Source organism: Geomonas oryzisoli (genome assembly GCF_018986915.1).
GTDB lineage: Bacteria > Desulfobacterota > Desulfuromonadia > Geobacterales > Geobacteraceae > Geomonas > Geomonas oryzisoli.
The window spans coordinates 3,707,501-3,938,186 of sequence record NZ_CP076723.1; the positions used below are offsets into that span (position 1 = coordinate 3,707,501).

Here is a 230,686-nt window from a genome sequence, read left to right on the forward strand (position 1 = left end):
CATGCAGGGAGACGTCATTACCGGCTTCAACGGCGAAAACGTGAAGGACGTGCGCCAGTTGCAGCGCCTGGTCGGGGAGACCCCCATAGGCAAGAAGGTCGACATCACCCTGTACCGCGACGGCAAAGAGGTCAAGGTCGCGGTCACCACTGCCCCGGCGGAGAGCACCCCGGCGCAGTCGCAGATGCAAAGGCCGGAGCGTGAGGCCGGGTTGCTCGGGCTCTCCGTCGAGGAGCTGGGTCCGGAAATGCGGCGGCGCGGCATCACCGGCGTCGTGGTGAGCGACCTCGAACCCGGCGGCATCGCGGAGGAGAGCGGCATCCAGCGTGGCGACGTCATCGTCTCGGTGAACCAGAAGAAGGTTCGCAACCTCGCGGAGTACCAAAAGGCGATGAAGGATGCCAGCAACCGGGGTGCCGTGGCACTCCTGGTACGGCGCGGAAATGCCAACATCTATTTCGCCTTAAAATTAAGATAGAATCTTGAGGCAAAACTGCGTATAGTGTGCCCTGATATTTGACCGCCAGGGAGATTTCGATGAGTCTCATAGAAAACCAGGATCAGGCTAGACGGCTGGCCAGGGCCATCGTATCGGACGTTGCCATGTACAACCGCGAGAAGGTCGAGCAGGGGATCAAGGAAGATAACATCTTCGAACTCCTAAACGAGCAACTGGCAGAAGGCAGGGAGCATTTCCAGTCCCGGGTCAGCAAAGAACTGGCGGAATCCAACATCTTCGACATCGCCGTGGTCGACGTACTGATCAAGCGGGCGGGGAAGATAGAATCCAATATCTGGTAGGCAGTACAACTTCAACACTGACAGGTCCCGGGCGCGCTTCCATTCAGAAACGCGCCCGCGCTTTTTTACGGGAGTCACTCTCCCAGGAGAAACCAAGCAAAGATGGAACCGATTGAACTCACCTTCCCCTGCGACGCTGATCCCGAACGACTGGACAGCTTCATCGCCCGCAGCGTCCCCGAAATCACCCGATCCGCCGCGCTGAGGCTCATCGAGACCGGACAGGCCACGGTGAACGGCCAGCCACAAAAGCCCTCCCTCAAGCTCAAGGGTGGCGAAGCGGTCACGGTAACCATCCCGCCGCCGGCGCCGGCTCAACCGCAACCGGAGGAGATCCCGCTCGAGGTCCTGTACGAAGACAGCGACATCGTGGTGGTCAACAAGGGAGCCGGCATGGTGGTGCATCCCGGCGCCGGCAATGCCGACGGGACCCTCGTCAACGCGCTTCTTGCCCACTGCAAGGACCTCTCCGGCATCGGGGGTGAATTGCGGCCGGGCATCGTGCACCGCATCGACAAGGACACCTCGGGAACCCTCGTTATCGCCAAGAGCGACCGGGCCCACAACGGCCTCGCCGATCAGTTCAAGGTGCACAGCATCAAGCGGATCTACCTGGCGTTGGTGTACGGCAGCCCCAAGGAAGACCGCGGACGCATCGAGTCCGTGATCGGACGCCACCCCGTGGAGCGCAAGAAGATGTCGGGCAAGGCGCGGCACGGCAAGAACGCCATCACCCACTGGCGCGTCGAGGGGCGCTACCCCGGCGTGACGTTGGTGCGCCTGAGACTGGAGACGGGGCGCACGCACCAGATCAGGGTGCACCTCTCCGAGGCGGGACACCCGCTTTTGGCGGACGAAGTCTACGGCGGCGGCAGCCGGTTGGCCCAGTTGAAGGACCCGGTCCTCAAGCAGATGATCAAGGCGATGGGGCGCCAGGCGCTGCACGCCAAGACGCTCGGGTTCCTCCACCCCGTCACCGGAGAGTACCTGGAGTTCGACACGGAGCTGCCGCCGGACATGGCCGGCATCGTCGCCTATCTGGAAGAGAAAAACAGGGGCTAGGGACTAGGGACTAGGGGCTGGCGAAACCACCCGCCTTGCGTCCCCGCCCGTCGCCCCCCTTTAAAATGCATATAAAGAGGTGTCATACATGGAAATGCAGAAAGCAGGAAAGATCCAGTACCTGAAGCCGCGGGTCGCCGCAGGCGCTGTCGCCGGCTTCACCACACGCCACGAAGGGGTGTCGCGTCCCCCGTACAACTCGCTGAACCTAGGGAGCAACACGCTGGACTCGTCGCACAACGTGGAAGGAAACCGCAGCCTGCTCGCCCGCAGCCTGGGTGCGACGCTGGACCGTTTCCTCACCGTAAGCCAGGTGCACGGCACCGATCTCCTCGTGATCGACGCGCCCAACCCGGAGCTGTCCCACTTCCTGAAGCTTGAGTGCGACGGCATCGTCACCAACCAGCCCGGCATCATGATCGCAGTCTGCGTCGCTGACTGCGTCCCCATCCTGCTGCACGACCCTGTGCAGAAAGTGGTGGCTGCGCTGCACGCGGGGTGGCAGGGTACGGCAGGCAACATCGCCGCCAAGGGGGTCGAGGCACTGGTGAACCTGTTCGGCAGCAACAAAAAGGACATCATTGCCGCGATCGGTCCCCACATCGGGGCCTGCTGCTACGAGGTCGATGCCCCGGTGCGGGACGCCTGCAAGCAGGCCGGCATCGCCTGGGATCTCTGTGCCACCGCGCAGGGGGAAGGGAAGTGGATGCTCGACCTGGGCAAGGCCAACCGCCAGCTGCTCTCCGACGCCGGCGTTTCCGCCGAGCACATCCAGGGGAGCGAACACTGCGTCAGCTGCAACCAGGAGCTCTTCTTCTCCTACCGCCGCGACGAAGGGGACACCGGCAGACAGGTGGGCTTCATCATGCTGGAAGGTGAGCAATAAGCTGTGGCGCTTCGGCCGAGCTTCTGATATAAGACGGCGGAGAGTTAGAAACCTTTACAGGAGGCTTCAACAGATGAGGATCTTGTTCAGACTTGCCCTGCTCGTGGTGGTGACCGGCGCCCTTTTCGGCTGCGCCCACAACTACTACAACATCCCCCAGGAAACCCTGGAGAAAAAGGTGCGCACCATCGGGGTGGCGCCGTTCTTCACCGACGCCGACAGTGACATCAGGCATCCCGAGAAGGCTGCCATCATCTCCATCGTGCGCAGCTACAACGCAAAAAACGAGAAGGAACTGACCGCGAGGATCAGGAGCACCGGCATATTCTACGCGGTGCGCCCGGTATCGGCGGACCCGGACCGCCTCTTCAGCTCCCTGGTCTGGAACCGCGAGAAACGCGACGACGCCCGCATCGTCTACAACAAGTACTTCTTCAAGAAGGACGACTTGAAACAGCTCATGACCGACAACGGACTGGACGCCGTCCTTTTCGTGACGGTGAGCGGCCTGACCAAGCCGGGCAAGGTCTTCGCGAGCAACTTCCTGTCCTATCTGGAAACGGACTACAACTACCTCTCCATGACCGCGGTGATGCTGGACCGGGAGGGGAACACGGTATGGGAGTACCCCAACTTCCGTCGTGATTCGCCGTCCTACCCGATGTTCTTCTCGCTGCAGTATCCGGACTTCGACGAGGCGGCGGCGAACCTCACCGAGAAGGTCGACGTGAAGTTCAAGACGGTGGCAGGCGTCAACGCGGCCTTCGCCAAGAGCGAGGCCTCAACCGTCCCCAACGGCCCCGACGTTTCCACACTCTACGTGAAGCAGTTCGACGAGATGCTCGCGCTGATGCAGACCTACAAACCGCTCTTCGGCGCCAAGGAGAAGGAAAAGGAGACCCCGCCGGCTCCGGCCAGCGCCCCGGTCTACTACACACCGCCGGCGGCCCCGGCAGCGCCGGCAGCACCTGCACCGGCGGCACCTGCGCCTGCCCCGGCAGCACCTCAGGCTGTTGCACCGGCTCCCCAGCCCGCAGCGGCAGCGGCACCGGCGGGTCCGGCTCCGATCACCTCGGTGGACATCGTCCCGGAACAGCCTGCCGCGAAATAGTGGCGGCACCTTCCCCCACCCCCTAGCCCCCTCCCGCAAGGGGCGGGGGGACCAACGGCACAAACAAAAGGCGGCGCCGAGATCACTTCTCGGCGCCGCCTTCTTTTATTGCGCAGCCATTCGGCTCTAGTTACAACTCCTCGAACTCCTCCGGATCTTCCGGAGTTTCCTCGTCGTCTTCGGCCTCATCCTCGTCGTCATAGTCCTCGTCGACGACGCGCTTCAGAAATTCCTTATTGCTTTCGATGAGTCTCCGGATCTCACCGGCCAGTTCGTCGAGATCTTCGTGTTCCACAGGTTACGCCTCCCCTCCCTTGCGCAGCAACGCCTTGCGATACAGCTCCAGATACTTGTGCACCGAGTTCTGCCAGGAATAGTCGCTGCTCATGCCGCGACGCATCAGCTTCTTCCACAACGCCTTGTCCTGGTACGCCGTCACCGCCCGGTTGATCGCCTCCCAGAGCGCCTCCGCGCTGTACTCGTCGAAAACGAAGCCGTTGGGCGTCCTGTCGTTGTCCCGCGGGTCGAAGACGCTGTCGGCAAGCCCCCCGGTCCGGCGCACCACCGGAACCGTGCCGTAGCGCATGGCGATCAGCTGCCCCAGCCCGCACGGTTCGAAGAAGGAAGGCATCAGGAACATGTCGCTGCCGGCGTAGATCTTGGGCGCCAGGGAATGGTCAAAGCCGCTGGCGAAGGCGATGTTGCGGGCGCCGGCGGCCTTGATGTCGTTGAAGGCCTTCACGTAGCGCTCCTCGCCGTTGCCCAGCAGCACCAGTTGCATCGGGGCCTTGGCGATCATCGGCAACAGTTCCGCGATCAGGTCGAACCCCTTCTGGGCGACCATGCGCGAGACCATGCCGAAGACCGGGATCTCCGGCGCGCTGGCAAGCCCCATGAGCCGCTGCAGCCCGATCTTGTCGACCATCTTGCCGGAGAGGGAGGCGTGGCTGTAGTTCTTCATGATCTCCCGGTCCATGGCCGGGTTCCATTCCTCGTAGTCGAGCCCGTTCAAAATGCCGACCAGGTCATCCTTTCTGGTCTGCAGCACGCCGTGCAGGCCGCACCCCATCTCCGGGGTCCGGATCTCGCGGCAGTAGGCCTCGGAGACGGTGGTCACGAGGTCGGCGGTGAGGATGCCCCCCTTCAGGAGGTTCACCTTGCCGTAGAATTCCAGCCCGTCGATGTTGAAGCACTCCTTGGAGAGCCCCATGGTCGCGAGCTCCTCCTTGGGGAAGAGCCCCTGGTAGGCCAGGTTGTGGATGGTGAAGATGACCCCGGTCCTGGCGAAGAAAGGATCGTTCTTCCTCTCGTGCTTCAGATAATGCGGGATCAGCGCGGTCTGCCAGTCGTGGCAGTGGATGATGTCCGGCCTGAAGTCCATCTTCTTCAACAGTTCCAGGACGCAGCGGCAGAAGAAGGAGAAGCGCTGGGCGTTGTCGGGATAATCGCCGCTGGGGGTGCCGTAGAGCTCCTCGCGGGCGAAGTACTCCTTGTTCTCGATGAGGTAGACCGGGATCTCCCCGAGTGCTGCCTGGCGCAGGAACCCCTTCTTCTCCACGCCGTCCACCATCACCGAGGCGCTCTTGCGTCCCTTGCGAACCGCCATCCCCCCCCGCTCGACCACCGAGTAGAAGGGCATCATGATCCTCACGTCGTGACCGAGCGTCTTCAGAGTCTTCGGGAGTGCGCTGGCAACATCCGCCAGACCTCCGGTCTTGGCGAAGGGAGTGACCTCCGACGCAACAAACAAAATCTTCATGTAAAACCTCTAACACCCTGGAATTATAGGCATAGTCTAGATTAAGACGGCCCCCGGGTAAAGTTTTTTTGCAAAAGAAAAATTTAAGATGGATCCGGTTCGCAAGGGGAAAGGTCCTTGAGCGCCCCCGTCTCCCCCCCCAGGCAGGTGCCCGCATAGGCGAGCGCCAGCGGCGCCTCCATCGGCCAGCGGCCGAGCAGGTTGGGCCCGCGCGAGTGGGTCAGGTAGCAGCAGAGCCGGTCCCCCGCGTCCAGCCGCAGGGCCGGGAGCGGGATGCGCAGTTGCGCGCTGCGGCCGACCCAGTAGCGCCCCATCCCCCCGGAGGGCTGCCACGCCCCCTCCTTGAAAAGCTGCAGTTCCCCCTCGCCGTCGCCGGCCTGCATCTCGATCCGGTATTCGCCGCCCCCCATGAGGTGCAGCGACAGACGGTCGCCCGGCTGCAGCAGCTTTTCCAGCGACTGCGCGGCGTCGATCCTGAAATAGAAATAGTCGAGATCATAGCCGTAAAAGAACGACTGCAGCCCCGTTTCCGCGGCGTGCATCGCAGCCCCCTGCCGGGTCAGGTCGTACAACCCCGCCGAGAGCCACTCGAAGTAATCGTCGCCCGCCGGGCTTAACGAGGGGGTGATCAGCCGCGCCGGCCCCCGGACGAAGCCTGCCGGGCGCTGCTTCTTGATCGGCTCGTGCAGCTCCCCCGGGATCTCCAGCGCCAGCAGCTGGTAGACGTTGATCAGGTGGCTGCGGAACAACAGGTCGAAACTGCCGGAGTGGGGGGAGAAGTGGTCGTCGCCGTACCACCAGAACCAGTCGCTCCCCTGCGCGGCGTAGAGGGCCTTGCAGGCGCGCCGGGCCGCCTCGTCGCTGCTGGTCCCCCCGGAGAGGAGCTGGGCCACCTCGGGGCTCGTGTGCACCGCTGCCTCCCTCGCCTTGGCCAGATACTCCCATCCCAGGTTCTCCTCCGGATGGCCGATCCAGATGCCGTAGTCGGCATTGATCCAGGAGCCTGGATGCACGTGGCGCAGCACCCGCCGCTCCGGGACCCGCTCCAGCACCTCCGAAAACGTTGCCGGCTCCACCCCCGGGATCTGCGCCAGCGCGGCGTAGAGCCTGGAGAGGAAGGGAAGCCCGTTGTCGTGGTAGTGCTCCCAGGCGTTCTCCCCGTCCAGTATCACCGGAACCACCCGGGGGGAACGACACTGCTGCCGGATCTCCTTGACCCGCCCCACGAAATCGGCGACGGCCCGCTCCGCGTCCCACTGCGAGTAGGTGAAGCCGATCTGGTCCGAGAGCACCTGGTCCCGGAAGAACAGGGCGATCTCCTCCCCTCCCTGCTGGAACAGATAGGGCTCGTACAGGGCTTCGCGTCCCCCCCCAAGCCCCCCGGGGAGGGTCTGGGCCAGCACCCGCTCGTCGGAGGCGGTCCAGCAAAGCCCCTCCCGGGCGAGGATCCCGAGTGCCTCGTCGCTTACCGACCCCTCCGGGGGCCACATCCCGCGCGGCCTGAAGCCGAACAGCCTCTCGAAGCTCTCGATGCCCCGGGCCACCTGTCCCCGTGCGTCTTCCGGATAACGGATGTCGATCTTCGGGAGGTTCGCCGCGGGAAGCGCCACCCGCGCGATCCGCGAGTCGCACAGAAGCGGCAGGATCGGGTGGAAATACGGGGTCACCGAAAGCTCGACCTTCCCCTCCTGATGCAGTCTTCTGTACAGCGGGATGATCTCCGAGATCAGCTCGCGCTGGGTTTCGAAGAGCAGGGCCTTGTCCCCGGCGTCGAACCCCCTCCCCTTGCGGATCAGCTCCTTGAATATCGGGAAGCGCCGGCGCGCCGCCTCCCCGGTCCAGGCGAGGTAGAACCAGACCTGCAGATCGAGCAGGTCCCGCTCCCCGAAGAGGGGCGCCCGGCAGGCGGCCGCACCGGGAACCCCGTCCCCGGCCATCCGGTACAGCTCCAGGTAGCGCGGGTAGGGCTCGATCATGCGCCGCTTGTTGGCGGAGAAGAAGTTTTCCAGGAGAAAGGCCCGCTCCGACGGATCCAGCTCGCCCGGTGCCTTGCGCGCAAGGGTGAGGTAGGGATCGACCGCCTCCCCCGAGGCGTAGTCCAGGATCTGCTCCAACAGCGAGGGGACCAGGTTGAAGACCACCTTGGCGCCGGGGCTCTCCGCGACGATGGCGGGCATGTCGTAGTAGTCCTTCACCGCATGGAGGTAGACCCAGGGGAGCAGGTACTCCCCCCGGACCGGATCCTTGTAGAAGGGCTGGTGCATGTGCCAAAGCAGCGTGAGATACAGTGGTTCGCTCATCCTATCCCCTTGACGCGGCGCAAGGCCGCGACGCCCGCTACTGGGCCAGCTCCTTTTTCCAGCGCTCCACCTTCTGCATGTACTCCTCCAGGAGCTTCTGCGCCGTCTTGGGGTCCTTGGCCTCGGCCACCACGTGGATCACCGGCTGGTACTGGTCGGGGAGCACCAGCACCCAGTCGTTGCCGAAGGAAACCTTTATGCCGTCGATGAAGGAGGCCTCCTTGTCCAGGCTGTCCTCGCTCATCTTGCGCATGATCCCACCCTTCTTCTCCCAGACGCAGGGGACCTTCCCCTGCAGGAAGGAGCTCTTGGGGACCTCCTTCAAGACGCGCGACAGCGGCACCCCGGTGGCGCAGGAGAGCTCGATGGTCTTGGCGATGGTGAACATGCCGTCGAAGGCCGCCTGGAACTTCGGGAAGGCGAAGCGCCCGGCCATGGATCCGGCCATGACCACCTCCGGCGAAATGGCAGCCTCGATCATGGAGCGGTCCATGCTCTTGGTGCGGCGCACCGAGCAGCCGTTCTCCTGGGCGATCTCCTCGATCACCGAGGGCGCCGACACCGGCACCGCGAAGGCGCCCCGGGCGCCGGTCTTCACCATGAGCAGCGTCATGAGCGCAAGGAACTCCTCGGGCTGGCAGATCCTGCCGGTCTCGTCCACCAGCACCACCTCCTCGACCGTGGGGTCGAGCCAGAAGCCGGCGCGCGCCTCCAGCGTCATCACGATCTTCGCGAGCTGCTGCAGGGAGTTCGGTTTCTCGTCCACGGTCTTCGAGCCGCGCTGCTCGTCAAGGTAGGTGTTGAGCCCGATCACCTCGCACCCCAGGTCGTTCAGGATCTGGGGGAGGATCTGCCCGGCCGGCGAGTGGTTGAAGTCGACCACCACCTTGGGCCGGGAGCCTCTGATGAGCTGCTGGTCGACGCCGCGGAAGAACCCTTCCCGGTAGAAGTCCATCACCTGCGGAAGCTCGGTGATCCCACCCGGTTCCATGTGGTGGGCGCGCCGGAAGTTCTCCTTGTAGAAGATGCGCTCGATGTTCTTGCCCATGGAGGAGGAGAAGTCGAGGCCGTCGGCGTCGAGAAAGACGATCTCGGTGGTGGCCGGGTCCTCGAGCGACTGGCGGAAGTGCACCCCACCCACCTCCCCGAAGGTGCGCAGCTTGTAGCGCAGGATCGGAAGCGACACCATCCTGATGTCGCGCACGTTGACCCCGGCGGAGAGGATCCCGCCCAGGAAGCTTCGTTTGAGCATGCGCGAGGAGAGGGTCGTGTCGCGGCCGACCAGGACGTGGCTCCCCTTGGGGAGGGAGGTGCCGTAGGCGCAGCCAAGCTTCGCCACGAACTCGGGGGTGAGCTCGATGTTGGTGAGCCCCTTGATCATCTCCCCCTCGAACAGGGACTTCTTCCAGCGCTCGCCCCAGATCAGGTTGCCGGTGACGGTGGAGCCCGCCTCGATCAGCTTGCGGGGCCAGATCTTCACGTCCCGCTTGATGTAGCTCTCCTCGCCGATGGCGGTATCGTCCGCGATCACCCCCCCCTCTTCCATCACGGTCGCGGTGCCCACGCTCACGTTGTTGCAGATGACGCAGTCGACGACCTTGGCCCCCTTTTTGATGTAGGCGTTGTCCCAGACCACCACCCGGGTCAGCTTGACCCCGGGCTCGATGATGCAGTTGCGGCCGATGACGGTGTCCTTGATCTCCGCCCCGCCCTGGATCTGGGAGTTGTCACCGACGACCACCGTTCCCTCCACCACGGTCCCCTCGCCCAGCCTGACGTCCAGCCCGACCCGGAGGTCGACGCCGGCCATCTCCCGCCGGGGCTCGTCCACCTTGACGCTCACCTTCCCCTTGAGGATGTCGTGGTGCGCCTCCCGGTAGGAATCGGTGTTGCCGATGTCCCGCCAGTACCCCTTGACCGGGAACCCGAACAGCGGCGCCTTCTTCTTCAAAAGGAGCGGGAACAGGTCCTGGGAGAAATCGAAGTTCTCCCCCTCGGGGATGTACTTGAAGATCTCCGGTTCCAGGACGTAGATGCCGGTGTTGATGGTGTCGGAGATCACCTCGCCCCACCCGGGCTTCTCCAGGAACTGGGTGATGCGCTTCTCCTTGTCCGTGATCACCACGCCGAACTGCAGCGGGTCCTTCACCGAGGTGAGGGTGATGGTGGAGAGCGCCTTGTTCGCCTCGTGGAAGTCGATCACCTTCTGGAGGTTGAAATCGGTCAACAGGTCGCCGCTGATGATCAGGAAGCGCTCGTCCAGGTACTTCTCGGCGCACTTCACCGCGCCGGCGGTCCCCATGTCCTCAAGCGGCGTCACGTAGGTGATCCGCACCCCGAGGTCGGCGCCGTCCCGGAAGAAGTTCTTGATCACGCTGGGCTGGTGGTACAGGAGCATGACCAGGTCGGTCACGCCGTATTTCTTCAAGAGTTCCACGATGTGCAGCATGATCGGGCGGTTCATGAGCGGAACCATCGGCTTGGGGATGTTGCAGGTAAGCGGTTGCATGCGGGTGCCGAAACCACCCGCCATAATCACTGCCTTCATAGGTGCAAGCCTCCAAAAGAAAGAATCAGGTTGAGGTTAAGGTTGAGAAAGGCGCTGCCTCTTGGCCAGGACCCGGGCAATCTCGTCTTTCAGCTCCTGCAGGTCGCTCGACTTCACCACGTAACCGTCGGCGAGCCAGGCGGAGAAGTCGTCCTTGTAGCAGGAGAAGGCGGTGCACAGGATCACCGGGATGGTGTGCCGCTCCTTGACGATGCGCTGCAAAAGTTCGATGCCGCTCTCGTTCTTCAGCTTTATGTCGATCACGGCGAGGTCGAAACTCTCCGACTCCAGCTTCTCGACCGCCTCCAGGGCGCTCCCCGCCGTCACCACCTGATACCCCTCGTCGCTCAGCTCCTGCGAGTACAGCAGCCTGATGTTCGCCTCGTCGTCAACCACCAACAGTTTCGCCATCTCAGATGTTCTCCTTTCTGGTCAAAAGCCTGATGCTGTACGTATTGCCGCCCCCGGGGCGGCTGATGATCGACAGGGAATTCCCCTGCCTTTCCAGGATGGACTTGCACAGGGAGAGCCCCACCCCCTCCCCGAGCTCCTGGGTCTGAAAAAAGGGAGCCGTGAGGGCCTCCTGCGCGGTCTGGGTGAGCGGCTTGCCGTCGTCGCTGATGCGCAAGAGCACCCCGTCCCCGTCCAGCACGCTCTCGATGCGCAGCTCCCCCCCCCGCTCCATCGCGGCAAGGGCCGTGGTGGTGATGGTCTTCAGGCAGTAGCTGATCTGCTTGTAGTCGATGCGCACCATGGGAAGCTCCGGGGCCAGTTCCATCCGGCACCGCACCCCCGCCTGTTCCAGCGCCCCCTCGAGCTCCGTCATCGCCTTCCCCACCAGCTCGTTCAGGTCCCAGAAGTCGGTGACCGGGAACAGGGACTCCGAGTAATCGAGCACCTCGCTCAGCACATCCTCCAGCTGCCGCGTCTCGCGCACGATCGACTCCAGGTAGCCGCGCTTATCGTCCTGGTCCGGGGTCGCCTTCAACAGGGTCCGGGCAAAGCCGCCGATCACCATGAGCGGGTTCCTGATGGAGTGGGCGATGCTGGAAGTGATCTTGCCCACCAGCGCCATCTTCTCCATCTTCACGATCAGCTCCTGCTGCTCGCGCAGCTTCACGTTGGCCGCCTTCTGTTTGGCCACCTCCTCCTGCAGGCGCTCGTACAGGGAGGCGCGCTCCAGCGCGAAGGCGACCGGGAAGGCGAAGGTCTCCAGCGACTGCATGTCCTGCAGGGTGATCGGCTTGTGGGTGATGCAGTTGTCCGCGATGATGACGCCGATGCGGCGGTTCCTGGAGATGAGCGGCATGACCAGGAAGGTATCGACGCCGAGGATGCGGGCCAGCCCCCGGTCCAGGTCGGGGTTGTTGAGCGCGTTTTCCACCAGGATCGGCTTCTTCCCGGTCAGGGCCCGGTTGAAGATGTGCCCCTGGTCGGTCATGGGGACCGTGAGCTGGTTCAGGATGTCGTGGAACTTCACCTTCTCGGAGCTGAGCTTGGTCTTCTGGAAGTCCCGCGCCAGCTGCCGCAGGGTGAAGTTGCTGCGGCCGATGTCCTCCCAGGTGCGCCAGGCCTCCTCGTAGTCCCGGGGACCGACCCCCAGGTAGCCGCGTATGTGGCGCCGGTCCTTGTCCGTCATCAGCAGGAAGGCCCGGTTCATCCCGAACCCCTTGCCGGCGGTGATCGCGGTCATGGCTATGGAAAGTACCTCGTCAAGGTCGAGCGAGGTCTGCAGCACCAGGCCCACCTCGCGCAGGAACTTGATCTCGCGGGTCTTGCTGTTCAAAAAGCTCAGCATGGCCCCCATCTGGGTCTTTTGTTCCTGGAACTCGGTCAGTATGTACGGGAGTACGTCCGAAAGCGGGTAACCCGACCCCTTCATGCGGGCCAGGTCGTTCTTGAAGCGGGGGCACTCAACGCACTTCTCCACGATCCTGCGGCGCTGGGAAACCAACAGGTCCTCTTCCCCCTCGCCTATGTACGGGCAGTTTTCCGGCTCGATCTGTTCCTTACTCCAACAGCATTCCCAATCCAAGCTCCCTCCGGGTGCGGCTCATGATATGGCAGGACGAAACGGCAAAAGTATAGCAGCCACTTCGGCCATAGCAAGTACAATCCGGCAATTTACTTAAAAACATTAATTAATAATTTAGTTTCAATTGGTTGCGCGACCGAGCGGTCTCGGTAAAGGCGCAGGCAGCACAAGGCTCGGCGCGGTACTGCGGGGAAAGGGAATCGAACTAGCGGAGGCGGGGCGGGGAAAATATGGCTACAGTACCATTAACAGAAAGGGCCCCGCGGTCTAACCGGGGGCCCTTCTCGTCTGCTGCTATCGGTACCGCGGGGGAGGTTACTTCCCCGCTATCATCTTCAGCTTCTCCATCTGCATGATGGTCACCTTGTTGCCGTCCAGCTCGATGACCCCTTCGTCCTTCATCTTCTTGAAGGTGCGGGAGAGGGTCTCGCTCACGGTGCCCAGGCGCGAGGCAAGCTCGCCCTTGCGCATATCGAGCTCGAGGTAGGTCTTGCCCTGGTAGCTGGTGCTCTTGCGGGCGGCCAGGTCCAGGAGGTAGGAGGCGAGCCGGGACGGGGCGTCGGCGAAGGAGAGCTCCTCGATCTGCCGGGCGAAGCGCCGCAAAAGGAGCGAGAGCGAGGCGATCAGGTTCATGGAGAAGCGGGGGTTGCGCTCCAAAAGCCCCATGAAGGCGCCGCGCGGGAAGAACAGCACCTCGCCCCGCTCCACTCCGCGCGCCTCGGCCGGGTACTTGCCGTCGCCGAAGAAGGCGGCCTCGGCGAAGGTCTCCACCGGGTGCACCATGTGCAGCACCTTCTCGCGCCCGTCCGGGGAGATCTTGCACAGCTTCAGCGCGCCCGAGGCGAGCAGGTAGAACCCTTCCGCCTTCTCCCCTTCGGTGAACAGCGTCTCCCCCTTGGCGAACGGGCGCCGCACCGCGATATCGGCGAGCTCGACCAGGTACTCCTCTTCCAGACCCGAAAAAAGCAGGGCCTTCCTGATGATGTCCTTGTTTTCCATGCCCACCTTTTTACCCAAAATGAAAACCGCGGTCAAGGGGTAGTTGAACTGCGTCCCTCCTTTACTTCCCCGGCCATCTCATGTAAGATCGCGAGTTCATGAAAAAGACCCTGTACCGTTACATTTTCAACGAGATACCGCCCCCGTTCCTGGTAGGCATGGTGACCTTCACCTTCGTGCTTTTAATGGGGCGTTTCCTGAGGCTGGCCGAGATGGTGGTCGAGAAGGGGGTTCCCTTCGGCGACGTCGTGCGCATGGTGACCTACCTGCTCCCCTCCTTCTGGCTGTTCACCATCCCCATGGCGCTGCTCCTCTCCATACTGCTCGCCTTCGGGCGCCTCTCCGGCGACAGCGAGGTGACCGCCATGAAGAGCTGCGGCATCAGCCTGTACGGACTGCTCCCCCCTCCGCTGGTCTTCTCGGTGCTGGCGACCCTGGGCTGCCTCTGGGTCACCATCTACGCCGTCCCCTGGGGCAACAGCTCCTTCAAGAAGCTGATGCTGGACATAGCCCAAAGCAGCGCCGGCGTCTCCATCAAGGAGAAGGTCTTCAACAACGCCTTTCCGGACATGGTGATCTACGCGGACGGGCTGGACGGCAAGGGGCAGAACATGAACGGGGTCATCGTCCACGACGAGCGCGACCCGAAAACACCGACCACCATCTTCGCCGACACCGGCGCGCTCTTCTCGGACCCGCGCAGCCACTCCATGGAATTCCAGCTCAAAAACGGCTCGATCCACCGCAGCGAGGAGGGGGGCGGCTACCGGATGGTCCAGTTCCAGGAGTACATCCTGCGCGTCGCCCTGGCCGACACCACCCCCAAGGGGCCCAAGAAGACGAGCGAGATGACCATCGAAGAGTTGCGCCACCCGCCCGCAGGGACCCCGAAGAAGGAGGTGCGGCTGCGCCGCCAGGAGCTGTACAGCCGCCTGGCCCTCCCCTTCTCCTGCATCGTGTTCACCTTCGTCGGTGTGCCGCTGGGAATCCAGAACCGCCGTTCGGGAAAGGCCTCCGGGTTCTCGCTCAGCATCGCCGTCATCCTGTGCTATTACATCGCCCTCTCCGGCTTCGACACGCTGGGTGAGAAGCTCATCCTGCCGCCGCTCCTCTCCGGGTGGGGGCCCAACCTGCTGTTCCTGCTGGCGGGAGGATACCTGTTCATGAAAACCGCCGCCGAGGAACCGCTGCCGCTGGCCGCGCTGTACCAGCGCCTGAAGGATGCGGTCTCTGCCCGCCTGCACAGGGGGGAGAAGCGATGAGGATCCTGACCCGCTACGTGGCCAAGGCGTACCTGAGGATGCTGGGGCTTTGCCTGGGCTCCTTCGTCACCATCTACCTCGTGGTCGACTTCATGGAGAAGATCGGCCGCTTCACCCGCACCGGCGCGTCCTGGAAGTACCTGGCGCTGTTCTTCATCACCAAGATCCCGGAGATGATCAACGACTCGGCGCCGCTGGCGGTGCTCATGGCGACACTGCTCACCCTGGGTGCATTCTCGCTGAGCTCCGAACTGACCGCCATGCGCAGTTGCGGCGTGAGCCTCGTGCGCATCAGCGCCCCCATCCTCGCGATCTCGGTGCTGATGAGCCTGGTGGTCCTGATGCTGGGCGAGTTCGTGATCCCGAAGAGTTACTCGCAGCGCCTCTACATCCAGGAGGTGCTGATCCAGAAAAAAAGCCCGTCCATGTACTTCCGGCAGCACAACATCTGGTACCGCGAAGGTGAGACGGTGCTGCGGGCGAGCCTGTTCGAGCCGAGCCAGAACCAGCTCAAGGGGGTCACCCTGTGGGAGATACAGCCCAAGACCGGGCTGCCGCTGAGGCGGGCGGACGCCTCCATGGGGCAACTGGGAGAGCGCGGCTGGAGTTTCACCGAGGTGACGGTGCGCGACTTCCGGGACGGCGAGGTCGTCCAGACCCGGAAGTACCCGGCGCTGGCCCTCCCCCTGAAACTGAAGCCGGCCGATCTCAAGGTGCTGGGCAAGTACTCGGACAGCATGACCCTCAGGCAGCTCAACAGCTACTGCAAGAAGATCCAGGCCGGGGGGTACGATGCCACCCGCTACATCACCCAGTTCCACAGCAGGATCTCGCTCCCCTTCGGCTGCGCCGTCATGGCGTTTCTCGGCATCCCCTTCGCGCTGCGCGGCGGGAGGTCCAGCGGCATCGCCTTCGGCGTCGGGCTTTCCATCGCGGTGGGCTTTCTGTACGTGATCACCAACTCCGTGATCATTTCGGTGGGGCAGGTGGGCCTGCTCCCCCCCATGGTGGCGGCCTGGGCCACCAACTTCATCTTCCTGGCCGCGGGAGGATGGCTCGCTCTTACCATTGACAACTGACGGGCCGGGGCCGAAAATGGCTCCCGGCCTTCAGATTCCTGCTATCACATGTAGCTTTTTCGGAGGGAGACCCATGATGCGCAACTTCGTCATATCCTTGCTTGTTTTGCTGCTGTGCGCCGCAGTAGCGCCGGCCCAGCAACTCCCCGCCCCGGCGGCTGATGCCGGCCGGCTGGCGCCGCTGAGCGTCCTCAGCATCCTCCCCGCCCAGGGCGAGCCGGGCACCACGGTCACCCTGAACGGCACCGGGTTCACCCCCGCCACCACGGTCATGCTGGGGAGCCGCGAGCTTCCCGCCCAGGTCGTCGGCGGGCGCATCATGACCTTCGAGCTCCCCGAGCTCCCGCCGGGCGCCTACGCCCTGTTCCTGAAGCGGGACGACGGCGCCACCACCCGCCCCTTCAACTTCGTGCTGCAGGCGCAAAAGCCCACCGTTTCCTCCCTCATCCCCGATACGGTCACCAGTTGCGCCACCGGGCGCGAGCGCGAGGTGCTGGTCAACGGGGCCAACTTCAGGACCGGCACCCGGGTGCTGCTGGACGGTGCCGTGATCACCACCCGCTTCATCTCGCCGGTCATGCTCGCCTTCACCGTGCCGACGCTCCCCGCCGGCGTGCACCAGGTGCAGGTGAAAAATCCCACCGATGCCACCTCGACCGTCCTCGCGCTCTTCATCGACGCCAAGCCGGAAATAGCGAACGTGTCCGTGGGGAGGGAATTCGTGAACTACTACGAACTGATCGTGAGCGGGAGGAACTTCCACCAGAATTCGGTGCTGGTCGTGGACGGCAAGAGGCTCGCCACCGGGAAACAGCTGGTGGGCGAGAGGGAGCAGCTCGTGTACGGCGGGTGCAACCAGATTACCTACCTGAGATTCCCCTACGACCCGACGCCGAAGGAGATCACCCTGCAGGTGGTGAACCAAAACGGCGAGGAGAGCGCCCTTTTCACCATCAGCGCCCCCTGACCTGTCAGTCGACCGGCTCCTCCAGCACCACGAGGTAGCCGTCCGGATCGAAGCACCAGACCTCGTAGGTGCCGTAGGGCTTGCGTTCCAGGGGATAGAGGATCTCGAGGTCCTCTTCCAGAAGCTCCTGGTAGATGTCCTCGATCCCCTCGACCACGAGGTGCAGCGTCATGCCGACCCCGCGCGGAAAACCCTGCAGGCGCGCCTGCAGGATCGGGTGCAGCTGCGCCACCGCCGCATCGTCCACGAAGATGATCTGGAACCCGTCGGCCTCCAGAAGCAGATGCTCCGGCGCTCCCAGCGCGATGAGCGGACGCTGCACCGGCAGGCCGAGGATCCCGGCGTAGAAGGCCTCGGTGGTCCCGAGGTCGGACACGCAGAGCTGGATGGTAAGCGGGATCTCGTCCACGGCGCTCCCCTCCGGGCGCTACTCGCCGAACCAGGCGCTGGTGTACCTGCTGATCAGCACCATCGAGTTGGTGAAGATCAGGATGCCCACCACGACCATGAAGGCCCCGGTGATGATCTCGAACATCCGTATGTGCCGCTTGAAGCGGCGGAAGAAGATCAGGAACTGGTGCAGCGCGAGGGAGGCGATGAAGAACGGGATGGCGAGCCCCATGGAGTAGGACAGCAAAAGCCAGACCCCGCGCCCTTCCGTGGCGGCGACGGCGAGGATGGTGGCCAGGATCGGTCCGATGCACGGCGTCCAACCGGCGGCGAAGACCACCCCCACCACGAAGCTCCCCAGGTACCCGGCGGGCTTTCTGTGCAGGGTGAGCTTCTTCTCGCCCAGCAGCATGGTGATGTCGAACAGCCCCGACACGTGGATGCCGAAGACGACGATCAGGATGCCGCCGATGCGGCGGATGGCGGTCTTGTGCTCGTGCAGGAAATCCCCGACCAGGGTGGCCGAGGCCCCCAGCAGGACGAAGACGCAGGTGAAGCCTGCGATGAAGAGCAGGGAGTGGATGATGGTCTGCTGCCGCACCTTGTGGCTTGGGTGCTCCGCGTTCAGGTCCGCGAAGGAAAGCCCGGTGATGTAGGTGATATACGACGGGATGAGCGGCAGCACGCAAGGGGAGAGAAACGACAGCAGCCCCGCCACGAAAGCGCCGATCATGCTGATGTTGTTCGTTTCCATATGGTTCCTCCTGGCGTTTGACGGTTGCGCCCCCCGCGACATCGGGGGCAAGCGGCCGGCTTATTTGCCGGCCATGATTTCCTGCAGGGCCTGGATCACCTCGGGATGGCTCCAGTCCAGCCCCCCCACCACCTTCTTCCGGATCACACCCTTGCCATCGACCACGAAGGTCTCGGGGACGCCGGTGGTGCCGTAGCGTCTGGCTACCTGGCCGTCGGTGTCGAGCAGGGCGGGGAGCGTGACGCCGCCGCGCTTGAAGAACTCCTCCACCGCGCCCTTACCCCCCTCGTCGATGGAAATGGCGAGCATCTGGAAGTTCTTACCCTGCATCGCCTGGTTGAGCTTCACCATGGACGGGATCTCCTCCCGGCAGGGGGGGCACCAGGTCGCCCAGAAGTTCACCAGCACCAGTTTACCCTTAAGGCTCGACAACTGCACCGGTTTGCCGGAGAGGTCCTTCAGTGTGAAATCCGGGGCGGGGTTCCCCTCCACGGCAGGCGCTTGGGCCTCTTTCTTTGCGCACCCAAAGGCCGCCAGCACGGCTACCACGAGCAGGGCAGCGATCAAACGTCTCATTATTTCCTCCCCGGTTGCGAGATGTTGTACTTTTCCATCCGGTAAATCAGCGTGTGGCGCGGGATGCGCAGAAAGCGCGCCGCGGCGGTCTGGTTCCAGTCGCAGCGGTTGAGCGCCTCGAGGACCACCTCCATCTCGAGCTGTTCCAGGGAATACCCGCCGGCGGGGAGCCTCAGCACGCCCCCCTCGGGAGCGGGCGCCGCGGCCGAAATCTTGGCGGGGAGCTCGTCCACGCCGATCTGGTCCCCCTCGCGCATGATAAGCAGTCGCTCCACCGTGTTCTCCAGCTCGCGCACGTTACCCGGCCAGGCGTATTCCTGGAGCCTTTGCAGCGCCTCCTTGGAGAAGGTCACCCCCTCGGCGCCGAACTTGCCGCAAAAATAGCGGATCAGCAGCGCTACGTCCTCGACCCGCTCGCGCAGCGGCGGGAGCTGGATCGGGATCACCGAGAGCCGGTAGTAGAGGTCCTCGCGGAATTTTCCCTCCGCGATCCAGCGCTCCAGGTCGGCGTTGGTCGCCGCCACCACCCGGAGGTCTATCTTCTGCAGCGAGGTCCCACCCACCGGCTCGACCACACGCTCCTGCAGCACCCGCAACAGCTTGGGCTGCAGTTCAAGCGGAAGGTCCCCGACCTCGTCGAGGAAGATGGTGCCGCCGTCGGCCAGCTGGAACTTCCCCTCCTTGTCGCGGATCGCGCCGGTAAAGGCCCCCTTGACGTGGCCGAAAAGCTCGCTCTCCAGGAGATCCCTGGGGATGGCGGCGCAATTGACCGCCACGAAGGGAGCGGCCCGGCGCGAGCTCCCGGAGTGGATCGCCCGCGCCACCAGCTCCTTGCCGGTGCCGGACTCCCCGGTTATCAGCACGGTGGCCTCGGTGTCGGCGACCTTGCGCACCACGGAAAAGACCCCCTCCATGGCCCGGGAGGTGCCCACGATGCTCTTGAATTCGGTGCGGCCGGAAAGCTCCTCCTTGAGCAGGCGGTTCTCCTCGGAGAGCCCCTGCAGTTGGAGCCCCTTGAGCACGGTCACCTTCAGCTCTTCACGGTTGAAGGGCTTGGTGAGGTAATGGAAGGCACCGAGCTTCATCGCCTCCACGGCGGTATCGATGGCGCCGAAGGCGGTCAGGACGATGACCACGGTGGAAGGAGCGCGCTCCTTGACAGTGGAGAGCACCTCGAAGCCGGTAATGCCCGGCATCTTCAGGTCGGTGATAACCAGTTGCGGGGACTTCTCATCGAAGAGTTGCAGCCCGGCGGAGCCGTCGGCGGCGGTGTAGACGTCGTACCCTTCCTGCTGCAGGTTGTACTCGAGCACGCGCCTAAGCGAGCTGTCGTCATCTATGATCAGTATCTTTGGGGGCATGGTTTCCCGGATGAGGACGAAAGGGGTCGTATAAGGAGACAGGTCAATTTTTAACCGATTTACCCAGCGAGGGCAACCCTTTTTATAATGAACCTAATCTCGGCGCCTCTGCCCCTGACGGGCGGCAGCCTGCGAAGTCGCCAGCGCCGCGGCTCGCCCAAAGGGGACCTCGCGCAGCAGGACACGGAACTCACATGAGGGATCTGACGGTGACGGGAGTAACGAAGGGTGCGTGAAGAAAGCCTGGGAGGATTCGAAAAGAGGGTAATTAAGGGAAAAAGAGGACGACTGGTGCCGCTTAAGCCAAGCGGTACCACTGTTGCCCCGGGTGGACAGCCCGGGCATGAACTGCGCCACGGTCGGGCTAGGGGCGACGCCCCCGGGGCCTGCGTGGGCCGCCGAAGTAGCTTTGGGTCAGCTCGCGGGTGCCGATCGCCAGAGGGAGCAGGTCTTCGTGCCGTTTCAGCGTCTCAGGCAGCGACGGCCCGTCCGTGATGATGAAATCGTCCTCGCCCAGACAGGTCTTGGCGAAGAAGCGCCCGGCGGCGCTGCAGAAGATCTTTATACTAAACACCTCTCCGTTCACTTCCAGTTCAGACGAGTGCAACAGCATCTCTTCGTCCACATCTCCCCCCGGAATTTCATAACACTGAATAGAAGACATGGATTGAACAGCAAGAACTGCACCAAGGGGAGGGAAGCCCGGGCGGGCGGAGCCGGCGAATGCGGAAAGGCGCAATCCGGCTTGAGGAAAACAAATGAGCACCGGGTAACCGATGCTCATTAAGAATAGGTGAACGAGAAAAAAGCCTGTCGTTTTCCGAAAAAATGGCGGGAAAGCCGCTAAATGACGGGGCTCGGGACGGTTATTTGACTCGGGTCACCACGTAGTCGGCAAGCTCGGCAAGTGCCTCACGGGCGGCCGACGCGGGGAACTTCTCGAGGTGCTTCTTGCACAGGGCGACGTGCTCGCCGGCCGAAGCCACCGTGTGCTCGATGCCGCCGTAGCGTTGCACCAGGGCCAGCACCTGGCCGAAATCCTCGTCCGAGAGGAGGTCCTTCTCCACCACGCCGGCGATGAAGTCGCGTTCCTGGTCGCTGCACTGCTTGAGGGTGTGGATGAGCGGCAGCGTGATCTTCCCTTCCTCGAGGTCGTGTCCGATGCTCTTGCCGAACTGCTCTTCGCTGGCGGTGTAGTCCAGGGTGTCGTCCATGAGCTGGAAGGCGATGCCGAGGTCCATGCCGTAGTCCGCGACCGCCTGCCTGAGCTCGGGGTCCACGCCGCCGAGGATGGCGCCGACCTCGCAGGCCGCAGAGAGGAGAATGGCGGTCTTGCTGCGTACCACCTCGATGTAGCGCTCCACGGTGATCTCGAGGTCGCTGGTGCAGACCAGCTGCAGCACTTCGCCTTCCGCGATCATGGTCGTGGCGTCGGCGAGTACCTTGAGGATGCCCAGGTCGCCGTCGGCCACCATGAGCGAAAAGGACTTGGAAAAGAGGAAGTCGCCGACCAGGACCGAGGCTTCGTTGCCCCAGAGGGTGTTGGCGGAGGCCAGACCGCGGCGCAGGTTCGCGTTGTCCACCACGTCGTCATGCAACAGGGTGGCGGTGTGGATGAACTCCACCACGCTGGCCAGCGGTACGCTGCGGCTCCCCTCGTAACCACAGAGCCTGGCCGCCAGAAGCACCAGCGCCGGACGGATCCTCTTCCCGCCGCTGGAAAGCACGTACTCGCCCACCTTGCGAATCAGCGGGACATCCGACTGCAGATCCTTCTTGAACTGCAGTTCCACGTTTTTGAGATCTTCCCCAATCAGGGCAAGCGCTGCATCCATAATAAGGCCTCGGTTCTGCGACTCGCACTAGGGCTGTCTTAGGCTTAGAAATTATTAACGGCACGAAATCGCGCCGTTTTTCTGCACCAGCAGGGCTGGGAATTTTAATGGGAAACGACGGAGCACTCTAACAAATCCGTATTCAATATTCAAGGCATTTCGTCTACGAAGATGAGGCGCGGACAGGGGAAACGGAGGGGTGCGGGGGGCAGATACAGCAAGAAAGGGCGGGACCGTCACGGCCCCGCCCCCCTGCTTCAGGCGGCGCGCTGCTCCTGGTTCACCAGGCCGCACAGCTTCAGTTCCTTTTCGAGCTTCGCCTTGGTGAGTCCCAACGCGCGGCACATCCTCTCCCGGTTGCAGTCGTAACGCTCCATGGCCATGAGCAGCAGCGCCTTTCTGAGCGAGACCGAGAGCTTGTCCATGACGTGCTCCCTGGATGTCGCCGAGATCAGGGTGAAAAAGGGTTGCAGGCTTCTCTGGAAGAGCTGGGCGCTTTCATCGACATGCATCTTGCGTTCGGTATTCATCTTTCTCACCCTCATCAAGTTGGCTGCGATCTTGTCCATATCCTCATTCAACAGATGCCAGACATCCGGATCGTAGGCCACGGTCAACACCACGGCGATCCGTTCCGCGTCAGGAATCTGCTGCCGCTTGACCAGCACCACCTCCATCGCGCCGAACCCGTCTCCTGCCGTACAGGCCCCTCTATGATTGCTCACCATGTCCCACCTCCCAGTCGCGGTATCGAACAGCGAACCCGACCGCGCCCGCTGTTCATTTTTGATGGCACCTTGTCCGTTTCAACTGCCGTACCAATTCCGGCGGCCGACGGACCAGGGCCCAAGCGCCTGGTTTTCCACGATTATTCCCGCATGCCGGCGCGACGTGCAGCGGGTCCCTGCCGAAAATGTTGTTCACAACTTGCACATCGCCGCCGGGATTGTGCAATTTAGGCCTAGCACGCTCCGACTTGAATAAAAACTAATCTATGCTATCATGCCCCGACGCACATGAGAAAGACGCGGGCAACGCCCTAATCAAAACAGGAGGGGACATGCAAAAGCTGCAGCTTTGGGAGCGCTACAAGAACCGGCTCTACCACCATGCCGAACTGGACCTTACCGTCGACACCAGCCGCATGAACTTTCCCGACTCATACCTCGATGAGATGGAACCGCGTCTGCAGAAGGCATACGAAGCAATGGCCGAGCTGGAGGCTGGAGCCGTGGCGAATCCCGACGAGCAGCGCATGGTGGGGCACTACTGGCTCAGGGCCCCGGAGCTGGCGCCGACACCGGAGCTTGCCGAAGAGATCCGCGCCACCCTAGCCTCCGTGAAGGCCTTCGCCTCCTCCGTGCACCAGGGCAACATCGCCGCTCCCGACGGGCACCGCTTCGAAAACCTGCTGATCGTCGGCATCGGCGGCTCCGCACTCGGGCCGCAGTTCGTGGCGGACAGCCTCGGCGGCCCGCAGGACCGCATGAAGGTCTTTTTCTTCGACAACACCGATCCCGACGGCATGGACAAGGTGCTGGCCGAGATCGGCACCGGGCTCAAGCGGACGTTGACCGTGGTGATCTCCAAAAGCGGCGGCACCAAGGAAACCCGCAACGGCATGCTCGAGGCGCGCCAGGCCTTCGAGAAGGCGGGGCTTCACTTTGCCGCTCACGCGGTCGCCGTTACCGGCAGCGACAGCGAGCTCGACCGTACCGCATCGCAGGAGGGGTGGCTGGGCACGCTCCCCATGTGGGACTGGGTCGGCGGCCGCACCTCGGTGACCTCCGCGGTGGGGCTCCTCCCGGCGGCCTTGCAGGGGATCGACATCGACCAGCTCCTGGCGGGCGCGGGAATCTGCGACCAGGCGACCCGCAGCCGCGTGACCAGGGACAACCCCGCCGCGCTCCTTGCCCTTTCCTGGTTCCACGCCACCGGCGGCAAGGGGACCCGCGACATGGTGCTCCTCCCCTACAAGGACCGGCTGCTCCTGTTTTCCCGCTACCTGCAGCAGCTCATCATGGAATCGCTGGGCAAGGAACTGGACCGCGACGGCAACACGGTGCTCCAGGGGATCACGGTCTACGGCAACAAAGGCTCCACCGATCAGCACGCCTACGTGCAGCAGCTGCGCGAAGGGGTTGCCAACTTCTTCGTCACCTTCATCGAAGTACTTAAGGACCGGGAAGGGGCATCCATGTTGGTCGAACCGGGAGCCACCTCGGGAGACTACCTGTCCGGCTTTTTCCAGGGGACCAGGTCGGCGCTCTATGAAAAGGATCGCGAATCGGTTACCATCACCATCCGCGAGGTCAGCCCCCGTAGCGTCGGTGCGCTGATCGCGCTGTACGAGCGGGCGGTCGGACTGTACGCCTCGCTCATCAACGTGAACGCCTACCATCAACCCGGTGTCGAGGCGGGCAAGAAAGCCGCCGGTACCGTGCTCAAGCTGCAGGGAGAAATCCTGGAGATGCTGCGGCGGCAGCCGGACCGGGAGTTCACCTGCGCGGACATGGCCATGACCCTGGCGCGCCCCGAAGATGTGGAGACGGTATTCATGATCCTGCGCCACCTGGCCGCGAACCCCGGCCACAGGGTGAGCGCCACCCCCGGGGACAAGGTGTGGGAGAACAGGTTCCGCGCCGCCAGATGAAATCACACCCCTTAACGCAAAGGCGCAAAGACACCAAGACGCAAAGGAACGACGAAACCGATGCATTAACGTCCCCCCCTTTGCGAAGGGTGTATAGACCGGAGTCAAGGGTGACAGTCGTTCGGAGACATGGGTGACACTTTTTTCTCACCAATCCGGATCTCCCGGAGCTTGTGGTGGCAGTAGTAAATCAAAAATGTTCCGTCCTGATCCGTGGGGCGAAAAGCAACCGGTTCCCCTCGTAACGCCCTGGAGACCCTGAACACTTGGCCTTTGAAGAAGACGATCCCTTTGTCCTGCACTTTTCGGACGTGATCACCGGGCGCATACTCGATTCGCGGTGGCACCTCTGGGTACATCCGTGCACTTGGCTGATAGCGGGTAACTGGCGGCTTTTGCCCTAATGACTCATGTGGCCGCTTTGAGTTGTACAAGACTCTAAACTCGTCAAAAGCTTGTTGGCATTGAGCTAAATCGTCGAAATTTTTACCAGCTATTGCTTCTACAAGCAGGGTGCGGTGAAACCGCTCGTCTTTACCCTGGGTCTGAGGGTGGTATGGCCGTGAATGACTCACACCTACTCCGAGCCGGATTAACCAGGCTGTCAGCACAGTGAGTTGGTATTCTCCGTCGTCTCCCCAGGGACTGCCATTATCCATGGTCATTCGGTCTGGCAATCCGTAGTTTCGAAAGGCGGCAACAAGAGCATTCTTTACGCTAGCAGTTGTCTCGTCGCCACAAGCTTGGAGCACCAGGTTGTAGCGAGAGTGGTCATCTAGGACCGTCAACGGGTGACAGCGGCCCTGACGGGTTAGAAAATGGCCTTTGAAGTCCATCTGCCACAGAGCATTCGGGTGGGGATGCTCAAAACGAATAAAAGCCCTGTGCTTTGCGGACTCTGCCGGGGCTAACTGACCGTTACGGCGTAAGATCTCAGTAATCGTGGAAGCTGCAGGGAACACTTGTTTCCCGTCTGCTTCCAGACAAGCCTTGATCTTACGGCCACCCCAAGCCGGGTGCTCTTTTCTAAGCGCAAGGATTGCACTCTCGACGGAGACATCAGTCTGTACAGGACTGTTATGGGGGCGTCGAGAGCAGTCGTAAAGGCCAGCATCTCCATGCTCCTTATACCGACGAATCCACTTATAGCCTTTGTCGCGGCTGATGTTGAACTGCCGACAAAGCTGCGAAATATTGCTGCCGTCTTGAATCGCTAACATCACGAACTCTGTCCTGAGGGTCATGGTCGTCACCTCTTGCCAAGGCATGCCCACCTCCAAAGAGGGAAGTAATTTCTTGGCAATAAGTGTCACCCATGTCTCCGAACATGTGTAACCTATGTCTCCGGTCTATACAAAGGGGGGACAGGGGGGATTGCCTCTCCCCAAATAAAAGCAAATCCCCCTGAATCCCCCTTCGCAAAGGGGGACTTTTATTGGGACACACCTTCAACACCGGATACAGAGGAGCAGATGAAGACAGTAGACCTGAGAAGCGACACGGTAACACGCCCCTCCGAGGCGATGCGCCGGGTGATGACAGAAGCCAATGTGGGGGACGACGTTTACGGCGAGGACCCGACGGTAAACAGGCTGGAGGCTATGGCGGCCGAGCTGCTGGGCAAGGAAAAGGCAATTTTCGTCCCCAGCGGCACCATGAGCAACCTGACCGCACTCCTTTCCCACTGCGGGCGCGGCGACGAGTACATCGCCGGGCAGGACGCGCACATCTACCGCTGGGAGGGAGGCGGCGGCGCCATCTTCGGCGGTATTCAACCCCAGCCCCTGGACTTCGAGGAGGACGGGACGCTGAACCTGGACCGGGTGCGCCGCGCCGTGAAACCGGCGGACCACCACCATGCAGTGACCCGACTCCTCTGCCTGGAGAACACCCAAGGGGGCCGGGTGCTCCCCCTCCCCTACCTCGCAGAAGCGGCGGCCGTGGCCAAAGAATTGGGTCTCGCCATGCACCTCGACGGCGCACGCGTCTTCAACGCCGCCGTCTACCTCGGGGTTCCGGTGCGGGAGATCGCCCGGCACTTCGACTCGGTGTCGGTCTGCCTCTCCAAGGGGCTGGGCGCGCCGGTCGGCTCGGTGCTGTGCGGCAGCGCCGATCTGATCAACCGCGCGCACCGCTGGCGCAAGGTGGCCGGCGGCGGCATGCGGCAGGCAGGCATCCTGGCGGCGGCTGGCATCTACGCCCTGCAGCGCAACGTGGAGCGGCTCGCCGAGGACCACGAGAACGCGGAACTCCTCTCCAGCGGCCTGGGCCACATCGACGAACTCCTGGTGAGCCAGGCGCGCACCAACATCCTCTTCGTCACCCCGCCCGCCGGAAGCGCACCGCAACTGCGTGAGGCGTTAGCCGCCGAAGGGATCCTGATCGGGGGAGGCGACGTGATCCGCCTGGTGACCCATCTCGACATCGACGGCGCCGACGTGGAGCGCACCGTGGCCGCCTTCAAGCGCTTCTTCGCGGGCAAGGGAAAGTGACATGGCCGAGATAACCTGGAACGATTTCGAGCAGGTGGAGCTGAGGGTAGGGACCGTGCTGGAGGTGGAGGAATTTCCCGAGGCGAGAAAGCCCGCCTACAAGCTGGTGGTGGATTTCGGCGAAGCCGGCGTGAGAAGGTCAAGCGCCCAGATCACGAAGCACTACACGCGCGAGGAGCTGGTGGGGCGGCAGGTGATCGGGGTATGCAACTTCCCCAGGAAGCAGATCGGGCGTTTCTTCTCCGAGGTGCTCATCACCGGCTTTGCCGACGAGAACGGCGACATCGTCCTGGCCGCCCCGGAACGGGCGGTTCCCAACGGCAGCCGACTCTGTTAAAAGGGGACTGGCTCCGCCAGGTGCCAGTCCCCTTAGACTTGGGAGCGTTCCCAGCGACCACTTCCGCCCACGACGAATAGCTGTAAAGTCCCCCTTTGCGAAGGGGGATTTAGGGGGATCTAGGGGGATTTGACGTCGCTGAAGAGACAAATCCCCCCCGCCCCCCTTCGCAAAGGGGGGAGGCTTACCGCTTCACCTACCCCTTGATCCTCAACGCCTCCGCGTACACCGCGCTCTTGTGCAGGCCCGTCTCCAGGGTCACCCGCTTCACCGCGTCCTTCAGCGACATCTCGCCGGAGGCCAGGTATTTCTGCAGCAGCTCCTCCATCCCCGGGCCGTCATCCGCCTCCGGCTCCTGGGTGGGGCCCACCAGTATGGCGACCTCGCCGCGGATCTCCCTTGCTTCCACCTCCGCAACCAGTTGGGAAAGCCTGCCGCGCAGGAACTCCTCGTACATCTTGGTCAGCTCCCGTGCCACCACGACCTCGCGATCCCCGAAAGTCTCCAGCATGTCCTGGAGGGTTGCCAGCAACCGCTTGGGCGACTCGTAGAAGATCAGCACCGCCCGCTCCGCGGCGAGGGCCTGCAGCCGCTCCCGCCTTTTCCCCTGCTTGTTGGGAAGGAAGCCCGCGAAGCTGAAGTAGTCGGTGGGAAGCCCCGAGGCGGAGAGCGCGGTGACGGCGGCGCAGGCCCCGGGAATGGGGACCACGGAGATGCCGTCCGCAACGGCGTCGCGCACCAGCTGGTAGCCCGGATCGGAGATGCAGGGGGTGCCCGCGTCGGTGATGAGGGCGACGCTCTGCCCTTCCCGCAGACGGTCCAGGATCTGGTCCCCCTTCAGTTCCTTGTTGTGGTCGAAGTAGGAGGTAAGCGGCTTGGAGATACCGAAGTGAGTGAGGAGCTTGCGCGAATGGCGCGTGTCCTCGGCGGCGACAAGGTCCACCTCCTTGAGGATGCGCAACGCGCGCAGCGTGATGTCCTCGAGGTTCCCGATCGGAGTGGCGACTATGTAGAGAGTTCCGGGCATAACGACAAAACACGTTCAACGTTCAACGTTCAATGTTAAAACCGGGAATAGGTCTAAACGTCGAACGTTGAACGTTGAACGGGTTCTTTATTTCCCCCAATCCCGCGCGTAGCGGAAGTCGCGGTCGATGGTGCGGTTGGAAACCTTGGCGATGATGGGAAGACGACGCTTGAAGTGGGAGCCCTGCACCTTCCGGGCGACGTTGTCGATGAAGGCGGGATCGAACCCGGCGGCGATCAACTCCTCACGGTTCATGCGCTGGTCCACCATCCGGTACAAAAGCTCATCGGCCTCACGGTAGGTGAAACCAAGCTCCTGCTCGTCGGTCTGCCCGGCCCAGAGATCCGCCGAGGGCTTCTTCTCGATCACCTCGCTCGGCACCCCCATCGCCTCGGACAGGGCCCAGACCTGGCTCTTGTAGATGTCCCCGATCGGGTTCAGGGCACTCGCCATGTCGCCGTGCAACGTGCCGTAGCCCAAAAGCAGCTCGGTCTTGTTGCTGGTGCCGAGCACCAGCCCGCCCACGGCCGCGGAGTGGTCGTACAGGATGGTCATGCGCTCACGGGCCATCTTGTTGCCGCGCCGCATGTTGTCGGCGTCCGGTGTGATCGTGAAGTACGCGTCGATCATCGGGGTGATCTCGATGACCTTGAAATTGATCCCCAGGCTCTCGGCGACGAGCCTCGCGTGCGCCTCGCTCTCCGGGTTGCTGGTCCGGTACGGCATGCAGTAGGCGTGCACGTTCTCCGGCCCGAGTGCCTCGGCCGCGATGTAGGCGACCAGCGCGGAATCGATGCCGCCGGAGAGCCCGAGAACGCCCTTGCGTACCCCGACCTTGTAGACCTCGTCGCGCACGAACCCGACCAGGATCTGGCGCAACAGTTTCGTATTAACAGTCAACCCGCCCATTAGCAGTCTTTCTCCCTGTCGATGCGTTTCAACTCTTTCACGGTGATGGCCAGATTCTCGTCCCGCATCATGGGGGAGAAGATCCTCTCGCGCCTGAGCGCGCCGCCGTCCACCTTGGCCAGCACGAAGTCCTCCTCGAGGATGGCGCCCCGGTCGGTCATCTCGCCGGAAGGCGCGATCGCCTCGGAACCGCCCCAGAAGTTGATGCCGTCCTCGTAGCCGACGCGGTTGCAGTAGAAGACCCGGCAGTTGAGGAACATGGCGGTCGTGGTGGTGAGCTTCTGCCATGCCGCGGCCGAGCCCAGCCCCTCGGATTCGGTGACGCCGCGGCCGGGGCTCGAGGAGAGGCAGATGAGCGTCATGGCGCCGTCCATAGCCAGGATGTAAGGCGCGGAGAGGTGCCACATGTCCTCGCAGATAAGCATCCCGATGCGGCCGAAGCGGGTATCGAAGGCGCGGAAGCGCTCGCCGCGGGCCATGTAGCGCTGCTCGTCGAAGAGGCCGTAGGTCGGCAGATAGACCTTGCGGTGCACGTGGCGGATCTCGCCGTCCTCGAGATAGACCGCGGAGTTGAAGAAACGGAAGTCGGCCGAGACCTCGACGAAGCCGATGGCGATGGAAATCCGCTCGGAAAGTTTCTTCAGCTTATCCATCTGGGGGGAGTCCAGGCGCAGCGCGACTTCGGGCACCAGGTCCTTCAGGAAGTAACCGGTAAGGGCCAACTCGGGGAAAACGACCAGGTCGGCGCCGGCGGCGATACCCTTCTCGATGGCGGCCTCGGCGAGGGCCATGTTGTCGTCCAGGCAGCCCAGCTTAGGCTTTATCTGGGCCAGGGCAACGGTAAAATCCATGAGTTTCTCCGCAATTTTTTTCTCATTACTAGCACAGCGAAAGAGCCTTTGTAAACCTCAATGCTCTGAATAAGGCAACGGGGTTCTCCTCCTCCCCCCGGAGGGGGGAGGCCGGGAGGGGGGCTTGCGGCTGATGCCCCCTCCCCTGCCCTCCCCCTCCGGGGGAGGGAGCAAAAGCTTGCTGCTAGAGGAGTATGACCAGCGCCACGCCGCCGGCGATGACCGAGAGGTTGCAGACCGCGGAGACGCCGTGCAGCTTGGAGAACTGGCGGCGCATGGGATCTTCCTTCGGGGTGGTCTCGAATGAAGGGATCTGCTTCTTGATCTCGGCGGCCTTGGGCTCGATGTAGAACGCCTGGATGGAAGAAAGCGTCAGCATGACGGCGATGATGACGGCAGCGGGGACGGTCCCCTTGCCGGCCATGACCACGCGGCAGATGATGGCGATGACGCCGCAGGCCACGCCCCAGCGGAAGTAGCCGGGAAAGAAGAGTCCGACGATGCGTGCCGCCACGTCGCGGCTCTCGGAGCGGAACAGGATGGGGGTGAGGACAAAGGTGAAGAGTGCGGCCCCTCCGAGCCAGAGGGAGATGGCGAGGCGGTAGATTGCTGCGACAACCTGCATGTACGTTTCCTCCTTGGATGGTTCCATTTGATATCGTTCCCAAGGTCCACCTTGGGAACGCAAAGCCATTCGAAGCGTTCGTGATTTCATGAAATGGCGATTCATGCTGTACGACATGGCAGTTTCGTGGCTCCTCCTCCGCTAGGCTCCTCCCCCCGGAGGGGGGAGGTTGGGAGGGGGGGAAGCCTGAAAGAGCCGCTACGCGCCCCCTCCCTACCCCTCCCCCTCCGGGGGAGGGAACACATTGCACTGGGAGGAACACACTAATACGCAAGATCGAAGGCGTTTCGGATGTGCTCGATGTCCGGCAGGTCGTGGTCGTGCAGCATGATCGCCACCACGTCGAAGCGCGCCTCGGCGTCGTAGAGCTTCTTCCTGGAGAGCCAGACCAGCGCCGCCTTGGAGATCTGGCGCTGCTTGAACGGCGTCACGGCGAGTTGCGGCGGGCCGTAGTTGTCGTTCTTGCGGCACTTCACTTCGACGAAGACGATGGTGCGCCCGTCGCGCGCGACGATGTCGATCTCGCCGCAGGGACAGCGGAAGTTGCACTCGACTATCTTGAAGCCCTGCCCTTTGAGGTAGGTGGCCGCGATTGATTCGCCGGTGCCGCCGACAGAGCCGTTGCTGTTGCTGACTGGCATAGCCGCCCCCGCAGAGTTAGTGCCGTCCGGTGAACAAGACAACAGTGTAGCAGCAAGTCCAGTGAGCGGATAGCTGAGAATAGGAAAATAGTGGGGTTAGAAGGAGAAAAGACCGGTGGATGCGTCGGAGGCAGCGCCGGGCTCGACGGGACAGTGTTCCTTGACGCCGCTGAAGCTCCTGCGGTGAATCGGGCAGGGGCCGAGCTCGGCGATGGCGGCCAGGTGCGACGCGGCGCCGTACCCCTTGTGGCTGGCAAAGCCGTAGCCGGGGAACCGGGCGTCATAGTCGAGCATCATGCGGTCGCGGGTCACCTTGGCAATGATGGATGCAGCCGCGATGGAAAGGCTCAGCGAGTCCCCCTTCTTCACGGTGCGCTGCGGGATGTTCATGGGGACGCTGGAGATGCCGTCGATGAGGAGGAAGTCGGGGGTGATGCTCAGGCCGCGCACGGCGTCGCTCATCGCGGAGAGCGTGGCCTGCAGGATGTTGATGCGATCGATGAGGGCGTGATCGCCGATGCCGACTCCCACCGCCAGGGCCTCGCGATAGATCACGTCGAAGAGCTCTTCCCGTTTCTCCTCGGTGAGCTGCTTGGAATCGTTCACCTCGGGGAGAATGATCCCGGTGGGGAGGATCACCGCGGCGGCCACGACCGGACCCGCGAGCGGTCCGCGCCCGGCCTCGTCAACGCCCGCGATGCGCGCGTAGCCGCGCCGCAGCGCCTGCCCTTCCAGGGCAAGCATGTCGATGGGGGCATCAGGGGTGTCGAAGAGACCGGTCATATAAAACCCAAAACCATTGGCCACGGAGAAAATCTGAGAACTTCGGAGAAAACCTAGAACCAAAAAGACTTTTGGGTTAAACCCGAAGTCTTTTGCCTCTCTCGGATTTTCTCAGATTTTCTCCGTGGCTGATGGTTCTCGTCTTGGTTTGAACAAAAAAAGCCCCGGTCGCCGGACCGGGGCTTTTTGATACGGCGTGCCGATTACTGGGCGGCGACGTACTTCCTTTCCTTGATCCTGGAAGCCTTGCCGCGCAGTTTGCGCAGGTAGTACAGCTTCGCACGACGAACCTGGCCGCGGGTCACAACTTCGATCGCCTCGATGGACGGCGAGTGCAGCGGAAACACCCTCTCGACGCCGACGCCGTTGGAGATCTTCCTCACGGTGAAGGACTCACGGATACCGCCGTTCTGACGGCCGAGGCACACGCCCTGGAAAGCCTGGATACGGCTCTTGTCACCCTCGACGATCTTTACCTGCACCTTGATGGTGTCGCCCGGAACGAAAACCGGAATGTTCTTCTTCATCTGTGCCATTTCAATTGCGTCAATCTTGTTCATTTGGTACTTCCTCCCTTATCTGGAACCTCTAGTCATAAGACTTAATACTGACAGTGAACCTGCGTTACCTCGACTACCAATCTATCCGCTTGGCGCCTAGCGCCCGAAAAGCCTGTCCAGCATGATCGATGCCGCGGAACGTACCGAGAGGTGGTTGTACTCACCCGCCCCCTTGATCGGCTCCAGCACCAGATCGCTTTTGTTGAACACCTGCTCGATGAGCCCCCAACCGGTTCCCAAAAGCAGCAGGTAGGGCTGCTCGGGGTCCGCGTCGATGAGATCCTTCAGCTCGGCGAAGGTCACGCTGTTGGGCCTGCCGGAGGCGCCGGTGACGACGACCTTGGGCCTGCGCCCGGTGCGGCTCTCGATGTCCGCGATGGTCGACTCCAGCGACTCTTCGCACTGCAGCGTCTCCAGGGCCATCTTCCGCTTGGGGTTGTAGGTGGACCCCCAACCGGTGAGCCAGTGCTCCCGCACCTTCTCAACGAGCTTTATCTGCTCCTCAACCGGGGTCACGATGTAGTAGCGGGCCAGACCGAAGGTCCGGGTCAACCGCGCCATGTCGTGGATGTCCAGGTTGGTTACCGAGGTCGCCACCACGTCCTTGTGCTTGTCGTACACCGGGAAGTGGATCAGCGCCATGCTGAAATTAGCAGCCGAGGTCATGCGGTTCCGCCTTCCGCCTTCGCTAAAGCTTCGGCGGACAGGTTCGCCGGCTTCGCCTTAACGTGGGGGTCCAGCCCCAGCTCTTTCAGAAGTTTCTTGTCCTGCTTGCTCCACTCGATCCCGTCGAGGAGCTCGGGACGTGAGGCGAGTGTTCGCCTGATCTGCTCCTTCCTGCGCCACTTGGCGATCTCGGCATGGTTGCCGGAAAGGAGGATGTCGGGAACCTTCTCACCCCTGAATTCGGGAGGCCTCGTGTACTGCGGGTACTCCAAAAGCCCGTCTGCAAATGAATCGTATTGGGCCGACTCTTCGTGCCCCAGTACCCCCGGCACCAGCCGGGACACCGCGTCGACGATCACCATGGCGGCGATCTCCCCGCCGGTCAGCACGAAATCGCCCAGGGAGATCTCGTCGTCCACGAACAGGGTACGCACCCGCTCGTCGACACCTTCATAGCGGCCGCAGATGATGATGAGCCCTTCCTCTCGGGAAAGCTCCTGCGCCACCTGGTGCGTGAAGGGTCGCCCTCCCGGTGTGGTGAGGATCACCTTCGAACCCGGCCGCTTTTCCTTGACGGCCTCGATGGCGCCGGAAAGAGGCTCGACCTTCATCACCATCCCGGCGCCCCCGCCGTAAGGCGAGTCGTCGGCGGTGGCATGCTTGTCCAACGCCCAGTCGCGGATGTTGTGCAGGCCGATCTCGATGAGCCCCTTGTCGCTTGCGCGCTTCAGGATGCTCTCGGTCAGCGGTCCCTCGAACATGGCCGGGAACAGGGTCAGGATGTCGAATTTCATAGATCGAGCAGCCCCTCGGGAAGAGAGACCGTCATGCGACCTGCCGCCAGGTCAACAGACAATACGACGTCCTCGAGCGCGGGGATAAGCACCTCGCGCCCGTCGTGTTTGACCACGTAGACGTCGTTGCTGCCGGTTTCAATGATATCGACCAGCTCTCCCAGCGCTTCCCCGTCCGACGTCACAACCTGGAGCCCCAGGAGGTCGGACCAGTAGAACTCGTCGTCGGGGAGTTCCGGGAGCGCCACCCGGTCGGCGTAGATCTCGCTGCCGACCAGGTGCAGCACCTGGTTGATGTTGTCAAACGGCTTCAGGGTCAGGATGACCCTTTTGCCGTTGGGCTTTGCGGAAACCACGGAGAACTCTTCCATGGCCCCCTTCGGAGACTTGATGAAAACGCACGTTAACTGCGAGATACTCGAAGCATCCCCCGCAAAGGGAATGACCCGCAACTGTCCCCTGATCCCGTGTGTACCCTGGATCTTGCCAATCAATAACTTTTTACTACCGGACATCTATCACTCTACGATTTTAAGGATGGCTTTCTTGTTATCCTTTGTTGAGACAGCGTTGAGCAAAGTACGGATCGCTTTAGCCGTGCGACCCTCCTTGCCGATGATACGCCCCATGTCCTCTTTTGCGACGGTCAGCTTGATTACGTTGGTCTCTTCTTCCAACTCCTCGGTTGCTCTCACCTGGGTGGGATCGTCTACGAGTGCCCTGGCGATGGTCTCAACAAGCTCTTTCATGTCGCTATCCTCTGTAGTGTGGGATGCCGGCTGGCCGGTACTAAGAGATATTAAGCGGCAGGGGCGACGAACTTCTCCCAGATGCCGGTCTTCTTCAGGATCTGCTTGACGGTGTCGGTCGGCTGAGCGCCCTTGCCGAGCCACTCCAGAGTCTTCCCTTCTTCCAGGTTGTACACCGCCGGGTTCCTGTTCGGGTCGTAGGTACCGACGTTCTCGATGAAGCGCCCGTCCCTGCGGCTGCGGCAGTCAGCAACTACTACCTGGTAAAAGGGTTTCTTCTTAGCGCCCGCACGTGCAAGTCTGATCTTTATTGCCATTTCTTCCTCCTGGTATTCTCGGATCCTTGAGATCCGCCATTGCGTGTATTGTGTTTACGATTCTGGTAACTGTATCTGAGTTGGTGCAATAGTCAAAGGCAAACGGCTTAAAAGGGGAGCATCCCTTTACCCATGCCTTTCATCCCTTTCATAAGACCTTTCGGCCCCATCTTCTGTAACTGTTTGACGACCTTCTGAGCTTCCGTGAAACGCTTCAGAAGCTGGTTTACTTCCTGAACGCTGGTGCCGCTACCCTTGGCGATCCTCAGACGGCGACTGCCGTTGATGATGGTATGGTTGGCGCGCTCCTTGGGAGTCATCGAATCGATGATGGCCTCGATTCTTTTCAGCTCCTTCTCGGAAGGCTGGGCGCCCTGCATCTGCTTCATCGCCTTCCCCATGCCGGGGATCAGGTTCATGATCGACTCGAGCGAGCCCATCTTCTTGATCTGCTGCAGCTGGTTTCTGAAGTCCTCGAGGTCGAACTGCCCGCTCTTCTTCATCTTCTGCTGCAGACGCTCGGCTTCCTTCTCGTCGAAGGTGGCCTGCGCCTTCTCGATCAGGGTAAGGACGTCGCCCATGCCGAGGATGCGGGAAACCAGGCGGTCGGCGTGGAACACGTCCAGCGCGTCCAGCTTTTCGCCCAAGCCCACAAATTTAACGGGTTTGCCGGTGACCGCCTTGATGGAAAGCGCCGCGCCGCCCTTGGCGTCGCCGTCGAGCTTGGTCAGGATGACGCCGGTGATGCCGAGGCGGTCGTTGAAGCCCTGGGCCACGTTGACCGCTTCCTGGCCGGTCATGGCGTCGGCGACGAACAGGATCTCGCGCGGGGCGAGCTCGTCGCGGATCCCTTCCAGCTCCTCCATCAGGTAATCGTCGATCTGGTGGCGGCCGGCGGTATCGAAGATGACGACGTCGAAACCGTTCAGGGTCGCGTAGCGATGTGCGTCGCGGCAGATATCCAGCGGCTTCTGGGTCGCCTCCGAGCCGAACACCTCGATGTCGAGCTGACGGCCGAGCACCTTCAACTGCTCGATAGCGGCCGGGCGGTACACGTCGGCCGGAACCAGCAGCGGTTTTTTCCTCTGCGCCTTGAGGTACTTGGCCAGCTTGCCGCACGAAGTCGTCTTACCGGCGCCCTGCAGACCGACCAGCATGATCGCCACCGGCGGCTTGGCCGCCAGGTCCAGCGAGTTGTCCTCGCTGCCGCCCATGAGGAGCACCAGCTCGTCGTGGACGATCTTGATCACCTGCTGCCCGGGGGCAAGGCTCTGCAGCACCTCGGTGCCGATGGCACGGGTGCGCACCTTTTCGATAAAGTCCTTGACGACCTTGAAATTAACGTCGGCTTCCAGCAGCGCAAGACGGACCTCGCGCAGCGCGTCCTTAACGTTGTCTTCAGTCATCACCCCCTGGCCGCGGAGCTTCTTGAAGACCAGGTCGAGTTTATCGGAAAGAGTCGCAAACATCTATAAACCTATAAGTCACCGAAATGACGAATTTATTTTGACTAAAAAATCGCACGGGCCGGCAAAAGCGCACAGGTATCCCGCGGCAAGAGAGTCACTTTAGTAAATATAGTCACAAATTGTCAAGCTAAAACCTTTAGCAACAATGAAAAAGCCAAACCGTTAGCCACGGAGAAAAACTGAGAACTTTCTCTCTCTCAGATTTTCTCAGATCTGCTCCGTGGCCAATGGTTTTTACAGCCGCACCACCGAGCGTGCCGAGAGCATGGTTTCGGCGATGGTGAACATGTTGGTCACCCCTCCCGCAGCCAGCGTCTCCTTCTTTTTGAAGAAGTCGAGGCAGATGCCGCAGGAGAGCACCTCGACGCCGCGGTTGCCCAGCTCGTTCAGCGTCTCGACCACCTCGGACCCTTCGGCGGCGAGGAGGACGCCCGTATTGACGAAGAAGATCCGGTCGGGCAGCTCGTTCATCTCCAAAAGCGTCATGATGAAGTTCTTCATCAGGATGCGCCCCAGTTCCTCCGGGCCGTCCCCCATCCGGTCCGAGCCGATCAGCATGACGGTCGGGCCGGCGGCGACGGCAGGGGCCGGTATCGCCTCGCGCGCAGCCGTGACGCCGGGGCCGGTGATGGTGAAGGCGAAGCCGTCTTCCAACTGCTCCTCGTGCACCTGGTAGCCGCGCCCCTGCGCGAAGCGCTTCACGTTCTCGCGCGGCGCGCCGTCGTCCAAGAGCACGTGCAGCTCACCCTGCGCCGACTCGAGCGCCCGTTTCACCTGCACCACCGGCAACGGGCACGCCATCCCCCTCACGTCAAGCTTGTTCATTCTCGTCTCCTATCTTCACGAAGCTGTCTCCGTTTTTTCTGTACAGGTCGCGCGGCAAAAGCCCTGCAGCGGCAAGAGCCCCCTCGACCTCGCCCCGCACGTCCTCGGCGTACCTGATCGCCAGACCGCAGTCGGCGGCGAGAGCGCGCGGCGCCGGGATGAGCAGTATTTTGAGCTGTTTATCCTTCAAGAGCCGTTCCGCCTCCATCACGCGGTGGATGGAATTGAAGATGGCCACGAAATCTCCGTCTTTTATCACAGCAACTCCTTATCCTGGTTGAAAAGCAAAGCAATAGAAGCACATTGACAAAGGGAGGTCAAACCCATAGTATTACCCACCCGAGAGGTAAACATGGAAACAGTGCTTTACGCAGCTGCACTCATGGTTGTGGCCACATTGATCAACATCCCCCTGGGGTACCAGAGACAGTCCTATCCGAAGTTCTCCTTCGGCTGGTACTTCTACGTCCACATCTCCATCCCCGCCATCATCTACTTCCGTATCAAGACCGGACTCGGCTGGGGATTCATCCCCTTCAGCATATCCAGCGCAGTGTTCGGGCAGATCATCGGCGGCAGGATGTACCGCAAGAGACACCCCGTTGACGAAGAGCAGTAAGCGTCCCAAGATGAAGCGGCCGGCCCCGGTCACCGATCTTCTCACCGCCCTTTTGCGCGGCACCCCCGCCGAGTTGAGGCTCAAGGAGGGGCGCATCTGGGAAGTGTGGGACGAAGCCGTCGGCGACAAGATCGCCGCGCATGCCCAGCCCGCAGCCTTTCGCGAAGGCACCCTCACCCTCCACGTCGACAGTCCTCCCTGGCTGCAGCAACTCACCTACCTGAAGAAAGAGTTGATCACCAAGGTGAACGAAGCCCTGGACCAGGAACTCGTCAAAGAGATCCAGCTCAAGAGCGGCAAAGTCAGAAAGCCGGCCGCCACCAGCATCAAGAAACCCGTCCGGCGGGAACTGAGTGCGGAGGAGCAAGCTTGGGCCAAGGAGCAGGCCGAGTCTGCCGCGGACCCTGAACTGCGCGCCATCTTCGAGAGCCTGATCCGCAGAGACAAAGAACACAGGGGCTAGGGACTAGGGGCTGGGGGCTAGCAAAACCTGTCACCCTAACCTACGCCTTCGACTGCAGTGAACGTTGCAGCGAACGCAGCATCCTTCCCAGTTCGTCGCACTGCCGCAGAAGACCGTCGAGTATGACCGCCTCCAAATACCCCACCCTGGACCCTATCAGGAGCTGAGTTTCCAACTCAGCCAGAGAACCCAAGCTGATCGTCAGAAAATGAAGAAACTCTCTCCGCGAGCCGCGAGCGTGCCCCTCTGCGATGTTGGAGGGTACCGAGACTGCAGCCCTCTGTATCTGGCTGGTTAAACCAAAGACTTCAGATTTGGGAAACGAGCGTGTTATTTCATAAATTTGCCCAACCAGTTCCACCCCAACCTGCCACACCTTTAAGTCACGGTAGCTGCGAACATCCATGGTCCGCCTCCTGGTTTTGCCTTTACTAGCCCCTAGCCCCCAGTCCCTAGCCCCTGCCTCTATAGATTCTCAGCTTTTCTTCCGAATAACCGCTCCCCTCGCCTCTGACCATCAGGGGCGGTTCCACCTTCAGCTCTCCCGTTCTCCCCTTAGCCAACTCGATCATGAACATCCTGGCATCCATCGAGCTGTTGCCGTGCACCATGCGCAGTCTCAGCGGTGCGAGCTTTTGCACGGCAGCCTGCGCCATCAACTCCGCCAGGCGGCAGGTATGGTAGATGAGGCAGATGCGACCGGAAGGTTTCACGAGGTACTTAGCCGCAGCCAGGAAATCGGCCAGCGTGGCACTGGTTTCGTGGCGGGCCTCGTCGCGTCCGGCGCGGGGGCTGATCTTACCCGTACCGGGGCGGCGGTAGGGGGGATTGGAGACTACCAGGTCGAAGCTATCCACCGGGAAATGCGTCTTCAGCGACAGGACATCATCCTCGACGATGCGTACCCGTTCCGTGAGGCCGTTCAGCGCGACGTTGCGGTTAGCGATGTCAGCCATCACCTGTTGGAACTCGATCGCCGTCACCGACGAGTTTTGTGCCAGGCGTGCCAGGAGCAGCGCGATCACCCCGCAGCCGGTGCCGAGGTCCGCGCAGGACTCGCCGTCGCGGACCCCGGAGAAGTCCGCCAAGAGCAGCGGGTCCACCGAGAACCGGTATCCATGTCGCGGCTGTATGATCCGCAAGTCATACCCGGACAACTCGTCCAAAGTTTCCAAATCAGAATTTAGGTTCTGCATTCAACATCCACAGCTGCTTACTCACGCAAAGCCGCAAAGGCGCAAAGACAGAAATCAAGGGCATCAGGCTTTCTTTGCGTCTTGGCGGCTTTGCGTGACACAGTTTTTTAAGCCCCCGCCCCTTTCGCGCGGCGCGCCAGCCACACCTCGCGCCCGAGGAAGAGGGCGAAGACGGCGAAGGAGACCAGGGTCAGGTACTTGCCGATCTTGAACGGCGTCGGATCGAAGACCATCTCGACTTTGTGCATGCCCGGGGTGAGGTATATTCCGCGCAACACGTGGTTCACCGGATAAATCTCCGCGATCTTGCCGTCAACGGTCGCCTTCCACCCCTTGTAGTACTTCTCGCCCATCACCAACATCGAGTTCATCGTCACCGCGGCGTCGAGATCGATCTTTTCCGCCTCGTACTTGTTGATACGCACCTGCCCGGGGCCGGTACCCGGCAGCGTGGCGCCGGGACCCAACATCGGTATCGGCGGGGGGGACTCGACGATGGCAATGATGCTGGGCTGGAACTGCGGATTCTGCAGCGCACCCAGAACATCGGCCGGATTCTGAACCTGCACCGCCACCGGAGCGAGCCACGCCTTGGGCAGCACGGTCTTGTTCTCCAGCACCATCATCGCGCCGTTGGGAGAGGTGAAGACCGGGACGTACTTGCCCGCGAGCGCTGCCTTGTCCTGCTCGTACTGCTCCTTGGTCGCCACCACGTAGCGCACGTTCAGGATGTCGGGCATCGTGGAGGCGAGGTTGAAGTTATCCAAAAACTCCTGCCAGCGTTGCTGCTGTACTGGATTGGAGGTGAACATCACAGGGATCCGCGAAGCGATGTACGGCATCGGATCCCCTCCGAGGGGCAGAGCACGGAACTCTTTAGGTTGCTTAGCCAGAAAAGCAATATCGGGCGCTTGCACAGTGGCCGCCTTATGCGGCTCGTCCACCAAAAACATGAACTTAGAGTTGACCCTGCCGGTATCCACCAGAAACAGGCCGATCAGCACGAAGGGAAGCATCTTGGCCGCCAGCTTGCCACGCTGGTACATGGCAAAAACCACGGCGAAGATGGCGGCAAGACCTGCGGCGATCCATGTCTCGTTGATGAGGTTGTTCCAACGCTGCAGCACGAGTTTGTCGCTCTGCGGCTCGTATCGGGTCGGCTGGCCGATGATGTCGATGAACTTGTTGACCCAGAAGTTGCCGGTGGTCACCTCCACGCCGACCAACACCAGCAGCACTATCGGAAGTACTACCACCCCGATGACATAGCGCTTGAAGGCGCGGCTGGTGCGCACCGCCGGATCGAGCAGGAGATCAACCGCGAGCGCGGAGAGAACACCAAGCCCCATAACCGGGATGAACATGATCATCTTGGGCACCCGGAACCGGTTGATGCCGGGGAAGTAGTCAAAGAGCAGGTTGTAGAAGGGGGTATATTTCCCCATCGAAAACAGGATCCCCACCACCACAGCCGACAGCGCGAGCCAGGTGTAGCGGTCGCGCCGGAAGATGAGCGGCAAGGGCAACAAAAGCCATGGCAGGAGTCCCATGTAGCTCACGGTTTGAGTGAAAACCATCCTGCCCCAGTAATAAGACTCTATGTTCTTCGGGTTTTCACCGCCTTCCTGCCGAGACAGGCCGAACATCCCGGGAATGACAAACGCAGCGATCTCCTCTGGGGGGAGCGACCACGACATCGCTTCTTCCCTGTTCATCACGGCGTTTGTTTGGCGGACATCACCAGCGCTAGCAGTAACGCGGCCGCCAGCATTGCCGCTCCGGTTGGTGTCTTTTGCCCAGTTGGCAAGGGGCAGCAAAGAAATGGATACAGTAGTCAGGAAGAAAACAAGGAGCACCGTGTTGAGGCCCAGCAGCCTCATGATCTCCTTCTTCCCTCCGGGTTCCTTCACAATGATTCCCACCGAACGGGCAATACCATACACGCCGATGGCGAGACAGGTGTAGTATGCAACCTGCCAGTGCCCATGGAAAAACTGGAAAGCAAGGACAATCCCTGAGGTAAGAAAAAATATGACGCGCTTGTTTTGAAGTCCTCGCTCGAAAAAGTAGAAGGCCCAGGGAGTGATGGAGATGGTAGCTATCTTCATCACGTGCCCAGCATTGATAAGTGAGGCATTTTCCGGCGCCACGACGAAAATCAGTCCGCCGAGGAAAGAGGCGAAGCGGCTCGCCCCGATGAGCCGGCAGTAACAGTAGACACCAGCAGCCCCAACAAAGAAGTGAAAAACAATGTACCAGGCAATGCTGGCCGGACGCGGAAAGAGCCAGAAGATCAACTTCTGGGTAAACAAGAAGTTTCCTGCAACCCCCCCTCCCTCGTTGGTAAACCCTGAGTTGGTGTACATATCCCAACCAGCACTGGACAGATTTACGCTCAGCAGCTTTGCTAAGGGTTGGTCAGACATGCTACGGACCCCCCAGTAGAACTCATTGAGGATATCAGGGGCTCGAATTATCTGATGGGTGAAGAGGATCCTAGAGAAAAGCATTATCAGCAGTGCAAAAAGTCCAAGGATAACCAGTGTTTCTTTTCTTCGTTCTGTCATGTAGACCACTCCGATTGCAACTATCCAAGCGAGGAAATTAATCTGTTATAAAAAAGGTCCAGATCGCGTGCAGCGGAGTTCCAATTAAATCGCTGCAACAGCGACGAGCGCGCAGCCCGCCCCAGACGGTCACGCTGGATGGGATCACGGAGCAATTCGACAGTCTTGCCTGCCATCTCTTCGAAGTCCCGTGGGTCACACAAGACACCGGAATGCCCATCTTCAATATACTCGGCAAGCTGCCCTACCCGGTCAGCAACAACCGCGTTCTCAGCCAACAAAAGTTCAGTAAGCTTCGCCGGACATTTCGTGCGGTTTACTAAATTATCCGCAAATGGATAGATGGCCACGTTTCCCGCAGCCAGGTAGCTAGGCAACTCCGCTGGCTCGACCCAACCAGCCATTACCAACGCATCAAAAAACCCCTGTTGCCGTGCAGCATCCGCCAGCAGATTCTCTTCCCCGGCGCGCCCTTTGCCCACGACCAAGAAACGCACATTAGGCACCCGCTGATGAATGCTGTGAAATATCTGATGCAACTTCGCCTGCTCAAATTCGAAAAATCTGGTGTACAGTAGCACAACAGGTGCGTCAAGGGGAATGCCGAGTTTAGCGCGGGTAGCATCACCATCGCCACGCCGGCTATCGAAAACGCCATTGGGGAGATAAAGTATCCTCGACGGCGGGATTTCCATTCCAGAAACAAGTTGCTCTAACCCACGACTGGCCACCGTGACACCGGCCACCCTCCTGGTAATCCACTGTTCCTGAACACGATAGAACCTCTTCTCCAAGTCAGAGTAGCCATGCAGTTCATTCATGCCACCGTCCCCTTCCCAGTCATCGGTGTCCAGGAACAGTGGGGGAAGCCTGAGCCCTATCTGTTGTAGGCCGATATGCACCATTGCAGCGACACCACCGTAACCTTTAGGCTTGAATAGATGGATTACGTCTGGTCTCTCGCCCAATCCCGCCGTCAACATGCGCCATGCGAGGGAAGGCACAGCCAGCATCTTGTTTTTCGGGCCTAGTAGTATGTTCCGCAGTTTTACCCCTCGCACCACCTCGGTCTTTCCAGAATCTTCGGGGTTGGTATAGGGGGGGGCAACAACGACCACCTCGTGCCCAAGCTCCTGCAGCCCGACAGCCAGTGGCAACATTCGCGCTATGACCGTGCCCTTGGGACGGATCCCGAAAGGCGCCAAGAAGACTATTTTCATCTCATCTCCCGCCCGGCGTATAGATCACGGCAGAGCTCTACGTATTCAGGAACCCGTGATTCCATATTATATTTCTCCTGGACCAGAGCCCTCCCGGCAGCACCAAAACGGCTGCGGAGGGAGGGATCATCCAGGAGTTTCGAGATGCGGCCGCTCAAGCCTTCTACGTCTCCAGGCGGCACAAGATAACCGGTGACCCCGTCCACAACTACCTCACGCATCCCCTCCAAATCCTGAGCGATCACCGGTACACCCGACGCCATGGCCTCAACGAGGGCCATGCCGAAAGATTCTTTCCACGACGTGTGCACGAGCAAGGTGCTCTCTTTCAATACAGATCGAATGTCCGCGGTCGGCCCAGGGAAGAATACCCTTCCTGCCAGGCCCCGCGTCTGCACCTCGCGTTTCAGGCCGGCCACGTAACCGTGGGCGGAGAGCCCAGTTGTCCCGTAAAAATAAAGCTCCACATCCTTTTGCGTGAGCTTTGAGAAGGCCTCGAGCAACAAGTTCTGCCCCTTCCCCTTGTTGATACTGGCAACCATGACAATACGACGCCGCGGCGTCTCGACTACGGGAGGAAAAGAGGCGGGATCAACAGCGTTGACCAGCACCCGCCGGGACCTTGCCGGGACGGCACTGTAGTGAGCGGCACAGGTATTGGAGCAGAAGACGACACAATCAGCCGTGGCGATTGCTCGTCTTAGAAGCGGCCCCACGGTGCGTGGAAGTTCATGCAGGTGATAAATCACGGTTGCGCCGAGAGCCTTAGCCACGATGACATGCAAGGCGCATTTGACGCTGTGGGCATGTACGACATCGAAGGAGCCAAGCAGTGTCGCCAACTTGAAGTTCATGAGAAAGCGGTTCAATCTCCAGAGAAATGGAACCCGTTTCCCCATGGACCACACCTGGACACCGCGTGCCCGAAGTTCCTCACTGTAGATCCCCTCGTAAGCGAACAGAGCTGAAGCCGTTACCGTGGAACGGTCCAATGCAAGAATGAGATTGGCCGCGACAGCAGGCACCCCGCTTCTTCGGGAATCGTGCAGGACGTGGAGGACCCGCACCGGCTGCTGGTCATCCTCAGAATCAGTGCGTGACATCCCTTGCCTCCTGCGACCGCCCCCCTGGCGTCCGCTCCTTTCCGATGGCTGCAAGACGCCTGGCGATGGCTTTCTTTCCTTTCAAGGCGAGCACCAGGTATTTGCCCCAAAATCCCCCTCCGATGAAGCTGGTTTCTTCCATCTGGTCGGCGGTCCACTCGTACTTGTACGGCTCTGCTCCGAGGGCGAAATCGAATACTTGCACGCCACGGCTGTAGCAGTGCTGCAGTAGGAAGTAGGTCAACACCCGGCCCGGCGAATATTTGGCGTAGCCTGGATCGTAAGCCGGCATCAAGTAATAGAACCGGTCGCCGTATAGATAACCAAAGTGAACGGCGATAATCTTGCCGTCGAGCGTGAGACACGATATGTGGGCATGCGGGTTTTCGGAAGCCTCTGTCTGATAGAACTCATCATATCCCGGACGCATCAAGGCCCCCGCGACCCCTGTCTCCTCGAACTGCCGCCGCTTTTGGGTGACGAAAACCTCTACGGCATCTGCAGCACCGGGAGATGCCGCATCATCACTTTGCTGCGGTTTAACGATGCGGAACTCAAACACGCCAAGGGAAGCCATCCTCTTCATCTGCCGCAACGTGTCCGAACGCATGTTCTTGCGGAATTGCCGCAGCGACTCCAGATAGGATTCGAAGTCCCCCACCAGCGGCACAAAAGGAGCAACCTCGTCGCGATAGTGAGTGAAGTTGCGCTCAAGGTAGTTAAAGGCGCGAGCATCCCTCCTGACGTTATGCAGATAGTACAGGTGAAATCCCACCTTCTTCTTTAGCAGGGCAAACGCCATATCCAGGAAAGCGTCGGCTGAGATCGAGGCATTCTGGTCAAAGAGGATATCGCCGTAGTCGACGATGTTGAGCCCCCCCATCCAGGTTAGAAATGGAAAGCCGCTGCGCATCAGGCACCCCGGAAAAACGGCCATCAACCTCTCGCCTTCCCAGCCAAGCACTACGGCAGGACGTGACTTTTCACCGTCGCCGGTTGCCTGCAGCCAGGATTTGAGAAAGCGGTGGTTTTGGAACAGGTGCCCCCCCGCCCGCGCTTCCAGCGATTCCCAATCCTTTGCTATCGAACAGAAGCCAGCACTATCGCCTACGAACTCAAAGTTCATCGAAAACCTTCTTCAGCAGTGTCAGGTAGGTGGCCTCATGAAGCCCTTGGTGCAGCGGGAAATAAAGCATCCGGCGCCAGCGCGTGGTTGAGCCCAGGAGGTCGGCGGCGGCGACCTGCGCCGGGAGGCTCGGCCAAGTGTGAAGATCCAGCCCAAGCTTCCTGCTGGAGTTGAGGATTCTGCGCCAAAGTCCCGGTTCAGACACCTCGACGGGCAGGACCAGCGGAGAGTTGCCGTCCCGCAACAGACCCGGTATCTCGCTGATCTGCATACCGCGGCCCGCCACGGCTGCAGCAACCGATTGATATAAGGAACGACGCCGCTCCCTCACTCGGGTGCGGTCAGCCAGGACGTAAAGCTTTAGTGCCAGCGGATCCACACCGAAGCATCCAGGGGCACGGTCCCGGAAAGCAGCCGCATCGGCGTAGTCCGGTATGGGCCAAGGGTCGATGCCGAAGCTAGCTAGAAACGATTTGCAGAAAAAACGCAGGCGCGGCTCACTCGCCCCCTTATCGTTCAGCCGGTCCAGTTCCGTCTTGAATGGCAGATATCGCGGAGTATTAAAGCGGACGCAGGCGCCGTTTAGCGAGGGGAGCACCTTGCGAAAGCAGGTGAGACTGATGTCACCGTACTCCTCCAGTGGCTTCCCGCCGGCCATGCTGGCGAAGCCATGCGCGTTATCGCTGATCCAGGTCAGACCGTGACGTGCCGCGTAGGCCTCGATGGCAGCATAATCGATACTGGTGCCAAAATAGTTCACCGTGAGCAGGGCCTTCGTGCGGGGGAGAAGGTGCACGCTTTCCCAGTCGATTTGAAAATCCCGGGTCACCCCATAGTAAACCGGTTCTATACCCAGCTCTTCAAAGGGGAGCAACACAACGTCGCAGATGTACGCGGGAAGCAGGATTCTGTCGCCTGCGCCGAAGCCGAGAACCTGGAACAGGTTCTTCAGGGCAAAGCGCCCGTAACCTGCGAAGCTGGCATTCTTGTCCCCCAACACCTCGACATGCGCCGCTGTACTGAAGAGTTCCAACAAGCTTGGGCGAGCGGATCTCTTGATCAATGTGTTACGACCCTCCTAAAGCGTCTGGCTATTGCGCTGTACATTCCGGAGAGGTAGATCGGGTTCAGCCGCTCGAACGCCCCCTGCTGCAGCGGAATCCTCGGCAGCAGATAGAGGTGCTGGATGTGCTCGTAGAACAGGTTTCCGATCCTGGTGGTAACCGCTGTCTTGAAACCCGCCTCCCTGGCAAGCTGTTCCTCACGCCAAGACGCCTCTTGCTCGGTGCCATACGGGTAAGAAAAGTGAAGCACCGGCTTCCCGATCCTTTGCTCCGTCTCAGACTTGGCCAGCACCATGTCACGAAGCGCCTCCTCGCGACCGAGTTTCCTGAGATTGCCGTGACTTGTCGTATGGCTTCCGATGGTGCAGAGTTCATCCCGGGAAAGTTGCAAGATTTCGTCCCATGACATGGCGAATCTTTCTTCCCGGTACTGCGAGCCATAGCGCTCCATCAAGTCCTCCAGAAAGTCCGCCTGCTCCTCGCGCCCAAGGGAAAGGAAGTGACGACGCAAAGTGCGGAACGCGCCTCGGGGGTCCACCGCCGCAGGAATGACCACCGTCCCCATGGCGGAATCGATAAAGATCTCCTGGGTGTTGTTCACCACGGAGGCTAGCTTGTACCACCAAAGGTCTGCCGTGCCATCAGGAAAGGAGGTAGTTACATATATTGTGAATGGGACGCGGTACTTTTGGAACAAGGGATAGGCGTAACGGTAGTTGTCCTGATAGCCGTCGTCGAGAGTGATGATCAGGTTCCTCTTGCGTCGGCTGCACTCCTCATAATTATCGAGGAGGTAATCAAGAGAAATAAAGCGCCAGCCACACCTCTTGCGCTCCTCAATGAAGGCTTCCAAAAACTCCGGAGTCACCTCATGACCGCCGTCGAGTCCTGTCGTTTGCTGCGCGGGCCTTACCCGGTGCAACAGGATTATCGAGGTATGGCCACCGTAAAAAGGAGTGAACAGACGGTACAGCCCCAAGTGGTGGACACCTGCTAACAGCAGTTTTTTCAATGGTCTCTAGCCCCTGATCGCTTTCAGCAACAATTGAAGTAGCGCCGCGTACGTCTTCCACCAGAAGGGGCGCAACGCCAGAGCCTCGAGATAGTTGTTCAATGCACGCCTGAACTCACCAAGTTTGCAGTACTCCATACCGAGAATGAAACGGTTCTGCCCACGCCGGGTCTTGTACACCCTGCGCAGCAAGGACTCGGGATAGGCTTTCTCCTGCGACAACTGATCCAGGTGGTGATTTACGACATTGAACACGTTGCCGTGATGGTACTCGATACGCGAAGTGACACATCCCTCCACTCTGAGATATTCGCCCAGTACCTCTGAGAGATGACCAAAGCGTGCTCCAGCCTTAGCCAAACGGAGCCAGAACTCGTAGTCTTCGGCGCTATTGAATTCGGGGCTTTCGGAGAAGCCGCTTATTGATTGCGCCAGTTCCCGCCGCACCGAAGTCGCGGATGTCGACAACTGGTTCCCCACAAACAGCAGGTGCTCAAAAACGGGGTCCCGTAGGGGATGATAATGAAGAATCCTTTTAGTCCCATCCGAGGAGGTCTCAACCTCGTCGTGGTAAATCACGTCAAGGGTCCGATTTTGTAGCGCAAACTGGGCAATTTTTTCGAGCTTTGCAGGATACCACAGGTCATCAGCGTCAAGAAAGGCAATAAAGTCACCGGCAGCTCTAAACAAACCGTTGTTCCGTGCACCGCCGATCCCCTTGTTTTCCTGTCGAGCGTAACACACTGGAAAAGATGGATGCTTCTCGGCGTACCGTCTGACAACTTCGCCGGTATCATCTTTTGACCCATCGTCCGTGATTAAAACCTCAAACGCGGGGTAGCTTTGGTTTCTGACCGAATCCAAAGCTTTTTCTATGAAGGGCGCCGCATTATAGGCAGGAATAACAACGCTGAATTTAATGGAATTACTCACGGTCTCTTAGCTTCCTTACCTGTGAAGTACAAACTCACTCACTCTTTAGCAGCTCTGCGTACTCCCGAGCCATTCTCTGCGCTGTGAAGTGCTGCAGGTATCGGGAAAACCCCTTTTCGCCCTGCTCTTTACGCAACTTCTCGTCCCGCAGCAAGTTTATTACGTGTGCCGCATAGGAATCAACATCGTCGCGCTCGGTACAGAATCCCCCCTCACCGTCCACAACGACTTCCGGCAATCCCCCGACCTTGGTTGCCACCACCGGCACGCGACGTGCCATCGCTTCTACGCATGTCAGGCCGAAGGACTCGAATTCCTGCGATCCGACCAAAAGAACATCGCACTGCGCGAGAAGCTCCATTGCATCGTCTCTGAAGCCTAGCAAGTGCACCCTGCCAGCCAAGCCGAGACGATCCACCTCGCTCTGAACCACTGCGACTTCTTCTTTATTACCATATCCGCACATCAGAAAATGTGCCTGTGGAATTGCATCCATGACAACTCGGAACGCCTCCAGCAGGAAGGCGTGTCCTTTATGCGGATGATAAGCACCAAGCATAAGGCAGAGCGGAGCAGCTTTACTTAGGCCAAGGTCTCGGCGGATGTCAAACTCTCTCTCAGCCACGGCCTCTTGAAGGGGGCCTTCAATTCCGTTGTAGATGTAACTCACCTTGTCCATTGGGATTTTATCCCGGACAGACATCGATGCGGCAGCAGCCTGCGACACAGTGACAAACGCTTTTGTCTTTTTCACCAGTATGGCATCCACGGCATTTTCCTGGGCTCTCGTGTAGAGGCGTGAACTCGTGGCAAGACTGTGGAAGCTGTGGATGCTACATGGCTTGCCAGAGAACAATCCCCACGCAATACCGGCCGCGCGACAAGCGTCTCCTCCTGGGTAACCGCCATTTATTATCAACAAGCGTTCTCCCTGAAGCTGTGCGAACAGCTTACGCAGAAGAATCACCTCATGAGCCAGAAACAGGTAACGCAGCAGCGGAGACGCAGCGAGCCGTACAGCATTCACTACTCGATTTTTCCTCGTGTAGTGAGCCCAACCGGCGTACGTAGTGAAGTCATAGGCGACGAAGCTGCAGGGTCTTCTGAGTCTATCCCCGACTGCGTCGGCCCCAGGATATTCCCTATTCGAAACTAAGACGAACTCATCATCATCAGGCCAGGCATTGATAAGGGTCGCAGTGAAGGTGTCGAGCCCCCCGCGATAGTAATTTTCGGTAAAAAGGATGATCTTCATTGTCACATCACTGAACAGGGGGAGTGTTTCTAATCTTTCGTGCAGGGACACCACCCCACAACTCGCCGCCGGGTACTTTTTTTGTGACGACGGCTCCCGCAGCTATTACGGAACAATCACCAATCTCTGTGCCGGGGGTAAGTACCGCTCGTGCTCCAATCCAGACTCCCGCCCCGATTGATACAGGAAGAGCCTGGTCTCCAGTTTCGGTATGGTTCACGTTCTCAAAACAGCAAAAGGGGCCTACCTGGCAGCGGTCACCTATAACAACTGGTGCCGCACCCTCGATGCGACACCCGATATTCATGAATACACCTCTACCTATTCGCAAATGACTAAGGTCGGAACACCAAAGCGGGGAACGTACGTACGCGTCCATGATGGATATACTAGCCCCTCCCCATTTCAAGAAGATGTTTCGCAGGGGGGACAGAGTATAAAAGTCTGGGATTAGGTTGAAGAAGTAGAGGAAAAATCGAGCCCGGAGGAATCGATAATCAACAGCCACCTTAGTCACAACATGAAAGTGGAAAAACTTCCTAAGTTTATTCATACCTGTCACCAGCCCTGTTGAATCTACTTATTTTCAGCAATTCATTCAGCACACGATCACTTCTGGACGCCCCTCATGGCGAGACCAACTGAAACCTAAGCCTTAAACAAGGCCGACAGCTTAAAGGCACTTATCTCGTGACGCGACAATCCGGCTATCCGCGGCACCAGGAATATTATGCCAAGCAGCGCGGTGCAGTAGACGAGGCCCGAACCGACGAAGGCAACGCCATTCGCAAAGATGTCGTCGGCCCGATCGGCAAAGAAGCTGCTCGCAACAGCCTCAGAAATAAGTGATGTCGCTTTAGCAGTTAGGTACACCGCAGGGATCATGCTGAGTTGATACGCAAGCCACTTGGCGTAGGAGATGCCGAGGTAACGGGTATTGCAGAAAAGTTGCATATTGGTGGCAAAAAACTGCACCAAAAGCATCTTCAACGCCAAGCCACTTGCCCCCATGGCTAACCCGGGCACGGCAAAATTCGAGGGAGCCAACAAAAAGTAGGTGATGGGTACGCTACCGATCAACATGAACAGGCCGATACGTGAATACAGTCGCGTCTGCCCAGTCGCCATCAGCAATGCACCGCTTAGTTGCCCGAACGTCTGATGTATCGGGTACAGGGCCATGATTGCAATCGGCATCGCCGCCCCTCTGAACTTGTCGCCCCCTATTAACTTGATGATAGTCTCGCTCTCGGCAGAAAGGAAACAGCTGATCACAGCGGCAATGAAGAGGAAAAGCTTGATTCTGTCAAAGAGTCGGACCAGCCTCTCTGTGTTTTTCTCTTCGTGCGCAAACGCAAACTCGCGGGTCAACAGGGGCGTCATGGCATTGGTAAAGACGAAGGCTATAGCTCCAAGCCGGTCTGAAATCCCGAAATACCCTTGCTGCACAGAACCACCGATCAACTGTAGAAACCAGCGGTCGAAGTAGAGAAAGAGAAATCCACCAGCCATGAGAATAGTGAGCGGCTTCGCGTAGTGCCATGCGAAAGACCAGTAATCCCGTATATCACTCCGGTTGAATGTCCAAACCGCAAGAGCGCGCCCGTCACAGGCGTTCTGCTTTCTGAGCCAGAAGGCCGAAAGCAGAACGCTCAGCGCCATGACCGCAATCTGCCCCAAAAAATAACTATGCAGGTTCATCACGCCCACGAGGACCAGCCCCAGCAGGATCGCAGCCTTCAACACGTTTTGCAAAAGCCTGATCCGCTCCAACCCGACCGTTAGTGACATTCCATCGGCCAGAAAAACCAGCAACTGGTAGAGAAAGACGATTACGGTGAACAGGAAGGCTTCCCACAGGTAAGGAGCATCAACCCCCGGCCAGAGCAGCGAGTGGGTCCCGGTGAGAACGGTCGTCGCTATGAAGAGCGCAAAGACTACTGCGGCAATTACCGAAAAATACAGTGTTACGCCTGAGGCGACGTCTGTCTCTTCTTTATGCCCCTTGCGCGACACCCAGTTGAAAAAGGCCACTGGCACTTGGAGCGTTACGGTGTCGAGGATCAGTTTGAAGTTGTTCGTAATGAACTCAAACTTGCCGAAGTTTTCGGGCCCAAGAGCACGTGGGATAAAGGCCATGGTAATCAGGCCGAGCAGTACGCCTGTGATATTACTGAATAGCTTGAATTTAAACCTGCTTTTTAGGGAATGCTCACTCACACTATTCCTATCTAGCCTTTAACCCTGCATTGAAGATTGAGAGAAATTCCCGACTCCACAAGGAGACCGAGTCATGGGACGTCCGGCCAAACACGTTGCAGAACTCCTGTCGTGCCCGCTGTCTTTCAGGCTGGTTCCACCAGATTTCCACATCGGCGTAGACTTCGTTCACAACTTGGGCCGCCTGCTGCGGTGTATCATGCAGGATGCCGGCTTTCCGTAACAGGTCCAAATTGCGCTGCGCTTCGCCTCGGACCGAATACCTCTCACGGTTGAAAAACATAACTGTGGGCTTGTTGGCGGAAAGCGCCTCTATGTAAGTTGTTGAAACATGGTCGGCAATGAAAAGACGGCACGCAGCCAGGCTGTCAGAGAAGTTGGCACTGGCGCCCTCCTCTTCCAGGTACACCTCCGGAAAAGCTGCCCTCCAGCGGTGTTTGAGGTCCCAGCCAAGGTCTTCCGCCAATAGCCTGACTGAAAGGTCCTTACGGCGTCCCTCATCGAGGGTGGCGCAGAACAGTTGCTGCCATGCCAAATAGTCGTCGAAGTACTCTGGCAAAAACGGGAACTGGACGAGGTATCTAAAGCTTGCCGTCGAGGCGAGCAAGATCCTTTTTTTGCTATTGTCAGCGCCAATCGTCCTGCGCCCGGTCAGCTTCGCGGCAGGAAAGGGGGTCACGACAGGGTGGCCATCGTCGTGCCAGCCCCATGAATAGTACCGATCGCAGATAGCTGCTTCGTGCTCCTGAGGTTTCAGACACTTCGCGACACCATAGTTGCCGCCATGCTGTGATCCCAGCAGCAAAGCTCCCTTTTCCGCACTGGCGCCCGCCCAGACCTTGAAGGCCTCATCGTAGAAGTAGGCATTAGAGGAAAAGACCGCCGTGGGATTTAACGGATATTGCGAAGCCTCGTCAGCCAATTCTCTGAATCCCTCAAGGAAACAGCGCGGAAGGTCGAGCGGAACCACCTGTTGCAGAAAAGCCCTGAAATCGTCACCGGCCGGGAGGTACGACGCCAAGCGTCCGCGCAGGGTGCTGTCAGTAGGCCCGACGGCCCCTCTGACCGGCTTTCTGCCGACCGGCCGGAACTTGCCGCGCGTTCTCAAAAACAGCTGCAGTTCAACGTCTGGAGAGAAGTAGGAACTCTTGTACAGGATCCCCGGCCTGTCCTTGATTGCGGTGCATGCCTTCTTAACCGCAAAGTTGGCTGCTTTCAATAGGAAGAGACGCGTTGTCAGTTTCTCTTTTGAGGTCTGCTTGGCTGCCTGTGGTAACTCTGGGGCCTCCACCGTAGGGAAGTCATGGCCCAAAAAGGTGAAGACCCGGCTGTAAAGCTGCAGGTTGAACAGATCCGTCTTGCAGAGGTCTACAGCCTCCATGGTGTCACGCGGTACTACAAAGGACTGTTCAGAAAGTGCAACTGTGGTCAGGTCCGGGTGTTGCGCGAAAACGTCCTTGATGCGCACGAACCGGTCCAGGTTGGTGTGCACGTAGTAGAAGAGCCATGGTCCGATCACGATGCGCCAAAAGCGCAGCGAGTGAGACGTGCCGTGGATCTCGTTCAAAGCCTCTGTCAAAGCAGTCAACAGCTCTTCACAGATCTCGGAGGCGCAGGCGTAGTAATGCTCGACCGCAGCCAGCGTCTGGTAGGGACTTTGCGCAACGGTAGCGTCAAGAGTTTGCCAGTATTCTTTCCTGCTGAAGAGCCGGCACCATTCGCCCAGAAAGACAATCCGCTTCTCCGTATCCCAGAAAGCTTCCTGCGCAGTCGTTGCAAGAAAGAATGGCTCGGTAGTCGATGCTATAGTCATTTCGCCGAGGTACCCGCACCCTTCAAAGACGTGTCACAAAGGATCTGTGCCAGAAGAGCAGCTCCCGTCGAGGCTGCCCCCCCCATAAGAGCGAAGCCGCATGCCGTCATCTCCAGCAATGCCTTCGGATCACTCAGCACCCGTCTTATGATTCCCGCCAAACCAGTTGAATCGACGTCCTCGTACCATCCCACATTGAGCGTCGCTCCCTGCACGCCGACGGCAGTGGTGGTCGCGGCCTGATTGTCGGCGACGATGAGGGTGATTGAAGGGAGACCAAGGAAGCAGCGCTCCCAAGTGGTGCTGCCGCCGGCGCCGATGGCGAGATCGGCTGCGGCCATCATTTGGGCCATGTTGTTCACGTTGCAATGGAACGAGACGTTAGGGAGTCCGGCACATAACTGCCGCAACTGCTCCCGGTGCGGATTGGCCCCACCGACGACGACATCAACCGATATGTCGTCGCGCCCCACCGTGCGCCACGCCTCCAGGGCCTTGGCTGTCTCATTGCTGGCATCCCCGCCGCCAAAGGTGATCAGGATGCGCTTGACGGAACCGTCTCGCTCCCGCAAAGAGCGGCGCGCCTGTACGAATTCATCACGAAGCAGGGCGTAGCGAGGTCCGAGAAACTTCGTGCAATGCTCCGGCACCAGCCCGTCGTAACGCGACTCCATGTTCTCATAGAGATTCTGGTCCAGCAGGAGGTCGCAGTCGTGGCGGCGGTTGGCAACATCGTCGATCACCATGATTTTGCCGACCAGCGAACGCAAGGGCGTTTCCCATGATTCATCCACGCCGTAATGGTCAATGACCAGCCAGTCGACGTCCTGCTCCTGCCGCAGAATCTCGGCGGTCCGGGCGATGTCCGCCGGTACATCCAAGGCAAAGGGCACGTCAGGGGTAGGAATCTTCTCAACTGGAATGCGGAACACGGGGTAGCCGGCGGCCTCGACATTAGCGGAGATGTTCCCGGGGAGATCACGGCTGATAAAAGAGACCGCACAGCCGCGCTCGCGCAATGCGGCCGCCAAGGTGAGGCAGCGCATGACGTGACCGGCACCGAGGTCCACTGAGGAATCGGCTCTGAAGACGACCTTTAAGCTTTTGCTCGATACGCCGGACATGTCAGCTCCGCCCCGCCTGGTGGATCCGTTCGGGGGTCACGCCCATGCGCAGCAATTCCTCGCGCAGAGCATCGCCTCGCTTCATCGAGGTAATAACTATATTGTGGTTGCCGGACAACAGACCGATCGCCGGGGTTACCACCGACTTGTCAAAGAACTTCCGTCCGGCCGCCTCGGCGTCCATCGCCACCGTCAGCTCCATTCCGGCTTCCTTCAACGAGAGGTAAGCGATCTCGGCGACTTCGTCGATGCCGCAGAAGGCTACCTGCTTGACCCCGTGCGCCGACATGGACTTGAACAGCTTCAGGTAATCCTGACGGGCAACCGTGTAGAGGCCGGAGAAGTAGCTCAGGTGCTGGTAGGCAAGGCGGCTTTTTTCGGCGAAACCTTTGGGGGTGAGGAGGTAGGCGTAACGGTTCTTGGGGAAGTTGTTGACCCGGACGAACCCTTTGGCTACCAAGTTCTTCAGGTAGGAGTTGACCAGTCCCAAGGCGATACCGAGGCGTTTCGCCAGCTCGCGTTGCGAGAGCTGCTGGTCACCGGAGATCTCCGAGAGGAGGAGAAAAGAGCGATAAGTATCTAAAACCTTTTCGTCGTCACCGTTCATGAGCTGAACAGTAGTACAAACGCTGGACCTTTTCAACAAAAAAAGAAAACCATGAACAAGCGGTTACGCAGAGAACGCCAGGCATCCGCGATGAACGCAAAGGAAATCCTTTTTATGGGAAGGCAAAAAGCCTTTACCACCGGCATCAAGGTTTTCTTCACGTTCTTCGCGCGTCCTCCGCGTGCTTTGCGTAACTGCTTTGGATCTGATTTGAAGCTGAAAGCGGTTGCGCAAAGAACTCAAGGTATTCGCGATGAACGCAAAGGAGACCCTGATTCGAGGGGGAGGCAAAAAGCCTTTACCCGCTTGCATGGTTTTCTACCCGTTCTTTGCGCATACTCCGTGTGCTTTGCGTAACTGCTTTTGACTTAAATGGTTTTACGGCTTGTAACGCTTACATGAGGCTATGTAACGGTTACATGGGCTCCTGCAATCGTTACATGGGGCAATATTGTCACATTTGGCCCGAATGCGGCGCCTTCATGAGGGAATGCAACCGCTACAACGAGAAATGCAGCGGTAAAAATCAGAAAAAACGCGTGAAAGGGGCCTATGCGGTCATCGCAAGGGGACATGCAGCCGCTGAAGGAGGCAATGTAACCGTTACAAGGTCCCATGTAACCATTACAAAGGACCATGTAATCATTACATGGGAAATTTCTGCGTTACATCCGGAAATGTTTTCTCAGATGTTCTCAGATTTTCTCCGTGGCTAACGGTTTTGGGTTTTCAGGTTTTGGTAGATGCCGGCGAGGTCTTTGCCGCGGGCTTGCCAGGAATGCAGCTTGACTGCGCGCTCGCGCCCTTCGGCTCCGAGATCTTCACGAAGTTCGCGGTCGCCTGCCAGCCGGCCGATGGCTCCGGCCAGGTCTGCGGCATCGCCGAACTTGGCGTACAGCGCGGCGTCTCCGAGAATCTCACGGTTGACGGGGGTGTCGAATACGACGGTGGGAAGGCCGCAGGCGATGTAGTTGAAAAGCTTGCCGTTGGCTTCGGTGAGGGAAACTTTGGGGGAGACGGCAAGATCGCCGGCACTCAGGTACAGCGGCGCCTCATCGTACGGGATCCTGCCGGTGAAGGTGATGATGTCGGCGATCCCCATCGCCTCGGCCTTCTCGCGATAGGCCGCGTCTGGGAATCCCATGATTAGATAGTGGATCTTCGCCCCCTGCCCCTTCAGATAGGCAGCCGCTTCCAAAAGGAGATCCACTCCCTGGTAGCTATTCATCAGCCCGAGGTACGCGACGACAGGACGCTTCTCGGGAAGTCCCAGCCGCGCACGGATCTCCGCTTTGGGCTGCGGTGCGAAGACGTCGGTGTCGACGCCGTCGATCAGAGCCCGTACCCGGTCCTTCGGCACGCCATCCTTCAGCAGCAGATCGACGGTGGGACTGGCGCTGGTGACGATGAAGTCGGAGCTGCGGTTGATCCAGCGCTCGAGGGTGGCGAAGAAGCGCTGCAAAAGGGAGCCGGGCTTGACGAAGCCGTGGTCGGTAATCTCGGCGGTGAGACTCCCCTGGCAGTCGAACAGCATGGGGACACGGATCAGCATCTTGAGGAACGCACCGAAGAAGGCACCTTCGTGGAGATGAGCGTGAATGACGTGCGGCTTGAACTCCCGCGCGACCTGGAAGGCCTTGAAGAGGAGTTGAACGTCGAGGAAGGGCTTCACCCAGGAAGGGCCGGCCTCCAGCTTTTTGTACCAGGAGAACCCGGCGATCCTATCGGTACGGACGCCGGGGACGTCGCGCCCGATGTGGTAGGTGACCAGGCGCACATCCGCCCCGCAGGCAATGGCCGCCCGCGCTTCCTCAAGGATGCGGACGTGGCAGCCGCGGTCCGCGAAGAACGGGGTCGGCGCCAGCACCAGTACGCGCAGCGTAGTGTCAGGCAAAGTTGATCTTTTCCTTGATGTTGTAGATCGGTTTGCCCTGCGCCTCGTAGTAGGTGCGGGCGCTCAGTTCCGCCAGAAGTCCCAGTACGATGAACTGGACCCCCATGAAGAGCAGGAACGCGGTCAGGATCAACAGCGGGTTGCGGTTCATGCTGGTGTTCTCGAAGAACTTCATATAGACCGTGACGGCACCGCTCAGGAACCCTGCACACAGGGTGTAGATCCCCCAGCGGCCGAAGAGCTGGATGGGCTTGGTCGAGTAGCTCAACAGGAACTTCACCGTCATCAGATCGAGGATCACCTTCATGGTGCGGGAGATGCCGTATTTGCTCTTGCCGTGCAGCCTTTCGTGGTGGCGAACCGGCATCTCGGTGACCCGGGCGCCGACCTGGTGCGCGAGCGCCGGGACGAAGCGGTGCATCTCGCCGTACAGGTTAACATCGTCAAGCACCTCGCGCCGGTAGGCCTTCAGGGTGCAGCCGTAGTCGTGCAGATGCACGCCGGTCATCTTCGAGATAATCGAGTTGGCCAGGATGGAGGGGAGCTTGCGGTTTACGAAGGTGTCCTTGCGGTCCTTGCGCCAGCCGGACACGACGTCGTATCCCTCGTCGATGCGCTGCAAAAGCAGGGGAATGTCGAGCGGATCGTTCTGCAGGTCGCCGTCCATGGGAACCACTACCCTGCCCGACGCGGAATCGAAGCCGGCGGCCATCGCTGCCGTCTGACCGAAGTTGCGGCGCAGGCGAATGACCTTGACCCGGTCATCCTTCGACGACAGGCGTTTCAAAGCCGGATACGAGTTGTCGGAAGAACCGTCATCAACCAGGATCAGTTCGTATTCCAGCCCGGTGTCGATCAGCGCGTCGCTGATCCGCTCGTGCAGGATCGGGATGTTGTCTTCCTCGTTGTATATCGGAACTACTATGCTCAGATCCACTTTCGTCTCCCTAAAAACCGAGAACATGTTCTACGTTCTATGTTCTACGTTAATTGCATTGCATGGTCTTCGCAGCTGCCAACAACCGTTCAACGTTCAATGTTCAACGTTCGACACGGCCAGCCGTCTTCGCTTCAATTGCTCCGCGACAGCTAGATCAGTAACCCGTTATTTAGGTCACACGCCGCCGGGATGCCTCCCCAAAATCGGAGGATTGCCGTTAACGTTGAACGTTGAACGTTGAACGGCATCACCGCCAGGTTGGACGGCTTCACCAAAAGGTTTGACGCGGCTCACTTCGACATCCCAGTGGGTCTGCTTGCCGCCGCGGTACCGGGGACGGAGCAGACCGCGAATGACACCGGCCCCGTAAACCAGATGCAGCGTCGGGTACACCAACAAAAGGCGGGGAAAAAGGGCTGCATCCTTCCCGGTCAGGCTTCCCTGCAACGACGCCAGCAACACGATGAGGGCGTACGCCAAAAGCGGCAGGTTAAGCAGCGGGACTCCCAGCAAAGGCACCACCAACGCGTACAGCAGGAAAAGCGACGGCGCAAGCGTGATCGGCTTCAAGGTCCCTGCGATCAGGGTCTGCTCGCCGCGGCCGCGCCCGTAGCCGTACATCTGCCGGAGGTAGGCGCGGTAGGTACGACGCTGGCTGCGCTGGACCGCGAGCTCGGGGTCGTGCACCAACTGGTGCCCCTCCCGCTGCAGCCGGTCCATCAGCTCGTTTTCCTCGTTGGGATAAAGGCGCTCGTCCAGCCCCTCGTGCGCCAGGAAGATCTCGCGCCGAAAGCTCAGGTTGCACAGGATCAGTTCGTTGTCGCTGCTGTAACGGGCCGAACCGACCTTCCTATAGCGATTGCGGACGCCGCCGCCGCCGACTGCGGAGGCAAAGGCGATGCCGATGGCCCGCTGCAGGGGGGAATCGGTGGCCGGGGTAAGCGAGGGGCCACCGACCGCGGCCACATTCTCTTCCTGGTAGTGCCCTGCCGCGCGGTCGAGAAACTCGGGCGCCACGCCGGAATCGTCATCCAGGAAATAGAGGATCTCACCACGGGCCTCGCGCGCCGCCGTGTTCCGCTGCACGCTCGGCTGGCAACCGTAGGCAACCAGCACCTCGAAGAGGTCGTCGGGATAGGTCGCCTTGGCAAGCCCCGCGAGCGCGCGCACCTCCCCGCCCGGCTTCACCGGGATTATGATCGAAAACTTCGGCAGCATCAGTGGACCTGTACGCAGGCGGGAAAGGGAGCGTGACCTGGGTGGGGAGACGTCGGAGGTTGGCTACTGCTGTTCAATGGCTTTCACCCGGTCGTAGCGCAAGGTCCTGTGGCAACCGACGGAACAGCCGCCGCCGGTGGGGGTGGCTTCGAAACGGATCGGGATGTCCCACGTTCCGAATCCTTCCGCCTTGGGATAGATCAGGCGCTCCTGCTGCTCGGCATGCGGATTGTGGCACACCCTGCAGGAACGGGCCTTGGTCTTGTTGACGTGAACCGCATGCAGGTTGCGCTCGCCGTTTCTGAACTTGGTGAACCGGTCGGTGGTTTCCGCAGCGACGAGCTTGGGGTCGTGACAGCGGAAGCAGATCGGGAAGGCGTCGTAGCTGAAAGGCTTGTACAGGACCGTGGGATAATCGTCCTTGAGCAGCTTACGGTAAGGGCCGCCGTGGATCTGATGGCAGTTGACGCAGTCGCCGTTACGCACCGGCTGGTGTACGGACTTGCCCATGGCGATCTTGCGGTCGTGACACATGAAGCAAAGCTCGCTGCCGGGCTTTCTGAGCAGGGACTTGCTCTCGGACTGGTGCGCGTCGTGGCAGGCAAGGCAATCGCCGTCGGCTACCGGCTTGTGGGTAAAGGCGCCGGTGAAATGATTCTGGGGATGGCAGCGGAAGCAAAGCGCGGGGGAAGGATCCTTCAGAAGCGACTTCACCTCGGCGCTATGGGCCATGTGGCAGTTGGTGCACTGGCCGAGGCCGACCGGTTTGTGCAGCACCGGTTTCTGGACCAGGTGGCCGTGACAGGTGGCGCAGAGTTTTTCCTTTTTGACCTTGAACCCCATGCTGTCCTTGTCCAGGGGGTGGTTGTCGTTGAACTGCTGGTGGCAGTCCAGACAGCGGCCGGAGGCAACCGGCTTATGCGGCACACTCCCCCGGATCAGATCCTTGTGGCAGATGCTGCACTTGAACGGCTCCGCGAGGGCGTCACCCGGAGTGAGGGTGACGCCGACGCAGAGCAGGTACAGTGCTGTTGCCAAAAGATATGCCGCGAGGGAGTGTCGCATCGATCGGTTTACCTTATGAGGGAACTACTTCCCGTAGCTGTGCAGGCCGGAAAGGAAGAGGTTGACCCCCAGGTAGCAGAAGATGGTGGCGGCGAAGCCGATCACGGAAAGGATGGCGGCCCTGCGCCCGACCCAGCCGCGGGTGATGCGGGCATGGAGGAACGCGGCGTACACGAACCATACGATCAGCGACCAGGTCTCCTTCGGGTCCCAGCTCCAGTAGGTACCCCAGGCGTAGTTGGCCCAGGCGGCGCCTGTGATGATGCCGAGGGAGAGCAGCGGGAAGCCGATCATGATCGCCTTGTAGTTCAGGTCGTCCAGGATCTTGATGGACGGGAACATGGAGAGCAGGCCGCCGGCCTGGACGTTGCCGCCACCTTTTTCAATGGATTCACGGATCAGGTACATGATCGAGATGCCACAGGCGACCGCGAAGGCGGCGTAGCCAAGGAAGCAGGTGATGACGTGGTACATGAGCCAGTTACTCTGCAGCGCCGGGACCAGCGGCTCGATGCCGCTGTCCAGGCCGAGCTGCGCCCAGGCCATGCCGAACAGCGCGAACGGGATGACGAAGAAGCCGATGGCGCGGTACCTGTACTTGAAGTCGATGATGAGGAAGATGAGAACGATGGTCCAGGAGAAGAAGACCACGGACTCGAACAGGTTGGACAGCGGCGCGTGGCCGTGCCCCTGTTCGTAGGACTCCTTCCAGCGCAGCCCGATGGCGGCGGTCTGAACCAGGAATCCGAAAAGAGCGGCATAGGTACCGGCAAGCCCCACAGCCTTGGCGCGCGAGGCGAGGAACGCAAAGAATATGCAGGTGGAGACCATGTAGATAACCATGGTCACGTTGAAAAGCATAGAACTGGACATATCGATATTACCCTCCGGACGTTCAGTTAGAGCGGCATGGGGCAAGCCCCGTTATGGTTTTTATCCTGTTAAGCCTTGCCGACTTTCTCGACCAGGTCATCGAAACAGATCTCAAAGCCTGCCGGGTTCTTGCTGGCGGAACCGCCCAGGGTGACCCCGGAATCGGTAACGCGTGCCCACACCCGCTTGTGGGACATGAAGAACGCCATGCAGATACCCACCACCATCAGGAAGCAACCGAACCACACCACCCAGACGCCCGGGTCGTGCGCCACCTGCAGGCCGGTGTAGAACTTCTGGTCCATACCGTCGAAGGTGATCAGCAGGTCGCCGCCGTGCTGCGCGTTGAAGGACTCGTACTTGTCGGAGAGGATCACGAACGGCTGCGGGTTGCCGCCGGCCGGGGTGAACTCAACCTGTGCACCCGGACCGTCGAAGCCCCTCATGAAGGGACGTACATCCATGGTCGCTTCCATCACGGAGAGGAAGGCCCCGCCGGGAAGTGCGATGCGCTCGCCCTGACGGGCGTTCAGCTTGACCGGCGCGCCCCCCTTGCGATCACGCACGGTGAGGTGGTAGAGCGAACCCTCGTCGGACTGCCCGAAGCTGGACTGGTAGAAGGTGATCCCCTTGTAGGTAAGCGGATCGTTGACGATGATCGGGCGGCTCTGGAAGCCCGGCACCGGTTTGCCGTTCTCCATGACGGTCAGGATGCTCTTGAATTCTTTCGGCGCGCCGGTGTCGTAATAGGAAACGGTGAACTTCTCGCAGCGGACCTCGAAGCCCAGCGGGATCATCTTGCCGCTCTGGGTCTGCACCTGGGAAACGGCGCCACCCTCGGGGATGTTGGTGTAGGCCTTGTAACCGGCAAAGGAGCCGATCAGGGCCCCGATGAAGATGACGATGATGGAGAGGTGCACCACGTAGACGCCGAGGCGGCACCAGGGGCTCTTCTGCGCGAAGAGGTGGTACTCGCCGTCCTTCTCGGTGACGACCGGTGCGGCGAACTCGCTGCGCAGGAATGCCTCCATGCGCGACTTGAGCTCATCCTTGGAACCCTTGAGCTTCAGGTCCTTGACGTTGGGCAGCGACTTCTCGAAGTTGTCGTCCATGACCAGGACCGGCTCGGAAACGACCTTCCAGACGCGCGGCAGCCTCTTGATGGAGCAGCAGATCAGGTTGAGGGTGAGCAGGTACAGCAGGAGGATGAACCACCAGGAGTGGTACATATCGAAGAAGCCCAGGGCACTGTACAGGCGGATCTTCGTCTCAGAGAGAGTCGCCAGGTATTCACGCTGCGGCCCCTGCTGGATGACGGTGCCGATGATCGATACCAGCGCGAGCCCGATCAGCAGGAAAATGGAAAGTTTCAAGGAACAGAAGAAATCCCAAACCTCTTGTGCAAATCCTCGTTTGTTCGTCGTTGTCAAGGCCGTCTCCCGGTAAGGTTATGTACAGCTGTCGTAGCAGGTTTGCCATTATAGACAAATTGTCAATAAGCGCAAAACAAAAATTACGAATACACAACCAGACAAAAAAAAGGGTAACAGGCGAACCTGTTACCCCTAACTCTGCAATTTGCTTCCCGTAAGGGAGATTACTTCTTGTGGCACTCACCACACTTGGTCGGGCCGCCCTTGGCAGCGTGGCACTCTTTGCAAGCCTTGCCGTGTGCCGCATCCTTGTTGATAGCGATCTTGGTCGGTGCGCCGTCGCCGTGGCAGACTTTGCACTCGTTTTTGCCCTGGTGAGCCTTGTGGTTGAAGGTGACGTTGCCCATTTTTGCGGGGTAAACGACGGAATCAGCGGCCATTGCGGTAAAGGCAAAGGCGAGGGTCAGAGCTACTGCAGCGAAAACCTTTTTCATGAGTGTTCCCTCCATTTTTTTGAGACTGAAAACGGGCCGAAGGTATACAAACCGGGGCTCATTGTCAAGGAAAATCAACTGCAAACGGGCATCACTTCTGCAGTGCGGCCTGCAGCGCCCGGTCCTTTTCTTCCACCTCTTCGGCCATGCGCGTCTTGTAGGCGACGAACTTCCCGCGCAGTTCGGGGCAGGACAGGGAGAGCATCTGCACCGCGAGCAGACCTGCGTTCTTGGCGCCCGCCTTACCGATGGCCATGGTGGCGACCGGCATGCCGCCGGGCATCTGCACCATGGCATAGAGCGCGTCCACGCCGTTCAGTGCCCCGCCCGGCATGGGGACGGCGATGACGGGGAGCGGCGTTTCCGCGGCGACGACGCCGGCCAGGTGGGCGGCCATGCCGGCTGCGGCGATGATGACCTGGATGCCGCGCCCTTCCGCCTCGCGGGTGAGCTTGGAGGTCTTGGCGGGGGAGCGGTGTGCCGAGGAAACGTGCATCTCGTAGGGGACGCCGAATTCGGTAAGAACCCTGGCCGTCTCCTCCATGGTGGTCAGGTCGGAGTCGCTTCCCATCAGAATCAAAACGGTCGGATTAGACATAGTTTCTCCTTGAAGAAAAAAATAAAACCATTGGCCACGGAGAAAATCTGAGGAAATCTGAGAACTGCAAAAAATACTAACGGGTAAAACCTTTAAAACCGGTAGCCACGGAGCAAATCGGAGAACACCTGAGAGAACCAAGTCTTGTTTAAAGCAAAAGAAGTGGTTTTCGCAGACTTCCTCAGATTGCCTCCGTGGCTAATGATTTTTCTGTTTTCTCCGAAGTTCTCAGATTTTCTCCGTGGCCAATGGTTTTGGATTTGGTTTAACGGTTCATGGCCTTGGCGCCGATGTCTTTTCTGTGGTGCATGCCGGGCCAGGTGATGAGCTTCACGCCGCTGTAGGCGCGATCAATCGCTTCTTTGACGGTGGCACCGAGGGCGGTGACGCCGAGAACACGGCCGCCGTTGGTGACGATGGCGTCGCCGCTTGCCTTGGTGCCGGCATGGAACACGACCAGGTCCTCGACCTTGGCCGCCTCGGCAAGCCCCTCGATGACGTCGCCCTTCCTGTAGTCGGCGGGATAGCCTTCCGCCGCCAGCACCACGCAGACCGCGGCCTTGTCGTGCCACTCGATTTCGACCCCTTCCAGGCTGCCGGAGGCGACGGCCATCAGGATGGGGACGATGTCGGACTTCATGCGCATCAGAAGCGGCTGGCACTCCGGATCGCCGAAGCGCGCGTTGAACTCGAGGGTCTTGACGGAGTCGCCGTCGATCATGAGGCCCGCGTAGAGAACGCCCTGGTAGCGGCGACCTTCCGCCTTCATGCCGTCCACGGTGCGGCGCATGACTTCGGCCATGGCCTTCTCGTGGATGAGAGGGGTGACTACCGGAGCCGGGGAGTAGGCGCCCATGCCGCCGGTGTTGGGGCCCTTGTCGCCGTCGAAGACGGCCTTGTGGTCCTGGGCGGAAGCAAGCGGGATGATGCGCTCGCCGTCGGTGAAGGCGAGGAAGGACGCCTCCTCCCCTTTCAGGAACTCCTCGATGACCACGCGGGAGCCCGCGGCACCGAAGGCGTTACCGGAAAGCATGTCGGTGACGGCTTCCACCGCCTCGTCGCGGGTCTGGGCGATGATGACCCCTTTGCCCGCGGCAAGACCGTCGGCCTTGATGACGATGGGGATCCCGGTTTTGTCGATGAAATCGATAGCGGCCGGCACCTCGGTGAAGACGCCGTAAGCCGCGGTCGGGACGTTGTACTTCTGCATCAGGTCCTTGGAGAACGCCTTGGACGCCTCGATGATGGCGGCGTTCTTACGGGCGCCGAAGGCTTTGAGACCGTTCTCCTCGAAAAGGTCGACCAGGCCCAGCGACAGCGGCAGTTCCGGGCCGACCACGGTCAGTTCCACCCCTTCCTTCTTGGCGAAGTCGAGCAGTCCCTGGAGATTGTCCACGGCGATGTCCACGTTTTCAGCCAGCCCCGCCGTGCCCGGGTTGCCCGGTGCGCAGAACACCTTCTCCACCAGCGGGGACTGGGCGATCTTCCAGACCAGCGCGTGCTCGCGCCCGCCGCTGCCTACAACCAATACCTTCATATAAACTCCTTTATTCAATTGACAATGGACAATTGACAATTGACAACGAAAACCTTAGCTGCGAACAACAAGGTAAGACAGACAATAAGAGCAAACTGTCGCCCCCTGTAAAAAATGACAATGGACAAAAGACGGTGAGGCGTTGTCAATTGTCCATTGTCAATTGTCAATTGATTAGTGCCTGAAGTGCCTCATCCCGGTGAAGACCATGGCGATGTTGTGCTCGTCGGCGGCGGCGATGACTTCGGCGTCGCGCATGGAGCCGCCCGGCTGGATGACGGCGGTGACGCCGACGCTGGCGGCGTTGTCCAGGCCGTCACGGAACGGGAAGAAGGCGTCGGAGGCCATGACGGCACCCTGGACCGGAATCCCGGCATGCTCGGCCTTGATGGCGGCGATGCGGGCGGAGTTGACGCGGCTCATCTGGCCGGCGCCCACGCCGACGGTGGCGTTGCTGCGACCGTAGACGATGGCGTTGGACTTCACGAACTTGGCGACGCGCCAGGTAAAAAGGAGGTCTTCCATCTCCTGGTCGGTCGGCGCGCGCTTGGTCACCACCTTGAGCTCGGTAAAGAGGTCGAGGTCGGCATCCTGCACCAGCATGCCGCCGTTGACGCGTTTGAAGTCGTAGCGGGCAGCGGGCTGCTCGGGCCAGAAGCCGCACTCCATGAGGCGGACGTTCTTCTTGGCGGCGACGATCTCGCTGGCGGCCTCGGTGACCTTGGGAGCGATGATCACCTCGACGAACTGGCGCTCCACGATGGCGCGCGCGGTGGTCTCGTCGAGCTCGCGGTTGAAGGCGATGATGCCGCCGAAGGCGGACTCGGGGTCGGTCTTGTAGGCGAGGTCGTAAGCTTCCATGATGTTGCCGGCAACGGCGACGCCGCAGGGGTTGGCGTGCTTCACGATGACGCAGGCGGGCTGGTCGAACTGCTTCACGCACTCAAGCGCCGCATCGGTGTCACCGATGTTGTTGTAGGAGAGTTCCTTGCCCTGAATCTGGCGCGCGGTGGAGATGGAAGCCTCCTTGGCCCCCTTCTCGACGTAGAAGGCGCCGGACTGGTGCGGGTTCTCGCCGTAGCGCATCCCCTGGGCCAGCTGGTACTGCAGGGTCAGGGTGTCCGGGTACTTGGCGACGCCTTCGCCGGTGCGGGCGCCGAGCCAGTTGGAGATGGCGCCGTCGTAGGCGGCGGTGTGCTGGTACACCTTGACGGCGAGGCGGAAGTTGGTCTCACGGGAGACGCTGCCGCCGCTGGCCTTCATCTCGTCCAGGACGAGCGCATAGTCGGCGCAGTCGACGATGACGGTAACGTCGCGGTTGTTCTTGGCAGCGGAACGGAGCATGGTCGGGCCGCCGATATCGATGTTCTCGATGGCGTCTTCCATGGTGCAGTCTTCCTTGGCCACGGTCGCCTCGAACGGGTAGAGGTTGACCACCACCATGTCGATCGGCTCGATGCCGTGCTCCTGCATCTTGGCCACGTGCGCCGGGTTCTCCCTCATGCCGAGGATGCCGCCGTGCACCTTCGGGTGCAGCGTCTTGACCCTGCCGTCCAGCATCTCGGGGAAACCGGTGAACTCGGAGACGTCCTTCACCGGGATGCCTGCATCACGCAGCAGTTTTGCGGTGCCGCCGGTGGAGAGGATCTCCACACCGTAGCCGGCCAACGCCCGGGAAAATTCCACCACTCCAGTCTTCTCCGACACGCTTACCAGCGCGCGCCCAATCTTTGCCATTGCTCGCTCCTTTTTGTAGAACCAAAATTGCCACGGAGAAAATCTGAGAAAATCCGAGAAAACCTTCAGAAGAGGTTCAGTCCTTCTCAGATATCCTCAGATTTTCTCCGTGGCTAAAGTCTTTAGGGTTTCGGGAAATCTATATTGGCCAGGAAGTGCTTTTCGAAGAGCGGTGTGCCGGAAAGGGGAATGACACGGACCTTTTGCGCCAGGTGTTCCATCCGTTCGCAGCCATCCGCGTCGACCAGCACGCGCTCCACGCCGGCCAGCGCCCCTTCCTTGATAAATCCGGTGATTCTTACCATTTTTTCGTTGAAAATTCCAACCTTTTTTAGCACATCCGGCGACAGCACGGCGCCGAAGGAACCGGTCAGCACCACCCGCGCAACGTCGTCCATGGACAGGTTCGCCTTGCCCAGGAGGATCTCCATGCCGCCGCGCATCGCCCCCTTGGCGAGCTGCAGTGCCCGGATGTCCTCCTGGTCGAGATAAACGAAACTTTTGGCGTCCCGGTGCAGCACGAAGGCGGGGATTGCGTTCACCTCCTGCACCCGGTTGCCCAGGTTGGAGTCGATCTCGGCAGCGGGGAGGAGCCTGCCGGTTGGATCGATGACGCCCTGCTCCAAAAGGGCAGCCACCGTGTCCAGGACGCCCGTACCGCAAATACCGCAGGGGGGAGCGCCGGCGATGGTGAATAAAAGAAGCCTGTCCCCTTTTATCTCGACCCCGCTCACCGCACCGGGTAGCGCGGCCATGCCGCACTTGAGGTTGCCACCTTCGAAGGCGGGACCGGCCGCGGCCGAGGTGGCGAGGTAACGCTCGCCGTCGAAAAGGGCGATCTCGGCGTTGGTGCCGACGTCCAGGAAGAGGGTTCCGGGTGCGGGCGCCTCAGGCAGTCCGAAGAGAAAGGCAAGAAGGTCGCCGCCGACGAACCCGCCCGGAAGCGGCAGCAGGTAGCACGGATAGTCGCGGCTCCAGCCAAGGTCGAGGGTGGTTACGGATTTTCCGGCGGAAAAGAGGGGGCGAAACGGAGGATGGGCCAACGACTCTACCGGCAGGGCCAGGGCGATGGTTTCCATGGAGGGGTTGCCGGCGATGGCCACTTGAACAAGATCTGCGGGCGACGCCCCGGCCTGGTCCAACAGCACACCGGTCATGCGATCCATCTCGGCGGCCAGGACGGACTGCATCGCGCGCAGGGTTTCGGGATCTTCCCCGGCGGTGAGGCGGGCGAGGACGTCGGCTCCCCAGCGGCGCTGGGGATTCATGGCGCCGGTGACGGCCAGCCGTTCTCCGGTGGCCTGATCGACAAGCGACGCAGCTATGGTGGTGGTGCCCAGGTCGAAAGCGGCGGCGAGCCCCCTAGACGAAGACAATGGCGCTCCCCCCGGCGGGCTCGACCTCGCCGATCGCTGCGGCGAAGAGGCCGGACTCATCGGCACGGGCAAGGAAATCACGGGCGTCGTCGGGGGCAAGAGAGATGAGGAGTCCCCCGGAGGTCTGCGGGTCGAAGAGCGGCAGCAAGGCATCGCCGCCGGAGCCGATGACGTGGGACTCGTAATGCTGGCGATTGCGGTAGCAGCCGGCGGGGACCATGCCGTCGTCGATGAGGGCCGGGACGCCGGACATGATGGGCACCCGGGAGAGTTCGATGCGGAAGGTTACCTTGGCGCCGAGCGCCATCTCGCAGGCGTGGCCGATGAAACCGAAACCGGTCACGTCGGTGGCGGCAGTAGCGTTGCAGGCGACCATCAGTTCGCACGCCTTGGCGTTGAGCGCTGTCATCCAGCCGATCGCTTCCTGTGCCAGGGCGCCGTCGATCATCTCCGCCTTGATGGCGGTGGAGACGATGCCGGTCCCGAGCGGCTTGGTAAGGATGAGGACGTCCCCGGGGCGGGCGGTGCAGTTTCTCACGATGCGGGAGGGATCGATGAGGCCGGTGACCGCGAGGCCGAATTTCAGCTCGTCGTCTTCGACGGTATGGCCGCCGACCAGGCAGCAACCCGCCTCCTTGAGCGCATCGGAACCGCCGGCGAGGATCGCGGCCAGCACCGGGGTCGGCAGCGAGCAGGCCGGGAAGAAGGCGAGGTTCATCGCCGTCACCGGTTTGCCGCCCATGGCGTAGACGTCGGAGAGAGCGTTGGCCGCGGCGATGCGGCCGAAGGTAAAGGGATCATCCACCAGCGGCGTGATGATGTCGGTCGTCTCCACCAGGGCAAGGCTTTCCCCTATGCGGTAGATCCCCGCATCCTCGGCGCCCTCGACACCCACGATGAGGTTGGGGTCGTCCGAGCGGGTTATGTCGCGGATGGCATCTTCCAGGCCCGCCGGGCCCAGTTTGGCAGCTCAACCCGCCGCCTGCACCATCGTTGTAAGACGTACCTTGTCAGTCATAAACACCCCTAAACTCAAATTCACAAACAAGACCGTTAGCCACGGAGAAAATCTGAGGAAATCTGAGAACGGCAACAACCAGAACAAAACCTTTCACAAGGAGAACATCTGGGGAAATCTGCGTCAAAGGAACGAGAACTGCTTTTGGTTTCACCAATCAAAAGCCTTTGGCTTTCTCCGAAGTTCTCAGATTTTCTCCGTGGCCAAAGGTTTTGTTCTGGCTTTACCCAATATACACCCTGCGCACGCGGCGGGTGGCGATGCCGCACATGATCTCGTAAGGGATGGTGCCGGCTTTCTGGGCCAGTTCCTCGGCTGAGATGCGGTCGCCCATGGGGTCGGGTCCCAGGAGTGTCACGTCATCCCCCACGGCAACCCCCTCGATATCGGTCACGTCGAGCATGATCCAGTCCATGCAGACGGTGCCGGCAACGCGCGCCCGCTGGCCGCGGATCAGCGCCTCACCCTTGTTGGTGAGACTGCGGCAATAACCGTCGGCGTAGCCCACGGGAACGCTGGCGATGAGCGCACGCTTGTCGGCGACGTAGCGCCTGCCGTAGCTGATGCTGGTCCCAGGCTCCACCCATTTGAGCATGGCCACCCGGCTCTTCAGCTTCATGACCGGCAACGCTGAGTTTTCATCGGCGAAATCGCGGCTGGGCGCGGCGCCGTAGAGGATGATGCCCGGCCGTACCAGGTTGCAAAAGGGTAGATCGGCGGCGAGAATGGCGGCGCTGTTGGCGACATGGACATAACGGGGATCGAATCCCTGGCGCCTCGCCTCGACGACTGCGGCGTTGAAGCGCTCGGCCTGAAGCTTGGTGAAGGCGAGGCCGTCCGGATCGAGCTCGTCGGCACTGGCGAAGTGGGAGAAGATCCCTTCCATCTCCAGGTTCTTGAACTGCTTCAACTGCTCGAGGAATTCGGGCACGTTGTCCCAGGTGACGCCGAGGCGTCCCATGCCGGTATCGACCTTCAGGTGGATCTTCGCCTTGCGGTAGCACTTTATCTCCAGGGCCGCCCGGTCGAGCGCGGCCGCCTGCTCCAGCGAGTAGAGCGCGGTGGAGATGTTCAACCCGATGCAGCGCCTCTCCTCGCCGGGATAGACCCCGCCCAGGATAAGCACCGGCCGGTAGATGCCGCTCATGCGCAGTTGCACGCCCTCCGCCAGGAAGGCAACGGCGAAGGCGTCCACCCCGAGCTTCTCCAGCTCCTCGGAAACGTACTGGAAACCGTGGCCGTAGGCATCAGCCTTGACCACGGCAAGAATGCCGCACCCCTGGGGCACCTTCTTCTGGACCAACCCGAAGTTGTGCCTGAGTGCGGCGAGATCTATCTCGACCACCGTCGGACGACTGTCCATCGCGAAATCCCGTATCGGTATATCTGAATGAAATCAGGCCGGGACAGTCCCGGCCACAGATTTTTCTACCACTTTAGCCCTTGAGTGTAAAGGCAAAAACCCGAAAGCGATTGACTTTGCAAGAGGATTCCATTATGTTTACGGCCTCAGCAAAAGCCAGCTAGGGGAGTTCGCCAGAACTGAGACAGGTTGATCCTGAACCCTTTGAACCTGATCCGGGTAGTACCGGCGTAGGGAAGCGGCGCGTACTCCGACCTTTTTATCCTGGAGCCGTGACCCCTCGTCGCGGCTTTTTTATTTTTAAAGACTAAATCGTTGGCCACGGAGAAAATCTGAGGAAATCTGAGAAAGACAAATCTTTTGGGTTACCCCCGAAGCCTTGCCTGTAAGTTTCTCTCCGAACTTCTCAGATTTTCTCCGTGGCCAACGGTTGGTTTTGCTTTACCCCAAAAGCTTTGTTTTTGGTTTTCTCAGAAGTTCTCAGATTTTCTCCGTGGCCAACGGTTTTCGGTTTGGTTTAAGAGGTGTGCCTTGTTAAGACTCGTAGTGGACCACAGCGGGAAGGAACGGCGTGTAGCTGGACTGTACCTGATCACGGACCAGGGCGAACGCCTGGTGCCCCGGGTACGTGAGGCGCTCTCCAGCGGCGGCGTCACGCTGCTGCAATACCGCGACAAGCTGCGCAGCTTCGACGAGCGCCTGGCGCTGGGAAGCGACCTGAAACACCTGTGCGCCGAGTTCCAGGTGCAGTTCATCGTGAACGACGACCTGGAACTGGCAGTGGCGCTGGACGCCGACGGACTGCACCTGGGACAGGAAGACGGCGACCCGGCCGCGGCGCGGGCCGCCCTTGGGCCGAAGAAGCTGATCGGCATCTCCACCCATTCTGTCGCAGAGGCGCTCGCCGCCCAGGAGGCGGGTGCGGACTACATCGGCTTCGGCTCCCTCTACCCCACCGAGACAAAAGACGTCGAGTACCTGCAAAGCCCGGAAGTACTGGCCGAGTTGAGGCAGCAGGTGCAGATCCCTATCGTGGCCATCGGCGGCATCACCAGGGACAACGCCTGCCCGGTCATCGACGCCGGGGCGGACGCCATAGCGGTCATTTCCGCGGTCCTTTCCTCCCGCTCGCCCGGCCTGGCCGCGACGGAACTGTCGCTTTTGTTCAACCGCACCCAGATGCAACCGCGCGGCGCGGTGCTCACCATTGCCGGCAGCGATTCGGGCGGCGGCGCCGGCATCCAGGCAGATCTCAAGACCATCACGCTGCTGGGGAGCTACGGCGCCTCGGCCATCACCGCCCTCACCGCGCAGAACACCCGGGGCGTCACCGGCATCCACCCCTCCCCTCCCGAATTCCTGGCTGAGCAGATCGACGCTGTGCTGTCGGACATCCCCATCGACGTGGTGAAGATCGGCATGCTCTGCTCGCCGGAAAACGCCGAGATCGTGGCCGACAAGCTGACGGCCTACGAGATGAGGATGGTGGTGCTCGATCCCGTGATGAGCGCGAAGGGCGGGGTCGCACTGCTCGAGGACGAGGCGCTCTCGGTGCTGAAAAAACGGCTCGTGCCGGCCAGCTACCTGGTCACCCCCAACATCCCGGAAGCGGAAGCCCTCACCGGCCTCACCATCACCGACAGCGCCGGGATGGAACTGGCCGCCCGCGCGCTGCACCTCATGGGCGCCAGGCACGTGCTGGTCAAGGGGGGGCACCTGACCGAAGGGGTGGTGACCGACATCCTCTTCGACGGCAACAGTTTCACCCGTTTCAGCGCGCCCCGCGTGCTCACCCGCAACACCCACGGCACCGGTTGCACCCTGGCCTCCGCCATCGCGAGCAACCTGGCCCAGGGAGAGCCGCTGCCGACCGCGATTCTGCGCGCGAAGCTGTTTGTTACCCGCGCCATCAAGTATTCCCAGCCGCTCGGCAAGGGACACGGACCGGTGAACCATTTCCTGGCGGCACGGGAGCAGGGGGAGTAGGGAAATAAGCGCGGCGCCTATAGGTGGGCCAAGCGTCCCCTCCCCCGGAGGGGGAGGGACAGGGAGGGGGACGCGTAGCGACTTCAGCCTGCTTCCCCCCTCCCAGCCTTCCCCCTCCGGGGGGAGGAGCATGCAAAGCATCGTTCTCTTTGGCACCACAAGAGCGACGCAAAGAATTCAGTAAAGAACGAGCCTTAAAAAGGAGCAACCATGACCCAGCTGGAATACGCCCGCAAGGGGATCATCACCGACAAGATGAAGACGGCAGCCCTCGCCGAGGGGGTCGACGCCGAGTTCATCCGCGCCGGGATCGCCGCCGGGAACATCATCATCTGCCATAACAACAAGCACGTGAACGGCACCCCGCTCGCGGTAGGCAAGGGGTTGAGGACCAAGGTCAACGCCAACATCGGCAGCTCCGCCGACGACCTCAACATCGACAAGGAACTGGAAAAGGCGCGTGTGGCGGTGGCCAGCGGCGCCGACGCCATCATGGACCTCTCCACAGGCGGCCCGGTCGACGAGATCCGCCGCGCCGTGATCGCGGAGACCCCGGCCTGCATCGGCACCGTGCCGCTGTACCAGGCGGCACTCGACGCGGTGAGAAAGCACAAAAAGGCGATCGTCGAGATGACCGTGGAAGACATCTTCCAGGGGGTCATCAAGCATGCCGAGGACGGCGTCGACTTCATCACCGTGCACTGCGGCGTGACCCGCTCCACCGTCGAGCGCATGCGCAAGGAAGGGCGCATCATGGACGTGGTTTCCCGCGGCGGCGCCTTCACCATCGAGTGGATGGCGCACAACAACGCCGAGAACCCGCTTTACGAGCACTTCGACCGTCTGCTGGAGATCACCAAGGCGTACGACATGACCCTGTCGCTGGGAGATGGTTTCCGCCCCGGCTGCCTGGCCGACGCCACCGACCGCGCTCAGATCCACGAGTTGATCATCCTGGGCGAGCTCACCCAGCGTGCCCAGGAGTACGGCGTGCAGGTGATGATCGAGGGTCCGGGCCACATGCCGCTGAACCAGATCGAGGCCAACATCCTTTTGCAGAAGCGTCTTTGCCATGGCGCCCCCTTCTACGTCTTGGGGCCGCTGGTCACCGACATCGCCCCGGGCTACGACCACATCACCTCCGCCATCGGCGGGACCATCGCCGCCGCGGCCGGTGCCGACTTCCTGTGCTACGTGACCCCGTCCGAGCACCTGAAGCTCCCGAGCGTCGAGGACGTGCGTGAGGGCGTGATGGCGTCGCGCATCGCAGCCCACGCCGCCGACATCGTCAAAGGGGTCAAGGGGGCCATCGAGAAGGACAACCAGATGGCGCGCTGCAGGAAGAAGCTCGATTGGGAAGGTCAGTTCGCGCTCGCCATCGACCCGGTCAAGGCGCGTCGTCTGCGCGAGGAGTCCGGCGTTGCCGACCACGGCGCCTGCACCATGTGTGGCGAGTTCTGCGCCTACAAGGTGATGGACGACGCCACCGAGCGCGAGCGCGCCAACGCCGCCTGCGCATAGCAACGCCAAGGTTGCCGTAACACCTGTAGGGGCGAATAATCATTCGCCCCGTTTGCCCCACGAAAAAGCCGCTGCCCCCAAGAAGGGACAGCGGCTTTTGTTGTTTAAACCTTCAACGCAAGGACGCAATGACGGCCAGGACTTCATCCACCCTGCCGGGCTTGTCGACCATCGGGACCGCGAGTCGGCAGGCGCGCGCCTGCACCTCGGTGGAAACCGCTGCCGAGACCAGCACTATTTCCATGTCAGGGTCCAGCCGCTGCGCCAGGGCCGCAAGCTCGAGGCCATCCAGCCCCGGCATCTGCAGGTCCGTCAACATCAGGGTGAACCGCTTGTCGGCCAAGGCGGCCAGTGCCTCCTCCGCATCGCCGGCCTGGCTGACTTCGAATCCGGAGTCGGCGATGATGCTGCCCACCAGCCGGCGGTACTTCTGATCGTCGTCAACCAACAACACTGACGCCTTTGCCATTGCCATGGTGCCCCGTATCTCAAAAAGTGGGGGGCGGCAGATCATCGGACCTGCCGCCCCCCAGAAGGGACGTCCCGAAGAGGAGGTAAGAGACGCCCCTGCAACTTGTTGCCCGCTGTGTGGTGTTGGTGGAGAAAGCACGCCGATGGTACCGGCAGAATGAGGAACAAATGTGGAAGAAATGTGGAAGTACGCGTTTCGCATTCTCCTACGGCTGCGCCGTGCCGGGATGCGAACGGGAACGAGGTGTAGCGGTTGGGATGGCCATGGCAGCGCCCCCCGGTCACTCCCTCTCGTCGGGTGGCGCCTGTAACGACGGATGCGGCGGGAAGTGCAGTGTCACGGTGGTTCCGTGCCCGGGACGGCTCCATGCGGAAGCGTCGCCGTTGTGCATCTCCATAATGGCCTTCACGATGGCAAGGCCGAGGCCGGTGCCTCTGTGCTGCGAGCCGGATTTGACCCGGTAGAACCGGTCGAAAAGAAAAGGCAGGTGCTCGGAGTAGATACCGCAGCCGGTATCCGCAACGCTTATCTCGACCTCGCCGTTACTTCCCTCGGACGAGAAGATGGTCACTTCACCTCCGGCCGGAGTGTAGGTAAGGGCGTTGCTGATCAGGTTGCTGAGAGCTCGGCGGAACAGGGTCCGGTCCCCCCAGAAGGACGCTTCGACGTAGCTGACCAGTGAAATGCCGGCAGCGCCGGCCTCTTCGGAGAAGTAGTCCACCACCTCCTCGACCTCGGCCCCCGCGTCCAGTCTTTCGAACATCAGGTCGTTTTTCTCGTTGTCGGCACGGGCCAAAAAGAGGAGCTTGTCGATCACCGCCGCCAGCCGTTCGTACTCCGTGAGGCTGGAGGAGATGATCTCCTGGTACTCCTGCGGGGTCCTTTCCTGGGAGAGGGCGATCTCCGCTTCCAGCATCATGTTGTTGATCGGCGTGCGCAGCTCGTGGGCGAGGTTGCCCGAGTAATGCGACAGCCTCTGGAAGGAGCTCTCCAGGCGGACCATCATGGCATTCACTGCATCGACTACGGGATGCATCTCGGTCGGGAAACTTTCTGCTTCGAGCCTGGTGCTGAGCCGGCTACCGGTGATGTTCTTGATCGAGTTGCAGAAATCATCCAGGGGCTTGAGCCCCCGTCTTACCACGACGTAGGAACTGGGAATGGCGAACAGGAAGGCACCCAGGCCGAAGAGAACGAGATAGGTCCGGTAGACGTTGATCAGTTTGTTGTGCTCGGCCAGGTCCAGCCCGATGAGCAGGCGCCAACCGCGAGCCTCGGAGACCGGATCGGAGAGCTTGGCGGTCCTCAGCAGGAAGTCGCCGGCGCGGCCCTGGTACTTTCTGGCCCTGGTATCGCCGGCAGGGGGGAAGGCGGAGTCGGGGACGGTTCCCCTCAAGTTGGGACAGTCGACGATGACCTCCCCTTCACGGTCCACCACGCGCATCAGGATGCAGTTGGTGGTGGCGTCTTCGCCCCGTGCTTCCGCGGCCATCATCTGCTTGATGGCGTTGAGGCCGGCAGGGGTGGACAGCAGGGCGCGCACCGATGTGATCTCAGCCTGCAGCTGCTCGGCGCCGGAATCGTTGATGTGCTGGACCAGTTTGAAGTACAGAAGGGATGCGCATAGCGTGAAGCCGACGAGGATGGAGATGATGTACAGCACGGCCAGGTTATGGGCCATGGACCGGGTACGCCGTGGTGCGGTTTCCTCCGGGGAGGGGGATGAATCACTCATCGCGGTCCTCGAGGACGTAGCCCACGCCGCGCACGGTGTGGATAAGCTTCTTGTCGAAGGGGCCGTCCACCTTGGCCCGCAGCCCCGCCAGCTTCACGTCCACGATCTTCATGTTGGCATCGAAGCCGAGGTTCCATACCGACTCCGCGATGCGCAGGCGTGACTGCACCTCGCCGGCACGGCGGATCAGCATGGAGAGGAGCGCGAACTCCTTGGGGGTCAACTCCAGGTGTTTTCCGGAGCGGGTCGCCTTGCGGGCGAAGAAGTTGACGGTAAGATCGGCCACCTGGACCTCGTCCTGCTGCAGCACCTGGCCGCGGCGCAAAAGCGCCTGGATGCGGGCACAGAGCTCCCCGAAGGAGAACGGTTTGACCAGGTAATCGTCGGCCCCGGACTGCAGGCCGCAGATCCGGTCGTGCACCTCGTCGCGCGCGGTGAGCATGATCACCGGCGTGCTCATTCCCGCCTGGCGCAGCCGTTTCACCACCTCGAAGCCGTCGATGCCCGGAAGCATCAGGTCGAGAATGATCAGGTCGTACGCCTTCTCCTTCGCCATGGCGAGCCCCTTCAGGCCGTCGCCGGCGATGTCCGCGTTGATGCTGACCTCCGCCAAACCTTTGCGAAGCTGTTCCGCGGTTTTTTCAGAATCTTCAATGATCAGGAAATTCATGCCAGACCCTTTCCCGGGCTGAGCCCGGAGTTCGTCAACTGAACGCCGTGCAGTACCCCCAGTAAATTCCACCGCCTACTACGACGAGCAGCACCACGTGCTTGATCACCAGCATCTTGCGCCTGGTCTTCTCGGTCTCGGCACCGTAGAAGTTGTCCACGTAGGTGAAGCTGCGCATCCCGCCGGTGGCGAAGATGACCACGGCAGCTCCGACGCTGTTCCAGAAGAAAAAATGCTCGATCTGCGTCAGGGTCCCGGCGACCGGCGGTGCCTCCAGCCGATAGCCGTGCAAAAGACGGATGGCGATCAGCGCGGAGAGCCAGTAACCGGTCATGAAATCGTGGATGAAACCGTTCAGAACGACGGCGATTTTTTTAATCCTATCCATTGCGCTCCTCGAGCCGTGTCAGGGGATCGGCGCAAAGGTGTGGGGGTGCGACTGGGCATCATCCTGCGCCCGCTGCATCCCCTTCACGCTTTTGACCAGCGCCTGCACCTCGGGCGGCATCTGCCCACCCTGCTTCATCATGGCCCGCATCTGGCCGGCCAGGTACGAGTTGTTGATCAGGATGTCGAACACCGCGAGCATGAACTCCTGCTTCCAGGGGGAAAGCTGGTGCAGGTTCTGGAACTTGTGCATGAAGAACTTCTGGCTCGCCCTGCCCAGCTCGCGCTCCAGCTCCTCCAGCGTCATGTTTTTCGGCTTGATCACCGGTTCCACCAGGTTGTACTTGCGGAAGTCCGTGGTCGCCACGTACGGCTCCAGCTCGGGGTAGAGCTCGGCGTAGGGCCACGGTGCGATGGCGAGGAAGAAGGCCATGTCCGGGTTGTAGTGCTTGGCGAGCTCGATGGTCTTCGCGATGCTCTCGGGGGTGTCGTCCGGCATCCCCAGCACGAAGGAGGTCTCCGACACGATGTCTGCGTTGTTGATGATGTCGATGGCCGCCTTGGACTGCTCCACCTTGGTGTTCTTGTTGAAGAGGTCCAGGGTTTCCTGGTCCCCCGCTTCCACACCGACGTAGATGTGCTCCACGCCCGCCTCGCGGTACTTATCCATGATGTCCGCGTCGCGCAGGATGTCGTCGACGCGGGTCTCCATGAGGAGCTTCACGCCGACCTTGCGTTCGATCATCAGGTCGAGGATGCGCACCCAGCGCTCGCGGTCGAACGTCGGGATCTCGTCGGAGAGCATGGCGACCTCGACGCCGTAGCTGTCGCGGAGAAGCTCCAGTTCCGCCACGAAGTTCTCGGCACTCCTCGCGCGCCAGGAGCGCTCCCAAAAGAGCTGCTGCGAGCAGAACGAGCACTTCTCCATGCAGCCGCGCGAGGAGGAGACGATCGCCAGACGCGCATTGTTCTTGGCGCGGTAGCGGTAGATGGGCCACTCCACCAGGTCCCAGGCCATGGGGAGCGAGTCGAGGTCGGCGATGGGGGCGGCCTTCGGCGTCGCGACCACGGCGCCGTCGCGCCAGAAGGAAAGCCCGGGCACGGTGGCGGGGTCGCCGCCGGCATTCAGGCAGTCGAGCAGCTTGACCAGGGTGACCTCCCCCTCGCCGCGCACCACGAAGTCGACCGTGTCGTGCTCCGCCTTCAGGATCTCGTCGTAACAGAAGGTGGCGTGGACGTTGCCGTGCACGGTGACCACCTGCGGGTTGATCTTTTTCGCCAGCGCGGTCAACTCCAGCGCGTGCGCGATGGAAGCGGTGAAGGAGGTGGTGGCGACCACGTCGGGTGCGAAGGCGCGCAGGCGCTCCTCGATCTCCGGCCACTTGTGCCACAGGCTCATGGCGTCGTAGTAATCGACCTCGTACCCCGCGGCACGCAGCGACCCGGCGATGTAGACGAAGCCGACGTTGAGCCAGGTCCCGGCCGACTCGACGACACCGGAGTGGTACGGCGGCGTGACCAGGGCAACTCTTTTAATGCTCATAACCTGTTCCTTGTTTATGTGGAAGCTGTAATCGAAGAAACGTTTCTGCTTATTTTTGCATTACAATATGCCATACATGACGAAAAAATGAAAATGAAAAGACTCATTTATAATCGCTTTAATATCTGCATTACTAAATCGGAACCTGACACAGCCAGGCAGGCCTGATGATACAGTACAGGACGGGCGATTCTGCTTAAAATGTGCGCAGAAGTCCAGTTCGAAAAAGGAAATTTGCTTAACTAATAGTCACAATAATAGTCTTGACTGCTATACAACCAATGGCTAGTATAGTAGCCGCTGTAAAAGTCTTCTTTTAAAGGAGTTCTTCATGTCCGAGACACAGAGCCTGAGCCACCGTCTCACCGACGAAATCGTCGCCATCATCGAAGCCGGAGTGGACGCCGAGCTGAGCGATGAGAGGTTCAACGACTACTGCATGCAACTCTTCGAGCTGCAGTACAACAGCAACGCCATCTTCCGCGAGTTCTGCGACCTGAAGAAGGTCCGCCCGGGCGACATCAGCCGCTGGCAGGACGTTCCCATGGTCTACAACGACGTGTTCAAGACCCACCTGGTGGCGTCATTCCCGCTGGAGCAGTCGGTGATGGCCTGCCTGACCGGCGGCACCACGAGTCTCACCCAGCGCGGCCGCATTTTCCGTGACGAGGACGGCAAGAGGCTCGTCTTCGGCGCCAACAAGATGATGACCAACTCCTTCCTGTTCCCGGACTTCGAGGAAGGGAAGCGCTGCCGCATCCTGATCCTCGCGCCCAGTCCGGAGATGGCCCCTTCCATGGGGATGGCCATCGGCATGGACCAGACCCGCCAGGCCTTCGGCACGCCGGACAGTATGTTTCTTCTCGGCAAGACCGGTATCGACGTAAAGAACCTTTTGAAGGCGCTGCGTGAATCCGAGGCGAGCGGCGTCCCGGTGGCGCTCATCGGCGCAACCGCCGCCTACGTCTACTTCTTCCAGGCCTGCCGCAGAAAGAAGATCACCTTCAAGCTCCCCGCCGGCAGCCGCGTCTGCGACGGCGGCGGGTACCGCGGCCGCTTCGGCGTGGTCACCCGCGACGACTACTACAACATGGTCCAGGAGATCCTCGACGTGCCGCGCCACTACTGCGTGAACGTTCTGGGCGAGGCGGAAACCGCGACCAACCTGTTCGACGACGCGCTGCGCCGTCACGTCAAGGGGCTTCCCGAGAAGAAGCTGGCCCGCCCGGTGCCGCCGTGGTCCCGCGTACTGGCCATGAACATCGACGACCTGTCCCCGCTTCCCGACGGCGAGGTCGGGCTTTTGGCCCACTGGGACTTGGCCAACGTCCCGACCGTGCTGGCCGTCATCACCGACAACCTGGGCTACACCACCGACAACGGCCGAAGCTGCGAGATGGTCGGCCGCGCCAAGATTGAGAACGGCAAGGTTTCGCCGCTGCCCGACGAGGAGCGCACCATGGGACCCATGGGCGACTCCGCCATCTTCCGCATGCTGGAGACCTACACCAACTTCTCCATCGACCTGAAGATGCGTCTGGCGAAGGACCCGAAGATGGCCCCTAGCGTGCGCGAGGAGATCGAGGCGCGCCCCGGCTCGGTCGCCTCCTGTCCGCAGGTGGTGGACGAGATCCTCGTTTCGCAGGCGGACAAGGAAGCCGCCGAGCTGCGTGACCGGTCGCTTGGTGCTTTCAAGGACCAGACCGAGCGCCCGCTCGACTGGTTCGTAACCGAAGCCGAAAAGCAGAAGCTGGTCGATCACCCCGCCGGGCTCCAGTCGGAAAAGCCGGCGCCGGAGCAGAAGAAGTAGGTCAGCACAAGACGAAGTAGCGCAATTTCAAGAGAGCAACATCAGCCCCCGCAGGTGCCCAAGGCGCCGCGGGGGCTTTTTTGTGTCTTGCGGCCGGCACTGCGGCGACAAGCTTCCCCCTCCCTGTCCCTCCCCCTCCGGGGGCGGGAACGCCGGGGCCGCTGTCCACCCTCCTCCCCCTGGAGGGGGGAGGTCGGGAGGGGGGAAGGTTTCCCCCCAGCCCTACCCTACCTCTGCCTCTTCGCCCGCACCGACTCCCTGTTCGCCTTCCACTGCTCGAAGGCGATTTTCACGCCCTTTCGCACCGGCAGCTGCGACATGAGCGACAGGATGTGCGCGTAGGGGAAACCGGCCATGGGGACCTTCATCATGTGCCGCAGCACCCGGGGGAGACTCAACTGCTCCAGGAGGCTGATGTAGAAATGCTCTTCCCTCAGCTCCGGCGTCATCATCGGATCGGGATGATCGAAGAGCGCGTAGGAGCCGTTGTAGTACTCCCACCCAAGCTCGGGATAGATGTAGGGCTCGTACTCGCGGGAAAGCACCGTCCCCGGGTAGGGGACCACCAGCGACGGGTGCATGGAAACGCCCAGCCTATCAGCCACCTCGACTGCGCGCTTGAAGTCGTCGAAGGTATCCTCGCGCGATCCAAGCATGTAGAAGAGCGAGACATCGATGCCGTGGTCCTTCAGGGTCCTGACCGCGCGCTCACGGTCCACCCCGATCTTGCCGTTGGCCTTGTACGCCTTGAGGCTCTTCTCGGAGATGGCGTCCCAACCGACCCAGACCGACAACAGGCCGCTCTCGCGCGCAGCGTTCAGCATGCGCGATCCTTCCGGCGCCAGCACGGGGCCCAGGCTGCCGAAGGCCATGTACTTCTTGGGGCTTCCCTTGAGCGCGGTGAAGAGTTCGATGGCGCGCTTGGTCTCGGAGCTCCACCAGATGTTCTCGTCGCCGATCTCGTACATCTTCTCGGGGATGGCGGCCACGTCGCGCACCACGTCCTCGATGGGACGGAAGCGGATCTTGGCGCCGAAGAAGGGTTTCACCGAGCAGAAGGTGCAGTTGAAGGGGCAGCCGCGCGAGGTGTTGACGATGCGGAACTGGTGGTTGTTCTTGAGCATGCCGTAGAGCGGCGTCGGCATGTTGATGAGCTCCAGCTGCTCGCCCCGGTAGAAGGACTGCAGTGTCCCGGCACGGAAATCCTTGAGGACCTGCGGCCAGCAGCTCTCCGCCTCGCCGATGACCACGGCGTCGCCGTGCGTCTTCGCCTCCTCGGGCATGGCCGAGGCGTGCATGCCGCCGAAGACCACCTTGATGCCGCGCGCCCTGAGGGAATCCGCGATGTTGTAGCCTGAGACCGCAGTGGGGGTCAGGATGCTGATGGCGGCGAGGTCGCAGTCGACGCTCTTGTAGGCGTCGGGGGTCGCGCTGCCGGAAATCAGCTGGATCTCGATGGAGGGGTCCGCCTGGCGGGTCAGCGCCGCCAGGTATTCCAGGATTGGGGGAGCTACCGGTGTCCAGCCGAAGGGAAGCGGCGGAAAGATGATGCAAAGTTTCATGTATTACCTTGACTGCGTTGCCCCGCCGGGATTACAGGTCGAGCTTCTTGTTGGCGTAGATGGCATCCACCACACCCTTGATGTCGGAGATGGGATATGCCGTGGTCTTGCCGTCCTTGGTCTGCACGGTCCTCGACGCCATGACGATACCGTACTCGCCGCTGGGATAGATGACGAACTTCAGCACCACCCCCTTCTCGGCGATACCGGCCCGGCGCCCCTTGAAATCAAACCACCCGGTCGGGCTGGAGCCGCGGAAGTCGACATAGAAGTTGCCGGCCGCGCCACGGGTCTCGTACCAGTGTTTCTCTTTGAAGTAGCCGTACTTCTCGAAGGCGTCCCCGATCTTCTTGTTGGGGTAACCCGGCAGGGTGGCATCCTTGATGACGTCGGCCATAGGCCTGGCGGGCCCGAGGCCGCCCGTGCCGCCGCCGTGCGGGCTGATCATGGAGGGCCGGTTCATCATGATTTCCGGTGACGGCGACGCGAACACGCCGGAAACGACAAAAAGCACCAGTAAGAAGGGGACGAACATTATGCGCATGCGGTGAATCTCCTACCAAAGAAACTGAATCAGTGCTGAATCCTGAAACCGGCGTGGAAGGTTTCGACGCCGAAGGGAATGCCCCAGTAGCTCACGATCATCACCACGACGGCGATGAGGGAATACCAGGCAAGCCTGGTGCCGCGCCAGCCGAAGGTGACCCGCAAATGAAGATAGATGCCGTAGATGAGCCAGGAGATGAGCGACCACACCTCGACCGGATCCCAGTTCCAGTAGTTGCCCTTGACGGTGTTGGACCAGTAGGCCCCGGAGATGATCATGAGGCCGTACATGATGAAGCCCCCCGCGACGAAGCGGTAGGACAGCCTGTCGATGGTCGCAAGCTCCGGCAGTTTCGCCGCGAGCCCCGCGTCGTTTCTCTCCTTGAAGAGATACAGAAAGCCCATGCCGGCAGCGAGGAGGACCGAGGCGAAGCCGATGGTGGCGCCGGTGATGTGGACCCAGATCCAGCCGCTTTGCAGGGCGGGGGCGATGGTCGCCGCGACCTCCTTCAAAAGCGTACCCGCCCACCCCAGAAGGACGAAGGCCACCGGCATGACCAGCGCGCCCAGCGGCAGTACCTTCTTGATGGTGAACTCGGAAATGAGGAAGATGAGGACGGTCATGAACACGCCCAGGCTGAGGGACTCGGAGATGGAGATGAACGGGGTCACCCCGGCCCCCGAAGCGGCCCAGCGCATGGCGATCGCTATGACGTGAGGGATGAAGCCGGCCAGTGCGCTAAAGAGACCGGCACGGAACAGCTTGTCATAGTTCGCGATGAACCCGAAGATGTAACAGAATGTGCTCAAGCCATACAGTGCAACGGCTGTCCAGAAAAACAAGAGTTCGGCTTTCATCCATTCACCTCCAGAAGTAGGTTTCCGACAGTACTGCCCACTCAGGCTGTAGCGCCGGACCACCCATTAAAACATGCACCATCCTGCCATGTCAAACCTTATGATTCCCGCCTGGTTTCAGCTTTTCCGCACACTGTAGCTCTTCTATGACAGCCCGGACGAGTCCCAAAGAGTAACGATTGTCACCAGTATCAGGCCCTCGGTTCTGAAGGAGAGGAGACTCATGCGCCTTGACGAAAAAGCCCTGTTCATTCATAGTGTGGCAGCGGTCCGGGACGCTGTTGTGCCGGCCGGAACCGCCGCGTCACACAGTCGTGCGCATCGGCCTGTGCGACCTGAAACCACTCCCGGGATTGCAACCATGTACCGACACAAAACCGTCTGGTCATTGGCAGCCACCGCCTTGCTTATCGCGGTCATTGCCGTTGACAACAATCATGGCACCGGCCACAGGATCTTCGCGCCAGGAAGAGAAACCGTCACCGTGGCATCGCCCGAAAAGGCATACCATGTATGGCAACACAAAGGGGTCAAGGGGAGGACGCTGGTTCTTTTCGACCGCTACCCGCACATGCACGGCCGCTTCAACTACGAGGGCGAGCCGCAACTGGAGCATTCCAACCTGATCGAGTACTCCATATTCCAGAATGTCATCCGCAAGCTCTATTTCATCGTCCCCGACGAGAACTGGGTGGAGTTTCTGCAGCAACCAACAACCAAGGTCATAAAGCCCATTGCGGGACTGGAGAGGGGCGTCTCGCTGTACGACCTGAACGGCCTCCCGATGATCGGAACCACGCCCTCGTCGCTGCCGCATATCCCCGAGCAGGTGCTGGTCTACATCAACGGCGACGTGTTCGACGCTAGACAGGCGCAGGATCTGCTCACCCGCAAAGGCATCTCCAGCGACATCACCGTCATCTACCAGGGCAACCGCAAATGAAGAGAAACGAGATAATCCTTGTCTGCCTGCTGTTCCTGCTCGCCTTCGGCCTGAGGTTCTACGACATCGGCTATCCCAGCTTCAGATGGGGCGATGAGATGGCCCACGTCCCCGCCGGAACCAACTACTGGCTCAACGGACAGTTCGAGCCCGACAACTGGGAGCATCCACCGCTGCGCCACATCATCATGTACGGTTTCCTGCAGCTTTTCGGCGACAACCCGTACGGGTGGCGCATGAGGAACATCCTGTTCGGAGCGGTCGCCTGCGTGCTCACCTACCTCTTCGCGCGCAACGTGAGCGGCGGGAGAAAAGCCGCGCTGCTGGCGGGGTTGCTGCTCGCCACCGACCCCCTGCACATCGTCATGTCCCGCTACACCTTCGAGGAGATCTACGGCGGGGCCTTCTTCCTCGCGGCGATCGTGCTCTACCAAAGGCACGCCGGGCGCAGTTGGCTCGTCGCGGCGAGCGCCTTTTTCATGGGGTGCGCCCTGGCCACCAAGTGGTACTACGTCCCCTGCTGGCTGCTGATCTACCTGCTGCTTCTGAAAGAGAACCGGAACTATCGTAGCGTGGGGACCGCGTTCTTCATCACGGCGACCTATCTCTTCATTCCGGCCAGCGTGTTCATCGGTTCCTACTACTTCTGGTTCATGCGCGGTTATGCTTTCCCCGAGTTCCTCCAGTTCATACAGGACGCCTACTTTTCGCTGCAGACCTACCGGCCGGAGAACTACAACCCGGAGATGGTCTTCTTAAGTCACACCTCCGCGCTGGAATGGTTCATCCGCTCCGTCACCGTCGGCCAGGGGACCTTCATCGGTGCCGACCGCGGCGAATTCATTCTCTACATGAACAGCCTGCCGGTCTGGATCGCCACCCTGCCGGCCATGGTCTTGCTCGCGGTTCTGGCGCAGCGCCGCAAATCGCTCGAGCTCGGCCTGCCGGTGCTGCTGTTTCTGGGGACCTACTCCCTCTTCATCGAGGTCAAGCGTCCCACCTTCATCTACTCCGCGGCGCCGCTGCTCCCCTTCGCCTTCACCGCCATAGGCTGCCTGGTCGTGGAGGTGACCGGGCGGGTCAATGCCCGTCTCTACCACCTGGTACTGGTGACGATGCTGGCCTGGAACCTGTACCTGTATCCCCTGGCTACCGCGAAGAACGTGCCGGTCGCGCCCTACCGCTACCTGCTCGACGAATCCGACGCGAAACTGTACCGGCAGTAGATCGTGGCCGCCGGCCTGTTCCGGGTCCCGCGTCCAATCAGGCCTTCAGGCAATCCCGCCGCCCTTTCATAATCCGCCCCACCGTGGTGAGTATCATACCGAACAGTCCGACCCAGAGGCTGCTGAGCACGATGATCTGGCCCGGTTCGTAGCTCACCTTCATGCTGACCCAGTAACGGACCTCCCGCGCGGAAAGGCGGTACTCGCCCGCGTCGTACATCGCCCCGAGCGGGGTCTGGCTCTTCTCGAAGGTCTGCTGGTCCGCCATGCTCAGGGGGGAACCAAGAGGCTTCACCATGAAGAAGGCTGTTCCTGATTTCGGCTGCACCGGGTCCGGACGATACGCCACCTGGAGGTCAAAGAGCGGCTTCTCGGGGGCGTACGGGAAGGTGAGGCTGCCTGGGCCGGTCTTGGTCCCGGTGGTGTAAAAGGTAGATTTGGCGTCGTGCTTGAGGCTCTGCAGCGGGATATAGGCGCCGTAAAGCTCCTTCCCCTGCTTGTCAAAAAGAACCGTCAGGACGCTGTACCCTTCCTGGTCCGGGAAGAATTTGAATCCCCTGTAATTGAGGTTCTTGGTGAGGTAGATGGTTTCCTGCTTCTTGGCCTCTCCCTCACCCACCGTTATGTCGTAGGCCCTCTTCTTCTCCACACCGTCCAGCTTGTAGCCCATGTGCATGGCATTGAGGGTGGTTTCCCCCTTGAGCCACAAGACGTTGAAGAACCTCCCCATCGACACCTGGTCGTAGCTCTGGCGCTCTCCGTTTTGGACCGTCTCCCCTTCGGTGAGCCTCATCGCCCCCCTGAAGAAGAACAGGCTGTTGTAGATTATCCCTATGAACATCGCAACGAAGCTGAGGTGGAACAGGATCATTCCGAAGGAAATCAGGGTGACCCTGCGCCCCCAGATCCTGCCGAAGAAACAGCAGGCGACGTTGACGATGAGGAACACCAGGAGGCCGTTGAACCACATGGTGTCGAAGATCATCTCGCCGGAGCGTTGCCCGCGGAACAGCGTAACGCCGACCACGCAGCAGGCCAGGATGGCCACCAGAAGGACCATGGCGAGCCTGGCGGATGCCAGGAAGTCGTAAATCGCACGCAGTGTCCTGTTTACCGGGTGAACGCGCGGTTCCAGCGGGAAGCGCTCGCCGTCGTTTTCGTTATCGGGTGCTTCTATTTTTGCCATTACAGCTTCTCCACGTTCCAGACAAGTTTGCCGCCATCCTTGACACCGTAGGCGAGCAATTTGCCGTCAGGCGAGAAGACCGGGGGGAACACCATCTCATGCACCGGGTCCTGCCGGATGATCTTGCCGTCCAGGTCCGAGACCACAACGAAACGTTTGCCTTCATGGCGGACCCGGTAGACCACCCGCTTGCCATCCGGACTAAAAGTCGGGCCGGTGACCTTGTCAAACCTCGGCCCTTCCTTGCCGTTCACCACGGCGAAGATGCTCTTCCCGGTCACGCCAGGGGTCACCTTGCGGCCGAGGTACACGCGGCCCTTGCCGTCCTTGCTGTACGCCAGTTCGCCAACCTCGTCGTAGCGCCGGACGTCAGGCTCGCTGCCGGAGAAGGGTTCATGAAAGGCGCAGCTACCGTTGGAATCAGTCAGGAGGCCGACCCCCGTGTTGCCGGGGCGGAAGACGATCTGGCCCACCAGCTTACCGACGGGAAAGGGCTTTTCCTGACCGTTGCACACGAGGAGCCTGGTTCCGCCCTTCTCGGCGACATATGCCACCGACGATCCGTCCGGGCTGATGACGAGGTCCTTGATGCTGTCGTACAGCGCCCCTTCCTTGACCTGGTCCGGCTTGGCGAGACTCAGCTCAATCACCCTTTGTTTCCCCTGCACGTCAGAGGTAGCCGCGATCCTCGTTTTGTCTTCGCTTATGACCATGACTGTGCCGGTCGCTTCCCGAATCCATTGCTTCTTGAAGTCGAGGTCGGTGACGATTAACCGCGGCTTGGCGCCTTCCGCCAGGCTGTCCACGAAAGCCATTCTGGTGCCATCCGCACTGAAGCCGAACTGGTTGTGCTCCGTCCTGTAGGCGGGGAAGCTCCGGCCATCGACGACGAAATACCAGCGTCCGCCTGTTTTGGCCTGGTACGCGACATGGCGGCTGTCCGGACTGAAAAAGGGAATCTCCAACTCATCGACGACCTCCCCCTCCTTTCCATCTACAACCATGCGCAGTTTGTCCTCCACGTAGGCTTGGTAAGCGAGGCGCTGTCCATCCGGGCTGAGCGTAGGGGTCAAAATATTGGTATAGGAGTTCCCCCGTTTGCCGTTATGGACAACATGGAACTTCCCTCCCTGCTCCGCCGTGTAAAAGAAACCTCGCCCGGTGGCGTTGAACTCCACCTGGGGAACGTTGCGAATGGCGTTGGCGTTCCAGGCGCCGCCTTGTTGCGATCCTCCAGGGATTTCGGCGACCGTGGTGGTCGTAGTGAGCAAGGAGAGGTCTTGTGGTTTTGCTGATTCCTTCTGGCACCCGGTGAGGCAGAGCGCCAACACCGTAGTCAGGGACATTGCTTTCATGCTTCCTGTCATACATCGATCCTTGTTTCCGCTGCGCCTGCGAGGGCGCAGCCCTTGCTACACCTCGCCGGTCGTGGACTTTGGCCGGTCACTCAAGAAAAAAACCCCGCCCTGGTGGGCGGGGTAATGATCTTTCAGCCAACGCTTTGGGCTGCTTAGTACACGCCGCCCAGACCGTTACTGCTATTGCTCATGTCATTGCCGCAGGTGCCGCCGGTACCGGTGCACGTCGAGGGCGAGGAGATGGTGTCGCCTACTGCCGACTTGGGCGACCAGTTGCTCAGGGTGTTGCGTATGAAGGCGTACGGCCTGTTGCCGCCGGACCACTTGGAGCCGACGGTACCTACTACCCTGTCATTGAAGCCGTGCGCCTCTTCCATGCGCAGCGGACGAGCGACGCTGGTAGCCGAGTAGGTCGCGCCGACAACGCCGTAGCCGTGGCAGTAGGAGCAGTTGTTGAAGGTCGTGGTGCCCATGTTGCTCTTGCCGACGGTGAACGCGGAGCCGGTACCATGCTGCGTGGAGGTTGTCGCGTACTTGGTCGCGTGGCAGTTGACGCAGAGGTTGGTCGTAGCGGTGGTTCCCGCGGCCCTGATCGGACCACGCAGGGTGACCGCTCCGCCGTGCGCAGTGACCGTGGCGGTCTGCACGCCGGTCTGCCCCAGGGTTGCATGGCAGTCCCAGCAGGACATCAGCGGCCCGTACTGGGTGTTGTTTCCGTTGGTCTTGGTGACGCCGCTGTAGGGAGCCACCATCTGGGCGCCCTGCACGTAGCTGTTGTTCTGCTTGCCGATGACCGGATGGTAGGAAGCGTTGGTGGTCGTGAAGCCGGCCACGACGTTGACGACGTTACCAGAACCGTTGCTGTTGAAGGGAGCAACATGGCCGGTGATGGCAACGCCGAAGGGACGCATCGGGGTGCCGGTCGTCGGCACATTGGCGTTGGCGTTGGTGGCGCCCCCAGCGTCATGGCACTTGAGGCAGTGGTTCTGCTGGATAGCGGCGATGATCAGCCAGTTCGGGTCGTTTTCGAGAAGTACGCCGAGATTGCGGCTGAACTGGGTGAACTGGACGTCGGTCGTCCCTTCGACGTACGCTCCCGGAGTCGCACCGTTCCAGGTGACGTTCTTGATGTTGTTCCCGGTGTCCGGGTCGCGCAGGTTGATGTAGCCGTTGCCGTGCACCGCGGTGGTCTTGCCGGTGGTCTTGTCGCCTTCCATGTGGCAGACAATGCAGTCGGCGGCATTGACGACGGTGTTGGCCGGGGTGCCGCCGTTGGTGGAGCGCTTGTGGCTCCAGGTGCTCTTCATCTCGGCGACCACGTTCCTGCGGGTGGTCGGTCCGCCCAGGGCCTGGGTGGCAGCCGAAGTATTGAGAACTCCGTTGTGGCAGGAGACGCAGTTGAACACGGACACTCCCCAGATGGCGTTGCCGTGGCAGGAAACGGTCGAACAGGTGCTCCCGGCCACGTTGTAGGCATAGGTAAAGGTAGTTCCCGTCTTGGCGACAACGCTGTAGCTGCCGGCAGCGTGATTTGCCGTAGTGGCGATGGTGGTGCCGTCGGTGGTGGTCGCGTTATGGCAGACGTCGCAGGTCTTGGAGGCGTGCGACGCGTGGCTGTTCATCTTCGGCTCGGCCGCCGTGTACACCACGACCCTGACGCAGTCGATCTGGATGTTGGAGGCGGTGGTGTCGTTGTCCTTCACGATGACGCCGAAGTTGGCCGCCTGCAGGTCAGCAACGGTCCAGGTGGTGCCCCAGAGGTCGGTCGGAGTCGTGTTGACCGTGACCCATCCGTCGGTGGTCGGCATGGTGGCGGTTTTCGCTGTACCGGCAATGGTGGTGTTGCCGGTCTTGGTGAGCGCCACGTTGATGAGGCCCGAGGCAGCGAGACCGTGCACCGAGACGGAGATGCCGGTGATGGTATCGCCGGTAGTCAGTCCTGCGCCAGTGAGGTTGAAGGTGGTCAGCACCAGCGGCTGCTGGGTGGTGGTGTTGTAGACCGCGTAGAGGCCATCCTCCACCATGGCGTTGGTGCCGGTTGTCCAGCCGGTGCTGGTCGGGACGGCGGTGGGGTTAGCCCTGACGTTGGTATAGCTGGGTGCGCCCGTGGTCCCGCCGCTGCCGTGGCAGCTGGTGCAGGTGGTGCTCGTTCCCCAGTTCGGCGAACTGCCGGTGGCAGCGGCCCCGGTGGCCACCGAGGTGCCGTCGGAGTGGCAGTAGGTGGCCGAGCAGGTTTGGCCTGCCAGGGCGTTGTTGGAGACCGCGAAGCTGGTCCCCTTGCCGTAGGTCGCACCGGTGTTGCCGTTGATCGGCACCGCCATGTCGATGTTGCCGTTGGAGTGGTTCGCAGCGGCGTTGTTCACGTGGCACTTGGTGCAGGCGTAGGCGTACTGCCCGGTGCCGGAACCCGCATGCTTGTTGTGCGAGCCGGGGAACTGGCCGACGGTGCCACCGACGCGGCTTGCGTTGTCCACCGGCGGGTTGCCGTGGCAGTCCACGCAGGTGAGCGCGGACGCCGTGCCGGGGATGCCGGCGCAGGCGGTTATCGCGCCTGCGACCAGCAGTATCTTTCCATATTTCTCTTTAAAAACGTTCAGCATTATATCTGCCTCCCCCCGCTTGGAAACTACCAGGACGGCGTCTCTTTGTAATGGCAATCAACGTTGGAGCAGGTCTTCGGCTTGATCGAGGACGCTACCCCGACTGTGCCGTTGTAGACCGGCAGCAGGCCGCCGAACTGGCGGGCCGGCGTGATGGAGATGGTGCGCCCGGTGCCGGGGATGGCTTCGCCCATGTTGTGGGAGGCGCCATTATGGCATACGCCGCAGACCTGTGTCCATGAGGAACCTGCGCCGAAGGCGTCGGAGGTCGCGGTCAGCGTCACGTTGTAGCGCGTCTTCAGGTACGCGATGTGCTTCTCGTGGGCGCCCTTGCCGGTGATCACGCCGGAGCGCTCGGGGAAGGCAGACCAGGTGCCGACGTCGTAGCCGTGGCAGGTATCGCAGTTGCCGGCCCCGAACTTGATGCCGTCCATGTGGCGGCGGCCGGCCACGGTGCCGCTGCCGTCGCCGTTGTGGCCGTGGCAGCCGGAGCAGTCGGTGGTGTCGGTGTTCATGCCGTTGTGCGTGCCGGCCGGCTCGAACCCGGTGACGCCCGGGACCTTGTGGCAGACCTGGCAGTTGGCGACCGACTTGGTGCCGCTCACCACGTAGCCTGCGCTGGTCCAGGACGGGAACACCCCGCTCCCGGCGTTGGTGCTAAGCAGCGTGCCGCCGGTTGCTGCCGGGTTGTGGCAGTAGGTGTTGTTGCAGGTGGTGCCGCTGTAGGAGGCGGTCATCGCACCGTTTTTCGTCGCCAGCCCCTGGAACACCGGGATGGAGTTGGAGTTGATGTGGCTGAAGTCGGTCGGCAGCGGGCCGTGGCAAGCCTGGCACGTGTAGTCGATCGTCGAGTAGTTGCTGAAACCGTTCAGCCGCTTCAAGTGAGCCTGGTGCGCACCGACCTTGGGATCGTTGCTGACCTGGCCGATGCCGGTCAGGGTGCCGGTGAGCCCGTTTGCGTTTCTGGGCGGCGCCACCACGTAGCGGTTGTCCGGGGTGATGGTGGCGGTCTCGGTGCCGTGGCAGCCGGTGCAGCCAAGGCCCGCGACGCTGAAGCCCTTGCTGTGCTTGTGGCAGCCGATGCAGTCCTTGACACCGTCGGTGCCGAAGTGGTTGCCAAGAGTAGCGGTGGTCGCGTAGGGATGCGCCTTGGTACCGTTTGCGCTGGCTGCGTCGTAGGTATGGCAGATCTCGCAGATCTTGTCCGAGCTTGTCCTCGGTGTAGCGCCGCTGTCCCAGCCCGGAACCGGCTGGCTCTTGTCGGTGCCGGTGAGCCGCCTGTAGTTGATCGGCTGTCCGGCACCCGGGAGCTGCCCCTTGCTGGTGTCGGGCGCGGTAACGGTCTCGCGGATGCGGTTCACGTTGCGGGTCGCGGCGCCGCCCTGCACGTGGCAGGTGGTGCAGTCGAACTCGCCGTAGCGAGCACCCGGGATACCCCAGCCGCCGTTGGCGCTCCACTTGGTGGAGCTGGTGCTGTCCGAGTTGTGCAGCATCGGGTTGTTCACCGTCGAGGTGACCACCTTATTGGCGGGCGCCGTATGCGATACCGCGGAAACGGCCACAGTGGTTTTGTTGTTCACGTTCTTGGCCGCAGTCGACTTGGCGGAGACGGTGAGGGTCACCGAGCCGAGCTGGCCCGAACCGAGCGAGATGCTGGGTGCGCTGAAGCTGGACGCATTGAAGTCGGTGGAGTTGGTCTCCGACGGGATGGCCAGGTTGTAGGTAACGGCGCTGCAACCGGCACCGGAATCGGTGTTCTTCACGGTAACGGTGTACTTCATGGTACCGCCGCGGTTCAGGTAGCCGGAGTCGGGGCCGACGATCAGCAACGGGGTCTTCGGCGTGCACGCCACCACGTTGAGGGTGGTCTGTACGTTGCCGGTGCTCACCTGGGCATGGTAGGCATCGGCGCTGCTGAAGGCCCACGTCTTGCTCACGCCGCTGATGTGGTCCGGGGTCGCCTTGACGGTCACGGTGGTGGTGACCTGGCCGCCCGGCGGCAGGGTCACCGACGGAGAAGCCACGGTCGGCGGATCGAACACGTCAAGGGCGTCAATGTCGGAAACGCCGAGGTTGAAGGTCGTGGTGCCGCACCCGCCGTAGTCGTTGTTGATCACCTTCAGGTTGTAGACCGAGGTGCCGCCGTCTGCGGAAATGGTGGAGGCGATGCCGCCGGTTGCGGTCAGCAGGGTCAGGGTCGGGTCGTTGCGCACGCAAGCCGCACCGGTGGTGAAGGTCATGGGCGTGGTCAACGCCGTCTGGTTGCCCAGGCTATCCTTGGCCCTTACCTGCCAGGTGTAGGTGGTGCCGTAGCCAAGACCGGCCGGTGCCCAGTTGTTGGCGGCGATCCACCCGGAGTTGGCGTTGAAAGTCGCGCCGTCGGTGATGGTGAAGTAGTAGGTAACGCCACCCACGCCGGCATCGGTTGCGGTCGATGCCTGCAGCGCCACGTTGAGCGGCTGGTCGGTGGAGGTGTCCACCGGCGATACCGCGGTGAGGCCGGTCGGCGCGGTGGCGTCGACCTGCACCGTGCGGGTGAGCCCGGAGAGTGCGGAGACGTTGCCCGCGGCGTCCTTCACCCAGGGGTAGAGAGTATAGGTGCCATCAGCGGCCACGGTGTAGGTGGTCGGTGCGGTGGCGCTCCACCCTGCCGCACCGGCGGCGGGCTGGGTGCTGGTGGTAGTGATCAGGTAGCGGGACACCGAGGTGCCCACATCGGTGCCGGTCAGTGCCGCGATGGGGATGTTACGGCTGCCCGACGGGGTGTTGACGGTGAAGGTGGCGACGGTCGGAGCGGTCATGTCGACCACCACCGTGACCGGGGTGGCGTACAGCGGGGAGACGTTGCCGCCGCCGTCCTTGGCCCACGGATAGAGGGTATAGGTGCCGGCCGCGGCCACCGTGTAGCTGGTGGGCGCGGTAGAGGTCCACGCCGCGTCGGTGGCAAGCGGAGCGGTCGAGCTGGTGGTGATCATGTAGCCCGCGACACCGCTGCCGCCCACGTTGTCTGTGGCGCCGAAGGAGGTGATCGGCACCGTGAGGGTATTCACCGGGGTGGTGGCGGCGAAGCCAGCATTGACGGTCGGTGCCACGGCGTCGGAACTCAAGGGCGTGAGCCCCGCGGTCCAGACATCGGTAGCGTTGTAGTAGTTGGTGTAGCTGTCGTATTCGAAAATCTTGTAGTAGTAGGTGGTGCCGGCCACCAGTCCCAGGCTGTCGGGGACGGTAGTGGCGTTGCCCACGTAGCGAACGGTGCCGCCGCTGCCGAATGCCGCGCCGAGGCCGTAGGTCGTGCCGTCCACAGGCTTCGTGGTGTCGGTCTTGGCGCCAGCGTAACGGATGATGATCACGTTCTGCCCGGGGGTACCGTAGGTCCAGTTGAGCGTGATGGTAGTGCTCGTCGCCGTATTGGTCCCCCAGGTGGAGGCGTTGTGGGTGTTGATGAGCGTCAGCGTGGTGTCGGCGGTGTCGCTGCCGGCCATCACGTTGCCGCTGGTCAGTGCGGTCACGCGCGCCGTGGTTGCCGTGTTGCCCGAGGGAGCCCCGGCCGCACGGGTCTTGTAGGTGACCAGGATCTTGTAGCTTGCCGAGGTGTTGGTCACCGGAATGGCGGTGCCGCCCGAGAAGGTCCAGGTATCGGAGCCGGGGTTGTTCACCGTGCTGAAGTACTGGGTGGTGCCGGCCTCGTTCCAGATCTGCATGGAGTCGATGGCCGCGTTGTTGGTGGTGGTGACGGTGAGGCCGGTCACCGTATCGGTGGTGCCGGCGGAGCCGGTCACCAGCGAGAAGCCGTCTATCTTCTGGCTGGCGGCGCCCGGAGCCACGTTGGCGGTGGTGCCGATTGTGCCGTTGCCAAGGGTAGTCGTGGCAGGGCTGAGTCCGATGACGGCAAACCCGTATCTTGCGCTGGTCCAGGTCGGGAGCGGATTCTCGGTACCGCTGGCTGTGATAGCCTTGGAGCCGACGGCATCCTCGTACAGGGTACTGTTGGCAGTGTCGAAGTGCTCCGTGTAACCAGCGGGGAGGGAAGCTGTCAAGGCGCCGTTTACGTTGGAGCCGTAGATGGCCGTACCGCCGGCGGTGACGTTGATGGTGCCACTGGTCGGGGTGGTGGCCGAAGTGTCCGAAGCGACAGCGCGGGAACCCGTTGTGGGGGTCCCCTGATTAACATTGGAGTAGAAGGCGGCGGAGAGGCCGACGCCGGACGACGGCGTCGAGTTCCAGGTCACGGTGATGGACGGGGTGGTCCCCGTCGCGGCCGCGATGCCGGTTTCCTTCAGGTACCCGAACCATACCTTCTGGCGGCTGGTGGTGTCGGTCGCCACGATCTTCGTGAGCGCCTGCCCGCCGTAGCTGACCGTCGGGGTGAAGGTGGTTATGGCCGTGCTGTACTCCGCCACCACCTTGACCACCAAGAGGCGGTTGCTCCCAGCCCCCTTGGCCAGCGTCATGGCTGGCAAGGTCGAGGTGGTGCCGGTGCCGAGGATAGCCCACTGGGTGCTAACCGCTACCGCGGCCTGGGCGTCCTTCGCCTGCTTCATCTGGAAAAGGAGCACGGTCGCCAACATGGTGAACATCGCGATCAGGCAGGCTTTCGCACCCCACCCCATACCCCTGATATTTTTAACGATCACTTTTCCCATGTCAGTTCACCTGCCTTTGCATTCGATGTGTCTTGGTTGCTTGCATCAGTGTGATACACATTCATGCCCCCCTATTGCGGCAGCCCGACGTGGCAGGCTGCGCAGGCCAGCGGCCCCTTGGTGCGCCACTCCATCTGCGTGCCGTTGTGGCAGGCGACGGTGGAGCAGGTGCCGCCGACGTAGCTCGGGGTGGTCCGGGCCTGGTCGTAGGAAGCGGCGGTCTTGTAACCGTTCACGCGGGTCCAGGAGGTGTAGATCGACTGGACAGCGTCGACACCCGGCCTGAGCTGCGCCTTGGACTTGATGTTGAACGGACTCATGAACACCACGTCGACGTCGCCGTTGATGTGGGTCTGGTTGGTTGCCAGTACCTGCAGGTTGCCTTTGAGCGGTGCCGAGCTGCCGTGGCAGCTGGAGCAGGCGTTACCCTTGTCGTTGTACGACACGGTGACGGTCGCGTTGTGGCACAGGTTGCAGCTGAAGGTGGTCGAGGTGTTCGGGTCGCCGTGTGCGGCGCCGGAGCCGACCCCGCCTGCAACCGGGATCCTCGCGCTGTAGCCGTCGAAGATGTCGGCGTAGTGGTTGCCGATCACGTGACGACCGTGGGCCGCGGAACCTTCCTTGCCGCCGCTGTTCGGCGAGTTGCCGTGGCACTGGGCGCATCTGTCGACGCTGCCCCACGGATCGGTTGCGTACCAGTTCGGAGTGGTCTGGAACGTGTACTGGTTAGTGGTCTCGGAAACGAAGCCGTTGGAGTGGCAGTACACGTTGGAGCAGACCACGTTGCTACCCATGGTGTAGCTGACGACCCAGGGGCCGCCCGCCTTGTTCTTGGTCTTGACGGTGCCGGCCAGGCTGTGGCTCGGGTCGAGGTCGAGCTCGACGGTACCGTTTTTATGCGTGCCCGAATCCATCGGGTGACAGAAGCCGCAGCCGTATTTCGGGAAGCCGTCCTTGTACTCGATGGAGTAGATCCAGGAGGTGTCGATGAAGTCCCCGTTGGAAAGCTTCTTACTGGCAAGGAACAGTTCCGCGTCGGTATGCATCTTGTGGGCGCCGATCAGCTCCTTGTTGACGCAGGTCGGGTCGTTCTGCGCGCAGGCGTTGACCGAGGAGTGGCAACCGAGGCAGTCGTCGACGGTAACCTCGATGGTGCCGTCGAGGTGCTTGCTCTTGTCAACGAAAGCGACGTTAGACTGCGCCACGTGGTTGTGACACGCACTGCAGTTGGTGCTGGAGCTGTGCGGGTATGCCGGCGGGTAGCTGTGGCACTTGTTGCAGCCGGTGCCGCCCAGGTAGGCCGGGTCGTTCCACGACGGGGCGGAACCGGTACCCTGGGCCGAACCGTCTGCTTTCCTGAGACCTGCGTGGCAGTAGGTGTTGTTGCAGATCCTGCCGCTCGCGGTGTAGCTCGGCGCCATGTTGGCGCCCAGGGTGCCAGCCGTGATGCTCGGGCTGGTGGCCAGGGAGCCCCAGGTGAGGGTAGCCGGCAGGCCGTCCATGTGACCTGCCGCGTCAACCGTGGCCGGCACCGAGTGGCACTGGTCGCAGGTGATCGGGTTGGAGTAGTTGTGCGTGCCCGCCAGGTGCGACACGTGGGTGCCGACGTAGGGGCTCGCCGGGCTCCCCGCAGTATCCTTGAAGGTCGCCGAGGTGATGGCCGTGTTGGCCGAGCCGTGGCACTTCTCGCAGGTGGGCAGCGTCGTGGAGACGCCCCAGTTGCGGGTGGCGCGGCCATGGCAGGAGCTGGTGGAGCAGGTGCCGTAGCCGTCGCCGGGGGCGTTGTCCACCTGCTGCGAGTAGGTGGTGCCGGTCGCCTTGGCGGTGAAGGCGAGATTGATGGTGCCGTCGGCGTGGGATGCGCCGGTGGCGGATGCCGAGTAGCCGGTGCCGTGGCATATGGAGCAGCTGTACGCGGAGTCCACCGTGTGGCGCTTGTGGCTCCCCAGGTTCAGGTCGTTGGCGTTCTCCTGCAGGGTCGACATATCCTTGTGGCAGGAGGCGCAGGTCATGGAGCCGTTGGCGCCCCAGCTCGGGTTGCCGAAGGTGGTAGCGGTTCCGTTGCCGCCCGGTGCCTGGACGTTGCTGTGGCAGTAGTTGGTGCAGGTCTTGGTGTCCTGTGCGTAGCTGCCGCCCATGGCGAAGTCGACGTCGCGGACCCGGTTCACGTGATTGGAGGAGTAGTCGCGCATCTTGAAGGCGACCCCCTGGTCTACGGTGGTGTTATGGCAGTTGGCGCACCCGCGGGAGTCAGTCATGGAAGCAGTGTGCTTCTCGTGGCTGTTGGCGGTTTTCAGCGTGCCGTCGTACTTGTTGGCGTAGTTCGGAGCGCCTGCTGCGCTGGTCCAGGTGGCCCCTGCCGCGCGACCGTGGCAGCCGTTGCAGGAGAGCTTCGCGTTGCCGCCCCAGGCCTTCTGGCCGGTCATGCTGACGAACACCGGCACCTGCTGGCCGGAGCTGTGGCAGTAGGCGTTGGAGCAGATGCCGGTCGACGTGCTGTAGCTCGAACGCCCACCCGCCTTGACGCCGGAGTAGTCCTTGAAATTATCCAGGTGGCCGGTGCCGGTGACCACGGTGTTGCTGGCAAGCGATACGGTGAGCGCATGGCACTCGGCGCACATGAGGTTGTTGTCGCGCCCCATGGTCGTGTAGTTGTTCATGTGCGACTGGTGCTTGCCGGTCGCCATCATCGGGGTGCCCAGCCCTGCGGCGCCGCCGTGGCAGCCCGAGCAGTTGGCCGGCATATTGCCGCCCCATACCGGGGTCTGGGCCTGAACGCCGTTGCCGTTGGAGTGGCAGGAGTTGTAGCAGGTGCCGCCGTAGGTGCCGATCGGGTGCTTCGTGACCGGAGAGGCGCTGTAGTTGAGCGCCTCGACGGTGCCGTTGGCGTGGGAGAGGCCGCCCGAGACGCCGCTGGTCGCGCCGTTGTGGCACTTGTCGCAGCCGGTGCCCGGCTGTGCCAGGTGCTTCGCGTGGCTGCCGGTGGCCGGCGCGCCGTTGGCGGCGAAGGCGCCGGTCCCCTTGTGGCAGGAGGCGCAGCCGGTGGTGCTGCCCCAGACCGGAGACTCGAGCGCGCCCTGGCTGTAGGGGTCGGCGTGGCAGGATGCGGTCAGACAGGTCCCGGTGTAGGTGCCCGGGGCATGTTTCTGAACCGGCGTCGCGGTGTAGTCATTAGCGACCTCGACGGTCCCATTGGTGTGGGAAAGACCGCCGCTGGTGTCCTTCACCGCGCCGTCGTGGCACTGGTTGCAGGCCGAACCGGCAAGCGCCATGTGCGAGTCGTGGCTGCCGGTGGCCGGAGCGCCGTTGCCGGCGAACTGGCCGATGCCGTTGTGGCAGGCCGAGCAGCCCGCGGAGGTGCCCCAGACCGGCGAGGTGGTCGACGCGGTCGAGTACGGGCTGGCATGGCACGATGCCGTGGAGCAGCGGCCGTAGCCGTTACCCGGGGCGCCTGCCTTGTCGTAGCTGCCGGCGGCCACATCAATGTTGCCGTCCGCGTGAGTCGGCGCATTGTAAGATGTCGGCAACGCGTTCACATGGCAGTTGCTGCAGTCGCCGTTGGAGGCCAGGTGACGGCTGTGGCTCCCCGAGGCGAGGGTGCTGGTCCTGTGGCAGGTGCCGCAGGCGCCGGAGGCGGCGTTGCCCCAGTTGGGCGTCGCGTAGTCGCCCGCGCCCAAGGGGCCGCCGGTCGCGCTCTGGCCGGAGCTGTGGCAGTACATGTTGGAGCAGCTACCCACTACCCGCGTTGCGCTCTGGCTCGGCAGGTAGGCGAAGTTGGACCCGGCGTAGGAGCCGACGGTCACCGCTATGTTCCGCCCGGCGCTGGTGGCGTGCTGGAACGGCTTCGCATTTTGGGTGTGATCCACGTGGCACTTGGCGCAGACGGCAAGATCGCTGCCGTACACCGCCAGGTGCTGAGAATGGGCGTAACTGTCGGGTACCGCCTTGTGGCAGATCCCGCAGTCGGTCGCGTTGGGTAGATCGAGGGCCGTGATGCCCCATTCCGGAGTCGTTTGCTCGAAATGGCAGTTCACGTTGGAGCAGGTACCAAGGACCGCGGGGGGAACCGAGGTCTGGTTGAAGAAGCCCCTGCTGTAGCTGGCGCCCGCGTGACCGTTCAGGTTCGGCTGCACCTGGATGATCCCGTCGCGGTGGCCGGTGGTGGTCACCTGTGCGCCGTGACACTTGGTGCAACTGGTGGCCGACGCTGCCGCATGCGTCTGGTGGTTGCCGCGGAATGCACCGGTGTCCGGCTCGCGCTCACCCGTTGCCGAGTCCAGCGGAGGCATGGTGTGGCAGTCGACGCACGTGAGGTTGTATTGCGGCGCGGCCAGCGCCTGCGATGCAGCGAACATCACAATTCCGAACGTCAGAAGCGGGAGGAGGGCTCGGAAATTGCCATATCCAGGTCTGCGGTAGCTCTTCATGTTAAGCTCCTTCTGTAAACCCTTATCTAAATGCCTGAGACAGCCAATTTCCGGCGGGGGGGGCACCCCCCGCCGGAGTTTTCTAACATGCTTCTACTGCATTGGTAAAGCTTCTTCTACAATCAGACTATCTGAATCAAACTACCTTTCGATGCTCCACTTCGGAGTCGGCCTGAAGTGGCAGCTTACGTTGAAGCAGCTACCCGACTTGTTGGTCCCGCCGGAGACCAGCGTGACGCTGGTGTAGGTGGCGAGGGCCTGGTCGGAGAAGCGGTACTGCGGGTCGATCTGTACGGTTACGCTTTCCACGTGGGTCCTGATGGGCAGGGCACGGGCGTGGGTAGCGTCGCCACCCTGGTGGCAGGGGAGGCAGTTAGCCCAGCCCTCGCTCGGTTTGGCGTCCTTCTTGATGTGCGCCAGAACGAGGTGAGCACCACCGCCGCCGGAGTAGTCTTCGAAGCGGGCCGAAGACCAGTTGCCCTGCACGCCGAAGGTGACGGCGCTGAGGGTCTGACGCGGTGCCGGCGGGTAGCCGTGGCAGGCGTCGCAACCACCATTGGGCACGAACGCGAGGCCGGTGGCCGGGTTGTGCTGGTGGCACTGGGTGCAGTCCGTGGTGGAAGCTACGTGGTCCTGAGCCGGCAGGCCGGCCTTGGTGAAGTACTTGGTGGAGGTGTGGCAGACCTGGCAGACGCCGGTCTGTGCCGGGTTTGCGAAGGTGTTGTTGCCGGTGAAGCTTACCGCAGTGCCGTTGATGGTGCCGTTCACCATCATGGTGTTCACGGTACCGTGGGCGTTGTGGCAGTCGGAGCACTTGGCGCCCAGGCCGGAAGCCTGGTGAGCCTTCACGTTCAGCTTGCTGCCGGAAACCTTGGCTGCGTTGGTGTGGCAGTAGTCGCACTCCTGGTTGGTGGCGCCGACCAGGGCGGGAAGCAGACGCTTCTGGTCACCCAGCACGCCGCTGATGTGGGCTGCAGTGTTGTCGTGGCAGGCGGAGCAGGCCTGGGCGATGCCGGCCTTGCCGTGGCCCGTGGTGGCTGCGCTGGTCTTGTCAGGAGCGGTGATGCCGCCGATGACGGAGAGCGCACCGCCCGCGGTCGAGTGGCAGCTTTCGCAGGTGACGCGGCCGGTGGTCCAGTTGGTGCTCTGGGCGTGGCAGGTGGAGCAGGTGCCGATCTTGTTCATGCCGGCGGCAAGGTTCAGGGTGCCGTCGGCGTGGGTGCTCGCGGTGTTCGAGGTGTGGCAGTTCGAGCAGGAGGTGGTCAGGGTCGAGTTGAAGCCCGGGCCGTAGGTTGCCGTGAAGTGCGCGGTGTGCGCGTTGCTGTTGATCAGGCCGCCGGCGGTGTTGGAAAGCGCGGTGTGGCAGGTACCGCAGGCGCCGGATGCGGGGACGTTCCACTGCGGGGTTGCCGAGAGGTGGCAGGAGGTGGCGCAGGTCTTGGTGGCGGTGCCGCTCCAGGTGGTCACGTTGGCGCCGGCAACCTCGACGGTGGCGTCGCCGTGGAGAGCCTTGTTAACGAAGAAGGTGTTCCCGCTGACAGTGGCGGCGTGGCAGGTGTCGCAGGTGTAACCTTTGGTGCTTACGTGCGCAGCATGCGCGTTGGTGGTAAGGGAGCTCGCGTTGCCGTGGCAACCGGTGCAGCCAAGGGATGCGCCCCACTTGACAGCGGGGACGTTGGCCACGATGCCGTTGCCGTCGTGGCAGGCTACCGCGGAGCAGGTGTTCCCGACGACGGTGAAGCTCCTGGCGCCGGCCTTGACGTCGCGGGTGCTGTTGGTGTGGAACCCGCCGGCCTTGATGCTGGTGCCGTTCACGGTGGTGTCGGCGTGGCAGCTTGCGCAGTCAGCGGCCGAAGCGACGTGGTTTTTGTGGCTGTTGGCGCGCGGCTGGTCTGCTCCGGCGTTGGCGTAGTTCGGCTCGCCGGCGACGGAAGTGAAGGCCGGAGCCGCATCGGCACCATGGCAGGACTTACAGGTCAGGGCGGTGGAACCGGTCCAGGTCACGCTCTTCATGGTCCCTTTGCCGTCGCTGTGGCAGTAGGAGGTGGAGCAGGTCCCGGATACCGGGGTACCGACGCGTGCACCCGCCACGTCCTTGGTCTGATTCACGTGGTTTGCGAAGGTGGAGATGGTGGTGTCGTTGGAAACGGTCGCGCTATGGCACTCGACGCAGCCGTAGTTGGTGCCGAGGAAGGCCGCGTTGTTCACGTGTTTCGCGTGGTTGCCCGACAGAGTGTTGCTGGTCGCGTCGCCGTGGCAGCCGGCGCAGGTAAGGGTCCCACCCCAGGTCGGCGGGGTGTAGGTGCCGCGGCCGTTGCTGTGGCAGTAGACGTTGGAGCACTGGTTGGCCGCGAAGGTGCCGCCGGTGGCGAACTTCACCTCGATGGCGCGGTGGCCGGCGGAGGTCGCGTGGGCAAACGGCTTGGCCTGTACCGAGTGGTCGGTATGGCACTGCACGCAGGAGCCGACGCCGGTGCCGTAGTAGTTGCCGTGCTTGCTGCCGGCGACCGGGTGGCTGCCGGTAGAAGGAGCGACGCTGTGGCAGGTGGAGCAGCCGCCCGGCACGGTGAGGGCCGCGCTACCCCAGGCCGGGGTCGCACGCAGGGTGCCTTTGCCGTCGCTGTGGCAGGTCGCGGTGGAGCAGGTCCCCATCGGGTTCGGCGGAACCGAGGTCTGGTTCACGAAGCCGGCCGCGATCTTCCTGGAGTAGCCGATCCCGTCGGAGAGCTCGATGGTCTTGTTGCGGTGACCCATCGGGTAGGTGCTCACCTGGCTGCCGTGGCAGGTAACGCAGGAATTGACCGCCGAGGTGGCGTGCCCTGCGTGGTTGCCCGGCACTGCGCCGGTGTTGGGGTCCTTTTTGCTCGTTGCCGAGTCCAGCGGCGGCATCGTGTGGCAGAAAGAACAGTCATAGTTGTACTGCGAGGCGGCCTGTGCCTTCCCCGCGGTCAACTGCAGCAGCGTCAGCATCAACAATGCCAACACAAACAGACATCGACCTCCATACTTAGACAACATCTTCTCCTCCTCTTCTGGTGTCCAACCTTCATGGCCGGACGTTTATTCAAGCTGAATCGGGCGATTGATTCAGTAACTTGAGTTTTTTACGGCCTCTGACTCAGCCGTCTCCTACCGCTCGGTACTCCACCGTGCCGACGGGCTCATATGGCAGGCGATGTTGAAGCAGCTGCCGGTCATGTTGGCACCCGGCACGCTGGTCAGCTTGGCGCCGGTGTAGATGGTGAAGCTGTTGGAGAAGCGCAGGCTGCTGTCCACCACCACGGTCACGTTCTCGATGTGATCTTTGATCGGGGTGGTCATCTTGTGTGACATCCCGGCGTTGTGGCATACCGAACAGTTGGCCCACCCTTCCCCCGGGGTGGCGAACGGCGAGATATGCGCCGCCACGAGATGCGCACCGCCGCCGCCCGAGTAGTCCTCGAAGCGCGCGTTGGCCCAGTTGGCGTAGCTGCCGAACACGGTGGCGGTGTTCTTCGGCGCAGGCGGATAGCCGTGGCAGGAGTCGCAGGCGCCGCCGACCGGCTTGAAGGCGCCGCCGACGCCGTTGTGCGGATGGCAGTCCAGGCAGCCCGAGGTGTAATGGCCGGTTTCAGGCACGCCGGCGCGGTAGTGGTTGGTCTTGGTGTGGCAGACCTGGCACAGGCCGCGGTTGTAGGTCGTCTCAACCAGTGTGTTGATCCGGTCAGTGTAGGCGATGGTGAAGCCCCCGATCTCGCTTCTGATCATGGAGAGGTTGCCGGTGCCGTGCGTGTCGTGGCACTCGCGGCAGTTGATGTCCACGTTGTCCTTGGTGACGTGCGTGCCGAGGTTCAGGATGCGCGCCGAGACGATGGCGGCGTTACTGTGGCAGGAGGCGCACAGCGTGTTGTCGTTGTTCATGAGCAGACGCTTGCTGTCCCCCAGGGTCCCGGTGATGTGGGTCGCGTTCCTGTCGTGGCACACGGTGCACTGGTTCGCAGCGGCGAAGCGGCCGTGGCCGGAGGTGCCGAAGTAGGCCTTGTACGGCGCCTGCACCCCGTTGGGGAGCGTCGACGGGCTCTGCGCGTGGCACACGGTGCAGTCGATGCGGGTGGTGGTCTTCCAGTCAACCAGCTGGCCGGCATGGCACCCAAGGCACAGCGAGCCGTCGCCGCTCTTCAGGTCCGGCGAGCCGTTCATGTGGGTTGCGGTGGTCCCGACGTGGCAGGCCTGGCAGGCGGTGTACTCGCTCCCCAGGAAGTTGCCCGGGCCGTAGACCGCGGTGATGTGGGTCGCATGCTGGTTGGTCGCCATCGGGCTCGGGGTCGAAGCGGAGCCGCCGTGGCAGGTGATGCACAGGTTGCGCGCCTTGTAGGCGACGACGGAATCGGCCACCGCCTGGCTGATTGCACCCGCGTCGCGCAGGGTCGGCACCGCCAGCGTGGTCACCGAGTCGTCGATCACGCCGTTGTCCAGGATGTCGATGGAGTCCATGGCCAGCTGTTTCGAGTAGCGCGGGTTGTGGCCGAAGGAACCGAGCTCCCGCACCAGCAGGGCATAGTTGAAGGCGGCGCCCATGACGTTCGCGCCCTGCTGACCGGAGCCCCAGTTACGCTCGTTGAAGTGCGGCGCCTTTTCGGTGTAGATGAAGCCCTTGGCCGCCAGTTGGGCACGCAGCACTTCCAGAAGGCTCGTGAAGGAGTCGCGCGCCAGCAGGCGCTGATCTTCCGTCATGTTGGTACCGTGGCAGTTGCTGCAGATCGAGCTCACCCCGCTTCTGAAGGAGTGGCCGTAGGTGCCGTTTCTGTGGCACATGATGCAGGGTCCCTTGGCGTTGTCGAAGCCGAGGTTGCTGTGGGTGGCGCCCAGGTCGTAGTTGCGTCCCGGGAATTGATACCCCCCCTTGGCGTACATGGTGGCACCCGACACCGCATAGTGCGGCGGGATGAAGGCGAGGTTGGTGAAGTCCGCGTTCGCCTGCAGTTTGTCCGTGATCACCTGGCCGGTGTTGGTGCCGCTGTGGCAGGTCATGCACAGGTTGGACTCGCCCACTGCCGGGTTCAGGTAGGTGGGCTCGTTGGCGAACGGCTTGGACGGCGCCATGGTGCGCAGCGCGCCGGTGGTGATGTCGACGTGGCAGGCGCGGCAGGTGACCATCTCCTTGGTCTTGTCGGAAGAGTCGCCCCAGGCGGTGGTCACCTTGGCGGTGGAGAAGTTCACGAAGCCCGTGGTGGTGTGGCACTGCACGCAGCCGTTCATGGTCTTGAAGTCGTAGCTGGAGAACGCCGGCGCGGCCCCGTGGGCGTGACCCGAGGTGTACCACGCCTGACGGATCGCCTGGTTGGTGACCGTCGAGAAGTGGCAGTCGGTGCAGGCCGAACGCGAGGTGACGTAGGTCGCCGGGTAGGCGCCGGTGGTCATGTTGCCGTAGTGCAGCGTCTCCAGGTCGCCCTGCACCGCCGCGAAGCTGGAGTGCGGGTTGTGGCAGGAGATACAGAGAACGTTCCTGCCGATCTCTACCGTGTGGTTGGGGACGATGCCCAGGCCGTTGTAGTGGCATCCCGCGCAGACGCCCGGGTCCGCCTCCGGCTGATGCGCCCCGCCCTTGTGGCAGGAGGTACAGGTGACGCCAACCGTCTTATGCATGGAGCGGTCATAGCCGGAGAAAATCGAGTCGGTGTGGCAGGCGGCGCAGAAGTAGTCGCCCACCGGGCCCGCGGAGGCCGCCAGGTTGACGAAGGTGTTGGAATCGACGCTCGAGACGTTGACCGGGGTCGGCATGGCACCGGTGGTATGGCAGGAAACGCAGGAAACGCCCAGAGACTTGTGGTTGGAGGAGGACCACAGGGTGAACGCCATCGGGGTCGGGTAGACGCCGGTGGCGGAGTGGCAGCCGTTGCAGTCGGTCCGCATGGAGTCGATCAGCGAGTCGACCACCTTCACCTGGGTGGTGGAGGTGGAAACCGCGACGCCGTCCAGGTACTGGGTGGCGCGGAACACGTAGGTGCCCAGCGTCATCGGCACGAAGTTCGGGTTCAGGGTGTTGGCGTCCTGCAGGGTGACCGCCGGGCCGCTGTCCTGGCTCCAGGTGAATGTGCCGCCCCCCTGCATGGAGCCCCTCAGGGTCACCTTGGTGACGATCATCCCGGTCTGGCTCTCGCCGGCGCTGATCCCCACCGAGGAGAAGGACGCGCTCACGGCGGCGGGACCGGTTACGTTCCTGACCGTGATGTTGGCCTGGCCGAGGTAGGGGAAGCTGATCGCGCCGCCGGAAAGGTTGGTGGCCGTGCCGCCGCTGACGGAGGTCAGCACCGAGTTGGCGTTGGGAGTAACGGTGAACACCGCGGTGCCGCCGTAGGTGACCTGGGTGCTGGCCGGGGTGATGCCGCCCGGGCCGTAGGCGGTGCCGCTGACCGTGTACTTCTGGGCGGTGAAGCCCGCGATGAGGGACTGGGGCGAACCGTCAGCCTTCTTGAAGGTCGTGGAGTAGTGCGTCGTGTAGTTGCCGATCACCTGGGCCACACCGGTCTTGGTCAGACTGGTGATCTTGAAGCCGGGGTTGGCGGTCACCTTCACCGGAACCAGTTCCGAGGTGGTGAAGTTGGTGTACACGACCGTACCGGAAGCTGTCTGGACGGGGTTGTTGCGGATCTGGAGGGTACCGCCGGTGTTGTTCAGCTTGGTCTGCAGCTGGTACGACGTCGCCGCCCATGACCAGAGCGCCCCCGATATGATGGCCGTAGCAGCCAGAACAGCCAGTGTTTTTTTCAGCATATCCTTCCCCTGTCTTCTCATCTTCTAGTGCGGCAATGGACGATAAGTGGCGCGAATTGCCCTTTCACGTCGCGTAAAAGAGCAAGAAGCGTACCCGGTATACGATCACGTCATATGGCGAAAAGGCCGTTTTTCCCGAAATCGCCAAAAACCCCCGCAACTGCGTGGGGTTTTTTTTAAGTCGGCATTGGAAGCCCTTGGATAAAATTAACGCCCGGCGGGCCGGGAGCGGTGCCCCGGGAGGCAATTCGGTGATATCACGGGAAAGCATTTCGGAAGAAGGGCTCGGATTGGCAACACAACGGTAACGGAAAGGTAACGGAGAAATGAACAGCCGGCGGTGAGGAATACGCCGCCGGCTCAGGGGGGAGGGAAAAGGCTAGGCAACCTTCTTCATGTGCTCCTTCATGCGTTCCATGCCGGTGCCGTCGAAGTCGAAGCTTTCGCCATGGTCTTTCATCATCAGCATGAAGGCGCTCAGCAGATACTTCCGCTTGAAACCGTCCTCCATCTCGACGATCTCCTGCATCTTGTTGCTGTAGAAGGACATGTAGCACTTGCCCAAGGCCTGGGTGATCTCCGCCATGGTCATCTGGTACGGCTCGACGATGGGGCAGACCAGGTTGTACTTCGAATAATCGAAGACGCGGATCCGGTCCTTCATCTGGGCGTGGATCGGGGTGAAAGGCATCGGGGTCACCACCGGGAACACGGCGATGTCCGGGTTCAGGTAAATGGCGGACGCTATGGTGTTGTCGATGGAGTCCCAGGTTTCGGTCGGGAAACCGATCATGAAAGAGGCCTCGGTGATTATCTCCGCCTCGCGCAAGAGATCCAGGGCGCGCTTGTTCTGCTCGAAGCTGGTCCCCTTGTTAAGGCTCCCCAGCACGTCCTTGTCGGCGCTTTCCGCGCCCAGGTAGACGTGGATGATCCCGGCCTCACGGTACTTGTGCAGGATATCGGCGTCGCGGATGATGTCCTCGACCCGGGTCTCGATGAGCAGGTGCACACCGAGTTTTCTCTCGATGACCAGGTCCAGAAACAGTTCCCAGCGCTCGCGGTGCTTGGTAGGGTACGCGTCGATCAGCGTGAAGAAGTTGACGCCGTAGGTGCCGATCAGGTGTTCCATCTCCTCGACCACCTTCTCGGGTTTTCTGCAGCGCCAGTCCTCGCGCCAGAACATGCGCTGGCTGCAGAAGGCGCATTCCATGTCGCAGCCGCGGGAGGTGAGGATGGAGGCCATGCGGCCGTAGGGGGCTACCAGGTAGTTGTAGTCCTCCCAGTCCAAGAGATGCCAGGCGGGTTGCAGGGTGTCGAGGTCCTCGATGTGCGGCTGTCTGCCGGTATAGAGGGTGCGCTCCCCCTCCCGGTAGGCGACCCCCTTGACCGCCTTGGGGTCACCGGCGCCGTTGAGCGCCGCCAGCAGTTTCTTCAGGGTCTGCTCCGGCTCGCCGGTGATGATGTAGTCGACGCGGTTGTCCCGGTCCTCGAGAATCTCCTCGTACATGAAGCTCGGGTGGGGTCCGCCTAATAGCGTTACGATTTGGCCAGAAATTTCTTTGGCCATATTAAGAATACGGAGGGCATAGGGAACGGTGGCGGTGCTGATGGCGCCGGTGACCGGCAGGTAGTCAAGGGTCATCACCAGGTCGGGCTGGTACTGCTCGATTTCGCGCCTGATGTCGTCGAAGGACAGCCGCTTGTTCATCGCATCGAAAATGCGCGCCTCGTGACCGGTGTCGCAGGCGGCGCCGGCGAGATAGGCCAGGTGCAGCGGAGGCCAGGTGCCGACGACCTGAACGCCCCAGCAGTGATACGGTGCGGTGATGAAAAGGATCTTGCTCATTAATTCTCCGATTTTCTTACAAAAGCGTGTTACTGCAAGAATGGTGCTAGCGCGTGGAGCCCCATGGGTTCAGCTTGCCGATGACGAAGGAACTGCTCATGAGCAGCTTGGTGGCCCGCACCAGGTAACCGCGCCGGAAGGTGTCCTTCATGGACATAACCTCCAGCATTTTACCCATATAGAACCTGCGGTAGCAATCGTTAATTGCCGTCTGCAGCTCCTTTATGCTCATGAACTCCGACTCCACCACCGGATCGATGAAGTTATACCGGGCGTAGTCGGTTGCGCGGATTAGCGGTGCCAGCTCGGCCATTCCGCCATATGGCCAAGGGGTCAGCGCGAAGAAATTGGCGTTGTCCGGGTTGTAGCGCTGCGCGGTTTTCAGGGTGGCCCGCACGCTCTCCGGCGTTTCGTCGGGGAACCCCACGATGAAGGAGGCCTCGCTGACGATGCCGTGGGCATGGATAATGTCGAGCGCCTCCCGGGGGGCGTCCTGCGGCGTCGCCTTCCCCAGCCGCGCCAGCACCTGGCGATCAGCGGACTCGATCCCCAGGGATATGTGCACCACCCCCGCCTTGGCGTACTTCCAGAAGATGTCACGGTCGCGCAGCACGTCCTCGGCGCGGGTCTCCAGGATCAGGTGAATCGGCAGCGCCTGTTCGATCAGGAGGTCCAGGAAGCGCTCCCAGCGGGCGGCGTCCCGGGTCGGGTGCTCGTCGGTGATGAGGAAGACATTGACACCGTAGCGCCGGTGCAGTTCCGCCACTTCCTCGGCCACCTTGAGCGGATCGCGGGCGCGCCAGGCCTTGCGCCAGAACTGCTGCTGTGAGCAGAAGGCGCAGTCGTGGCTGCAGCCGCGCGAGGTGCCGATGGCGGCGAAGCGGGAGTCGGGGATGACGAAGTAGCTGTACAACGGCCAGTCCACCAGGTCCCAGGCGGGCGTCAGGGTATCGAGGTCCTCGACGAGCGACGCGGTCGTCGTCACCTTGACCTCACCCCCCTCGCGGTAGGCGATGCCGGGGACACCCGCCGGATCTTCCCCGCGCTCCAGCGCCTGTATCAGGCGGGCCAGCGTCTGCTCTCCTTCGCCGATGACGATGTAATCGACCGCAGCAGAGGACTCCAGGATCTCCAGGTACATGAAGCTCGGGTGGATCCCCCCCAGGATGGTGACCGTGGCGGGGGCCAGCGTTTTGGCGGTTTCGAGTACCTTGACGGCATCGCCCACGGTAGCGGTCATGGCACCGGCGGCAACGTAACGCGGCTCAGCCTCTGCGATGCGCCGCTCTATCTCGGGATAGCCGTCACCGGTGGCCATGGCGTCGTAGATCTCCGGCTCGACCCCGACCTCGCGCGCGGCGCCGGCCAGATAGACCAGCCCCAGCGGGAGCCAGCGCCCGGAGATTTCCGGAATGCCGCTGTGATAGGGCGGGGTGATGAGGAGGATCTTGTTCTTCGCTGCCTTCATTACCGGTGCAGCCTCATCATGCCGGAGAAGGCGCCGCTGAAGAAGGCGATGAGCCAGCAGCTGTAGATGCTCAGGCTGACCCGGTGGAACACGCGGTTCACCGCGTCGGCGCGTCCGGCCAGGGTGGCAGCCAAGGCCAGCAGGAAGTGGAAGGCCATACCCGAGAGCGAGGCAAGACCCGTGATGTTGTGAATCTGCGGCGCCTTGCCGAAGGCCTGCGCGTAGAGGTTCATCTGGTGCGTGCCTATGTAGTCGCACAAAAGGCCGATGCCGAAGATGACCAGGTGCTTGGTGCGCAGTCCCTGGCGCCGCCCGCTGAAGACGGCCCAGGTGTAAAAGATGAGCGCCAGGGTCATCCAGAAGATGGCCACGGCGAGCATGGGGCCGGAGCCCTGAACCGACGGCATCACGACATCCCTCCTTCTCCCTGCTGCAACTGGTCCAGCAGGTCGTGGAAACGGCCGGCGTGGGCGCGGCGCCCCCCTTCGGCACGGGAGCAGGCGCTGACGCCGCCGGGACGCCGCACGAGCAGGATCTCCTGGCGCGGCCGGAGCAGCCGGACCGGGACGAACCACAAAAGGGACAGCAGCAACAGCACCCCGGCGCTCCAGATCAGCGGCACCCCGGCGTCCTGCACGAAATCGGTGACCACCGCCCTGCGGAATTCCGGCAGCGCCAGGCGGTACCCCCCCTCGCCCGCCTCCCCTCCCAGGGGCGCGCTCCCAGCGAAGACCTGCGCCTCCCCTTTCAGGAGCCTGAACTGCAGGGTGATCTTCCCGGTGGCGTAGGGATCGGGACCTTCCCCCGGCGCCATCTGGAAGATGAAGCGGTACGGAGAGCCAGGTATCTGGAAGGTGTCCTCCTTGCCGGGAGGGTAGATGCTGAGCACGGCGAACTGTTCGAAGCCTCCGGGAAGGTCGGGGGCGGAAAAGCGCAAAAGAGGCGCGACGCCCAAGTAGCGCGGGTAGAGGTAGTGGCCGCGGTGCGTGCCCGGCGGGTAGAGGCCGAAGTGCCGCTCCCCTCCCCCCTCGCCGGCGACGGCGATGTCGAGGGTGCGCTGCAGGAAGAGCCCCGGCTCCTCCTTGAGGACGATGCGCTGCACCAGGTCGCGGCTCACCGGCAGCGCTTCGCCTTCCAGCACGACCTGCCGGTGCGTCACCCTTCCGGTCAGGCTCAGCAGTATGCCGCAGAAGAGGAGTACCATGCCCAAAAGGTAGAGAAACCGCGCGGGGAAAAGGGTTACGCCGCGGCTGGCGGAGAGCGAAGCGGCACCGGATCGGACCCGGTAACCGAGCGATTGCAGGCGCCCCCCCTCCCCTTCGAACCGGCTCTCCGGCGGCAGCTCCACCGCGTCGTCGAAGAGCCCGTGCGGGTCGATCCCTTCCGCGCCGGAGAGTGCCCGGTGCCGTTTCAGGAAGTTGCCGGATTCGCGCAACAGGCGTGCTGCACCGTTCAGGGGCACCAGCGCCAACAGGGCGATCAGCGCGACGTTGCCGCGGGTGATGGCCATGAGCGCGGTGAGCGGCTCATTGCTGCCGAAGGCGATCCCCACGTAGAGGAGCAGGAACCCGGCCAGTACGCAGGGGGTGACAGCGGGCGAGGCGGCGGCCTTTATCGCTTTGGACACGAGGCGGCTCATTTCCCCATCCCCTTGCCGTGCATGGTGACCTGGACCGTGCTCTCCCAGGTGTTGAGGAGCGTCATGCCGTCGATGACCACGGCATCCCCCTTGACGGAAGAGGCGATCGGGACCGGGTTACAGCCGCCGGGCTTGCCCACCGTCTCCAGCGGGATCAGGGTGCGGCAGTAGTAGCAGATCACCGCGTTGCCGGCCTGACCGTACCCTTCGGGCTGGCAGATGGCGCAGGCGTCCAGGGTCACGACCAGCTGTCCAGCCGGGGTCAGCATCACGAAGAAGCGCGCTTCCCGCCCCCCCTGGCGGTAGCTGAACTTGTGCAGCTTGCCGTCCTCGAGCTCGACATCCCCCTTCTTCGGAATCACGATCTGCCCCGCCGGGGTCGCGGTGACCTCGATCGGCTTGGGATCCCAGTACTCGGTGGCGGGGAAGCGGCTCTGGTAGGCGGCACCGGTCAGGAGCACCAGCGCGAAAAGCGGAGCCGCCAGGCGCAGACGGCGCTCGCGGATGAAGCCCGCCAGGAGCTTGCGGCGCGCCGCCCCCTGGCGGATGTGGGCCACCGACGGCAGCCGCTCCAGCCTGATCGCCAGGGCGATGAAGAGCACCGGCAGGTACCAGAGCGCGAGCCCGCCCCAAAGCCCCACCTTGTCGCTGAAGAGGAGACCGATGTAGCCCCAGACATCGCTGCGGAAGAAGGGATGATCCGGGATCAGCATCGACTCGAAGAACTGGTGCACGAAGTCGTGGATGAACTTCATCACCTCCATGGAGAGGGGAGAAAAGAGGTCGAGCCGCTGCACCGAGCAGGCCATGACCATCAGTACCGACACGATGAGGGCCGCCAGCGGAATCCCCCGCGGCGCCAGCCGCTTGGGCAGGTATTTCGCCGGGTACGCGGCGCCCAGTGCCAGGATGCTCCCCGCGCATGCAAGCGACAGGTAGGGAACGAGGCGCACCGCGCCGCCGTCCAGCGGTGCCAGGCGGCAGAGCGTGAGCGCTCCGGCCAGGACGCCGGTCGAGACGGCAACCGCGCCGGCCACGAGGGGGCCGGGAGGCGTCGCGTCGTCATCGGGGCGGCTGGAGCCGCTGCGGTACAGGGCCCACACCGAGGCACCCCACAGCAGCAGGAAGATGATGCCGCAGATGCCGCGCAGCGGGCGGAAGGGGAGCTCTCCCCCCACGTAGGCGAGCAGCAGGTCCTCGCCGGCCACCCCCGCGACGAATCCGGCCGCGGCGGCGATGGCGGTCGCGGTCCCGGCCAGGCTGCGGCTCAGCACCGGCACCAGGAGGGCCCAGCAGACCAGCTGGGGTATGACCTTAACGGCGGTCAGCACGGTTTCGTCCGCTCCTCACGGACCAGGCAGCCGTCGTCCATGTGGATGGTCCGCTCGCCCCAGGCGGCGACCTCCTGGTTGTGGGTGACCATGACGATGCTGAAGCGGTCCTCGTCGCGCAACTCGCGCAGGAGCTCCATCACCATCATGGTGCTCTTGTGATCGAGGTTGCCGGTGGGCTCGTCGCCGAGGAGGAGCCTCGGGCTGTTGATGATGGCGCGCGCGATGCAGACCCGCTGCTGCTCGCCGCCGGAAAGCTCGCCGGGGCGGTTCTTGAGCCGGTGCCCGAGTCCCACCCGTTCCAGGGCGTGGCGCGCCTCGGCCTCGTCCGGCACGCTGTGGAAGTACTGCGACATCATCACGTTCTCCAGCGCGGTCAGGTACGGGATCAGGTGGTGCTGCTGGAAGATGATGCCGACGCAGTCGCGGCGGAAGCGGGCCAGGCCGTCCTCGGAGAGGGTGGCGAGGTCGGTGCCGCGCACCGTGATCGAGCCGCCGGTCGGGCGGTCCAGCCCCCCCAGGAGGTTCAACAGCGTACTCTTGCCCGAGCCGGAATGTCCCATCACCGTGAGCCACTCCCCCTCGGGGACGCAGAGGTCCAGGGGCTTCAGCGCACATATGTCGCCGTAGCTTCGGGTGAGTCCGGATGTTTCTATGATTGCAGTCATCATTCCCCTCTCAAACTCTGCACCGGGTCGAGCCGGAACACGGACAGAAGCGGCCCGACGCTCCCCGCTAACGCCAGCAAGAGGCTCACCCCGATGGCGACCGGAAAGAACTCCGGCCGGGGCGCCGCATCAGCCGCGAACACGGTGCGTGCCACGAACTCGGCGATCAGGCTGCCGAACAGGAAGCCTCCCACCCCGGCGCCCAGCCCCAGCAGCAGCGCCTCCGCGCTGAATATCTTCAGGAGGTCCCAGCGCGAGCCACCCATCGCCTTCAACAATCCTATTTCCTTGCCGCGCTCCAGCACCGTGGTACCCATGGTCCCGGCGACGCTGCTCCCGGCGGTGACCAGCACCACGGCGGTGACCAGCAGCATCAACAGCTGTACCTTGCCGAGCAGCTCCTCGCTGGTCCGCCCCACCTGGCGCAGTTCTTTCACCGTGGCCCCGGGAAGATGGCGCTGCAGCCGGGCCGCCTGTTCCTTCAGGCTTCCCTTGCCGGGGTCGACCAGCAGCCGTACCTGGCTCACCTGCCCCGGGCGTCCCATCTGATTCTGCAGCTCCTTCAGATCGAGGAAGAGGGTCCCGTCCTCGTCGCCGCCGGTAGTGACGATGCCGGCGACGCGCACCCGCAGTGCCCCCTTCCCTCCGGCGAAATCAAAGAGATCACCGGTGTGGATGTGGTAGCGCGGACTAAGGTCGCCGCCACCGAGCACCTCTCCCTGCGCGGGCCAGTTCCCGGCAACCTGCCACCAGGGCGAGAGCCGGCGCACCTGGGCGAAATCGACCCCTTCGCACGGAATTTCAACCCCCTTCAGGGAGAGCGTCCCCTTCAGGTGCAACGAATAATCCCCCTTCACGCCGCTTTGCGCCAGTGCGGCAAGAACCTGGTCCTGGGAGAGATAGGCCGGCTCGCCGATGGTGCCAAAGCGCAAGCCACCGCTTCCCACCTCGATCCGCGCGCTTTCCGGGATGATAACCAGGTTGGCGCCGTACTTTTTGGTCTCTTCGGCCACCCGCGCCCGCATCGAAGCGGAGACGACACCCAGAGCGGTGGCGAGGCTGGAGGCCAGGGTCAGCACGGCCAGGAGCAAGAGCGTGCGCCCCCGGCGGTGGGTCAGGGCCCGAAACACGATATGGACAAGCCAGCGGCGCCTGGTCATGTTACCCCTTCAGCACCCGCACCGGCTCAACGGCCAGCGCCCTTTTCAAAGGCGCCGCACTCCCGGCCAGGGCCACCACGAGGGCGGCGCCGATGGCGGTCGGGAAGAGCCACAGCGGTGAGGTGACGGTGGAATCGAAGACGGTGCGGCTGATCACGACGGCGAGCCGGTCCCCCGCGAGATAGCCGAGAAGACCACCCAAAAGGGAGATGAGCAGCGTCTCGCCCAGGAAGATGGTCGCGATCTGGAGCCGGTCGGCACCCATGGTCTTCATGAGGGCGATCTCCGGGCTTCTCTTGGCCATGGAGGCCATCAGGCTCGACGAGACGGCGCAGGCGGCGGAGAAGAGCGCGAGCGCGGTCAAAAGGAGCATGAGGCTTTCCAGCTTCTTGAGGAGGGCTCCCTCCGCGCTGGCGATCTGCCAGATCGGCTTGGCGCGGCTCCCCCCCATGGCTTCCTCCACCCCTTTGGCCACCGAGGTGACGTAGGCGGTGCAGTACCACTTCTCGTACTCCTCGCGAGTCATCCGGGCGGGGTCCTTGCGGCCGAAGTCGTCCATGGGAACGGTAAGCGCACTCACCAGCACGCGCGAGAGCTGCCCCGGCTTGTTGAGCAGGGTCTGCACCTCGGCCAGCGGTGCGAAAAGCTGTTCCTCCTCGAAGCCCCCCGTGGAGGCGACCCCGACGATCCGGAAGGTGCGGCTTTTACCGGCGGCCGCCGCCGTGATGTCGCAACCGGCGGCGACCTTGAGCCGCTTGGCCAGCGCCGCTCCGATCACCGCCTCGTCCGGGGTCTCCGGCCAGCGCCCGTCCAGTTCCCACCAGGGTGCGGTTACCTTGACTCCCTGGATCGAGTCAGGCTCTCCCGGCACCTGCAGCGGTCTGCCAAACCAGGTGCCGGCCACGACGCCACGCTGGCGTCCCGCAGCCGAGGCAAAGTCGACCTGCCCGAAGAGGTACGGGGCGAAGCCGACGATGTTATGTTTCCAGAAGATGGTCTTGATCTTGGGGAGGTCGTCTGATTTGAGCGCCCCGGCCTCACCCGCCGCAGGCTCCAGCACGATGTTGGCGCCGTAGCTTCTGAGTTCCAGCGCCATCTTGTGCGACAGCTCACCGGAGATGCCCAGGAAGGCAGTGGCGACCGCCGAGCCCATGATGATGGACAAAAGCACCAGCAGCACGGGCTTGGGGCGCTTCAGGAAGGAGTTTTTCAGGATGCGGATCAGCATCCGCACCCGTCCCGGTTAAGGGTTGCGCGCAGTTCCGCGGGGAGACTTTCGGTGAGGCGTGCCACCTTGGCCTTCAGCTTCCTCCAGGCCAGGACACCCCACACCACCAGGACCACCATGAGCACGTGCTTCACCATCAAGGCAGGCACCTGCTGCTTGTCGGCGAAGTGGTTCCACTCGAAGCTCACGTAGAAGATGGTGCGCGGCACGCCACCCAGGATGATCCACCAGAAGGCGAAGCGGAAGAACTTCACCATGAGCCGGTGTGTCTTCAGGAAGAAGAGCGCCGCCTCGGGTGTCGCGAGCGATGCCTCGACCCGGTGCGCCGCGTACAGGCAGAAGGCGGAGGCCGCCAGCATGGCCGTGGCGACATCGTGGAAGTAGTTGTTCATCATCACCGCGACCCCGAGCCAGGGGGACTGCTGCAGCAGCGAGGTCAGGTACTGGTTCATTGCGTCCATTAAAGCACTCCCTTTGCCTTCAACTCTTCCCGTTCACGGGCGAACTGCTTGAACGCCCTCCCCTGCGGGTACTGGATCATCCAGGAGGTGATGTGCGACATGGGGAAGCCGCGCCAGCCGACCTGCGGGATGCGCGACAGGATGCGCGGGATGGTGAACAACTCGGCGCGCAGCTTGACGATGGCGTCCTCGCGGAACTCCACGCTCATGGCCGGGTCGTCGTGGGAAAAGACCGCGTGGTTGCCGTCGAAGGAATCCCAGTCGTGCCCCGGGATCAGGTACGGCTCGTAGATCTTGTAGAGCTCGGTCCCCGGGAAGGGGGTGGTCATCACCGGGTGCGCCGACACCTTCAGCTCGTCGCACAGCTTCAGAATCCCCTCGTAGTCCTCGGGGCGGTCCTGGCGTCCGCCGATCATCATGAAGAGCATGACCTCGATGCCGGCGTCGCGGATCTTCTTGATGGCGTCGCGGCGCTGGCGCCCCTGCTTGTTGGTCGCCTTGTACTCTTCGAGGCTGCCGATGTTGTTCGATTCCCACCCGACCAGAACCGCTGTGAGGCCGGCGCTTCTGGCGTTTTTCAGCAGTTCCGCAGAGCGGGGGTGATCCACCGAGACCAAGTCGCCGGAGCCGAACCAGGACTTGCCGGTCAGGTTCTTGCCCATCTCGCCGTAGAGCTCGATGGTGTAGTTCATGTTGACGCCCCAGACGTTGTCGTCGATGCCCCAGAAAAGGCGACGCTTGCTGGCGGCGATCTCGGCGACCACCTCGTCGATGGGGCGCACGCGCACCTTGCCGCCGAAGAACTCGTGCACCGAGCAGAAAGTGCAGCGGTGCGGGCAGCCGCGCGAGGTCTGGAAGTAGCCGTAGACGTAGTTGGTGTTCCAGAGGTTGGTGACCGGGTGCGGCAACCCCTTCAGTTCGGGAAAGCCCCCCTGGTACACCGGCTTCATACTGCGCTTTTCGGCGTCCTCCAGGAGCCCCTTCCAGATCTGCTCCGCCTCGCCCAGCACGATGGCGTCGGCATGGCGCGCCGCCTCGTCGGGGAGCGCGGTGACGTGGATGCCGCCAAGGAGGACCTGCTTTCCCTGTGCCCGCAGCCGGTCCGAAACCCGGTACACCCAGGGAGCCTGCGGCGTCAGCACGGTAAAGCCGATCAGGTCCGCGTCGAGCTGGTCCGGATCGAAGACCTCCTTGTTGGCGTCGATGAGTTGCACCTCGACGTCCGGGCGAACCTGGAGGGTGAGCCCGGCCAGGTACTCCAGCACGGGAGGCGCGATAGGAAGGCCCTTCGATTTTTGCCCCTTTTCACCGAACGGCGGGGAGATAAGAACGAGTTTCATGAGTGGTGCGTCCTATGGCTAATGATGCAGGTGGCTAGGCCGGCTTCGGGCGAGATGGCGTCGCAGCCGGAATATCTCAAATACTGTGAGATATTGCAATGGTTCCTTAAGCCTCAGGTGAGACTAATGAGGCGATGATGCTTTGGTTTGAACTCCTCCCCCCGGAGGGGGGAGGTTGGGAGGGGGGCTACCGGCATGCCCCCTTCCCCCTCCCTGTCCCTCCCCCTCCGGGAGAGGGGACCTAGACAGCGGCGTTACCTGATTACTTGCACGCAACGTACTCCGTAAAGGCGGTGCGTAGCGCGGCCTGAGTTACGGGATGTCTCCTGCAGTCCAGCCTATGCAGCATGCTCACGGGCCTTTGCTCCTGCCAATGCACTGCGCGAGGTTCCTGCGGTACAGGTCGTTCTCCGGATCGAGACGCAGGGCTTCGACCAGGTGCTGTCGCGCCTCATCCATCCGCCCCTGCCTCTGGTAGAGCATGGCGATGTTGTTGTGAGCATCCCCCGAGCGCGGGTTGAGCGTAAGGACGGTAGCAAAGGCTTGCAGCGCCTCGCCGAACCTGTTCTGCCCGAGGTAGAGCATGCCGAGGTTGTAATAGGTCTCCGTGAACCGGGGATCGAGGTTCAGGACAGCCTTGTACTCTCTCTCGGCCTCGCTGAATCGCCCCGTCTTGTCGTAGACCACACCCAGGTTGGTGCGGGCCTCGATGTTGTTCGGCCTGATACGCAGGGCCTCCGAGTACTCCCTAACCGCCTCGTCGTAGCGCCCCTGCGACTCGTACACCACGCCCAGGCTCGTGTGCCCCCCCGCGTCGCCGGGCGCATCGTGGACCCATCTCGCCTTGAAGACGGCATCGTTGTCCCAGGCGTGGTTGCGCTGGACGCTCGCAAAGGCGAGGACCGCCACCAGGAGCCCTCCGGCCAGCAGTACCCCCCGCTGCCAGGATGCCGCCCCGTTCCGTTGCGCCATCCGCTTCCAGGCCATCAGCAGACCGGTACCCGCCAATAAGGCAAGCCCCAGGGAGGGGATGTAGAGATACCGCTCCGCCATGAGAGCCGGCACCAGCACGCCCGGTATCCCCGATACCGGCGCCAGGGTGATGAGTATCCAGCACATGCAGAAGAAGATCCTGCGGTCGACCCTCCAGGCGAGGATCGTGGCAACGACCACGAGCAGGAGCGCGGCAAGCGGCACCAGCACGTCAACGGCGAAGAAGCTCTGCTGCATCGGCAGGTCGTAGAACACCTTGAGGTCGGCCGGGACTACCAGGAGTCGCAGGTAGCGCACCAGCAGGCCGAAGGAGGTGTAGACCCGCTCAACCAGGGGGGGACCGCCCCAGGTCGCCGCCTCCAGGATCATCGTCCTAAGCAGCAAATACGGAATGGCGGCCAAGCCGAACAACAGCGGCAGGCGAAGCCTGTTGCGCCAGGTTCCCGAGCCGAAAGAGAGCTCGTGCAGCAGGATGAGCGCTGGAAGCGTTATCGACATCTCCTTGGCGAGGAGCGAGAGGAAAAAGGTGCACAGGGAGAGGACGAGATCCGCCACCCGGCTCCCATCCTTGAAGCGAAGGTAGCAAAGGAAGGAGAGCAGCATGAAGATGGCGCAGAGCGGCTCGTTGCGCGCCGCTATCCACGCCACCGCCTCGCTGTGGACGGGGTGCACTGCAAAAACCAGCGCCGCGAAGAAGGCGGCACCGTTGGAGCGCAGAAACTTCGCCGCGGCGAGGAAGCAGCAAAGCGACGCGGCAACGTGCAGCAGGGCGTTGGTCAGGTGATAGCCGAAGGGGTTTTCGCCCGAGATGGCGTAATCCAGTGCAAGCGATGCCTTGAAGAGGGGGCGGTAGTAGGGTGCCGAGGTGACGTCGGTGAGGCTGCCGTACCAGACATCGGTGCTGAACATGAGCGGCACGTTCAGCAGGCTGCGCACCAGAGAATCTTCCTTGATGAGGCGGACGTCGTCCCAGACAAGGCCCATGGAGAGGGTGTTGCCGTAGACGGCGAAGGCAACCAGGCACACGAGCGTCAGCAGTCCCCATACCGGGATCGCGGGGACACCGGGGGCGACGGTGCCGCATCCTTGCAGGTGGTCGTGTCGAGATGTCATAGCATCACTTTGCCTTGGCTGTCTCCAACGCCCGGAATTCGAGGAACGCCTTTCTCAGCGCCGCCTGCACGATCCCCGAGGCGATGTGCGCGTTGGGGAAGCCCTTCAGGGGGAGCGCCTTTAGCCTCCTCAGGATGCGGGGCCAGGTGAAGGAGTAGACCCAGAGCCGCTTCAGGGCCTCCTCGTGGGCGCGGTTGTCGCCGCCGTGCTGGGTCAGGATGGAATGCATGCCGTCATAGTAATCCCACTCCTCGAAGTGCAGGGTATCCTCGCGCAACTCCTGGTACATCGCCGTACCGGGATAGGGCACCACCATCACCGGGTGCGGCGTGACGGCAAGGCGGTCGCACATCTCCAGCACCCGCTGGTACTCGTCCAGCGACTCGTTTTTTGAACCGAGCATGATAAAGAGCACCACGTCGATGCCGTTGGCGCGGATCTTCTTCAGGGCCTCCTCGCGCTCTTCGAGCATCTTGGGGGTCGCTCCGTACTCTCTGAGGGTGGCGTCGGAGAAGCTTTCCCAGCCGATCCAAACCTGCATCAGCCCCGAGCGTCGTGCCCATCTGAGCATCTCCTCGCCCGACTGGTGCTGCACGGAGGCGATGCTGGTCTCGCCGACCCAGTGGATTCCCGGCAGCGACGTTGCCATTTCCCGGAACAGCTCGGTGTAACGCGGCACGCTGGGCCCCCAGCTGTCCGCGTCGGTGCAAAACCACATCTTGTGCTTGCAGCTGCCCAGATCGGCGATCACCTCGGGGATGGGGCGGTAGCGCATGTGGCCGCCGTGCAGTTCCGGTGTCGCGCAGAATTTGCAGTCGTAGGGGCAGCCCCGAGAGGTAAAGAAGGAACGGAACACATAGCCGGGAGCCAGGTCGCGCCGCGGGAAGGGGGCACCGTCCACCGGGAGAAGTTGACCGTGGTAGAACGGCTGCAGCTCGTCGCGCTGCACGTCCTCGAGCACGGTCGCCAGCACGCTCTCGGCCTCCCCCACCACCACGCTGTCGGCGTGCTGTTTGGCCTCGTCCGGGAGCACCGACGGGTGCGGCCCGCCGAGCATCACCTTGACGCCGCGGGCGCGGAGACGGTCGGCGGTGCGGTAGGCCCAGGAGGACTGGTGGGTGAGGATGCTGATGCCGACGACGTCCGCGCGCAGGTCATCGACCTCGAAGCGTTCGACATTGGCGTTGATGAGACGGATCTCGGCGTCGGGGCGGATGCTGGAAGTCAGACCGGCGAGATATTCGAGGACCGGCGGCATGAGCGGCATGCTCCTGACCTGCGTGCCCGCGTGTCCCAAGGGTGGAAAGATGTAGATGATTTTCATGCGTTCCTTTTCCTGCACTTACCTTCCCCTGACGGGCTATTCACAGGAACACCTCGGTCGCCAGGGCGACATTCCCTCCCCCGGAGGGGGAGGGTTAGGGAGGGGGAAAGCTGTTACAGCCCCTCCGGGGAGAGGAGCACTACGCCGCACGTGGAGGGGAATCGAACGCGGTTTCTCAACCGTGCTTTGTGAGCGCCGCCACCGTCCGGTCAAACTCGTCTTTGGCCAGTGCCTGGTAGAAGTCTCCCCGTGCGGATAGTTCGAGCACCTCGCCGTTTGCCGTTTGGCGCACCACCCCGGTGATCTCCCGGCGGTAGTACACCAGGCGCCAGATGAGGGCGATAAGCGCCAGCACGAAACCGGCGTAAATAAACTCGCGCCCATACTCCTTGGTCACCAAAAGCCGCACCCAGAAGTTCTGCTCTTTGAAGCCAAGGCGTAGGCCGTTGTCCAGGAGCACCGCCTCGCCGGGATGCACCGTACCAGATGCCACCGCCTTGCCGTCCCGGGTGACCTCGAGATGAAAAGCAGGGTTCTTGAATTCCTCGCTCCTGGTGGCGTCCTTGCCATCGGTGACCACGTGGTCGGGGTAGTACCAGGCTGCGACGTCATACCCCTGCATCCGGAAGTGGTCCCGCTTTCCCTTCAGCACGTCCAGCTTCACGTAGGCGCCGTCGATCTCTTTTCCCGAGGCGTCCTGGACCACGAACAGCGGCGAGATGCCCAAGTCGTTGAAGAGCACGGAGGCGTAGCCGGTCTTGTACGGCTCGTTGATGTCGACCTGGTGCGTCGCGCCGGCCTCGTCCTTGAGGACGATCTTGATGCCGGTCGCCACCCCCTGTGAAACCTCTGGGCGCACCGACTCCAGCAGGAACTTGACCTCGGGCGGTCCGCCTCCGGAGCGGGGGAGCTTCGGGGACGCGTTGTAGCGCGCAAGCTCACCCAAAAACGGCTCGTGCTCGGCGATGTCGACGAAACCGGTAAAACGACTGTAGAAGAGAATCAGCGCGCCGACGAGCAGCAGGAAGAAGCTCAGGTGGAAAACGAGTGTCGCCAGAGGGGAGAGGCGGTTCTTGACGGCAAAAAATCGCTCCCCCCCGCCATAGACCTCGTATCCCTGGGCGGCAAGCATGGCGGGGATGCCTTCGGCGTCCCCCTCTGCAAGCTCCACGGTGTAGTTGAAGGGACCGTTGCCGTGTCGCGCGAGCACCTTCTCCGGGTGGACGTTCACCTTGGCGAGCACCAGCGGGATGCGCTGCTTCATAACCAGCAACAGGTTAACGAAGAACAAGCCCCAGATGACGAAGGTGACCGGAGCGGTGAAGATGGCGGTCAACTGAAGCGTCTCGTCGATGCGCGCCAGCACGGGCGCTGCCGCCTGCCACTTCAGGTAGGCCGCCTTCCCCACCACCGAGCGCTGGGGGAGGAAGAAGCCGATGGAGAACACCGCGATGAGGGCGACGATGAGCCAGATCGTGCAGCGCAGCGACCCGAGGTATTTGAGCGTGGACTTGAGCATGGCCCCCTACGACATCTTGAAGACGTGCACCGAGCTTTTCATCAGGATCGAGACGCCGAAGAAATTGATGATGACCGTGAGGAGTGCCGCGATCATGAGCCAGGAGAAGCGGGTGCCGCGCCACCCCATGGTGACGCGCAAATGGATCGCAACGCCGTACATGAGCCAGGAGATGAGCGACCAGGTCTCGACCGGGTCCCAGCTCCAGTAGGCGCCCCAGAGGTCCTTGGCCCAGATGGAGCCGGCGGCGATCATGATGGCGTTGGTGATGAAGCCGAAGACCAGGTACTTGAACATCAGGTCGTCCAGCCGCTCGGGTGAGAGGTCCGCGAAGCGATCATCGGCGCTGGCAGTGCCGCGCGCGGCGGCGCGTTCTTTCAGGAGGTAAATCACGCCCGCCGCCATGGCGAGCACGTAGGCGCCGAAGGAGAGCCAGGCGAAGAAGACGTGGATGGCGAGCCAGAAGGATTTCAGGGTCGCGGCCATGGGGGCGAGGGTCGGGTTGCGCATCACGCCGTACCCCATGATGAGCATGGTGGTGGGCACGGTGGCGACCGCGAACACCCGCAGCGATTTCTGGCGCCAGGCGACGAAAAGGGTCGAGGCGATGATGAACCAGCCTCCCATAAGCCCGTTTTCGTAGTCCGTGCTCCAGGGGAAATGCCCCTGCGCGTAGTAGCGTGCCGCCACGGCGCCGGTGTGGACCAGCAGGCCGATGCCGATCAGCACGAGCAGTTTGGGCACCACCTTCTCGTTCCTGAACACGAGGGCGTAGATGTACCCGCCCGCGGACAGGGCGTAGATCACCAGGGAGAGCCAGAAACAAATCGCTTCGTAGTAGGCCAAGCCGTCACCTCACGTAAAAACCTGATTCACAGGGATAAAAGGGATAGAGGGGATGGAAACCAAAACGCTTGTTTTTTATCCCTTGTATCCCCTTTATCCCTGTTAAATAGCCTTTCGTCTCACCACAGCCAGTACCGCCACCACTGCGAACAGCACGGCCGCAGCCTGCATCGCCACCACCCCGCGCCGGGTGCGGATCTCCAGGAGGGCGAACTTGCGCTGGTCCTCGATGCTGACCTCCATCCCCTGCACCGCAACCTTTTGACCCAGGCGGACGCTCCCGTCGTAGAGGCCCAGCTTGCCGCGCCGCACCGCCAGGTGGAAGAGATCTTTGCCCTCGCCGTTAGACTTGTCACGGCTCAAAAGAAACTGGTACGGCAGCGTGTCGAACCCGAAGACCTGCTCCCCCTGGGCCAGGTCGACCTTCACGTAGGAGCGCTCCAGTTCACCTTTCTCTTTGCTGCTCACGACTATAAGCGGCGCCAGGGCCGAGCCCTTGAAGCGGACCTCGCTGGAGCCGAGAGCGCGCCAGTTGGTGTCTATCTCGGTCCCCACCCCCTTCTGCACGATCACCGCCCGCCCCTTCTTGCCGTCTGGCTCGACGCGGGTCAGCGTGAAGGAGACCTGGGGAAAGGGCGCCAGTCCCCCTTTGTGGCCGGAGCTGAAGGAGGTCGGGAACGGCTCGTAGCTCTCCCCCTCGGCCAGGCTCAGCGCACCCTCGAAGTGGAAAAGATAGGAGTAGGTTGCGGTCGTAAGCAGCAGGAACCCGGCCAGGCAGAGGCAAAGCTGCCCGCGGGAGCGCTGCAACAGCGCGGTCACCAGCGTGGCCAGTAGTCCCAGCGCAAGGAGCACTCCCCAGAACCGGACCACGGTCAAGTCGAGCAACGACCAGCCCGGTTTCACGGCACCGGCGGCAACAAGCACAAGGGACCACAACAACAGGGACAGGGCAAGACCGAGGGTCATCAAGGGGATGATCTTTTTGCTCTGCAGGCTAGGCACCTTTTTTCACCCCGCGATCTGACTCTCGAACCGGTTCGCATTGCTGCACCAGCCATCGACCACCCTGCTGCAGCAGTCTGTAGCGCATCAGTGAGCCGGTACCGTGCACCTGCCCTACTTCCTTATAGGTCTTGCCGTCCTTGTACTGGTAGTTCCACTCTTCCTTGACCAGTACCGTCGCGGAGAGCGGTCCGTCCTGCTTCACGCTGCGGAAATCCAACGAGGCGATGTCGTACACCAGCACCTGCCCGCCGACCCAGAGCGAACCGGAGTCGGTGACCAGGCTGTGGCGCATGCCGACGGTGGCAGGCACGGCACCAATGCCCCGCTTATCCCCCTGCGAGGCATAGATGTCCATGAAGCGGTTGTTGAACTCCGTCACCGCCGCCTTGATCCGATCGGTCTCGTCCAGTGCCGGGACCGCTTTTCCTGCGAGGTAACGGAAGTAAGCGCCGTCACCGGAGGCAAAAGCAATTAGGGGAAACAGGGCGAGCGGCAGCAGCAGAGCCAACAGGTATGTCTTGTCAGATCCTTTGAACAGGAGGTCCTCCGGGAAATTAGACTCTGGGCGGATCGATGGCCCCTAAAGATACCGTAGCAGAACCAAAAAGATCAAGTTTGTATTCCGAAACAGTGCAAAGAAAAACAGTGCAGGGTTTGCGCGCCCATACTGCCGGTCGCGCTCCCTGCACTGTTTTTAGGTGCGGCTATGTTGCTGCGGTGTTACTGCAGCGGTCTTGCGTAGTTCGGGGTGCCCATCCTGCCGGTACCAGCGGAGCCGTCGTGCTTGTTGCAGGCGCCGCCCCAGGTCGAGGAAGCGGTGTAGCAGGTCGGTGCCGTGGTGGTGGACCAGTTGGCATCCGAGATGTTGAGGCCGAGCTCTGCGCCGTAGATGAAGCGATAGCTCTTCGTTGCCCCCTGGGTCAGGGTGGTGATGGAGCGGTTGTTACCGTGGATGCCGCCGATGTTGTTGACACCACCGCCCATATGGCAGTTGAAGCAGACGATGCCGTGGTCGTTGTAGGTGCCCGCACCCCAAGGGACGTTGTCGAAGCTGCTGTGCTCGATACGGGCCTTGCCGGTCACCGTCACGTTGCTGTAGTTGTACACCGTGCTCAGGTGGCAACGGTAGCAGACGAAGGTGGCGCTGCCGTCGTTGGTGTTGGTGGCCGCCGCGTCAGCGCCGTTTTTGTCCTGCAGCATCCGGGTGGCGTTCCTGGCGCCGTGGGCGTTGCTCTCGTTCAGGTGACAGTCGGAGCAGTGCAGGCCGGTATCCCAGGTCATGGCGGCGCCGTCCTTCGAGGTGCCGGTCCAGCCGCCGCGGGTGGCGTAGGTGGAGGCGTAGGTCGCGGTGTAGCGCTTGGTGTAGATGTTCAGGTTGTGATGGCTGGCGTAAGCGCTCCCCACCGCGTTGCCGGAGTTGAACTGCGACTTTACGTTGAGCGGCGTGCCGCCGTCCAGCGGGTTGAACGGTGTGAGCTTTCTTGCCAGCGCCGTGCCGGTGGTGATGCCGGTACCGGCGGTGTCGACGGTGATGGTGTTGGCGCCGTCGGCATCATGGCAGTTGACGCAGAAGCGGTCCATGTTGTCGCGGTCGGCGGAGGTTATGGTGGTGCCGCCGGCGCGGCGTCCCGGCCAGGACCAGTAGTTGGTACCTGCAGCACCCGGGTTGCCCTGGCTGTCGACGTTCCTTAAGAGGACCGGTGCGCCGCTGGTGCCGTGGAGGCTCACCTGCTTCACCGAGGTCTCGGTGGAAGTGGTGTCGCCCTCGGCATGGCAGACGATGCAGTCCACGTTCTTGACGGTGGTGTTCTTGATGTGCCTGGACGGGCGTACGAAGTCGTCGCCGGTGGCGCCGAGCGTCGCGCCGACGATCTGCTGACGCACGCCGCGTGGGGCGTTGTGGCAGCCAAGGCAGCTACCGCCCATCCCTTTGAAGCCTGCGGCGTGGGAGTGGCACTGGGTGCAGTTCACCGTGCCGTTGTGGCCGGCGGTGGTGTTGTTGTACTTGTGAACCGAAGTCTGGCTGTGGCAGACCTCGCAGATGCGGTTCGATGTGGCATGGACCGTGTCGCTGCCAAGGTCGGTGGCCGGGTTGGTCAGCGCAACGGAGACCGAGGCGGTATTCGAGGAGCCCCAGTTGGTGCCGTCGCCGGTGGAGACGGAGGTGGCCACCCGCATGATGTTGGTCGTGCTCATGTTGTGGCAGGTGGTGCAGGAGAAGGCGCCGTACTTCTTGCCAGGCTCGCCCCAGCCGCCGTTCGCGCTCCACTTGGTGGAGCCGGTGTTGGTGCTGTTATGCAGCATGTTGTTGTTGGACCACGCCGTTCTGGCGGGGGTATACGGCCCGACAGCCACCCCGGTCGCGGAGTAGTTGCCGTGCGAGTCTTTAGCGAAGATCTTGTAGTAGTAAACCGTACCGTTCGCCAAGGGGGAGTCCGTGAAGCTGGCCAGACTCCCTGAGTAGGCAACGGTGCTGGAACCGATGGGATTTCCATCCAGGTAGGTGGCACCTTCGACAGGGGTATCGGTAACGGCGCTGCCGGCGCGGCGCAGCACGACGATGCCGGCGAAGTCACTGTCGGCGGGGTTGGTCCAGTACAGCGAGTTGGAGGCGATCCCGGCAGCGCCGCCTGCGGCGGTGACGTTGGCCGGGGAGAGGTTGTCGATGGTGACGGTTGCCGAGACCGAGTCGCTGTACGCCTTCGGGTTGGACGAGGTGATCGCGGTCACGGTGCCGGTGACGGCGTAGCTGGCGCCAGGAGGTGCCGGCATGGCAGTCGGGGCCTTGGCGTCGATCACCAGGACGTACTGGGTCGGGGTCGTGGTCACCGTGATCGGGGTGGTCAGGGTGATGGCCACGGTGTTGGATGCCGGGGTAGCGCTGCCGTAGATGGTTGTGCCGGTGTCGTCGGTGACTTTCAGTGTGGCGATGCCGGCCCAGGTCCCGTTAGCGAGCGTCACGGTGAGGCCGGTGACCGTATCGGTCCCCGCCTGGGTAGCCAGGGTGAAGGCGTCGAGGTCCATCTCGATGGTGCCCGGCGCGATGGTGATGTTGGTTTCGCCGGTACCCTGGCTCACGGTGGTGGTGGCCGCGGCGGTGGTGAAGCTCCAGGTGGTGCTGTAGGCGGTGGTGTTGCCGGCGGCGTCCTTCGCCTTCACGTGCCAGTAATAGGTGGTGCTGATGGCGAGGGTCGGTGCGAAGGTCGTCCCGGTCTGCCAGGCACTCTGCTGTACCCCGGTGGTGAAGCCGGAGTTGGTAGCGATTTCGAAGAAGTACTGCACCGCGGCCGTGATGTTGGCGTCGGTTGCGGTGGTGGAAACCAGCGACGAGGTGGTGGCAACGCCGGTAGCCAGGTTGGCCGGGGTCGAGTTGGCCAGCCCTGCCGGCGCCACGGTATCGACGTAGATGTTCACGCTGGACGGAGTCGGATCCGCGTTGGAGGCGTTATCCAGTGCCCGCGCCAGGACGGTGTGCGCCACGTAGTCCTCGGCCGGGAGGGTCCAGGAGTAGGACCAGGTGCCGGTGCCGGTGGCGGTGTTCCAGGAGGTGCCGTTGTTGGTGGATACCTGCACCGAGCCGAGCGCGTTCGTGCCGGCAGTCGCGGTACCGCTGATGGTCGCGGGCGAGGTGGAGAACACCGTGCCTGCCAACGGAGCGGAGAGAACCGTCTCAGGTGCAACCACACCGGAGGTGAAGCTCGAGGTGGTGGTGTAGGCGGTGGTGTTGCCGGCGGCATCCTTCGCCTTCACGTGCCAGTAGTAGGTGGTGCCCGGCGCGAGGGTCGGGGTCCAGGAGGTGCCGGTCTGCCAGACGCTCTGCTGCACTCCGGTGGTGAAGCCGGAGTTGGTGGCGAGCTCGAAGAAGTACTGCACGGCAGCCGAGGTGTTGGCGTCGGTCGCGGTGGTCGAGGTCAGCGCGGAACCGATGGCCACGTTGGTGGCCAGGTTGGCCGGGGTCGAGTTGGCAAGCCCGGCGGGCACCACGTTGTCCACCCGGACGGTCACCTGTGCCGGGGTCGCGTCGGCATACCCCAGGCTGTCCATTGCCTTGGCGAGGATGGTGTGCGCCACGTAGTCTTCGCTGGCCGGTGCCCAGGAGAAGCTCCAGGTGCTGGTGCCGGTGGCGGCGGCCCAAGTGGTGCCGTTGTTGGTGGAAACCTGTACCGAGGCCAGCGGGTTGCCGCCGACGGTCGCGGTACCGGTGATGGAGTTGCTGGCGGTGATCACCGCGTTGGCTGCCGGTGCGGTGATGGCGGTCTCCGGAAGCGCGATGGTCGACGGGGACGCCGCGGTGGTGACACCGGCCGACAGGTTGCCGACCTCGTCCAGGGCGCAGACCCTATAGTAATAGGTGGTGCCGTTGGTCACGGCGGTATCGAAGTAGCTGGTGCCGTTGCCGGTATAGAGCGCGGCGGCGGAGCAGTCGGCGGGGGAGGACACGGCCGACTTGACCAGCTTGTAGCTGTTGACCGGGTCGAGGCCTGCGCCGGAATCGGTGGCGGCAGTCCAGCTCACGTTGACGTAGCCGTCGCCGGAGGAGGCGCTCGCGGTGCCGTCGGTCGGAGCGGTGGTGTCGACGCCGAAGTCGAGGCCGGTGGCCACGGTAAAGTCCGGGGTGCCGGTGAAGGCGGTCCAGGCGCTGGCAGCGGACTTGCTGTCCTTCGCCCTCACCCTCCAGTCGTAGGAGCCGTCGGCGATGCCGCCGCAGGTTGCTTTGGCGGTGGCGGGGCCGGTGACGTAGGGGCTCGCGCAGTCTGCGATGCCGTCGTTGTTCAGGTCGACCTCGAGGAGGACCGGATCGGAGTTGCCGCCGTCAATGGTGGCGCCGATGACCACCACGTTGGTGGATGCGGCGCCGCCGGAAGCGATGGCCGTGGTGCCGTCAGCCTGGTACTGGGCCAGGACGGTCGGGGCAGCCGGGGTCGCATTGGTCAGTGCGACAGTGAAGTCGGGGTCTGTGCCGCCGAAGTCGACCCAGGCGCTGTTCAGCGTTCCGTCGCTGGTGCGTGCGCGCCATTTGTAGGAGAGCCCGTCGGAAAGGCCGGTGCAGGTGGCGGTGGCCACGGAACCGCTGGCGACCGAGGTGGAGGAGCAGTTGGCTACGCCTGCAAAGGTGTTGCCGTTGGTGATCATCTCCACTTGGAGCGTCACGTTGTCGTTGTTGGCGTCAGTCACGGTGGACTTGACGACGACGGAGGCGCTGGTCGCAGTCCCGGCCTGGGCGATGGCGGTGACGCCGTCGGCCTGGTACTGGGTTGCGGACGGTGCGTTCGGCGCGGTCGGCCCGATGGTGCTGAAGCTCCAGGTGGTGGTGTATGCGGAGATGTTCCCCGCGGCATCCTTGGCCCTGACATGCCAGTAGTAGGTGGTGGCGCCGGCCAGGGTCGGAGCGAACGTCTTGGTGGTCTGCCAGCCGCTCTGCTGCACGCCGGTGGTGAAGCCGCTGTCCGTGGCAAGCTCGAAGAAGTACTGTACGGCCGAGCTCGTGTTGGCGTCGGTTGCGGTTCCCGAGGTCAGCGTCGTTGCCAGGGCCTGGTTGGTGGCGAGGTTCGCCGGAGCCGAGTTGGCAAGGCCTGCCGGGGCGACGTTGTCGACGATGACCGTTACCGAAGCCGGGGTGGTGTCCTCATTGGCTGCATTGTCAACGCCCTTGGCGAGGATGGTGTGGGTGACGTAGTCTTCGCTCGGCAGGGTCCAGGAGTAGGACCAGGAAGCGGTCCCGGTGGCGGCGGTCCAGGTGGAGCCGTTGTTGGTGGAAACCTGGACCGAACCAAGTGCGTTGGTTCCGGCAGTCGCGGTACCGGTAATGGCCACCGGGGTGGTGGTCAGCACGGTTGCGGCCAGCGGCGCGCTGATCGCGGTGTCCGGACGCACGATCGGGGTGGCGGTGGTGTAGTTGAACGCGTAGGAACTGCTCATCGCGTTGCCGTTCACGTCGGTGATGCCTGTGCCGGCGGTTACCATGTAGGAGGTGGAACCTGCCTGGCCGGTCGGGGTGAAGACGGCCTGGCTCCCCGAGCAGCTGGTCTTGGCCCAGGTGACCGCGGGCGAGATGGTGACGCTGCTGGTGGTGACCGTGGCGCAGTTCACGGCTTCGCTGAAGTTCAGGGTGACCGTGTTGTCCGGGGTAATACCGGTGGCCCCGGTAGCGGGGACCGTGCTGGTCACGGTCGGATGTACAGTATCGACGAGAACGGTGACCGGAGTGGCGTAGACAGCGGAGACGTTACCGGCGGCATCCTTCGCCCACGGGTAGAGTGTGTAGCTGCCGTCGGCCGCGACGGTGTAGGTGGTCGGCGCGGTGCCGGTCCAGGCGGCGTCGGTGGCCAGCGGCGCAGTTGCGCTGGTGGTGATCATATAGCCGGTTACCCCGGTGTTGTCGGTCGCGGCGAAGCTCGTCACCGGGATGGTCCAGCTGGTACTCGGCGTGGTGGCGGCGAAGCCTGCGGAGACCACCGGCGTGGTGGTGTCGGCGCCACCGGCGACGGTTACGGTGATGGCCTGTTCGACGTGGGCTTTGGAGGAGTCGTGACCGACGCCCATGACCACGATGGTGTAGGTTCCGTTGGCGGTCCCGGCCGGTACGGTGACGACGGCGTCGGTGCCCATGGTCTCGGCGGTGCCGTCGAGGTCGAGGCCGGCCGCGCCGGTGTCGTAAGCGGCGTTCCTGGTCCCGGTATCCCATGCGGTGCCATTGTAGTTGATGGTGTAACCGACCGGGCTGCTCGGGAACTCGGTTGCGGTGCTGTAGCTGCTGGCCGTGGCCCACCCGGCCGCGACGCCATCGGCCGCATCCCAGACGCTGTTCCACCCGGGGATCGCCGGGGAGTTCACGGTACCCTTGGCGAGGCCCCAACCGGTCGGGAGGTTAATCTCGACGCCTACGCCGACCTGGCCGCCCGCGACGTTGGTGACGTTGGTGACCTTCCAGTCGACCTCGAAGCTTCCGCCGGCGGGAACGGTCACCGAGGTGCCAACCGCGCCGTTGATAGCCGTCGTGATGGTGGCGTTCGGGTCGGCAAGCACGTGGCAACCCGAGCCGGAGCAGGAGCCGTACTTGGTCGGCCATGCGCTCGCGTCCTTCGGCATGAAGTAGGTGGTGAGCCCGACGCATGCAACCAGCAGGGTCATCAAAAGCGTGCCAAGCAGGTTCAAGCGGGTGCGGCCACTCATGTTGCGCAAAAGTGCCATTACAGTTCCTGCCTCGGGAGTTGACTGAGTTCTCGACTCTCTCATTGTTCTCCTCAGATCCTTCATCGAGCGCTCCTATTAGTATTGCGTCCAGCTGCCGGACAAGCCCTTGCTGTCGGTGCCGCGGGCCTGCCATTTGAACCGGCCGTTGGTGATGCCACTGCAGGTTGCGGCCGCGGTAGTACCGCTGGTTACCAGTGTGCCGCTGCAGGTCGGGGTGCCGGTGAAGGACGCCCCGACGTCGGCGAGCTCGACGTCAAGCTTTACGGTATCGCTGTCGGGGTCCGTGACGGTCCCTTTGAAGACCAGCGTGGTCTGGTTGGTGTAAAGGCCCCTGGCAAGGAGCGTGGCGCCATCGCTCTTGTACTGGGCCAGCGAGGCGGGTACCGCCGGCGGATTGTTCGGAGCCGGGGCGGACGTCGTGTAGCTGAAGGGGTAGCTGGCAGCGAGGGTGTTCCCTGCGCTGTCGGCAACCGCGGTGCCGACGGTCACCGTGTAGGCGGTGGAGTTCGCCTGCCCGGAGGGGGTGAACACGGCCTGGCTGCCGGAACAGCTGGTCAATGCCCAGGTGACCGCAGGCGCGATGGTCACCGAGCTGGTGGTCACCGTGGCACAGTTCACGGCCTCGCTGAAGTTGATGGTCACGGTGCCGTTCAGCGTGGTGCCGGTGGCGCCGTTGACCGGTACGGTCGAGGAGACGGTCGGTTTCACGGTGTCGACCACGACGGTGACCGGCGAGGCGTACGCGGCGGAGACGTTGCCGTAGGTGTCCTTGGCCCAGGGGTACAGGGTGAAAGTGCCGTCCGCCCCAACGGCGTAGCTGGTCGGTGCGGTGGCGAGCCACCCTGCGTCCCCGGCAAGGGGCGCCGTGGCGCTGGTGGTGATCATGTAGCCAGTGACGCCGCTGGCGTCGGTGGCGGCGAAACCTGAGACGGCAATGGTCCGGGACAGCGACGGGGTAGTAGCGGCAAAGCCCGCCGAAACAACCGGCTTCGTGGAGTCGACCACCACGGCGACCGGGGTGCCGTAGACGGCGGAGACGTTACCCGCAGCGTCCTTGGCCCAGGGGTACAGGGTGTAGCTGCCGTCGGCTGCGACCGTGTAGCTCGTGGGCGCGGTGGCGAGCCAGCCGGCATCGGTGGAGAGCGGCGCCGTGGCGCTCGTCGTGATCATGTAGCCGGTGACGCCGGTGTTGTCGGTAGCTGCGAAACCGGACACGGCGATGGTCTTGGAAAGAGACGGGGTGGTTGCTGCGAAGCCCGCCGAGACCACCGGCTTGGTGGTGTCGCCTCCGCCTGCCGCGGTGACCGTGATGGTGATGGCCTGGGCCTTGTTGCACTTGTTGGTCTTGGTCGTGTAGTAGTGGCCCACGCCGCCGAAGGTGACGGTGTAGGTACCGGCGGGGGTGTCGGCCGGGACGTTGACCAGGACGTCGATACCCATCTTATCGGCGGTGCGGTCGAGGTCGCCCGGGGTGGTGGTGGAGCCGTTGTCGTAGGCAGCTCCGGTTGACGGCACGTCCCAGTTGGAGCCGGTCCAGTCGATGGTGTACGCATTGGGGGAAGAGGCCCAGTTGGGCGTGCTGAGCATGGTGCCGGTACGCCAGGTGTGGCCGGCGGCGACATCCCAGATCGTGTTCCAGCCGGTGAGCCCCGCGTTGTTGCTGGTACCGTTGGAGATCGTCCACGCGGTCGGAGATACGGTCGGCAGGCCGATGATGCAGGACATACCGGCGTTGCCGTGGGCCGAGTCGGTCATGTTGGTGGCGATCCACTCCAACTCGAACGAAGAACCGGCGGTGACCGTCAGGGTGGTCGGGGACGCGGGGTTCTTGACAGCGTTGTAGATGGTGCCCCACGCCAGGGTCGCCGTGGTCGATGCCGTCACGTGGCAACCTGAGGTGATGCAGGTGGTGCTCTTGGTCGGCTGGGCCAGTGCCTCACGCTGCGACAACACCAGGAAGGTGAAGGTGCTGCAGACGAAGGCCACGATCAGGGCAACGGCGGCTAAACCTTTCATGCCACCCACTGTTTTTTCCCGGCTCTCATGAGCTCTCGAACTTTTCATGTTCTCCCTCTTGCGATGTACAGCGAACTTCATCGAATGCCCTCCAGGGGTCTTGGCTTTTCAAGTGCCCGGGGCTCGCGCCCCGGGACGTTACTGACTTACAGGTTGACGTGGCACATGGTGCAGTCCTGGGCTCCGCCGAAGTCGTTCACCCAGTGTACGGACACACCGTTGTGGCAGGAGATGTTGGAGCAGCTCCCTGCCGAGTAGGTGCCGACGGTGATGTAGTTCTTCGACGTGTCGTAGGAGGAAGCGCCCTGCTTGTAGGTGCGGGTCTTGTTCCATCCTGCGATGCCGCCGGTGTAGTTCACGAAGTTGGCGTCGGTGACCTGGGCCTTGGACTTGATGTACGTCGTCGGCGCGAAGGCGATGTCGTTCTGGCCGTTGACATGGAAGGCCAGGTTGGTGATCCTCGCGGCCCCGGTCGCGTCGGCGTTGCTGCCGGTGGTGTTGCCGTGGCAAGACGCGGTGGAGCAGGAGCTGTTGTACTTGTTACGCGGCAGGTTGACCGTGTTGTAGTGGCAGATGTTGCAGCCGATGGTGGTCGATTGAGCCGGGTCGCCGTGACCCGCGTTGACCCCAACCGCGCCGGAAGCCGGCAAGAGGCCGGTGGTACCGGAGTAGATGTCGTCGTAGTGGATGCCGACCTTGTGAGCCGCGTGCGAATCGGTGCTCGGCGCGTTCTCGTGGCAACCGGAGCAGCGGGTCGCTGCGGTGTAGGTCTGGTTCCACTGCGGCGTGGTGGTGTTCTCGTGGCAGTAGACGTTGGAGCAGGAGACCGTGCCGGTGCCGGTGCTGCCGATGACGGCCGCAGCAGAGTTCTTCTTCCTGAGCGTGCTGGCGCCGGTAGCGGTGTTCAGTTCCACTTCAACCGTGCCGTTCATGTGGTTGGCGAGGGTGAGCGGGTGGCAGTTGGCGCAGCCGAAGCCGTAGGCCTTCCAGGTGACGCCGTCGGTGTCGGTACCGGTCGAGGTGTTCGACGTGTAGTTGTAGTACGGCAGGGTGCCCCAGGCGGTGCCGACGTGACGAGTATGCGCGCCGGACAGGGTCGCGTGGCACCCCTTGCAGTCGAGGGTCGCGCCCCACACGGCGTTGGCGGCGGTGTAACCGGTGCCCGCGTGGCAGGAGACGTTGGAGCAGGTCTTGCTCCCCGGGTAGCCGAAGGAAGCGGTGCCGCCTGCGACGACATCGACCACCTTGTTGGTGTGGCTGCCGATGATCTGGGTGCCGGTTGCATCCACGGTGGCGCTGTGGCACAGCACGCAGGTGGTGGCCCCGACGGCCTTCACGTGTTTCTGGTGCGAGTTCGCGCTCGCGGAGCCTGCGGCGCCGCTTGTGTAGTTAGGCTCGCCGGCAACGGAGTTGAAGGCGACCCCGGCGGTCGGGGTGACCTGGGCGCCGTGGCAGCCGTTGCAGCCAAGGGCCGCGCCGCTCCAGGACGGGTTGGCCGGCTCGACGGTGGCCACCATGCCGGTCTGCCCTTTCTTACCGGAGGTATGGCAGTAGGTGGCGGAGCAGGTGCCGGAGACGTAGGTGCTGCTCTTGCCGGCTCTTACGCCGGAGTAGTCGACGAAGGCGTTGCCGTGTTTGGTGGTGTCGGCGATTGCGCTGTCGCTGGAAACCGTCTTGGCGTGGCAGTCGACACAGCCGTAGTTGCCGCCGGCACTCGCGTTGTTGATGTGCGCGGTGTGCTTGCCGGTCACGAGGACGTTGGTGACCAGAGCAGCCGGGCCGCCGTGGCAGCCGTTGCAGTTAAGCGTCGCACCCCATTGTGCGCTCGGCACGCCGGCGACGATGCCGTTACCGGAGTGGCAGGAGATGTTGGAGCAGGTCTTGTTGGCCTGCTTGCCAAAGGTCTTGCCGCCGCCTGCGGTGTAGTTGTTGAACGAGTTGATGTGCTGACCGCCGGCCACGATGCTTGTGCCGGTGGTGGTGGTCTTCGAGTGGCAGTAGACGCAGGTGACTGCCCCGCTTGCCCCGACGTGTTTCTTGTGCGAGTTGGCGTTGTCGGAACCTGCTGCGCCGGAGACGTAGTTCGGCTCACCCGCGACGGAGTTGAAGTCGACGCCCGCGGTCGGCAGTACCTGTGCGCCGTGGCAGCCGGTGCAGCCAAGGGCCGAACCGCTCCAGGACGGAGCCGCCGGCTCGACGGTCGCCACCATCCCGGTGAAGCCCTTCTTACCGGAAGTATGGCAGTAGGTGGCCGAGCAGGTGCCCGCCGAATAGGTGGTGCTCTTACCTGCCTGGACGCCGGAGTAGTCGACGAAGGAGTTCAGGTGTTTGGTGCTGTCCGAGATTACGGAATCGCTGGAAACCGTCTTCGCGTGGCAGGCAACGCAGCCGATGTTGTCGCCGATCACGCCGGCCTGGTTGATGTGCGCCGTGTGCTTGCCGGTGTTGAGGATGTTGCTCCCCAGGGCGGTCGGGCCGCCGTGGCAGCCGTTGCAGCCAAGGGTTGCACCCCACTGTGCGTTGGCCACGTTGGCGACGATGCCGCTGCCGGAGTGGCAGGAGATGTTGGAGCAGGTCTTGTTGGCGACCTTGCCGAAGGTCTTGCCGTTACCGGCGGTGTAGTTGCTGAAGCGATCCAGGTGCTGGCCGCCTGCGACCAGCGTGGTGCCGTCGGTGGTGGTCTTCGAGTGGCAGTTGGCGCAGGTGGTGGCGCCTGCCGCGCCGACGTGCTTCTGGTGCGAGTTGGCATTGGCGGCGCCTGCCGCACCGGAGACGTAGTTCGGCTCGCCTGCAACCGAGTTGAATGCAACACCCGCGGTCGGGGTCAACTGCGCGCCGTGGCAGCCGTTGCAGCCCATGGCAGCGCCGCTCCAGGACGGGTTGGCCGGCTCGACCGTTGCCACCATGCCGGTCTGCCCCTTCTTGCCGGAGGTGTGGCAGTAGCTGGCGGAGCAGGTCCCGGCCGAGTAGGTGGTGCTCTTGCCGGCCTTGGCGCCGGAGTAGTCGACGAAGGAGTTCAGATGCTTGGTGGAGTCGGATACCACCGAGTCACTGGAAACCGTTTTGGAGTGACACTCCACGCAGCCGAGGTTGGTGCCCAGGACACCGGCCTGGTTGACGTGGGCGGCGTGCTTGCCGGAGTTGAGGATGTTGCTCCCGAGTGCCGCCGGGCCGCCGTGGCAGCCGTTGCAGCCGAGGGTTGCGCCCCACTGGGCATCGCCTACGTTGGTCACGATGCCGCTACCGGAGTGGCAGGAGATGTTGGAGCAGGTCTTGTTGACAAGCTTCCCGAAGGTCTTGCCGTTACCCGCGGTGTAGTTGTTGAAGCGGTCCAGGTGCTGGCCGCCTGCCAGGATGCTGGTGCCGTTGCTGGTGGTCTTCGAGTGGCAGTTGGCGCAGGTGGTGGCTCCTGCGGTACCCACGTGTTTCTGGTGCGAGTTGGCGTTGCTGGAGCCGGCTGCGCCGGAGACGTAGTTCGGCTCGCCCGCGACCGAGTTGAAGGCGACACCCGCGGTCGGGGTGACCTGGGCACCGTGGCAGCCGTTGCAGCCCAGGGCAGCGCCGCTCCAGGAGGGGTTCCCCGGCTCGACGGTGGCCACCATGCCGGTGAAGCCCTTCTTACCGGAGGTGTGGCAGTAGGTGGCGGAGCAGGTGCCGGAGACGTAGGTGCTGCTCTTGCCGGCCTTGGCGCCCGAGTAATCGAGGAAGGCGTTCAGGTGCTTGGTGGAGTCGGAGATGACCGAGTCGCTGGAAACAGTCTTGGAGTGACACTCGACGCAGCCCATGTTGTCGCCGATCACGCCGGCCTGGTTCACGTGCTGGGTGTGCTTGCCGGTACTGAGGATGTTGCTCCCCAGGGCGGTCGGACCGCCGTGGCAGCCGTTGCAGCCAAGGGTCGCGCCCCACTGGGCGTTGGCCACGTTGGCGACGATGCCGCTGCCGGAGTGGCAGGAGATGTTGGAGCAGGTCTTGTTGGCGACCTTGCCGAAGGTCTTGCCGTTACCGGCGGTGTAGTTGATGAAGCGGTCGGTGTGCTGCCCGCCGGAGATGAGGGTGGTGCCGTTGGCGGTGGTCTTCGAGTGGCAGTTGGCGCAGGTGGTGGCCCCCGCGGTACCGACGTGTTTCTGGTGCGAGTTGGCGTTGGCAGCGCCGGCGGCGCCGGAGACGTAGTTCGGCTCGCCCGCTACCGAGTTGAAGGCGACGCCTGCGGTCGGCAGGATCTGTACGCCGTGGCAGCCGTTGCAGCCCATGGTCGCGCCGCTCCAGGACGGGTTTGCCGGCTCGACGGTCGCTACCATGCCGGTCTGTCCCTTCTTGCCGGAGGTGTGGCAGTAGGTGGAGGAGCAGGTGCCGCCGCTGTAGGTGGTGCTCCTGCCTGCCTTGGCGCCGGAGTAGTCGACGAAGGAGTTCAGGTGCTTGGTGGAATCGGAAACGACCGAGTCGCTCGATACGGTTTTGGAGTGGCACTCAACGCAGCCGTAGTTGTCGCCCAGGACGCCCGCCTGGTTCACGTGCGCGGTGTGTTTGCCGGTGTTGAGGATGCTGCTCCCGAGAGCGGTCGGGCCGCCGTGGCAGCCGTTGCAGCCAAGGGTCGCGCCCCACTGGGCGTTGGCCACGTTGGCGACGATGCCGCTACCGCTGTGGCAGGAGATGTTGGAGCAGGTCTTGTTGGCAACCTTGCCGAAGGTCTTGCCGCCGCCGGCGGTGTAGTTCGCGAAGCGGTCCAGGTGCTGGCTGCCTGCGATGATGCTGGTGCCGGTGCTGGTGGTCTTCGAGTGGCAGCTGACGCAGGTGGTAGCGCCCGCGGTACCCACGTGTTTCTGGTGCGAGTTGGCGTTGGCCGAGCCGGCGGCGCCGGAAACGTAGTTCGGCTCGCCCGCCACCGAGTTGAAGGCAACACCGGCGGTCGGGGTGACCTGGGCACCGTGGCAGCCGTTGCAGCCCAGGGCAGCGCCGCTCCAGGAGGGGTTCCCCGGCTCGACGGTGGCCACCATGCCAGTCTGTCCCTTCTTACCGGAGGTGTGGCAGTAGGTGGAGGAGCAGGTCCCGGCCGAGTAGGTGCTGCTCTTGCCTGCCCGTGCACCGGAGTAATCGACGAAGTTGTTCATGTGCTTCGAGCTGTCGGAGACAACCGAGTCGCTCGATACCGTTTTGGAGTGGCAGTCGACGCAACCCATGTTGTCGCCGATGACACCGGCCTGGTTCACGTGGGCCGTGTGCTTGCCGCTGCCGATGACGTTGCTCCCCAGGGCCAGCGGGCCGCCGTGGCAGCCGTTGCAGTTGAGCGTCCCCCCCCACTGCGCGGCACCGACGTTGGCGACGATGCCGTTGCCGGAGTGGCATGAGATGTCGGAGCAGGTCTTGTTGGCCTGCTTGCCGAAGGTTTTACCGTTGCCCGAGGTGAAGTTGATGAAGCCGTCGATGTGCTGGCCGGCGGCGATCAGCGTGGTGCCGGTGGTGGTGGTCTTCGAGTGGCAGTTGGCGCAGGTGCTGGCGCCTGCCGCCGCTACGTGCTTCTGGTGCGAGTTGGCGGTGCCGGAGCCCGCGGCGCCGGAGACGTAGTTCGGCTCACCCGCAACGGAGTTGAAGGCGACACCCGCGGTCGGGGTCACCTGGGCGCCGTGGCAGCCGTTGCAGACCATGGCCGCGCCGCTCCAGGAGGGAGCTGCCGGTTCGACGGTCGAGGCCATGCCGGTGACACCCTTCTTACCGGAGGTGTGGCAGTAGCTGGTGGAGCAGGAGCCGCCGGAGTAGTTCTTACCGGCCTTCGCGCCGGAGTACTCGACGAAGGTGTTGACGTGGTTTGCGATGGTACCGATGACGGAATCGCTCGCCGCGGTCTTGCCGTGGCAGTCTGCGCAGCCGTAGTTGCTACCCAGGGTCCCGCTGTTGTTGACGTGGGCCTGGTGCTTGCCGGTAGCGAGGATCTTGGTCCCCAGGGACGCCGGACCGCCGTGGCAGCCGTTGCAGCCCAGGGTCGCGTTGCCCCAGTTGGGGACGGTGGTTGTCGTGAAGGGACCGGTCTTGGTGGTACCGTCGCTGTGGCAGTAGAGGCCCGAGCAGGATCCGAAGGTGTTGGTCTGGCTCGGGAGAAAATCGTTGGTCGGGCCGGAGTAGCTCCCGCCGTTGTTGGGTGCCGCGGTGAAGTTGAGCGCGATGCCGCGGTGGGTCACGCTGGTCGCGTGCGCAAACGGCTTCGCCTCGGCGCTGTGGTCCGTGTGGCACTTGACGCAGGCGCCGGTGCCGGTGCCGTAATAGGTGCCATGCTTGGAGCCGGAAACCGGATGGCCCGCTGTCATCGAGGAGCCGTGGCAGCTGTTGCAATCCGTCGGGCTGGCATAAGCCGCGCTACCCCACTCGGGGCTGGTGCGCTCGAAGTGGCAGTTCACGTTGGAGCAGGACCCAAGCGGAGTCGGGGGCACCGAGGTCTGGTTCACGAAGGCGCGGCTGTAGCTGCCGGTCGCCGAACCGTTGATGTTACCGGAGACCTTGATGTCAGCGGTACGGTGGCCGTTCTGGTACACGAGCACGCCGGAGCCGTGGCACTTGACGCACGACTGCGCGGTACTGTCGGCATGGCCTGCATGATTGCCCTTAAACGCGCCGGTAGCCGGAATGCGCTGCCCGTTGGCTGAATCAAGAGGAGGCAGGGTGTGGCAGGCGTCGCACCCGTAATCATACTGCGGTGCAGCCTCTGCCCTTGTGCCAGCCAAGAGCGTAAATCCCAGCGCCATCAGCAAAGCTATCACTCGTGTGTTGTACCATCCGAGTCTGCGGTAGCTCCTCATTTCCACTCCTTTATCTCAAAACACCTGACCCTATTACATTGCACTCTACGATCCGGCGGGGGAATCCACTATCCCGCCGGGTTTCCATCATCTTTTTTGCTACTTGGTAAAGCTTCTTCTATAGGTGGCCTGAAATACGCCAGACCTTTATCAAGCTGAATCGGCGTTCGATCCAGTAAATTGAGTGAGTATGTCTAGTCTTTTTTTACCTTTCTGTACTCCACCGTGCCGACGGGCTCATGTGGCAGGCGATGTTGAAGCAGCTGCCGGTCATGTTGGCACCCGGCACGCTGGTCAGCTTGGCGCCGGTGTAGATGGTGAAGCTGTTGGAGAAGCGCAGGCTGCTGTCCACCACCACGGTCACGTTCTCGATGTGATCTTTGATCGGGGTGGTCATCTTGTGTGACATCCCGGCGTTGTGGCATACCGAACAGTTGGCCCACCCTTCCCCCGGGGTGGCGAACGGCGAGATATGCGCCGCCACGAGATGCGCACCGCCGCCGCCCGAGTAGTCCTCGAAGCGCGCGTTGGCCCAGTTGGCGTAGCTGCCGAACACGGTGGCGGTGTTCTTCGGCGCAGGCGGATAGCCGTGGCAGGAGTCGCAGGCGCCGCCGACCGGCTTGAAGGCGCCGCCGACGCCATTGTGCGGATGGCAGTCCAGGCAGCCCGAGGTGTAATGGCCGGTTTCAGGCACGCCGGCGCGGTAGTGGTTGGTCTTGGTGTGGCAGACCTGGCACAGGCCGCGGTTGTAGGTGGTCTCCACCAGCGTGTTGATCCGGTCGGTGTAGGCGATGGTGAAGCCCCCGATCTCGCTTCTGATCATGGAGAGGTTGCCGGTGCCGTGCGTGTCGTGGCACTCGCGGCAGTTGATGTCCACGTTGTCCTTGGTGACGTGCGTGCCGAGGTTCAGGATGCGCGCCGAGACGATGGCGGCGTTGCTGTGGCAGGAGGCGCACAGCGTGTTGTCGTTGTTCATGAGCAGACGCTTGCTGTCCCCCAGGGTCCCGGTGATGTGGGTCGCGTTCCTGTCGTGGCACACGGTGCACTGGTTCGCAGCGGCGAAGCGGCCGTGGCCGGAGGTGCCGAAGTAGGCCTTGTACGGCGCCTGCACCCCGTTGGGGAGCGTCGATGGGTTCTGCGCGTGGCACACGGTGCACTCGATGCGGGTGGTGGTTTTCCAGTCAACCAGCTGGCCGGCGTGGCACCCAAGGCACAGCGAGCCGTTGCCGCTCTTCAGGTCCGGCGAGCCGTTCATGTGCGTTGCGGTGGTCCCGACGTGGCAGGCCTGGCAGGCGGTGTACTCGCTCCCCAGGAAGTTGCCCGGGCCGTAGACCGCGGTGATGTGGGTCGCATGCTGGTTGGTCGCCATCGGGCTCGGGGTCGAAGCGGAGCCGCCGTGGCAGGTGATGCACAGGTTGCGCGCCTTGTAGGCGACGACGGAATCGGCCACCGCCTGGCTGATCGCACCCGCGTCGCGCAGGGTCGGCACCGCCAGCGTGGTCACCGAGTCGTCGATCACGCCGTTGTCCAGGATGTCGATGGAGTCCATGGCCAGCTGTTTCGAGTAGCGCGGGTTGTGGCCGAAGGAACCGAGCTCCCGCAGCAACAGGGCGTAGTTGAAGGCGGCGCCCATGACGTTCGCACCCTGCTGACCGGAGCCCCAGTTACGCTCGTTGAAGTGCGGCGCCTTCTCGGTGTAGATGAAGCCCTTGGCCGCCAGTTGGGCACGCAGCACTTCCAAAAGGCTCGTGAAGGAGTCGCGCGCCAGCAGGCGCTGATCTTCCGTCATGTTGGTGCCGTGGCAGGTGGTGCAGATCGAGCTCACCCCGCTTCTGAAGGAGTGGCCGTAGGTGCCGTTTCTGTGGCACATGACGCAGGGCCCCTTGGCGTTGTCGAAGCCGAGGTTGCTGTGGGTGGCGCCCAGGTCGTAGTTGCGTCCCGGGAATTGGTAGCCCCCCTTGGCGTACATGGTGGCGCCGGAGACCGCGTAGTGCGGCGGGATGAAGGCGAGGTTGGTGAAGTCCGCGTTCGCCTGCAGTTTGTCCGTGATCACCTGGCCGGTGTTGGTGCCGCTGTGGCAGGTCATGCACAGGTTGGACTCGCCCACTGCCGGGTTCAGGTAGGTGGGCTCGTTGGCGAACGGCTTGGACGGCGCCATGGTGCGCAGCGCGCCGGTGGTGATGTCGACGTGGCAGGCGCGGCAGGTGACCATCTCCTTGGTCTTGTCCGCGGAATCGCCCCAGGCCGTGGTCACCTTGGCGGTGGAGAAGTTCACGAAGCCCGTGGTGGTGTGGCACTGCACGCAGCCGTTCATGGTCTTGAAGTCGTAGCTGGAGAACGCCGGCGCGGCCCCGTGGGCGTGACCCGAGGTGTACCACGCCTGGCGGATCGCCTGGTTGGTGACCGTCGAGAAGTGGCAGTCGGTGCAGGCCGAACGCGAGGTGACGTAGGTCGCCGGGTAGGCGCCGGTGGTCATGTTGCCGTAGTGCAGCGTCTCCAGGTCGCCCTGCACCGCCGCGAAGCTGGAGTGCGGGTTGTGGCAGGAGATACAGAGAACGTTCCTGCCGATCTCTACCGTGTGGTTGGGGACGATGCCCAGGCCGTTGTAGTGGCATCCCGCGCAGACGCCCGGGTCCGCCTCGGGCTGATGCGCCCCCCCCTTGTGGCAGGAGGTACAGGTGACGCCAACCGTCTTATGCATGGAGCGGTCATAGCCGGAGAAAATCGAGTCGGTGTGGCAGGCGGCGCAGAAGTAACCGCCCACCGGGCCCGCGGAGGCCGCCAGGTTGACGAAGGTGTTGGAGTCGACGCTCGAGACGTTGACCGGGGTCGGCATGGCACCGGTGGTATGGCAGGAAACGCAGGAAACGCCCAGGGACTTGTGGTTCGAGGAGGACCACAGGGTGAACGCCATCGGGGTCGGGTAGACGCCGGTGGCGGAGTGGCAGCCGTTGCAGTCGGTCCGCATGGAGTCGATCAGCGAGTCGACCACCTTCACCTGGGTGGTGGAGGTGGAAACCGCGACGCCGTCCAGGTACTGTGTGGCGCGGAACACGTAGGTGCCCAGCGTCATCGGCACGAAGTTCGGGTTCAGGGTGCTGGCGTCCTGCAGGGTGACTGCCGGGCCGCTCTCCTGGCTCCAGGTGAAGGTGCCGCCACCCTGCATCGAGCCCCTCAGGGTCACCTTGGTGACGATCATCCCGGTCTGGCTCTCGCCGGCGCTGATCCCCACCGAGGAGAAGGACGCTGTCACGGCGGCCGGACCGGTTACGTTCCTGACCGTGATGTTGGCCTGGCCGAGGTAGGGGAAGCTGATCGCGCCGCCGGAAAGGTTGGTGGCCGTGCCGCCGCTGACGGAGGTCAGCACCGAGTTGGCATTGGGGGTGACGGTGAAGACCGCGGTGCCGCCGTAGGTGACCTGGGTGCTGGCCGGGGTGATGCCGCCCGGGCCGTAGGCGGTGCCGCTGACCGTGTACTTCTGGGCGGTGAAGCCCGCGATGAGGGACTGGGGCGAGCCGTCAGCCTTCTTGAAGGTCGTGGAGTAGTGCGTTGTGTAGTTGCCGATCACCTGGGCCACACCGGTCTTGGTCAGACTGGTGATCTTGAACCCGGGGTTGGCGGTTACCTTCACCGGAACCAGTTCCGAGGTGGTGAAGTTGGTGTACACGACCGTACCGGAAGCTGTCTGGACGGGGTTGTTGCGGATCTGGAGGGTACCGCCGGTGTTGTTCAGCTTGGTCTGCAGTTGGAACGACGTCGCAGCCCACGACCAGAGCGCCCCCGATATGACGGCCGTAGCAGCCAGAACAGCCAGTGTTTTTTTCAGCATATCCTTCCCCTGTCCCTGGTCCTCACGTGCGGTAATGGACGACTTAGAGGTACGAAATAGTCCTACGGTCCGCCTAATGAGCAAAAAGCATACCCGGTATCCGATACGCCAAATGGCGTATGATGGATTTGTCGGACAGGTGAAGCAACTTCTCTAATGAGCACGAGAATTTTTGGAAAGGCAGTACTGGAAGGGCTTGGGGAATTTTAAGAATAAAGCACCGCGCGCACGCCCTGCGGGGCTGTTTAGGGATATCACCGGAAGGTTCGTGGGGTAAAGGGATGGGTTTGGCAACAACACGGTAACAGAATGGTAAGGCGAGGCTAACTAGACGGGACACATGGTTCACGGCGTCCGCTCGCCCGGCCAGGGAGGCCGCCAGGCCGAAAGCATGGGCGCGGCTAACCGCAAATTGGTGAGAGCAGAGGGTGACGCCCCGGCAAGTCCGGGGCGTCACCCTCTGGGGTTACTGCAGAGGTCTTGCGTAGTTCGGGGTACCTATCCTGCCGGTGCCTGCGGATCCGTCGTGCTTGTTGCAGGCGCCGCCCCAGGTGGAGGAGGCGGTGTAGCAGGTAGGCGCCGTGGTGGTGGACCAGTTGGCCTCCGAGATATTGAGGCCAAGCTCCGCGCCGTAGATGAAGCGGTAGCTCTTGGTGGCCCCCTGGGTCAGGGTGGTGATGGAACGGTTGTTGCCGTGGATGCCGCCGATGTTGTTGACACCACCGCCCATGTGGCAGTTGAAGCAGACGATGCCGTGGTCGTTGTAGGTGCCCGCACCCCAAGGGACGTTGTCGAAGCTGCTGTGCTCGATACGGGCCTTGCCGGTCACCGTCACGTTCGAGTAGTTGTAGACGGTGCTCAGGTGGCAGCGGTAGCAGACGAAGGTTGCAGTGCCGTCGTTGGTGTTGGTGGCAGCCGCGTCGGCCCCGTTTTTGTCCTGCAGCATCCGGGTGGCGTTCCTCGCACCGTGGGCGTTGCTCTCGTTCAGGTGGCAGTCGGAGCAGTGCAGGCCGGTACTCCAGGTCATGCCTACGCCGTCCTTCGAGGTGCCGGTCCAGCCGCCGCGGGACGCGTAGGTAGACGCGTAGGTTGAGGTGTAGCGCTTGGTGTAGATGTTCAGGTTATGATGGCTGGCGTAGGCGCTCCCCACCGCGTTGCCGGAGTTGAACTGCGACTTCACGTTGAGCGGCGAACCGCCGTCCAGCGGGTTGAACGGGGTCAGTTTCCTGGCCAGCGCCGTGCCGGTGGTGATGCCGTCACCGGCGGTGTTGACGGTGATGGTGGAGGCGCCGTCGGCGTCGTGGCAGTTGACGCAGAAGCGGTCCATATTGTCACGGTCTCCGGAGCTGATGCTGGCGCCGCCGGCGCGGCGTCCCGGCCAGACCCAGTAGTTGGTATTGGCAGCACCGGGGTTAGCCTGGCTGTCGACGTTCCTAAGGAGAACCGGGGCACCGCTTGTGCCATGCAGGCTGACCTGCTTCACCGAGCTCTCGGTGGAGGTGGTGTCGCCCTCGGCATGGCAGACGATGCAGTCCACGTTCTTGACGGTGGTGTTCTTGATGTGTCTGGACGGGCGTACGAAGTCGTCGCCGGTGGCGCCGAGCGTCGCGCCCACGACCTGCTGGCGCACGCCGCGCGGGGAGTTGTGGCACAGCAGGCAGCTGCCGCCGGAGCCTTTGAAGCCGGCGTTGTGCGAGTGACACTGGGTGCAGTTCACGGTGCCGTTATGGCCCGCGGTCGTGTTGTTGTACTTATGGGCGACGGTCTGGCTGTGGCACACCTCGCAGATCCGGTTGGAGGTAGCGTGGACCGTATCGCTGCCCTTGTCGGTTGCCGGATCAAGATAGGAGACCGCGATGGTCGGGCTGTTGTTGGTGGCCCAGTTGCTGCCGTCGCCAGTTGCCACGCTGGTCTGCATGCGCATGATGTTGGCGGTGCTCATATTGTGGCAGGTGGCGCAGGTGAAGCCGCCGTACTTCTTGCCGGGCTCACCCCAGCCTCCGTTGGCGCTCCACTTGGTGGAGCCGGTGGTTGTGGAGGTGTGCAGCATGGGGCTGTTGGCCCAGGCGGTGCGCACCGGGGTGTAGGGGCCGACTGCTACGCCGGTTGCCGAGTAGTTGCCGCGGGAGTCGACCGCGAAGATCTTGTAATAGTAGACCGTGCCGTTGACAAGCGGCGCGTCGATGAAGTTGTTAAGGCTGCCGACATAGGCCACGGTGCTGGAGCCGATGACGTTGTCCAGGAGGTAGCTTGCGCCTTCCACCGGGGTGTCGGTGACGGCGCTGCCGGCGCGGCGCAGCACCACGATGCCGGCGAAGTCGGAGTCGGCCGGGTTGGTCCAGTACAGCGAGTTGGAGGCAATGCCGGCAGCGCCACCCGCGGCGGTGACGTTGGCCGGGGAGAGGTTGTCGATGGTGACAGTCGCAGAGGCGGTGTCACCGTAGGATTTCGGGTTGCTGGATGCGATCGCGGTCACGGCGCCGGTGACGGCATAGCTGGCGCCGGGAGGTGCCGGCATGGCCGTCGGCGCCTTGGCGTCGATCACCAGGACGTACTGGGTCGGGGTCGTGGTCACCGTGATCGGAGTGGTCAGGGTGATGGCCACGGTGTTGGACGACGGGTTGGCGCTGCCGTATATGATGGTGCCGGTGTCGTCGGTGACTTCCAAAGAGGCGATGCCGGCCCAGGTGCCGTTGGCGAGCGTCACGGTGATGCCGGTGACCGTGTCGGTCCCCGCCTGGGTAGCCAGGGTGAAGGCGTCGAGGTCCATCTCGATAGTGCCCGGCGCGATGGTGATATTGGTTTCGCCGGTACCCTGGCCCACCGTGGTTGTGGCCGCAGCGGTGGTGAAGCTCGTGGTGGTGCTATAGGCCGAGACGTTGCCGGCGGCGTCCATGGCCCTCACGTGCCAGTAGTAGGTGGTGCCGTAGGCCAGCGTCGGCGCGAAGGAGAGACCGGTCTGCCAGGTGCTCTGCTGCACGCCGGTGGTGAAGCCGGAGTTGGTGGCGATCTCGAAGAAGTACTGTACCGATGCCGTGATGTTGGCGTCGGTCGCCGCGGTCGTGGTCAGCGACGTGGTCGTTGCCACGGCGGTGGCGAGGTTCGCCGGGGTGGAGTTGGCGAAGCCGGTCGGAGCCACGGTGTCGACGTAGACGGCAACGCTGGCAGGAGTCGGGTCTGCGTTGGAGGCGTTGTCTACCGCGCGCGCCAGGATGGTGTGAGCCACGTAGTCCTCGGCGGGCAGGGTCCAGGAGTAGCTCCAGGAACCGGTGCCGGCGGCGGTGTTCCAGGTGCTGCCGTTGTTCACGGAAACCTGTACCGAGCCCAGCGGATTGGTGCCCGCGGTCGCGGTACCGCTGATTGCGGCCGGCGAGGTCGAGAAGACGGTGCCGGCGGTCGGTGCGGAGAGTACGGTCTCAGGTGCCACCACGCCCGAGGTGAAGCTCCAGGTGGTGGTGTAGGCGGTGGGGTTGCCGGCGGCGTCCTTCGCCATGACATGCCAGAAGTACTGGGTGGCAGGAGCCAGGGTCGGGGTGAAGCTGGTGCCAAGCTGCCAGCCGCTCTGCTGCACGCCGGTGGTAAAGCTGGAGTTGGTGGCGATCTCGAAGAAGTATTGCACAGCGGCCGAGGTGTTGCCGTCGGTGGCGGTGGTCGAGGTGAGCGAGGCATTAAGCGCCACGGCGGTGGCCAGGTTGGCCGGCGCCGAGTTATTCAACCCTGCCGGGGCGACGTTATCCACCCGGACGGTCACCTGTGCCGGGGTGGCGTCGGCGTAGCCGAGGCTATCGACCCCCTTGGCGAGGATGGTGTGCGCCACGTAGTCCTCGGTGGACGGTGCCCAGGTGAAGGACCAGGAGGTGGTGCCGATGGCGGCAGCCCAGGTGGTGCCGTTGTTGGTGGATACCTGGACCGAAGCGAGCGGGTTGGCGCCGGCGCTTGCCGTACCGGTGATGGATACCGGACCGGTGGTGATGACGGCGTTGGCCGCCGGCGCGCTCATGGTGGTGTCGGGGAGCGCGATGGCCGAGGCGGAACCGGAGATGGTGGTGCCTGCGGAGAGGTTGCCCACTTCGTCCAGGGCGCAGACCCTGTAGTAGTAGGTGGTGCCGTTCACGACGGTGTTGTCGAAGTAGGAGGTGCCGTTTCCGGTGTAGAGCGCGCTACCCGAGCAGTCGGCCGGGGCGGAGACGCTCGACTTGACCACCTTATAAGTATTGACCGGATCGAGGCCGGCGCCGGTGTCGGTTGCGGCGGTCCAGCTGATCTTGATGTAGCCGTCGCCGGAGGAATCGCTCGCGCTGCCGTCGGTCGGCGGGGTGGTGTCGACCGCGAAGTCGAGGCCCGTGGCCACGGTGAAGTCCGGGGTGCCGGTGAACGCGGTCCAGGCGCTGACCGCACCCTTGCTGTCCTTCGCCCTCACCCTCCAGTCAAAGGAGCCGTCGGCGAGACCGCCGCAGAAGGCCTGGGCGGTGGCCGGGCCGGTGACGTAGGGGCTTGCGCAATCGGCGATGCCGTCGTTGTTCAGGTCGACCTCGAGGAGCACGGAGTCGCCGTTGCCGCCGTCGACGGTCGCGCCGATGACCACCACGTTGGTGGAGGCGGCGGCGCCGGAAGCGATGGCCGTGGTGCCGTCGGCCTGGAACTGCGCGAGCGCGGTCGGGGCGGCCGGGGTGGCGTTGGTGAGCGCAACGGTGAAGTCGGGGTCGCTGCCGCCGAAATCGACCCAGGCGCTGTAGTAGGTGCCGTCGGTGGTGCGGGCGCGCCACTTGTAGGAGAGCCCGTCGGTGAGACCGGAGCAGCTTGCAGCTGCCGTCGAGCCGCTGGTGACGGCTACCGAGGAGCAGTTGGCCACGCCGGCGAAGGCGTTGCCGTTGGTGATCATCTCTACCTGCAGGGTGACATTGTCACCGTTGGGGTCGGAAACGGGAGCCTTCACCACCACGGTGGAACCGGTGGCGGTGCCTGCCTGGGCGATGGCGGTGGTGCCGTCGGCCTGGTACTGGGCGGCTACCGGTGCATCCGGGCCGCTCTGGCCGATGGTGCTGAAGCTCCAGGTGGTGGAGTAGTTGGAGATATTGCCGGCGGCATCCTTCGCCCTCACGTGCCAGTAGTAGGAGTTGCCGCTGGCAAGCGTCGGGGCAAAACTGGTGCCGGTCTGCCAGGTGCTCTGCTGCACGCCGGTGGTGAAGGTGTTGTCGGTTGCCAGTTCGAAGAAGTACTGAACCGCTGCGCTGGTGTTGGCGTCGGTTGCAACCGCGGAGGTCAGGGAGGTGGCCAGCGCTACGTTGGTGGCCAGGTTGGCCGGGGTCGCGTTGGCGACGTTGGCCGGCGCCACGTTATCGACGCGGACCACGACCTGCGCCGGGGTAGCGTCGGCGTAGCCCAGGCTGTCCACACCCTTGGCAAGGATGGTGTGCGCTACGTAGTCCTCGGTGGGCGGTGCCCAGGTGAAGGACCAGGGGGCGGTGCCGGTGGCGGCGGCCCAGGTGGTGCCGTTGTTGGTGGAGACCTGGACCGAGGCGACCGGGTTGGCGCCGGCGCTGGAGCCACCGGTGATGGATACCGGGGCGGTGCCGACCACGGCGTTGGCGGCCGGGGCGGTGATGGTGGTATCCGGCAGCGCGATGGTCGAGGGGGATCCGGAAACGGTGACGCCTGCGGAGAGGTTGGTGGCCTCGTCCAGGGCGCACACCCTATAGTAATAGGTGGTGCCGTTGGTAACGGCGTTGTCGAAGTACGAAGTGCCGTTGCCGGCGTAGAGCGCCGCGGCCGAGCAGTCGGCCGGAGTGGAGACGCTCGACTTGACGAGCTTGTAAGTATTCACCGGGTCGAGGCCGGCGCCGGAGTCGGTGGCGGCGGTCCAGCTCACGGTGATGTAGCCGTCGCCGGAGGTCGCGCTGGCGATGCCGTCGGTCGGCGGGGTGGTGTCGATGCCGAAGTCGAGGCCGGTGGAGACCAGGAAGTCAGGGGTGCCGCTGAAGGCGGTCCAGGCGCTGGAAACGGCCTTGCTGTCCTTGGCGCGCACCCTCCAGTCGTAGGAGCCGTCGGCAAGACCGTTGCAGATCGCCTGGGCGGTGGCCGGGCCGGTGACATAGGGGCTCGCGCAGTCGGCAACGCCGTCGTTGTTGAGGTCGACCTCGAGGAGGACCGGGTCGGAGTTGCCGCCGTCGACGGTGGCGCCGATCACCACCACGTTGCTGGTAGCGGTGCCACCGGTGACGATGGCCGTGGTGCCGTCGGCCTGGTACTGGGCCAGGGCGGTCGGGGCAACCGGGGTGGTGTTGGGGACCGTGACGGTGAAGTCAGGGTTGCTGGCGCCGAAGTCTACCCAGGCGCTGTTCAGGGTGCCGTCGGTGGTGCGGGCGCGCCATTTATAGGCAAGCCCGTCGGTCAGGCCGGTGCACGTAGCGGATGCGGTCGAGCCGCTGGCCACTGCCACCGAGGAGCAGTTGGCCGTACCGGAGAAGGTGTTGGCGTTGGTGATCATCTCCACCTGGAGGGTCACGTTATCGCCGTTCACGTCGGTGACAGTCGACTTGATCACCACCGAGGTGCCGGTCGCGGTGCCGGCCTGCGCGATGGCGGTGCTGCCATCGGCCTGGTACTGGCTGGCGGACGGTGCGTTAGGCGCGGTCGGCCCGATGGTGGTGAAGCTCCAGGTCGTGGTGTACGCCGAGATGTTGCCTGCGGCGTCCTTAGCCCTCACGTGCCAGTAATACGTAGTGCCGCCGGTAAGCGTCGGTGCGAAGGTCCTGGTGGTCTGCCAGCCGCTTTGCTGCACCCCGGTGGTGAAGCCGCTGTCGGTGGCGAGTTCGAAGAAGTACTGGACCGCAGCGCTCACGTTGGCGTCGGTTGCGGTACCGGAACTGAGTGAAGCGGTCAGAGCCTGGTTGGTCGCCAGGTTGGCCGGGGCCGTATTGGTGAGGCCAGTCGGGGCCACGGTATCGACGATCACGGTGACCGATGCGGGGGTGGTATCCTCGTTGGCTGCGTTATCGACCGCCTTGGCCAGGATGGTGTGGGAGACGTAGTCTTCGCTAGGCAGGATCCAGGAGAAGGACCAGGCGGAGGTGCCGGCCGCCGCGCTCCAGGTGGAGCCGTTGTTAGTGGAAACCTGAACCGAACCGAGCGCATTGGTCCCGGCGGTGGCGCTACCGGTGATGGAGGCCGGGCTGGTGGAGAGAACTGCCGATGCCGCCGGGGCGGAGATCGCGGTGTCGGGACGGACGATGGCGGCCGCCGTGCTGTAGCTGAACGGATACGAACTCACCATCGCGTTGCCGGCGGTATCGGTGATGCCGGTGCCGGCGGTCACGGTGTAGGAAGTGGAGCCTGTCTGGCCGGTCGGGGTGAAGACTGCCTGGCTGCCGGAGCAGCTGGTCTTGGCCCAGGTCACCGCGGGCGCGATGGTGACGCTGCTGGTGGTGACCGTGGCACAGTTGACCGCCTCGCTGAAGTTCAGGGTAACGGTGCTGTCCGGGGTGATGCCGGTGGCGCCGGTGGTCGGGACCGTGCTGGTAACCGTCGGCTTGACGGTATCGACCAGGACGGTGACCGGGGAGCCGTACACGAGGGAGACGTTGCCCGCCGCGTCCTTGGCCCAAGGATAGAGCGTGAAGCTGCCGTCGCTGGCCACGGTGTAGCTGGTCGGCGCGGAAGCGAGCCACCCCGCGTCGCCGGCAAGCGGAGCGGTGGAGCTGGTGGTGATCATATAGCCGGTCACGCCGGTGTTGTCGGTCGCAGCGAAGCCGGAGACAGTGATGGTCCGGGACAAGGACGGGGTGGTGGCCGCAAAGCCTGCCGAGACCACCGGCTTGGTGGTGTCGGTCCCGTTGGAGACGGTGACGGTGATGGCCTGCTCGACGTGGGACTTCGCGGAGTCGTGACCGACACCCATGACCACGATGGTGTAGGTGCCATTGGCCGTGCCGGCTGGAACGGTCACCTTGGCGTCGGTACCCATGTTGTCGGCGATGCCGTCAAGGTCCTTGCCGGCGGTGGCGTTGTCGTAGGCCGCATTCCTGGTACCGGTGTCCCAGGCGGTGGTGTCGAAGTTGATGGTGTAACCAACCGGGCTATTGGGAAACTCAGACGCAGTGCTGTAGGAGTTGGCGGTGGCCCAGCCGGCCGAAACGCCGTCGGTCGCATCCCACACGCTATTCCAGCCCGGGATCGCGGGAGAGTTCACCGTACCCTTGGCAAGTGTCCACCCTGTCGGCAGGTTGATCTCGGCGCCGACGCCGACCTGGCCGCCCGCGGCGTTGGTCACGTTGGTGAACTTCCAGTCGATCTCGAAGGAGCCGCCCGGGGCGACCGTCACCGAGGTCCCCACCACGCCGTTGATGGCGGTGGTGATGGTCGCGTCCGGGTCGGCCTGCACGTGGCAACCGGAACCGCTGCAAGAGCCGTACTTGGTCGGCCACGCGTTGGCGTAGTCGGGCATGAAATAGGTGGTCAGGCCGAAAACGGCGACGATCAGCGTCATCACCAGCGAGCCTATCAGGTTCATGCGGGTCCTGCCGCTCATGTTGCGCAGCAGCCCCACCCCGGACGCAGCTTCAACTGTTTCCTGAGTTGTCGACACTCTCATCGATCTCCTCAAATCCTTCATCGAGCGCTCCTATCTAGTATTGCGTCCAGCTGCCGGTTGCGCCCTTGCTGTCGGTGGCGCGAGCCTGCCATTTGAAACGCCCGTTGGGAATGCCGCTGCAGGTCGCAGCCGCAGTGCTGCCGCTGGTTACCAGCGTGCTGCTGCAGGTCGGGGTGCCGGTGAAGCCGGCGGCTACGTCGGCAAGCTCGATGTCGAGCTGCACGGTGTCGCTGTCAGGGTCGGTCACCGTCCCCTTGAAGACCAGCGCGGTCAGGTTGGTGTAGAGACCCTTGGTCAGCACCGTGGTGCCGTCGCTCTTGTACTGAACCAGCGTGGCCGGCGCGCCCGGAGCGTTGTTCGGGGCCGGGGCCGAGGTGGTGTAGCTGAAGGGGTAGCTGGCGGCCAGCGTGTTGCCCGCGGTATCCGCCGCCGCCGCACCGACGGTCACCGTGTAAGTTGTGGTGTTGGCCTGGCCGGAGGGGGCGAAGACCGCCTGGGTCCCGGAGCAGCTGGATCTGGTCCAGCCAACCGCCGGAGAGATGGTCACCGTGCTGGTGGTCACCGTGGTGCAATTGATGTTCTCGCTGAAGTTCAGGGTCACCGCGCCGTTCAGGTTGGTCCCGGTGGCGCCGTTCACCGGCACCGTGCTCGATACCGTCGGCTTCACCGTGTCGACCACGACCGCGACCGGCGTGCCGTACACCGCGGAGACGTTGCCGTAGGTGTCCTTGGCCCAGGGGTACAGGGTGAAGCTGCCGTCGGAGGCGACCGTGTAGTTGGTGGGGGCGGTGCCGAGCCACCCCGCGTCGCCGGCAAGCGGTGCGGTGGCGCTGGTGGTGATCATGTAGCCGGTAACAGCGTTGGCGTCGGTTGCGGCGAACCCGGACACAGTGATGGTCCGCGACAGCGACGGCGTCGTGGCGGCAAAGCCCGCGCTTACTACCGGCTTGGTCGAGTCGACGAAGACGGCAACCGGCGAGGCGTAGACGTTGGACACGTTACCCGCGGCATCCTTGGCCCAGGGGTAAAGAGTGTAGCTGCCGTCGGCGGCCACGGTGTAGCTGGTCGGTGCGGTAGCGGTCCACCCTGCTGCGCCGGCAAGCGGTGCGGTAGCGCTGGTGGTGATGATGTACCCGGTGACCCCGGTGTTGTCGGTGGCTGCGAAACCGGAAACCGGTATGGTCTTGGAGAGTGAAGGGGTGGTTGCAGCGAATCCAGCCGAGACCACCGGCTTGGTGGTGTCGCCACCGCCGCCGCTGGTGACGGTAACGGTGATCGCCTGCTCCACGTGGGATTTCGAGGAGTCGTGGCCGACGCCGAGGACCACGATCTGGTAGGAGCCGGCGGCCGTGCCGGCCGGAACGGTCACGATGGCGTCGGCACCCATGTTATCGGCGATGCCGTCAAGGTCACCCGCCGTGGCGTTGTCGTAGGCGGCGTTCCTGTTCCCGGTGTCCCACGCGGTGGTGTCGTAGTTGACGGTGTAACCAACCGGGCTCGACGGGTATTCGGCTGAGGCGCTGTAGGAGTTGGCGGTGGCCCAGCCGGCGGGGACGCCGTCGGCCGCATCCCAGACCGCATTCCACCCGGGGATGGCCGGGGAGTTGACGGTACCCTTGGCGAGCCCCCAGCCGGTAGGCAGGTTGATCTCGACGCCGACGCCCACCTGGCCCCCCGCTGCGTTGGTCACCTTGGTCACCTTCCAGTCCACCTCGAAGGTGCCACCGGCGGCGACGGTCACCGCGGTCCCCACCACGCCGTTGATGGCGGTGGTGATGGTCGCGTCCGGATCGACCTGCACGTGACAGCCCGAGGCGCTGCAGGAGCCGTACTTGGTCGGCCACGCGTTGGCGTTAGGCATGAAGTAAGAAGTGACACAGAATCCGGAGAACAGCAGGATCATCACGAGTGCCGCGACCAGGTTCATGCGCACACGACCGCTCACGTCCCCGATGATCCCATCCAGCGACTGGACAGTTGCCAGTTCCGAACCTTTCTGCGGGTGGATTCCTGCTTCTACAACTGCTTTTTTCATAGTGACCTCTTCCCCATCGTTTTTTGCCGTTATGTATCGAAAGCTCAAAGTTCTTTGTAAGTCCCTCCCGGGCCGGAGTCCGGGAGGAGCGTGGTTACAGGTTGACATGGCACATGGTGCAATCGCGTGCTCCGCCGAAGTCGTTGACCCAGTGTACGGTCACGCCGTTGTGGCAGACGATGTTGGAGCAGCTGCCGCTGGCGTAGCTGCCGACGGTGTTGAGGTACCCCTTCGAGGTGTCGTAGCTCGAAGCACCCGCTTTGTAGGTGCGGGTCTTGTTCCAGCCGGCAAGGCCGCCGGTGTAGGAGACGAAGGCCGCGTCGGTGACCTGGGCCTTCGACTTGATATAGGTGCTCGGCAAGAAGGCGATGTCGTTCTTGCCGTTGACGTGGTTGGCCAAGTTGCTGATCCTGGAAGCGCCCAGGGCGTCGGTGTTGTTGCCGGTGGTGTTGCCGTGGCAGGCCGCGGTGGAGCAGGAGCTGTTGTACTTGTTCCTGGCCACGTTGACCGTGTTGTAGTGGCAGATGTTGCAGCCGATGGTGGTCGATTGCGCCGGGTCGCCGTGGCCGGCGTTGACGCCCACCGCGCCCGATGCCGGCAAAAGGCCGGTGGTGCCGGAGTAGATGTTGTCGTAGTGGATGCCGACCTTGTGCGCCGCGTGCGAGTCGGTGCTCGGTGCATTCTCGTGGCAGCCCGAGCAGCGGGTCGCTGCGGTGTAGGTCTGGTTCCACTGCGGCGTGGTAGTGTTCTCGTGGCAGTAGACGTTGGAGCAGGAAACCGTGCCGGTGCCGGTGCTGCCGATGAGGCCGGCGGCGCTGTTCTTCTTCCTGAGCGTGCTGGCGCCGGTGACCGTGTTCAGCTCCACCTCGACGCTGCCGTTCATGTGGTTCGCCAGGGTGACCGGGTGGCAGTTGGCGCAGCCGAAGCCGTAGGCCTTCCAGGTGACACCGTCGGTGTCGGAACCGGTGGAGACGTTGGCGGTGTAGTTGTAGAACGGCAGGGTGCCCCAGGCGGTGCCGACGTGGCGGGTGTGGGCGCCGGAGAGGGTGCCGTGGCAGCCTTTGCAGTCAAGCGTCGCGCCCCAGACGGCGTTGGCGGCGGTGTAGCCGGTGCCGGCGTGGCAGGAGACGTTGGAGCAGGTCTTGCTCCCCGGGTAACCGAAGCTTGCGGTGCCGCCGGCGAGCACGTCGGCCACCTTGTTGGTGTGGTTGCCGATGATCTGGGTGCCGGTTGCGTCCACGGTGCTGCTGTGGCACAGCACGCAGGTGGCGGCGCCGGCTGCTTTGACGTGCTTTTGGTGCGAGTTGGCGCTTGCGGACCCTTGGGGCCCGCTGGTGTAGTTCGGCTCGCCGGCAACCGAGGTGAAAGCGACCCCGGCGGTGCCGAAGGTCTTGGCGCCGTGGCAGCCGTTGCAGCCCAGTGCGGTGCCGCCCCAGGACGGAGCTGCCGGCTCGACAGTCGCAACCATCCCGGTCTGTCCCTTCTTGCCGGAGCTGTGGCAGTAGCTGGCGGAGCAGACGCCGCCGACATAGGTGCTGCTCTTGCCGGCCTTGACGCCGGAGTAGTTCACGTAAGTGTCGGCGTGGACCAGCGTGTTGGAGATCTGGGTATCGCTGGAGACTGTTTGCGCGTGGCACTCCACGCAGCCGTAGTTGGTTACGGCGGAGCCGGTGTTCATGTGCTGCGGGTGCGAGCCGGTGGCGAGGATGTTGGTGCCCAGGGCCACCGGGCCGCCGTGGCAGCCGTTGCAGCCAATGGTCGCGCCCCACTGTGCGTCGGCCACGCCCGCCACCTTGCCGTTGCCGGAGTGGCAGCTGATGTTGGAGCAGGTCTTGTTGGCGCGTTTGTAGAAGGTCTTGCCGCCGCCCGAGGTGAAGTTGTTGAAGCCGTTCAGGTGCTGGCTGCCGCTGATGATGGCGGTGCCGTTGCTCGTGGTCTTGGAGTGGCAGTAGACGCAGGTCGCTGCCCCGCCGCTCCCCACGTGCTTCTTGTGGGAGTTGGCGCTCTCGGTCCCCGGCAGGCCGGAGGTGTAGTTAGGCTCGCCGGCTACGCTGGTGAACTCGACACCGCCGGTGCCAAGGCCTTGCGCGCCGTGGCAGCCGGTGCAACCCATGCCGGTGCCGCTCCAGTTCGGGGCCGCCGGTTCGATGGTGGCCACCATGCCGGGCTGCCCCTTCTTACCGGAGGTGTGGCAGTAGGTCGCGGAACAGGTGCCGCCGACCACGGTGCTCCTCTTGCCGGCCCTGACACCGGAGTAGTCCACGAAGTTGTTCATGTGGTTGGCGGCGCCCAGGGTGGTGTCGCTGGTGACCGTGTTGGCATGGCACTCGACGCATGCCAGGTTGTCGCCGATCACCGAGGCCTGGTTGGTATGCTGCGCGTGGGCGCCGGTGACGATCCTGTTGGTGGCGAGGCCGACCGGGCCGCCGTGGCAGCCGTTGCAGCCAAGGGTGGCACCCCACTGCGCGTCGGCGACCGAGACGATCTTGCCGTTACTCGAGTGGCAGCTGATGTTGGAGCAGGTCTTGTTCACCTTCTTGCCGAAGCTCAGGTCGGCTGCGGTGTAGTTGGAGAAGCCGTTCAGGTGTTGGCTACCGGCGATCAAGGTGGTGCCGTTGCTGGTGGTCTTCGCATGGCACTTGGAGCAGGTGCTGGCGCCGGCGGCGCCGACGTGTTTCTCATGGCTGTTGGCGGCGGCAAGGCCGGAGCTCACGTAGTTCGGCTCGCCGGCGACGGAGGTGAAGGCGACCCCTGCGGTCCCGAAGGGCTTCGCGCCGTGGCAGCCTTTGCAATCTATGGCGGCGCCGCCCCAGACGGGAGCAGCCGGTTCGACCGTTGCCACCATGCCGGTCTGTCCCTTCTTGCCGGAGGTGTGGCAGTAGGTGGAGGAGCAGGTGCCGCCGCTGTAGGTGGTGCTCCTGCCCGCCCTGACGCCGGAGTAGTCGACGAAGCTGTTCAGGTGGTTGGCAGGCGTGGATACCAGCGAGTCGCTGGAGACCGTCTTGGAGTGGCACTCGACACAGCCCAGGTTGTCGCCCAGGACGCTCGTCTGGTCCATGTGCTGCGGGTGGCTGCCGGTGTTGAGCTTCCTGGTGCCCAGGGCCGCGGGGCCGCCGTGGCAGCCGTTACAGCTAAGGGTGTCGCCCCATTGGGCGTCGAACACGCCGGACACCTTGCCGTTGCCGCTGTGGCAGGTGATGTTGGAGCAGGTCTTGTTGGCGACCTTGCCGAAGCTGCCGTTGGCAGAGGTGTAGTTGGCCATGCGGTCCAGGTGCTGGCTTCCCGCGATGACGGCCGTACCGTTGGTCGTGGTCTTCGAGTGGCAGTTGGAGCAGGTGGTGGCACCGGCCGCCCCCACGTGCTTCTTGTGGGAGTTGGCGTTGGTGGCGCCCGGTCCGCCGGTCAGGTAGTTCGGCTCACCCGCGATGGAGGTAAACTCGACCCCGGCGGTCCCCAAGGGTTGTGCGCCGTGGCAGCCGGTGCAACCCATGGCCGGTCCGTTCCAGTTCGGGGCCGCCGGCTCGACGGTAGCCACCATGTTCGCCTGACCCTTCTTGCCCGAGGTGTGGCAATAGGTCGCGGAACAGGTGCCGCCGACGACGGTGCTCCTCTTGCCCGCCTTGGCGCCGGAGTAGTCCACGAAGGCGTTCATGTGGTTTGCCGGGGTGCCGATGGCGGTGTTGCTGGAGACGGTGTTGGAGTGGCACTCGGCGCACACCAGGTTATCCCCGAGCACCGAGGGCTGGTTGATGTGGGCGTTGTGCGCCCCGGTGTTGATGATGTTACTGCCCAGGGCAGCCGGACCGCCGTGGCAGCCGTTGCAGCCAAGGGTGGCGCCCCACTGCGCATCGGCTACCGAGACGACCTTGCCGTTGCCCGAGTGGCAGCTGATGTTGGAGCAGGTCTTGTTCACCTTCTTGCCGAAGCTCAGGTCGGCGGCGGTGTAGTTGGCGAAGCCGTTCAGGTGCTGGTTCCCTGCGATAAGTGTGGTGCCGTTGGTCGTGGTCTTGGCGTGGCACTTGGAGCAGGTGGTGGCGCCGGCGGCGCCGACGTGCTTCTCGTGGCTGTTCGCCGCGGCGAGACCGGAGCTCACGTAGTTCGGTTCGCCCGCGAGGGAGGTGAAGGCGACCCCTGCGGTACCATACGGCTTCGCGCCGTGGCAGCCGTTGCAACCCATGGCAGCGCCGCTCCAGGAGGGAGCTGACGGCTCGACCGTCGCCACCATCCCGGACTGTCCCTTCTTACCGGAGGTATGGCAGTAGGTGGCGGAGCAGGTGCCGCCGCTGTAGGTGGTGCTCCTGCCCGCCCTGACGCCGGAGTAGTCCACGAAGGAGTTCATGTGGTTGAGCGGTGTGGATACAGCCGAGTCGCTGGAGACCGTTTTCGAGTGGCACTCGACGCAGCCCAGGTTGTCCCCCAGAACGGCTGCCTGGTCCATGTGCGCCGCGTGCTTGCCGGATGCGAGTTTCCTGCTGCCGAGAGCCGCAGGGCCTCCGTGGCAGCCGTTACAGCCAAGGGAGGTGCCCCACTGGGCGTCGAACACGCCGGACACCTTGCCGTTGCCTGAGTGGCAGGTGATGTTGGAGCAGCTCTTGTTGGCGGCCTTGGCGAAGGTGCCATTGGCGGAGGTGTAGTTGGCTAGGCGATCCAGGTGCTGGCTTCCCGCGATGATGGACGTGCCGTTGGTCGTGGTCTTGGAGTGGCAGTTGGCGCAGGTGGTGGCGCCTGCCGCGCCCACGTGCTTTTCGTGGCTGTTCGCTGCTGCAAGGCCGGAGCTCGCGTAGTTCGGCTCGCCGGCGATGGAGGTGAAGGTGACGCCGGCGGTACCGAAGGGTTTTGCGCCGTGGCAGCCGTTGCACCCCATGGCCGGCCCGCTCCAGGACGGGTTGGCAGGCTCGACGGTGGCGACCATGCCGGTCTGCCCCTTCTTGCCGGAGGTGTGGCAGTAGGTCGCGGAGCAGGTGCCGGAGACCAGGGTGCTGCTCTTGCCGGCCCTGACGCCGGAGTAGTCCACGAAGTTGTTCATGTGGTTTGCCGGCGTCGCGATGGCGGTGTCGACCGCGACCGTCTTCGCGTGGCACTCGGCGCACGCCATGTTGTCGCCGATCACCGAGGGCTGGTTCGTGTGCTGGGTGTGCGCCCCGGTATTGATGACGTTGCTGCCCAGAGCAAGCGGGCCACCGTGGCAACCGTTGCAGTTAAGGCTGGTGCCCCATTGGGCGTCCGCTACCACGGGGACCTTGCCGTTGCCCGAATGGCAGCTGATGTTGGAGCAGGTCTTGTTGGCCTTCTTGCCGAAGCTGGCGCTGGCGGAGGTGTAGTTGATGAGGCCGTCGATGTGCTGGCCGCCGGCGACGATGCTGGTGCCGGTGGTCGTGGTCTTGGCGTGGCAACTGTTGCAGGTGGAGGCACCCGCCGCCCCGACGTGCTTCTCATGGCTGTTGGCGGCGGCAAGGCCGGAGCTCACGTAGTTCGGTTCGCCCGCGAGCGAAGTGAAGGCAACCCCTGCGGTCCCCATCGGCTGTGCGCCGTGGCAGCCGTTGCAGACCATGGCCGCACCGCTCCAGGACGGGTTGCCCGGCTCGACGGTCGAGGCCACGCCCGCCACACCCTTCTTGCCCGAGGTGTGGCAGTAGGTGTTGGAACAGGAACCGCCGGAGTAGTTCTTACCGGCCTTCGCGCCGGAGTACTCGACGAAGGTGTTGACGTGGTTCGCGGTAACGGCAATTGCGGAGTCGCTCGCTGCGGTTTTCGCATGGCACTCGACGCAGCCGTAGTTGCTCCCCAGGGCCCCGGGGTTGTTGATGTGGGCCTGGTGCTTTCCGGTAGCGAGGATCTTGGTCCCCAGGGACGCCGGACCGCCGTGGCAGCCGTTGCAGCCCAGGGTCGCGTTGCCCCAGTTGGGCACGGTGGTTGTCGTGAAGGGACCGGTCTTGGTGGTGCCGTCGCTGTGGCAGTAGAGGCCCGAGCAGGATCCAAAGGTGTTGGTCTGGCTCGGGAGAAAATCGTTGGTCGGGCCGGAGTAGCTCCCGCCGTTGTTCGGTGTCGCGGTGAAGTTGAGCGCAATGCCGCGGTGGGTCACGCTGGTCGCATGCGCAAACGGTTTCGCCTCGGCGCTGTGGTCCGTGTGGCACTTGACGCAGGCGCCGGTGCCGGTGCCGTAGTAGGTGCCGTGCTTGGAACCGGATACGGGGTGCCCCGCGGAAAGCGAGGAGCCGTGGCAGCTGTTGCAATCGACCGGGCTGGCATAGGCCGCGCTCCCCCACTCGGGGCTGGTGCGCTCGAAGTGGCAGTTCACGTTGGAGCAGGACCCCAGCGGAGTCGGGGGCACCGAGGTCTGGTTCACGAAGGCGCGGCTGTAGCTGCCGGTCGCGGAACCGTTGATGTTGCCGGAGACCTTGATGTCGTCGGTGCGGTGGCCGGTCTGGTACACGAGTACGCCGGAGCCGTGACACTTGACGCACGACAGCGCGTTACTGTCGGCATGGCTGCCATGGTTTCCCTTGAATGCACCGGTGGCCGGAATACGCCGTCCGTTGGCTGAATCAAGAGGAGGCATGGTGTGGCAGGCATCGCACCCGTAGTTGTACTGCGGTGCGGCCTCGGCCTTTGTGCCAGCCAGGAGCGCAGCTCCCAGCGTCATCAGCAAAGCTATCACTCGTGGGTTGTACCATCCGAGTCTGCGGTAGCCCCTCATTTCCACTCCTTTATCTCAAAACACCTGACCGTAGTGCTAATTCATCCATGACCCGGCGGGGGGGATCCACTCCCCCGCCGGGGTTTTCACATGCTTCTACTACTTGCAAAGCTTCCGCGTAAACACGCGGATTACTGCTACCTTTCGATACTCCACTTCGCGCTCGGCTTGAAGTGGCAGCTCACGTTGAAGCAGCTGCCCGACTTGTTGGTCCCGCCGGAGACCAGCGTAGCGCTGGTGTAGGTGGCGAGGGCGTCGTCGGAGAAGCGGTACTGCGGGTCGATGTCGACGCTTACACTTTCCACGTGGGTCCTGATGGGCAGGGCACGGGCGTGGGAAGCGTCGCTCCCCTTGTGGCACGGCAGGCAGTTAGCCCAGCCCTCGGAGGGCTTGGCGTCCTTCTTGATGTGCGCCACGAGGATGTGGGCACCACCGCCGCCGGAGTAGTCTTCGAAGCGGGCCGAAGACCAGTTGCCCTGCACGCCGAAGGTAATGGCGCTGAGGGTCTGACGCGGTGCCGGCGGGTAGCCGTGGCAGGCGTCGCAACCGCCATTGGGCACGAACGCGAGGCCGGTGGCCGGGTTGTGCTGGTGGCACTGGGTGCAGTCCGTGGTGGAGGCTACGTGGTCCTGAGCCGGCACGCCAGCCTTGGTGAAGTACTGGGTGCTGGTGTGGCAGACCTGGCAGACGCCGGTCTGAGCCGGGTTGGCAAAGGTGTTGTTGCCGGTGAAGCTCACTGCGGTGCCGTTGATGGTGGTGTTCACCATCATGGTGTTGGCGGTACCGTGGCCGTTGTGGCAGTCCGCACACTTGGAGCCCAGGCCGGTAGCTTTGTGAGCCCTCACGTTGAGCTTGGTGCCGCTGACCTTGGCTGGGTTGGTGTGGCAGTAGTCGCACTCCTGGTTGGTGGCGCCGACCAGGACGGGAAGCAGACGCTTCTGGTCGCCCAGCACGCCGCTTATGTGGGCTGCGGTGTTGTCGTGGCAAGCGGAGCAGGCCTGGGCGATGCCGGCCTTGCCGTGGCCCTTGGTAGCCGCCAGGGTCTTGTCGGGAGCGGTGATGCCGCCGATGACGGAGAGCGCACCGCCCGCGGTCGAGTGGCAGCTTTCGCAGGTGACGCGGCCGGTGGTCCAGTTGGTGCTCTGGGCGTGGCAGGTGGAGCAGGTGCCGATCTTGTTCATGCCGGCGGCAAGGTTCAGGGTGCCGTCGGCGTGGGTGCTCGCGGTGTTCGAGGTGTGGCAGTTCGAGCAGGAGGTGGTCAGGGTCGAGTTGAAGCCCGGGCCGTAGGTTGCCGTGAAGTGCTGGGAGTGCGCGTTGCTGTTGATCAGGCCGCCGGTGGTGTTGGAAAGCGCGGTGTGGCAGGTACCGCAGGCGCCGGATGCGGGGACGTTCCACTGCGGGGTTGCCGAGAGGTGGCAGGAGGTGGCGCAGGTCTTGGTGGCGGTGCCGCTCCAGGTGGTCACGTTGGCGCCGGCAACCTCGACGGTGGCGTCGCCGTGGAGAGCCTTGTTAACGAAGAAGGTGTTCCCGCTGACAGTGGCGGCGTGGCAGGTGTCGCAGGTGTAACCTTTGGTGCTTACGTGCGCAGCATGCGCGTTGGTGGTAAGGGAGCTCGCGTTGCCGTGGCAACCGGTGCAGCCAAGGGATGCGCCCCACTTGGCAGCGGGGACGTTGGCCACGATGCCGTTGCCGTCGTGGCAGGCTACCGCGGAGCAGGTGTTCCCGACGATGGTGAAGCTCCTGGCGCCGGCCTTGACGTCGCGGGTGCTGTTGGTGTGGAACCCGCCGGCCTTGATGCTGGTGCCGTTCACGGTGGTGTCGGCGTGGCAGCTTGCGCAGTCAGCGGCCGAAGCGACGTGGTTTTTGTGGCTGTTGGCGCGCGGCTGGTCTGCTCCGGCGTTGGCGTAGTTCGGCTCGCCGGCGACGGAAGTGAAGGCCGGAGCCGCATCGGCACCATGGCAGGACTTACAGGTCAGGGCGGTGGAACCGGTCCAGGTCACGCTCTTCATGGTCCCTTTGCCGTCGCTGTGGCAGTAGGAGGTGGAGCAGGTCCCGGATACCGGGGTACCGACGCGTGCACCCGCCACGTCCTTGGTCTGGTTCACGTGGTTTGCGAAGGTGGAGATGGTGCTGTTGTCGGAAACGGTCGAGCTGTGGCACTCGACGCAGCCGTAGGAGGTGCCGAGGAAGGCCGCGTTGTTCACGTGTTTCGCGTGGTTGCCCGACAGGGTGTTGCTGGTCGCGTCGCCGTGGCAGCCGGCGCAGGTAAGGGTCCCACCCCAGGTCGGCGGGGTGTAGGTGCCGCGGCCGTTGCTGTGGCAGTAGACGTTGGAGCACTGGTTGGCCGCGAAGGTGCCGCCGGTGGCGAACTTCACCTCGATGGCGCGGTGGCCGGCCGAGGTAGCGTGGGCAAACGGCTTGGCCTGTACCGAGTGGTCGGTATGGCACTGCACGCAGGAGCCGACGCCGGTGCCGTAGTAGTTGCCGTGCTTGCTGCCGGCGACCGGGTGGCTGCCGGTCGACGGAGCGACGCTGTGGCAGGCGGAGCAGCCGCCCGGTACGGTGAGGGCTGCGCTACCCCAGGCCGGGGTCGCACGCAGGGTGCCTTTGCCGTCGCTGTGGCAGGTCGCGGTGGAGCAGGTCCCCATCGGGTTCGGCGGAACCGAGGTCTGGTTCACGAAGCCGGCCGCGATCTTTCTGGAGTAGCCGACGCCGTCGGCAAGCTCGATGGTCTTGTTGCGGTGCCCCATGGCGTAGCCGCTGACCTGGCTGCCGTGGCAGGTAACGCAGGAATTGACCGCCGAGGTGGCGTGCCCTGCGTGGTTGCCCGGCACTGCGCCGGTGTTGGGGTTCTTCTTCACAGTACCGGAATCCAGTGGCGGCATCGTGTGACAGAAAGAACAGTCATAGTTGTACTGCGGGGCGGCCTGTGCCTTCCCCACGGACAACTGCATCAGTGTCAGCACGAGAAGTGCCAGCACCAGGAAACAGCGCCCTCCATACTTTGATAACATTTTCTCCTCCTCTTGGTGTCCTGCTTGCGTCATTTTATAAAAGCTGAATCTTCCGTTGATCCAGAAACGGTACGGCTTTGCTACTTGTCCTCTCCTACCGCTCGGTGCTCCACCTTGCCGACGGGCTCATGTGGCAGGCGATGTTGAAGCAGCTGCCGGTCTGGTTGGCGCCGGGCACGCTGGTCAGCTTGGCACCGGTGTAGACGGTGAAGCTGTTGGAGAAGCGCAGGCTGTTGTCCACCAGCACGGTCACGTTCTCGATGTGATCCTTAACCGGCGTCACCATCTTGTGGTACGAAGTGAGCCCCGTGGCGCCGCCGTTGTGGCACGCCGTGCAGTTGGTCCACCCTTCCTCCGCCTTGGCAAACGGAGAGATGTGCGCCGCCACGAGATGCGCGCCGCCGCCGCCCGAGTAGTCCTCGAAGCGCGCGTTGGCCCAGTTGGCGTAGCTGCCGAACCCGGTCGCCGTGTTCTTCGGTGCCGGCGGGTAGCCGTGGCAGGAGTCGCAGCCGCCGCCGACCGGCTTGAAGGCGCCGCCGCTGCTGGTGTGGGTGTGGCAGTCCAGGCAGCCCGAGGTGAAGTGACTGCCCTCCGGAACCCCGGCACGGTAGTAGTTGGTCTTGGTGTGGCAGACCTGGCACAGGCCGCGGTTGTAGGTGGTCTCCACCAGCGTGTTGACCCGGTCGGTGTAGGCGATGGTGAAGCCCCTGATCTCGCTTCTGATCATGGAGAGGTTGCCGGTGCCGTGCGTGTCGTGGCACTCGCGGCAGGCGACCGGGGCACCATCCTTCGCGCGGTGCGTGCTGATGTTCAGGAAGCGCGCCGAAACGATGGTCGGGTTGCTGTGGCAGGAGGCGCACAGCGTGTTGTCGTTGTTCATGAGCAGACGCTTGCTGTCCCCCAGGGTCCCGGTGATGTGGGTCGCGTTCCTGTCGTGGCACACCGTGCACTGGTTCGACACTGCGAAGCGGCCGTGGCCGGAGGTGCCGAAGTAGGCCTTGTTCGGCGCCTGGACCCCGTTGGGGAGCGTCGCCGGGTTCTGGGCGTGGCACACGGTGCAGTTGATGCGGGTGGTGGTCTTCCAGTCAACCAGCTGGCCGGCGTGGCACCCCATGCACAGCGAGCCGTCGCCGCTTTTCAGGTCCGGCGAGCCGTTGTTGTGGGTGGCGGTGGTCCCGACGTGGCAGGCCTGGCAGGCGGTGTACTCGCTCCCCAGGAAGTTGCCCGGGCCGTAGACCGCGGTGATGTGGGTCGCATGCTGGTTGGTCGCCATCGGGCTCGGGGTCGAAGCGGAACCGCCGTGGCAGGTGATGCACAGGTTGCGCGCCTTGTAGGCGACTACGGAATCGGCCACCGCCTGGCTGATGGCACCCGCATCCCGCAGGGTCGGCACCGCCAGCGTGGTCACCGAGTCGTCGATCACGCCGTTGTCCAGGATGTCGATGGAGTCCATGGCCAGCTGTTTCGAGTAGCGCGGGTTGTGGCCGAAGGAGCCGAGCTCCCGCAACAACAGGGCGTAGTTGAAGGCGGCGCCCATGACGTTCGCACCCTGCTGACCGGAGCCCCAGTTACGCTCGTTGAAGTGCGGCGCCTTCTCGGTGTAGATGAAGCCCTTGGCCGCCAGTTGCGCGCGCAGCACTTCCAAAAGGCTCGTGAAGGAATCGCGCGCCAGCTGGCGCTGCTCTTCCGGCATGTTGGTGCCGTGGCAGGTGGTGCAGATCGCGCTCACCCCGCTTCTGAAGGAGTGGCCGTAGGTGCCGTTTCTGTGGCACATGATGCAGGGCCCCTTGGCGTTGTCGAAGCCGAGGTTGCTGTGGGTGGCGCCGAGGTCGTAGTTGCGCCCCGGGAAGTGGTACCCCCCCTTGGCGTACATGGTGGCGCCCGACACCGCGTAGTGCGGCGGGATGAAGGCGAGGTTGGTGAAGTCCGCGTTCGCCTGCAGTTTGTCCGTGATCACCTGGCCGGTGTTGGTGCCGCTGTGGCAGGTCATGCACAGGTTGGACTCGCCCACTGCCGGGTTCAGGTAGGTGGGCTCGTTGGCAAACGGCTTGGACGGCGCCATGGTGCGCAGCGCGCCGGCGGTGATGTCGACGTGGCAGGCGCGGCAGGTGACCATCTCCTTGGTCTTGTCCGCGGAGTCGCCCCAGGCCGTGGTCACCTTGGCGGAGGAGTAGGCCACGAAGCCCGTGGTGGTGTGGCACTGCACGCAGCCGTTCATGGTCTTGAAGTCGTAGGTGGAGTACGCCGGCGCGCTCCCCTTGGCGTGACCGGAGGTGTACCACGCCTGGCGGATCGCCTGGTTGCTGACGGTCGAGAAGTGGCAGTCGGTGCAGGCCGAACGCGAGGTGACGTAGGTCGCCGGGTAGGCGCCGGTGGTCATGTTGCCGTAGTGCAGCGTCTCCAGGTCGCCCTGCACCGCCGCGAAGCTGGAGTGCGGGTTGTGGCAGGAGATACAGAGAACGTTCCTGCCGATCTCTACCGTGTGGTTGGGGACGATGCCCAGGCCGTTGTAGTGGCATCCCGCGCAGACGCCCGGGTCCGCCTCGGGCTGATGCGCCCCGCCCTTGTGGCAGGAGGTACAGGTGACGCCCACCGTCTTATGCATGGAGCGGTCGTAGCCGGAGAAAATCGAGTCGGTGTGGCAGGCGGCGCAGAAGTAGTCGCCCACCGGGCCGGCGGAGGCCGCCAGGTTGACGAAGGTGTTGGAATCGACGCTCGAGACGTTGACCGGGGTCGGCATGGCACCGGTGGTATGGCAGGAAACGCAGGAAACGCCCAGAGACTTGTGGTTCGAGGAGGACCACAGGGTGAACGCCATCGGGGTCGGGTAGACGCCGGTGGCGGAGTGGCAGCCGTTGCAGTCGGTCCGCATGGAGTCGATCAGCGAGTCGACCACCTTCACCTGGGTGGTGGAGGTGGAGACCGCGACGCCGTTCAGGTACTGGGTGGCGCGGAACACGTAGGTGCCCAGCACCATCGGCACGAAGTTCGGGTTGAGCGTGCTGGCGTCCTGCAGGGTGACCGCCGGACCGCTCTCCTGATTCCAGGTGAAGGTGCCGCCACCCTGCATCGAGCCCCTCAGGGTCACCTTGGTGACGATCATCCCGGTCTGGTTATCGCCGGCGCTGATCCCCACCGCGGAGAAGGACGCTGTCACGGCGGCAGGACCGGTTACGTTCCTGACCGTGATGTTGGCCTGGCCAAGGTAGGGGAAGCTGATCGCGCCGCCGGAAAGGTTGGTGGCCGTGCCGCCGCTGACGGCGGTCAGCACCGAGTTGGCATTGGGGGTGACGGTGAAGACCGCGGTGCCGCCGTAGGTGACCTGGGTGCTGGCCGGGGTGATGCCGCCCGGGCCGTAGGCGGTGCCGCTGATCGTGTACTTCTGGGCGGTGAAGCCCGCGATGAGAGACTGGGGCGAACCGTCAGCCTTCTTGAAGGTCGTGGCGTAGTGCGTCGTGTAGTTGCCGATGACCTGGGCCACACCGGTCTTGGTCAGACTGGTGATCTTGAAGCCGGGGTTGGCCGTTACCTTCACCGGAACCAGTTCCGAGGTGGTGAAGTTGGTGTACACGACCGTGCCGGAAGCTGTCTGGACGGGGTTGTTGCGGATCTGGAGGGTACCGCCGGTGTTGTTCAGCTTGGTCTGCAGTTGGAACGACGTCGCAGCCCACGACCAGAGCGCCCCCGATATGACTGCCGTAGCAGCCAAAACAGCCAGTGTTTTTTTCAGCATAACCTTCCCCTGTCCCTGGTCCTCGCGTGCGGTAATGGATCGATTTAGAGGTACGAAATAGTCCTACAGGGGGGGGGACTCCGCAAGAAATGTACCTACAAACAGCACCCTCCCCCCGGAGCAGGGTCCTCCATTCGGCTAAAACGGAAACAAATTGGACACTTTTTACTTAAAATATTTTTTGCATTCGGATTTAACGGGAAAAAACAAATCAGTCCAAACAGGACAAATTCCGCCGTCCCGCGGAGGTACAACATTAGAGAGCAGCGAAAACACCGGACACGTTATCATTAGACTTACCCTCGATGGTAACGTTTCAGTAACGTCGCAATTAACACAGCCGACATCCCCTGACCTCACTGATTGCGTCATTGCTCTCGGTAGTTTTTGGTACGTATTAACGAACTCATTCAACAAAACACAAACGTCGACGGCTACGTGAAAAAGCCGGCGCCGCGCAAGGGAATGCACTCACAAGCCGAGGATGACTGGGGAAGTTGAAGGTTGGGAATTTAGAATGAGATTGACTGGAGGGGGGATTTACGGTAAAAGGTTACCCTCGGTAACAGATCAGCCGGAGTAACTCAGTTGGTAGAGTAGCTGATTCGTAATCAGCAAGTCGGCGGTTCGAGTCCGCTCTTCGGCTCCATAAAAAAAGGGTCGCTGACCATGGTCGGCGACCCTTTCTATTTTGCTGCGCTGACACCGGCTGCGAAAACCAACTGCATGCTGCCAAATTGAAAGGCCCGCCTAAAAGGCGGGCCTCGTTTGTTGCGTCTACTTGGGTACCCTTTTCAAGGGTGGTTGCCAGTGCCCGTAGGCACCGGGAGGTTACAGCTTCAAGTTGTGAGATTCCGAATCGGTGGAGTTTCTTTGATGCTGATTACCTCCTTTTTTCCGAGATCCCTCTTAGCTAGCTAGCTGAGTCAAACATAGCATTGCCCGGCCGAAAGAAACAGTCTGTCAGAAATTTTTTTTTCCAGGTATACTGCTTCAGTTGCCTCTTCGCCGAGTTTGAATCCGCTAACCTTGCCACACCCCTTCCCGCCCCTGAGTATAAACGCTTCTACTGGTACAGAGCCGTCATCTGCCTGCCTGCGTTCAAAGCACCGGGAGCCGAACTGGTTACCTGTACGCCTCCCTTGCCGCGCATCGCCTGGAACTGGGTCGTGTTGTCCCCCTCGCGCAGCGCCGCCACGGAGTTGCCGGTCTTGATATTCCAGTCGATGGTAAGGGTATCGAGATAGGTATCACCATGGTAGCGGTTGAAAGTGTAGCGCACCGTATCCCCGCTCTTTTGGGCGTGCACTTTGAACGTGTCGCCGTTTTCGCTGTACTGGAAGTCCTTCTCCCCCTGGGCCACCGGGTTGTGCCCGCTCCAGAACTCGATGGTGTTGAACAGTACGAAGTCGACCAGTGCCGCAATGCCATAGACCGGAACGATGATGAAGACCCAGGTCACCAGGCTGCGCAGGTACTTGTCCCCGACCTGGCCGTTTACCTGGTACACCTTCCTGGTGAGCGCCATCTTCCCGTAGCACCCTTGCAGGGAAACCATTGCAATCACCATGGCAAGCAGTGCCGCTGTTATTCTCTTCATAGCTAATCCTCCTTTGTGTATGAAATCCAGTTATGGGAACAAACCATTATTCCCGACTCTCCTAATATAACAGAAAGAGCGCTTGCTCTGTTCATATACTTCAGCTTTACCTGTACCACAATCACCTCTAACAGTGACAACAGAAAAAGAGGCCTGCTACTGATAAGCAAGGCCTCTTTTTTTACTAGATCCCCTCGTTACAGGGGTCATTCCGATGCTTGGGGCATCGGAGCTGGTACAGCTGTTTCTTGGTTAGAATCCTCTTCAGTGGAAGTTACCTCGATGCCGCTACCTCCTTTTTCCGAGACATTCTGTTCCAGCTAGCTAGCTGAGAGTAATATACCACCTGTCTGAATTTTTTACAGAGCGCTACAATATTTTTCAGAGGCCGTCACCGTCTCCAGCGACCATCCGCCTCGGCTGGACTTCGCAGGGCCGGATGCTAAAATCCGATGGTGCATTGACTAGAGTTAATTTTTCCGACAGCAGCGGACGGTTGAGGGCAGCAAGCGCTCACCGGACCGATGCCGGGGGGAGAGCCATGAAAACGACAGCTGTGGCAGCTATCCTGATCCTCCTCGTCCTTCTAGGGTTCGGGGTGTATTACTTTCTCGACACTTCAGGCCCCGCCCTCGCGCTTTCCCGGCAAAGCGGCCCCATCTCCTCCAGGCTCGATGTGACGCTGCGGCTGCGGGATCGTTCCGGGCTCAGGTCGCTGAGCGTGAACCTGGTGCAGGGGCAGAAGAACTTCCCCGTTCTCGCCAGGGAGTACCCCTCCGGGACCAAAGAGGCGGCTGAGACCTTCAGGCTACCGGCCCAGCCAGGACTCAAGGAGGGTCCGGTCAGGCTGGAGATCCGGGCGCGGGACCGTTCCATCTTCGGCTTCAGCTCCGGCAACCGCACCGAGCAGACCTTCGACTTCGACTACCGGAACAAGCCCCCGGCAATCGCCGTCATCAGCACCGCCCACAACATCTCCCGAGGCGGTGCCGGGCTGGTGGTGTACACGGTGAACCGTGAGGTGGCCAAAACCGGTGTCGTGTTCGCGGACCGCTTCTACCCCGCCTACCGCCAGCCCGCCGGCTTCTACGCCTGCCTGTTCCCCTTCCCCAGCGACATCCCGCAGGAGCGCTTCATTCCGAAGGTAGTGGCCGTGGACCGGGCGGGAAATGAGAGGCTCACCGGCATCTACTATCACGTGCTGGAGAAATCGTTCCCAAGGGACCGGATCGAGCTGACCGACAGCTTCCTGGAGAAGATCTCCGGCGAGTTCAAGGACCGCTTCCCGCAGGCGGCCACCCCCCTGGAGCTCTTTCTCAAGGTGAACCGTGAGGTGAGGCAGGCGGACCGGAAGACGCTGTACCAGGTGGGGTTGAAGACCTCCGACACACCGCTTTGGCAAGGTGAGTTCATGCGCCTCCCCAACTCCGCCCCGCGCGGCACCTTCAGCCAGTTGCGCAGCTACTTCTACAAGGGAAAACAGGTCGATGAGCAGTACCACCTGGGGATCGACCTGGCCTCGCTGGCGCACTCGAGGGTGCCGGCCGCGAACGGCGGGCGCGTGGTCTGGGCCGACGACCTCGGCATCTACGGCCAATGCGTCATCATCGATCACGGCATGGGGCTGCAGTCGCTCTACGGGCACTTAAGCCGGATCGCCGTGAAGGAAGGCGACCAGGTGAAGAAAGGGGACATCATCGGCGACACCGGGGACACCGGCCTTGCCGGCGGCGACCACCTCCATTTCGGCGTGGTGATATCGGGGCAGGAGGTGAATCCCATCGAGTGGTGGGACCCGTCCTGGATCAAAAACAACGTGACCGGCAAGCTGGAAGAGGCGAAGCAGGCGGCAGGCGCGAAGTGAAGTTGCGGAGGTGAAGTCATGCAGCAACTGGTACTGGTCCGACATGGCGAGAGCGTCTGGAATCAGGAAAACCTGTTCACCGGCTGGACCGACGTGGAACTGTCACCGCACGGTGAGGAGGAAAGCAGGAACGCGGGAAGGCTTTTGAGGGAGAAAGGTTTCGTCTTCGACGTCGCCTTCACCTCGGTGCTGCGCCGGGCCATCGGGACGCTCTGGCTCATCCTGCGCGAGATGGATCTGATGTGGATCGAGGAGTGCAAGGACTGGCGCCTCAACGAGAGACACTACGGCGCTCTGCAGGGATTGAACAAGGCCCAGACCGCCGAGAAGTACGGGGAGGAGCAGGTGAAGCTGTGGCGGCGCAGCTACCACGTGCGGCCGCCCGCGCTCGCCGAGGGGGACCAGCGCCACCCCGGCCGGGATCTGCGCTACGCGTCACTGCCGCCGCATCTCATCCCACGGACCGAATGCCTGCAGGACACGGTGGAGCGGGTGCTTCCGTGCTGGCAGCAGGTCATCGTCCCGGCCCTGCGGGAATGCCGCCGCCCGCTCATCGTCGCCCACGGCAACAGCTTGCGCGGCCTCATCAAGTACCTGGACCGGGTCTCCGACTCGGACATCGTCAACCTCGAGATCCCTACCGGAACCCCGCTGGTGTATGAACTGGACGACAACCTCAAACCGATCCGGCACTACTACGCCTCCGAGATCGGCACTCCCGCCTAGCGCAGCAATTCCCCGGCAGCGCCGTCGGTAGCCTCGCCACCCTTGCCTTCCTCGCCCACAGCGCCCCCTTGGGGAGGCTCCTTGGCGGGAGCCTCCCCGGGAGCAGTGGCACCCGGCTGTCCCGGCTGTCCCGGCTGTCCCGGCTGTCCCGGCTGTCCCGGCTGTCCCGGCTGTGCGGGCTGTCCCGGCTGTGCGGGCGTGGCCGGCGGCATCGCATCGCCACCATGCTTGGAGCAGTAGGTCGTCGGCTCGGTGCCGGCGATGAAGTCCTCCTCCTTGGTGGTCGGGCAGTCGGGGGTGGCAAGCTGACCGGTGGTGGGATCGATGTTGACACTGACCACACCCTCGGGCCTGGTGAAGTCCACCGCGGGCTTTCCGGCGCTGGCGCTACGCATGAAGCGCTCCCAGATAGGGGCGGACACCGCACCGCCGGTAAAGCCTCTCCCCCCCGGCTTGGGCTTGTCGTAGCCGACCCAGACCCCGGTGATCAGTTGCGGCGTGTAGCCGACGAACCAGGCGTCGCGGTAGTCGTCCGTGGTGCCGGTCTTGCCGGCGGCGGGGTGCTGCCGGGTGAAGTTCTTCAGCCCCTTGGCGGTGCCGTAGGTGAGCACGTCCTTCATCATGGAGGTGGTGACGAAAGCGGTGGCCGGAGAAAGCACCGGCGCCACCTGCGGCGGGTTCTCGTTCCAGCTCTTGCGGTTGCGGTCGTAGATCCGGATGATGGTGCGCCCCTCGCTGCGCAGGCCGCCGTTGGCCAGCGGTGAGTAGGCGGAGACCAGGTCGTTCAGGGTCACCTCGTCGGTACCGAGGGCGAGCGAGAGATCGTTGGGACTACGCAGGGTAAGCCCCAGGCGGCCGGCGAAGGTGACGAAGTTGTTGACCCCGAGGGATTCGAGCAGCTTCACCGTGATCACGTTGTTGGAGTGGGCGAGCGCCTGGCGCATCGACAGCTCCCCGAAACTCTTCTTCTCGTAGTTGTGCGGCCGCCAGGCCTGACCGTTCCCCTTGTTGTAGCTGACCGGTGTGTCATCCAGCAGGCTCGCCGGGGTGTAGCCCTGCTCCAGCGCGGCCGCGTAGATGAGGGGCTTGATGGAGGAACCGGGCTGGCGCTTGGCCGAGAAGGCGCGGTTGAAGCCCCCCTTGCCGTTGTCGACGCCCCCCACCGCGGCCAGCACGTCGCCGGTCTTCAGGTCCATGCAGATGAGCGCTCCCTGCAGGTTCGGGTTGACCTTCTTCACTCCTTCGCGCAGCACCTGCTCCGCCTGCTTCTGCAGGTTCACGTCCATGGCCGAGATCACGTCCAGGCCGCCCTGCTCCACGATGTGCGCCCCGTAGCGATCCACGAGCTGTTTGCGCACCAGGTCGAGGTACCCCTGCGCCTGTCCCGGCTTGATAACCGTGGCCGGATGCGCCTCTATGGCCCTCTTCTGCTGCGGCGTGATCATCTTAACCGCGACCATGCGGGCCAGCACCACGCTGCGGCGCGCGCTCACCTTGGCCTGGTCCCCCAGCGGGTTGTAGCGGCCCGGGTTCTTGGGCACCCCCGCCAGAATCGAGCACTCCGCCTCGGTCAGCTCCTCCGGGTTCTTGTCGAAGTACTGCCGCGCCGCCTGCGCGATCCCCCAGGCGCCGTTGCCGAAGTAGATCTCGTTGAAGTACATTTCCAGGATCTGGTCCTTGGTGTACTTCTTCTCGAAGTCCATGGCGAGCTGCACTTCCTTCACCTTGCGGTCGAGCGACTTCTCGCCGGAGAGGAACTTGTTCTTGATCAACTGCTGGGTGATGGTGGAGCCACCCTCGGCGAGCCGTCCCTTCACCACGTCCTTCACCAGGGCCCGGGCGATGCCACGCACGTCGATGCCCCCGTGCTCGTAGAAGCGGGCGTCCTCGGTGGCGACCAGGGCCTTGCGCAAAAAGATCGGGATCCGGTCGATGGTGACCCAGTAACGCTGGGTGGGGAGGATGCGCCCGACGTAGCGCTGCTGGCCGTCGAAGACCCGGATCGAGGTGTAGCCGGTCGGAAGTTCCGGGTAGGTGGCGATGGCGGCGTGGGCGGAAACGGCGCAGGTGAGCGCCAGGAGGAGGACGAGGAGAACGGGGGAGACGAGCTTCTTGAGTGATGCGTACCGACGGGAAAGCAAGGTTGCTACTCCTTTTGTGGACGACGGCGATGATGCGGCTTTGGTTATGGCGATTTACCTATGTGGAGGCGGGAGAGCTGGGCGAATAATCATTCGCCCGCCTTTGGCTCCTCCGATCCCGCCCCACCCTCGTCCTACCTGATCACGCCCGTCCTACCTGATTCGGCCAGGCTACCTGATCCCTTCCAGGTACCTGGTCACCTGCGCCGCGAGCGGCGGTGCATCCAACAGCACCGAGAGCTCCCGGTTGCGGCTCAGCGCCGCGTGGGACAGGTTGTGGCTCCCGATCATCACGAAGCGGTCATCGATGACCACCGCCTTGGCGTGGGTGGTGCGCCTGCCGCGCGGGAAAACCACCCGCACCCCCTTGCGCGCCAGAAACCCCGCCGCGGCGCGGTTGTCGCGCCCCACGGAATCCTCACCCTCGAGGATGACGGTGACCTCCACCCCGCGCGCCCTGGCCTGGGCCAGGTCCTGCGCGATGCCGGCGGGAAGGTTCCCCTTGCGATCGGTGGCCTTGAAAAGGTAAAAGGCGCAGATGATGCGCCTCTTCGCCCCGCGGATCCGCTCCTTGAGCACCCCCGCGTAGGAGGCATCGGCAAGCAGCGTCGCCTGGGCCGGGGAACCCAGAACCGGCACGGGACGGGCGGCCAGGAAAACAACGGCCACAAGCCCCGCCACGCACCGGTTCAGTGCCCGTATCACGTGAATATATCCATCACCTTGGAGAAGAAGTTCTTGCGCATCGGGTTAACGTCCTCGCCGCTGATGCGCGCCAGCTCCTCAAGGAGTTCGCGCTGCTGCTTGTTCAGGTTGATCGGGGTCTCCACCTTGGCGATGACCAGGTGGTCGCCGCGCCCGTACCCCTGCAGCGCCGGGACCCCTTTACCGCGCATCCTGAAGACCGCGCCGGACTGCGTCCCTTCCGGGATCTTCATGTTCACCTTGCCGTCCAGCGTGGGCACCTCGATCTCGCATCCCAGGGCGGCCTGGGTAAAGCTGATCGGGATCTCGCACAACACGTCGTTGTCCTCGCGGCGGAAGAGGGAGTGCTCGCGCACGGTGAGCGCCACGTAGAGGTCGCCGTTGCCGCCCCCCTTGATCCCCTGCCCCCCTTCGCCGGAGAGCTTGAGGCGGATGCCGGTTTCGACCCCTGCGGGGACCTTGACCGAGATGGTCTTCTTGTCGCGGACCGTGCCGGTGCCGCGGCAGCTCGGGCAGGGATGCTCGACCACGCGTCCCTCGCCGTTGCAGTGCGAGCAGGTCTTGGAAACGCTGAAGAAGCCCTGCTGAAAGCGCATCTGCCCCGCACCCTGGCAGGTGGGGCAGGTCTTCGGCTGCGTGCCGGCCTTCGCGCCGGACCCGCCGCACGCCTCACAGCGCTTGGCGTAGGGGATGTCGATCTTCTTCTCAACCCCGAAGGCGGCCTCTTCGAAATTGATTTCAAGGTTGTACTGCAGGTCGTCGCCGCGCCTGCCGCGCGAGGTCTTCTGGCGCCCGCCGAAGACTTCCCCGAAGATGTCCCCGAAGATGTCCCCGAAGGGAGAGCCGCCGAAACCGCCGAAGGGGGAACCGTTGAAGCCGCCGCCCCCCACGCCGGCGTGGCCGAACTGGTCGTAGCGCGCACGCTTCTCGGGGTCGGAAAGCACCTCGTAGGCCTCGGAGACCTCCTTGAACTTGTCCTCGGCGCTCTTGTCGCCGGGGTTCTTGTCCGGGTGGAACTTGATGGCCAGACGCCGGTACGCCTTCTTGATCTCGGTCTCGGAGGCGTTCTTGTTCACCTCGAGTAGTTCGTAGTAATCCTGTTTGTCACCGTTTGCCAAAGTAAGCCCTCGTAACACAAAGAGCAGCGTCCCATCTCATGAGACGCTGCCCGTTGCGGTTGTCATTTTCTACATGCAGCGCCATCTTCCACTAAAGCGGCACCGCTTTGCAACCTTTTACTTACTTCTTGTCGTCCTTCACTTCCTCGAAGTCGGCGTCGACCACCTTCTCGCCCTTGGCGGCTCCGCCGGCTTCCGGCTCGGCGTGCTGCTCGCCACCCTCGGCGCCCGCTGCCTGTGCCTTGGCGTAGACCGCCTCGGCCAGCTTGTGGGACGCCTGCATCAGGGTTTCGCTCGCCTTCTTGATCTCATCGGCGTCGCTTCCTTCCAGGGCCTTCTTGAGGCCGGCGATCCCTTCCTCGATCTTCTGCTTCTCGGCAGCGTCGATCTTGTCGCCGAACTCGTTCAGGGACTTCTCGGTGGAGTAGATCAGGTTGTCGCCCTGGTTCTTGGCTTCGATCAGCTCGCGCTTCTTCTTGTCCTCGGCGGCGTGCGCCTCGGCGTCGCGCACCATCTTCTCCACTTCCTCCTTGGAGAGACCGGAGGAGGCGGTGATGCGGATGGACTGCTCCTTGCCGGTACCGAGGTCCTTCGCGGAGACGTGGACGATGCCGTTGGCGTCGATGTCGAAGGTCACCTCGATCTGCGGCACGCCGCGCGGTGCGGCCGGGATCCCGGAGAGCTCGAAGTTGCCCAGGGTCTTGTTGTCGGAGGCCATCTCGCGCTCGCCCTGCAGGACGTGGATGGAAACCGCCGGCTGGTTGTCGGCCGCGGTGGAGAACACCTGGGACTTCCTGCACGGGATGGTGGAGTTCTTGTCGATCAGCTTGGTCATCACGCTGCCCAGGGTTTCGATGCCCAGGGAAAGCGGGGTGACGTCGAGCAGCAGCACGTCTTTCACGTCGCCGCGCAGAACGCCGCCCTGGATGGCTGCGCCGATGGCAACGACCTCGTCCGGGTTGACACCGCGGTTGGGGACCTTGCCGAAGATGTCCTGCACCTTCTTCTGCACGATCGGCATGCGGGTCATGCCGCCCACCAGGATGACCTCGTCGATGTCGGAAGCGGAGAGGCCTGCGTCCCTGAGCGCGGTGCGGCAGGGGCCTTCCAGCTTCGCGATCAGGTCGGCGCAGATGGACTCGAGTTTCGCGCGGGTCAGCTTCATGGTCAGGTGCTTGGGACCGGAAGCGTCGGCGGTGATGAACGGCAGGTTGATGTCGGTCTCAAGCGAGGTGGAGAGCTCGCATTTCGCCTTCTCGCCCGCCTCTTTCAGCCTCTGCAGCGCCATCTTGTCGCCCCTGAGGTCGATGCCCTGGTCCTTTTTGAACTCGTCGGCGATGTGGTCGATGATCTTCTGGTCGAAGTCCTCGCCGCCCAGGAAGGTGTCGCCGTTGGTGGACTTCACCTCGAAGACCCCTTCACCGAGTTCCAGGATGGAGACGTCGAAGGTACCGCCGCCCAGGTCGAACACGGCGATCTTCTCGTCCTTCTTCTTGTCCAGGCCGTAGGCGAGTGCCGCCGCGGTCGGCTCGTTGATGATGCGCAGGACGTTGAGGCCCGCGATCTTGCCCGCGTCCTTGGTGGCCTGGCGCTGGGAGTCGTCGAAGTACGCCGGGACGGTGATGACCGCGTCGGTGACGGTCTCCCCGAGGTAGTCCTCGGCGGTCTTCTTCATCTTCATCAGCACCATCGCCGAAATCTCAGGCGGAGAGTATTTCTGGCCGCGCACCTCGACCCATGCGTCGGCGTTGTCGGCCTTGACGATCTTGAACGGGGAGATGGCGATGTCCTTCTTGACCGCCTCGGTATCGTACTTGCGCCCGATCAGGCGCTTGATGGCGTACAGGGTGTTCTCGGGGTTGGTGACCGCCTGGCGCTTGGCCTGCTGGCCCACCAGCCGCTCGCCGTTCTCGGCGAATGCGATCATGGAAGGAGTGGTGCGGCTTCCTTCTGCGTTCGCTATGACAACCGGCTCTCCACCTTCCATCACTGCGACGCAGGAGTTGGTGGTCCCGAGGTCGATTCCTATTACTCTACTCATGTGATTGCCTCCTCATATGGTAACTGTCACTGTGCAAGCTAGTCATGCCCCCGGTAAAAAACAAGGGGCGGGGTGGAAAAAAACTTCAGGGGCTAGGGACTGGGGGCTAGGGGCTGGCAAAACCAATGTCTTCACTAGCCCCTAGCCCCTCATCCCTAGTCCCTGCTTTTACGGCTTAACGGCCACCGTGACCATCGCGGGGCGCAGCAACCGGTCGTTCAACATGTACCCCTTCTGGAACACGTTCACGATGGTGTTGGGCTCCTGCTCCTCGCTGGGCACCTGGGTCATCGCCTGGTGGAAGGCGGGGTCGAACGGGGTCCCGGCCGGGGTCTCCACCGGGGTGACGCCGAACTTCTTCAGGGTGGAGATGAGCATGGTCAGCGTGAGCTTCACCCCCTCGATGATGGGATCGTCCGCGCTGGCGTGGTCGATGGCACGCTCCAGGTTGTCGACCGAGGGGAGCAGTTCCAGGATGATCTGCTCGTTGCCGTACTTCAGGATCTCTTCCTTCTCCTTCTGTACCCTCTTCCGGTAGTTCTCAAGGTCGGCCCGCTCGCGCAGGTACTTGTCCCAGTTGGCCGCGGACTCAAGCCCTTTGGCGGCCAGCGCCTCTTCCAATTCCTTGATCCGATCCGCATCCGACAGCGGCTGCGCCAGTTCTACATGGTCCTGCGCCGCCTCCGCCTTCTTGTCGTGCTGGTGCGCATCGTGTTTTTTCTTGTCCATCCCTTTATCGTCTCCTTTTCTCGCGCTACTCGGTATCGAGCAGGCGGCTGATCAGTTTCGCCGTGTAATCCACGATCGGTATCACCCGGCCGTAGCCCATCCGGGTGGGGCCAATCACCCCGAGCACCCCGACCGTGTCCTTGCCGGTCAGGTAGGTGGAGGTGACCAGGCTCATACCCTCCATCTTGAGCAGGGGCGATTCCGACCCGATGAAGATCTGCACCCCTTCGGCCTGCATGGAGCGGTCCAGCAGGTCCAGAAGAAGGCTCTTCTTCTCGAAGGCCCGGAAAATCTCGCGCATCTTGGCGGCGTCGGCGAATTCCGGCTGGTCCAGGATGTTGGCCTGCCCCTCCAGGAAGATCTCGGTGCTGTCAGTCCTGATGGTCTGCTCGGAAAGCGCGATCGCCTTCGCCATCAGCGAATCGTAACGCACCTTCTCGCTCTGCATCTCGGCCAGGAGCCGTTCGCGCACCTGGGCCAGGGTGAGCCCCTGCAGCATCCCGTTCAGGTAGTTGGCCATGCGGACCAGGTCCTCCTGCGGGATTTCCTCCTCGGTTTCCAGGAGCCGGTTCTGCACCGTGCCGTTTTGCGACACCAGGATGGCCAGGATGCGGTGGCTGGACAGCTTGACGAATTCCATCTGGTGGAAGACGTTGGCCGCCATGCGCGGCGCCATCACCACCCCCATGTAGCTCGAGGTGGTGGAAAGGAGGCGGCTGGCCTCCTTGAGCATCTCCGCCGGATCCTTGCCGGCCATGCGGCAGCGCCTGCGGATTTCGTCGCGCTTGCCCGCGGTGAGGTTCTGTTTCGCCTCCAGGATCGAATTGACGTAGAGGCGGTAGGCCTTGTCGGTGGGGATGCGGCCGGCGGAGGTATGCGGCGAGGCGAGCAGCCCCATCTCCTCCAGGTCGGACATGACGTTGCGCACCGTAGCCGGCGAAAGCGCCAGCTCGTGGCTGCGCGTGATGGTCCTGCTCCCCACCGGCTCAGCGGTCGCTATGTAATCCTCGATGACCGCTTCGAGGATGCGTTTTCCACGTTCAGAAAGTTGCTCTTCCATAGCCTTGCCCCTCAAAAGCTTTTAGCACTCAAAAAGTTCGAGTGCTAAACGAGCTTCAAGTTAGCAACGCACCTTTGCTTTGTCAAGGGGTTCTCTGGCAGGATTATGGCGGCGTGTCGGGTTTGGTGTTGCCGTACGAGTCCCCCCTCCCCTTGCGGGAGGGGGTTAGGGGGTGGGGGTAGGTGCCACATTGTAGTTGATGGCAACTTCACCCTCCCCCCTGCCCCCTCCCGTCAAGGGAGGGGGAGAGTTGGCAACTGGACAACGCTGGGACACTGGCGGATTTACAGAAAGCGGGAGAAGATGCTGTTGGCGATGATCACCGAGCTGTCGGCGAGACGGATGCGCCCCCCCTCTGCGACCAGGAGGCCCGCCCGCAACAGCTCGTCCACCTGAGCCAGCCGGTCGGCCAGCGCCTCCTCGCCGAATGCGGCCTTGAGGGGCGCGAGCTCGAGCCCGGTCAACACCCGAAGCCCCAGGAAGAAGCTCTCGGCCACGGCGTCATCCGGGGTGAGCTGCACCGGCTCCCGCTCCGGAAGGAGTCCGGCGGCAATGGCGGCACGGTAGTCGTCGAGGTCGGCGGCGTTACTCCAGCGGCGCCCGATTCCGTCGGGATTCCAGAAGGAATGCGCACCGGAGCCGAAACCGAGGTAGCTTAGCCGGCTCCAGTAGGATTGGTTGTGGCGGGAAAAGCGGCCGGGTCGGCCGAAGTTGGAGATCTCGTAATGAACATAGCCGGCGCCGGTGAGGAGTTCGGTGGTGGTTTCGAACATCCGGGCCGCCTCCTCCTCTCCGGGGAGGGCCAGCTCACCCCGGTCGTACAGTCTTTCGAAGGGGGTTCCCTCCTCGATGGAGAGCGCGTAGGCGGAGACATGTTCGGGGGCGAGGTCTATCCCCTGGCCGAGCGCGGCACGCCACTCTTCCAGGGACTGCCCGGGGAGGGAGTGCATCAGGTCGATGCTGATGTTGTCGAAGCCAGCCCGGCGCGCCTGTTCGAACGCCGTGAGTGCCTGGGGCACGGTGTGCACCCGCCCGAGCCTTTGCAGCAGGCGCTCCTCGAAGGACTGGATCCCCAGCGACAGGCGGTTCACCCCAGCGGCCCGGTAGCCGGCGAGCCGCTCCGGGGTCAGCGTCCCGGGGTTCGCCTCCAGGGTCACCTCCGCTCCCTGTTCCAGACCGAAGCGAAGCGCCGCCTGCTCGATGAGGCGCCCCACCAGCTCCGGTGCCATGAGCGACGGCGTGCCGCCGCCGAAGTAGAGCGTCGGGGCCTGCACCGGCTCGGGGAGCGCCGCCTGGCGCAGCTCCATCTCGCGCAGCAGCAGCTCCACGTAGCCGGACAGCTCGTCGCCCGACCAGGCGGTCGAGTTGAAGTCGCAGTACAGGCATTTCTTGAGGCAGAAAGGGAAGTGTATATATAGACCGGCTTGCATGGCTGCGGCGCTCCTTTACACGCCAGCTATCGTTCTAGCAGATCCCGTCTCTTCTTGTCACGCAAAAGCACCGCAACTGCATGAAGATGCTTGAAATACTCGATTAGGACGTTTACACTCCAGTTCCCGTCCCCTTTGCGGAGGGGTGGCAACCGTAGGGGCAAATGATATTTGTCCAGCCGACGGCGGCCCCTGACAGTGACGATGGCAAGCGGGACAAAGAGGCCAGATGCACAGGGCGAATGATTATTCGCCCCTACATAGAGTTGTACGTCATCGCAATCAACCAGGAGGGGACATGCAGAAGAGCATCAAGGCCGCCGCGCTGCAGTTCAACATAGCGCTGGGGGACATCGACAAGAACCTGGCATACGTAACGGAGAAACTGCGCCGGCTCGCCGCCGATGGGGTGGAGCTCGCGGTACTGCCGGAGATGTGGAGCTGCGCTTTCGACTACCGCCAGCTGAACCAGCTGGCCCTGCAGACCCCGGCACTGGTGGAGCGCATCCTGACCCTTTCCGGGAAGCTCGGTATGACCATCATCGGGAGCCTGCCGGAACCGCACGGCGAGAAGGTCTACAACACCGCCTACGTCGCCGACCGTGGCAAGCTGGCCGGGAGCTACCGGAAGATGCACCTCTTCGGCCTCATGCACGAGGACCGGCACCTGGACCGCGGCGACGCCGTCTGCCTGGTCGACACCAGCGTCGGCAAGATCGGGGTCATGATCTGCTACGACATCCGGTTCCCTGAGCTCGCGCGCAGGCTTGCTGTGGACGGCGCAGACATCATCGCCATCAGCGGCGAGTGGCCCAAGCCGCGCGAGGAGCACTGGCGCACCCTGATACGCGCCCGCGCCATCGAAAACCAGCTTTTCGTGGTCGCCACCAACACCTGCGGCATAATCGGCAAGCTCGATTTCTTCGGCTCCTCTCTCATCATCAACCCGAAGGGGGAACTGCTGGCCGAAGGAGGCTACGAAAACTGCGAGCCGACCGCGATCCTCGATCCCGAAGAGATCACCTCCTGGCGCTCGAGTATCAACTGCTTCCAGGACAGACGGCCGGAGTGCTATTAAACCGCAAGGCTCAACGCAAAGGCGCCAAGGCGCGAAGCCGCAATGAAAAGCGGGACGAGGGCATAAGGCCGTAACAATTTTTACCCTTGGCGTCTTTGCGGCTCTGCGTTGCGTTAATGCATTTAGGCCCCCTGCCTCATGGGCCACGGCACGTGTTTCCTGTTGACTTCCCAATGGGTTCAGCATATTTTTCCAGTTTGATTTCCATCTAACCGCGGAGGTTGCTACGTGGGCATGCTTGCTTCGACCGGCCTGGTCGTAAAACTGGTACTTTTGCTGTTGCTCTATTTCTCGGTGGTTTCCTGGGGCATCATCTTCTACAAGCTGCTGCAGGTGTACCGCGCCAACGGCGCCTCCGAGCGCTTCCTCGAGTTCTTCTGGAAAGCCAAGCGCTTCGACGCCATCAACTCCCAGCTGGACCGCTTCGAGCACTCCCCCCTCACCGTCCTGTTCCAGGAAGGGTACGGGGAGCTCAGGAAACTGCAGGAGAAGGTCGAGGAAAAGGCTGACCCCAACATCGTCAGCACCGACTTGGGCGGCGTGGACAACATCGCCCGCGCCCTGCGCCGTGCTACCACCATAGAGATCACCAGGCTGGAAAAATACCTCACCTTCCTGGCCACCACCGGCGCCACCGCACCGTTCGTGGGCCTCTTCGGCACCGTCTGGGGCATCATGACCGCGTTCGAGAAGATCGGTCAGAGCGGTTCCGCATCGCTTGCGGTCGTAGCACCGGGCATTGCCGAGGCGCTCATCGCCACCGCGATCGGCCTGGTCGCCGCCATCCCGGCCGTCATGGGGTACAACCACTTCCAGCACAAGATCAAGGTACTCATCTCGGAGATGGACAGCTTCTCCACCGAATTCCTCAACATCGTTCAGCGTAACTTCGCGGGGAGATAAGCCATGGAGTTCGGCAACAGGGAAAACGGCGATCGCGGCACCATGTCGCAGATAAACGTGACACCTCTGGTCGACGTCATGCTGGTGCTCTTGATCATCTTCATGGTCACCGCGCCGATGATGCAGCAGGGGGTCCAGGTCAACCTCCCCAAGGCGGAAACCAAGTCGCTGGCGCCCAAGGAGGACACCCTGGTGGTCTCCGTCGAGCAGTCCGGCAAGACTTTCATCAATTCGACCGAAGTATCGGGCGATCAATTAAAAGATAAACTGACCACCATGCTGGCCGGCCGCGAGAAACGCGAGGTGTTTCTCAAGGCGGACCAGGCAGTCCCCTACGGCGATGTAGTCCGGGTCATGGCCCAGATCAAGGGCGCCGGCGTGGAGCGCCTGGGCATGGTGACGGAGTCCCCGCAACGCCGATGAAAACCGCGTTAACGCGCAACTACCCGGGGCCGGGGGGGATGCTGGCGCTCTCCCTCGTCTGCCACCTGGTCGTGTTCCTGATCATCGCGAACTGGCACTTCTCCCCCGAGTTCCTTCGGGACGAAACCCCGGTGACCTACGTCGACATGGTGACGCTGCCGGTCGCCGCGCCGCAAAGCGGTGTGCCGCAGGCACCGGCTGCGGCCGAGAGCAAGGCTCCCGCCGCGCCGGCCCCAGTCCCCCCGGCGCCTGCCAAGCCGGCCATGGCACTGCCGACCAAGCCCGCAGCCAAGACGCCGCCTCCGAAATCCCAGGCCAAAACCGAACAGCAGCAAAAAGAGGCCGAGGACAAGGCCTTCAGCGATCGGATGGCCAAGCTGCAGCAAAAGGCCGAAGACCGGCGCCAGGCTGCGGTACTGGATGCGATGCGCAACAGAGGGAACGCCCGCACCGGGATGCCGGGAGCGACCGGCAACCAGGCGGGGAGCGACTACTCCTCGTACCTGCAGTCCCGGCTCAGGGACGCCCTCAAGCAGGTCATCGCCACCCAGACCAGCGCGCCGCAGGTGATCGCGACCATCACCGTCTCTCCCGACGGCCGCATCGAGTGTCGCGTGGAAAAGGGTTCCGGTGATGCCTTCTTCGACGACTCCGTACAACGGGCCGTGGCGCTCGCCGGCAAGACGCTGGTCCCCCCGCCCAACCGTTCGCAGTACAAACGCGTGTTCCGCTTCATGCCTGAAGGGGTGAAATAGATGACAAGAATCCTCCTGTTACTGCTGCTACTGGTTCTGGGGCCGCAGAGCTTCGCGGCCGAGAGTTACCTCGACGTCACCGCCCCGACCTCCGGGAAGATGAAGCTCGCCATCGCACCCACGACCGCGCTCTCCGGTGCCGTTCCCGCCGACGTGGCGCGCGACCTCCCCGAGCTCTTCGGCTTCGACCTCGGCATCGCCGGTCCCTTCGAGATCGCCCCCGCCGAGGCCGGCAGCGCCCTTCTTCTGAAAAGCGCCTACACCGTCCAGGGCGAGACCGCCATCATCGAGTGCCGCCTGGTGGACCAGGTGCTCAACCGCGAGGTGATCGCCAAGCGCTACAGCGGCAGGGTGAAGGACCTGCGCCGCATGGGGCACGCCTTCTCGGACGAGGTGCTGCGCGTGCTGACCGGATCCAAGGGTCCCTTCACCGGCAAGATCGCCTACGTCTCCAAGGCCTCCGGCAACAAAGAAATCTACATCATGGACTACGACGGGCACAACCCGCAGCGGCTCACCAACAACGGCTCCATCAACCTCTACCCCGACTTCGCCCCTTCGGGCAAGGAGCTCATCTACACCTCCTACAAGAAGGGGAACCCGGACCTGTACCGCCGCGAGCTCTTCACCGGGCAGGAAGCGCGCGTCTCCTCCAGGAGCGGCCTGAACGCGATGGGGGTCTTCTCCCCCGACGGCAACAAGATCGCCCTCGTTCTCTCCAAGGACGGTAACTCCGAGATCTACCAGATGAGCCGGGACGGCAAGGACCTGGTGCGGCTCACCAACAGCCACGCCATCGACGTCTCGCCGGCCTGGTCGCCCGACGGCTCCCGTATCGCCTTCGTCTCCGACCGGCTGGGCAAGCCGCAGCTCTTCGTCATGGACGCCAGCGGCGGCAACCTCAAGCGTCTCACCAGCAACGGGGCCTACAACGTGACTCCGCGCTGGTCGCCCAAGGGGGACCGCATCGTCTACGCGCGCAAGGAAGGCGGTTTCCAGATCTACGCCATCAATCCGGACGGGTCCGGGGACACCCAGCTCACCAGCGCGGGGAGCAACGAGCATCCCCGCTATTCACCCGACGGCCGCTTCATCGTCTTCAGCTCGACGCGGGACGGCGGCGAAGGTCTGTACCTGATGCGGGCCGACGGCAGCGGCCAGATCAGGATCTCTCCGGACCGGGCGCAGAACACGCACCCGACCTGGTCGGTGAACTGGTGACGTCGAAGCATTGCCGTTGCCTAACCCGGAAAACGTGGGTATACTTTCAGTCGTTTTTTCAAGAGACATCGGCATACAGCGATGTCTATATTCCATAGATCAAAAGGAGTGGGGAATGCGCAAGAGAATCGCCGGATGCCTCGTTGTTCTAAGTTTGGGAGCGCTGGTAGCGGGAGGGTGCGCCAAAAAGGACCTGGTGAAGCAGGAACCGGCCCCTGCGGTGACGGCGCCCGCCCCCGAAGTAACCAAACCGGCCCAGGAAGCCAGACCCGAAGCGCCCAAGGCGCCGGTCACCGAGCAGACCCCGGTGCGCGAGCCGGTGGTGGCGCAGGAACCGGTCCGCGAGACGCCCAAGGCTGCGGCGGGCGACCTGCAGGGACAGTTGCAGAAGATCTACTTCAACTTCGACTCTTCGGATCTCTCCGAGGACTCGCGCAACGTCCTGACCAGGAACGCGGAGTACCTGAGCAAGCAGCCGTCGGTCAAGATCCGCATCGAGGGGAACTGCGACGAGCGCGGCTCGGACGACTACAACATGGCTCTGGGTGAGAGAAGGGCCAAGGCCGCCAAGGACTACCTGGTGAACCTGGGCATCTCCTCCGAGCGCATCAGCACCATCAGCTACGGCGAAGAAAAGCCGGTCGACGCAGGCCACGACGAGGCCGCCTGGAGCAAGAACCGGCGCGACGAGTTCGTCGTCGTCAAGTGACGTTTGCCACGCAGCCCAAAGGAGCCTACGGGCTCCTTTTTTTATCGACCGGCCTTAAAGGAGGTTTTGTCATGAGGTTTACGAGGGGGGCGCTGGGAGCGCTGGTTGTGCTGACCTTTTTCGGCTGTGCCAGCCAGGGCGACCTGGAGTCTGTTCGCCGCGACAACGACGAGATCAAGAACCGTCTTTTCACGCTGGACCGGGGTCTGAACGAGGTCCGCGGCGAGGTGAAGGAAGGGGTGGAGAAGTCCCTGGCCGGTTACCGGCAGAGCCTTGAGGCGCTGCAGGCCGACATGGCGGGATACCAGAAGGACATGGCAGCCATCCGCAAGGGGGGCGCGGACCTGCAGGCGACCCTGGAGAGCGCCCGGGTGGACATGCAGCTTCTGACCGGCAAGGTGGATGACGTGCGCATCCTGGCGCAGAAACCGGCCGACGACATCGCCCTTTTGAAGGAAGACCTGAACAAGAGGCTGGCCGCGCTCGAGGCGCGCATGACCAAGCTGGAGAAGGGGATCGAGGAGCAGCAGGCGAAGGCGCAAGCCGCACTCAAGTCCCCCGAGCAGCTCTACCAGCAGGGGCAGGATGCCTTGAAGGCCGGACAGGGTGCCAAGGCACGTGAGTTCTTCGCGAGCTTCCTGGTGCAGTATCCCAAGCACAACCTGGCGGCCAACGCCCAGTACTGGATCGGCGAGAGCTACTACCAGGAGAAGAACTACGAGCAGGCGGTGCTGGAGTTCCAGGAAGTGATCAAGAACTACCCGGACAAGGACAAGGCTCCGGCCGCGATGCTGAAGCAGGGCATGGCCTTCAGGGAACTGGGTGACAGCAAGAGCGCCGCCTACATCCTGAAGAAGCTGGTGGACGAGCACCCCAAATCGGAAGAGGCGAAGATCGCCAGGGACAAGTTCAAGATCAAGTAGAGAAAGCTAAGCACGAATTACCGAAAGGCCCTCCTGCCAGAGCTGGAGGGCCTTCCCGTTTGCGGCTGCGGCCGCCGCGGAAAAAGGAGAGCACCATGTTCCTCGCCAGAGACAAGAACAACGACCTGTACCTTTTCGACAAGCTCCCGGTGAAAGGCAACGAATGCTGGTGGGCGGAAACCGGGGTGGACGGCACCTACCTGAAGCTGGACAAGGCTCTCTACCCGGAAATCACCTGGGAGAGCGACCCGGTCCCGGCCGACTTGATCTTGAAATAGGTGAGCATGCGGTGGGATGTTGCCGGGAAGGTAGGGGCGAATAATCATTCGCCCGCCTTTGCTACATGGGTCGGAAGTCGGGCTTGACGTTCTCGGGGGTGTAATTCTGCGCCACGGCCCATCCCTTACCCGGCACCAGTCTCGGTTCCAGGCGGCAGGCGATGTAGCCGATCAGGTTGGCGGGCTCGGGGAGATCCGAGGCGATGGTGACGATCCTAAAGCCGACGAACTCCCCCGGTTCCGGGTACCCCGGCGCTCCCTTCAGGGTGCAGCTCCAGAGCTTCAGCGCCCCGTCACTGGCGGCCAGCGTGATCTGGAAGGTGCGCTCGCCGTCGCGGTTCAGGCCGCACGACTCCTCGACCAGTGCCGGAACCAGCCCCCCGATCAGAGGGGTGTAGCCGATGGAGCAGGCATGGGCGAAGGCGGCGGCGCTATCGGCGAACATCAGCTCCTCTTTCTTCTTCCTGAACCAGTTGAACATAGGCGTCACCTGTGGCCGTCCACGGCGGGGACCATAAGGGGACAGGCACCTTGCGGAGCCAGTCCCCCTCGCTATTGCAGCGTAGAGGTAAGAAAAAAGGCGGGGTCACCCCGCCTTTTTCGCGTCCGAATGTGTGGCGAACTCTAGGCCTTCTTCTCCGCTTCCGCGGTAGCAGCGGCGGCTGCGGCAACCGGAGCCGGCTCGGCGACAGCGGTCCCCTCGACCTTGGCCTTGAGCTCCTCGGCCTCGCGCGCCTTCTCCTCCTCGGCCTTCTTCTTGGCCTCGGCCAGCTTCGCCAGGTGCTCCTTCTCTTCTTCGGTCCTGCTGTCAGCCTCGATGGTCTGCTTGAAGTCATCGGTGGCCTTCTTGAACTCCGCCAACCCCTTCCCCAGCGACTTCGCAAGGTCCGGCAGCTTCTGCGGACCGATGACGATGAGCGCTATGACCAAAATGATGACCAGTTCAGGCATCCCGATTCCGAACATACTATCTACCTCGCTTGGTATGCGTTCAAACACGCGTTTGTCATACAAAAATTGTAAAAAATAATAGAGGTTTTACCGTCGGGTGTCAAGCTTGCAAAGGTAGGACCTTAATTGGTTTGACATGATCCCTAACATTGTCTACTATCGGTCCTGTTTACCATATATTTCAAATGAGAAAGACAGTTTGGTGGTGACAAACATGACGCAGGAATCTTTAAAGACTGATATTAAATCGCTGCTCAAAGAGCGCAAAGCCGTGCTCCTGGCGCACAACTACATGCGTGACGAAGTACAGGAGATCGCTGACATAACCGGGGACTCGCTGGCCCTTTCCATTGAGGCGGCCAAGACTGACGCCGAGGTGATCGTCTTCTGCGGCGTCCACTTCATGGCCGAATCGGCCTCGATCCTGGCTCCGGAAAAGACGGTACTGCTTCCGCGCCTGGACGCAGGCTGCCCCATGGCCGACATGGTCTCGGCGGAAGAACTGAAGCAACTGAAGGCCAAACTCCCCGGCGTGCCGGTGGTGACCTACGTGAATTCCTCGGCCGCGGTCAAGGCCGAGAGCGACATCTGCTGCACCTCCGCCAACGCCCTCAAGGTGGTCCAGTCCATGAGCGAGCAGGAGATCATCTTCGCGCCGGACAAGAACCTCGGGAGCTACGTGGCTCGCTTCACCGACAAGAAGTTCCACCTCTGGGAGGGGTACTGCCCCACCCACGAGCGGCTGCGCCCCGAAGTGGTGAAGGAACTGAAGGCGCAGAACCCGGGCGCCCCCTTCGTCTGCCATCCGGAGTGCAACCCGGCCGTGGTTGAGCTGGCCGACCACGTCTGCTCGACCACCGGCATGTACGACTACTGCAAGAAAAGCGATGCCAAGCGCTTCATCATCGGTACCGAGGCCGGCATCCTGTGGCGGCTCAAGCGCGAGAACCCGGACAAGGAGTTCATCCTCGCCTCCCCGGCCCTCATCTGTCCCAACATGAAACTCACCTCGCTGGAAGACGTGCACGAGGCACTCTCCAGCATGAGACCCGTGGTCAAGGTCCCGGAAGAGGTCCGCATCCCCGCCAAGCGTGCCCTGGACCGCATGCTGGCCATCCCGAGGGATTAACAGCAGGGGCTGGGGGCTAGGGGCTGGTAGGACCTTTCTTTCCCAAGGAGCATCGACAATGATCCGATCGTTTAAAGGCATGCATCCCAAGATCGCCCCGTCCGCCTTCATCGCCGAGGGTGCGGTGGTCATCGGCGACGTCACCATCGGCAAGGAAGCGAGCATCTGGTACAACTGCGTGGTGCGCGGCGACGTGAACTCGATCAGCATCGGGGACCGCACCAACATCCAGGACCTCTCCATGCTGCACGTGACGCACAAAAAACACGCCGAGGACCCGGGCGCGCCGCTCGTCATCGGCAACGACGTCACCGTGGGACACAGCGTCACCCTGCACGGCTGCACCATCGAGGACGGCGCCTTCATCGGAATGCAGGCGATGATCATGGACAAGGCGGTGGTCGGCAAGGGGGCTTTGGTCGGCGCCCGCGCCCTGGTCACCGAAGGAACCGTGATCCCCCCCGGCACCCTCTGGGTCGGGGCACCCGCCAAGTACAAGCGGGACCTCACCGAGAACGAGATCGCCTGGCTGGGACGTTCCGCCGGGAACTACGTCAGGTACTCCAGGGAATACCTGGAAGATGCCGCCACCGAGGCGCAGAAGCTCAGCGGCGCACCCTAGCGGGGAGCCGCGGCACCCGAGATACCGACGTGGCACCAAGCGAAACACAGGCCCGCCTGCTGGACATTTACGACGCGATGTACCGGCGCTACGGGGCCCTCAACTGGTGGCCCGCCGACACACCTTTCGAGGTCTGCGTCGGCGCCATCCTCACCCAGAACACCAACTGGCTCAACGTAGAAAAGGCGATAGCGAACCTGAAACGGGAGGGGCTCCTCTCGGCTGAGGCGATCCGGGAAGTACCCCAGGAGCGGCTCGCCGACATGGTTCGCCCCTCCGGCTTTTTCAACGTGAAAAGCGCGCGGCTGAAGGGATTCGTGCAGTGGCTTTTCGAGCGGCACGGCAGCCTGGAGGGGATGTTCGCCGGAGAGTGGCAGAAACTGCGCGAAGAGCTGATCCGGGTCCCCGGCATCGGCCCCGAGACCTGCGATTCCATCCTCCTCTACGCCGGGGAGAAACCGTCCTTCGTCGTCGACGCCTATACCCGGCGCTTCTTTTCCAGGCTCGGGCTCGTCAGCGAAAAGGACGACTACCACCGGGTGCGTGCCCTGTTCATGGAGCACCTGCCCAACGAAGTGCCGCTGTTCAACGAGTACCACGCGCTGATCGTGGAACAGTGCAAGCGCCATTGCCGCAAGAAACCTTCCTGCGACGGCTGCCCGCTGGGCCGGGCCTGCTGCCACGCCACACCATAGCCCACTCCATGAAAAAATTCGCCAACGTCTTCCTGATCCTGTTCTTCGCCGACGGTTTCCTCTCGGTACTGGACGAGCTGTCCTCGCTGGTCGCCCCGGTGGCGCCGCTCACCATGTTCAGGATGCAGGTCGCCAACTCGGTCCTGCTCCTCGCCGTCCCCCTCTACTTCTGCCTGGGGATCGACCGACGCCTCCCCAAGAAGCTCTTCATCCCGCTGATCGCCTTCCTGTTCGCCTGCCCCCTGGCGGCCTGGATCTTTCCGGTGCTGGGGGACTCAAAGCTGTACGCCATCGCGATGGCGGCCATCCAGGTCGGCGTGCCGCCTTTGTTGATCGCGCGCTACCGCGACGGCAAGGACCCGGGACTCACGCTCCCGTCCTGGCGCTTCGAGGGCCCGTTCTTCAGCCCGCGCAACACGCTCCTCTTCACCGCAGTCAACCTCGTCGTCCTCCCCCTGTTCCTGGCAGCCCTGACGCTGTGCGGGGCCGATCTCTGGGCGCAACAGGACACCGCCGGCTTCATCAAGGTGATGCCGCGCGGCCTTTACCTGACCGAGCGGGTGTACCGGCGCGGCAACCAGACGCTGCTGCTCACGGGAATGGTGCATGTCGGAGAGAAGGGATATTACCAGGACGTGGCGCGGGTTTCGGCCCAGGGGCGGACCGTGGTGCTGGCGGAAGGGGTGACCGACAAGAAACAGGTGCTGCACAACCACTTCGATTACCGTGAAGTGGCGAGTTTTCTCGGGCTTGCCTCGCAGGAGAAGCTGCTCATTCCCGGGAGGGTGATCGACGAGAAATCGCTGGAGGCTTCCCCCTCCAAGCCGGCGGCGAACCAGCCTGACGTGCTGGTGGCCGACACCGACCTGAGCACGTTCCGTCCCGAAACCCTGCTCTTTTTGGACCATGTCGGGAAAGAGCTGCGCAGTGCCCCCTCCGTCGTCGGCGCCGTCTTAAACCTGAACCGCTGGGCCGACAAGAACGTCACCCCCGAGATGTACGCGGTGATCATGGACGACATCCTGACCCGTCGCAACCAGGTGCTGCTGGGCTACCTGGACCGGGCGCTGGAGCGCTACGACACCGTGGTGGTGCCCTGGGGGGCGCTGCACATGAAAGGGATCGAGGAAGGGGCGCTCAAGCGGGGTTTCGTGCTGCAAAAGGAGCAGAGGCGTCTCGCCATCGACCTGAAAAGGATCTTACTCGCCAAGGCCCGCCCGAACTAAAAAGGGGACTGGCTCCGAAGGTGCCTGTCCCCCTTCTAGCCGTCCCCCTTCTTGCCCTGCCCCCTCGGTTCCTGCCGGCCCAGTCCCGCTAGAACTGCTCCGACTCCTCGCCCGCCTGCTCGACTCCCCACAACACGTCCAGGAAGTTCTTCAGTATCCGGGCGGTCAGCCCCCAGATCTCGTCGTCGCCGTAGAGGTAGAAGTACATCGGGTAGTTCTTGATCCCCTTGTGGTCCCAGTACTCGACCCGGTACACGCCCGGCTTGGAGAAGTGCGCCAGCGGCACCTCGATGAGCCTTTCGATCTCGGCGTCGTTGACGGTGAGGAGGTAGTTTTCCGGGAAGATGCCGACCACGGGGGTGACCAGGTAGTTGTGGATGGAGTGGCAGTCGTCCAGCTCGCCGAGGATCTCGACGTCGGCGGGGTCGATGCCGACCTCCTCCCACGCTTCGCGGGTGGCGGTGTCGGCGCTGTCGCGGTCGCTTTCCTCGCAGCGCCCGCCGGGGAAGGAGATCTCGCCGCTATGATGGGTGAGATGGGTAGTCCGCTTGGTGAAGAGGATGTGGTACTCCCCGTCCTTCAGGAACAGGGGGAGCAGGACGGCGGCGGGGACCGGCCCCGCCTCCATGGCTACGCGGCGGCGCGCGGCGAGGGAGGACTTCAGCCGCTCCCTGATCGCGGCCGGCGACCCCGGCCGTTCCTGCCCGTTTTCGGCTATCAGAGCACCGGCTCCTTGGCCCGCCGCTTCAGCTCTGCGATGGTCGCCGCGTAGTCGGGTGAGTTGAAGACGGCGCTGCCGGCCACGAAGACGTCGGCGCCGGCGTGGGCGATGCGGGCGATGTTGTCGGTCTTGACCCCGCCGTCCACCTCGAGCTCCGCCTCGACCCCCCTGCGGTCCATGGTGGCGCGCAGCGCCTGGATCTTCGGGATGCAGGCCTCGATGAAGGACTGACCGCCAAAGCCCGGGTTCACCGTCATCAAAAGGATCAGGTCCAGCTCCTCCATGACGTAGTCGAGAACGTTCAAGGGAGTCGCCGGGTTGAGCGACACGCCCGCCTTCTTGCCGAACGACTTGATCAGCTGGATGGTGCGATGCAGGTGGTTGGTCGCCTCGGCGTGCACCACGATGATGTCGCTCCCCGCCTTGGCGAAGTCCGGGATGTAGCGGTCCGGGTCCACGATCATCAGGTGCACGTCCAGCGGCAGCGTGGTGGCCCGGCGCGCGGCCTCGACGATGAGCGGTCCGATGGTGATGTTGGGAACGAACTGGCCGTCCATCACGTCGATGTGGACGTAGTCGGCGCCGGCCGTCTCGATGGCCTTGATCTCCTCGCCCAGGCGTGCGAAGTCGGCGGAAAGTATGGAAGGTGCGATCTTTTTCATGGCTTCTCCTACTTGATTTTCTTGAGGCGGGCGGCGAAGAAGCCGTCCATGCCGTCGCGGTGCGGCCAGCTCCTGAAAAAGCCGCGCTCGGTAAAGAGCGGCGCGAACTCGGGGAAGAGCGTGCGCAGGTCCTCGGCTACGAATTCGGGGTGCTCGCGCAGGAAGGTGTCGATGACGTACTCGTTCTCCTGGACGCTGGTGGAACAGGTGGCGTAGAGGAGCGTCCCCTCCTTCTCCAGGTACTTGCAGAGGTTCTCCAGGATGGTGACCTGGGTGCGCGCCTGCGGCAGCAGGTCATCGGGGGACTTGCTCCACTTCCCCTCGGGGTTGCGCCGGATCACGCCGAGCCCCGAGCAGGGGGCATCGACCAGGATGCGCTGGAAGGTGACATCCTTGATGGCGGGGGAGGGCGCATTGGCGTCCATGGTGAAGGTGCGCACCGTGGTGATGCCGAGCCGATCGCAGGTCTCCTTGATCAGTCTGAGCTTCTTGTGGTTCACGTCGCAGGCGTAGATCTCGCCGGTGTCCCCCATGAGCTGGGCGATCTGCGTGGTCTTGCCTCCGGGGGCGGCACAGGCGTCAAGCACCCGGTCACCCTTTTCCGGAGAAAGGAACAGGGGCGCCAGTTGCGAGGACTCGTCCTGCACGGTGAAAAGGCCGTCGCGGAAGGAGGGAAGCCGCGAGATCAGCCCGGACTGGTTCAGCCTGACGCCGTCGGGAGACCAGCGGGTCGCGCTGCAGTTGATCCCCTCCTCGGTCAGACGCGCCATGAGCGCCTCTCGGGAGGTGCGCAGGGTGTTGACCCGGATGGTGAAGGGAGGCGGCTCCGACATGGCGGCGGCGAGTTCCTCGGCACCGTCCACGCCCAACTGATCGCACCACTGCTTAGTCAGCCAGGCGGGGTGGGAGTAGCGCACCGCCAGGTAGCCCACCGGGTTCTCGGCGCGGTCCGGGTAGCTGATGTTGTCGCGGTTGCGGTCGGCGTTCCTCAGGATGGCGTTGATGAAGCCGGACGCCCGCGGCGCGAGCTCCTTGGCGAGCTTCACCGTCTCGTTGACCGCAGCGGAAACCGGGACGCGATCCAGGAAGAAGCACTGGTACAACCCCAGGCGCAACAAGAGCAGCACGTAGAGCTCGAGCTTGTCGGTCCTCTGTGTGGAGAACTGCCCGATGATGTGGTCCAGGGTTCCCTGCCGGCGCAGCACGCCGTACACCAATTCGGTAAGAAGGCCGCGGTCGGCCCCCTTGATCATGTCCTTGGACAGTTCGTGGTCTATCAGGATGTCGGCGAAGGACTTCTCTTTTTCGATGCGAAGCAGGATCTCAAAGGCGGCGCGGCGCGGGTTTTTGCTGGACAAAATACTTCCTTTCAGGCGTGAGTGTCTGGGCTGGGCCGGATTCATTATATGCATTTCGCCCAAAACTGCAAGCGGTTAGGGGACTTGACACATGAAAACCAAAGGCTACCCTTTAGCGTGGGTTTAATGATAACCGGGAGGAGGGTTTACCATGATACCTTGGGAAACGGACATGGGAAAAGCGCTGGCTCGGGCGAAGGCTGAACAGAAGACTGTCTTGATCGAATTCTTCAGCCCGCAATGTATCGGTTGCAAGCAGATGGAGGAGGTCACCTTCGCCGACGACGACGTGATCAACTTCATCGGGGACCGCGTCATCCCGGTCAGGATCCCGGTTTCCTCCACCACCCAGACCGGCGACTTCCGCATCTCCTGGACCCCGACCCTGGTCACCCTCGACCTGTACGGGCGCGAGCACCAGCGCACGGTCGGCTACCTTCCGCCCGACGAGATGGTCGGCTCGGTGCTCCTGGGCATGGCGAAGGCGAGCCTGGACAACGGCCAGTTCAACGAGGCGGTGATCCAGTTGACCACCCTCTTGAACGGCTGCCCTAAGTGCGCGGCGGCGCCCGAGGCGGTGTACCTGCGCGGGGTGGCCCGGTTCAGCTCGAGCCATGACCCCGTCGCCCTGAAGGACATCTACCAGCAGCTCTCCAAGGAGTACCCGGACAGCGACTGGACCAAGCGGGCCCACCCCTTCACGCTGCTTTGATCCCTGCATATCGCAGCAGTTGCCAGATTCCACCGGGGGGCGGCAGCCATGCCGCCCTCTTTTTGCATGATATGACGGCTTCACGCCGGATGCTTTGCTGACGACAGGCTCATCCTTATGGCACACGTGCTGGACCACATCTTCACGACACTCCTTTTAGTCTCCCTGGCCTCGCTGGCGATCCTCTCGGCGGGGCACGCGCTGATCAACAAGCGGGATCCCCGCTCGGCCCTGGGGTGGATCCTCACCTGCCTCGCCATCCCGTTTTTCGGATCCATCTTCTACTGGGGCATGGGGGTGAACCGGATCTACAGCCGCGCCAAGCGCTGGCACCGCGAAGCAGGTCCCGCCCTGATACTCCCCCAGCCGGCCACGGACCTCCCTCCCACCAAGCTCCCCGGCGAGCTTTCCTATCTCAGGGAGTTGCGCAACCTCTCCGAGCGCGTGGTGAGCACGAGACTGTTGCCGGGCAACCACCTGGTGCCGCTGGAGAACGGCGAGGAGGCCTATCCCGCCATGATCGCCGCCATCGACGCGGCCCAATCGTCGGTGCACCTCTCCACCTACATCTTCGACGGGGATGAGACCGGAAAACGCTTCATCAGGTCGCTGACGCGTGCGGCGAACCGCGGGGTTGAGGTACGGGTCATCGTGGACAGTCTGGGGGAAAAATACTCGGTTCCGACGGCATGGGAGCTGCTGAAGGGGTCCAAGGTGGAGTTCATGAGATTCCTCCCCCTGAGGCCGGGGGGATACCTGAACCTGCGCAACCACCGCAAGATCATGGTTGTGGACGGGGCAACCGGCTTTACCGGCGGGATGAACATCGGCGGCAGGCACATGGTCACCGGCCCGGCCCCGGTAGTCAAGGACCTGCATTTCCAGGTGACCGGCCCGGTGGTGGCCGACCTGCAGCGGACCTTCCTCGAGGATTGGCACTTCGCCAAGGGAAAACAGCTGACCGACGCGCGCTACTTCCCGGAACTCACCGAGACGGGGACCGCCCTGGTGCGGGCGGTTAGTGACGGGCCTGACAAGGAGTTCCGGAAGCTGAACTGGATCATACTCGGTGCGCTCTCCTGCGCCAGACGCACGGTCACCATCGTGACCCCCTACTTCATCCCGGACCGGCCGTTGATTTCGGCCCTGATCACCGCGGCCCTGCGCGGCGTCGAGATCACCCTGGTGCTCCCCGAGCTCAACAACCTCCCCTTCCTGCAGTGGGCCAGCAATTCGTACCTCTGGGAGCTCCTGCAGCAGGGGGTGCGCATCTACACCCAGCCCGCCCCGTTCGTGCACACCAAGTTCATGGTGATGGACCGCAGCTGGAGCCTGATCGGCAGCGCCAACCTTGACCCGAGAAGCCTCAGGCTCAACTTCGAGTTCAACCTCGAGGTATACGACCTGAACTTCGCGGCCCAGCTCGAGGACCACAGCCAGGCCACCCTGGCGCTATCGCGGGAGCTCACGCTTGCCGAGATGGATGCCCGTTCTCTCCCCGTCAAGCTGCGCGACGCTGCCGCGAAGCTTTTCTCCCCGTACCTGTAGTTTCTCCCCCTCCGCCCTTTGATCCCGCTCCGATTCCGCCAGTGACACCCGGTTCTTCCCCAGCCGCTTGCTGCGGTACATGGCCAGGTCCGCCTGCTTCACCACGCTCTTCAGGTCGTCGCCGTCCCAGGGGAAGGAGGCGATACCGGCCGACAAGGTGCATTCGATGAGGTTCCCGTCGTAGCTGAAAGGGCACGCGCTCATGGCGCGGACGATCCGCTCTACCGCGGGGCGGATCTGCTCCTTGTCGTGGTCGGTGTACATGATGATGAACTCGTCCCCGCCGAACCGTGCCGCGATGTCGCTCTCCCGGATGTTCGACCTGATCACCCGTGCGGTCCATTTGATCAGTTCCGTCCCCGCGAGATGTCCGTACCGGTCGTTGATCTGCTTCAGGTTGTCAGCGTCCAGCATGCAGATGGCGAAGGGAGTCCGGTACCGGCGCGCCACCTTCTCCTGCTGCAGGGCCAGGCTCTCGAAGCTGCGCATGTTGTTGAAGTCGGTGAGGTCGTCGGTAAGCGACAGGCGCTCCACCTCGGCGCGCGCGGCCTCGGTTTCTCCGGCAAGGATGGCGCCGACGTGGGCGATCAGGATGAAGGGGAAGACGCGAATCAGATAACCGGGAATGTGGCTCCAGAGTGCGGGGGACTCGCCGGCCGCCAGCAGCGAATAGGAGGCGACGGCGAGCCCTGCCATGAGATAGGTGATGCGCCTGCCCAGCGTGAGCGAGGTGGCCATCAGCACCAGGTAGATCGCCGAGACGAACGGGCTGTCGGTCCTGCCGGTGCACCAGCAGACGAAGACCAGGTAGACCAGTAGCAGCACCAGTTCCAGCGAGGCCTTGAGCTGGCCGTCGGGCAGCAGCCGCCGCGTGAGCAGGAGTAAACCTGCCAGGGCCAGCGTGGCAAGCACCACGTACAGCCCCCACGGGGATTGCGGGGGAAGCAGGTAGACGTCGAGCAGCACCAGCCCGACCAGGAGCGAGGCGATCACGCCCAGCACCCGGTTATGGCCGGCGTACCTCTCCCCGACCTGCGCAGTCACCCATCCCTTTGCCTCTATCATTCCGCCGCCTCGTCAGGTAATGGCGCAGAAATGCGCCCTTCCTCCTTATCGGCGGGTCTCCTGGAAAGTTAATCGGGCAGGTAAAAAAACCGGCGCGGGGTCAGGGGTGACGCAGCAGGGTCCGGGCGGCAAAGGCGCAGAGAAACACCGCGAAGTTGATCAGCACGATGGTGGCGCCGGTGGGGAGGTTAACGACGAAGGAGAGGGAGATGCCGATGATGACGGTAGCGACGCCGATCCCCGCCGCCGATACGATGGCGGTCTTGAACCCCTTGGCGATCTGCAGGGCGGAGACCGCCGGGAGGATGAGAAGGGCCGATATCAGCATGATCCCCACCACCTTCATGGCCAGCACGACGGTCAGGGCGGTGAGCAGCACCAGGACCGTGTTGATGCGGTCCGTGTTGAGCCCTGAGCTCTTGGCGAGTTCCTCGTCGAAGGTGCTGGCGAAGAGCTCGTTGTAGAACATGACCACCCCGGCGATGACGATGCAAAAGAGCACCGCCGCGATGGCCAGTTCGCTGGAGCTGATGGAAAGGATGTTGCCGAAAAGGTAGCTGAAAAGGTCGACGTTGAAGCCGCCGGCGACGCTGGCGAGGAGCACGCCGGTCGCGATGCCGATGGCGGAGACCATGCCGATGGCGGCGTCGCCGTAGATCCTCGCCTTCTGGGCCAGCTTCAGGATCCCCAGGGCCGAGGCGAGCACCACCGGGATGATGGAGAGGGTCATGTAGACCGAGTGCAGCCGGAAAAAGAGCGCGAGCGCCACACTGCCGAAGGTGACGTGGGCGAGGCCGTCGCCGATCAGCGACAGCCTGCGCAGCACGAGGAAGACCCCGAGCACCGAGCAGAGGATCGCGATCAGCGACCCGCCGATCAGCGCCCTCTGCATGAAGCCGTAGCTGAGCATCTCGTTCAAGTTCATTTCAAACCTCTAAAGGCGGGGCGAATAATCATTCGCCCTACGTGGTACCCGCCCCCCTCCCTTGACGGGAGGGGCTGGGGGTGGGTGACCTTGCCATGATTGTCGAAGGTGGCACCTTACCCCACCCACCTGCCCCCTCCCGCAAGGGGAGGGGGAGGTACGTCAGTGCCTATGACAAACCAAATGCTGCCCGTGCTCGCCGAAGAACCCGGTCATCTCGCTGGAGTTGCAGAAATCGTCGAAACTGCCGTAGAAGACCACCTTCTTGTCCAGATACAACAGGTGGGACGCGTACTTGCCGATGGTCGCCGTGTCGTGGGTGACCAGGAGCACGGTGCACTTCTTCTCCCGGTTCATCTCGAAGATGAGCTTGTAGAAACTCTCCCTGGTTTCGGGATCGAGTGCCGTGGTCGGCTCGTCCATAACCAGCAGCGCCGGTTCGTTCACCAGCGCCCGGGCCAGCAGCACCCGCTGCCGAAGCCCCCCCGACAGTTCGCCGATCATCGCCCCCCTGATGTGGGAGATTCCCATCCATTCCATGGTCCTCTCCACGGCCGCGGCATCGTCCCGGTTGAAGCGCCTGGGAAACTTCTTCGCGGAGAGCCGCCCCAGGCGGATCACCTCGTCAACGGTGGCCGGGAAGTGCGGGTTGAAGAACTGCAACCCCTGGGGCAGATAGCCGATCCGATGCCAGTCGTGGAAGGATGCCTGCGGGGTCCCGAGCAGCGACACCTCTCCCGAGGTCGGTGCCAGCAGCGACAGGATGATCTTGACCATGGTGCTCTTCCCCGAGCCGTTGGGGCCGCAGATCCCGACGTAGTCACCGGCGCTCACGCTGAAGCTGATGTCCTGCAGCACCTCGGTGCCGTGATAGCCGGCGCAGAGCTTGCGCACGCTGAGAGCTTTATCGTTCATTGCAGTCCCGTCTTCAGGTTTTGGAGATTTTCTTCCATGAGGGAGATGAAGCTGACGCCACGCTGCAGGTCATCCCTGGTGACGTTGTGCCCGGCCCGCAGCATGAGCACCTTGGCACCGGTCTCCCGGGCGATGGTCTCGGCGACGCGGGGGCTCAACAGTTCCTCGGTATACACGTAGTTCAGGTGTTCGCGGCGCATCACCTGCACCAGTTCGGCCAGCTTGGCCGGAGTGGGCTCGGCATCGGCGTTCACCGCCGAGGCGGAGATGTACTTGAGGCCATAGCGCCTGGCGAGGTATCCGAAAGCGTAATGCCCGCCATGCAGCAGCACCTTCTTCAGGCACTGTGCCAGGGTCTCCCGGTAGCGCTGATCCAGGGCCGCCAACTGCCCGTCCAGCCGGGCCGCGCTCTGCTCGTAGAGGGCCTTGTTACCCGGATCGCGGGCGACGTAGGCGGCAAGGATGTTCCTGGCGATGGTGCGGGCATTGTCGAAGTCCAACCAGATATGGGGATCTCCCCCCTTTCCTTCGTGCGCGTCGTGCTCCCCGCGGTGCTGGTCCGAGACCGGCCCCTGCATCAGGGCAATCCCCTTTCCGCCCTCGACGACCTCGACCTTACCTTTGTCCAGCCCGGAGATGATGTTGGCGGCCCAGGGCTCCATCACCGCATTGGTGTAGATGAAGAGATCGGCGCGGTTGACCCGGACCACGTCCTCGGGGCGCGGCTCGAAGGAATGCGGCTCGACGCCCGGCGGAAGCAGCAGGGTCACCTCCGCCCGGTCGCCGCCGATGGTCCGGGCGAAGTCGTACAGCGGAAACAGGGTCGTCACCACCTGGAGTTTGCCGTTTGCGTGCTGTTTTTCCTTTTCCCTGCTGCATCCCGGTGTTATGAGAAGCAGCGTCAGCAGTAAGGCCATGAGCCATTTCATTGTTTTTCCCCGTTATCGGCGCAACCGCCGCACAGTCCGTTCAACTGCAGGATGTGCGAGAGTACCTTCCCGCCGTTGCGCCTGGACACCTCCTGCTCCAACGCTTCGATGCCGCAAGCCGGAATGTCCTCGACCTTGCGGCAGGAAAGGCAGACGAAGTGGTGATGGTGTTCGCGGTTGCTGCAGAAGTAGTAGTAGAGCTGGCGGTTCGGGTGGATCACCTTGGAGAGGACGCCGCTTTCAGAGAGTTCCTCGAGGTTGCGGTACACCGTGGGCAGCCCCAACCGGTCGAAACGATCCTTCAACCTCTTCCACAGTTCCTCGGGGCTCGCGTATCCCGGCTCAGCCTCGAGCATCTCGAGAATTGCCAGCCTCTTGGGCGTCGCCTTCATGCCGGCAGCCTTCAAGGCCGTTGCGTGACGCTGGTCCATACCCGCCTCTAAATAGAAATGATTTCGTTTTAGGATAGCCAGCATGGGTTTGTTGTCAAGAAAAATATTGTAATTAAAAGACACTTTACGTTAAGATTCCAGCGCTTCCGGTGATATGGCCCAGGATTTCCGGTCTTTCACGGAACACGCTGCACCATGATTAGAAGCACTGAACACGGTACCCCTGTTAGATCAGCGGGTTGGACGCCCCACCGTTACCAGGGGCACCGTTGGCGTTTGTATTGCATCCATTAACAGCTGTTGCTATGCGGTTATTTTATCTGGTGGGCGGCGTCACATGCAAAACGGAACCTACAACTATAAGGACTACTTCCAACCCGGCCAGAAAGCCCGGGTCGAAGTGGCGTTATCGGGGGACACTGTTTTCAATGATGGCGCGGTAGTCACCGAGATCAACGACACCGAGGTCCGTCTGCGGCTCTCGCGCGAGAAGCTGCCCGAAGGGGTGCTGCTGCGGCGCGAAGCGCCGCTGGTGGTCCGGGTCGGCGTGGGGGGCAGCAGCTATCGCTGCAAAGGCGTCGTGGTGGACGACCACGGCGAGGAGGACCTGCGAGTCGCCTTCACCGACCGGGTGACCCCCGAGGACCAGAGAGAATACTTCCGCCTCGGCACCGACATCCCCGTGATCCTCTTCAACGTGACCGCAGGCACCGCCGAGGAAAGCGGCACCGCCGGACTGCGCGTGGCGAGTCAAAGCAGCCTGCCGAGGATCGTCAACATCAGCGGCGGCGGGTTGCGCACCGAGACCGAGATGGAGATGACGCGGGACGACATCGTCTATGCCACCTTCCACCTGCCGTTGCCCGAGCCGAAAGTGGTGCCGGTGGTCGCCCAGGTGATGCATTGCGAGAAGATCACCAGCGGCGACGGGATGGTCCACAGCGCCGGGTTGCGTTTCATGCACATCAACGAGAGGGATCGCGACGCCATAGTCCGCTACGTCTGTAACGAGGAGATCAAGCGTATCAGGCTCTGCCGCAAGGACTTCTATTCCCTCAACAGCGCTTCGTAACGACGGCCTCCAGGCCGGCGAGAATTTATGTAATGCAGCAACTGACAAGGCCAACCGGGCACCCGGCTGGCCTTTTTTTGATCCTAGGGGACTGGCTCCGCCAGGTGCCTGTCCCCTTAGTGCTTGGTGAGTTTGTTGAGCAGAATGGAGCGTTCCGCTAAAGGGACAGGCACCTAAACGGAGCCAGTCCCTTCTGCTACCACCTATCGCGACTCCCTTTACCTCAACGCCTCCGTCAGTCCCCGCAGCAGCAAATCATTTTCCTCCTCGAGCCGCACCGCAACCCTGAAGAAGCCGGCATCCAGCCCCTGGAAGTTGCCGCAGTCCCGGATCAGTATCCCCTTGGCGAGCAACGCCTCGCGCAACTGTCTCGCGCTCACCTCCTGGCGCAGAATCCGAACCAGCACGTAATTGGCCCGCCCGCTGAAAACCTGCAGCCCCTGGATCTGCTCAAGAGCCGCGGCAAGTCTGGCGCGCTCGCGATCCACATAGCTCCTGGTGCGGCGGCAGTACCCTTCGTCCGCCAGCGAAGCGATGCCCGCCACCTGGGCCGCCGTATTCACGCTCCAGGGATCCTGCTGTGCGGCGATCTGCTCGATGGTTTCCGCAGCGGCGATGGCGTATCCCAAACGCAGCCCCGGGATGCCGAAGAATTTGGTCATGGAGCGGAGCAACACCGCCCGCGGGTTCTCGCGCACGAGGTGCTTCGCCGACTCATCCTCGCAGAAATCGATGAACGCCTCGTCCAGCACCAGGAAGGTGCCGCTCTCCCGGCACAGGTCGATGATCCCCGCGACGTCCCGCAGCGGCAGCAGGTTTCCGACGGGGTTACCCGGATTGCAGAGAAAGAGCATGTCGTAGCCGGCGCCAAGCCTTCCAGCCAAGGCCTCAGTATCGAGGGCGAAGTTGTCAGCGGCAGACAGTGCGAAATACTCGACCTGCCACCCCGCCCGCTCCAGGGCCAGCGCGTACTCCGCGAATGCCGGCGCCACGATGAGGGCCTTCTTCCCGTAGAAGGTGCGCGGCAGCAGGTGTATCAGCTCCGTCGACCCGTTGGCAACGGCGATTTGAGCGGCATCCACAGCGTGATAGGCGGCCAGCGCCTGCTTCAGTTCGGCGGCACCCTTGTCCGGGTAATGGAGCAGGCGATCCAGGCTCGCCGTCAGCGCCTCGCGTACCCCCGGCGCCATCCCCAGCGGGTTGATGCTGGCGGAGAAGTCGATGATCCGCTCCGGCGCCAGCCCGAGGTTCCTGGCCACGGCGAAGACGTTGCCTCCATGTTCATGTGCGATTGCCATAAGTTACCTTTTCCGCTTCAGGCGGCGTGACCTTCCCGTACGGCGCATTGGACAGCGTCAGACTGGAGGGGCAAATAATCATTTGCCCAGCCGCGCGTGCCCCGCTGATGCGGCCGCATTATCGGTGATCCTGGCGAAACCAGGGCGAATGATTATTCGCCCCTACAGGTGCATTAACGATTAAAGAGCGCGACGATGGCAAGCCACCCAGCCACCAGCAGCGCTTCGCTGCCGTACATGAGCCGCACCACCCCGGCGTAGCTCGCCTGGGACAACGGCAATGACGGGTCGCCGATGGTCGGCTTCTCCACTATCTTGCCGAAATAACGGTTTGCCCCGCCCAACCGGACGCCGAGCGCCCCGGCGGCCGCCGCCTCGGGAAAGCCGCTGTTGGGAGAGGAATGGTTCCTGCCGTCCCTGCGCAAGATGCGCCAGGCACCGCCACCGTTCAAGCCGCACAACGGAGCTGCCAGCACCATGAGCAGCCCGGTCAGCCGCGCCGGCACGTAATTGGCCAGATCGTCGAAGCGGGCCGAAGCCCAGCCGAACTCGAGATAGCGCTCGTTCTTGTACCCCACCATCGAGTCCAGCGTGTTCACCGCCTTGTAGGCGATGGCCAGTGCGGGACCGCCCAGCAGCAGGTAGAAAAGCGGGGCGATGACGCCGTCGCCAGTGTTCTCCGCAACGGTCTCCACCGCTCCCCGGATGATCTCCGGCTCGTCCAGCTCCGCGGTCTCGCGCCCGACGATATACGACAGCGCCAACCTGGCGGCAGGGAGATCGCCGCTTTGCAGCGCCTGCACCACCTTGGCTGACTCCTGGTGCAGCGAGCGCGCCGCCAGTGAAACCCACGCGAGGTAGAGGGAGACTACCAAACCGGCGGCCGGAGCGAGCAGGTAAGCGGCATAGATAAGCGACGCTGCCAGCGCATAACTGATGCCGACAGTGGCGACCAGCAGCAGGACACCCGCGATGCGCACGTTCGGGATCATGCGGCGCAGCGGCTTTTCGAGCCCGGAAATCAGTTCGCCGATGCCGACCACCGGGTGGGGCAAAGCGCGCGGGTCGCCGAGGACCAGGTCCAGCAGCACGGCGCCGAGGACTACCGCGACCGGTGATTCCGCGACTGTCATCGACCGCGCGAGATGCCGCAGATCCGGAAGATCCGCTCCAGGTCGAGGTGCTTTTCCATGTGCACCGCGAGCTCATCGAAGGGATCGGGCGCAAGCGCCGCTTCCGCCCGCTCCGGGATCCCCTTGTGCCGCCTGATCCGGTTCAGGAACCCGGTCCGGAAACCGTGGTTGTCGAAGATCCCGTGCAGGTAGGTGCCGAAAACCCTGCCGTCGGCCGAAACCGCTCCATCCTCCAAATCGGTGCCGGTGCCGGAACGGCTGCTGATGCGCGCGAACGGGCTCGCGCTGCTGCCGAGCACGCTGTCGCCCATGTGGATCTCGTATCCCGCCACAGCGGCGCTGCATCCCGGCGCCACCCCCTGCCCTGCCGGCAACAACTCCCCTTGGGCCTGGTGGGTCTGCTTCTCCTTCAGCATGGTGGTCACCACGTCCAGCAGCCCCAGTCCCTCGGTGCTTTCCAGGTTTGACTCGACCCGGTCCGGATCGTTCACCGTGGCCCCGAGCATCTGGTAGCCGCCGCAGATGCCGACTACCGGCCCCTGGTAGCGGCATAGTGCATCGGCGATCCCCTGCTCCCTGATAGCGACGAGATCGGCGATGGTGGACTTGGTCCCGGGGATGATCACGAGATCCATGCTCTCTACCAGCCAGGGCGAATGGATGTAGTAGACATCCACATCGGGCTCCGCCTCCAGCACGGAGAAATCGGTGTAGTTGGAGATCCGCGGTAGGCGCACCACGCCCACGCGCAGCTTCTCACCCGACTGCAGCGCCTTGGGGGCCGTCGGCTTCTTCTGCAGGGCGACGCTGTCCTCTTCCGGAAGAGCGAGGCTTTTGAACCAGGGGAGCACCCCCAGGACCGGGACGCCGGTGCGTTTTTCAACGTACTCGATGCCCGAGTCCAGCAGCGAAACGTCCCCGCGGAACTTGTTGATGATGACGCCTTGCACCAGCGCCTTCTCTTCCGGCGTGAGCAATTCCAGGGTTCCCACTATCTGCGCGAAGACCCCGCCCCGGTCGATATCCGCCACCAGGATAACCGGTGCGCCGGCCATGGCCGCCACCTTCAGGTTGGCGATGTCGTGCGCGCGCAGGTTGATCTCCGCGATGCTCCCGGCCCCTTCCAGGACGATGAAGGCATAACGCTCGCGCAACCGCTGGAAGCTCTCCTGCACCTTCAGGAAGGCCTCCGGCTTATAGGCGTTGTACTCCTTGACGCCCATGTTGCGCACCACCTTGCCCTGCACGATGACCTGGCTGCCGGTGTCGGAGTTCGGCTTCAAGAGGATCGGGTTCATGTCGGTGTGGGGCGGGATGCCGCACGCCTCCGCCTGCACGCCCTGGGCGCGCCCGATTTCGCCCCCCTCCGGGGTGACCGCCGAGTTGAGCGCCATGTTCTGCGATTTGAAGGGAGCGACCGAGAGGCCGTGGCGCTTGAGGATGCGGCAGAAGCCGGCAGCGAGCACCGATTTCCCCACGTCGGACCCGGTGCCGCAGAACATCACCGCATGCGGGTCGGCACTGGGCGCATCGGTGGCCGTGGCGGCGCTCCGCTTCCTGCGGTTGGGATTCTGGCTGTCGCCGCGGGTGGCGTAGCCGCGGGGGGTGACGATCCTGCCGTCCTTGCAGAGGCGGGTCGAAGCGTTGCCGATGATGACGATGGAGAACATGTCGATCGGGTGGTTCAGCATCTCCCCCAGCGTGGTGATGATGCGCTCCTCGCCGTCCCGGCAGGCGTTGCGAACGATGCCGACCGGTACCTGCGGGCCGCGCGCCGCGATCAGGATGGCAGCCGCCTCCTCGATCTGGGTGGTGCGCCCCTTGCTGCGCGGGTTGTACAGCGCCACCACGAAATCCGCCTCGGCGGCAGCCCGGAGACGTTGACGGATCTTGTCCAACGGAGTCAGCAGGTCCGAGAGGGAGATCACGGCAAAGTCGTGCATGAGCGGCGCACCGAGGACCGAAGCCGCGGCCTGCACCGCCGAGACACCGGGAACCACGACCACCTCGACGTCGGAGGGTGCGTCCGGCTCGTCGGCCAGTTCCAGGGCGAGTCCGGCCATGCCGTAGATGCCCGCATCGCCGCTGGAAACCAGCGCCACCGTCTTGCCCGAGGCGGCAATGGTGAGGGCCTGCGAGCAGCGCTCCACCTCGCGCATCATCCCGGAAGAGTAGAGGATCTTGCCGGAAAGAAGCGGCTGTATGAAGTCAAGGTAGGCCTGGTACCCGACGATGACGTCGGCATCCTCGATGGCCTGGCGCGCCTCGAAGGTCATGTGGTTCAGCCCGCCCGGGCCGATGCCTACTACGTAAAGTTTGGACATTAAACTGGAACCTCAGGTGATTCGATTTTGTAGGGGCGAATAATCATTCGCCCGCCTGCGCAACGGCGAGGGTGACGTTGCCGTCCTTCACCTTGTGCAGCAACAGCTTTCCCCCCGCAGCCGCGAGCAGCGCCGCCGGTTCGGCGACCCCGCGCGCCCCGATTGCGGCGAAGGCATGCTCCGACGGCGGCGAAGGAACATTGACAGCGTTCAGCTCCACGCTGCTGAAGAAAACAAGCGGGATACCCTTTCCCCGCGCATAGGTCAACAGCCCCTCTTCATCGGCCTTTGCCTCGGCGCTCGCCAGGCACTTGATGCTTCCCTCGGCGAGGGAGAGCTGCGCCAGGTGCCTCGAGACCACCGAAGCGATCTCCTCGGCAGCAGTTCCGCGGTTGCAGCCGATCCCGAGGCAGAGATCGACGGGGCGCAGCACCAGGGTCCGCTCCAGGTCGATTCCGACGGGCACCTGCTTGTTGGTCACCAGCACCATCCCTTTGGCCCCGGTTCGTGCCGCCTGCGCCCAATCTTCCACGAACAGAAGGTTTCCCTTTCCGCCGCAGTACTGTGCCACTTTCCCGGTCGGATCGATCACTGCGACCTGCTGGCCCTCCAGGAGCAGTGCATTGAGTACCTTGACCCGGGACAGGTCGTCGATGTGCCAGCCGTTCTCCTGGGCCAGCATATCGAATGAAGGGAGGTCGTTGACATCGGTCGCGGTGGTGATGACCGCCGTGGCGCCGACAAAGTCGGCGCATTGGGCAGCGAGGGCGTTGGCGCCCCCAAGATGGCCGGAGAGAAGAGAAATGGCGAAGCGCCCCGCCTCATCCATCACCACGACCGCCGGGTCCTGTTCTTTGCCCTGCAGCAGCAGCGCGATGGAGCGGACCACGATGCCGGTGGCCATGAGGCAGACGAATCCGTCGAAGTCCGCCCAAAGCCGTGCCAGAAGCGCCGGCACCCGTTCCGAGAACGGCACCGCGCCGGACGCGGCGTGCTTCTCGAGGACAAAGAGCGTACCCTGCGGCAGGCCGCCTTTGAGCGTCGCACCCAAGCTGGCGCCGTTGGCGGTTATGGCGATGATGGCAACACGCATAGTACCGACCTTTGTGGAGAGAGGGTGCGCAGCGGAAGGGACTGGCTCCGTCGCAGCGTCCCCATTGCACTGGTAGTAACGTAGAACCTAGAACATAGAACGTAGAACAGCCTCTAAGTTACGATTCCTTCCCTGCACCCGTGGCTGAATCCCTTGTCGTAAAGGAGCGACTTCGCCTTCATCCCTTCGCTGCGCGCCCGCAGCACGTCCCCCACCACGATGAGCGCCTGCTTGCCTATACCGGCATCTCTCACCTTGGCCGCGATATCCGCCAGCGTCCCGGTCAGCACCTGTTCGTCGGCCCAGGAAGCCTTGGCCACCACGGCGACCGGGGTGTCCTCCTGGTAGGCGCCGGACAGTAGTTCCTCCACCACTTTCTCGATCATGGAGATGGAAAGGTAGATCACCAGGGTGGCGCCTATTTGCGCGATGTTGCCCAACTGCTCCCGTTCGGGCACCGGGGTCCTCCCGGCCAGGCGCGTGATCACCACGGTCTGCGACACCTCGGGGAGAGTCAACTCCTGCTTCAGGGTCGCCGCGGCGGCGAAAGCGCTGGTCACACCGGGGACCACCTCATAGCTGATGCCGAGCTTGTCCAACTCCTCCATCTGTTCCTGGATGGCGCCGTAGATGGAAGGATCACCGGTGTGCAGTCGCACCACCAGTTCCCCCGCAAGTACCGCCTCGGCCAAAACCTTGGTAGTCTGCTCCAGGTCCATCCCGGCGGAGTCGTAGACGCGGGCATCCGGTGCGTAGGTGAGCACCAGTTCGCGGTCGACGAGGCTGCCGGCATAGACGACGACATCGGCCTCGCCCAAGAGGCGAGCCCCCTTCACGGTGATGAGTTCGACATCGCCGGGACCGGCGCCGACAAAATGGACTATGTTCTCATGGGACATGGAAAGACCTTTCACAAAGCGTTAACGCAAAGACGCCAAGCCGTGGAGCCGCCAAGAAAAACGAAAAAGGGGAAAGGCTGCCACATCCCCCACGCTTTAACTTTGCGCCTCTGTGCCTCCGCGCCTTTGCGTTGAAGGTTTAAAGCTGACCGGCCGGGAATTACAGCGGGTTCTTCCTGACGATCAGCATGGAGAGGTAATCGAGCTTCTGGCCGACCAGCGCCTCAAGGTCGTGATGCACCTCTTCCTCCGCGGAACCGACCCGGCGCACGAAGACGCCTCCCTTTTCCCGCCCCAGCTCCTTCAGCGCCGCGTAGACGGAGTCGAACACCCGGTTCACCTTCATGAGCACCACGGTATCGAACTCTTCCAGGGTACGTTTCAGCTCGTCCTTCTCGTAGGTGGCAGGGAGGATGGCGATGCGCTCCGCCCCAAGGCCAAGCGGCAGCCCGGAGACGGCGGAGGAGGCGAGAATGCTGGAAATGCCCGGCACCACTTCTATCTTGATCTCGGGATATTTGGCGAGGAAGATCCTGTGGATGTAGAGGTAGGTGGAATAGAGAAACGGGTCGCCGATGGTGACGAAGGCGACGTCCTTGCCGGCCGCTATCCGCTGCGCCACCTGGTCCGCGGCCTCTTCCCAGAACGGGTCCAGCCCCTGCTGGTCTTTCACCATGGGGAACAGCTGGATCAGCACTTCCTGGCGGCTGCGGTCGATGAACTCCTCTACTATGGAGAGCGCGTAGCTCCCCCCCTCGGCCGCACCGGTAGGAGCACAGATCACATCCACGCTCCGCAAGATCCGCTCCGCCTTCCTGGTCAACAGTTCCGGATCGCCCGGCCCCACACCTACCGCATAGACAACCGCCACTACTCCTCCCCTTTCCAGGCGGCGATCACGTACACCGGGTTGTGGGCAGCGAACATCTTGTAGTCGGTAAGGCTGCGGGTCTTGGATATGTTGACGCAGGTGACCTCGACGGTGTAGCCGTGATCTTCAAGAAATTCCACGGACTTGGTCAGGGTGTCCAGGGTCACCGCGTTGAGGACGATGAATCCGTCGGGCTTCAAGCGCTTGTCGACCGCCTCGATGATCTCTTCGAGCATGCCGCCGGAGCCGCCGATGAAGACGCGGTCCGGATCGGGCAGGTCCTCCAGCCCTTCGGGTGCGAAGGCCTCGGCCACGGTGACGTTGCGGGCCACGAACTTCTTGAGGTTTTCCTTGAGGTAGGTCAGGTACTGCGGGTTCTTCTCCAGGGCGAAGATGCGGCCGTTGGGCATCAGATTGCCCGCCTCGATGGAAACGGAACCGCTGCCGGCGCCGATGTCCCACATCACCAGGTCGTCCTGCAGCTGCAGCTTGCCCAAGGTGATGGCGCGCACCTCTTCCTTGGTGATCAGTTTCTTCGCGGTGGCGAACTCGTCATCGCGGATGCCGATCACCGGGTAGTTCTCGAGGTTCGGCTCCCAGGTCTTGATCAGGATCAGGATGTTGAGCGGCGAGCACTTGAAGTCGACCAGGCCGCGCACGTCGGTCTTGGTGAATTTCTCGGTAGCAAGCCCCAGGTCCTCGCAGACCCAGGCCTCGTACCCCTCGGCGCCGCGGTGGATCAGCTCTCTGGCGAGGACCGCCGGGGTGTTGACGCTGTCGGTGAGGATGGCGATCTTTTCGTTGGCCACGATGCGATCCAGGGCCGGCTTGATCCCCCTGCCGTGCACGGACACGAAGGTGGCGTCGTCCCAGGGCTCTTTGATCCGGGCGAAGGCGTACTGCACGCTGGTCACGTTGGGGTAGATCTCGATGCGCTCTTTGGGGAGGTTCCTGAGCAGGAACCGGGCGACACCGAAGAAGTTGGGATCGCCGGAACCGAGGACCACCGTTTTCTTCTCCGTGTTCTTCAGGTGCTCCAGCATGATGGAGAGGTCTTCGAGGAGACGCTTCTCCCCCTTGAAGTCGGGAAAGATGTCCAGCAGACGCTTGTGGCCGATTAGGACTTCGGCGCTGTCGATGACCTCGAGGGCCTGTTTGCCGAAGCCTTCCCATCCCTCGATGCCCGCGCCGACGAGGTAAATCTTTTGTTCCGCCATGCCCCCCTCCTTTCCTTCAAAACATAATCAATGAGCGTCCCTCCCCCTGGAGGGGGGAGGCTAGGAGGGGGGAAAGCGTCGGCATCGTGCCATTAAGCCGCAGCCCCCTCCCTGTCCCTCCCCCTCCGGGAGAGGGGACGTAGTGCTACCGGTCGAAGTACAGCATCTCCCCCTGGTACCCGGCCAGGAACACACGCACCTTAAGCAAGGGCGCCAGTTGGGCGCATGCCTCGGCTACCTTGCCACAGACCAGCTTGATGAGCGCCTTGTCGAAGCCGGAAGCCTCCAGCAGGTGGCGCGCCGTGTTTGCTTCCCGCGCCAGCTTTGCCAGGTGAACTGTGCCCGGGGAGTCCGCGAGCCACGAGGCAACCGTCACCAGGTCCAACTCCGAAGAGGTGACGTGGGTCTGCTCGTGGCCGCAGGCGATCTTCACCAGCTTCGCGAACTGTCCAGCGACGACCACCTCCGGGACTCCTTTCCTGGCGCAGCTCTGAAAGGAGTACCCGAAATGGTCGCCCATCATCACGTACGATTCATCGGTGAGCTTCAGGACCCGCTGCACCGCCATCTCCGAGCTGCGGCCCGTGGAGAGAACCACGGTGCGGGAGCCACAGGCGAGGGCAACATCGACCGCGGTGTCCACGGTATCGGTCCAGGCCCTGGTGGATATCGGCTTGACGATGCCGGAGGTCCCCAGGATGGAGAGCCCGCCGACGACGCCCAGCCGCTCGTTCAGCGTCTTCTTGGCCAGTTCCTCTCCGTTGGGGATACTGATGGTGAAGGTGAACGTGGCCGGCACGCACCGGACGGCGAAGACTTCCTTCACCACCTCGAGGATCATGCTGCGCGGCACCGGGTTGATGGCCCACTCGCCCACCGGGACCGCCAGCCCCGGCTTGGTCACCTTGCCGATGCCGGTCCCCCCCTCGATCACGATGCGGTTCTTGGTGAACATTTCCACCCGCGCGGTGACGTGGATCTCGGCGCCGTTGGTCACATCCGGATCGTCGCCGGCGTCCTTGACCACGAAGCAGGAAGCGGTGTTGTCGTGCAGCACGCCACCCTCGATGCGGAACCTGGCCCCCTTGCCGCAGGGGAGCGTCAGTTGCACCTCGTCGACCAGTACTTGGTCGCGCAGCATCTGGGCAGCGCCTTTAACTGCGGCGGCGGCACAGGCACCGGTGGTGAAGCCGTATCTGAGTTCTTTCCCGCTCATACTTCATCCCATGTGAAGGCAAAATAACATTCAATTTGAATGAACAACGGCCGGCGATGGGTTCCCGGCATCAAAAACGAGTTCCAGATCAAGCCCCGACGGCCTGGATGAGTATGGCATTCATCACCGCGGCCGCAACGTTGGAGCCCCCCTTGCGTCCGATGTTGGTGACGAACTGCAACTCCGGATATTCCTGCGCCAGCTCCCGCAAAGCGTCCTTGCTCTCGGCGGCGCCGACGAAACCGACCGGCAGCGCCACGATCAGCCTGGGGCGAACCCCTTCCTCCCGGATCAGCCTGATCAGCTCGAACAGGGCGGTGGGTGCATTACCGATGACGAATATACCGTTACCCGCGTCCCTTGCCGCCTTACGCATGGCCAGGATGGAACGGGTCACCCCCAGTTCCTTGGCCTCCTTGGCGACCTGCGGGTCCGCGACGTAACAGGTGAGCTGCGCGCCGAACCTGTTGAGCCTCTCCTTGTTCATGCCGGAGATGATCATGGTGGTGTCCGTGACGACACCCAATCCGGCCTTCAGTGCCTCGATGGCGCCGGTCACCGCCCGGTCCGTGATCACCATGCTGCGGGCATAGTCGAAGTCGGCACTGGTGTGGATGGCGCGACGCACCAGCGGCCACATCTGCGCGTTCCAATCGTGCGGCCCCAGTTCCTCCTCGATGATGCGGAACGACTCCGCCTCGATTTCCTCGGGGCGCAGGTGCACCGACATCAGTGCCACCTCTGCTCGGTAAGGCTCTCCGCGACGCGCTCGACCACGACCTCGGCCAGCTTGTCGTGCACGCCCAGGTGTTTGCCGAGCACCATCTCCACGCCCGGGTGGCGTTTGCGCGCCTCCTCCAGTTCCTCGGGGAGGTCCTCCAGGACGTGGGCCCCCATGTAGAGGAAGTAAGGAACGAGCAGGATCCGCTGCGCCCCCTGTGCCACGCAGGCGTCCACACCCTGCTGGATATTGGGGAGGTGCTGTTCGCGGAAGGAGACCTCTACGATCTCGAACTGCGTCATCTTCTTAACCCGTTTAGCGATCTCGTGCACCGCGTTATTCGCCTCGGCGATCCTGCTGCCGTGAGCCATAAGCAACAAAGCTGTCTTCATACACACCTCAAAAACCGTTCAACGTTCTACGTTCAACGTTCGATTTATCGCTTCAGTTTTTTGCTACCGTACCTTGACTTGCCAACGTGCTGTCCCCGGTCCGTTCCACTTCCACACATGCCGTCACCGGCCCGAAGCCATCGACACGTGCCCGGCTCGAACGTTGAACGTTGAACCTTGAACGGTTTCTGCCGTTAGCTCCACCCCTTCTGGTACTCGCGGACCAGCTTCTCCACCGCGCGCTTGGCGGGCGCCTTCCAGGGGCCTACGGCGGCGAGAACCAGGTTCTTCGGGGCGAACAGGGCATGGGCCATGTGCAGCAGCTCTTGCGCACCCACCGCGGCCGCCTCGGCCCGGTCCTCTTCGATGGTCCTCTCCAGGGACATCAGCTCGCCCCAGCCGTAACGGACCTGCATTTCGTAGGTGGAATCGGCGCTGTACTCGAGATCGTAGAAGTATCCTTCCTTGACCCGTGCCAGCTCCGCCTCCCCGACTTCCTCGAAAGCGAGACTCTTCACCTCGCGCAACACCTCGGAGACTGCCAGCACTAAATTCTCCGGTGCGGTGGAGAGCTCTATGGCGAAAGCCCCCGTCTCCTCGTAGGCGGACAAGGAAGCATCCACGGAATAGACGATGCCCAGTTTCTCCCTCAGCGACAGGTGCAGACGCGAACTGCCGCCGCCGGAAAGGATGCGCCGCATCAGCCGAAGCCCCATCAACCGCTTGTCATGGCGGGCAAAACCGCGGAAGGCGATCTGCAGGTTCACCTGGCTGTCCGAGTCCTTGACGAACACCGCACGCGGCTCCTGCTGCACCTGGTTGGCCGGGACGGGCGGGATGGCGCTGCCGCCGCTCCAGCCGGCAAAGAACCTTTCGCAGGCGGCGAAGAACTGCTCCGAATTGTGCCTTCCGGCTGCGACAATGAGTGCGTTGCCGGGAACATAGTGGTCGGCGAGATAGCGGCGCAGGTCGTCTTCGGTGACCCCCTTGATGCTCTCCAGGTAGCCGATGGTGGGGGTGCCGAGCGGATGGTCCGGCCACAAGAGCCTGCTGCAGAGGTTACTGGTGTTGGTCTCCTCGCCGCGCTCGTTGATGTCCTCCAGCGCCTCCTCGGTGATGATCCGCTTCTCTATTTCCAGCCCTTCCAGGGTCGGGGTCAAAAGCATCGAGGAGAAAAGACGAATTCCCTCAGCGATCTGGCCGGGATGGACGCGGGAGAAGTAGCAGGTGGTCTCCTCGTCGGTCGCCGCGTTGACGTTGCCGCCGATGGCCTCGAAGGCGATCTCAAGCTCCAGGTTGGAAGCGAACTCGCTGGAGCCGCGGAAGAGCATGTGCTCCAGGAAATGGGAGATGCCGGCCTTGCCGGGGGTGTCGTTGCGGCCTCCCGCTTTTATGTAGATGGCAATCTCCGCGCTGTGCAGATGCGGCATCTCGACTGAAACGAGGCGCAGTCCGTTGGGGAGAACCTTCTTGGTACAGCTGAGCATCAAACCTCCGTACTTCAGAGTGCCGCCCCCGCCAGGGTGAGCCAGGCGACCGCCGCGTAACGCGCCAGCTTGCCGGTCAGAACCAGGAGGGAAAAGCGGATGAAACCGACCTGCAGTACGCCGCCGACCAGACAGAGCGGGTCGCCGATCACCGGCAGGAAGCTCAACAGAAGCGACCACGAGCCGAAGCGATCATAGAACCGCTCCGCCTTCTGCGTGGTCTGCTCGTCCATGCGCAGCACCCGACGCCTCAGGAAGTCGCCGCCATAGAGGCCGATCCAGTAGGTGCTGAGCGCTCCGAGGTAATTGCCGGCGGTGGCGACGAGGACCACGGCGACGGGATTTTCCCGCCCGATCAACAGCGCCACGACCAGCCACTCGGAGCCGAGCGGCAGCAGGGTGGCTGCCAGGAAACTCAGCAGAAACAGGGAGTAAAACCCGTAATTGACCAGCCACTCATGCATTCCGGTCAAATTAGCGGAAAGGGTGGTGATTGTCAAACAACATTGAATTAATTCGGGACTAAGTAAGTGCCGATACGGGCGGCGTGTCACAGGGGACGAGCAGGGGCAACTTTTTTGTTGACATTAGAGCGTGCGGGTAGCATAAACGCTGTCATGATCAACACCGGCTACTTTACCTTTACTAACTTTTACTTTTGGTACGGCTTTTATTTTAGGCCGTCGCCCCGGGTAGAGGTGTAATTTAGGTAGCAGGTACTAAATTCCGAACCGAAGCCGGGGTGGCAGGATTCTCCTCCCCCTTACGGTTCGGATAGCAGATTACCAGAACATCATACTAAGGGCCGGGGGAGCAATCCTTCCGGCCCTTTCGCTTTCGGGGACCAAAAGGAGCGTGAGTATGATCGTGGTAATGAAGGCAGGAGCGGCAAAGAAGGAACGGGACGCGGTAACGAAGAGGATCAAGGAGCTCGGCTACACCCCGCACATCATCCGGGGCACCACCCGCGACGTGATCGGTGCGGTCGGCGACGAGCGGGGCAAGAGCGTGCTGCAGTCGCTCGAATCGATGCAGGGCGTCGAGAGCGTGGTCCCCATCCTGCAGCCCTACAAACTGGCCTCCAAGGAAGTGAAGAAAGAGCCGAGTGTCGTGCGCATCTCCGACACCCTCGCCATCGGCGGCAAGGAACTGGTAGTCATGGCCGGCCCCTGTTCGGTGGAGAGCGAGGAGCAGATCATCGAATCCGCCAAGGCCGTCAAGGCCGCCGGTGCCCAGATGCTCAGGGGGGGCGCCTTCAAACCCCGCACCTCCCCCTACTCCTTCCAGGGTCTTGAAGAAGAAGGCCTCAAACTTCTCGCCAAGGCCCGCGACCTCACCGGCCTCCCCTTCGTCACCGAAGTCATCGATCCCGAAACCGTCGACCTGGTCGCCTCCTACTCCGACATGCTTCAGATCGGTGCGCGCAACGCGCAGAACTTCGCCCTCTTGAAGAAAGTCGGGCAGATCAACAAGCCGATCCTGTTGAAGCGCGGCATGTCCATGACCATCCAGGAATTCCTGATGAGCGCCGAGTACATCATGAGTGAGGGGAACCAGTCGGTGATCCTGTGCGAGCGCGGCATCAGGACCTTCGAGACCGCCACCAGGAACACCCTCGACCTCTCCGCCATCCCGGTTCTGAAGAACAAGACCCATCTCCCGATCGTCATCGATCCCTCCCACGGCACCGGCAACTACCACTACATCGCGCCGATGTCCTATGCCGCGGTTGCCGCAGGCGCCGATGGTCTGATCATCGAAGTGCATCCCGATCCCGAGAAGGCGTCCTCGGACGGGCCGCAGTCTTTGAAGCCGAAGAAGTTCCAGGCACTGATGGACCGTCTGAAACTGTTCGCGGAGGCGGCGGATAAGACGCTGTAAAGCAGAGGCAGGGGCTAGGCACTGGGGGGCGGGAAGATAATTCCCTCCCCCGGAGGGGGAGGGTCAGGGAGGGGGCGCTTAGCGACTCTTTCAGGCTATCCCCCCTCCCAACCTCCCCCCTCCGGGGGGAGGAGCGCTGCCAGTTCATCAACTAGCAGTGGCAACGACTGGCACCGCATACATTTTAAGGTATGCTCTCCGGGTACTTGCACTGGAGGAGGTGAATCATGCCCGTCCTGCGTCCCTTGCTGATCCTTCTGTTTCTTGTCGCCATCGCTGCCGCACCGTCCGAGGGCGCCCGGCGCGGTGTCCCCGCACGCGACGCCGCATCCGCCGGTGAACAGGAGGTGCTGAAGGACTTCGAGGCCATCCTCGACCTCTGGCGCGACGGCAGGTACGAGGAACTTTACCAGCGCACCAGCGGCGGCAAAGACGGCAAAGAGAAGTTCGCGAACCGCCTCGCCTCCGCACCGCGCAAGCCCGCCTGTTGCTGGGAGAAGATCCAGGAGCCCAGGGTCTCGCTGAAAAGTGGCAAAAGCGCCGTCGTGCAGGCACGCCTCGGCTTCGAGGTCAGCACACCCGGCACCGAATTCGTTACCAAGTCCATCCATCTCAAGCGGGAAGGTTCCGGTTGGAGCATAGCCCAGTCCGATCTCTACTCGTTAGCGGATCTCACCAGCAAGAAGCGCAGGTACAAGTACCTCCCCATCCAGCCCAAGAAGTAGCCCTCCCCGGAGGAGGGGACTGGCTCCGCCAGGTGCCTGTCCCCTTAGTGTTTGGGAAGCTGGCTAAGCTGAAATGAGCTCCGCAAGAGGGACAGGCACCTAACGGAGCCAGCCCCTTCTGCCATGCACGTGACCTAACGTCCCCCCCTTTTGCGAAGGGGGGACAGGGGGGATTTGAGCCCCTGCCCGTTGCCCCTTGACCCGTGCCCCCCCTTCCGGTACTCTAGGCAGATGTCATTAAAATCAAACGCCGTCGTTACCAATAAACCCGAACTACTCTCACCCGCAGGCTCGCTGGAAGCCTTTTTCGCCGCCATGGAGAACGGCGCCGACGCGGTCTACGCCGGTTTGCGTGACTTCTCCGCGCGCGCCAAGGCGAAGAACTTCACCCTCTCCCAGATGGAGCGCATGACCGCCTATGCCCACGCCCACGGCAGGAAGGTCTACGTCACCCTCAACACCCTCGTCAAAGAAAACGAGCTGCCGCTGTTGGTCGACAACCTGGCCGCCCTGGAGGCGATGCGGGTGGACGGCGTGATCCTGCAGGACATGGCGGTGGCGCGCCTGGCGCGGGAATTCTTCCCGGGCATTCCGCTGCACGCATCCACGCAGATGACCATCCACAACTCGCTGGGTGTGCGCCAGCTCGAGGAGCTCGGTTTCGAACGCGTGGTGCTGGCCCGCGAGCTGCACATCGACGAGATAAAGTCGATCGTGGCGTCAAGCCGCGCCGAGATCGAGTGCTTCATCCACGGCGCCCTCTGCTTCTCCATTTCCGGCCAATGCTTCTTCTCCTCGTTCCTGGGCGGACACAGCGGCAACCGCGGGCGCTGCGCGCAGCCCTGCCGCCGCCAGTACAAGCATAAGGGAAAGGAAGGGTACTACCTCTCCACCAACGACTTCTCCAGCATCGAGATGATCCCGCAGCTCATCGAGGCGGGCGTCCATTCCCTGAAGATCGAGGGGCGGATGAAATCGGCGGAGTACGTCGCGAGCGTCATCGGCGCCTACCGCATGGTACTCGACGCGGCGCCGGGCGAGCATGCGGCCAAGGTGGCCCAAGCCAAGGAGCTCCTGAAACTCTCCTTCGGGCGGGTGCCGACCAAGGGCTTCCTCGCCTCGCACAACCCGACCGACATCTCCACCCCCTCCATCAAGGGAGCGACCGGACGCTACCTCGGCGACATCAGGGAGATCCGCGGCAACCGGATCAGCTTCGACACCAAGGACGCGCTGCACGTCGGCGATCGCATCCGGGTCCAGCCCAAGAGCGACATGGCCGGCCGCGCCTTCACCATCAAGGAGCTCTACCTGGGCGGCAAGAAGATTATGAACGCCAAGGCGAACACCCTGGTGTCGACGCCTTCTCCCTTCCCGTTCAAGCTGGGCGACTCGGTGTTCAAGGTCTCTTCCGAGACCGCTTTCACCATGAGCGAGAACGCCTGCCTGAGGCGGCTGGAAGGGGTGAAGGGAGGCAGCATCCCCTGCCGGCTCACCCTCTCCTACCAGGACCAGAAGCTGAAGATCGACGCCAAGGTGCTCGGCTGCGACCTCACCACCGAATTCGAACTGGGCGAATTGGAGCCCTCGCGCACCAGCGATATGGAGGGTGTGCTGCGCGCGCAGTTCTCCAAAAGCGGCGACACCCAGTTCACCCTGGCCTCGCTGTCGGCCCCGGACTTCCCCGCGCTGATGATCCCTCCCCCCGTCCTCAAGGACATCCGGCGCCGCTTCTACGCCTGGCTTGCCGAGCAGTCGCTGGGTGCGCTCAAGGACAGGAGCGCCCAGAACCGGGACAAGGCGCTCGCTGCCCTGGTCGGCAAACGCACGGCACCGTTTCGGGGCAAGGAAGAACTGGCGGTGAAGCTCGAGCACGTCAAGGACTGGCACGAATTGCACCGCGACCTGGTCGACACGGTGATACTGCCGGTCTCCAAGGCGAACCTGCATCAGTTCGGCCCCTTCGCCCGCAAGCTCAAAGGAAGCGAGCACAAGGTCATCTGGCAGCTCCCCTTCATCATCTTCGAAGCGGACCTCCCCTTCTACCGCGACGCGGTGCAGGGCATACTCCAGGCCGGCTTCAAACGTTTCGAGCTCACCAACCTGTCCCAGTTCCAGTTCTTCAAAGGGACAGACGCGGAGCTCAACACCGACTACCGGCTCTTCTCGCTGAACAGCCAGGCGCTTCTGTCCTGGCAGGAGCTGGGGGTGTCCCGCGCCACCCTGTACATAGAGGACGACCGCGCCAACCTGGCACAGCTGCTTGCCAGCGACCTGAAGATCGAGCGAGGCGTGCTCCTCTACGCGCCGGTCCCGGTGATCACGTCCAAGATCGCCATCAAAGACATGAAGGGGGACGCGCCCCTCGCCTCGGACCGCGGCGACCTCTATTCGGTGAAGGTGAAGGACCACCTGACCGTGGTGAGCGCACAGACGCCGTTTGCCCTGACCCAGTACCGAAACGACCTGCGCGGGCTCGGCTGCGGCAAGTTCCTGCTCGACCTCTCGGGGCTGCAGCAGCAGGAACGCGACCGGGTGCTGGAGGCGTTCCGCAAGGGGATCGCCGTTCCAGGCGCTTCGGAATTCAACTTCAGCACCGGACTGGTGTAAGCCATGGGGATCATCGACAGGCTCAAGGACCGCATCCAGGACCGGCTCAACGATCCCGCGTTCATGGGGCTGGTACAGGAGCAGAGTCTCAAGGATCTCCTGTTGCGCCGGGAATTCCGGATCACCCAGGAGTACCTGCAGCGCGAGTTCCTGGACAAGGCGCTGGACGACGAGCTGATTGAGTTCAGGCTGATCATCGAAAACGGGTACTGCGAGGTCTCCGGCCGACTCAAGAAACGGCTGGTCCCTTTCGCCATCCCCTTTTCCGCCAGCTTCACGCTGGAAGGGATCGAGTTCAGCGCCGCGCGTAAGTGCGTATTTCTCAAGCTTGGCCCGGTTGCGCCGCTCGATCTCGACTGGCTGACCAGGAAGGTGGTGCAGAGGATACCGTTCTTGAGCATGATGGGTGAATTGCTGGTGTGCGACCTGAACCGGGTGCCGCGGCTCGCCGAACTGTTCGCCCACCGGGTGAAGGGGATCAGCATCTGGGATTACATTACATTGAAGGAACTCTGGTTTAAGCAGGGTGAAATAGGAGGAAGGGTGGGGGTGGTTCTATGACAGATTACTTGGTGCGCGCCATAGCCAAATCCGGGAGCGTAAGGGCCCTTACCTGCGTTACCACCAACACGGTCAGCGAGGTGTGCCGGCGCCACGGCACCCTGCCGACGGCAACCGCCGCATTGGGACGCGCCCTTACCGCAGGCGCGCTCATGGGTGCCATGCTGAAGAGCGGCCAGCGGGTGGCGATGCGCTTCGAGGGGAACGGCCCACTGAAGAAGATCGTCATCGAGGCGGACAGCGACGGCAGCGTGCGCGGCTACGTCGGCGACACGCAGGTGCACATGCTTCGTCCCGACGGCGCCCTCGACGTGCCCAATGCCCTGGGACGCGCGGGCTTTCTCACCGTCGCCAAAGATCTCGGGCTCAAGGAGCCCTATCGCGGCACCGTTCAGCTTTACACCAGCGGCATAGCGGAAGACTTGGCCCTCTACCTGGTGGAGTCCGAGCAGATCCCGTCGGCCGTGGGCATCGCCGAATTCATCGAGCAGGATGGCGAAGTGACCGCGTGCGGCGGTTTCCTGATTCAGGCCATACCGCCGCTCGATCCTCTGGTGGTAGAGGAGTTGATGGATCACATCGACAAGCTCCCCCCTTTGAGCGAACTGCTGCGCGGCGGTAAGACGCCCGAAGAGATCATGGAGATGCTTCTCTCCGGCATGGAGTACGACATCCTGGAGAAGCGCGCCGTCGGGTTTGCCTGCAGCTGCAGCCGCGAGCGCATCGAGCGGGTGCTCATTTCGATGGGGACGAAGGAACTGAGTTCGATACTCAAAGAGCAGCATGGCGCCGAGGTTACCTGCGAATTCTGCGGCGAGCGCTACCGCTTCAGCGAGGCCGACCTCGAGCGGCTGATTGCTGAAGTCGAGCCTTCCTAAATTCCAAAAGGCATTAACGCAAAGGCGCAAAGGCGCTAAGTCGCAAAGAGAAGAATCCGCGTAATCTTGTACAAGGCTATCTCTTGGCGCCTTTGCGGCTCTGCGTTGAGCCGTTTTTTTTGATCTGCGTTATACTTACCGGTGCCGCTTCACATTAAGTTGTTCCGGGAGGTGCCCCATGAGAATCCACGACATCAGCGTAGCGCTGTCACCCGATCTCCCTTCCTACCCCGGGGACCCCTCTATCAGCGTGGAGCCCTGGCACCGCATCGCCAAGGGCGACACCGCCAACCTTTCCCGCATCACGATGGGCACCCACTCCGGTACCCATATAGATCCTCCCCGCCATTTCAACGATGCCGGCATAACGGTCGACGAGATCCCGCTCGACCTGCTCATCGGGCAGGCACGGGTGGTGGAAATCCCCCGCGCCAAAAAGATCGGCCGCGACGAACTGGAGGCGCTGGAGTTGAAGGGAGTGGAAAGGCTGCTGATCAAAACCGGCAACTCCGAATTCTGGAAAGACAACACCTTTCATGACGACTTCGCTGCTCTCACGGCGGAGGGGGCGCACTACCTGCACCACTTGAAGGTAAAACTGGTGGCGGTCGACTATCTTTCGGTGGAACCGATGGACGGGGACGGCGAGGTGCATCGGATTCTTCTGAACGGAGGCATCCCCGTTATCGAAGGAGTCAACCTTGCCGGCGTTCCGGCGGGATATTACCAGTTGATCTGCCTGCCGTTGAAGCTGAAGGACGGAGACGGGGCGCCGGTTCGTGCGCTATTGATCGACAATCCCGATGCTACCGGGCAGCAAGCCTTCGACCCGCACACCAGCAGGTGGCCTCTTTCGTAAGCGTAGTTAGGGGGTGGGGACAGGCTCCGTCAGGTGCCTGTCCCCTTTTTCATTCACGTCGGCAGGCCGAAGCCCGTATCGAGAATTTACATAACCTTCTGCTTCTTGCAGCATTCCTTCTGGACCGGTTGGTCCGCAGGGGCCTGATCCTGCTGCAGCTTCGCGCACTTGGCGCAACCAGCCACCGGAGCGGCCTGAGCACCCTTCAGTTTCTGGCACTTGTCGCAAGCCGGCTGAGTTGCGGCATCCTTCTTCGGGCAGTTGTCGCACGGCACGGCAGCACCCTTGGCGCATTTGTCGCAATTGGGCTGAGCTGCGGCATCCTTTTTCGGGCAGTTGTCGCACGGCGCCTGCTGCTGGGCCTGCTGCATCTTGGCGCAGTTGCCGCATTTGGGCTGCACCGGTGTCTGCTCATCGCCCCAGACCGCAAAGGCTCCCGCCACCAGCAATACCACCGGAACCAGCATCAGTAACAACGTCTTCTTCATAATTACCCTCCGTATTACGATTAGTGAAAAAACCTGTCTAACAGGGATAAAGGGGATAAAAGGGATAAGACCTAAACTTCTTAGGTTTTTCCTTTGTCTTCGCCGTTATCCCCTGCATCCCTTTTATCCCTGTTACTATGCTGTTGCGTCTTTCTCCTGCTGCTCGAACGCCCCTTCCGGTGCGGCCTCCAGGAAATCCGCATCAAGCGGCGCCACCGCTTCTATGATCTTGCCGCGCGGCCCGGTGAAGCGCATGGCCCGGCAATGCAGCATCATCCTGCTGGCGGGAATGCCGCCGTAGCTCTCGTCGCCGATGATGGGAAAGCCGGAATGGGCCAGGTGCACGCGGATCTGGTGGGTCCGCCCGGTAAGCGGCTTCGCCTCGATGGCGGTCACCCCGCGCCCTTCGCCCAAAACGTTGAACACGGTGCGCGCCGGCTTGCCCCTGTGCGACACGCCGTAACGGAACTTGCTGACCCGGTCCAGCGGCGCATCGACCTTCCAGCTCTGCTGATCCGGCGATCCCGACACCAGCGCCCAATAGGTCTTCTGCACCTTCCCTTCCTTGAGAAGGTTGGAAATCAGCGTCGCCGCCTGCTTGTGCTTGGGGAAGAACATGACGCCGCTGGTGCCGCGGTCCAGGCGGTGCACCACGCGGGACGGATCCCGCAGTCCGATGCTCTTCATGTAACACTCGACGGCGTACTCCACTGTCCCCTTTAACTGGTACGGCGTGCGCTGGCTGTTGACACCTACCGCCTTGTACACGGCGAGGAAGTCCTTGTCCTCGTACAGCAGTTCGTGCTTCTGGTACACGAGGTCGATGCAGCGCTCCGCCTCCATCAGTCCCAGGGCTACCTCGTCCCCCTCTTTCACCTGACGGGATGCGACCCGGACCAGCACCTGGTTGATGTTGCAGCCGCCCCAGTCGATCACTCGGCGGATCTCACCCTTGGAGAGCTGGGGGAACAGCAGTTTGGCTGCGTCATCGAGCCTGAGTCCCGCCTGCTCAGCGTCTATCCGTGCGGTCAGTATCATGCCAGGTGCCTCTGGGCGCGCAAAAGCGCCACGATGGTCTTGCCGTCGGTGATGCTGCCGTCGATGGCCATGGCCAGGGCCTGGTCAAACGGGATCTTCTGGCAGGAAATCTCCTCGTACGCTTCCGGTGCGGCCTCCCCCTGGGACAGGCCGGTGGCGAGGTAGAGATGAACCACCTCGTCGAAGACGCCCGGCGAAGGATGGACGATGCCGAGGGAAACGATGCTCTTTGCCACCAGCCCGGTCTCCTCCATCAGCTCGCGCGCAGCGCAAAGTTGCGGGTCCTCTCCGGGGGCGAGCCTCCCGGCGGGGATTTCCAGCAGGAAGTCGTCCACCGCGGGACGCAGTTGCCGGATCAGGGTCACGCAGCCGTCGTCGTGCAGCGCGAGAACGCCGGCGCCGCCGGGATGACGGATCACCTGGTAGGTGTACCACCCCTGTTTGCCGATGAGCACGTCCATCTGCTCGATGCCGACCACGAGGCCGTTGAAAAGCATTGCCCTGTTCTTCGTCTCCATGAATCCCCCAAGGGTAGATACATACCATTTCCGTGATGGATTTGACAAAAGATAAATGCGGCGGGAACGCAAGCGACCGCTACGGCAAGGCCGGCGCCTGCCCGGCGAACGGGGAAAAACAATAAAACGGTGGATTATGTCACGGTCATCTGGTAACCTCTGGAGCTTATGTCCAAAATAATGCGAGGTGAACAATATGGCACAAGCTAAAGACGGGGACCGCGTAAAGGTTCATTATACTGGGAGACTTGACGACGGCACCGTGTTCGACTCTTCCGAGTGCGGCGAGGACGATTGCGGCTGCGGCCACGGCCCGCTTGAATTCGTCATCGGCTCCGGCCAGGTCATTCCTGGTTTCGATGCGGGGGTCAAAGGGCTTTCCGTGGGCGAATCCAAGACCATCCACATCCCCGTGGACGAAGCGTACGGCGAGAGGATGGAAGAGATGGTGGCGGTGGTGCCGCGCGGCGACCTCCCCCCGGAGATGAAACCCGAAGTCGGACAGCAGTTGGAAGTGACCCAGGAAGACGGCCAGATCTTCAACGTGATGGTGACCGAGGTGACCGACGCAACCATCACCATCGACGCCAACCATCCGCTGGCAGGCCAGGCACTCAACTTCGACCTGAAGCTGGTTGAGATCCTCTAGTAAAATCAGAAACCAGCCCATCCGGACAACAAAAAATCCCCTCCCGAAAAGGAGGGGATTTTTTTGTATCCCGGTACGACGTCGAAAGACAGGATCTAGTTCTCGGTCATGAAGTGCTGCTCGTACAGGTCTTCCAGTTCCTGGAGGTGGCGGGACTCGTCCGCAAGCATCTTTTTGAACAGGACGGCCATGGGAGCCCCCTCGCAGCCGCGGGACATCCGGTCGTAAAAGTCGATGGAGCCCTTCTCCAGGTGAATGGCGTAGGCCATGGCGTCACGTGCTGTGGAATCGGGGCGGAGTTCCTTCTTCGGCAGCACGTAGTCGAGGTTCATGGTGGGAACCGGCTGGTGCAGCCCTTCTCCCCCTTTCATCTCCCCTTCGACCAGCGCCTTCTCCAACTGGTGCTTGTGCTCCAGCTCGTCGAAAGCGGCTTCTTTGATGATCTGGCGGGCAGCCTTGTCCTTGACGATGCGCAGCGCGGCTAGATAAGCGCGAAAGCCCTCGTTTTCCATCTGGGCGGCCATTTCGATCGCAGCTTCAAATGTGTAACAGACATCACCTTGCTCAGCCATGGCGGGTCTCCTCTAGTCTTTGTTGTGAAAGGCTTTTTAACACAAGAAAACCCTGAACACAAGATTTTGTATACAGTTTGTTGCCCGAATGGAGAATCCAGGAACACCTGCTACACTATCCGCTGTTATCATTAATCCAGAACCCGGTGCTGGTTACTGGCGGCAGATGCGGTGGAGGCGTGTATGTTGATCTTTCTGGCGGGCGGCACGGGTTTCGTGGGAGGGCATGTAAGAGAGGCGCTTCTGGCGCGGGGACACAGCTTGAGGCTGTTGGTGCACCGCAGAAGCCTGGGGAGCATCGAGCCCGACGTCGAGGAGATCGTGGGAGACGTCACCCGGCCGGAAAGCTTCGAGGAGGCGGTGCGCGGCTGCGACGCCACCATCAACCTGGTCGGGATCATCAGGGAATTCTCCGGGCGCGGGGTCACCTTCCAGCGCCTGCACATAGAGGCCACCCGCAACATCCTGGCCGCGGCGAAGAAAGGCGACGTGAGGCGCCACCTGCAGATGTCCGCGCTGGGCACCCGTGCCGAGAGCACCGCCCGCTACTTCAAAAGCAAGTACCAGGCGGAAGAACTGGTGCGCCAGTCGGGACTCGACTACACCATCTTCCGTCCCTCCATCATCTTCGGCCCCAAAGATGAATTCATCAACATGCTGGCCGGCTACATGCGCACCTTCCCCGCCATGCCCGTCATAGGCGACGGGAACTACCAGCTGCAGCCCATCTCCGCCGACGACGTCGCCCGCTGCTTTGCCGACTCCCTTGAAAAGCCGGAGACCGTTGGGCAGGAGTACGATCTGTGCGGTCCCGACCGTTACACCTACAACGAGCTCCTCGACATCATCGGGCGTGTTCTGGGCAAAAGCCACGTCGCCAAGATAAAGAATCCGTTGTCCCTCATGCGCCTGGTGGTTCCCTTCTTCGAGGGCTTTTCCTTCTTCCCCATCACCTCCGATCAGATCGCCATGCTGGTGCAGGGCAGCACCTGTGACGGCAGCTGGCGCAGGACCTTCCATTTCGAGCCCGTCAACTTCGAACCCGGCATCCGCAGCTACCTCAAATAGTTCAACGGCTTTGTCACCCAAAGCCGCAGAGGCGCAAAGAAAGAACCAACTTCATAAACAAACAGGGATAGAGGGGATAAAAGGGATACAACCAAATCGTGGTTGGTCATCCCCTTTATCCCTTTTATCCCTGTTAAACGTTTTAAGCCTTGCTTTTCTTTGCGCCTTGGCGGCTTTGCGTGAGGTCGGTTTTGACTCTCCTTTGTCTTTCACGTATAGTAAGGCACTTTTTCTCAAGGAGAGTCATGCATGGGCGAGACAGTAAGATTCGGCATTTCCATGGACGACCAGTTGCTGGAGAGCTTCGACCGGCTTATCGAACAAAAAGGGTACGCCAACCGCTCCGAGGCGATCCGCGACCTGATCCGGGCCGCCCAGGTCGAGCTCGACTGGGAAGAAGGTGAAAAGGAAGGAGTCGGCACGGTAACCCTGGTCTACAACCACCACGTGCGCGATCTTTCCGATAAGCTGACCGAGCATCAGCACGCCCACCACGACCAGATCATATCGGCGCTGCACGTACACCTCGATGCCCACAACTGTCTGGAAGTCCTGGTTGTGCGCGGCAAGGCCCGCGACGTGCGCCGCATCGCCGATGAACTGATCGGCGTCAAAGGCGTGAAGCACGGCAAACTCGTCATGACCACCACCGGCGAAGGACTCCACTAAGGCTAACACCCGTTCTACGTTCTACGTTCAAAACCGCTTTCCCCTCAGCTTTTTCTGCCGGCACCACGTCCCCGCCCCCGGAGGGGGAGGGTCAGGGAGGGGGAATACGGCCCGACATCTCAGAGAAGAAGGCAGCATGATCAAAGACGACCACTACTGGATGGGCAAGGCCATCGACCAGGCCCGAAAGGCCGAGTCGATCGGCGAGGTACCCATCGGTGCCGTGATAGTGAAAGACGGGGCCGTGATCGCGCGCGGGCACAACCTGCGCGAAAGCAAACAGGACCCTTCCGCCCACGCCGAGATGATCGCCATACGCAAAGCGGCAAAGAAGCTCGCCAGTTGGCGCCTCACCGGCGCCACCCTCTACGTCACCCTCGAGCCCTGCACCATGTGCATGGGAGCCATAATCCTCTCGCGACTGGACCGCGTCGTCTTCGGCAGCTACGACCCCAAAGGGGGCGCGGCGGGATCGCTCTTCGACTTCTCCGATGACAAGCGGCTGAACCACAGCGTCGTTCTCACCCCCGGCGTACGTGGCGAGGAAACCTCGCGTATGCTCTCCTGTTTTTTCGCAAACTTACGCGCGCAGAAAAAACAGGAGAAAAAGTCCCTCAACAGCTGAGAAAAAAAGAGAAAAAAAGCCCTAAACCTTTTCGGAGCTTGAGCCGAAAATTTAGGACAACCAATCTTTTTTCTACGGCTTTGAGAGGGGCCTATGCAAATTGAAGAAATCACCCCGAACGCCATCATGGCGACGCACCATGAGATAACCCGGCTGGCGACCTATACCGAGGAGTTGCTGCAGGGGACCATTGCCTCGGAAGATCATTCGCGCCACAAACTCACCGCCGTGCTCAGGGTATACAGCGAGCTCGGTCTTATCTGGCGCATCTTGTCGGAGATAGACACAAGGGGTGTTCTGACCAAGACACAGCGGCAATTTCTGCAGGATTTCTATGCGGGACTTACCTATTGAAGTCGGGGTACCACAACAGGGTTGAATTTCTCTTTGGAATAAGGTATATCTTTCTGCTCTGAGGAGCCTCGCTCCTTTGACAACAGCATATCCGGAGAGATGTCCGAGTGGTCGATGGTGCCTGACTCGAAATCAGGTGTACCGAAAGGTACCTAGGGTTCGAATCCCTATCTCTCCGCCAATAAAAACAAAGGGTTATGGTTATCGCCATAACCCTTTGTTTTTGCATTTTCCTCCGTGCAACCTCTCGTGCAACCTCTTCGACAGACCAACCTATCAAGTACCCATCAAGTAAACATCAACGCGAGAAACTATCCGATTCCATTGATGTTTTTCACCTCATAGCAGTATGGATTTTTCTGATATGGCCTTGAGCGTCAAGTAGCTATCAACTCCCCCCACCCGTAGGTGCTGCCCACCAGGGAACATATTTCATCAGCTTGGGGGCAGCCGTGACGTCATAGGGTACTATGGCTCCTGCGGCTACCGCCTCTTTGATGAGCCTTGACGCTACGGCCATGTTCTTTGGCTCTATACCGAACCGCTCCCTTAGGGATGTGTTGGTCAGATACTCCCTGTTGACGTACTTCAGGCATGCATGAAGGTAGCATGCTCGGACC

At 62.7% G+C, this 230,686-nt stretch carries 180 protein-coding genes, 2 tRNA genes and 1 riboswitch (2 of these 183 cut by a window edge); of the genes, 49 read left to right on the plus strand and 133 right to left on the minus strand.

All coding sequences use genetic code 11. The features are described 5' to 3' along the window. The 5 genes from KP004_RS16265 to KP004_RS16285 form a co-directional block, all read left to right on the plus strand. Positions 1–478, plus strand: the 3' end of a protein-coding gene (locus KP004_RS16265; RefSeq protein WP_216799481.1) for a DegQ family serine endoprotease. The gene continues 956 nt to the left of window position 1, outside the view; 478 of the gene's 1,434 nt are visible here — the last part of the coding sequence; the start codon falls outside the window, past its left edge; it ends in the stop codon at positions 476–478. Positions 479–537: 59 nt separating this feature from the next. Beyond that, the gene (locus KP004_RS16270; RefSeq protein ID WP_216799482.1) at positions 538–801 is read left to right on the plus strand and encodes a hypothetical protein; all 264 of its coding nucleotides are present in this window, start codon (positions 538–540) and stop codon (positions 799–801) included. Positions 802–903: 102 nt separating this feature from the next. Then, complete coding sequence (locus KP004_RS16275; protein WP_216799483.1) at positions 904–1,863, plus strand: RluA family pseudouridine synthase; 960 nt, start codon at positions 904–906, stop codon at positions 1,861–1,863. 88 nt (positions 1,864–1,951) lie between these two features. After that, on the plus strand, positions 1,952–2,749 hold the full coding sequence (gene pgeF / locus KP004_RS16280) for a peptidoglycan editing factor PgeF (RefSeq protein ID WP_216799484.1): 798 nt from the start codon (positions 1,952–1,954) through the stop codon (positions 2,747–2,749). Positions 2,750–2,822: 73 nt separating this feature from the next. Beyond that, positions 2,823–3,860: a hypothetical protein gene (locus KP004_RS16285; RefSeq protein WP_216799485.1), complete on the plus strand. Its 1,038-nt coding sequence runs from the start codon at positions 2,823–2,825 to the stop codon at positions 3,858–3,860. Positions 3,861–3,990: 130 nt separating this feature from the next. On the opposite strand, the gene KP004_RS16290 is transcribed toward KP004_RS16285, so the two are convergent. The 7 genes from KP004_RS16290 to KP004_RS16320 all read right to left on the minus strand — a co-directional run bounded on the left by KP004_RS16290 (position 3,991) and on the right by KP004_RS16320 (position 13,501). Further along, positions 3,991–4,155, minus strand: a complete 165-nt coding sequence (locus KP004_RS16290) for a hypothetical protein (RefSeq protein WP_216799486.1) — start codon at positions 4,153–4,155, stop codon at positions 3,991–3,993. A gap of 3 nt (positions 4,156–4,158) precedes the next feature. Next, positions 4,159–5,619 (minus strand): glycogen synthase GlgA, encoded by a 1,461-nt coding sequence (gene glgA, locus KP004_RS16295; protein ID WP_216799487.1) that lies wholly within the window; start codon positions 5,617–5,619, stop codon positions 4,159–4,161. Between the two features lie 83 nt (positions 5,620–5,702). Further along, the gene (locus KP004_RS16300; RefSeq protein ID WP_216799488.1) at positions 5,703–7,919 is read right to left on the minus strand and encodes a glycoside hydrolase family 57 protein; all 2,217 of its coding nucleotides are present in this window, start codon (positions 7,917–7,919) and stop codon (positions 5,703–5,705) included. Positions 7,920–7,956: 37 nt separating this feature from the next. After that, a complete protein-coding gene (locus tag KP004_RS16305) occupies positions 7,957–10,467 on the minus strand; it encodes a mannose-1-phosphate guanyltransferase (protein WP_216799489.1) in 2,511 nt (836 codons plus the stop codon). A gap of 36 nt (positions 10,468–10,503) precedes the next feature. Beyond that, positions 10,504–10,878: a response regulator gene (locus KP004_RS16310; RefSeq protein WP_216799490.1), complete on the minus strand. Its 375-nt coding sequence runs from the start codon at positions 10,876–10,878 to the stop codon at positions 10,504–10,506. A 1-nt stretch (position 10,879) separates the two neighbouring features. Next, positions 10,880–12,502, minus strand: coding sequence for a GAF domain-containing sensor histidine kinase (locus KP004_RS16315; protein ID WP_216799491.1), 1,623 nt, complete (start codon positions 12,500–12,502; stop codon positions 10,880–10,882). Positions 12,503–12,817: 315 nt separating this feature from the next. Then, entirely contained in the window at positions 12,818–13,501 is a 684-nt protein-coding gene (locus tag KP004_RS16320) for a Crp/Fnr family transcriptional regulator (RefSeq protein WP_216799492.1), read from the minus strand. Between the two features lie 98 nt (positions 13,502–13,599). Between KP004_RS16320 and lptF the strand changes: the two genes are divergently transcribed. The 3 genes from lptF to KP004_RS16335 all read left to right on the plus strand — a co-directional run bounded on the left by lptF (position 13,600) and on the right by KP004_RS16335 (position 16,809). Continuing rightward, positions 13,600–14,763: an LPS export ABC transporter permease LptF gene (lptF, locus tag KP004_RS16325; RefSeq protein ID WP_216799493.1), complete on the plus strand. Its 1,164-nt coding sequence runs from the start codon at positions 13,600–13,602 to the stop codon at positions 14,761–14,763. Beyond that, the gene (lptG, locus tag KP004_RS16330) at positions 14,760–15,842 is read left to right on the plus strand and encodes an LPS export ABC transporter permease LptG (RefSeq protein ID WP_216799494.1); all 1,083 of its coding nucleotides are present in this window, start codon (positions 14,760–14,762) and stop codon (positions 15,840–15,842) included. Before lptF ends, lptG begins: the two co-directional genes overlap by 4 nt. Positions 15,843–15,915: 73 nt before the next feature. After that, complete coding sequence (locus KP004_RS16335) at positions 15,916–16,809, plus strand: choice-of-anchor Z repeating domain-containing protein (RefSeq protein ID WP_216799495.1); 894 nt, start codon at positions 15,916–15,918, stop codon at positions 16,807–16,809. A 4-nt stretch (positions 16,810–16,813) separates the two neighbouring features. Here the strand turns inward: KP004_RS16335 and KP004_RS16340 are convergent, their stop codons facing one another. The 7 genes from KP004_RS16340 to KP004_RS16370 all read right to left on the minus strand — a co-directional run bounded on the left by KP004_RS16340 (position 16,814) and on the right by KP004_RS16370 (position 22,453). Further along, entirely contained in the window at positions 16,814–17,218 is a 405-nt protein-coding gene (locus KP004_RS16340; RefSeq protein ID WP_216799496.1) for a VOC family protein, read from the minus strand. 18 nt (positions 17,219–17,236) lie between these two features. Next, the gene (locus KP004_RS16345) at positions 17,237–17,953 is read right to left on the minus strand and encodes a cytochrome c biogenesis CcdA family protein (RefSeq protein WP_216799497.1); all 717 of its coding nucleotides are present in this window, start codon (positions 17,951–17,953) and stop codon (positions 17,237–17,239) included. A 60-nt stretch (positions 17,954–18,013) separates the two neighbouring features. Further along, positions 18,014–18,529 carry a TlpA disulfide reductase family protein gene (locus KP004_RS16350; protein ID WP_216799498.1) on the minus strand — a complete coding sequence of 172 codons (516 nt, stop codon included), beginning with the start codon at positions 18,527–18,529 and terminating at the stop codon, positions 18,014–18,016. Then, complete coding sequence (locus KP004_RS16355) at positions 18,529–19,890, minus strand: sigma-54-dependent transcriptional regulator (protein ID WP_216799499.1); 1,362 nt, start codon at positions 19,888–19,890, stop codon at positions 18,529–18,531. The genes KP004_RS16350 and KP004_RS16355 overlap by 1 nt, the downstream gene beginning before the upstream one ends. 364 nt (positions 19,891–20,254) lie before the next feature. Further along, positions 20,255–20,515 carry a hypothetical protein gene (locus KP004_RS16360; RefSeq protein WP_239026836.1) on the minus strand — a complete coding sequence of 87 codons (261 nt, stop codon included), beginning with the start codon at positions 20,513–20,515 and terminating at the stop codon, positions 20,255–20,257. A gap of 241 nt (positions 20,516–20,756) precedes the next feature. Then, positions 20,757–21,725 (minus strand): polyprenyl synthetase family protein, encoded by a 969-nt coding sequence (locus KP004_RS16365; protein WP_216799500.1) that lies wholly within the window; start codon positions 21,723–21,725, stop codon positions 20,757–20,759. A gap of 257 nt (positions 21,726–21,982) precedes the next feature. Then, positions 21,983–22,453, minus strand: a complete 471-nt coding sequence (locus KP004_RS16370; RefSeq protein ID WP_216799501.1) for a hypothetical protein — start codon at positions 22,451–22,453, stop codon at positions 21,983–21,985. Between the two features lie 332 nt (positions 22,454–22,785). Between KP004_RS16370 and KP004_RS16375 the strand changes: the two genes are divergently transcribed. Further along, entirely contained in the window at positions 22,786–24,378 is a 1,593-nt protein-coding gene (locus KP004_RS16375; protein ID WP_216799502.1) for a glucose-6-phosphate isomerase, read from the plus strand. 104 nt (positions 24,379–24,482) lie between these two features. Here KP004_RS16375 and KP004_RS16380 read toward each other — a convergent pair whose 3' ends face one another. Then, positions 24,483–25,646, minus strand: coding sequence for an IS481 family transposase (locus KP004_RS16380; RefSeq protein WP_216802350.1), 1,164 nt, complete (start codon positions 25,644–25,646; stop codon positions 24,483–24,485). Positions 25,647–25,850: 204 nt separating this feature from the next. Between KP004_RS16380 and ltaE the strand changes: the two genes are divergently transcribed. Together ltaE and KP004_RS16390 are read left to right on the plus strand one after the other, a co-directional pair. Next, a complete protein-coding gene (ltaE, locus tag KP004_RS16385) occupies positions 25,851–26,870 on the plus strand; it encodes a low-specificity L-threonine aldolase (protein WP_216799503.1) in 1,020 nt (339 codons plus the stop codon). A gap of 1 nt (position 26,871) precedes the next feature. Continuing rightward, the gene (locus tag KP004_RS16390) at positions 26,872–27,207 is read left to right on the plus strand and encodes a tRNA-binding protein (protein WP_216799504.1); all 336 of its coding nucleotides are present in this window, start codon (positions 26,872–26,874) and stop codon (positions 27,205–27,207) included. 196 nt (positions 27,208–27,403) lie between these two features. Here KP004_RS16390 and rsmI read toward each other — a convergent pair whose 3' ends face one another. From rsmI to KP004_RS16465, 15 genes are all read right to left on the minus strand, one after another. Further along, positions 27,404–28,234, minus strand: a complete 831-nt coding sequence (rsmI, locus tag KP004_RS16395; protein WP_216799505.1) for a 16S rRNA (cytidine(1402)-2'-O)-methyltransferase — start codon at positions 28,232–28,234, stop codon at positions 27,404–27,406. An 87-nt stretch (positions 28,235–28,321) separates the two neighbouring features. Continuing rightward, a complete protein-coding gene (locus tag KP004_RS16400; protein ID WP_216799506.1) occupies positions 28,322–29,143 on the minus strand; it encodes an NAD+ synthase in 822 nt (273 codons plus the stop codon). Further along, the gene (locus KP004_RS16405; RefSeq protein ID WP_216799507.1) at positions 29,143–29,994 is read right to left on the minus strand and encodes a nitrilase-related carbon-nitrogen hydrolase; all 852 of its coding nucleotides are present in this window, start codon (positions 29,992–29,994) and stop codon (positions 29,143–29,145) included. Before KP004_RS16405 ends, KP004_RS16400 begins: the two co-directional genes overlap by 1 nt. Positions 29,995–30,178: 184 nt before the next feature. Next, positions 30,179–30,619 carry a DUF4149 domain-containing protein gene (locus tag KP004_RS16410; protein ID WP_216799508.1) on the minus strand — a complete coding sequence of 147 codons (441 nt, stop codon included), beginning with the start codon at positions 30,617–30,619 and terminating at the stop codon, positions 30,179–30,181. Positions 30,620–30,882: 263 nt separating this feature from the next. Next, positions 30,883–31,260 (minus strand): YraN family protein, encoded by a 378-nt coding sequence (locus KP004_RS16415; RefSeq protein ID WP_216799509.1) that lies wholly within the window; start codon positions 31,258–31,260, stop codon positions 30,883–30,885. Between the two features lie 96 nt (positions 31,261–31,356). Further along, positions 31,357–32,043 carry a ribonuclease HII gene (rnhB, locus tag KP004_RS16420; RefSeq protein WP_216799510.1) on the minus strand — a complete coding sequence of 229 codons (687 nt, stop codon included), beginning with the start codon at positions 32,041–32,043 and terminating at the stop codon, positions 31,357–31,359. A 203-nt stretch (positions 32,044–32,246) separates the two neighbouring features. Beyond that, a complete protein-coding gene (rplS, locus tag KP004_RS16425; RefSeq protein WP_183351097.1) occupies positions 32,247–32,603 on the minus strand; it encodes a 50S ribosomal protein L19 in 357 nt (118 codons plus the stop codon). 96 nt (positions 32,604–32,699) lie between these two features. Further along, positions 32,700–33,269 carry an RNA methyltransferase gene (locus tag KP004_RS16430; RefSeq protein WP_216799511.1) on the minus strand — a complete coding sequence of 190 codons (570 nt, stop codon included), beginning with the start codon at positions 33,267–33,269 and terminating at the stop codon, positions 32,700–32,702. Further along, complete coding sequence (trmD, locus tag KP004_RS16435; protein WP_216799512.1) at positions 33,266–34,063, minus strand: tRNA (guanosine(37)-N1)-methyltransferase TrmD; 798 nt, start codon at positions 34,061–34,063, stop codon at positions 33,266–33,268. The genes KP004_RS16430 and trmD overlap by 4 nt, the downstream gene beginning before the upstream one ends. Continuing rightward, positions 34,060–34,578, minus strand: a complete 519-nt coding sequence (gene rimM, locus KP004_RS16440) for a ribosome maturation factor RimM (RefSeq protein ID WP_216799513.1) — start codon at positions 34,576–34,578, stop codon at positions 34,060–34,062. Before rimM ends, trmD begins: the two co-directional genes overlap by 4 nt. Positions 34,579–34,581: 3 nt before the next feature. Next, positions 34,582–34,812: a KH domain-containing protein gene (locus tag KP004_RS16445; RefSeq protein WP_183351105.1), complete on the minus strand. Its 231-nt coding sequence runs from the start codon at positions 34,810–34,812 to the stop codon at positions 34,582–34,584. A 50-nt stretch (positions 34,813–34,862) separates the two neighbouring features. Further along, complete coding sequence (gene rpsP / locus KP004_RS16450) at positions 34,863–35,129, minus strand: 30S ribosomal protein S16 (RefSeq protein WP_216799514.1); 267 nt, start codon at positions 35,127–35,129, stop codon at positions 34,863–34,865. 107 nt (positions 35,130–35,236) lie between these two features. Continuing rightward, positions 35,237–36,598: a signal recognition particle protein gene (gene ffh / locus KP004_RS16455; protein ID WP_216799515.1), complete on the minus strand. Its 1,362-nt coding sequence runs from the start codon at positions 36,596–36,598 to the stop codon at positions 35,237–35,239. A gap of 234 nt (positions 36,599–36,832) precedes the next feature. Beyond that, entirely contained in the window at positions 36,833–37,423 is a 591-nt protein-coding gene (gene yedF, locus KP004_RS16460) for a sulfurtransferase-like selenium metabolism protein YedF (protein WP_216799516.1), read from the minus strand. Then, a complete protein-coding gene (locus KP004_RS16465; protein WP_199396909.1) occupies positions 37,410–37,682 on the minus strand; it encodes a putative Se/S carrier protein in 273 nt (90 codons plus the stop codon). The genes yedF and KP004_RS16465 overlap by 14 nt, the downstream gene beginning before the upstream one ends. A gap of 93 nt (positions 37,683–37,775) precedes the next feature. On the opposite strand from KP004_RS16465, the gene KP004_RS16470 reads away from it, so the two are divergent. Beyond that, a complete protein-coding gene (locus KP004_RS16470) occupies positions 37,776–38,042 on the plus strand; it encodes a hypothetical protein (RefSeq protein WP_216799517.1) in 267 nt (88 codons plus the stop codon). Then, complete coding sequence (locus KP004_RS16475) at positions 38,026–38,505, plus strand: DciA family protein (RefSeq protein ID WP_367620739.1); 480 nt, start codon at positions 38,026–38,028, stop codon at positions 38,503–38,505. The genes KP004_RS16470 and KP004_RS16475 overlap by 17 nt, the downstream gene beginning before the upstream one ends. A gap of 40 nt (positions 38,506–38,545) precedes the next feature. Here KP004_RS16475 and KP004_RS16480 read toward each other — a convergent pair whose 3' ends face one another. The 15 genes from KP004_RS16480 to KP004_RS16550 all read right to left on the minus strand — a co-directional run bounded on the left by KP004_RS16480 (position 38,546) and on the right by KP004_RS16550 (position 55,745). Continuing rightward, positions 38,546–38,911 (minus strand): four helix bundle protein, encoded by a 366-nt coding sequence (locus KP004_RS16480; RefSeq protein ID WP_216799518.1) that lies wholly within the window; start codon positions 38,909–38,911, stop codon positions 38,546–38,548. A gap of 46 nt (positions 38,912–38,957) precedes the next feature. Then, a complete protein-coding gene (locus KP004_RS16485; RefSeq protein ID WP_216799519.1) occupies positions 38,958–39,701 on the minus strand; it encodes a tRNA1(Val) (adenine(37)-N6)-methyltransferase in 744 nt (247 codons plus the stop codon). Positions 39,702–39,808: 107 nt separating this feature from the next. Further along, positions 39,809–42,268, minus strand: coding sequence for a YfhO family protein (locus KP004_RS16490; RefSeq protein ID WP_216799520.1), 2,460 nt, complete (start codon positions 42,266–42,268; stop codon positions 39,809–39,811). Between the two features lie 20 nt (positions 42,269–42,288). Continuing rightward, the gene (locus KP004_RS16495) at positions 42,289–43,488 is read right to left on the minus strand and encodes a glycosyltransferase family 4 protein (protein WP_216799521.1); all 1,200 of its coding nucleotides are present in this window, start codon (positions 43,486–43,488) and stop codon (positions 42,289–42,291) included. After that, entirely contained in the window at positions 43,485–44,591 is a 1,107-nt protein-coding gene (locus KP004_RS16500; protein ID WP_216799522.1) for a glycosyltransferase, read from the minus strand. The genes KP004_RS16495 and KP004_RS16500 overlap by 4 nt, the downstream gene beginning before the upstream one ends. Then, positions 44,578–45,717, minus strand: coding sequence for a GNAT family N-acetyltransferase (locus KP004_RS16505; protein ID WP_216799523.1), 1,140 nt, complete (start codon positions 45,715–45,717; stop codon positions 44,578–44,580). The genes KP004_RS16500 and KP004_RS16505 overlap by 14 nt, the downstream gene beginning before the upstream one ends. Further along, entirely contained in the window at positions 45,707–46,780 is a 1,074-nt protein-coding gene (locus tag KP004_RS16510; RefSeq protein ID WP_216799524.1) for a DegT/DnrJ/EryC1/StrS family aminotransferase, read from the minus strand. The genes KP004_RS16505 and KP004_RS16510 overlap by 11 nt, the downstream gene beginning before the upstream one ends. After that, on the minus strand, positions 46,777–47,793 hold the full coding sequence (locus KP004_RS16515; protein WP_216799525.1) for a polysaccharide deacetylase family protein: 1,017 nt from the start codon (positions 47,791–47,793) through the stop codon (positions 46,777–46,779). Before KP004_RS16515 ends, KP004_RS16510 begins: the two co-directional genes overlap by 4 nt. 6 nt (positions 47,794–47,799) lie before the next feature. Then, positions 47,800–48,726 (minus strand): glycosyltransferase, encoded by a 927-nt coding sequence (locus tag KP004_RS16520; protein ID WP_216799526.1) that lies wholly within the window; start codon positions 48,724–48,726, stop codon positions 47,800–47,802. Positions 48,727–48,760: 34 nt separating this feature from the next. Continuing rightward, positions 48,761–49,981 (minus strand): glycosyltransferase family 4 protein, encoded by a 1,221-nt coding sequence (locus tag KP004_RS16525; protein ID WP_216799527.1) that lies wholly within the window; start codon positions 49,979–49,981, stop codon positions 48,761–48,763. A gap of 7 nt (positions 49,982–49,988) precedes the next feature. Next, positions 49,989–50,534: an acyltransferase gene (locus tag KP004_RS21515; RefSeq protein ID WP_367620740.1), complete on the minus strand. Its 546-nt coding sequence runs from the start codon at positions 50,532–50,534 to the stop codon at positions 49,989–49,991. Positions 50,535–50,629: 95 nt separating this feature from the next. Further along, positions 50,630–52,201, minus strand: a complete 1,572-nt coding sequence (locus KP004_RS16535) for a lipopolysaccharide biosynthesis protein (RefSeq protein WP_216799528.1) — start codon at positions 52,199–52,201, stop codon at positions 50,630–50,632. 7 nt (positions 52,202–52,208) lie between these two features. After that, positions 52,209–54,014, minus strand: a complete 1,806-nt coding sequence (locus tag KP004_RS16540; protein ID WP_216799529.1) for an LIC12162 family transferase — start codon at positions 54,012–54,014, stop codon at positions 52,209–52,211. After that, on the minus strand, positions 54,011–55,138 hold the full coding sequence (pseG, locus tag KP004_RS16545) for a UDP-2,4-diacetamido-2,4,6-trideoxy-beta-L-altropyranose hydrolase (RefSeq protein ID WP_216799530.1): 1,128 nt from the start codon (positions 55,136–55,138) through the stop codon (positions 54,011–54,013). The genes KP004_RS16540 and pseG overlap by 4 nt, the downstream gene beginning before the upstream one ends. A gap of 1 nt (position 55,139) precedes the next feature. Further along, positions 55,140–55,745 carry a winged helix-turn-helix transcriptional regulator gene (locus KP004_RS16550; RefSeq protein WP_216799531.1) on the minus strand — a complete coding sequence of 202 codons (606 nt, stop codon included), beginning with the start codon at positions 55,743–55,745 and terminating at the stop codon, positions 55,140–55,142. 51 nt (positions 55,746–55,796) lie between these two features. On the opposite strand from KP004_RS16550, the gene KP004_RS16555 reads away from it, so the two are divergent. Continuing rightward, positions 55,797–56,102, plus strand: coding sequence for a hypothetical protein (locus tag KP004_RS16555; RefSeq protein ID WP_216799532.1), 306 nt, complete (start codon positions 55,797–55,799; stop codon positions 56,100–56,102). A gap of 355 nt (positions 56,103–56,457) precedes the next feature. Here KP004_RS16555 and KP004_RS16560 read toward each other — a convergent pair whose 3' ends face one another. The 13 genes from KP004_RS16560 to alr form a co-directional block, all read right to left on the minus strand. Beyond that, positions 56,458–57,639 (minus strand): glycosyltransferase family 4 protein, encoded by a 1,182-nt coding sequence (locus KP004_RS16560; RefSeq protein WP_216799533.1) that lies wholly within the window; start codon positions 57,637–57,639, stop codon positions 56,458–56,460. Then, on the minus strand, positions 57,632–58,576 hold the full coding sequence (locus tag KP004_RS16565; RefSeq protein ID WP_216799534.1) for a glycosyltransferase family 2 protein: 945 nt from the start codon (positions 58,574–58,576) through the stop codon (positions 57,632–57,634). The genes KP004_RS16560 and KP004_RS16565 overlap by 8 nt, the downstream gene beginning before the upstream one ends. Before the next feature lie 177 nt (positions 58,577–58,753). After that, the gene (locus KP004_RS16570) at positions 58,754–59,797 is read right to left on the minus strand and encodes a glycosyltransferase family 2 protein (RefSeq protein WP_216799535.1); all 1,044 of its coding nucleotides are present in this window, start codon (positions 59,795–59,797) and stop codon (positions 58,754–58,756) included. A 63-nt stretch (positions 59,798–59,860) separates the two neighbouring features. Further along, positions 59,861–60,835, minus strand: a complete 975-nt coding sequence (locus tag KP004_RS16575; RefSeq protein WP_239026837.1) for a cytochrome c3 family protein — start codon at positions 60,833–60,835, stop codon at positions 59,861–59,863. Between the two features lie 51 nt (positions 60,836–60,886). Further along, a complete protein-coding gene (gene ccsB / locus KP004_RS16580) occupies positions 60,887–61,735 on the minus strand; it encodes a c-type cytochrome biogenesis protein CcsB (RefSeq protein ID WP_216799537.1) in 849 nt (282 codons plus the stop codon). Positions 61,736–61,803: 68 nt separating this feature from the next. Further along, positions 61,804–63,165 carry a cytochrome c biogenesis protein ResB gene (gene resB, locus KP004_RS16585; RefSeq protein ID WP_216799538.1) on the minus strand — a complete coding sequence of 454 codons (1,362 nt, stop codon included), beginning with the start codon at positions 63,163–63,165 and terminating at the stop codon, positions 61,804–61,806. Between the two features lie 167 nt (positions 63,166–63,332). Continuing rightward, positions 63,333–63,602 carry a cytochrome c3 family protein gene (locus KP004_RS16590; protein ID WP_216799539.1) on the minus strand — a complete coding sequence of 90 codons (270 nt, stop codon included), beginning with the start codon at positions 63,600–63,602 and terminating at the stop codon, positions 63,333–63,335. A gap of 91 nt (positions 63,603–63,693) precedes the next feature. Next, a complete protein-coding gene (purE, locus tag KP004_RS16595; protein WP_216799540.1) occupies positions 63,694–64,200 on the minus strand; it encodes a 5-(carboxyamino)imidazole ribonucleotide mutase in 507 nt (168 codons plus the stop codon). Between the two features lie 265 nt (positions 64,201–64,465). Next, positions 64,466–65,737 (minus strand): phosphoribosylamine--glycine ligase, encoded by a 1,272-nt coding sequence (gene purD / locus KP004_RS16600; RefSeq protein WP_216799541.1) that lies wholly within the window; start codon positions 65,735–65,737, stop codon positions 64,466–64,468. Positions 65,738–65,911: 174 nt separating this feature from the next. Beyond that, complete coding sequence (gene purH / locus KP004_RS16605; protein WP_216799542.1) at positions 65,912–67,474, minus strand: bifunctional phosphoribosylaminoimidazolecarboxamide formyltransferase/IMP cyclohydrolase; 1,563 nt, start codon at positions 67,472–67,474, stop codon at positions 65,912–65,914. 122 nt (positions 67,475–67,596) lie between these two features. After that, on the minus strand, positions 67,597–68,850 hold the full coding sequence (locus KP004_RS16610; protein ID WP_216799543.1) for an ASKHA domain-containing protein: 1,254 nt from the start codon (positions 68,848–68,850) through the stop codon (positions 67,597–67,599). After that, on the minus strand, positions 68,837–69,868 hold the full coding sequence (gene selD, locus KP004_RS16615; RefSeq protein ID WP_216799544.1) for a selenide, water dikinase SelD: 1,032 nt from the start codon (positions 69,866–69,868) through the stop codon (positions 68,837–68,839). Before selD ends, KP004_RS16610 begins: the two co-directional genes overlap by 14 nt. 223 nt (positions 69,869–70,091) lie before the next feature. After that, a complete protein-coding gene (gene alr, locus KP004_RS16620; protein ID WP_216799545.1) occupies positions 70,092–71,231 on the minus strand; it encodes an alanine racemase in 1,140 nt (379 codons plus the stop codon). A 152-nt stretch (positions 71,232–71,383) separates the two neighbouring features. After that, positions 71,384–71,485, plus strand: a riboswitch (TPP riboswitch). Between the two features lie 277 nt (positions 71,486–71,762). On the opposite strand from alr, the gene thiD reads away from it, so the two are divergent. Together thiD and thiC are read left to right on the plus strand one after the other, a co-directional pair. Further along, complete coding sequence (gene thiD, locus KP004_RS16625; protein WP_216799546.1) at positions 71,763–73,217, plus strand: bifunctional hydroxymethylpyrimidine kinase/phosphomethylpyrimidine kinase; 1,455 nt, start codon at positions 71,763–71,765, stop codon at positions 73,215–73,217. 210 nt (positions 73,218–73,427) lie between these two features. After that, complete coding sequence (gene thiC, locus KP004_RS16630) at positions 73,428–74,738, plus strand: phosphomethylpyrimidine synthase ThiC (protein WP_183350736.1); 1,311 nt, start codon at positions 73,428–73,430, stop codon at positions 74,736–74,738. Positions 74,739–74,850: 112 nt separating this feature from the next. Here thiC and KP004_RS16635 read toward each other — a convergent pair whose 3' ends face one another. From KP004_RS16635 to KP004_RS16655, 5 genes are all read right to left on the minus strand, one after another. Next, entirely contained in the window at positions 74,851–75,192 is a 342-nt protein-coding gene (locus KP004_RS16635) for a response regulator (protein WP_216799547.1), read from the minus strand. Positions 75,193–75,490: 298 nt separating this feature from the next. After that, positions 75,491–76,891: a heavy metal sensor histidine kinase gene (locus KP004_RS16640; protein ID WP_239026838.1), complete on the minus strand. Its 1,401-nt coding sequence runs from the start codon at positions 76,889–76,891 to the stop codon at positions 75,491–75,493. 46 nt (positions 76,892–76,937) lie between these two features. Then, positions 76,938–77,615, minus strand: a complete 678-nt coding sequence (locus KP004_RS16645; protein ID WP_216799549.1) for a heavy metal response regulator transcription factor — start codon at positions 77,613–77,615, stop codon at positions 76,938–76,940. Positions 77,616–77,649: 34 nt separating this feature from the next. Next, positions 77,650–78,003, minus strand: a complete 354-nt coding sequence (locus KP004_RS16650; RefSeq protein WP_216799550.1) for a hypothetical protein — start codon at positions 78,001–78,003, stop codon at positions 77,650–77,652. Positions 78,004–78,021: 18 nt separating this feature from the next. Further along, positions 78,022–79,545, minus strand: a complete 1,524-nt coding sequence (locus tag KP004_RS16655) for a B12-binding domain-containing radical SAM protein (protein WP_216799551.1) — start codon at positions 79,543–79,545, stop codon at positions 78,022–78,024. Positions 79,546–79,876: 331 nt separating this feature from the next. Here KP004_RS16655 and KP004_RS16660 point away from each other — a divergent pair, with 331 nt between their 5' ends. Then, a complete protein-coding gene (locus KP004_RS16660) occupies positions 79,877–81,355 on the plus strand; it encodes a LuxE/PaaK family acyltransferase (RefSeq protein WP_216799552.1) in 1,479 nt (492 codons plus the stop codon). 227 nt (positions 81,356–81,582) lie between these two features. Here KP004_RS16660 and KP004_RS16665 read toward each other — a convergent pair whose 3' ends face one another. From KP004_RS16665 to ccsA (KP004_RS16675), 3 genes are read right to left on the minus strand one after another with little or no spacing between them, the layout of a single operon-like run. Next, positions 81,583–82,917 carry a B12-binding domain-containing radical SAM protein gene (locus KP004_RS16665; protein WP_216799553.1) on the minus strand — a complete coding sequence of 445 codons (1,335 nt, stop codon included), beginning with the start codon at positions 82,915–82,917 and terminating at the stop codon, positions 81,583–81,585. A 31-nt stretch (positions 82,918–82,948) separates the two neighbouring features. Further along, positions 82,949–83,461: a hypothetical protein gene (locus KP004_RS16670; RefSeq protein ID WP_216799554.1), complete on the minus strand. Its 513-nt coding sequence runs from the start codon at positions 83,459–83,461 to the stop codon at positions 82,949–82,951. Between the two features lie 29 nt (positions 83,462–83,490). Further along, a complete protein-coding gene (gene ccsA, locus KP004_RS16675) occupies positions 83,491–84,273 on the minus strand; it encodes a cytochrome c biogenesis protein CcsA (protein WP_239026839.1) in 783 nt (260 codons plus the stop codon). 409 nt (positions 84,274–84,682) lie between these two features. On the opposite strand from ccsA (KP004_RS16675), the gene KP004_RS16680 reads away from it, so the two are divergent. After that, positions 84,683–85,264, plus strand: coding sequence for a hypothetical protein (locus KP004_RS16680; protein WP_216799556.1), 582 nt, complete (start codon positions 84,683–84,685; stop codon positions 85,262–85,264). Beyond that, positions 85,261–86,490 (plus strand): phospholipid carrier-dependent glycosyltransferase, encoded by a 1,230-nt coding sequence (locus KP004_RS16685; protein ID WP_216799557.1) that lies wholly within the window; start codon positions 85,261–85,263, stop codon positions 86,488–86,490. The genes KP004_RS16680 and KP004_RS16685 overlap by 4 nt, the downstream gene beginning before the upstream one ends. Before the next feature lie 37 nt (positions 86,491–86,527). On the opposite strand, the gene KP004_RS16690 is transcribed toward KP004_RS16685, so the two are convergent. From KP004_RS16690 to KP004_RS16850, 32 genes are all read right to left on the minus strand, one after another. Beyond that, on the minus strand, positions 86,528–87,676 hold the full coding sequence (locus tag KP004_RS16690; RefSeq protein ID WP_216799558.1) for a cytochrome c biogenesis ResB family protein: 1,149 nt from the start codon (positions 87,674–87,676) through the stop codon (positions 86,528–86,530). Beyond that, positions 87,676–89,031, minus strand: coding sequence for a hypothetical protein (locus tag KP004_RS16695; protein WP_216799559.1), 1,356 nt, complete (start codon positions 89,029–89,031; stop codon positions 87,676–87,678). The genes KP004_RS16690 and KP004_RS16695 overlap by 1 nt, the downstream gene beginning before the upstream one ends. A gap of 155 nt (positions 89,032–89,186) precedes the next feature. Next, positions 89,187–91,634: a CxxxxCH/CxxCH domain c-type cytochrome gene (locus tag KP004_RS16700; RefSeq protein WP_216799560.1), complete on the minus strand. Its 2,448-nt coding sequence runs from the start codon at positions 91,632–91,634 to the stop codon at positions 89,187–89,189. Positions 91,635–91,660: 26 nt separating this feature from the next. Further along, complete coding sequence (locus tag KP004_RS16705; protein WP_216799561.1) at positions 91,661–96,277, minus strand: CxxxxCH/CxxCH domain-containing protein; 4,617 nt, start codon at positions 96,275–96,277, stop codon at positions 91,661–91,663. Positions 96,278–96,348: 71 nt separating this feature from the next. Next, positions 96,349–100,632 carry a CxxxxCH/CxxCH domain c-type cytochrome gene (locus KP004_RS21330; RefSeq protein WP_275423141.1) on the minus strand — a complete coding sequence of 1,428 codons (4,284 nt, stop codon included), beginning with the start codon at positions 100,630–100,632 and terminating at the stop codon, positions 96,349–96,351. A gap of 213 nt (positions 100,633–100,845) precedes the next feature. After that, positions 100,846–103,689, minus strand: coding sequence for a CxxxxCH/CxxCH domain c-type cytochrome (locus tag KP004_RS16715; RefSeq protein ID WP_239026840.1), 2,844 nt, complete (start codon positions 103,687–103,689; stop codon positions 100,846–100,848). 144 nt (positions 103,690–103,833) lie between these two features. Next, entirely contained in the window at positions 103,834–107,457 is a 3,624-nt protein-coding gene (locus tag KP004_RS16720) for a cytochrome c3 family protein (RefSeq protein WP_216799564.1), read from the minus strand. A 379-nt stretch (positions 107,458–107,836) separates the two neighbouring features. Continuing rightward, a complete protein-coding gene (locus tag KP004_RS16725) occupies positions 107,837–109,303 on the minus strand; it encodes a B12-binding domain-containing radical SAM protein (RefSeq protein ID WP_216799565.1) in 1,467 nt (488 codons plus the stop codon). Positions 109,304–109,349: 46 nt separating this feature from the next. Further along, positions 109,350–110,771, minus strand: a complete 1,422-nt coding sequence (locus tag KP004_RS16730; RefSeq protein WP_216799566.1) for a B12-binding domain-containing radical SAM protein — start codon at positions 110,769–110,771, stop codon at positions 109,350–109,352. Then, positions 110,771–111,178, minus strand: coding sequence for an HsmA family protein (locus KP004_RS16735; protein ID WP_239027059.1), 408 nt, complete (start codon positions 111,176–111,178; stop codon positions 110,771–110,773). The genes KP004_RS16730 and KP004_RS16735 overlap by 1 nt, the downstream gene beginning before the upstream one ends. Beyond that, on the minus strand, positions 111,178–112,410 hold the full coding sequence (locus KP004_RS16740; RefSeq protein WP_216799567.1) for a hypothetical protein: 1,233 nt from the start codon (positions 112,408–112,410) through the stop codon (positions 111,178–111,180). The genes KP004_RS16735 and KP004_RS16740 overlap by 1 nt, the downstream gene beginning before the upstream one ends. Continuing rightward, positions 112,407–113,741, minus strand: a complete 1,335-nt coding sequence (locus KP004_RS16745; RefSeq protein ID WP_216799568.1) for a DUF2318 domain-containing protein — start codon at positions 113,739–113,741, stop codon at positions 112,407–112,409. Before KP004_RS16745 ends, KP004_RS16740 begins: the two co-directional genes overlap by 4 nt. Further along, entirely contained in the window at positions 113,735–114,412 is a 678-nt protein-coding gene (locus KP004_RS16750; protein ID WP_216799569.1) for an ABC transporter ATP-binding protein, read from the minus strand. Before KP004_RS16750 ends, KP004_RS16745 begins: the two co-directional genes overlap by 7 nt. Next, positions 114,409–115,569 carry an ABC transporter permease gene (locus tag KP004_RS16755; protein ID WP_216799570.1) on the minus strand — a complete coding sequence of 387 codons (1,161 nt, stop codon included), beginning with the start codon at positions 115,567–115,569 and terminating at the stop codon, positions 114,409–114,411. The genes KP004_RS16750 and KP004_RS16755 overlap by 4 nt, the downstream gene beginning before the upstream one ends. A 1-nt stretch (position 115,570) precedes the next feature. Next, a complete protein-coding gene (locus KP004_RS16760) occupies positions 115,571–116,797 on the minus strand; it encodes an ABC transporter permease (RefSeq protein ID WP_216799571.1) in 1,227 nt (408 codons plus the stop codon). Further along, positions 116,791–117,258 (minus strand): hypothetical protein, encoded by a 468-nt coding sequence (locus tag KP004_RS16765; RefSeq protein ID WP_216799572.1) that lies wholly within the window; start codon positions 117,256–117,258, stop codon positions 116,791–116,793. The genes KP004_RS16760 and KP004_RS16765 overlap by 7 nt, the downstream gene beginning before the upstream one ends. Then, positions 117,258–118,598, minus strand: coding sequence for a B12-binding domain-containing radical SAM protein (locus KP004_RS16770; protein WP_216799573.1), 1,341 nt, complete (start codon positions 118,596–118,598; stop codon positions 117,258–117,260). The genes KP004_RS16765 and KP004_RS16770 overlap by 1 nt, the downstream gene beginning before the upstream one ends. A gap of 351 nt (positions 118,599–118,949) precedes the next feature. Then, positions 118,950–120,704 (minus strand): tetratricopeptide repeat protein, encoded by a 1,755-nt coding sequence (locus KP004_RS16775; protein ID WP_216799574.1) that lies wholly within the window; start codon positions 120,702–120,704, stop codon positions 118,950–118,952. 4 nt (positions 120,705–120,708) lie between these two features. Continuing rightward, entirely contained in the window at positions 120,709–122,028 is a 1,320-nt protein-coding gene (locus KP004_RS16780) for a B12-binding domain-containing radical SAM protein (RefSeq protein WP_216799575.1), read from the minus strand. Positions 122,029–122,203: 175 nt separating this feature from the next. Beyond that, positions 122,204–123,547, minus strand: coding sequence for a cytochrome c biogenesis ResB family protein (locus tag KP004_RS16785; RefSeq protein ID WP_216799576.1), 1,344 nt, complete (start codon positions 123,545–123,547; stop codon positions 122,204–122,206). Between the two features lie 6 nt (positions 123,548–123,553). Beyond that, positions 123,554–124,393, minus strand: coding sequence for a cytochrome c biogenesis protein CcsA (ccsA, locus tag KP004_RS16790; RefSeq protein WP_216799577.1), 840 nt, complete (start codon positions 124,391–124,393; stop codon positions 123,554–123,556). 102 nt (positions 124,394–124,495) lie between these two features. Continuing rightward, positions 124,496–125,395 carry a hypothetical protein gene (locus KP004_RS16795; RefSeq protein WP_216799578.1) on the minus strand — a complete coding sequence of 300 codons (900 nt, stop codon included), beginning with the start codon at positions 125,393–125,395 and terminating at the stop codon, positions 124,496–124,498. Further along, a complete protein-coding gene (locus KP004_RS16800) occupies positions 125,388–125,906 on the minus strand; it encodes a hypothetical protein (RefSeq protein ID WP_239026841.1) in 519 nt (172 codons plus the stop codon). Before KP004_RS16800 ends, KP004_RS16795 begins: the two co-directional genes overlap by 8 nt. 212 nt (positions 125,907–126,118) lie before the next feature. Then, on the minus strand, positions 126,119–132,589 hold the full coding sequence (locus tag KP004_RS21335; RefSeq protein ID WP_275423142.1) for an Ig-like domain-containing protein: 6,471 nt from the start codon (positions 132,587–132,589) through the stop codon (positions 126,119–126,121). A gap of 78 nt (positions 132,590–132,667) precedes the next feature. After that, a complete protein-coding gene (locus KP004_RS21340) occupies positions 132,668–134,608 on the minus strand; it encodes an Ig-like domain-containing domain (RefSeq protein WP_275423143.1) in 1,941 nt (646 codons plus the stop codon). Between the two features lie 146 nt (positions 134,609–134,754). Next, complete coding sequence (locus tag KP004_RS16815) at positions 134,755–141,321, minus strand: CxxxxCH/CxxCH domain c-type cytochrome (protein WP_216799580.1); 6,567 nt, start codon at positions 141,319–141,321, stop codon at positions 134,755–134,757. A 280-nt stretch (positions 141,322–141,601) separates the two neighbouring features. Continuing rightward, positions 141,602–145,225 (minus strand): cytochrome c3 family protein, encoded by a 3,624-nt coding sequence (locus KP004_RS16820; protein ID WP_216799581.1) that lies wholly within the window; start codon positions 145,223–145,225, stop codon positions 141,602–141,604. Between the two features lie 466 nt (positions 145,226–145,691). Next, positions 145,692–153,815, minus strand: a complete 8,124-nt coding sequence (locus tag KP004_RS21200; RefSeq protein WP_239026842.1) for an Ig-like domain-containing protein — start codon at positions 153,813–153,815, stop codon at positions 145,692–145,694. 34 nt (positions 153,816–153,849) lie between these two features. Further along, entirely contained in the window at positions 153,850–155,850 is a 2,001-nt protein-coding gene (locus KP004_RS16835) for an Ig-like domain-containing domain (RefSeq protein WP_216799582.1), read from the minus strand. Between the two features lie 94 nt (positions 155,851–155,944). Next, positions 155,945–162,493: a CxxxxCH/CxxCH domain c-type cytochrome gene (locus KP004_RS16840; protein WP_216799583.1), complete on the minus strand. Its 6,549-nt coding sequence runs from the start codon at positions 162,491–162,493 to the stop codon at positions 155,945–155,947. Positions 162,494–162,684: 191 nt separating this feature from the next. After that, on the minus strand, positions 162,685–165,561 hold the full coding sequence (locus KP004_RS16845; protein WP_216799584.1) for a CxxxxCH/CxxCH domain c-type cytochrome: 2,877 nt from the start codon (positions 165,559–165,561) through the stop codon (positions 162,685–162,687). Between the two features lie 94 nt (positions 165,562–165,655). Beyond that, positions 165,656–169,294 (minus strand): cytochrome c3 family protein, encoded by a 3,639-nt coding sequence (locus tag KP004_RS16850; protein ID WP_216799585.1) that lies wholly within the window; start codon positions 169,292–169,294, stop codon positions 165,656–165,658. 573 nt (positions 169,295–169,867) lie between these two features. Here KP004_RS16850 and KP004_RS16855 point away from each other — a divergent pair. After that, positions 169,868–169,943 (plus strand) — tRNA-Thr (locus KP004_RS16855). 417 nt (positions 169,944–170,360) lie between these two features. Here the strand turns inward: KP004_RS16855 and KP004_RS16860 are convergent. Beyond that, complete coding sequence (locus KP004_RS16860; protein ID WP_216799586.1) at positions 170,361–170,894, minus strand: DUF3332 domain-containing protein; 534 nt, start codon at positions 170,892–170,894, stop codon at positions 170,361–170,363. A 541-nt stretch (positions 170,895–171,435) separates the two neighbouring features. Here KP004_RS16860 and KP004_RS16865 point away from each other — a divergent pair. Both KP004_RS16865 and gpmA read left to right on the plus strand, forming a co-directional pair. Further along, positions 171,436–172,758: a M23 family metallopeptidase gene (locus KP004_RS16865; RefSeq protein WP_216799587.1), complete on the plus strand. Its 1,323-nt coding sequence runs from the start codon at positions 171,436–171,438 to the stop codon at positions 172,756–172,758. Positions 172,759–172,776: 18 nt separating this feature from the next. Then, complete coding sequence (gene gpmA / locus KP004_RS16870) at positions 172,777–173,484, plus strand: 2,3-diphosphoglycerate-dependent phosphoglycerate mutase (RefSeq protein ID WP_216799588.1); 708 nt, start codon at positions 172,777–172,779, stop codon at positions 173,482–173,484. On the opposite strand, the gene KP004_RS16875 is transcribed toward gpmA, so the two are convergent. From KP004_RS16875 to hemW, 7 genes are all read right to left on the minus strand, one after another. Then, positions 173,481–175,625: a penicillin-binding protein 1A gene (locus tag KP004_RS16875; RefSeq protein WP_216799589.1), complete on the minus strand. Its 2,145-nt coding sequence runs from the start codon at positions 175,623–175,625 to the stop codon at positions 173,481–173,483. The genes gpmA and KP004_RS16875 overlap by 4 nt on opposite strands. Positions 175,626–175,796: 171 nt before the next feature. Then, complete coding sequence (locus KP004_RS16880; RefSeq protein ID WP_216799590.1) at positions 175,797–176,330, minus strand: phospholipase D-like domain-containing protein; 534 nt, start codon at positions 176,328–176,330, stop codon at positions 175,797–175,799. Beyond that, positions 176,327–177,448: a molecular chaperone DnaJ gene (gene dnaJ / locus KP004_RS16885; RefSeq protein ID WP_216799591.1), complete on the minus strand. Its 1,122-nt coding sequence runs from the start codon at positions 177,446–177,448 to the stop codon at positions 176,327–176,329. Before dnaJ ends, KP004_RS16880 begins: the two co-directional genes overlap by 4 nt. 121 nt (positions 177,449–177,569) lie before the next feature. Beyond that, positions 177,570–179,489, minus strand: a complete 1,920-nt coding sequence (gene dnaK, locus KP004_RS16890; protein WP_216799592.1) for a molecular chaperone DnaK — start codon at positions 179,487–179,489, stop codon at positions 177,570–177,572. A 168-nt stretch (positions 179,490–179,657) separates the two neighbouring features. Then, positions 179,658–180,218 (minus strand): nucleotide exchange factor GrpE, encoded by a 561-nt coding sequence (gene grpE, locus KP004_RS16895; RefSeq protein ID WP_216799593.1) that lies wholly within the window; start codon positions 180,216–180,218, stop codon positions 179,658–179,660. 25 nt (positions 180,219–180,243) lie between these two features. Then, on the minus strand, positions 180,244–181,278 hold the full coding sequence (hrcA, locus tag KP004_RS16900) for a heat-inducible transcriptional repressor HrcA (RefSeq protein ID WP_216799594.1): 1,035 nt from the start codon (positions 181,276–181,278) through the stop codon (positions 180,244–180,246). Between the two features lie 284 nt (positions 181,279–181,562). Then, entirely contained in the window at positions 181,563–182,708 is a 1,146-nt protein-coding gene (gene hemW / locus KP004_RS16905) for a radical SAM family heme chaperone HemW (RefSeq protein WP_216799595.1), read from the minus strand. A 298-nt stretch (positions 182,709–183,006) separates the two neighbouring features. On the opposite strand from hemW, the gene KP004_RS16910 reads away from it, so the two are divergent. From KP004_RS16910 to KP004_RS16945, 8 genes are all read left to right on the plus strand, one after another. After that, positions 183,007–183,786 (plus strand): carbon-nitrogen family hydrolase, encoded by a 780-nt coding sequence (locus tag KP004_RS16910; RefSeq protein WP_216799596.1) that lies wholly within the window; start codon positions 183,007–183,009, stop codon positions 183,784–183,786. Between the two features lie 228 nt (positions 183,787–184,014). Next, complete coding sequence (gene tolQ / locus KP004_RS16915; RefSeq protein ID WP_216497616.1) at positions 184,015–184,689, plus strand: protein TolQ; 675 nt, start codon at positions 184,015–184,017, stop codon at positions 184,687–184,689. 3 nt (positions 184,690–184,692) lie between these two features. Then, positions 184,693–185,112 (plus strand): protein TolR, encoded by a 420-nt coding sequence (gene tolR / locus KP004_RS16920; RefSeq protein WP_216799597.1) that lies wholly within the window; start codon positions 184,693–184,695, stop codon positions 185,110–185,112. Continuing rightward, positions 185,109–185,867: an energy transducer TonB gene (locus tag KP004_RS16925; protein WP_216799598.1), complete on the plus strand. Its 759-nt coding sequence runs from the start codon at positions 185,109–185,111 to the stop codon at positions 185,865–185,867. The genes tolR and KP004_RS16925 overlap by 4 nt, the downstream gene beginning before the upstream one ends. Beyond that, entirely contained in the window at positions 185,868–187,088 is a 1,221-nt protein-coding gene (tolB, locus tag KP004_RS16930) for a Tol-Pal system beta propeller repeat protein TolB (protein ID WP_216799599.1), read from the plus strand. A 115-nt stretch (positions 187,089–187,203) separates the two neighbouring features. Further along, a complete protein-coding gene (pal, locus tag KP004_RS16935; RefSeq protein ID WP_216799600.1) occupies positions 187,204–187,797 on the plus strand; it encodes a peptidoglycan-associated lipoprotein Pal in 594 nt (197 codons plus the stop codon). Positions 187,798–187,868: 71 nt separating this feature from the next. Further along, positions 187,869–188,720 carry a tol-pal system protein YbgF gene (gene ybgF / locus KP004_RS16940; protein ID WP_216799601.1) on the plus strand — a complete coding sequence of 284 codons (852 nt, stop codon included), beginning with the start codon at positions 187,869–187,871 and terminating at the stop codon, positions 188,718–188,720. A 95-nt stretch (positions 188,721–188,815) separates the two neighbouring features. Next, complete coding sequence (locus tag KP004_RS16945) at positions 188,816–188,998, plus strand: hypothetical protein (protein WP_216799602.1); 183 nt, start codon at positions 188,816–188,818, stop codon at positions 188,996–188,998. A 61-nt stretch (positions 188,999–189,059) separates the two neighbouring features. On the opposite strand, the gene KP004_RS16950 is transcribed toward KP004_RS16945, so the two are convergent. Continuing rightward, entirely contained in the window at positions 189,060–189,479 is a 420-nt protein-coding gene (locus KP004_RS16950; protein ID WP_216799603.1) for a hypothetical protein, read from the minus strand. 143 nt (positions 189,480–189,622) lie between these two features. After that, entirely contained in the window at positions 189,623–189,964 is a 342-nt protein-coding gene (gene tatB, locus KP004_RS16955; protein ID WP_216799604.1) for a Sec-independent protein translocase protein TatB, read from the minus strand. 199 nt (positions 189,965–190,163) lie between these two features. Between tatB and nadA the strand changes: the two genes are divergently transcribed. The 4 genes from nadA (at position 190,164) to KP004_RS16975 (ending at position 193,621) form a co-directional block, all read left to right on the plus strand. Further along, entirely contained in the window at positions 190,164–191,078 is a 915-nt protein-coding gene (gene nadA, locus KP004_RS16960; protein ID WP_216799605.1) for a quinolinate synthase NadA, read from the plus strand. 58 nt (positions 191,079–191,136) lie between these two features. After that, complete coding sequence (locus KP004_RS16965; RefSeq protein WP_216799606.1) at positions 191,137–191,700, plus strand: gamma carbonic anhydrase family protein; 564 nt, start codon at positions 191,137–191,139, stop codon at positions 191,698–191,700. A 77-nt stretch (positions 191,701–191,777) separates the two neighbouring features. Beyond that, positions 191,778–192,395, plus strand: coding sequence for an endonuclease III domain-containing protein (locus KP004_RS16970; RefSeq protein WP_216802667.1), 618 nt, complete (start codon positions 191,778–191,780; stop codon positions 192,393–192,395). An 8-nt stretch (positions 192,396–192,403) separates the two neighbouring features. Next, positions 192,404–193,621, plus strand: coding sequence for a hypothetical protein (locus KP004_RS16975; protein WP_216799607.1), 1,218 nt, complete (start codon positions 192,404–192,406; stop codon positions 193,619–193,621). Between the two features lie 88 nt (positions 193,622–193,709). Here KP004_RS16975 and KP004_RS16980 read toward each other — a convergent pair whose 3' ends face one another. The 3 genes from KP004_RS16980 to rsmB form a co-directional block, all read right to left on the minus strand. Continuing rightward, the gene (locus KP004_RS16980; RefSeq protein WP_216799608.1) at positions 193,710–194,249 is read right to left on the minus strand and encodes an NUDIX hydrolase; all 540 of its coding nucleotides are present in this window, start codon (positions 194,247–194,249) and stop codon (positions 193,710–193,712) included. 89 nt (positions 194,250–194,338) lie between these two features. Next, positions 194,339–195,004: a ribulose-phosphate 3-epimerase gene (rpe, locus tag KP004_RS16985; protein WP_216799609.1), complete on the minus strand. Its 666-nt coding sequence runs from the start codon at positions 195,002–195,004 to the stop codon at positions 194,339–194,341. 8 nt (positions 195,005–195,012) lie between these two features. After that, positions 195,013–196,362 carry a 16S rRNA (cytosine(967)-C(5))-methyltransferase RsmB gene (rsmB, locus tag KP004_RS16990; protein ID WP_216799610.1) on the minus strand — a complete coding sequence of 450 codons (1,350 nt, stop codon included), beginning with the start codon at positions 196,360–196,362 and terminating at the stop codon, positions 195,013–195,015. Positions 196,363–196,513: 151 nt separating this feature from the next. On the opposite strand from rsmB, the gene KP004_RS16995 reads away from it, so the two are divergent. Together KP004_RS16995 and cls are read left to right on the plus strand one after the other, a co-directional pair. After that, positions 196,514–197,074, plus strand: a complete 561-nt coding sequence (locus tag KP004_RS16995) for a thioredoxin family protein (RefSeq protein ID WP_216799611.1) — start codon at positions 196,514–196,516, stop codon at positions 197,072–197,074. Between the two features lie 117 nt (positions 197,075–197,191). Next, positions 197,192–198,622 carry a cardiolipin synthase gene (gene cls / locus KP004_RS17000; RefSeq protein ID WP_216799612.1) on the plus strand — a complete coding sequence of 477 codons (1,431 nt, stop codon included), beginning with the start codon at positions 197,192–197,194 and terminating at the stop codon, positions 198,620–198,622. Here cls and KP004_RS17005 read toward each other — a convergent pair. From KP004_RS17005 to KP004_RS17025, 5 genes are all read right to left on the minus strand, one after another. Continuing rightward, entirely contained in the window at positions 198,527–199,687 is a 1,161-nt protein-coding gene (locus KP004_RS17005; RefSeq protein WP_216799613.1) for a GGDEF domain-containing protein, read from the minus strand. The genes cls and KP004_RS17005 overlap by 96 nt on opposite strands. A gap of 100 nt (positions 199,688–199,787) precedes the next feature. Further along, the gene (locus tag KP004_RS17010) at positions 199,788–200,612 is read right to left on the minus strand and encodes a metal ABC transporter permease (protein ID WP_216799614.1); all 825 of its coding nucleotides are present in this window, start codon (positions 200,610–200,612) and stop codon (positions 199,788–199,790) included. A gap of 162 nt (positions 200,613–200,774) precedes the next feature. Further along, positions 200,775–201,527, minus strand: coding sequence for a metal ABC transporter ATP-binding protein (locus tag KP004_RS17015; protein WP_216799615.1), 753 nt, complete (start codon positions 201,525–201,527; stop codon positions 200,775–200,777). Further along, entirely contained in the window at positions 201,524–202,456 is a 933-nt protein-coding gene (locus tag KP004_RS17020) for a metal ABC transporter substrate-binding protein (RefSeq protein ID WP_216799616.1), read from the minus strand. Before KP004_RS17020 ends, KP004_RS17015 begins: the two co-directional genes overlap by 4 nt. Next, a complete protein-coding gene (locus KP004_RS17025) occupies positions 202,453–202,887 on the minus strand; it encodes a Fur family transcriptional regulator (RefSeq protein ID WP_216799617.1) in 435 nt (144 codons plus the stop codon). The genes KP004_RS17020 and KP004_RS17025 overlap by 4 nt, the downstream gene beginning before the upstream one ends. A gap of 298 nt (positions 202,888–203,185) precedes the next feature. Here KP004_RS17025 and KP004_RS17030 point away from each other — a divergent pair, with 298 nt between their 5' ends. After that, positions 203,186–203,920: a PilZ-like domain-containing protein gene (locus tag KP004_RS17030; RefSeq protein WP_216799618.1), complete on the plus strand. Its 735-nt coding sequence runs from the start codon at positions 203,186–203,188 to the stop codon at positions 203,918–203,920. A 218-nt stretch (positions 203,921–204,138) separates the two neighbouring features. On the opposite strand, the gene cobD is transcribed toward KP004_RS17030, so the two are convergent. From cobD to KP004_RS17090, 12 genes are all read right to left on the minus strand, one after another. Beyond that, positions 204,139–205,218: a threonine-phosphate decarboxylase CobD gene (gene cobD / locus KP004_RS17035; protein ID WP_216799619.1), complete on the minus strand. Its 1,080-nt coding sequence runs from the start codon at positions 205,216–205,218 to the stop codon at positions 204,139–204,141. A gap of 173 nt (positions 205,219–205,391) precedes the next feature. Beyond that, positions 205,392–206,351: an adenosylcobinamide-phosphate synthase CbiB gene (cbiB, locus tag KP004_RS17040; RefSeq protein ID WP_216799620.1), complete on the minus strand. Its 960-nt coding sequence runs from the start codon at positions 206,349–206,351 to the stop codon at positions 205,392–205,394. Next, entirely contained in the window at positions 206,348–208,675 is a 2,328-nt protein-coding gene (locus tag KP004_RS17045; protein WP_216799621.1) for a cobyric acid synthase, read from the minus strand. The genes cbiB and KP004_RS17045 overlap by 4 nt, the downstream gene beginning before the upstream one ends. Before the next feature lie 43 nt (positions 208,676–208,718). Then, positions 208,719–209,768: a cobalt-precorrin 5A hydrolase gene (locus tag KP004_RS17050; RefSeq protein ID WP_216799622.1), complete on the minus strand. Its 1,050-nt coding sequence runs from the start codon at positions 209,766–209,768 to the stop codon at positions 208,719–208,721. Between the two features lie 113 nt (positions 209,769–209,881). Continuing rightward, positions 209,882–210,667, minus strand: coding sequence for a precorrin-4 C(11)-methyltransferase (cobM, locus tag KP004_RS17055; RefSeq protein WP_216799623.1), 786 nt, complete (start codon positions 210,665–210,667; stop codon positions 209,882–209,884). Positions 210,668–210,827: 160 nt separating this feature from the next. After that, positions 210,828–211,538, minus strand: a complete 711-nt coding sequence (gene cobI, locus KP004_RS17060) for a precorrin-2 C(20)-methyltransferase (protein ID WP_216799624.1) — start codon at positions 211,536–211,538, stop codon at positions 210,828–210,830. Further along, positions 211,538–212,755: a precorrin-6y C5,15-methyltransferase (decarboxylating) subunit CbiE gene (cbiE, locus tag KP004_RS17065; RefSeq protein ID WP_216799625.1), complete on the minus strand. Its 1,218-nt coding sequence runs from the start codon at positions 212,753–212,755 to the stop codon at positions 211,538–211,540. The genes cobI and cbiE overlap by 1 nt, the downstream gene beginning before the upstream one ends. A gap of 145 nt (positions 212,756–212,900) precedes the next feature. After that, positions 212,901–213,971, minus strand: a complete 1,071-nt coding sequence (locus tag KP004_RS17070; RefSeq protein ID WP_216799626.1) for a cobalt-precorrin-5B (C(1))-methyltransferase — start codon at positions 213,969–213,971, stop codon at positions 212,901–212,903. Between the two features lie 88 nt (positions 213,972–214,059). After that, the gene (locus KP004_RS17075; RefSeq protein WP_216799627.1) at positions 214,060–214,701 is read right to left on the minus strand and encodes a precorrin-8X methylmutase; all 642 of its coding nucleotides are present in this window, start codon (positions 214,699–214,701) and stop codon (positions 214,060–214,062) included. Further along, on the minus strand, positions 214,701–215,084 hold the full coding sequence (locus KP004_RS17080) for a sirohydrochlorin chelatase (RefSeq protein WP_216799628.1): 384 nt from the start codon (positions 215,082–215,084) through the stop codon (positions 214,701–214,703). Before KP004_RS17080 ends, KP004_RS17075 begins: the two co-directional genes overlap by 1 nt. 194 nt (positions 215,085–215,278) lie before the next feature. Next, a complete protein-coding gene (locus KP004_RS17085) occupies positions 215,279–216,571 on the minus strand; it encodes a M16 family metallopeptidase (RefSeq protein WP_216799629.1) in 1,293 nt (430 codons plus the stop codon). Positions 216,572–216,585: 14 nt separating this feature from the next. After that, a complete protein-coding gene (locus KP004_RS17090) occupies positions 216,586–217,035 on the minus strand; it encodes a YqaA family protein (protein ID WP_216802670.1) in 450 nt (149 codons plus the stop codon). 397 nt (positions 217,036–217,432) lie between these two features. Here KP004_RS17090 and aroF point away from each other — a divergent pair, with 397 nt between their 5' ends. The 6 genes from aroF (at position 217,433) to KP004_RS17120 (ending at position 224,085) form a co-directional block, all read left to right on the plus strand. Next, the gene (gene aroF, locus KP004_RS17095; protein ID WP_216799630.1) at positions 217,433–218,452 is read left to right on the plus strand and encodes a 3-deoxy-7-phosphoheptulonate synthase; all 1,020 of its coding nucleotides are present in this window, start codon (positions 217,433–217,435) and stop codon (positions 218,450–218,452) included. A 227-nt stretch (positions 218,453–218,679) separates the two neighbouring features. Then, positions 218,680–219,177, plus strand: coding sequence for a hypothetical protein (locus KP004_RS17100; protein WP_216799631.1), 498 nt, complete (start codon positions 218,680–218,682; stop codon positions 219,175–219,177). Between the two features lie 231 nt (positions 219,178–219,408). Next, a complete protein-coding gene (locus KP004_RS17105) occupies positions 219,409–221,787 on the plus strand; it encodes a peptidase U32 family protein (RefSeq protein ID WP_216799632.1) in 2,379 nt (792 codons plus the stop codon). Positions 221,788–221,790: 3 nt separating this feature from the next. Next, positions 221,791–222,348 carry a hypothetical protein gene (locus KP004_RS17110; protein ID WP_216799633.1) on the plus strand — a complete coding sequence of 186 codons (558 nt, stop codon included), beginning with the start codon at positions 221,791–221,793 and terminating at the stop codon, positions 222,346–222,348. Continuing rightward, positions 222,345–223,226 (plus strand): Hsp33 family molecular chaperone HslO, encoded by an 882-nt coding sequence (gene hslO, locus KP004_RS17115; protein WP_216799634.1) that lies wholly within the window; start codon positions 222,345–222,347, stop codon positions 223,224–223,226. Before KP004_RS17110 ends, hslO begins: the two co-directional genes overlap by 4 nt. Before the next feature lie 178 nt (positions 223,227–223,404). Beyond that, a complete protein-coding gene (locus KP004_RS17120) occupies positions 223,405–224,085 on the plus strand; it encodes a cyclase family protein (RefSeq protein ID WP_216799635.1) in 681 nt (226 codons plus the stop codon). Between the two features lie 86 nt (positions 224,086–224,171). On the opposite strand, the gene KP004_RS17125 is transcribed toward KP004_RS17120, so the two are convergent. The 3 genes from KP004_RS17125 to KP004_RS17135 all read right to left on the minus strand — a co-directional run bounded on the left by KP004_RS17125 (position 224,172) and on the right by KP004_RS17135 (position 226,129). After that, a complete protein-coding gene (locus KP004_RS17125) occupies positions 224,172–224,573 on the minus strand; it encodes a hypothetical protein (RefSeq protein ID WP_216799636.1) in 402 nt (133 codons plus the stop codon). Positions 224,574–224,708: 135 nt separating this feature from the next. After that, complete coding sequence (locus KP004_RS17130; protein ID WP_216799637.1) at positions 224,709–225,611, minus strand: RluA family pseudouridine synthase; 903 nt, start codon at positions 225,609–225,611, stop codon at positions 224,709–224,711. Beyond that, positions 225,608–226,129, minus strand: a complete 522-nt coding sequence (locus KP004_RS17135) for an NUDIX hydrolase (RefSeq protein WP_216799638.1) — start codon at positions 226,127–226,129, stop codon at positions 225,608–225,610. The genes KP004_RS17130 and KP004_RS17135 overlap by 4 nt, the downstream gene beginning before the upstream one ends. A 196-nt stretch (positions 226,130–226,325) precedes the next feature. On the opposite strand from KP004_RS17135, the gene KP004_RS17140 reads away from it, so the two are divergent. Continuing rightward, positions 226,326–226,778 carry an FKBP-type peptidyl-prolyl cis-trans isomerase gene (locus tag KP004_RS17140; protein WP_216799639.1) on the plus strand — a complete coding sequence of 151 codons (453 nt, stop codon included), beginning with the start codon at positions 226,326–226,328 and terminating at the stop codon, positions 226,776–226,778. A gap of 95 nt (positions 226,779–226,873) precedes the next feature. On the opposite strand, the gene KP004_RS17145 is transcribed toward KP004_RS17140, so the two are convergent. Continuing rightward, positions 226,874–227,350: a ferritin family protein gene (locus KP004_RS17145; protein WP_199391207.1), complete on the minus strand. Its 477-nt coding sequence runs from the start codon at positions 227,348–227,350 to the stop codon at positions 226,874–226,876. A 183-nt stretch (positions 227,351–227,533) separates the two neighbouring features. Between KP004_RS17145 and KP004_RS17150 the strand changes: the two genes are divergently transcribed. The 5 genes from KP004_RS17150 to KP004_RS17170 all read left to right on the plus strand — a co-directional run bounded on the left by KP004_RS17150 (position 227,534) and on the right by KP004_RS17170 (position 230,247). Then, positions 227,534–228,418 (plus strand): SDR family oxidoreductase, encoded by an 885-nt coding sequence (locus tag KP004_RS17150; protein WP_216799640.1) that lies wholly within the window; start codon positions 227,534–227,536, stop codon positions 228,416–228,418. Positions 228,419–228,667: 249 nt separating this feature from the next. After that, positions 228,668–229,087 (plus strand): nickel-responsive transcriptional regulator NikR, encoded by a 420-nt coding sequence (gene nikR / locus KP004_RS17155; RefSeq protein ID WP_012531991.1) that lies wholly within the window; start codon positions 228,668–228,670, stop codon positions 229,085–229,087. Positions 229,088–229,223: 136 nt separating this feature from the next. Continuing rightward, positions 229,224–229,712 carry a tRNA adenosine(34) deaminase TadA gene (gene tadA, locus KP004_RS17160; protein WP_216799641.1) on the plus strand — a complete coding sequence of 163 codons (489 nt, stop codon included), beginning with the start codon at positions 229,224–229,226 and terminating at the stop codon, positions 229,710–229,712. 93 nt (positions 229,713–229,805) lie between these two features. Further along, on the plus strand, positions 229,806–230,066 hold the full coding sequence (locus tag KP004_RS17165) for a hypothetical protein (RefSeq protein ID WP_216799642.1): 261 nt from the start codon (positions 229,806–229,808) through the stop codon (positions 230,064–230,066). 93 nt (positions 230,067–230,159) lie between these two features. Continuing rightward, positions 230,160–230,247, plus strand: a tRNA-Ser gene (locus KP004_RS17170). A 207-nt stretch (positions 230,248–230,454) separates the two neighbouring features. Here the strand turns inward: KP004_RS17170 and KP004_RS17175 are convergent. Then, positions 230,455–230,686, minus strand: the 3' end of a protein-coding gene (locus KP004_RS17175; RefSeq protein WP_239026843.1) for an ATP-binding protein. 1,262 nt of this gene lie beyond the right edge of the window; the window shows 232 of its 1,494 coding nt (coding positions 1,263–1,494); the start codon falls outside the window, past its right edge; the stop codon is at positions 230,455–230,457.

Excerpts from the sequence above, each read along its gene's own strand:
- KP004_RS21515 (WP_367620740.1), bottom strand. The coding sequence starts at position 50,534 with ATGAATAAACTTAGGAAGTTTTTCCACTTTCATGTTGTGACTAAGGTG.
- KP004_RS16835 (WP_216799582.1), bottom strand. The coding sequence starts at position 155,850 with ATGAAAAAAGCAGTTGTAGAAGCAGGAATCCACCCGCAGAAAGGTTCG.
- KP004_RS17025 (WP_216799617.1), bottom strand. The coding sequence starts at position 202,887 with ATGGACCAGCGTCACGCAACGGCCTTGAAGGCTGCCGGCATGAAGGCG.
- KP004_RS16480 (WP_216799518.1), bottom strand. The coding sequence starts at position 38,911 with ATGGATGTTCGCAGCTACCGTGACTTAAAGGTGTGGCAGGTTGGGGTG.
- glgA (WP_216799487.1), bottom strand. The coding sequence starts at position 5,619 with ATGAAGATTTTGTTTGTTGCGTCGGAGGTCACTCCCTTCGCCAAGACC.
- cobD (WP_216799619.1), bottom strand. The coding sequence starts at position 205,218 with ATGGCAATCGCACATGAACATGGAGGCAACGTCTTCGCCGTGGCCAGG.
- alr (WP_216799545.1), bottom strand. The coding sequence starts at position 71,231 with ATGGACAGTCGTCCGACGGTGGTCGAGATAGATCTCGCCGCACTCAGG.
- KP004_RS16775 (WP_216799574.1), bottom strand. The coding sequence starts at position 120,704 with ATGACATCTCGACACGACCACCTGCAAGGATGCGGCACCGTCGCCCCC.
- rplS (WP_183351097.1), bottom strand. The coding sequence starts at position 32,603 with ATGAACAAGATTGACGCAATTGAAATGGCACAGATGAAGAAGAACATT.
- KP004_RS17030 (WP_216799618.1), top strand. The coding sequence starts at position 203,186 with ATGCAAAACGGAACCTACAACTATAAGGACTACTTCCAACCCGGCCAG.
- KP004_RS16910 (WP_216799596.1), top strand. The coding sequence starts at position 183,007 with ATGCAGAAGAGCATCAAGGCCGCCGCGCTGCAGTTCAACATAGCGCTG.
- KP004_RS16820 (WP_216799581.1), bottom strand. The coding sequence starts at position 145,225 with ATGCTGAAAAAAACACTGGCTGTTCTGGCTGCTACGGCCGTCATATCG.
- KP004_RS17080 (WP_216799628.1), bottom strand. The coding sequence starts at position 215,084 with ATGAAGACAGCTTTGTTGCTTATGGCTCACGGCAGCAGGATCGCCGAG.
- KP004_RS16645 (WP_216799549.1), bottom strand. The coding sequence starts at position 77,615 with ATGAATTTCCTGATCATTGAAGATTCTGAAAAAACCGCGGAACAGCTT.
- KP004_RS16285 (WP_216799485.1), top strand. The coding sequence starts at position 2,823 with ATGAGGATCTTGTTCAGACTTGCCCTGCTCGTGGTGGTGACCGGCGCC.
- KP004_RS16650 (WP_216799550.1), bottom strand. The coding sequence starts at position 78,003 with ATGGATAGGATTAAAAAAATCGCCGTCGTTCTGAACGGTTTCATCCAC.
- KP004_RS16950 (WP_216799603.1), bottom strand. The coding sequence starts at position 189,479 with ATGTTCAACTGGTTCAGGAAGAAGAAAGAGGAGCTGATGTTCGCCGAT.
- nikR (WP_012531991.1), top strand. The coding sequence starts at position 228,668 with ATGGGCGAGACAGTAAGATTCGGCATTTCCATGGACGACCAGTTGCTG.
- KP004_RS17085 (WP_216799629.1), bottom strand. The coding sequence starts at position 216,571 with ATGCTCAGCTGTACCAAGAAGGTTCTCCCCAACGGACTGCGCCTCGTT.
- KP004_RS16380 (WP_216802350.1), bottom strand. The coding sequence starts at position 25,646 with ATGCCTTGGCAAGAGGTGACGACCATGACCCTCAGGACAGAGTTCGTG.
- KP004_RS16525 (WP_216799527.1), bottom strand. The coding sequence starts at position 49,981 with ATGAAGATCATCCTTTTTACCGAAAATTACTATCGCGGGGGGCTCGAC.
- KP004_RS16335 (WP_216799495.1), top strand. The coding sequence starts at position 15,916 with ATGATGCGCAACTTCGTCATATCCTTGCTTGTTTTGCTGCTGTGCGCC.
- KP004_RS17090 (WP_216802670.1), bottom strand. The coding sequence starts at position 217,035 with ATGCATGAGTGGCTGGTCAATTACGGGTTTTACTCCCTGTTTCTGCTG.
- KP004_RS16690 (WP_216799558.1), bottom strand. The coding sequence starts at position 87,676 with ATGGCAAAAATAGAAGCACCCGATAACGAAAACGACGGCGAGCGCTTC.
- KP004_RS16275 (WP_216799483.1), top strand. The coding sequence starts at position 904 with ATGGAACCGATTGAACTCACCTTCCCCTGCGACGCTGATCCCGAACGA.
- KP004_RS16390 (WP_216799504.1), top strand. The coding sequence starts at position 26,872 with ATGGCCGAGATAACCTGGAACGATTTCGAGCAGGTGGAGCTGAGGGTA.
- KP004_RS17140 (WP_216799639.1), top strand. The coding sequence starts at position 226,326 with ATGGCACAAGCTAAAGACGGGGACCGCGTAAAGGTTCATTATACTGGG.
- purH (WP_216799542.1), bottom strand. The coding sequence starts at position 67,474 with ATGGCAAAGATTGGGCGCGCGCTGGTAAGCGTGTCGGAGAAGACTGGA.
- lptF (WP_216799493.1), top strand. The coding sequence starts at position 13,600 with ATGAAAAAGACCCTGTACCGTTACATTTTCAACGAGATACCGCCCCCG.
- KP004_RS16405 (WP_216799507.1), bottom strand. The coding sequence starts at position 29,994 with ATGGATTTTACCGTTGCCCTGGCCCAGATAAAGCCTAAGCTGGGCTGC.
- KP004_RS16305 (WP_216799489.1), bottom strand. The coding sequence starts at position 10,467 with ATGAAGGCAGTGATTATGGCGGGTGGTTTCGGCACCCGCATGCAACCG.
- grpE (WP_216799593.1), bottom strand. The coding sequence starts at position 180,218 with ATGGACAAGAAAAAACACGATGCGCACCAGCACGACAAGAAGGCGGAG.
- KP004_RS16705 (WP_216799561.1), bottom strand. The coding sequence starts at position 96,277 with ATGGGAAAAGTGATCGTTAAAAATATCAGGGGTATGGGGTGGGGTGCG.
- KP004_RS17005 (WP_216799613.1), bottom strand. The coding sequence starts at position 199,687 with ATGATAGAGGCAAAGGGATGGGTGACTGCGCAGGTCGGGGAGAGGTAC.
- KP004_RS16490 (WP_216799520.1), bottom strand. The coding sequence starts at position 42,268 with ATGACAGAACGAAGAAAAGAAACACTGGTTATCCTTGGACTTTTTGCA.
- KP004_RS16995 (WP_216799611.1), top strand. The coding sequence starts at position 196,514 with ATGATACCTTGGGAAACGGACATGGGAAAAGCGCTGGCTCGGGCGAAG.
- KP004_RS16735 (WP_239027059.1), bottom strand. The coding sequence starts at position 111,178 with ATGCCGTCGGTTCAGGGCTCCGGCCCCATGCTCGCCGTGGCCATCTTC.
- purE (WP_216799540.1), bottom strand. The coding sequence starts at position 64,200 with ATGTCTAATCCGACCGTTTTGATTCTGATGGGAAGCGACTCCGACCTG.
- KP004_RS16375 (WP_216799502.1), top strand. The coding sequence starts at position 22,786 with ATGCAAAAGCTGCAGCTTTGGGAGCGCTACAAGAACCGGCTCTACCAC.
- KP004_RS16310 (WP_216799490.1), bottom strand. The coding sequence starts at position 10,878 with ATGGCGAAACTGTTGGTGGTTGACGACGAGGCGAACATCAGGCTGCTG.
- ybgF (WP_216799601.1), top strand. The coding sequence starts at position 187,869 with ATGAGGTTTACGAGGGGGGCGCTGGGAGCGCTGGTTGTGCTGACCTTT.
- KP004_RS16700 (WP_216799560.1), bottom strand. The coding sequence starts at position 91,634 with ATGCTGAACGTTTTTAAAGAGAAATATGGAAAGATACTGCTGGTCGCA.
- KP004_RS17110 (WP_216799633.1), top strand. The coding sequence starts at position 221,791 with ATGGGGATCATCGACAGGCTCAAGGACCGCATCCAGGACCGGCTCAAC.
- KP004_RS17150 (WP_216799640.1), top strand. The coding sequence starts at position 227,534 with ATGTTGATCTTTCTGGCGGGCGGCACGGGTTTCGTGGGAGGGCATGTA.
- hemW (WP_216799595.1), bottom strand. The coding sequence starts at position 182,708 with ATGCAAGCCGGTCTATATATACACTTCCCTTTCTGCCTCAAGAAATGC.
- KP004_RS16785 (WP_216799576.1), bottom strand. The coding sequence starts at position 123,547 with ATGCTCAAGTCCACGCTCAAATACCTCGGGTCGCTGCGCTGCACGATC.
- hslO (WP_216799634.1), top strand. The coding sequence starts at position 222,345 with ATGACAGATTACTTGGTGCGCGCCATAGCCAAATCCGGGAGCGTAAGG.
- KP004_RS16365 (WP_216799500.1), bottom strand. The coding sequence starts at position 21,725 with ATGGATGCAGCGCTTGCCCTGATTGGGGAAGATCTCAAAAACGTGGAA.
- KP004_RS16945 (WP_216799602.1), top strand. The coding sequence starts at position 188,816 with ATGTTCCTCGCCAGAGACAAGAACAACGACCTGTACCTTTTCGACAAG.
- rpsP (WP_216799514.1), bottom strand. The coding sequence starts at position 35,129 with ATGGCAATAAAGATCAGACTTGCACGTGCGGGCGCTAAGAAGAAACCC.
- KP004_RS16975 (WP_216799607.1), top strand. The coding sequence starts at position 192,404 with ATGAAAAAATTCGCCAACGTCTTCCTGATCCTGTTCTTCGCCGACGGT.
- KP004_RS16445 (WP_183351105.1), bottom strand. The coding sequence starts at position 34,812 with ATGAAAGAGCTTGTTGAGACCATCGCCAGGGCACTCGTAGACGATCCC.
- KP004_RS16770 (WP_216799573.1), bottom strand. The coding sequence starts at position 118,598 with ATGAAACTCGTTCTTATCTCCCCGCCGTTCGGTGAAAAGGGGCAAAAA.
- KP004_RS16470 (WP_216799517.1), top strand. The coding sequence starts at position 37,776 with ATGGAAACAGTGCTTTACGCAGCTGCACTCATGGTTGTGGCCACATTG.
- KP004_RS16300 (WP_216799488.1), bottom strand. The coding sequence starts at position 7,919 with ATGAGCGAACCACTGTATCTCACGCTGCTTTGGCACATGCACCAGCCC.
- KP004_RS16860 (WP_216799586.1), bottom strand. The coding sequence starts at position 170,894 with ATGAAGAGAATAACAGCGGCACTGCTTGCCATGGTGATTGCAATGGTT.
- KP004_RS16485 (WP_216799519.1), bottom strand. The coding sequence starts at position 39,701 with ATGCAGAACCTAAATTCTGATTTGGAAACTTTGGACGAGTTGTCCGGG.
- KP004_RS16350 (WP_216799498.1), bottom strand. The coding sequence starts at position 18,529 with ATGAGACGTTTGATCGCTGCCCTGCTCGTGGTAGCCGTGCTGGCGGCC.
- KP004_RS16505 (WP_216799523.1), bottom strand. The coding sequence starts at position 45,717 with ATGAACTTTGAGTTCGTAGGCGATAGTGCTGGCTTCTGTTCGATAGCA.
- KP004_RS16345 (WP_216799497.1), bottom strand. The coding sequence starts at position 17,953 with ATGGAAACGAACAACATCAGCATGATCGGCGCTTTCGTGGCGGGGCTG.
- tolR (WP_216799597.1), top strand. The coding sequence starts at position 184,693 with ATGGAGTTCGGCAACAGGGAAAACGGCGATCGCGGCACCATGTCGCAG.
- KP004_RS16850 (WP_216799585.1), bottom strand. The coding sequence starts at position 169,294 with ATGCTGAAAAAAACACTGGCTGTTTTGGCTGCTACGGCAGTCATATCG.
- KP004_RS17070 (WP_216799626.1), bottom strand. The coding sequence starts at position 213,971 with ATGAGCGGGAAAGAACTCAGATACGGCTTCACCACCGGTGCCTGTGCC.
- ltaE (WP_216799503.1), top strand. The coding sequence starts at position 25,851 with ATGAAGACAGTAGACCTGAGAAGCGACACGGTAACACGCCCCTCCGAG.
- yedF (WP_216799516.1), bottom strand. The coding sequence starts at position 37,423 with ATGAACAAGCTTGACGTGAGGGGGATGGCGTGCCCGTTGCCGGTGGTG.
- pgeF (WP_216799484.1), top strand. The coding sequence starts at position 1,952 with ATGGAAATGCAGAAAGCAGGAAAGATCCAGTACCTGAAGCCGCGGGTC.
- KP004_RS16695 (WP_216799559.1), bottom strand. The coding sequence starts at position 89,031 with ATGAAAGCAATGTCCCTGACTACGGTGTTGGCGCTCTGCCTCACCGGG.
- KP004_RS16750 (WP_216799569.1), bottom strand. The coding sequence starts at position 114,412 with ATGATGACTGCAATCATAGAAACATCCGGACTCACCCGAAGCTACGGC.
- KP004_RS16965 (WP_216799606.1), top strand. The coding sequence starts at position 191,137 with ATGATCCGATCGTTTAAAGGCATGCATCCCAAGATCGCCCCGTCCGCC.
- KP004_RS16755 (WP_216799570.1), bottom strand. The coding sequence starts at position 115,569 with ATGACCAGGCGCCGCTGGCTTGTCCATATCGTGTTTCGGGCCCTGACC.
- dnaK (WP_216799592.1), bottom strand. The coding sequence starts at position 179,489 with ATGAGTAGAGTAATAGGAATCGACCTCGGGACCACCAACTCCTGCGTC.
- KP004_RS17100 (WP_216799631.1), top strand. The coding sequence starts at position 218,680 with ATGCCCGTCCTGCGTCCCTTGCTGATCCTTCTGTTTCTTGTCGCCATC.
- KP004_RS16780 (WP_216799575.1), bottom strand. The coding sequence starts at position 122,028 with ATGAAAATCATCTACATCTTTCCACCCTTGGGACACGCGGGCACGCAG.
- KP004_RS17105 (WP_216799632.1), top strand. The coding sequence starts at position 219,409 with ATGTCATTAAAATCAAACGCCGTCGTTACCAATAAACCCGAACTACTC.
- KP004_RS17130 (WP_216799637.1), bottom strand. The coding sequence starts at position 225,611 with ATGATACTGACCGCACGGATAGACGCTGAGCAGGCGGGACTCAGGCTC.
- KP004_RS16730 (WP_216799566.1), bottom strand. The coding sequence starts at position 110,771 with ATGAAGGCAGCGAAGAACAAGATCCTCCTCATCACCCCGCCCTATCAC.
- lptG (WP_216799494.1), top strand. The coding sequence starts at position 14,760 with ATGAGGATCCTGACCCGCTACGTGGCCAAGGCGTACCTGAGGATGCTG.
- rnhB (WP_216799510.1), bottom strand. The coding sequence starts at position 32,043 with ATGACCGGTCTCTTCGACACCCCTGATGCCCCCATCGACATGCTTGCC.
- KP004_RS21200 (WP_239026842.1), bottom strand. The coding sequence starts at position 153,815 with ATGAGAGTGTCGACAACTCAGGAAACAGTTGAAGCTGCGTCCGGGGTG.
- pseG (WP_216799530.1), bottom strand. The coding sequence starts at position 55,138 with ATGTCCGGCGTATCGAGCAAAAGCTTAAAGGTCGTCTTCAGAGCCGAT.
- KP004_RS21335 (WP_275423142.1), bottom strand. The coding sequence starts at position 132,589 with ATGGCACTTTTGCGCAACATGAGTGGCCGCACCCGCTTGAACCTGCTT.
- KP004_RS16840 (WP_216799583.1), bottom strand. The coding sequence starts at position 162,493 with ATGACGCTGGGAGCTGCGCTCCTGGCTGGCACAAAGGCCGAGGCCGCA.
- KP004_RS16925 (WP_216799598.1), top strand. The coding sequence starts at position 185,109 with ATGAAAACCGCGTTAACGCGCAACTACCCGGGGCCGGGGGGGATGCTG.
- KP004_RS16720 (WP_216799564.1), bottom strand. The coding sequence starts at position 107,457 with ATGCTGAAAAAAACACTGGCTGTTCTGGCTGCTACGGCCATCATATCG.
- KP004_RS17045 (WP_216799621.1), bottom strand. The coding sequence starts at position 208,675 with ATGTCCAAACTTTACGTAGTAGGCATCGGCCCGGGCGGGCTGAACCAC.
- gpmA (WP_216799588.1), top strand. The coding sequence starts at position 172,777 with ATGCAGCAACTGGTACTGGTCCGACATGGCGAGAGCGTCTGGAATCAG.
- KP004_RS17075 (WP_216799627.1), bottom strand. The coding sequence starts at position 214,701 with ATGTCGGTGCACCTGCGCCCCGAGGAAATCGAGGCGGAGTCGTTCCGC.
- rimM (WP_216799513.1), bottom strand. The coding sequence starts at position 34,578 with ATGTCCGGTAGTAAAAAGTTATTGATTGGCAAGATCCAGGGTACACAC.
- KP004_RS17020 (WP_216799616.1), bottom strand. The coding sequence starts at position 202,456 with ATGAAATGGCTCATGGCCTTACTGCTGACGCTGCTTCTCATAACACCG.
- KP004_RS16740 (WP_216799567.1), bottom strand. The coding sequence starts at position 112,410 with ATGAGCCGCCTCGTGTCCAAAGCGATAAAGGCCGCCGCCTCGCCCGCT.
- KP004_RS16370 (WP_216799501.1), bottom strand. The coding sequence starts at position 22,453 with ATGGTGAGCAATCATAGAGGGGCCTGTACGGCAGGAGACGGGTTCGGC.
- KP004_RS16680 (WP_216799556.1), top strand. The coding sequence starts at position 84,683 with ATGTACCGACACAAAACCGTCTGGTCATTGGCAGCCACCGCCTTGCTT.
- KP004_RS16495 (WP_216799521.1), bottom strand. The coding sequence starts at position 43,488 with ATGAAAATAGTCTTCTTGGCGCCTTTCGGGATCCGTCCCAAGGGCACG.
- KP004_RS16570 (WP_216799535.1), bottom strand. The coding sequence starts at position 59,797 with ATGCTGCCGAAGTTTTCGATCATAATCCCGGTGAAGCCGGGCGGGGAG.
- tadA (WP_216799641.1), top strand. The coding sequence starts at position 229,224 with ATGATCAAAGACGACCACTACTGGATGGGCAAGGCCATCGACCAGGCC.
- purD (WP_216799541.1), bottom strand. The coding sequence starts at position 65,737 with ATGAAGGTATTGGTTGTAGGCAGCGGCGGGCGCGAGCACGCGCTGGTC.
- cobM (WP_216799623.1), bottom strand. The coding sequence starts at position 210,667 with ATGTCCCATGAGAACATAGTCCATTTTGTCGGCGCCGGTCCCGGCGAT.
- KP004_RS17120 (WP_216799635.1), top strand. The coding sequence starts at position 223,405 with ATGAGAATCCACGACATCAGCGTAGCGCTGTCACCCGATCTCCCTTCC.
- KP004_RS16415 (WP_216799509.1), bottom strand. The coding sequence starts at position 31,260 with ATGCCAGTCAGCAACAGCAACGGCTCTGTCGGCGGCACCGGCGAATCA.
- nadA (WP_216799605.1), top strand. The coding sequence starts at position 190,164 with ATGACGCAGGAATCTTTAAAGACTGATATTAAATCGCTGCTCAAAGAG.
- KP004_RS16970 (WP_216802667.1), top strand. The coding sequence starts at position 191,778 with ATGTACCGGCGCTACGGGGCCCTCAACTGGTGGCCCGCCGACACACCT.
- KP004_RS16980 (WP_216799608.1), bottom strand. The coding sequence starts at position 194,249 with ATGGAGGCGGGGCCGGTCCCCGCCGCCGTCCTGCTCCCCCTGTTCCTG.
- KP004_RS17145 (WP_199391207.1), bottom strand. The coding sequence starts at position 227,350 with ATGGCTGAGCAAGGTGATGTCTGTTACACATTTGAAGCTGCGATCGAA.
- KP004_RS17010 (WP_216799614.1), bottom strand. The coding sequence starts at position 200,612 with ATGAACTTGAACGAGATGCTCAGCTACGGCTTCATGCAGAGGGCGCTG.
- trmD (WP_216799512.1), bottom strand. The coding sequence starts at position 34,063 with ATGAAATTCGACATCCTGACCCTGTTCCCGGCCATGTTCGAGGGACCG.
- KP004_RS16400 (WP_216799506.1), bottom strand. The coding sequence starts at position 29,143 with ATGGGCGGGTTGACTGTTAATACGAAACTGTTGCGCCAGATCCTGGTC.
- KP004_RS17050 (WP_216799622.1), bottom strand. The coding sequence starts at position 209,768 with ATGCGTGTTGCCATCATCGCCATAACCGCCAACGGCGCCAGCTTGGGT.
- rpe (WP_216799609.1), bottom strand. The coding sequence starts at position 195,004 with ATGAAAAAGATCGCACCTTCCATACTTTCCGCCGACTTCGCACGCCTG.
- hrcA (WP_216799594.1), bottom strand. The coding sequence starts at position 181,278 with ATGGAAGAGCAACTTTCTGAACGTGGAAAACGCATCCTCGAAGCGGTC.
- KP004_RS16660 (WP_216799552.1), top strand. The coding sequence starts at position 79,877 with ATGTCCGAGACACAGAGCCTGAGCCACCGTCTCACCGACGAAATCGTC.
- KP004_RS16670 (WP_216799554.1), bottom strand. The coding sequence starts at position 83,461 with ATGCGCATAATGTTCGTCCCCTTCTTACTGGTGCTTTTTGTCGTTTCC.
- KP004_RS16725 (WP_216799565.1), bottom strand. The coding sequence starts at position 109,303 with ATGAGCAAGATCCTTTTCATCACCGCACCGTATCACTGCTGGGGCGTT.
- KP004_RS16355 (WP_216799499.1), bottom strand. The coding sequence starts at position 19,890 with ATGCCCCCAAAGATACTGATCATAGATGACGACAGCTCGCTTAGGCGC.
- KP004_RS16685 (WP_216799557.1), top strand. The coding sequence starts at position 85,261 with ATGAAGAGAAACGAGATAATCCTTGTCTGCCTGCTGTTCCTGCTCGCC.
- KP004_RS16550 (WP_216799531.1), bottom strand. The coding sequence starts at position 55,745 with ATGAACGGTGACGACGAAAAGGTTTTAGATACTTATCGCTCTTTTCTC.
- aroF (WP_216799630.1), top strand. The coding sequence starts at position 217,433 with ATGATCGTGGTAATGAAGGCAGGAGCGGCAAAGAAGGAACGGGACGCG.
- KP004_RS16765 (WP_216799572.1), bottom strand. The coding sequence starts at position 117,258 with ATGGACGCAATGAACCAGTACCTGACCTCGCTGCTGCAGCAGTCCCCC.
- ffh (WP_216799515.1), bottom strand. The coding sequence starts at position 36,598 with ATGTTTGCGACTCTTTCCGATAAACTCGACCTGGTCTTCAAGAAGCTC.
- KP004_RS17165 (WP_216799642.1), top strand. The coding sequence starts at position 229,806 with ATGCAAATTGAAGAAATCACCCCGAACGCCATCATGGCGACGCACCAT.
- KP004_RS16640 (WP_239026838.1), bottom strand. The coding sequence starts at position 76,891 with ATGGCCCATAACCTGGCCGTGCTGTACATCATCTCCATCCTCGTCGGC.
- pal (WP_216799600.1), top strand. The coding sequence starts at position 187,204 with ATGCGCAAGAGAATCGCCGGATGCCTCGTTGTTCTAAGTTTGGGAGCG.
- KP004_RS16590 (WP_216799539.1), bottom strand. The coding sequence starts at position 63,602 with ATGAAAAAGGTTTTCGCTGCAGTAGCTCTGACCCTCGCCTTTGCCTTT.
- rsmI (WP_216799505.1), bottom strand. The coding sequence starts at position 28,234 with ATGCCCGGAACTCTCTACATAGTCGCCACTCCGATCGGGAACCTCGAG.
- KP004_RS21340 (WP_275423143.1), bottom strand. The coding sequence starts at position 134,608 with ATGAAAGGTTTAGCCGCCGTTGCCCTGATCGTGGCCTTCGTCTGCAGC.
- KP004_RS16410 (WP_216799508.1), bottom strand. The coding sequence starts at position 30,619 with ATGCAGGTTGTCGCAGCAATCTACCGCCTCGCCATCTCCCTCTGGCTC.
- KP004_RS16430 (WP_216799511.1), bottom strand. The coding sequence starts at position 33,269 with ATGACCTCGGCTGCTAATTTCAGCATGGCGCTGATCCACTTCCCGGTG.
- KP004_RS16500 (WP_216799522.1), bottom strand. The coding sequence starts at position 44,591 with ATGTCACGCACTGATTCTGAGGATGACCAGCAGCCGGTGCGGGTCCTC.
- tolB (WP_216799599.1), top strand. The coding sequence starts at position 185,868 with ATGACAAGAATCCTCCTGTTACTGCTGCTACTGGTTCTGGGGCCGCAG.
- KP004_RS16320 (WP_216799492.1), bottom strand. The coding sequence starts at position 13,501 with ATGGAAAACAAGGACATCATCAGGAAGGCCCTGCTTTTTTCGGGTCTG.
- KP004_RS16845 (WP_216799584.1), bottom strand. The coding sequence starts at position 165,561 with ATGTTATCAAAGTATGGAGGGCGCTGTTTCCTGGTGCTGGCACTTCTC.
- cls (WP_216799612.1), top strand. The coding sequence starts at position 197,192 with ATGGCACACGTGCTGGACCACATCTTCACGACACTCCTTTTAGTCTCC.
- cbiE (WP_216799625.1), bottom strand. The coding sequence starts at position 212,755 with ATGGCGGAACAAAAGATTTACCTCGTCGGCGCGGGCATCGAGGGATGG.
- KP004_RS16540 (WP_216799529.1), bottom strand. The coding sequence starts at position 54,014 with ATGACTATAGCATCGACTACCGAGCCATTCTTTCTTGCAACGACTGCG.
- KP004_RS16555 (WP_216799532.1), top strand. The coding sequence starts at position 55,797 with ATGAACAAGCGGTTACGCAGAGAACGCCAGGCATCCGCGATGAACGCA.
- KP004_RS17015 (WP_216799615.1), bottom strand. The coding sequence starts at position 201,527 with ATGAACGATAAAGCTCTCAGCGTGCGCAAGCTCTGCGCCGGCTATCAC.
- tatB (WP_216799604.1), bottom strand. The coding sequence starts at position 189,964 with ATGTTCGGAATCGGGATGCCTGAACTGGTCATCATTTTGGTCATAGCG.
- ccsB (WP_216799537.1), bottom strand. The coding sequence starts at position 61,735 with ATGTCCAGTTCTATGCTTTTCAACGTGACCATGGTTATCTACATGGTC.
- KP004_RS16270 (WP_216799482.1), top strand. The coding sequence starts at position 538 with ATGAGTCTCATAGAAAACCAGGATCAGGCTAGACGGCTGGCCAGGGCC.
- KP004_RS16760 (WP_216799571.1), bottom strand. The coding sequence starts at position 116,797 with ATGCTGATCCGCATCCTGAAAAACTCCTTCCTGAAGCGCCCCAAGCCC.
- KP004_RS16865 (WP_216799587.1), top strand. The coding sequence starts at position 171,436 with ATGAAAACGACAGCTGTGGCAGCTATCCTGATCCTCCTCGTCCTTCTA.
- KP004_RS16655 (WP_216799551.1), bottom strand. The coding sequence starts at position 79,545 with ATGAGCATTAAAAGAGTTGCCCTGGTCACGCCGCCGTACCACTCCGGT.
- cbiB (WP_216799620.1), bottom strand. The coding sequence starts at position 206,351 with ATGACAGTCGCGGAATCACCGGTCGCGGTAGTCCTCGGCGCCGTGCTG.
- KP004_RS16665 (WP_216799553.1), bottom strand. The coding sequence starts at position 82,917 with ATGAAACTTTGCATCATCTTTCCGCCGCTTCCCTTCGGCTGGACACCG.
- KP004_RS21330 (WP_275423141.1), bottom strand. The coding sequence starts at position 100,632 with ATGTTCGCTGCATCGCAGGCGCTGGCCGCGCCGCAATACAACCTCACG.
- KP004_RS17135 (WP_216799638.1), bottom strand. The coding sequence starts at position 226,129 with ATGGAGACGAAGAACAGGGCAATGCTTTTCAACGGCCTCGTGGTCGGC.
- KP004_RS17125 (WP_216799636.1), bottom strand. The coding sequence starts at position 224,573 with ATGAAGAAGACGTTGTTACTGATGCTGGTTCCGGTGGTATTGCTGGTG.
- thiC (WP_183350736.1), top strand. The coding sequence starts at position 73,428 with ATGACCCAGCTGGAATACGCCCGCAAGGGGATCATCACCGACAAGATG.